The following is a 204,289-nucleotide window of genomic DNA, read 5'->3' as shown; positions in this document are numbered from 1 at the left end:
CTCGGCGGACTCTGCCGACGTCACCACGTCTTGAAGCACCAGACCGCGTGGACCGTGAAACAAAAAGGCGCGGGCGTCCTGGAATGGACCAGCCCCAGCGGCGCGACCTACATCGACAAACCACCCGCACCCGTCACCTTCACCATCGACGAACCGGATCCGAATCCCGATCCGCCACCCGATGAAGCCGCACCGTTCTGAGCCACCGCAGCAAGGGCGAAGGTCAGGATCCGAGCCTCTCCCGTCCCCGCAGCGACGCCCCGTGCGGTGACGCCCCTCAAGTAAGAATGCTCAGAGGGGAGACTGGCCCCATGCCCGACAGGCCTGAGATCGTCTGCATCTGCGGTTCCCTCCGATTCGCCGAGGAGATGCGTGCGGCGAACCGCGAGCTGACGTTCGCGGGCGCCATCGTCCTCGCACCGGGAGAGGCAGGCGAGGTGATCACGATCGAGCAGAAAGCGCTGCTGGATGCGCTGCACCTCCGGAAGATCGATCTGGCCGATCGCGTTCTCGTCGTCAACCCCGGCGGGTACATCGGCGAGTCCACTCGCAGAGAGATCGACTACGCGCGCACCGCCGGTAAGTCGGTCTCGTTCACGGAAGCCGCCGACTGACCCGGGTCGAGTCCGCACGGAACGTCGGGCGCACAACCGGAACGATTCGGCCCCTCTCGTAGCGACCTGACCTGGGGCAATGCCCGAGGTCAGCGCTCGGTCAGCGCAGGCACGACCGGACGGTGCTCATAGAACGTCTGCAGTACGACGGTCGTCCTCGTGCTGACGTTCGCGGCGAGGCGGATGTCACGCACCAGCTGCTCGAGGTGCCTCGGCGAAGCGACCCGCGCGAACAGCATGTAGCTCGCGTCGCCCGCGATCGAGTGGCAGGCCTCGATCGCGTCGAGGTGCTCGAGCAGCTCCGGCGCATTGTCGGGCTGGGCCGGGTCGAGCGGGGTGATCTCGATGAACGCCGCCAGCGGCTTTCCCACCGCCTCGGCGTCGATGACGGGGCGGTAACCCGAGATGACGCCGCGCGACTCGAGCCGGCGCAGCCGCGCCTGCACAGCCGAGACCGACAGCCCCACGGTCTCTGAGAGCTGCGCCAGCGTGGCGCGCCCGTCCTGAGAGATGGCGGCCAGGATAGCGAGGTCGACAGGATCGTCCATGCATGGAATAATATCGGAGTCAGAGAAGTTCCGCAGGAATATTTCCTGCGCTATCCCCGATCGGAGGTCCCGATGTCCCTCATTTCCACCCACAGCAACGCTCTCATCGGCGAACCCGAGGTCGTCGAGGACGCGTCCACCGCTGAGCAGTCCGCCGCGTGGAAGCTCCTCAAGGACGCGGCCATCGCGATCCGCCCTCTGCAGATCAAGGACGGCTCCGTCCCGAACGCCGAGGACCACGACGCCGCGCGCGCACACGTCGCCGCGATCGTCGCCGGGATCCGCGCGCTCGCCCCCGCCTTCCCGCACGACGCCGAGTACCTCGAGGCCTCGGTGAAGGACTTCCAGCGCTGGGTCGATGAGGGCTTCGGCGTGCCGGACTTCCTCGACTCGCTCATGGCGTTCCAGCCGCAGCAGCACCGCGTCGACGGCATCCGTCACCTCGTCGTGTTCCCGATGTACACCCAGAACGGCTCGAGCGACCGCCTCGTCGAGGCGCTCATCGTCGAGACCATCTGGCCCGAGTTCATCGCCGACCTCGAGGACGGCGACTACGGCAACAAGCTGTTCGTCTCGCTGCGCCTGGTCGACTTCACCCCCGGCTACGACACGAACTCCGCGGTGCTCTTCCCGGAGACCGTCGCGATGCGCGAGATCCCGTCGTTCACCTGGGGCGCGATCTTCCAGGACCGCGAGGCCGCCCGTTACCGCCGGGTGGTCCGCGCGGCGAGCGAGATCACCAACCTGGAGCTGCCCGAGCGCGCCGCCGCCATGCTCGACGACCAGGAACTCGCCGAGAAGACGTTCGTGATGTGGGACATCATCCACGACCGCACGCACATGCGCGGCGACCTGCCGTTCGACCCGTTCATGATCAAGCAGCGCATGCCGTTCTTCCTGTACTCGCTCGAGGAGATGCGCTGCGACATGACGGCGTTCCGCGAGTCGGTCAAGATCGAGCGGGCGTTCGACGCGCGCGTCGCGGCGGGCGAGCAGCTCACCGACAGCGAGCAGGAGATGCACCACTACGCGCACCTCGTGCAGTACGCGGTGATCTTCGACCGCATCTTCCGCTTCGCGATCACCGGCACCCGCACGCGCAACTACGACGCTGTCGGCGGACAGCTGCTGTTCGCCTGGCTGCACCAGCGCGGCGTGCTGCACTGGACCGACACCGCGCTCGCCTTCGACTGGGAGAACGTGCCGGACGCCGTGGTCGCGCTCGGCGACGCGATCGACGACCTGTACTGGCACTCGATCGACCGTCCGAAGACCGCCCACTGGCTCGCCGCCTACGAGCTGGTCCGCGGCACCCTGACGCCGCACCCCGCCTCGCAGTGGGCCCGCGGCCTGTCCGACGAGATCCTCGCCGGCGCACCCAAGGGCTACACCGACGCGGTGCTGGACGACGAGTTCCCGCTGTCGATGTTCTTCGAGACACTCGACAAGAAGATGAAGCCGGTCATCGAGTCGACCGTGGGCATCCGCGGCACCGATCAGTAACCGGCACTGATCAGTAACCGGCACTGATCAGCAACAGCATCGACGTCTGACCGTCATTCGGGGCGCGTCTCACCGCAGAACTGTGGCGAGATGCGCCCCGATTCGTCGGGAGGCACCCCGAGACGGGGAATGCACTGCAACAATGGCGCGCGGATCCGCAGAGATTCCGGATCCGCTTCGTCTTCGACTTCTTAGAGGAGCAACGACATGACCGTCATGGGACGCACCGTTCTTCTTGCCGGGGCCACCAGCCCCTCGGGCCTAGCCATCGCCCGAGCCCTGTTGGCTGCCGGGGCGCGCGTGATCGCCGTGGGACGCGACCAGGGCAAGCTCGACGCACTCGCGGCGGCTGCGCATCCGAACGCGGCGACCGGTGCGGGGTCGATCCGTACCGAGCGGTGCTCGCTCACGAACGAGGCCGAGGTGGCCATGCTCGCCACACGCCTCGCGGACGACGGGGAACACGTCGACGGGCTGGTGCCGTTGGTCGGGGGCTGGCGCGGCGGCGGCGGCCTCGCCGGGCAGACCGAGGAGGACTACCGCTTCCTCGAACAGGCCTTCACCGCGGTGCGCGTGACGAGCCGCGCGTTCGACGCCGACCTGCGCGCCTCCGAGGCGGGCCGGTTCGCAATCGTCTCCTCCACTGCTGTCGGCCGGCCGCTCGCCGGCGGCGCGAACTACGCCGCGGTGAAGGCAGCGAGCGAGGCCTGGACCCGCGCCGTCGCGCAGGGCTTCGCCAAGTCCGCCCGAGACGCGGAGCAGCCGCTGCGCGCCGCCGCCGTGGTGCTTCGCGTGCGCGGCCTCGACGACGTCATCGATGCGGTCGCCGCGCGGATCGTCGCGCTGTGGGCCGAGGATGCGGCGGAGCTGAACGACCGCGTCATCGACGTGACCTGACCGGATCCGTCACCGGATCCGGCCGCCAGATCCAGACCGCCAGGATCCAGACCACGGATCCCGCTAGTCGCGTGCGGCACTTTCTTTCGCGATGGGATCCTTCCGAGCGCTGCTCCTCCGCGCGCCGCCCCGGCGGGCGAAGAGCGCCTGAACGGGCCCCGAGAGCATCAGCAGGAACATCGCCCCGTAGCCGATCGCGGGGACCAGCACTGCGATGAGCAGAGCGATCGCGAACATCGCGCTCGTCACGATCTCGGCGATGATGCCGCGACGCAGCGACTCCGGGTCGATCCGATGGAGCTCCGGATGGTTGCGCAGATACAGCCGGGTCGCCAGCATGAGCAGCGATGACGCCAGGAGCGCCCCGATGTAGAGCAGCTTCTGCGTCGTGTCGGGATCCATCGCTCCGAGCAGCGCCGTCGATACCGGCAACCAGACGATCGTGAGCATCCACCCGACCTGAAGCCAGACGAGCGGAGAGGTGACCCTCTCGACACGGTCGAAAACACGATGATGGGTCATCCAGAAGACGGCGATGATGAGGAAGCTCAGACCGAAGCTGAAAAGCTGGCTGTTCTCCTCCTGCACGAACTCGAGCGAGCTCTTGCCTTCGCGCGCGAGCTCGGAAACGCTCTCCAGCAGCGGCAGGATCAACAGCGTCATCGCGATCGCCACCACGGCATCGATGAAGGCCTTGAGTCGCTCCGCGGACAGGATCGGCCTGATCTCATCCTCTGGCGTCGGCGTCTCGGCATCCACGGCAGGCTGGCTCACTCCCGCATGCTCCCGTACTCGCCGGATCCGGTCAAGGCGCCGCGCCCGCCACGAGCCTGCCTCCCTCGTCGCGGAGGGCCCGCGGCCTCTTGAGCGGACCGCCGCAGAATAGACTGGGGCGGTGAGCGTTCTGCACGATACAGCCCTGCGCGGCTTCGCGTCCGACAACTATTCCGGCATCCACCCCGAGGTGCTCGCGGCGATCGTGGAGGCCAACGACGGCCACCAGATCGCCTACGGCGAGGATCAGTACACCGAGCGGCTGCAGGAGGTCTTCCGGCAGCACTTCGGCGAGGGCGTGGAGGCCTTCCCCGTCTTCAACGGCACGGGCGCCAACGTGACCGGCCTGCAGGCGATGCTGCCCCGCTGGGGCGCCGTGATCTCGGCGTCGACCGCGCACATCAACGTCGACGAGGGCGGGGCGCCGGAGCGCATCGGCGGCTTCAAGATCCTCTCCGTGCCCACCGAGGACGGCAAGCTCACGCCCGAGCTCGTCGACCGGGAGGCCTGGGGCTGGGGCGATGAGCACCGCGCCCAGCCGCTGGTCGTCTCGATCACGCAGTCCACCGAGGTCGGCACGCTCTACACCGCGGACGAGATCCGGGCGCTCGCCGACCATGCGCACGAGCGCGGCATGAAGCTGCACCTCGACGGCGCCCGCCTCTCGAACGCCGCCGCCGCCCTCGACCTGCCGTTGCGCGCCTTCACGCGCGACGCCGGCGTCGACGTGCTCAGCTTCGGCGGCACCAAGAACGGCGCGATGCTCGGCGAGGCGATCGTCGTCCTCACCCCAGGGGCTGCCGACGGCCTGGTCTACTCGCGCAAGTTCAACATGCAGCTGGCCTCGAAGATGCGCTTCGTGTCGGCGCAGCTCATCGCGCTCCTCGAAGGCGACCTGTGGCTGCGCAACGCCCGCCGCTCCAACGCGATGGCCCAGCGGCTGCGCTCCTCGCTCGAAGCGGGCATCGCCGACGGATCCATCCAGGGCGTGGGCTTCACGCAGCAGACGCAGTCGAACGGCGTCTTCGCGACGCTGCCCGACGGCGTCGCCGACCGCCTGCGCGACACGTTCCGGTTCTACGACTGGGATGCCGCTCGCAACGAGGTGCGCTGGATGTGCGGCTTCGACACCGCCGAGTCCGACATCGACGCGCTCGTCGCGCTCGTCGCGCAGGAGACCAGCCGGTAGGGATCCGGATCCGCGCGCCTCGGTCGGCTCAGCGCAGCACGCTCAGCGCAGCAGGCCGAGGTGCGCGAGCGCCTGACGGATGAGCGTGCCGCGGCCGCCCTCCATCTCGGCGGCGAGCGCATCGCTGGCCGCCTCCTCGGGGCTGAACCAGGTCACCTCGAGCGCGTCCTGACGCGGCTCGCAGGTGCCGGTCACGGGTACCACGAACGCGAGCGACACCGCATGCTGGCGGTCGTCGTGATACGCGCTCACACCGGGGAGCGGGAAGTACTCGGCGACGGTGAACGGGGCGGGCGACGGCGGCAGCATCGGGAACGCCATCGGACCGAGATCGTTCTCCAGGTGCCGGAACAGCGCATCGCGCACGGTCTCGCCGTAGCGCACACGACCGGACACGATCGTGCGGGTCATCTCGCCGAGCGGTGTCGCGCGCAGCAGGATCCCGATGTCGGTGACCACGCCTGCTCCGTCGGTGCGCACCGGCACCGCCTCGACGTAGAGCATCGGCAGGCGGCGACGCGCCTGGGCGAGTTCGAAGTCGGTCAGCCAGCCGGGATTCGCCCCGCCCGACGCTCCGAGGCCGTCGAGCCCGCCGGACAGCCCGGACAGCGCGTCGGGGAGACCGTCGTCGTCGGCCGGATCGGGATCGGGTGTGCGTACCGCCATGGTCTCTTTCTACCAGCGTCTCCCCGTGAGTGTCGGACTGCCGCGGTTTCTCGTCCGAGGCGGGTGCCGCATCCGCCCTGTCGCTGCCTGCGGCAGGATGGAACCATGGCCGAATCCGTGGAGATCGATCGCAGCGCCGTGCACTGGGCGCGACAGGGCGAGGAGCTGCCACTGCTCCTGCTGCTGCACGGGTACGGATCCGATGAGCGCGACCTGTTCTCGCTCGTGCCGTTCCTGCCCGAGGGTGCGACCGTGGCGTCGCTGCCCGCACCGCTGCCCGCACCGTGGCCGATGTCCGGACGGTCCTGGTACTCGATCGACGAACTGGAGCGACGCGACCCGGCCTCCGTGACCGCCGCTGCGGATGCCGTGCTGCGCTGGATCGACGCCGAGGCCGCCGATGCGTCGTCGATCGCGCTGCTCGGGTTCTCGCAGGGCGCATCGGTGGCGCTACAGGCGGCCCGCCAGGATCCGGAGCGGATCGCCGCGGTGGTGAACCTCAGCGGCTACGCGGCCCCCGGGGATCTGCCGGGCGACGCCGAGCTGCGCGAGCGGCGCACCCCGATGTTCTGGGGGCGCGGCTCGCGGGATGACGTCATCCCGCCCGCCCTCATCGTGCACACCGCGCAGTGGCTGCCGGATCATGCGGAGCTGACCGGGCGCGTGTATCCGGGTCTCACGCACAGCGTGTCCGAGGAGGAGCTGGCCGACGTGCGCCGGTTCCTCGACGGCTGGCTGGAGAGCCTTCAGACTCCGGAGGCGCCGGAATCGCCGGAGTCGCCGGAGGGCTGATCCGGCTGCTCACCGGCTCGACGCCGCTGCTCCTCGCGCTGCATGCGCATGCCCGCCCAGGTGAACAGCACCATGACGGCGGCGCCGATCACGAGTCCGAGTGCGATCCCGGTGCCCATGTTGTGCAGCGCGACGCCGAGGGCCACCCCGACGCCCATGCCGATCGCGAGCCCGGCACCGAGCCCCACACGGCGGAGCGTCTCACCGGACGCCGGACGCTGTTCTTCCATGCCTCCAGGCTAGATCTCCTGCGGCGGGCCGGCATCCGCCGTAGGACGGATCCTGATCCGGATCCGCCACTGTCGGGGCTCGATCGACGCGGTTAGATGCTCGCGACACGCCCGGGTTGCACGAATCCCGGGGGCCCGGTATCGTCGTCCGGGTCCTGTCCGCCGTGTAAGGAAGTCCCTTGATCTGAGTCGTCGCCTCCGCGTTCCATCCACGCGCTGATCCGACACTCCTTCCTGCCCTCGCACTTCTCGGCACAGGCATCTCCGGTCCTCCGGATCCGTCCTTCTGCGACGGTCCCGCCCCTCGACGGGCTCACGAACCGGTCCGGCATCAGCGCACCCGAACATCTTCAGGGAGCCGCCCATGTCATTGCTCACCACCTCCTCCGCGGTCGTGCTCGACCGCGTCACCTTCACCTGGCCCGACGGATCCACGGCGCTCGACGCCGTCTCCGGCGCCTTCGGTGCGGGCCGCACCGGACTCGTCGGACGCAACGGATCAGGAAAGTCGACGCTGCTCCGCCTCATCGCGGGAGAGCTCACGCCGACGTCCGGCCACATCAGCGCGAACGGCGACGTGGCGTACCTGCCGCAGCGCCTTACGCTCGACACGCACGCACGCGTCGCCGAGCTGCTGGGCGTCGCCCGTGCGCTCAACGCCGTGCGCGCCATCGCGGCCGGCGACGTCGACCCCGACCGGTTCGACGAGGTCGGCGACGACTGGGACGTGGAGGCCCGCGCCGCCGCGGCCCTGGCCGAAGCGGGCCTGGATCCGTCCTTCCTCGACCGAACCGTCGGCGAGCTCTCCGGCGGCGAGGCGGTGCTCGTCGCGATCGCCGGGATCCGCGCACGGCGAGCCCCGATCACCCTGCTCGACGAGCCGACCAACAACCTCGATCGCGACGCGCGGGCGCGGCTCGGCGAAATGGTGCGCTCCTGGCGCGGCACGCTCATCGTGGTCAGCCACGATGTCGGGCTGCTCGAGTTCATGGACGATACCGCGGAGCTGTACGGCCGCGAACTCAGCGTGTTCGGCGGTCCGTACTCGCAGTGGCGAGCCTGGCTGGACGCCGAGCAGGACTCCGCCCGGCAGGCCGAGAGGGACGCCAAGCAGGCCTTCAAGAAAGAGAAGCGGCAGCGCATCGAGGCCGAGCTGAAGCTCGCGACCCGATCCCAGATGGCGAAGAAGGCCTTCGAGGAGAAGCGCGAACCGAAGATCGTCATGAACGGCCGGAAGATGGCGGCACAGGTCTCGGCCGGCAAGCTCCGCACCGAGGTCGCCGAGAAGGAGGGCTCGGCCCGCGCCGCGCTCGACGAGGCCGGACGGCGGATCCGCGACGATGCCACGATGAAGATCGAGCTGCCGGATCCGGGCGTCTCCCGGAGCCGCCGCATCGCGACGATCGGCGACGCCGAGCGGTCCTGGACGATCCAGGGCCCGGAGCGGGTGGCTCTGATCGGACGAAACGGGGTCGGCAAGACCACGCTGCTGCGGCGGCTCGTCGACGGCGCCCGCAAGGCTCCGGACGACGGCGCGCCGAGCTCAGGCTGGACCACCGTCCCAGTCGCGGATCCGGTGCCCGTCCCGAATTCAGGTTCGATTGCCGATTCAGCGGATGAAACCGCGGATTTCCGCGGATCCACGGAATCCAGCCTGAATTGCGTCGCGCACACGGACCGCATCGGATACCTGCCGCAGCGGATGGACGGGCTCGACGAGACCGCGACCGTCGTGGAGAACGTCGCCGAGCGCGCCCCAAAGATCCCCGAGAAGGAGCTGCGCAACCGGCTGGCCCGGTTCCTGATCCGCGGCGCGGCCATGGACCGTCAGGTCGGCGCACTGTCCGGCGGGGAGCGCTTCCGAGTCGCCCTGGCGACGCTGCTGCTGGCCGACCCCGCACCGCACCTCGTGGTGCTGGACGAGCCGACGAACAACCTGGACCTCGACACCGTCGACCAGGTCGTGCAGGCGCTGCGCGCGTACCGTGGGGCGGTGCTGATCGTGAGCCACGACGACGCGTTCCTGCGGCGCCTGGACCTGGATCTGACGCTCGAGCTCGACGCCGAAGGCTCGCTCACGGAAGTCGCGCTCGGAACCTGACGGCGCGGCCCGGTGCGAGGCACACACGGCCGGATCCCTCGAGGCCGGTCGGGTGCGCCTCGTGAAACCATCTCCGACACATCGGGAATGCGGCCGCCTGATCCCGCTGTTGCGCTCGTCATGACGACAATCGGAATCATCGGAGCAGGACACATCGGCAGCGCCGTCGCAGAGGCTTTGGCGGGTCTCGGCTACGACATCGTGATCGCGAACTCGCGCGGTCCGGAGACCCTCGACGCGCTCGTGACGCGACTCGGGCCGCGCGTCACGGCATCCACCGCGACCGGAGCCGCCGAGGCCGCAGACATCGCGGTGATCACCGTCCCGTTGAAGGCGGTGAACGATATTCCCGTGGCGCCGCTCGCCGGGAAGATCGTGCTCGACACGAACAACTACTACTTCGAGCGGGACGGGCACATCGAGGCCCTCGACCGCGGCGAGACCACCACGTCGCAGCTCCTGCAGGACCACCTTCCCGACTCGAAGGTCGTGAAGGCGTTCAACCAGATCCGGGCCGCCGAGATCCTGACGACCGGAGCTCCGGCCGGCTCACCAGATCGGCGCGCTCTCGGCACGGCGAGTGACGACGATGACGCGATCGCGTTCGTGACCGACCTCTACGACCGGCTCGGGTTCGACACCGTGAGCGCCGGCCCGCTGAGCGAGTCGTGGCGCCTCGAACGCGACCGTCCCGCCTACGTCACGCGGCAGAACGCCGAGGAGCTGCGCGCCAACCTCGCCATCGCGAACCGCCTGCCCTGACGCGCCGGCGGCTCGGCGTGGCTCCTGATCGGTGACCTCGTTTCGAAGCGCGCAAATGGCTCGATTTCACCTCGAAATGCGGCCATTTGCGCGCTTCGAAACCAGACGTGCATCCAGCGGGCGTCCAGGGCACGGGGGCAGGATGAGGGCATGAGCACCCTCGTCCGCCCTCGCAAGGGCCGCATCATCGCCGGCGTCTGCGCCGCTCTCGCGCACCGGTTCGGCTGGCCCGTCCTCCTCGTGCGTCTGCTCGCGATCCTGCTGATGGTGTTCGGGGGCCTTCCGCTGTGGGTCTACATCGTGCTGTGGATCCTCATCCCGAAGGAGAAGTGAGCTCCCCGGCTCCTGCGATTCAGGCGCGCCTCGACCGCATCGCCCGGGTGTGCCCGAGCGCCGGGTCCGCCGCGAGCAGGGCGTACTCCTCCGACTCCCGCGGCACCAGAGCGACCCGTCCCTCCGCGTCGCTGAGCACGCCCCAGCCGTAGCGCTTGCCCAACGGCGAGGCGCGCAGGCAGGCCTGCCCCTTCGCGAAGAACTCCTCCCGCGCTCCGCTGTCTTCCGGATCGAGGCCCCGGCGCAGCGCCCACGTGGAGAAGATGACGTCATCGGAGGTGCGCTCGAAAGGGTGCTCCGCGATCATCCGGTAGTGCAGCGCGGCGATCGTGGGGACGGTCGCTGAGATCGTCGAAGGGCCCGCCGGCGGCTCCTGTGCGTGCTCCACGGGACAGTCCTCGGCCACCTCGATGAACGTGCTGATGTAGTTCGTCGTGTGCTCGGCCATGCATCCATGCTCGCATCCGCCGGTGGCGCCGGGCTTGGAGATCCGCGTCAGATCCCCCGTCGTTGCGCCGAGGGCGGATCCGCCCCCTAATGTCCGCGGCAGCCGCGAAGATGGACGGATGAGCGATGTGCTCGACCGCTTCACCCCCGCGACCCAGGACTGGTTCCGCGGGGCGTTCAGCGCACCCACCGCGGCGCAGACGGGCGCGTGGGAGGCGATCTCCGGCGGCAAGCACGCGCTCGTCGTCGCCCCGACCGGGTCGGGAAAGACGCTGTCGGCGTTCCTCTGGGCGATCGACCGGGTGTTCCGCGAGCGCGCCGCGGAGGCAGGATCCGCGCCTGCGGCGCCGGCGCCCGCCAGCGCGAAAGGTCGCAAGAAGAACGACGCCGAGCGACCAGGACGCACCCGGATCCTCTACATCTCGCCGCTCAAGGCCCTCGGCGTCGACGTGGAGCGCAACTTGCGCTCGCCCCTCATCGGCATCGGTCAGTCGGCCCGACGGCTCGGGATCCCCGCGCCCGCGGTGACGGTGGGCGTGCGCTCGGGCGACACCACCTCGTCCGACCGGCGCCGGCTCGTCGTGGATCCGCCGGACATCCTGATCACCACTCCCGAGTCGCTGTACCTCATGCTCACGAGCCGCGCCGGCGACACCCTGGGCGACGTGCACACGGTCATCATCGACGAGGTGCACGCCGTGGCGGCGACCAAGCGCGGTGCCCATCTCGCGGTCAGCCTGGAGCGGCTCGACCAGCTGCGACGGGCGGCGGGAGCGGAGACGCCCGTGCAGCGGATCGGCCTGTCTGCGACGGTGCGCCCGATCGACGAGGTGGCGCGCTTCCTCGGCGGCGCGCAGCCGGTCCAGATCGTGGCACCGCCCGCGTCGAAGACGTTCGACCTGCAGGTCGTCGTGCCGATCGAGGACATGCTCAACCCGCCGCCGCCTCCGGGCACGGAGGAGACGCCGCGGCCGTTCGGGGCGGATCGGATCGACCAGGCGGTCGGCGGCGCGGACGCGTTCGGCGAGAACACCGAGATGACCGGATCCGTCTGGCCGCACGTCGAGGAGGCGATCGTCGACCGGATCCTGCAGAACCGCTCGACGATCGTGTTCGCCAACTCACGGCGCCTCGCCGAACGACTCACGGGGCGGCTGAACGAGATCTACAGCGAGCGCATCGGACTCGATCTGCCGGCGGCGATGGTGCCGGCCGCGATGATGGCCCAGGCAGGGTCCACAGCCGGTGCGGATCCGGTGCTCGCCAAGGCGCACCACGGCTCGGTCTCCAAGGAGCAGCGGGCGATCGTCGAGGAGGAGCTGAAGTCGGGCGTGCTGCGCTGCGTCGTTGCGACGAGCAGTCTCGAGCTCGGCATCGACATGGGCGCGGTGGACCTCGTGATCCAGGTGGAGGCGCCGCCCTCGGCAGCCTCCGGACTGCAGCGCGTGGGCCGCGCCGGGCACCAGGTCGGCGAGATCAGCCGCGCGTCGCTGTTCCCCAAGCACCGCGGCGATGTGCTGCACACCGCGATCGTCACCGAGCGCATGCTCGCCGGGCAGATCGAGTCGATCAGCGTGCCCCGGAACCCGCTGGACATCCTGGCGCAGCAGACCGTCGCCGCCTGCGCGCTGGAACCGCTCGACGTCGAGCAGTGGTTCGACACGGTGCGCGGCAGCGCGCCCTTCGCCGCCCTCCCCCGCTCGGCGTACGAGGCGACCCTCGACCTGCTAGCCGGGCGCTTCCCCTCCGACGAGTTCGCCGAGCTGCGCCCGCGCCTCGTCTGGGACCGCGAGGCCGGCACGCTCACCGGACGCCCCGGCGCGCAGCGGATCGCGGTCACGAGCGGCGGAACGATCCCCGATCGCGGCCTGTTCGGCGTCTTCGTGGCCGGCGAGACCACGGGCGCCCGCGTCGGCGAGCTCGACGAGGAGATGGTCTACGAGTCGCGCGTCGGCGACGTGTTCACCCTTGGCACCACGAGCTGGCGGATCGCCGAGATCACGCACGACCGGGTGAACGTGATCCCCGCGTACGGGCAGCCCGGCAAGGTGCCGTTCTGGCACGGCGACGGCCTCGGCCGACCGTTCGAACTCGGTGAGGCGCTCGGCGTCTTCAACCGCGAGGTGCACGGCGCAACACCCGCGAAGGCCCGGGAGCGTCTCGCGGCCGCGGGGCTGGACGAGCTGGCGCAGGCGAACCTCCTCGCGCATCTGAACGAGCAGAAGGAGTCGACGGGCACGCTGCCCACCGACCGCACCCTGACGGTCGAGCGCAGCCGCGACGAGATCGGCGACTGGCGCGTGATCCTGCACTCCCCCTACGGGCAGATGGTGCACGCCCCGTGGGCCCTCGCCGTGAACGCGCGCATCCGGGAGCGCCTCGGCGTGGAGGGCTCGGCGGTCGCGAGCGACGACGGCATCATCGTGCGCGTGCCCGACGCCGACGCGGAGCCGCCCGGCGCCGAGCTGTTCGTGTTCGAGCCCGAGGAGCTCGAGCGGATCGTGACCGACGAGGTGGGCGGATCCGCACTCTTCGCCTCGCGCTTCCGGGAGTGCGCGGCGCGCGCGCTGCTGATGCCGCGGATGAACCCCAACCGGCGCACGCCGCTGTGGCAGCAGCGGCAGCGCTCGGCGCAGCTGCTCGAGGTCGCCCGCAAGCATCCGACGTTCCCGATCATCCTGGAGACGCTGCGCGAGGTGCTGCAGGACGTCTACGATCTGCCCTCGCTGAGACGGCTCGCGACCGGCATCGCGGAGCGGCGCATCCGGCTCGTCGAGGTGCAGACCGCGCAGCCCTCGCCCTTCGCCCGCGACCTGCTATTCGGCTACGTCGGCGCGTTCATGTACGAGGGCGACTCCCCGCTCGCCGAGCGCCGGGCCGCGGCGCTGTCCGTGGATCCGGCCCTCCTGGGCGAGCTGCTCGGCACGGTCGAGCTGCGCGAGCTGCTGGATCCGGACGTCATCGTCCAGTTCGAGCGCGAGGCGCAGCGGCTGGATCCGGCCAGGCGGGCACGGGGCGTCGAGGGCGTCGCGGATCTGCTGCGACTCCTCGGGCCGCTGGACGCGACCGAGATCGCGGAGCGGCTGGAGCCCACGGAAGCGTCGGATCCCTCCGGGTCGTTGAGCGAGGACGGCGAAGCCGACCGAGACGAAACGCTGCCTCTGTCGGATCACCGCGTTTCGTCTCGCTTCGCTCGCTCAACGACCGATCAGGCCGCCGCCCACCTCACCGCTCTCATCGACGCCCGCCGCGCCATCGAGGTCACGATCGGCGGCGTGCGCCGGGTCGCCGCGATCGAGGATGCGGGACGCCTGCGCGACGCCCTCGGGGTTCCCCTGCCCGTCGGGATCCCTGTCGCATTCCTGGAGCCCGTCGCGGACCCGCTCGGTGACCTCGTGGCCCGGCACGCGCGCACGCACGGACCGTTCCTCGGATCCGTCGTCGCCACCCGCTTCGGACTCGGCACCGCGATCGTGCGGCAGACGCTGCAGCGGCTCGAGGCCGACGGGCGGGTCACGAGCGGATACTTCCTGCCGGCCCCTTCGAGCGACTCCGAGGCGGGGGCCCGTGCATCGGCGACGTCTGCGGGCCCGGATGAGACCGAGTGGTGCGACACCGAGGTGCTGCGCCGTCTGCGGATGCGCTCGCTCGCGGCGATCCGCGGCAGCGTCGAGCCCGTGCCGCCCGCAGCGTTCGCGCGGTTCCTCCCGGAGTGGCAGCATCTGTCGCTGCCCCTCGAGGGCATCGACGGCGTCGCGACCGTGATCGAGCAGCTCGCGGGCGTGCCGATCCCAGCGAGCGCATGGGAGTCGCTCGTGCTGTCCCAGCGCGTGCGCGACTACAACCCGGCCATGCTCGACGAGCTGACCAGTTCGGGAGAGGTCGTCTGGGCCGGGCATGGAGCCCTCCCCGGCCGGGACGGCTGGGTCTCGCTGCACCCCGTCGACCTCGCACCGTTCACGGTGCCGATCGCCGAGGAGGCGCCGGAGGAGGGCTCGCTCGAAGCCCAGCTGCTCGCCGCGCTCGCCTCGGGCGGCGCGTACTTCGCCGCACAGCTGCGCGAGGCCACGGGCGCCGAGAACGAGGCCTCCGTGGTGGAGGCCCTCTGGAACTTGGCGTGGTCGGGCCACGTCACGAACGACACCTTCGCCCCGATCCGGTCGTTGCTGAGCGGCGGCAACCAGGCGCACAAGGTGGCGCGCCGCGCCCCGCGCACGCGCACGTTCCGTGGCATGTCGCTCGCCCGCCCCGCCTCCACGCCGCGACCTCTGAACGTCGGAGGGCGCTGGTCGCTGCTTCCGGAGGCGGAGACGGATCCGGCCCGGCGCGCCACGGTCTCGGCGGGCCTGCTGCTGGACCGCTACGGCGTGGTCACACGTGGATCCGTGCAATCGGAGGGGCTGCCGGGCGGGTTCGCGCAGGCGTACCGCGTGCTGGCGGGGTTCGAGGAGGCAGGGCACTGCCGGCGCGGCTACGTGATCGAGAAGCTCGGCGCCGCCCAGTTCGCCGCCTCCGCCGCGATCGACCGGCTCCGCACCTTCGCCGGGCTCGCCGATCCGCCGCCGCGCACGGCGCGTACCCTCGCCGCGACCGATCCGGCCAACCCCTACGGCGCCGCTCTCGGCTGGCCCCGCAGGGACGACGTCTCGCACCGGCCCGGCCGCAAGGCGGGCGCTCTCGTGGTCCTCGTCGACGGAGCACTCGCCCTCTATCTCGAACGCGGCGGAAAGACCGTGCTCGCCTTCACCGACGACGAGGACGAGCTGCGCGCCGCGGCGGCCGACCTCGCTGCGACCGCGAAGGCACGCCGGCTCGAGACGCTGACCATCGAGAAGGTGAACGGCGAGGGCATGTACGGCACCGCCGCGGGAACTCTGCTCGGACGGCTGCTGCAGGAGGCAGGATTCGTCGCGACTCCACGTGGCTACACCCTGCGGAAGACGTTGTGAGCCGACCCGGATCCGCTGCGGGTCGGCGGGACGCCTACTCTGGTGGCATGATCCGTGAGTTCGCCGCTGGATTCGGCACCCTGATACGGGGATTCGGTCTGTGGCGCACGCACCCGCGGCTGCTCGCGCTCGGGCTCGTCCCTGCCCTGATCAGCTTCGCGGTCCTGGTCGCCGTGCTCATCCCGTTCGGCTTCTCGCTGGGCTCCATCACCGCCTGGATGACGCCGTTCGCCGACGGATGGATCGCAGGATGGCGCGAGGCGCTGCGCATCGCGATCGGCATCGTGCTGTTCGTCGCCGCCGCGGTGCTGTCGGGCCTCGTCTTCACTGCTCTGACGCTGACGATCGGCGACCCGTTCTACCAGCGCATCTGGCGAGGGGTGGAACAGTCGCTGGGCGGCGCGGCGCCTGTGGGCGAAACCGGGTTCTGGACCACGGTCGGCGAAGGCCTGCGGCTGATCGTGCTGGGGATTCTCGTCGCCCTGCTCACCCTCGTCCTGGGCTTCATCCCGCTCGTGGGCGGAGCGATCGCAACCGTCGTCGGCGTTCTGCTGTCGGGGCGGCTGCTCGCACGGGAGCTGACCGGGCGCGCGTTCGACGCCCGTGGCCTCAGCCACGACGAACGGCAGCGGCTCCTCGCCTCCGGAAGGGGGCGCGTTCTCGGCTTCGGCGTCGCCACGCAGCTCTGCTACCTGGTGCCGCTCGGAGCGGTCATCACCATGCCGGCCGCTGTCGCGGGATCCACCATGCTCGCCAGGACCCTGACCGACCGCGCCGCGAGCGGTGCGGAGATCTCCGCGCATGCCGACGAGGTCCGGCCCGCGGGTGCCAGCGGAGGGACATCCGCGCATGCCTGAGGGCGACACCGTCTACCGGGTGGCGCAGCGCCTCGACGCCGCGCTGCGGGGCGGCGTCGTCACCCGCTTCGACCTGCGCGTGCCCGAGCTGGCGACCGCCGACCTCACCGGATCCGTCGTGCACGCCGTGGTGCCGCGCGGCAAGCACATCCTCATGCGGATCGGCGACTCCACACTCCGTTCGCACCTGCGCATGGATGGCGCTTGGCATCTGTACCGCCCCGGCGAGCGCTGGCGAGCGCCCGGCTACACCGCCCGCGCGATCGTGAGCACGGCGGAGGCGGAGGCGGTCGGCTTCGACGTCTCGATGCTGGCGCTCGTCCCCACCGCGCAGGAGGACACGCTCGTGGCGCACCTCGGACCGGATCCGCTCTCTGCCGACTGGGACCTGGACGAGGCCGCACGACGCCTCGGCGCGGACCGGCGGCCGATCCACGTCGCCCTCCTCGACCAGCGCAACGTGGCCGGGTTCGGCAACGAGTACGCCGCCGAGCTGCTGTTCCTGCGCGGGGTGCGCCCCACGACGCCCGCGAACGAGGTCGACGTCACCCCGCTGCTGGAGCTGGGGGCGCGCACGATCCGCGCCAACAGGGACCGGCTCGACCGCACCTTCACCGGCGTCGCCCAGCGCGGGCGCACGACCTGGGTGTACGGGCGGGCGCACCGCACCTGCCGACGCTGCGGCGCGCTCATCGAGAGCGGCGAGCTCGGCGCGGATCCCACCGAGGAGCGCCGCACCTTCTGGTGCCCCCGCTGCCAGCGCTGAGCAGGACGCCGTCGCCGTCGCCGGCAGGGCACTCGTGGCCCGCGAGGTCCCCTCCGCTCGCTTGTCGCAGGTTGCGGTCATCGCCACAGCAGAACCGCAATCTGCACCACTGAGCAGGCCGGCGGCGGCCGGAACGCGAAGACGCGCACCCCTCTGGGAGATGCGCGTCTTGTGCCTGCGACGGTGCCGTCGGTTCTCACCACGGCCAGGCCGCGGTGTTCAGGCCGCGAGCCACAGGCCCTTGCGGTCGGTGTCCAGCGTCATGCCGGCGGCGACCGTCTCGTCGTCGCCGATCTTCGCGCCGCGCGCGATGTGCGCGCCGGCCCCGACCTCGGTGCGCACCCCGATGGTGGCGCCGTCGCCGATCACCGACCCCTGCCCGATGTGGGCATGGGCCTCGATCCGGGCGTTCACGCCCACGATCGCCTCGGGCTCGATCCAGGCGCCGCGCGCGACATGCGCTCCGGCACCGACCTTCGCACCCGGTTCGACATAGGCGCCGGCCTCCACGACCGCCTGCGGGTGCACCTTGGCACCGTGCGCGATCAGACCACGGCCGTTGGCGTGCTTGCGATAGCGCAAGGTGCCGCCGCGGCCGTCCTCGATGTCGACGTAGTTCTTACCCACGAAAACCTCCCGTGCCCGGGACTTTCCCCGGATACATCTGCAACCGCGAACGAGGCGGATCTATTCCCGCGCACGCACTTCGCGCGTGTCGCTGCGGGACTGTGGTCGCGATCCCGCCGAGATCGTCGCGCACCCGCCGGTACGCTGAACGCATGAGCAAGCGAGGCGCATCCGGCGGACGCAAGCCCGCGGTGCGCTCCGCCAAGGGCGGCGCCCGCAGTACGGCCGCAGGTCCGGCCGGTAAGGGCAAGAGCGCGGGCAAAGGATCCGGCAAGTCCGCGTCTCGCGGCAAGAAGGCGGAGAAGGTCGTCTTCGACGCTCCGGCCCCGATCGCGGAGGAGCCCCGCACGCTGCGCCTCGGCGCGGTCCCCGGTGCCACCCCGGGACGCTGGATCGACACCTGGCACGAGCGGATGCCGCTCGTGACCCTCGAGCTCGTGCCGGTCGCGTTCGACGCGCAGCGCTCAGCGCTGACCGACGGCGTCGTCGACCTCGCGCTCGTGCGCGCCCCGTTCGACAAGGACGGCATGCACGCGATCCCCCTCTACGAGGAGCTCCCCGTGGTCATCGCCTCGGCCGAGTCGCATCTCCTCGCCGCCGAAGAGCTCTCCCCCGCAGAGCTGGAGGGCGAGACGCTGCTCGCCACACGTGAAGACGTGCTGGGCGACCTCGACTTGCCGACTGTCCCGTCGCGGATCCCCCCGCTGGACACCGTGGCGGACGCCGTCGAGACCGTCGCCTCGGGCGTCGGGATCCTGGTCGCGCCGATGTCGCTCGCGCGCCTGCATCACCGCAAGGACGTCGAATACCGGATCCTGCGGGACGCTCCCGTCTCCCAGGTGCTGCTGGCCTGGCCGTCCGACGCCACCACGCCCGACATCGAGGCGTTCGTGGGGGTTGTGCGCGGCCGCCGCGCCAACTCGTCCCGCTGACTCAGCGGCCAGTCCTAGGGCCGTCGAGCGACACTTCGACTCGCTGCGCTCGCTCAGTGCGGGTCTCCGCGAGACGAAACGCGGCGCCCTCGAAAGAGCACCGCGTTTCGTCTCGGTCGGCTTCGCCGTCCTCGCTCAACGACCGTTGCGGTCAGGCCGCCTGCGCCAGCTCCGCGGTCGCGGTGACCTGCAGCACGTCGCCCGTCGCGTCCACGACCACACGGCCGCCGTCACCCAGCTCGCCCGAGACGAACAGGTCCGCGATGCGGTCGTCCACCTCGCGCTGGATCAGGCGGCGCAGCGGCCGCGCACCGTACTCGGGCTCGTAGCCGTGCTCGCCGAGCCAGGCCACGGCCGCGTCGGTGACGTCCAGCGTCACGTCGCGGCCGGCAAGGCGGCGAGACGTCGCCTGCAGCAGGAGCCGCACGATGCGACCCAGCTCCTCCCGGCTGAGCTTCTGGAACAGCACGATCTCGTCGATGCGGTTCAGGAACTCCGGCCGCATGGCCTCGCGGAGCTTGCCCATCACCCGGGCGCGCAGATCCTCCTGCGAGGCGAATCCGTTCGCGGATCCGTCCTGCGAGGCCACGAACCCGAGCGCACCGGAGCGCGACGCGAGGAACTCGGATCCGATGTTCGAGGTCATCACGATCACCGTGTTGCGGAAGTCGATCGTGCGCCCCTGGCCGTCGGTCAGGCGACCGTCATCGAGCACCTGCAGCAGCAGGTTGAACACGTCGGGGTGCGCCTTCTCGATCTCGTCGAACAGCACGATCGCGTAGGGGTTGCGCCGCACGCGCTCGGTGAGCTGCCCCGCCTCGTCGTAGCCGACGTATCCCGGAGGGGCGCCGACGAGCCGCGACACCGTGTGCCGCTCGCCGAACTCGCTCATATCGAAGCGGATCACGGCGGTCTCGTCGTCGAACAGACGGTCGGCGAGCGCCTTGGCCAGCTCGGTCTTGCCGACACCGGTGGGGCCGAGGAACAGGAAGGATCCGACCGGCCGACGCGCGTCGCCCATGCCGGTACGGCTGCGGCGCACGGCCCGTGCCACGGCGGCGACCGCGTCGTCCTGCCCGATCACGCGGGCGTGCAGGTCGGCCTCGAGGTCCGCCAGACGCTCCCGCTCGCTCTCGGAGACCCGGCTGACCGGGATCCCTGTGGCGCGCGCGATCACTGCGGCGATCTCGGCCTCGCCGACGACAGCGGGCTCGGCGTCGACAAGGCGCGCGGTGCTGCCGGCGTCGTCGATCCGCGCCTGGACCGCGGCGATCTCGTCGCGGATCCGCGAGGCCTCCTCGTAGTGCTCGGCGCCGACCGCGGCGTTCTTGCGCGCTTCGAGGTCGGCCAGCTCGGCGAACAGCGCCGCCACATCGGTCACGACGCCCAGGCGGAGGCGCAAACGGGCGCCCGCCTGGTCGATGAGGTCGATCGCCTTGTCCGGCAGTACCCGGTCGGGCAGGTACCGCGCGCTCAGCTCGACGGCGGCACGGATCGCGTCGTCGGTGTAGGTGACGGCGTGATGCTGCTCGTAGGCGGGCTTGAGGCCTTCCAGGATCCGCACGGCGTCCTCGATCGAGGGCTCGGCGACCTTCACCGGCTGGAACCGGCGTTCGAGGGCCGGATCCTTCTCGATCCGGCGGTACTCGGCGAGCGTGGTCGCGCCGACCAGGTGCAGGTCCCCCCGCGCGAGGCGCGGCTTCAGGATGTTGCCGGCGTCCATGCCGCCGCCTTCTCCGGATCCGCCCGCACCGACGACGGTGTGCACCTCGTCGATGAAGACGATGATCTCGCCCTTGTGCGCGGCGATCTCGTCCATGGTCTGGGTGAGACGCTCCTCGAAGTCGCCGCGGTAGCGGGTGCCGGCGAGCATCGCGGGCAGGTCGAGCGCCACGACGCGACGGTCCTTGAGCTGCGCGGGCACGGCGCCGTCGACGATCGCGCGGGCAAGGCCCTCGACGATCGCGGTCTTGCCGACGCCCGCCTCGCCGATCAGCACCGGGTTGTTCTTGGTGCGCCGGCTGAGGATCTCGATCGTCTGCTCGATCTCCGAGGCCCGGCCGATCACCGGATCGAGCTCGCCGGAGCGGGCACGGGCGGTGAGGTCGAGCCCGAACCGGTCGAGCATCGGGGTCTCGGACGCCGACTGGGTGTTCTCGGCCTCTGGCGCGGCGCCCGCGGTCACGGGCTCGCGCAGGCTCTGGGTGAGCGCTTCGGCGGTGACGCCGGCACGCGCGAGGATCTGGCCCGCGGGGGCGTCCTGTCCGAGCACGAGCGCGAAGAAGACGTGCTCCGGCTCGATGTAGGTCGCACCCGATGAGCGCGCCACCTGGTAGGCGTGGAACAGCGCGCGGCTGGCGCTCGGGGTGATCGTCGCGGCGTCGATGTCAGAGGCGTCGCCAGGGGCGGGCAGGCGGGTGTCGACGTCGTCGACGATGGCCTGCGGGGTCACCCCGATGTTGCGGATCGCCTGGTCGACGGCGTCGTCCTCGACGATGGTGCGCAGGACGTGCAGGGCGTCGAGCTCGGTCTGGCCGCGCTCGAGCGCGAAGCGGCCGGCGCGCTGCAGGATGCGCTGGGTGCGCACGGTCAGGAACCGGCTGAGGTCGATGGACCGGGTCTGCCGGGCCTGCTCACCGGCCAGGTAGCGGGCGAGGAACTCGTCGAACGAGCCCGAACCCGCGTCGGTGAAATCGTTGGGCATTTCGCTTCCTCTCAAACTTGAGCGTTGTGCTGTCAAGTTCAACGCGACTCCTTCCTTCATATTCCCGTCCGTTGCATCCGGACCTCGACGGCCTCCGCCGCTCGCCTAGAATCCAGGGATGGCCTCGCTCCTGTATGTCGGCGTGCGCCCTGAGCTGGATGCGGCGACGGCGGAGCGCGCGTCGTTCCGTGTCGCCCTCGGCGTCGATGCTGACGCACTGGACCGCATCGACCTCACCACCACCGCCCTGCCCGAGGACGTCTTCGACCGCTACGCCGGCTTCGTGATCGGCGGCTCTCCGTTCAACGTCACCGACGTTCGCAAGTCCGAGACCCAGCGGCGGGTCGAATCGGACCTGGAGCGCATCGCGGAGCGCGCGATCGACGGCGCCACCACCGCGTTCTTCACCTGCTTCGGAATCGGCGTGATCACGCGCCTCCTCGGCGGAGAAGTCGGCATGGACAACCCCGAGGAGGCGACCGCGGCCGAGATCCGCACCACGGCCGACGCCGTCGCGGATCCGCTGTTCGGTCCTGCCGGGCCTGTGTTCCACGCCTTCACCGCGCACAAGGAGAGCGCTGTCGCCGTGCCATCGGGCGCGGTGCTGCTCGCCGGCAACGACACCTGCCCCGTGCAGGCGTACCGCGTGGGTGCGGACCTGTACGCCACGCAGTTCCATCCCGAGCCGTCGCCGCGCGACTTCGCCGATCGGATGGTCTTCTACCGCACCACCGGCTACTTCGATCCGGACGCCTTCCACACCGTGCAGGAGGCCGTGCTCGAATCCGTCGTCACCGAGCCGGCGCGGATCCTGCACCGCTTCGGCGAGCGCGCACTGGCCCGCTGACGCCGCCGCCACTTTCTGACCTCTGACCGCGAGACTGCAACTGGGCGACGAGACTGCACCAAATCAGCGCAGTCTCGTCGCGGAGATGGAGTCTCGCGGTCTAAAGGGAGGCGGAACGGAGGAGGGCGATGCGGTCGTCGAGGTAGGCGGAGAGCGGCATGAGGGAACCGGCCGCGGACCACCGCACCGACGGCACGCCGTCCACCAGCGCGAGCGGGCCGGAGGATCCCCCGGCCGCCACGGCGTCCAGGTCGATCGGCGTCCAGCCCACGTGCACGGTCTCGCCGTCGTCGAAGCCACCGCGGGAGGCCTCCGCCCGGCGCTCCGCCCTGGCTCGTGCCGACTCGGCCGCATAGCCCCGACGCACCGGGGCTGCGGCGCGCAGCACCTCGGCCGTGGCGTACACGGCATCACCGGCGATGAGCAGCACGCCGACGTGCCAGGCGGATCCGACCCGCACGATGCGCGGCGCCCGCCACCGCCCGGTCTTCTCGCGCCCGAGCGCCTCCTGCGGCACGCCGGAGAGAGCGGTGCGCGCGTCATCCAGGAGCGCGCCGAGCGGGGCGTCCGGTTCGGAGGAGATCACGCGCTCAAGGCTATGCCCGTGCGGCGACCACCGTCCCGCGTCGCACACCTCCGCGCATGTGATCGATATCATGCACGTGTGCCGGGACGACCGCCCGCGCCCACCCACGATCGGACCCCATGACGACCGCAGCGACGCCGGATCCCCGCCGCATCCCGGGAATGGCCGACGTCGCGCGCCTGGCCGGGGTCTCGGCGCAGACCGTGTCCCGCACGCTGAGCGGCAACCCGAGCGTGCAGCCCGAGACCAGGGCGAAGGTGCTCGCGGCGGTCGAGCAGCTCGGCTACCGCCGCAACAACGCCGCCCGCGCACTGTCGTCCGGGCGGAGCAGGGCGATCGGCGTCGTATCGCTGCGCACGGGCTTCTACTCGCGCACAGCGGTGGCGGTCGGCATCGAGACCACCGCGTCCGAGGCCGGCTACATCGTGAACTCCGTCACGACGCCCTCCCTCGATGCGGGCGAGATCGAGCGCGCCATGTCGCGTCTCGCCGACCAGGGCGTCGAGGGCATCGTGCTCGCGGTGCCGCTGATCTCGACCACGCGCGCGATCGACGAGCTGACGCGCACGCTGCCGACGATCACGATCGACGGTTCGCGCACGGCGTCGACCCAGGTGGTGGCCGTCGACCAGCGCGAGGTGGGACGGATCGCGACCCGCCACCTGCTGGATCTCGGCCACGAGACCGTCTGGCACGTCGCGGGTCCGCAGCAGTGGCTGGATGCCTCGAGCCGCACCCAGGGCTGGCGTGAGGCGCTCGCCGATGCCGGCCGGGAGGCACCGCCCGAGATCGACGGGGACTGGTCCCCGGAGTCGGGCCATCGCGCGGGCCGGATCCTCGCACGCATCCCCGAGGCCACCGCGGTGTTCGTGTCGAGCGACGAAATGGCGTTCGGCCTCGCCCGCGCCTTCGCCGAGCTGGGCCGGTCGATCCCTGACGACGTGTCGATCGTGGGTGTCGACGACATCCCGCTCGCCGAGTTCTGCTCCCCCGCGCTCACCACGGTCGCGCAGCCGTTCGGCGAGGTCGGCCGCATCGCCGTGGAGCACCTGCTGCACGCGATCTCGCACCCGGGCGCGGTACCGCCGGTGGAGTCGATCACGCCTCGCCTCGTCGTGCGCAGCTCGACCCAGGCTCCTCGTCACTGACCGCGCACCGCGGCCGCGTCCGCACCCTGCGCGCAGCCGACACGGCGCACGCGGTGATGTTTGCGCTATCTCGTTACGACCAAGCTGCGGCGCAATTCTCGGAATATCCTTGATGTTAGCGATAACTTGCAGGTACCGTGGCCGATGTTCTCCCCGCCTCGACGACGCAGCAAGGAAGACCGATGCCCCCACAGATCCTGTCCCTCCCCCGCACCTCGCGAGGCCTCCTCGCCGGTGCGGCCGCACTCGCGATCGCCGCGACGACGCTGAGCCTCGGCGCCGTCTCCTCGGCGCACGCCGACACCGCACCTCCTGCCGGCGCCGCGATCCCCGATGTGGGCTACACCCTGCTCGACGTCGATTCCGAATCCGCGCCCTACCCCGCGCCGCCCTCTCTCGACGGCACCGCGAAGGGCGCGTTCGACGGCGACTACTCGACCCAGTGGGCGTCGAACTACAACGGCGGCACACCGGATCCGATGCCGCACTACCTCACGTTCGACATCGGCGCGGAGCACCCCCTCACCGGCCTCGGGTACTCGGTCAAGGTGCAGGGCAACGGTCCGGCGAAGAACGTGCAGGTGCTCACCACGAACGACGCCGCGGTCGCGAAGGACGGGAAGAGCAGCGGATGGACGCTCGCCGGCGCGGCGACGTTCTCGCAGCCGACCAGCAATACGCAGATCCAGTACGTGGCGTTCGCCCAGCCGGTCTCCGCGCGCTACGTCGAGTTCCGGATCCTCGACGCCGTGAACGGCTCGAACAACGCCTCGGCCTCCGAGATCGTCGTCTACACGACCGACCCGATCGTCACGCCGACCCCAACCCCGACGCCGACTCCCACCCCCAAGCCCGCTGCCGCCACGGTCACCACCGACTCCGTCGACGACCGCACGTGGCAGTACCCCGACGACACCCCGGCCAGCCCGTTCATCGATGCCGACGGCACGTTCCACTTCGGCGAGTCGCACGCGAACTACTACAACGAGCCCGACGGCAGCAATGGCGACATCCGCCAGTGGAACTGGTACACCGGCACGAACTTCGACACGGCGAAGCCGGACGACGCGCTCAACGCCGCGGGCACCAACCCGGACACCACGGACTTCTGCAACGCCAGCCCGACCGGCGTGGAGTCGACCAAGGCGCCGGCCGGATCCAGCTACACGCAGCCGAACTACTGCGACATCACCCAGATGTGGGTCGACCCCGACTCGGGCGACTGGTACGGCCTCGTGCACAACGAGTTCACCCCCAAGCCCTTCGGCGACGGACTGCACTACGACGCGATCGACTACGCCGTCTCGACCGACCAGGGCAAGACCTGGACCATCCCCGGTCACGCGATCACCTCGCCGTACAGCACGACCCGTGGCGACACCGCCGCGTTCCCGCAGCAGACCTACTACTACGGCGACGGCGATCCCCGCCTCTACGTCGACCACGCCTCCGGATACTTCTACGCGTTCTACGGTTCCCGCGTCGTGAACAAGACCGGCGGCTGGGTGGCGTTCTACGAGCACGTCGCCCGCGCCCCGATCTCCGGGAAGATGGCCACCGGCACCTGGCAGAAGTGGTACGACGGCGCTTGGACGGAGCCCGGCATCTCCGGCAAGGAGAGCAACATGGTCCCCGTCGCCGACGACACCGAGACCGGCTACACCCCGGTCGACGAGGAGTACGACCCGAACACGCCCGGCACCGCGCAGCAGCAGATCAAGAAGGGGCAGATGCCCCCGACCTCGCCGCTGTTCGTGATGGACATCACCTACGACGCCTACCTCGGGCTGTACATCGGACAGCCACAGAACCCCGACCAGTCGGGCAACGCACCGCAGGAGTTCTACGCCACCAAGAATCTGGCGACGCAGAAGTGGTTCCGCCTCGGCGACACCGGATCCGCGTACACCACGGCCTCCTGGTACCGATGGTTCGTGGATCCTGCCAACAAGACGAGCTCGGCGATCGTGGGCAAGTCCTTCCGGTCGTACTGCTCGTTCGGGTGCATGGGCGATGCCTACGCGCAGCTCGCCAACGTCACGATCGACGCCGGCCCCTCCGTCTCGCCCGTGTCCGCGGTCGACACGACGAAGGCGTACACGATCGCCAACGCGGACGGGCGCAAGCTCTCCGCGTCCGGCAACGGAAAGAAGGTGACGACGGCCGGATCCGTGAACCGCAAGAACGGCGCCTGGACCTTCACGGCGACCGGCGACGGCGCATACACGATCGCGACGCAGGCAGGATCGCTCCTGGGCGTCGATGCCTCCTCGACCGCCGGTCGCGCATGGGGCGCCGAGCTGACGCTCACCGACAAGGCGGCGGCCGGCGTCGGGCAGCAGTGGTTCGTCGTGCCGAGCACCGATCCGACCAGCGGAGAGGCGACCAGATCCGTCCGGCTCGTGAACCGCTACTCGGGGCTCGTGCTGGGCATCGACACCTCCGCCGCGGCGACGACCCCGGGCCGCACCTGGGACAAGCCGGCGTCGCACGGAGCCTCGAGCGCCGGGCAGGCCGGCCTGTTCACCCGCCCCGGAGACCAGACGCTGAGCCTGGCCGAGTTCGGCGGCGGGAACTGATCAGCGAGGTGCTCTGACGAAGGATCCTCGACGGAGGGGGCCCGGGCCATGCGCTCGGGCCCCCTCTGCGTCTGCGGATCCGCCCCGGCACTCGGCACGCGAAGGGCGGGCACGATTCGCCTCGCGCCCCGGGGCGCGGCAGAATCGACGCACACCCGCTTGCAAGGAGACGACGCCATGGCGCAGCCCGATACCGCACGACTGCTCATCGCGTGCGACGACCAGCCCGGAATCGTCGCCGCCGTCGCCGGAGTGCTCGCCGCGCATGAGGCGAACATCATCTCCCTGGATCAGCACTCGACAGACGCGGCCGGCGGACGCTTCTTCCAGCGCACCGTGATCCACCGCGACGGGCTCGCCGCCGCACGCCCGGCGCTCGAGGCGGACCTGGCTGCGGTCGCCGAGCGCTTCGGCATGGAGTGGTCGCTGCACGACGCCTCCAAGCGCAAGCGCGTCGCGATCTTCGTGTCCAAGTACGACCACTGCCTCATGGAGCTGCTCTGGCGCACGCAGCGCGGCCAGCTCGACATCGACGTCACCATGGTCGTCTCCAACCATCCGGATCTGGCCGAATCGGTGCGCTCGTTCGGCGTGCCGTTCGTGCACATCCCTTCCGGTTCGGGCGCCGAGGGCAAGGCCGAGATGGAGCGGCGCCAGCTCGAGCTGCTGCAGGGCAACGTGGATCTGGTCGTGCTCGCGCGCTACATGCAGATCCTCACCGACGACTTCATCGGGAGCCTCGGCGCCCCGGTGATCAACATCCATCACTCGTTCCTGCCGGCGTTCATCGGGGCGAACCCCTACGCGCGCGCCAAGGATCGCGGTGTGAAGCTCATCGGCGCCACCGCGCACTACGCCACGGCCGACCTCGACGAGGGGCCGATCATCGAGCAGGACGTCACCCGCGTGACCCACGCCGATTCGGCCGCCGAGCTGCAGGCCCGCGGCGCCGATGTGGAGCGCCTGGTGCTCGCGCGCGCCGTGCAGTGGCACGCCGACGATCGTGTCATCGTGCACGGCCGCTCGACCGTCATCCTCTGAGGCCGGACGCCCCGTTCAGACGCTCGGCACCCCTGCAGCCAGTTCGGCGAACGCCTCCGCGGCGGTCTCATAACGGGCCAGCGACGCCGACTGCCCCATCCACAGCGACTGCAGCTCTCCGTTGTTCTGCTGCCCGGCAGCGGTGCGGAAGCGGCCGGTGATCCAGTTCTGCGCCGGGAACGGGGCGATCGATCCGGCGGCCTCGATCTCGGCGACCACCCTGTTGCGTGCGCCACGGGCGAGCCGGCCGCTCATCGCGCGGGTGAGCATGGTGCCCTCCGCGGGCGTCGCCCGGATCGCCGCCCGATGCGCCTCGTTCGCGGCCGACTCCGCCGTGCCGAGGAAGGCGGTGCCGACCTGCACGCCCTGTGCGCCGAGCGCGAAGGCGGCGGCGACACCGCGCCGATCCGAGATCCCGCCGGCGGCGATCACGGGCACGTCGACCGCGTCGACGACCTGCGGCAGCAGCGAGAACAGCCCGACCAGCGATTCCTCGGCCGGCCGCAGGAACGACACCCGGTGTCCCCCGGCCTCGGCGCCCGTGGCGACGATCGCGTCCACCCCGACCTCGGCGAGGGCGCGCGCCTCGGCGACCGTGGTCGCGGTGCCGACGACGCGGATCCCGCGGCCGTGCGCGTCGTCGACGAGCGACGCCGAGGGCACGCCGAACACGACGCTGAGCACGGCGGGGGCCGTCTCGAGGATCGCGCCGAGCTGCTCGTCGAGCGAGGGCAGATACGCCTCGGGACGGGCCGGAACCTCGACGCCGACCTCGGCGAAGAACGGAGCGAGCGCCGCCGCATAGTCGTCGTGCTCGGCACCGGGCTCGACCTCGTCGCCCCGGGGCAGCCAGATGTTCACCGCGAACGGCCGGCGGGTGGCCGCCCTGATCCCCGCGATGGTCGTGCGGATCCGCTCGCTGTCGTAGCCGTACAGCCCGTACGCTCCGAGGCCTCCCGCGGCGCTGACCGCCGCGACGAGCGGGATCGAGCTGAGCCCGCCGAACGGCCCGAGCAGGATGGGCGTGCGGATGCCGAGGACGTCGGTCAGGGAGGTCATGCTCCCGAGGCTACGCCTGGCCGTGGGCGCCTCGGCGAGTGTGACGGCACGGCGGCTTCCCCTCCGCTCACTGGTCGCGAAGTGCGGTCATCCGGCCGCCAGAACCGCATTCTGCGACCAGCGAGCGGACGGCGGCGATCGTCGCCGACGGGTCGGTTCAGTCCGGCACCACCGAGATGGATCCGGTCAGCGGCGACGGCGGCTCCTCGTCGGGTCCGGCGCCGCGACGACGCCGCGCACCCGCCGTGACCCCGATGCTCGCGACCACGACCAGCGCGATCGCGGCGAGCCGCAGCGGCGACGCCTGCTGGCCGAGCACGAGCAGCCCGGCGATCGTCGCGAAGACCGGCTCCAGGCTGAGCAGGATCCCGAACACTCGCTGCGGCAGCCGGCGCAGGGCCGCCAGCTCGAGGATGTACGGGATGACCGACGCCAGCAGCGCGGTGAGCGCGGCGAGGCCCAGCACCCGCGGATCGCCGACCGCGGTGACGGCAGCCGGCACGCCGATCGGCAGCAGCAGTACGGCGGCCACGGCGAGCGCGACCGCCAGCCCCTCGGTCCCTGTGGTGAGCGCGCCGACGCGGGTGCTCATCCGGATGTACATGATCCAGAACCCCGCCGCGATCAGGGCGAACAGCACGCCCCAGGGGTCCAGCGCCTCCGCGCCGGTGAGCCCGTCGACCCCGAGCAGCGCCATGCCGACCAGGGCGATCCCCACCCAGATCGCGTCGGCCAGGCGGCGCGTGAGAAGGGCGGCCAGCACGAGCGGGCCGAGGAACTCGATCGCGACCGCGGGCCCGAGCGGGATGCGGTCGATCGCGGCGTAGTAGGTGCCGTTCATGGCGGCGATCGAGACGCCGAACAGGACTGCGGCAGTCCATTGCGCGCGGTTCCACCGGCCCAGGCGCGGGCGCGCGATGATCCACACCACGACCGCGGCGATGAGCACGCGCAGGCCGGTGACACCCCAGGATCCGAGGGCGGGGAAGATGGTCGTGGCGACAGCCGCGCCGAACGGCAGGGAGAGGCAGGATCCGACGACCAGCAGCACGCCGAGCGCAGGCTGCTGCCGCGGTTCCGGGGAGTTCACCTCTCAAGCCTGGCACGGTCCGGGCCCGCACCACGCCGCCGCACCCGCCGCACCCGCCGCACCCGCCGCACCCGCCGAGTCGCCCGTCACGCCGCCCGCGATCGCCCGCCCGCAACCGGGAGCGGCGCAGCGAGCCGGCTCTCAACGCGGAGTGAGCCCGACCCGCAGCGGCGCCCCCGGCGCAGCGGCCTGCACCAGGGCGGTGTCCACCGCGGCAAGCGGATGCACGACCCCCACGGCGTCGGCGAACGGGTGCGCGCGCCCGCGGCCCGCCATGAACGCAGCCGCGGCATGCAGCTCGGCACCGGTGTAGTTGTGCACCCCCGCCACCGTCACGAGCCCACGGACGATGCGCTCGGCGTCGAGCGGCACCGGGTCCGCGGGGAAGACGCTGCCCAGCAGCACCACGGCGCCTCCCACATCGACGGCGTCCAGCGCCGCCCCCACGGCGTGCCCCGAAGCCTCGATCACCAGATCGAACCCTTCCTCCGTGACATCGTCCGGGGCGAGCGCAGTGAGCGCGAACCGCTCGGCGAACGCGCGCCGAGCCGGATCCGGATCCGCGATCTGCACGCGGCCGCCCAGCTCCGCGGCGATCACCGCCGCGGTCAGCCCGACCATGCCCGCACCGAGCACCAGCACCCGCTCGCACGCGAGCACCTCCGCGTCCTCCCCCGCGGTGGGGGACGGATCCGGCAGCCGGCGTCCGCGCAGCGCAGCCCCGCGCGCGACGCCCGCCCAGGCGGTCGCCGTGGCGCACGAGACCGGTGCGAGCGCGGCGGCCGGCAGCGCCTCCGGCACGCGCACGATCCCGGTGCCCGCGCGCAGGTGCACGTGCCCGGCGAAGCCGCCGGTGAGCTCCCAGCGCGGTTCGATGCGCGCGTGCCCGTACTTCGCGAGATGGCGGCACTTCTGCGCGACCCCCGCGAGGCAGCGGTCGCAGTGCCCGCACGAGACGGTCACCGACCAGACCACGCGATCGCCGACGTGCAGTTCCCCGCCGTCGACCGCGCGTGCGCCCTCGTCACCGATCGCGATGATGCGGCCGACGCTCTCGTGCCCGAGCACGAGGGGCGTCGGCGCATGGCGGCGCCCCTGCACGGTGTGGAGGTCAGATCCGCAGATGGTCGACATCTCCACCGCGACCAGCACATCGTGCGGGGCCAGGGCGACGCCGGGCACGGCGAGCGCCTCATGCGGGAGGCCGACGCCGAGCCAGGCCATCGCGACGGCGGCAGGGCGCAGCGGTACGTCGTGCCGATGCACCTCTTCGGCGGGGCGGACCAGCGCCGCACGCATGTCAGCCGGCCGCGATCGGCGCGAGAGCCGGGACGAGCCCGCGCTCGGTGAGCGCCGCGAGCAGCGTGGTCACGTCGGGTAGCACCGCATCCGGTTCGGCGCTCTCCAGCGCCACGGCGTCGTGCGCTCCGCTCAGCACGCCGGCCACGAAGCCGGCGCCGGCACGCCGACCCGACTGCACGTCGCTGACGGTGTCGCCGGCGACCGCGACGGCCTGCACCGAGGAGACGCCCGCGCGCAGCAGCGCGGTGAGCACCAGGTCGGGCGCGGGGCGACCGCGGCCCGCGTCGACCGGGCTCAGCACGCCGTCGACGAGGTCGTGCCAGGCCAGCGCATCCAGGAGCGCATCGCGGGTGACCGGGGCGAACCCGGTCGTCAGCCAGACCTTCAGGCCGGCGGCGCGCAGCGCGCGGATGGCGTCGGCCGCACCGGGAATCGCGGTCGCGCCCTGCTCGGTCACGATCTCGGCGTAGGCGGCCTCGAACTGGGCCGTGGCGCGCTCGGCGGACTCCACGTCACCGTCGGCGAGGTGCGTGAACACGTCGATCTTGGACTGCCCCATGGTGTCGCGCACGTACTGCAGCGCCTCGTCCCAGCCGATCCGCGCGGCCACCCCGGTGCGCTCGGCAGCGCGCTGGAACGCCTGCTCCACGACGCCGTCATCGAGCACGGTGGTCCCTGCCATGTCGAGCACGACCAGTTCGATCGGGGTGTGCGGGTTCATGCGTTCTCCTCCTGTGCGATGCCGCCGACGATGGCGGTCGTTCCTGCGCCGCCGACGATGGCGGGGGTCTGGGTGCCGCCGAGGGCGGACGTGCCGACATTCGCGGATCCGGATCCGCCCCAGCCGAAGACGCGGGCGGTCTCGATCTCGGCGAGGCCGAGCCCCGTGGTCATGCCGATGCCGGTGGTCGCGGCGAGCGCGAGCACGCGCGGTGCGACCTCCTCGATGAGGAACTCCTCGGCCGCGGCGGCGTACACCCCCTGCCAGCGTTCGAGCACGCGCATGCCGCCGACGTCCAAGAGCTCGCGCGCCTCCGCGAGGAACGCGTCGAACGCGGCCTCGGGCTGGAACGGATCCGGCTGCACGGCTTTGTGGTGCGAGTCGCCGAGCAGCAGCGTCCCGTCGGGCAGCTGGGTGTACATCTGGTTCAGATCGAGCGCGGCCAGCTCCGGGCGCTCGGCGTGCAGACGCTCGCGCAGCCCCGCCGCCGAACCCAGACCGGCGAAGCGGCGGTACCGCACGAGCGACCAGCCGGTGAGCAGAGGCGCCTGCAGCGGCGACGGCAGATCGGCCGAGACGCGCATCATGTCCAGCGCGCAGCGGACCACACCCGCGCGCTCGGCGAGAGCAGGCAGCAGCTGGTCGACGTCGTGGTTCACGGCCACGACCACGTCGGCCGCCGCGATGTCGCCGCGGGTCGTGCGCACGAGCCCTGTCTGCACCGCGGTGACCGCGGTACGGAAGCGGAACTCGACGCCGAGAGCGGCCAGGTGCCGCACGATCGCACCGGCGGCCTCACGCGGGTTCACCTGCAGATCGCCGGGCACGAGCGCACCACCGCGCACGACCTCCGGGCGCACGGGGGCGAGCGCGGTCACCTCGGCGGGCGAGAGCACGCGGATCCCCGCGGCCTCGTCATCCTCCGCCCGGGCGGCCTCCTCCAGCAGCGCCAGCTCGTCCTGCGCACGCGCGACGACCAGCGTGCCGCTCTCCCGCGCCCAGAAGCCGGCGTCGGCCGCGAGGCGCAACCAGATGCTGCGCGACGCCTCACCGTAGACGCGGGCGGGTCCGTCCTGCGCGCCGATGCAGAGGTGGCCGAAGTTGCGGATCGTGGCACCCACCGGCCGGTCGGTGCGGTCCACGACCACGACGCGCAACCCGCGACGCACCGCGGCATACGCCGCGCCGAGGCCCACGATGCCGGATCCGACGATCGCGACGTCGAACCGATCGTCCGGCGTGACGGTCATCGCCTTCACATCCCTCATCGGAAGACCCTCCGCATCCACATCGCGAGCCCCTCGACCACGAGGACCGTGGCGAGGATCATCAGCACGATCGCCGTGACGACCTCGTAGCGCGAGCCCTGCCCGGCGTTCAGCAGGTAGTAGCCCACCCCGCCGCCGCCGACGATGCCGAGGATCGTCGCCGCGCGGATGTTCGTGTCGAGCATGTAGAAGCTGTGCCCGATGAGCGCGCGCGTGCCCTGCGGCACGGTCGCGGCGGCGTAGGTCTGCATCCGGGTCGCGCCGACCGCGCGGAGCGCGCGCTCGGGGCCGCGGTCGACCTCCTCGAACGAGTCGGCGACGAGCTTGCCGAGCAGGCCGATGCCACCGATCGCCAGCGCCACGATGCCCGCGGTCGGCCCGAGGCCGGTGACCACGATCAGCACGATCGCCAGGATGAGCTCGGGGATGCCGCGGATGCCGACGAGCAGGAACCGGGCGATGCCGCGCACGGTGCCGTTCGGAGCGACGTTGCGGGCGGCGAAGGAGCCGAGCAGCAGGGAGGGCAGCAGCGTCAGCACGGTGGCGGCGAGCGCGATCGCGATCGTGTCGCGCATGGCGCCGAGCATCACGGCCGTGTCGTAGTTGCCGAAGTCGGGCGGCCAGAACTTCGCTGCGGTCTCCGAGATCTTCGCCCACACCGTGATCAGGTCGCCCCACTGGATCTGGCACACGATCAGGCTGCCGATCACGATCGCGACGGCGACCCAGCCGGCGATGGCGTTGCGGCGGCGCTCGCGGGTCCAGGGGCGGCGCACGGCGGTCGCCGGTGACGCTGCCCAGGCGGGCTTGGCCGCAGTCGCGGTGGCCGCCCCGCTCCCGGCCTCCGCGCGGAGGCGCGGGTGCAGGATCCGGTCGATCCACGAACGCGTCTGCGCCGTCTCGCCGAGCATCGCGCCGCGCACGGCGCTGGAGACGATCTCCATGACGACGCAGAGCACGAAGATCACGAGCGCGATGCCCAGTCCGCGGCCGTAGTTGAGCGCCTTGAACGCGTACGACATCTCCAGGCCCAGGCCCGCGACGCCGACGTAACCGAGCACGACGCTGCCGCGCAGGTTGATGTCATTGCGGTGCAGCACGGTCGCGACCCAGCTGGGCAGCACCTGCGGCAGCACGCCCGCCGTGAACTGCTGCAGTTTCGTGCCTCCGGCGGCGCGGATCGCGAGGCGAGGGCCCTCGTCGATCTGCTCGATCGCGTCGGCGAACATCTTGGAGATCATCCCGATCGAGTGGATCCCGATCGCGAGGATGCCGGGCAGCGTGCCGAGCGAGAACATGAGCACGAAGGCCATCGCCAGCACCACGTCGGGGATCGAGCGCGTGAGCACGCCGATGAACCGGGCGATGCCGCGCCAGACGGGGCCGGGAGTGGTGTTCGAGGCGGCGAGATAGGCGATCGGCACCGAGAGCGCCGCGGCGACGAGCGTGCCGACCAGCACCAGGCCCACCGTGAGAGCGATCAGCCAGAGCAGGTCGAGCGGTGCGGGGAACGTCAGGGCCCCCACACGGGTCATGAAGCGCTGCGCATTCCCCCAGCTCGACAAGACGCCGGCGAGGGAGAAGCCGCTCTGCACCAGCGAGGCGATGCCGAGCCCGACCAGCACGATGAGTGTGAGCGCCGCCGCGATGCGCTCCGGCGACACCGGACGCTTCGGCGCGCGCGCCAGCAGGCCGCCGACATAGCCCTCGCGACGAGGGGCTGCGACTGCGGTCACGAGCGCGCTCCGGAAGGCGCAGCGGGCGTCGCGATCCCCTGCTCGATGAGCTCGGTGGTCACCGCGGTGAGGTCGGCGGTGGTCGTGGCGACCCGGCCGTAGATCTCCATGACCTCGGCCTTGCTGAGACCGTTGGTCGAGGTGTTCAGCACGACTTCGCCATGACGGAGGCCCACGATGCGGTCGGCCCAGCTGATCGCGAGGTCGACCTGGTGCAGGCTGCACACCACGGTGAGGCCCTGGTCGGCGGCGATCTCGCGGATGAGCGCCATGACCTGGTCGCTGGACTCGGGATCGAGCGAGGCGACCGGCTCGTCGGCGAGCAGGATCTCGGGACGCTGCATGAGGGCGCGAGCGATGGCCACACGCTGCTGCTGGCCGCCGGAGAGGGTATCGCTGCGCTGGTAGGCCCGATCGAGCAGTCCCACGCGCTCGAGGTGGCCGAGCGCCCGCAGCTTCGCGTCCTTGGAGTAGCCCCAGAGTCCCAGCCGCGGGCCGCGCACGGACGAGAGCGAGCCGGTCAGCACGTTCTCCAGCACCGTCAGCGACGGCACCAGCTCGAACTGCTGGAAGATGAAGCCCACCCGGCTGCGCAGGCTCCGCAGCGCCTTGCCCTTGAGCGCGGGCACGGAGGATCCGAGCACCTCGACGGTGCCGGACGTCGGAGTCTCCAGGCCGTCGAGGTGCCGCAGCAGCGTCGACTTGCCGGATCCGGAGAGCCCGAGGAGCACGACGATCTCGCCGCGCGCGACCTCGAGGTCCGCACCCTTGAGGGCGGTGGTGGCGCCGAACTGCTTCGTGACGCCGGCGATGCGGATGACCGGCTCGGACGAGGCGGGGGTGCTCATGATGTTGCGCTCCTGGTTCGGGGTAGGCAGGAGGGCCGCCGGACGAAGCCGGCGGCCCGGGAAGGGATCCTCAGATCACTTCTTGCACTGGTCGGCCTTCGTCTTCTCGCAGATGTCACGGATGATGTCGTAGTACTTGTCGTCGACCGGCTTGGTGGCGTAGAAGGTCGCCTTGAACGCGTCGCTGTCCGCGCCCTTGATCCCGACCTTCACGATGTCGTCGATCGTGATCTCCTTGAGGGCGGTCACGACCTTGTCGGCGGTCTCCTTCGGCAGGGCCGAGTTGTAGACCAGCGGGGCGCCGGGGACCATCGTCTTGTCGACGACGGTGACCTTGTCGCTCTTGGCGACCTCGGAGTCCTCGGCGAAGCCCGCCTCGCACTCGGTGCCCTCGCCGACCTTCTGCACGCTGACGTCGTGCTTTCCGGCGAAGACCGGGGAGACGCCCGTCTTCGGGTCGATGCCGTCCTTGAGCAGGTTGTAGCTCGGGAACAGGTAGCCCGAGGTCGAGGACGGATCGACGAAGCAGACCTTCTTGCCCTTGAAGTCCTTGATCGAGGTGATCGAGGATCCCTTCGGCACGATCGCCTCGGAGTAGTAGCCCGGCTCCTGGCCCTGCTTGGTGACGATCGAGGAGATCGGGGTCAGCTTGGCGCCCGCGTTGGTGGCGGTGATGTAGGTGAAGCCAGAGAAGGATGCGACGTCGACCTTGCCGGCGACGGCGGCCTCGATGAGCGCGGCGTAGTCGGTCGACTCGTGGTACTCGACCTTCTTGCCGGTCTCCTTGGCGATGTAGTCCATGAGCGGCTGGTAGTTGGTCTGCGTGTCGACCGAGTCGGGCACGACACCGAAGACGAGGGTGTTCGCGTCGACGGCGTAGCCGCCGTTCGCGGCGGCGGGCGCATCGGTGCCCGTGGCGGCGCCGGCGGTGCCGGAACACGCGGCAAGACCGAGAGCGAGCACGGCGGCGCCGGCCGCGACGGTGAGAGCGCGAAGCTTCATGAGGACCTTTCGGGTTCAGGTGCGGAGGGAATCCTCGAAGACTCTCTCAAGGCCGCGGCCGAGATGTATACCTACCTCGGCACTGTTCGCCGACTGTTCACCCGCGATTCGCTTGAGTGAACTCCACAGGAACAGGGGCGCGCCCGGCCGGCGCGACGAAGTAGTATGCCTACGTGCCTGAAGTTGTCTACACCCAGATCGCCGACGATCTGCGCGCCCGGATCGCGTCCGGTGCGCTGCGCCCCGGCGATGCCGTGCCGACCGAGGCCGAGCTCGCCGAGCGCTGGAGCACGTCGCGCGGCCCGATCCGCAACGCTCTCGCCGCTCTCCGCGCGGAGGGGCTCATCGAAACCGCCCGAGGAAGGCCCGCGCGCGTCGTGGAGCGCAAGGCGACGCAGGCCGTCGACGTGTCCGTGCCGTTCACGCGCTGGGCCCGCGATCTGGGCGCCCGGCCCGGAGCCCGCACCCAGGAGCTGAGTCTGCGGAGGGCGGGAACCGAGAAGGGCCAGGCCCTCGGCGTGGACCCCGGCGACACGATCGTGAGCGTCGTGCGGCTCCGTTTCCTCGACGACCGCCCCACGATGCTCGAGCGACTGTTCTACACCGAGGAGGTCGGCCGCCTGCTTTTCAGCGTCGACACCGATGCGATCTCGATCACGGAGTTCCTGGGTTCGCAGGGCCACCCGATCGTGGGCCTCCAGCACGAGATCGACGCCGTCGCCGCCGACGAACAGGACGCGGCGCTGCTCGAGGTGCCGCAGGGCACTCCGATCCTGCGCCTCAGCCGCACCTCGCGCGATGCGGAAGGCCGCATCTTCGAGGCCAGCGAGGACCGTTACCTCTCCAGCATCGTACGGTTCACGGTCTCCGGATCCGGCATCTCCCCCGACGGCCAGTATCTCCGCGCGGTGGGTGGCTGAGCGCGTCGCCGACGGTCGAGACCGCGCGGCCTCACACGGCGAGCAGCGCGATCCCGGCGACGACGACGGCCGAGGCGCCGACCCGCCAACCCGGGCGTCCTTCGCGCAGCACGAACGCGCCGAACAGGCTCACCAGCACCACGCTCACCTCGCGCAGCGGTGCGACGAGGGCGACAGGGGCGATCCTGATCGCGTGGAGCACGAGGATGTAGGACAGCGGCGAGAGGATCCCGAAGGCCAGGATCCGGCGCCACTCCCTGCGCCCGAAGGCGGCGAGCGCCGCCCAGCGCCCGCGCACCGCCACCGTGTAGAACGGGATCTGCACGAGGGTGGTGCCGACCATGAAGGTCACCGGGTTCAGCGCCAGAGAGCGCACGACGAAGGCGTCCCAGATCGTGTAGACCGCGATCGCGACTCCGGTGAGCAGGCCGAACAGCAGCCCGGGATCGATCCGGCGGCGAGCCAAACGCACGCCCGAGTTCTCGAAGTCGGCCGATCCCGCCCGATCCACGAAGCCGATCGCGACGATCCCTGCGATGACCACGGCGACGCCGACCAGCGCGATCGGCGCGGGCCGCTCGCCGAACAGCACCATCGCGATGATGACCGACAGGAACGGCCCCGTCCCGCGCGCCGTGGCATAGACCGTCGAAAGGTTGCCGACGCGGTAGCCGTGCTGCAGCACGACCATGTAGGCCACATGCAGCACGCTCGACACGAGTACGCCCCGCACGAACCCGCCGAGATCCCCCGTGCCGATGCCGCCGGTGAGCGGCACGGCGCCGAGCCAGACGAGGGTGCTGGAGACCGCGCCCCACCACAGGAACGGGTAGCCGGCGCGGCTCACGCCGTGGGCGAGCACGTTCCAACTCGCGTGCGCGACAGCCGCGGAGAATACGAGGACGAATGCGAGAAGAGACATGGGGGAACCTTCGGTCCGGCGCGGGCGCGACGGACGTGGTTCCTCCAGGCTTTTGTCCGTTCAGATGACGCCAGGCCCACGAAAGCCCGACGTGGCGCCGCTCGGACCAGTCGGGCGGACCCCGGAACCCTAGGCGCTGTCGAGATCAGCCTAGCCGCGCCGGAGGCACCGGTCACAGACGCTTCCGAACCGCCGGTGAAATACTGAACAGGTTCCACGACAAGGAGGTCGCCCTGTGCCGGACACGAGGACCGAGAACGAGCGCGCGCTCGAAGAGGGCATCGTCACCGATCTGAAGGATCGGATGACCTACGGGTCCTACCTCGACCTGGATCGCCTTCTCGGCGCGCAGCACCCGGTCAGCGTGCCCCAGCACCATGACGAGATGCTGTTCATCATCCAGCATCAGACCACCGAGCTGTGGCTGAAGCTCGTGCTGCACGAGCTCGGCACCGCGCGCGACCGGCTCGCCGAGGACGACCTGCGCTCGGCTCTCAAGCACATGGCGCGGGTGAAGCACATCCAAGAGGTGCTCACCCAGCAGTGGTCGGTGCTCGCGACGCTCACGCCCACCGAGTACGCGCAGTTCCGCGGCGACCTCGGCAACTCCTCGGGGTTCCAGTCCGTGCAGTACCGCGCCGTCGAGTTCGCGCTCGGCAACAAGAACGAGCGGATGCTGAGCGTGTTCCGCTCCCACCCCGAGAACCTCGCGATGCTCACCGCGGAGTTCGAGCGACCGACTCTGTACGACGAGTTCCTGCGGTTCGCCGCGCGCCGCGGCCTGCCGATCCCCACGGAGATCCTCGATCGCGACGTGCGCCAGCCGTACCGCATGCACGATTCGCTGGTGCCGGTGCTCACCGAGATCTACGAGAACCCGCACGATCACTGGGATCTGTACGAGGCGTGCGAAGAGCTCGTCGATGTCGAGGACAACTTCCAGTTCTGGCGCTTCCGGCACTTGCGCACGGTGACCCGCACGATCGGACGCAAGGTCGGCACGGGCGGGTCCAGCGGCGTCGACTTCCTGCAGCGCGCCCTCGATCTGACGTTCTTCCCCGAGCTGTACGCGGTGCGCACAGAGATCAGGCAGCCGTGACCGAGGGCTCCTACATCGGCGGTTTCACCGACCACCACGTGCACCTGCAACTGGCCGATCACGAACGCCTCAGGGGCGGTCTGCTCGGCCGGGTGCTGGATCTCGGATCCGCTCCCGCGACGATCGCGTCGATCGCCGCCGATCCGCCGGGCGTCGCGGTCTCCTTCGCCGGAGCGTTCCTGACCCCGGTCGGCGGGTACCCCTCCGACCGGAGCTGGGCGCCGGAGGGATCCTTCCGCGAGATCGCCGACACCGACGCGGCCGAAGCCGCCGTCGTCGAGATGAAGGCGGCCGGAGCCTCCGTCATCAAGGTCGCCAGCAACAGCACGGCCGGCCCCGTCTTCGGCGATGACCTGCTCCAGACGATCGTGCGCATCGCCGATCGTCACGGCCTGCCGGTGGTCGCGCATGCCGAGGGCCCCGGCGAGGCGCAGCGCATGCCGCGGCTCGGCGTCAGAGCCCTCGCGCACACCCCGTTCACCGAGAGACTGAGCAACGCCGAGGTGTCCGCCCAGGCCGGCCGGATCGCGTGGATCTCCACACTCGCGATCCACGAGGGCGAGGCCCGCGCGATCGCCCTGGACAACCTGCGCCGCTTCCACGCGCACGGGGGCACGGTGCGCTACGGGACCGATCTCGGCAACGGCGATCAGCCGGTCGGCCTGAACCCCGCCGAGGTCGAGGCGCTGCGCGAGGCCGGCGTGCGCGGGGCTGCACTGATCCGCGCGCTCGTCCCGGTCGCGGCGACCACGGAACGCCGGTTCCTGCTTCCCGCCCGCGACGCGGATCCGTTCGGTCTCGAGCCCGTGCCGCACCCGCACGGGGCGGCGCGCCCGCACGGGCGCCCCCACGCGTACGGACCTACGCGGTCCGAGCATCTGACATCGCCTGAGGGCGCCCGATAGGCGCCCAGCCCGCGCTTCGGGCGACGCCGCAGGCGTGGGTCAGACCGCCCCCAGGTCGATGCCGGCCGCGGCCGGCTCCGCGTAGGCGACTTCGCGCCACACGTCGCCGACGCGCTCGAAGGACGTGACGCTCGACAGCGCGCACCGGCGTGTGCGCGGGTCGTGCCGCAACGGCAGACCCGCGACTGACAGGTGCGTGATCCAGATCGGCGCCTGATGCGAGACGAACGCCACGTCGCCGTCCGGGGCCTCGTGCCACGCCTCGTCCATGGCGGCGCGCATCCGTGCGGCCACGGCGACGTACGGCTCGCCCCAGCTCGGCACGGAGGGTCGGCGCAGATGCCGCCAGTTCCAGGGGTTCATCAGGGCGCGGCGCATCTGCGTGCCCTCGAACACGTTCCAGGGCTCGATGATGCGCTCATCGAGCCCTGGAACCAGTCCGAAACGGGCGGTGAACGGCTCGGCCGACTCCTGCGTGCGCTCGAGCGGTGAGCACCGCAGCGCGGTCACAGGACGGTCCATCGCCGCGACGTGGTCGGCGGCGGCCTGGGCCATCCGCCGACCCGCCTCGCTGAGGTGATAGCCGGGCAGTCGCCCGTACAGCACGTGCGCAGGGTTGAAGACCTCGCCGTGCCGGACGAGGTGCAGACGTTCCGCGGGCATCAGCTCGGATGACGTCCGCTCAGGCGCGGCGGTACTGAGCCGAACCGAACCCGATGATGAAGTATCCGATGAACGAGAACAGCCAGAGCAGGAAGAACGAGAACACGCCGCTCTTGCCGAAGTTCTTGCCGAGTTTGATCGCCACGATGATCGACATCACGATGTTCACGATCGGGATCAGGTAGAGCAGCACGAACCAGCCGCTCAGGCCCGCGATCTTGATGAGGAAGATCAGGTTGACGATCGGGATGATCGCGAGCCAGCCGGGGTGACCGGCCTTGGTGAAGACCTTCCACAGCGCGATCACGACGATCACGTAGAAGATCAGCGAGACCGTGATGTTCGCGCCGGAGAACAGCGCGGCGTAGATGTTGCCCGCGGCGTCGGTCGGGTCTTCGGTGGGGAGGATGTGCATGTGTAGCGCCTTCCAGGGTCGATTCGATGGGTGGTGCCTGCCGCGAGTCTAGTGATGCGCTCGTCCTCCCCACGAGGGATTCCTCGCGTCCCCGTAGAATGGCGGGGTTCCCTTTTCCCTAGTTGGAGGCGTATTCCGTGCTTCGCACCCACACGGCAGGCTCACTGCGAGCCGAGCACATCGGTCAGACCGTCACCCTTGCGGGGTGGGTCGATCGCCGTCGTGATCACGGAGGAGTGGCCTTCATCGATCTTCGGGATGGATCCGGGATCGCCCAGATCGTGATCCGCGACGAGGAGATCGCGCACCCGCTGCGCAGCGAGTTCGTGCTGCAGGTGACCGGCGAGGTGTCGCGCCGCCCGGCCGGAAACGAGAACCCGAACCTGCCCTCGGGCGAGATCGAGATCGTGGCGCAGGACGTCGTCGTGCTGAACGAATCGGCCCCGCTGCCGTTCCAGGTCTCCACGGGCCTCGCCGAGACCGACCCGGTCGGCGAGGACGTGCGCTTCAAGCACCGCTACCTCGACCTGCGCCGCCCCGCCGCGATCGCGCCGCTGCAGCTGCGCTCGAAGGTCTACAAGGCCCTGCGCGACGTGCTGCACGAGCGTGACTTCGTCGAGGTGGAGACACCGACGCTGACCCGCTCCACCCCGGAGGGCGCCCGCGACTTCGTCGTGCCCGCACGCCTGCACCCGGGCAGCTGGTACGCCCTGCCGCAGAGCCCGCAGCTGTTCAAGCAGCTGCTCATGGTCGGCGGCGTTGAGAAGTACTTCCAGATCGCGCGCTGCTACCGCGACGAGGACTTCCGCGCCGACCGGCAGCCCGAGTTCACCCAGCTCGACATCGAGATGTCCTTCGTCGACCAGGAGGACGTCATCGAGATGATGGAGGCCGTCATCCGCGCGATGTGGGCCACCATCGGTGTCGAGGTGCAGACCCCGCTGCCGCGGATGACCTACGCCGACGCGATGGCGAAGTACGGGTCCGACAAGCCCGACCTGCGCTTCGGACTCGAACTCGTCGAGGCGACCGAATACTTCTCCGAGACGACTTTCCGCGTGTTCCAGGCCGACTACGTCGGCGCGGTCGTGATGCCCGGCGGCGCCTCGCAGCCCCGCAAGGTGCTCGACGCCTGGCAGGACTGGGCCAAGCAGCGCGGCGCCCGCGGCCTCGCCTACGTCCTGTTCAACGAGGACGGCACCCTGGGCGGCCCGGTCGCGAAGAACCTGAGCGAGGCCGAGCAGGCTGGTCTCGCGGAGTTCGTGGGCGCGAAGCCCGGCGACTGCGCGTTCTTCGCCGCCGGTTCGGTCAAGGACTCCCGTGCCCTCCTCGGCGCCGCACGCGTCGAGATCGGCCGCCGCCTGGGTCTGCTGGACCCTGACGTTTTCGCCTTCACCTGGGTCGTCGACGCGCCGATGTTCGAGCCGGCCGCCGACGCGGTCGCCTCAGGCGACGTCGCCGTGGGTGCCGGCGCCTGGACCGCCGTGCACCACGCCTTCACCGGGCCGAAGCCGGAGTTCGAGGCCACCTTCGACACCGACCCCGGATCCGCTCTCGCCTACGCGTACGACATCGTCTGCAACGGCTCCGAGCTCGGTGGAGGATCCATCCGCATCCACCGCGAGGACATCCAGAAGCGCGTCTTCGAGGTCATGGGCCTCGCCGACGACGTCGCGCAGGAGCAGTTCGGCTTCCTGCTCGACGCGTTCAAGTTCGGCGCTCCGCCGCACGGCGGCATCGCCCTCGGAATGGACCGCGTGCTGCAGCACCTCTCGAAGACCGAGTCGATCCGCGAGGTCATCGCGTTCCCGAAGACCGGCAACGGCTTCGACCCGCTGACCGCAGCCCCGGCGCCGATCACCCCGGAGCAGCGCAAGGAGGCCGGCGTCGACGCCGTGGCCGAGCCGGTCGACGCACCGGCGCTCGCGGAGGCCTGAGCCGATCGCTTCACACGGAATTGCGCGCTTCGCTCGGACGGATCCCCGGATTCCGTCCGAGCGAAAGCGCTCTTCTCCGTGCAGAGCGCCCGCGATCGGGCGTGAAAGGATCGGACCATGCTCGCCGATCTGACGCTTCCGGTCCCGCTCGACACCCGGATCGGGCCGGTGACGCTGCGCCGGGCGCACACGGACGACACAAGCGCGATCGTCGCACTGCTCGCCGACGACGCGATCAGCGCGGCGCGCGGCGACACCGCCTCCGACGATGACCTGCCTGCCTACGCGGCGGGCCTGGAGTCGGTGCTCGCCGACGACTCCAACGACCTGCTCGTGGCCGAGCACGACGGCGCGGTCGTCGGCACCTTCCAGCTGACGCGCATCCCCGGGATGTCCCGCCGCGGCTCAACCCGGTTGCTGGTCGAGGCGGTGCGGGTGCATTCCGATCTGCGCTCGAGCGGCGTCGGATCCGCCCTCATGCGCTGGATCATGGAAGTCGCGACCGTCGAGCTGGGCAGCCCGCTGGTGCAGCTCACCTCGGATGCGCAGCGCGTCGAGGCGCACCGCTTCTACGAGCGCCTCGGATTCGCCGGATCCCACAAGGGCTTCAAGTACAACGCGCCCCTCAGGGGGTGACGAAATCGACCGGCGCTCAGGCCTCGTCCGGATCTGACAGGTCCTCGACCGCGACGGGGGTGCGGCCGGCGAACATGACGCCCACGCCGTACTCGTCGCCGATGCTCAGGCCGCACTCCGCGAACCGCATCATCCACGTCCCGTCCTGCCACACGACCGCCTCGGGCGCACCGAACGGCGGCTCCGATTCTGCGAGCCGCGCCCGATCGGCGTCCGACAGCGCGCCGCGCGGCCCCGCCAACTCGTCCACCAGGTAGCGGATCGCGGACTCGGTGAGCGCCGCGAACTCCGTCACGACGCCCTGGGCCGTCTCGCGCGCCTCCGCGCTGGGTTCCTCGGCCGGTTCCGCGATGACGCTCACCGTCCAGCCGCCCTCCCCGCCCTCGACCCCCGCGGTCCAGCAGGCGATGTCCTCCGGCGCGTCGATCCGGATCAGGGTGGCGCCGTCGAGCTCGATGGCGTCGGGAAGAGTGCTCATGCTCCGATCCAACCAGACCGGGCCCCGACATGCAGTGCGCCGTTCCCGATGACGGATCAGGCCCGACAACGGACCCGGCCCGACAACGGACCCGGCCCGACGAAGGATCAGGCACGACGACGGATCCGGGTCCCACCCGCCCTGGACTCGAATCGTTCACCCCGCATTCACCCCGGTCCGCCTCACCGGTAACTCCACCGCCGTACATTCCCTCTCGACCCGACCCCGGCGGCTGCGCCGGACACCGAGAGGAAAACATGCTCATCAGCAACCGTCGTGCGCGCATCGGCGCCGGCATCGCGCTCGCGACCAGCGCCGCGCTCCTGCTCTCCGCCTGCTCCGGATCCGCCTCCGCCGACCCGACCAGCTCGGGCGGTTCGGGCGTCAAGGCCGCCACCGCCACCTCCCTCAAGGACTTCGGCACCCTGGCCGACCTCGAGAAGGCCGCCGAGGCCGAGGGCAAGCTCAACGTGATCGCACTCCCCCACGACTGGGCCAACTACGGCGAGATCCTCGCGGCCTTCACCAAGAAGTACCCGAAGATCACCGTGAACGAGGCCACCCCCGACGCGTCCAGCGCCGAAGAGATCCAGGCCGCGAAGACGAACGAAGGCCTGGACACGGCTCCCGACGTGTTCGACCTCGGTCTCACCGTGACCCTGCAGAACACCGACAAGTTCGCCGCCTACAAGGTCGAGAAGTGGGACGAGGTGCCGGCCGAGCTGAAGGACAAGGACGGCCTGTTCACCGGCGACTACGGCGGCTACATGTCGATCGGCTACGACTCCTCGAAGTTCCCGGAGCCGAAGACTCTGGCCGACCTGAAGAAGTCCGAGTACAAGGGCGCCGTGGCGCTGAACGGCGACCCGACCCAGGCCGGCGCCGCCTTCGCCGCCGTGGGCCTCGCCACGGTGCAGTCGGGCGGGAAGCTCGACGACTACCAGAAGGGCATCGACTTCTTCTCCGAGATGCAGAAGGCCGGCAACCTGCTCAAGGTGGACGTCACCACGGCGACCGTCGCCAGTGGCGAGACCCCTGTCGTCTTCGACTGGGACTACCTGAACGCCGCGCACGTCAAGGACAACAAGAACTGGAAGACGGTCGTCCTGCCCGGCACCGGCTACGCCGGCTACTACAACCAGGCGATCAACAAGGCGGCCCCGCACCCGGCCGCCGCGCGCCTGTGGCAGGAGTTCCTCTACAGCGACGAGGGCCAGAACCTCTGGCTCAAGGGCGGCGCCCGCCCCGTGCGCATGGACGCGATGACCAAGGCCGGCACGGTCGACAAGACGCTCGCCGCTGCCCTGCCCGCCGCTCCCAAGGAGACGGTCGTGCCGACGGAGGCGCAGAGCACCGCTGCCGGCAAGCTCCTCGGCGAGAAGTGGGCTGCGGCCGTCCAGTGATCTCCGACACCGCTGCGGCGCCCGCCGCATCCCGTGCCGGGTCGGAGCTGCGCGCTCCGGCCCGGCACGGGTCGTCCGGAAGGCATTGGACGAGCCTGTTCCGTCGCGGCCTCGCCGCCATCGGGCTCGTACCTTTCGCCGCCTACCTGCTGCTGTTCCTCGTGCTGCCGACCATCCTCGCCGTCGCGACGGGGTTCTTCACCCGGGCCGGAGCGTTCACGTGGAGCAACGTCTCCGCCCTGTGGGATCCGACGGTGATGCTCACCTTCGCGAACTCCGCCGGGCTCTCCCTGCTCACTGCCGCGATCGGCGCGGTGGTCGGCGCCCTCGTCTGCTACGCCCTGCTGGGTCTGCGCGCAGACAGCGGAGTGCGCACGGTGGTGGATGCCGCAAGCGGCGTGCTGGCGCAGACCGGCGGCGTCATGCTCGCGTTCATGTTCATCGCCACCCTCGGACTGCGCGGCGTGGTCACCGGACTGATGAAGGACGCGTTCGGCATCGACCTGTTCGCCCGGGGCCCATGGATCTACGAGCTGCCCGGACTGATCCTGCCCTATCTCTACTTCCAGATCCCGCTCATGGTCATCACGTTCATGCCCGCCCTCTCGGCGCTGAAGCCGCAGTGGGCCGAGGCCAACGTCACCCTCGGCGGCACCCGCGCGAGCTTCTGGCTGCGCATCGGGATCCCCGTGCTCGCCCCGTCGTTCCTCGCGAGCTTCCTGCTGCTGTTCGCCAACGCGTTCTCGTCCTACGCGACGGCGGCCGCCCTCGCGAGCCAGGGATCGCAGATCGTGCCGCTGCAGATCCGCGCCGCGCTCACGAGCGAGACCGTGCTGGGCAGGGAGAACCTCGCCGGCGCCTTGGCGCTCGGCATGATCGTCGTCGTCGGGATCGTCATGTGGCTGTACTCACTGGTCCAGCGCCGGGCAGCGAGGTGGCAGGCATGAACCGGCTCGCCCCATCCGCGCTCACCCGATGGATCATCGGGATCCTGGTCGGGCTGTTCTTCCTGATCCCTCTCGTCGCGACCCTCGCCTACACGTTCCGCGGTGAGGACGGCGCGTTCACCCTCTCGCACTGGGCCGGCCTCGGCGATCCCGCGAAGGCTGCGGTCTACCAGCCGATCTGGACGGGCCTCGGCAACTCGCTGATCCTCGCGATCGTCACCGTCCTCATCGTGCTGCTCGTGCTCGCGCCGACGATGATCCTGGTGAACCTGCGGTTCCCCCGGCTGCGCCCGGTGTTCGAGTTCGTCGTGCTGCTGCCGCTCTCGATCCCGGCGATCGTGCTCGTGGTCGGCCTCACGCCGATCTACCTGCAGATCGGGCGCTCCTTCGGCACCGGCGCCTGGACGCTCGCCTTCGCGTACGGCATCACCGTGCTGCCCTTCGCGTACCGCTCCATCCAGGCGTCGATCGACGCCGTCGACATGACCACCCTCGCCGAAGCGGCCCGCTCCCTGGGCGCCGGGTGGGGCACGGTCGTGCTGCGCGTGCTCGCGCCGAATCTGCGCCAGGGTCTGCTCGCCGCATCCCTCCTGTCCATCGCGGTCGTGCTCGGCGAGTTCACGATCGCGTCGCTGCTGAACCGCGATGTGCTGCAGACCGCGCTCGTCGTCGTGCAGAAGCAGGACGGCTGGGCCCCGGCGATGTTCGCCCTGATGGCGCTGACGTTCAGCTTCCTCCTGCTCCTCATCATCGGACGGGCCGCCCGCGGCCGGTCTGGAAAGGCCGACTCATGAGCGACATCGCGCTCCCCCGCACCGCGGACAACCCCCTGCTCGCGGATCGGGCCGACGGCACCCGCGTCCAGTTCGACGGCATCGTCAAGAGCTACGGCCGCACCCAGGTGCTGCACGGCATCGACCTCGACATCGCGCCCGGCGAGTTCGTCTCCCTGCTCGGACCCTCCGGCTGCGGCAAGACCACCCTGTTGCGCGTGCTCGCAGGCCTCGAGGAGGCGGACGGCGGCGCCGTGCTGCTCGGCGGCAAGGACGTCTCCGGCGTGCCGACGAACAAGCGCGACCTGGGCATGGTGTTCCAGTCGTACTCGCTCTTCCCGCACCTGCGCGTGGTGGACAACACCGCGTTCGGCCTGCGCCGGCGCAAGGTCGCCACCGCCGAGGCCCGGCGGCGCGCTCTGGATGCGCTGGCCCTGGTCGGGCTCGACGCGCATGCCGACAAGTACCCGCACCAGCTCTCGGGCGGTCAGCAGCAGCGCGTGGCCCTCGCCAGGGCGCTCGTGACCGAGCCGCGCGTGCTGCTGCTGGACGAGCCGCTCTCGGCGCTGGACGCCAAGGTGCGCGTGCAGCTGCGCGACGAGATCCGCCGGCTGCAGCTGCGACTCGGGATCACGACGGTGTTCGTCACGCACGACCAGGAGGAGGCGCTGAGCGTCTCCGACCGGATCGCCGTGATGAACGCCGGCCGGATCGATCAGATCGGCACGCCCGAGGAGCTCTACCTGCGCCCCGCCACGGCGCACGTCGCATCCTTCGTCGGGCTGTCCAGCGTGGCGCGCGGTGTCGCCGACGGCGCGAACGTGCGGGTGTGGGGCGCCGAGATCCCGCTGCAGCTCCCGGCGACCGGCGAGGTGGACGTGCTGCTGCGGCCGGAGAACGTGCGCCTGGTCGAGCCCGCCGGGGCCGCCGTGACCGGAACGGTCGAGGAGAGCATGTTCCTCGGGAGCATGCGACGCACGCTGGTGCGCACCGAGGATGGCCTGCTCGTGCGCGTGCAGCACGCGGCGCGGATCCACCCGCAGTACGGCGACATCGTGGGGCTCGCGGTCGATCCCGAACCGGTGGCGGTGCGTCAGGCCGGCTAGCCTGCGGCAGGCGCGAGGCCGAGGTGCGGGTAGAGCGCGCCGAACGTCATCAGCAGCCCCTGGGGGAGGATCCGACGTGGTCCTCCCCCGGGACCGTGAACACCTGCGTCTCGAATCCCGCCCGAGGTTCAGCCCGCGAGCGACCGCGCCAGCGCCATGTACTCGGCCGGCGACGCGTTCGGAAGGTACGCACGGCCGATCGCCAGGCCGATCGCGGGCAGCTGCCCGTTGTCGGCGTAGAACAGACGCATCGGGCGGTACTCGGGGTTGAACTTGCCCTTGTAGCGCAGCAGCGAGGCGAAGCCGTAGGCGGGCTCGAGCACCCGGCTCAACCAGCCCAGCAGCCGGGTGATCGCGGGGTCCGCGTCGGCGTCGCCGTCGACGGTCTGCGCGAGCGGCGCACCGGAGAGGCTCATCACCTCGAGCCCCTGCTCCTTCATGTGCAGCGCCGCCGAGGCGATCGCGAACTCCATCACGCCCGGCATCGCACCATCCGCGCGGCGCATGAAGTCGAGGGTGCGTCCGATCAGCCGCCCCTCGCGCCATACGGGCATCCAGCTCGTCACCGCCTGCAGCTCGCCCTCCGGTCCGATCGCGAGCAGGATCTCGACCTCCGGATCCCTGAGCTCGTCCATGCCGCCGAGGGTGAAGCGCATCTCCGGCAGCGCCTTCTCCGCGATCCACTGCTCGCTGAGCGCGTCCAGCTGGGCGACCAGCCCGGCGGGCAGCTGCTCCCACGTGGTCCACAGCGTGGTCAGCCCGTCGCGCTGTCCGCGGTTGTACGGCTGGCGCACCTTGGTCCACACCTTGCCGGTCAGCTCGAAGCGCTCGAGCGGCACCACGGTCTCCTCGGCCACCGAGATGCTCTTCCAGCCGAGCTCCCGGAAGGCCGGGGCGAACTCCTCATGCGTGCTGTAGAAGACGGGCGTCCAGGCGTTCGCGTCGCAGAAGTCCAGGAACCCGCGGATGGTCTGCGCGGTGTCTCCCGCGGTGCAGACCGGATCCCCCACCGCGATCGCGATGTCGTTGACCACGCGGTAGGCCACGGCACCGCGGCCGTCCGCCGTGAACCAGTGCTCGTTGCCCTCCCACGTGCCCATGAACCCGAGGGTGCCGCCGTCCGTGGTGCGCAGCTGGGTGCGGAAGCGCTCCGCGTGGTCCGCCGTCCTGCGCGAGCGTCCGAGCAGGAGCCCCACCATGGCGATCGCGAAGACGAGCCAGAACAGCGCTCCCACATCGCGGTGCAGTGCGAGCGCGAATCCGGTGAGCGGGGTGCGCCCGCCGGGGTGGCCGATGATGGTGGGCAGGAAGCGACGCAGCGTGGTGCCCAGGGCGGACCAGAACGACGGCGAGTGCGAGACGACCGACACCAGGATCATGTTCGCGGTGGCCAGCACGACGAAGGCGATCCCGATCGTGAGCGAGAACCGCCGTACCGCGCGGCGCGATGCGCGCACCGCGAACCGGCGATGGGTGATCGCGAGTACGATGCACATCCCGACCGGGATGAGGATCGCCAGCACGGAGAAGCCGGGGAACTGGCGGTCGATCTCGACCACGTCGGTCGGCTCCTTGAGCGAGTGCGCGGCCACGCTGAGCCCCGTGAGCAGCGCCATCACGGCGTTCACGCCGATCGCAAGGAACCAGGCCGCGCGGCGTCCCGCGCGCAGGCCCCACGCGGCGATGAGGCTCAGCAGCAGCGGCACCAGGCTCATCAGCACCACACCGGTGCCGGCGGCGACCGCCGTGCTCACTCCGGCGACGCAGTGCGCCGACGCGTTGTTCCGCGCGCAGGCGTCGGTGATCCCGGAGATGTCCACGCCGCGGAGGCCCGCGACCACCGGCGCCAGCGGCCCGATGCCGACCCCCGTCAGCAACACGATCAGCGGGCCGAGGCCGGTGACGGCGACCATCGCCGCGATGAGGGTCCTGGTCTCGCGGTAGGAGCTGCGGTACCAGGCGGGCCGAGGTCGGCCGCTCGTGAGGATCACGCCCAGCACAAGGCCCGTCAGCCCGGCCAGCAGCCGGTACACGCTGTCCGCATCGCCACCGTAAAGCGTGTAGGTGACCAGCAGCGAGAGGCCGAGCAGGCGGATGCGCCGTCGATACAGCGCGGGGGCGAAGGCGCTGCCCGCCATGATCGCCCCGAGTATTCCGATCGACGGATCGAGCACGGCGCCTCGCGCGTCCACGCGCGCCCACACCTGCCCCCAGGACCACGCCAGCGACTGGATCCCCAGACCGAGCAGGCCGCCGAGCATGCCCGTCATGAGGAAGGCGCCGACGACGCGCCACGTTCCCATCAACCGCTCCGCGTAGGCCAGCAGCGTGAGCGCGAGCAGCCCGGCCAGCAGCAGGCCGCCCCACGAGTCCGGCACGAGCAGCGCGGTCAGCGGCGTCCACCACTCGCGCTCCCGGCCGAACGCGAGCGGACTGAGCCCGACTCCCACGGGGCGATGACCCCGCAGCGGACCGAGCACCAGACCGCTGACCAGCAGCAGGACGCTCAGCACCATCGCGAACGGATGGCTGCGCGCATAGCGCCCTGCCCTGCGGCCCACGGCCGCCGCAGTCTCGCGCCAGGCGGTCATCGGGCGAGCCCCAGGTGCGGATACAGCACGTCGAAGGCCTTCTCCAGGCCGCCCCGCAGCCCCGGCCCGGTGTGCGTGGCGTTCGGCACGAGATAGTAGGTCGTGGTGAATCCGGCCGCTTCGGCGAGGCCGGCCGACACCTTGTTCGCGGGTCCGTACTTCTTGTCGAGCGCTCCGGCGGCGAAGATCGCGTAATGCCCGTCGTAGGCGCCGGGGTGCTCGGCGAGGATGGCCTGCGGCTTGCTCGCGTCGAACAGGGCCTTGTCCCCCCGGAACGCCTTCTCCACCGACTTCGGATCCCCGAAGCCCGACCATGGTTCACCGGACGCGGTGGCGATGTTGCCCCAGATGTCGGGATGCCGTGCGCCGTAGATGAACGCGCACGCTCCGCCGTTGGAGTAACCCGAGATGGTCCAGTACTTCGGATCCTGCAGGACGCGCAGATGTCCGCGGATCCAGTTCGGGATGTCGGTGTTGAAGTACGTCTCGACGCCCCCGTAGGCGGCGGAGTCGATGCAGCCCGGATTCTGATCCTGCGCGCCGAGCTGGTCGGCGATGATCACGATCGGCGCGAGGCCGTCGTGCTTCGCGGCGAACTCGTTCATGACGTCCACCATCGGATGCGGGTTCGGATAGCCCGGAAGGCCCATCATGAACACGACGACGGGCAGCGGCGGCGGATCCTTGACCAGGGCGGCCGGTGGCAGGTAGATGGTGGCCGCCCTGGGCCGGAAGCCCGCGGAGGACTTCAGCGCGTTGGCGCCGATGAGCGCGCCGTAACGGCCGTGCGCAGGCATGTCGGCCGGCGGTGTCCACGTGTCCGCGAGCGGCTGGGCGGGATCGGCCTTGCCGGGCAGCGGAGGAGCGAAGTGCGTGAGAGGACCCAGCGTGTTGATGCCGAGGATGTCGCCGAGCGTGCGATCCAGAGCGAACGCCTGGTTGACGCCGATGCCCATGGACAGCACGGAGCCGATCACCGTCACGATCGCGACGACCTTGCGCCACCAGTGCGAATCCCACAGGCTCGCGATCGCGAGACCGATCGCGGCGAACCCCGCGGTCGTCCACCAGTGCACAGCGCCCGGCATCGGAACGCCGAAGACGTCGGCGACGTCCACGAACACGACCAGGAACCAGCCGATCAGTGCGCCTGCCACCACCGCGATCGAGGCGCGCACGATCCAGCGCCGTCGCAGCGGCCGGATGAGAAGGGCGACGAGGCCCGCGGCAGCGAGCCCCCAGATGATCCACGGCACCGGCCCGTCGGCGAGATCCAGCTCCAGCAACCAGCGCGGCATGAAGGGCGTGCTCCGTTTCCCGCCTCCGGACGGGGCGACGACCCATCGTAATCCGTGCCGACCTGGCAGAACCGGTGCCGGCGCTCTGACCGGGCTTGGAGAAGCCTATGAGACGCGCCGGGGGCGCATAAGTCCCCCGGCGCGTCTCACAGCGTCCGGCTCCCGCGCCTCGGGGGTCGCCCCGAGGCACGGGTTCACAGCACGCGCGCGAGGAAGTCCTTCGTGCGCTGGTGCTGCGGGTTCGCGAGCACCTCGCGGGGGTCGCCCTCCTCGAGGATGTGCCCGCCGTCCATGAAGATCAGGCGCGAGCCGACCTCCCGGGCGAAGCCCATCTCGTGGGTGACCACCATCATGGTCATGCCCTCATCGGCGAGCGTGCGCATCACCTGCAGCACCTCTCCGACGAGCTCGGGGTCGAGCGCCGACGTGGGTTCGTCGAACAGCATCATGTCGGGGTTCATGCACAGCGCCCGTGCGATCGCGACGCGCTGCTGCTGGCCGCCGGAGAGCTGACCGGGAAAGGCATCGGCCTTGTGCGCCATGCCCACGCGCTCCAGCATCGCCTTCGCGACCTTGTCCGACTCGGCCTTGCTGCGCTTCTTCACCTGCCGCTGCGCGATGGTGAGATTGCCCAGCACCGACATGTGCGGGAACAGGTTGAAGCTCTGGAACACCATGCCGATGCGGGTGCGCACCCGGTCGATGTCGACGTCGGGGTCGGTGACGTCGATCCCCTCGATCAGGACCTCCCCGCCGGTCGGCTGCTCCAGAAGGTTCACCGAGCGCAGCAGCGTCGACTTCCCGGATCCGGAAGGGCCGATCACGCAGACGACCTCCCCGGCATGCACGGACAGGTCGATGCCCTTGAGCACCTCGTTGTCGCCGTAGCTCTTCACGAGCCCGCGGATGTCGATCGCGGGCGCGCTCAGGTTGATCAGGTCGGTGCTCATCGTTCCCTCGCCATCCGACGCTCGAGCCACGCGGTGAAGCGGGTCAGCGGAATCGTCACGATCAGGTACAGGATCGCGGCCATGATCAGGGGCGTGCCGTTGCTGTTCTGCGTGCTCGCGTCACGGGCGAAGGTCGTGAGCTCCTTCGACCAGATGAACGTGCCCACCACGAAGAGCAGCGACGTGTCCTTGAGCAGCAGCACGAACTCGTTCGTGAGCGGCGGGATGATGATCCGGAAACCCTGCGGCACGACGATCCAGAAGGTCGTCTTCATGGGCGACATGCCGAGCGAACGCGCGGCCTCGGTCTGGCCCTTCGGCACCGCCTGGAGCCCTGCGCGGATCGTCTCCGCCATGTAGGCGGAGGCGACCAGGATCAGGCCGACGAGACCCAGCACGACGGGGCCGCCGAGTTTGGTCCCCGGCACCCCCGCCGCGATCGGCACGATGAACCCGATGGCGAAGATCGTCAGGATCGCGGGAAGACCGCGGAACAGTTCGATCCAGGCCGTGGCGATCCACCGGAAGGGTCCGATGCTGCTCATCTTCAGCAGCGCCAGGAACACGCCGAGCAGCAGACCGCCCGCGAACGCCACCGCCGTGAACCACAGCGTGTTCACCAGCGCCACGGTGACGATGCTCGGGAGCATCTTGGCCGCGACCGCCGGGTTGAAGAACAGCGGGCCGAGCTTGGCCCAGTTCGCGGTGAACGCCACCCACAGGACGATCGCGATCAGCACGACGTAGACCGAGTAGCGGTACAGCTTCTGTTTCTGAGTGCGTCTCAACGCCATCGCCGAGATCCTCCCGTCGCCGACCGTGTGGCGATCACTTGGCGGTGAAGTACGTGTCGTAGATCTTCTTGGCCTCGCCGCTGTCCTTGAGGTCCTTCAGCGCGCCGTTGACGGCCTTCAGCAGAGCCGTCTTCTGGCCCTTCTGGAACGCGAAGCCGTAGGACTCCTTGGTGTTGTACGTCTCGACGATCTTGTACGACTTGTCGGCCTTCTCGTGCTCGAGGTTCACCGGCTGGTCCTGCAGGATGGCGTCGATCTGCCCGGCCTGGATCGCCGGCCACAGCTCGCCGTCGGAGGGGTACTGCACCAGGTTCGCGCCCTTGGCGTGCTCCTTGGCGTAGCTCTCGCCCGTGGTTCCCTGCTGCACGCCGACGTTCTTGCCGGACAGACCGTTGATGTCCTTGATGCCGGAGTCGGTCTTCACCAGCAGCGACTGCAGGGAGTCGTAGTACGGGTCGGAGAAGTCGATGTTCTTCTTGCGGTCCTCGGTGATGGTCATCGCCGATGCGCCGACGTCGCAGGTGCCGGAGGCCAGCGTGGTGCCGGACTGCAGCGCGTCGAAGCCCACGTCCTGGACGGCGAGCTTCAGGTCGAGCTTCTTGGCGATCGCGCCGAGCATGTCGATGTCGAACCCGGTGTAGCCGGTGCCGTTGTCACCGCCCTCGAACTCGAAGGGCGGGTAGGGGATGTCCGAGCACACCGTGAGCGTGCCGGCCGTGACGAGACCGTAGTCCGCGCCGGCGGCTGCGGTGGACCCGCTTTCGGACGGGGTGCCGCTGCCGGAGCAGCCGGCGAGGGCGAGGGTGGTGGCCGCCGCGAGGGCGAGTCCGTAGGCGATCTTCGAGCGACGTTCCATGTGCGACTCCTGTGTCGAGGACGCGGGCGTCCTGGTGCGGGTTGCCGACAATCTTGACATGGTGCGGTTACCGCCGTGTAACACCGAGAGTCTCGAAGGCGTCTCGGTTCGGTATCGGCAGGTCGGAAGCCGCGGATTCCCGCGGTTCTCGGCTCTTCCGGGCCGTCCAGAATGTCTGAGATCCGAGACGATGCCTGGGGAGACTGTCCGGTGACGCCCGATCCCCCCGCTAGTCAGACCTCGAAGTCGACGGCCGAACGTCCGCCCGAGACCGAGCGCACATAGCCCACGACCTCCTGGTGCGCCGGGTGCACCTGGTACGCATCCAGGCCCGCGGCATCGTCGAAGTCGGCGATCAGGGTCACATCCCAGTTGCCGTCGATCGCGAGAGCGTTCACACCGGCGGTGAGCGCGCGGATCGACGGCACGACGCCGACGAGGCCCTCCAGCCGTGAGGCGACCCCCGCGGCATGCTCCGCGCGCTCGGCGGGATCCGTCGTCGCCATCTTCCAGGTCACCACATGCCGCAGCGTCATCGCTTCTCTCCTTCCGCCGCGTCCGCGGCTCGTCCTGCATCTCCCGCTGCGCCGGCCTTCTCGGCGAGGGCCTCGCGCAGCCGCTCCGGGGAGATGCGCCAGTGGCCGTGCAGCTCCCCGTCGATGAGGAGCACGGGGATCTTCTCCCAGTACTTCTCGTAGAGGACGGGGTCGTCGAGGATCGACAGCTCGGTGATCTCCATGTCCTCGGCGAGCGCATCCGGCAGCTCGGCGACGACCGCGTCGACCACGTCCGACGCCACGTCGCACAGGTGGCAGTCGGGCTTGCCGATCAGAGTCAGTGCGATCACAGCGCGGGGGTCTCGATCGCGCGTCCGTCCGCGATCCACTCGGCCGTGCCGCCCTCCACGTTCGTGGCGTCGTAGCCGCGGGCCTCGAGGGCCTCCACGACACGAGCCGAGCGCCCGCCGAGCTGGCAGATCACGTCGAACGCGCCGTCCGGAAGCTCATGCAGCAGGTCTCCGAGCTCCGACATCGGCAGGTTCACGGCGCCGGGCACGTGCCCGGTGGCGAACTCGTTCCTCTCGCGCACATCGATGAGGGGCGTCTCGGTGCGCTCGGCCAGCTGGGCGACGGTGATCGTCTTCATGGATCCGATTCTTCCAGACGCCCGTGTCCGCGGGCGCGCCGGACCATCGGTGCCGGAAATGCACGAAGCGCCCCGGCGATCCGAAGATCGGGGGCGCTCAGTGACTTGCGCGCTACGCGCGGCCGCTTACTTCTTGTTGCGGCGCTGGTGGCGAGTCTTGCGAAGCAGCTTGCGGTGCTTCTTCTTCGCCATGCGCTTGCGGCGCTTCTTGATGACAGAACCCACGGAAACCTCACTAAGTCAGGGGCTGGGCGTCGCACACGGACGATGCCCGGGATCGGGGCATGAAAAAATGCCTCGGAACAGTCTAGCGCACGGCGCCGCCGACGTTGACGCACGAGCGTTCGGGACGCTCCGCGGCGGTCCGGGCGGGACTCGCGCGCGCTCAGCCCGCGTCGGCGATCGGAGTCTGCAGGGCCGCCGTGACGGCGGACTCGGGCACTCTGTAGCTGCGGCCGAAGCGGATCGCGGGCAGTTCGCCGGCGTGCACCAGCCGGTACACGGTCATCTTGGACACGCGCATGATGGCCGCCACTTCGGCGACGGTCAGGAACTTCACGTCCGGAAGCTGTTCGGGCATCCCCATCCACCCCTCTCCCGTCGCGCGAGCTGCACGGCGGGTTGCGACAACTGTAGGGGCTGCTGGCGACACGTGTAAACCCATGTGAACGCTGTGACAGAGGACGCTCAGACCACGGCCGATCTCGCGATGCGCTCCGCGGCGTCCTTGCGCACCTGGCGCTCGTTCTTCTGCGCCGCCCGCAGCGCCTTCTCGGCCTCGCGCACGCTCCTCACCGCCGCACGCACGCGCTTGTCTGCGGCGAGCGCGGGGTCTTCCGGGACGAAGACGGGAGGAGTCCGAGCGCCCTCCGGCCGCGCGGCCGCGAGACGGTCGATATGGGCGGCGATCCCGTCCAGAACGCGTTCGATGCCGAACAGCATCGGGTCCCTGTCGCCGTCGATCGCCCCCTCGTCCAGCGCGGCGCGCGTGTGCGGATAGGCGTCCGCGTCGATCAGCGCCCGGAACAGGGCCGCCTCCTGCGCACCGACCTCCTCGAGCGTCCGCCCGCTCGAGCGCGCGGCCTCCGCATAGCCCGCCGCCACCGTGCCGAACCACCGAGCCTGTCCCATGATGGCGAGCATCGCTCCCATCCGCTCGTCCTGATCGAGCGGCGTCTCTGCGAAGGCCGCAAGGTACGCATCCATCCAGGCGGCGGTCCCCGGCGTGACCGGGGTACCGCTGATCGGCAGGCTGAGCAGCCAGGGATGCCGCAGGTAGACGTCGAGATGCGCGCGGTAGAGCCGCTCCGCCTCCTCCCGCCAGCCCGGATCGGCCGCACCGGGCTCCGGGAGCGGAGGGAGTCCCGACGCCTCCTCCTGCATGAGCAGCAGGAGGTCGTCCTTCGCGGTGACATAGCGGTAGAGCGACATCGGCGTGAATCCGAGCGCCTTGGCGACGGCCGCCATCGACACTGCTCCGAGCCCGTCGCGGTCGGCGAGCGCGACCGCCTCTTCGACGATGCGCTCCACGCTCATCTCGCGCTTCGGCCCGCGCTGCGGACTGGCCGCCATACCCCAGGCCAGTGCGATGCCGCGCGGCAGATCGGGCAGGTCGACGGGATCCGGCTCTTCGGTCATGAATCCAGAATAGGACTGTTTACGGTGTAAACAGTGTGTTATGGTCATAAACAGTTTCATCCGTACACAGAAAGGAACGGCGATGACCACGGCCATCGAAGTCGCAGGACTCACCAAGCAGTACCGCGGCACCCCCGTGCTGCGCGGCGTCGACCTCACCGCAGAGCAGGGCGAGATCGTCGCCCTGCTCGGTTCCAACGGCGCCGGCAAGACCACCACCATCTCGATCCTCACCACGCTCACCCGTGCCGACGCCGGCACCGCCGTCGTCGCCGGGTGCGACGTGCGGCGCGACCCCGAGGGCGTGCGGCAGCGCATCTCCCTCACGGGGCAGTCCGCCGCGGTCGATGACGCGCTCACCGGCGTGGAGAACCTCGTGATGCTGAGTCGGCTCTCCGGGCTGAGCCCGCGTGCCGCCCGCCGCCGTGCGGACGAGCTGCTCGCGCAGTTCGCCCTCGCCGACGCGGCGGGGCGCAAGGTCTCCACGTACTCCGGCGGCATGCGGCGCCGGCTCGATCTCGCGCTCAGCTTCGTCGTCACCCCGCAGGTGCTCTTCCTCGATGAGCCCACGACCGGCGTGGATCCGCGCAGTCGCCTGGACCTCTGGGCGGTCATCCGGGGTCTCGCCGACGCGGGCACCACCGTCTTCCTCACCACCCAGTACCTCGAGGAGGCCGACCAGCTGGCGGATCGCATCGCGGTCCTGCACGAGGGGCGTATCGTCCGCACCGGCACCGCGTCGGCATTGAAGGCGCAGTTCGGCAGCGACGTGCTCGTCGCGGAGGGCGCCGACGGGGCCTCGCTCGCGGAGATCACGACCGACGGATCGATCGACGGTATCCGCCGCGCGCTGGACGAGCTCGAGGCCGCGCATCCGACGGCACGCGTTCAGCTGCGCCGCCCCACGCTCGACGATGTCTTCCTCACCTTGACCGCGACCGGCGACGCCGACCGCACGACCATCCGGGAGTTCGCATGACCGCTCTGTCCGCCCCTGTCGCCCCGCGCCCGCTGGATCCGGTCCCGTCGCCCGCGTCAGGGATCCGCCCGCGCCTGCGCGGCTTCGCCGCCGAGCGCGTGTTCGTCCGCCGCAGCCTCATCCTGTCGCTGCGCGACGGCGAGACCCTGTCGATCTCGATCATGCTGCCGGTCACGCTCATGCTGCTGTTCACGTTCGTCTTCGGCGGGGCGATCGAGGACGACGGCAGCTACGTCGACTATGTCGTGCCCGGCATCATCCTGCTGTGCGCCGGCTTCGGCGCCGCGTCGACGGCGACATACGTGTCGCGCGACATGTCCACCGGGATCATCGACCGGATCCGCACCATGCCGCTGCGACCGGGATCGGTGCTCACCGGCCACGTGATCGCGAGCCTGGCGCGCAACCTGGTGTCGACCGCCGTCGTGTTCGGTGTCGCGCTGCTGCTCGGCTTCCGCCCGAGCGCGGGTGTTCTGCAGTGGATCGCCGCGTTCGGCGTGATCGCGGTCTACATCCTCGTGATCACGTATCTCTACGCCGCCATCGGCCTCGCCGCGGGCAGCCCCGAAGCCGCCGCGGGATACGGGTTCATCCTGATGTTCGTGCCGTACCTGTCCAGCGCGTTCGTGCCGGTGGACACGATGCCGACCTGGCTGCAGTGGGTGGCGGAGAACCAGCCCATCACGCCGATCATCGAGACGATCCGCGGCCTGCTCATGGGCACGCCCCTGCACGCCCAGCCGTACTGGGCACTGGGCTGGTGCGCCGCGATCCTCCTGATCTCCGTGCTGTGGGGTCGCTGGCTGTTCGGCAAGGCGCGGCGCTGAGCAGCTGCTCGCTCACCCTCGCAGGGTCGACGCGACGCCCGGATCCGCCCGGATCCGGGCGTCGCGCGCGTCAGGCTCCGAGCCGCTTGAGTGCGGTCTGCACGACGTGCTTGGCGGATGCCGCGGCGCGACCCACCACCTCGGCCGCGTGCGCGGCGCCGTCGGGCAGGGGCGGGACCCCGATGAGCCCGGAGATGTCGGGCGCGGAGTCCCCGTACGCGTCGGCGAGGAACGGGACGAGCCAGTCGTCGACCTCTTCCAGAGGCGCGGCCTCGATGCTGTAGAAGCGGCGCTGTCCGTCTTCGCGCACGGTGACCAGCTCGGCCTCGCGCAGCACCTTGAGGTGCTTCGAGACGGTGGGCTGACTGATGCCCAGCTCGCTGACGATCTGCGTCACGCTGGTACCGGCGTCCCCGTCCTCTGACCGCTGGCGCAGGAGTTGCAGGATGTCCCGTCTCGTGCCGTCGGCGATCACGTCGAAGATGTCGGTCATGCCTTCACAGTAGCCGCGCCGAGGGCGGAGTACCATGACGAAGGCTTGGCGGACGGAGGATCGGAGGGGCTCGACCATGGCGCGCACCGCTGCCCCGCGATCCTTCTCCGAGATCGCCCGACGGACCGTCCGTCTCGGCAAGACCCTGACGACCTCATCGCCCTCTCGGTTCGCGATCGTCGTGTTCTCGGCGCTCATCCTGATCACCACGGCGCTGCTGTCGCTGCCGATCGCGAGCGCCGACCGCACGGTGACGCCGCTCGCGGACGCGCTGTTCACGGCGGTCTCCACGATCTGCGTCACCGGCCTGTCCACCGTCGACATGTCCACGCACTGGTCGGGCTTCGGGCTCGGCGTGATCTTCGTGGGTGTCAACATCGGCGGCCTCGGCGTGCTGACCCTTGCCAGCGTGATGGGCCTGGCGATCTCGAAGCGGCTGGGGCTGCGCGCCAAGCTCATCGCGGCGGGCGACACCAACCCGATGCGAGCGCACGGCGGCCCCGTGAACGAGAGCCAGACCGTGCGCCTCGGCGAGGTCGGATCCCTGCTGCGCACCGTGGCGATCTCGGCGTTCACGATCGAGGCCGGGCTCATGGTGCTGCTCTACCCCGCGCTGCTGACTGCGGGGGTGCATCCGGTCAACGCCCTGTGGGAGGCGCCGTTCTACGCCGCGATGGCATTCACGAACACCGGATTCACCCCGAACCCCGGGGGGCTCGAGCCGTTCGCGCAGAACTACTACGTGCTCAGCGTGCTCATGCTCGGCGTATTCCTGGGCAGCCTCGGCTTCCCGGTGATCTACACGCTCACCCGGCAGCGCTGGCACGTGCGGCGCTGGTCGCTGCACGCGAAGCTGACCATGCTCACCACGATCGTGCTGTTCGTGGTCGGCGCCGCCGTGTTCCTGCTGCTCGAGTTCGACAATCCGAAGACCTTCGGATCCATGGATGCCGGCGACACCACGTTCCAGGCGTTCTTCCTGTCCGCGATGACGCGTTCGGGCGGCTTCAGCGTGGTGAACATGGGGGATCTGAATGGATCCTCGATGCTCGCCGCCTCGATGCTCATGTTCGTCGGCGGCGGCTCCGCCTCCACGGCCGGCGGCATCAAGGTCACCACGCTCGCCGTGCTCGCCCTTGCCGTGATCAGCGAGGCCAAGGGACGTCCTTCGGTGCAGGCGTTCGGGCGCCGGATCCCTTCGGACGTGCAGCGCGTCGCCCTCAGCGTGGTGGCCTGGGGCGCCACGACGGTCGCGCTGTCCACGATCGCCATCAGCCAGATCACGAAGTACCCCGTGGAGGAGGTGCTCTTCGACGTGGTCTCGGCCTTCGGCACCGTGGGCCTGTCGACGGGCGTCACCGAGAGGCTGCCGGATGCGGCGACGTACATCCTCGCCGCGACGATCTTCATGGGACGCGTCGGCACGGTGACCCTCGCGGCCGCGGTGGCCGCGACGTCGCGCAATCAGTTGTACTCGCTGCCCGTGGAGCGGCCGATCGTCGGCTGACCCGCAGCAGCCGCGGTCGGCGGAGTCGCGAGGGGCGTCACGTCCTCCCCGATTCGGCTGACGCGGAACGCCCCAGCGGCGGACAGTAAAGTGGGCGGCATGGTTGAAGTGCTGCGCAACGACGCTCCGGTGCTCGTGATCGGCCTGGGCCGCTTCGGCGCCGCCTGCGCCGGCGAACTGGACCGCCTCGACCGGGAAGTGCTCGCGATCGACACCAACCTCGAGCTGGTGCAGAAGTGGTCGGAGCGGGTCACGCACGCCGCGCAGGCCGACACCCGCAACATCGACGCGCTGCGCCAGATCGGCGCCCAGGACTTCCAGGTCGCCGTCGTCGCCGTCGGATCCTCGATCGAGGCCTCGGTGCTCATCACCGCGAACCTCGTCGACCTCAAGGTGCCGCAGATCTGGGCGAAAGCGGTGTCGCAGTCGCACGGCAAGATCCTCGCCAGGGTGGGTGCGAACCACGTCGTCTACCCCGAGCGCGAGGCCGGGGAGCGCGTCGCGCACCTCGTGTCGGGCCGCATGCTCGACTTCATCCGGTTCGACGACGACTTCGTGCTGGCCAAGATGTATCCGCCGAAGTTCATCCGCGGCGTGGGCCTGAACCAGTCCGGTGTGCGCAGCAAGTACAACGTGACCGTGGTCGGCGTGAAGAGCCCCGGCAAGCCGTTCCGCTACGCCGAGGCCGACACCGTCGTCACCAACCACGACCTCATCATCGTGTCGGGCACGAACAGCGACATCGAGCGGTTCTCCTCGCTGGATCGCTGAGCCTGCGCGGCACCGGGCCGGCACCTCCGTCGGTACGTGGCGCCCGGCGTGACCGCGAGACCGAACCCTCGTCCCGAGACCGACGTTCTGATCTGCTGTCTCGGCACGCAGAATCGGTTTCGCGGTCACGGCATGTCCGTCGCGAGGGGGATGCCGACCGCGCCGGCGCGTGGTCGGATGGAGACATGACCGACTTCACAGCGCCCTTCGCCGCCGCGCCGCCGGTGCTCTCGCTGCAGGGCCTTCGCAAGCAGTTCGGACAGAAGGTCGCTGTCGACGACCTCTGGCTCGATGTCCCCGCCGGATCCATGCTCGGCCTCCTCGGCCCCAACGGCGCCGGCAAGACAACGACCCTCGCGATGACCACGGGGCTGCTGCGCCCCGATGCCGGCTCCGCCCAGGTGCTCGGTGCGGACGTCTGGCGGGATCCCGCCGCCGCCAAGGGTCGCATGGGGGTGCTGCCAGACGGCGTGCGGATGCTCGATCGCCTCACCGGCGCCGAGCTGCTGCGCTACACCGGTCTGTTGCGCGGCATGACCGAGGCCGAGGTCGTCGCCCGGACCGGCGAGCTGCTGGACGCGCTGGGGCTCGCCGACGCCGGCAGCACGCTGGTCGTGGACTATTCCGCGGGCATGCGCAAGAAGATCGGCCTCGCGTGCGCGCTCATCCACGCGCCGCGCCTGCTCATCCTGGACGAACCGCTCGAGGCGGTCGATCCCGTCTCGGGCGAGACGATCCGGCAGATCCTTCGGGCGTTCGTCGACGGCGGCGGCACGGTCGTGCTGTCCAGCCACGTCATGGAGCTCGTCGAGTCCCTGTGCGATCGGGTCGCGATCGTCGCCGATGGGCGCCTTCTCGCGAACGGCACCCTCGACGAGGTGCGCGCGGGCGAGACGCTGCAGCAACGCTTCCTCTCCCTGGTCGGCGCGCACGAACTCGGATCGGAGACGCTCGCATGGTTGCGCTCCTCGTAGGCCTGCGCTGGCGCCAGCTCGGCCATCAGCTCGGGCGCAACCCGTGGATGATCGTGTCCCTGATCATCTCGGGGATGATCGCCCTCGGCCTTCTCGCCGCCCTCGCGGCGGGTCTTGTGGCGCTGCGGATCGCGGCGCCCGATGCGGCCGTGCGCACGCTGGTCGTCGTCGGCTCCGGCATCGTGCTCGTGTGGTGGATCGGCTCGATCGTGGTGAGCGTCGACGACTCACTCGCCCCCGAACGCTTCGCCCTGCTGCCGGTCACGGCACGATCGCTGCTGCCGGGGCTCGTCGTCGCGGGCGCCACCACGATCGGCGGCATCGGCACGACCGTGGCGCTGCTGCTCATGCTCGTCGGGTGGTCGGTGAGCCCGCTCGCGCTCGTGGCCGCCGTGGTGCTGATCCCGCTCGCGCTCGCGACGTGCGTGCTCGGCGCCAGGGTGGTCAGCGGCGTGCTCGCCGGGTGGCTGGCCGGACGGCGGACGCGCGACCTGGTGATCACGCTCGGCGTGCTGCTCGTCGCCTGCTCCGGCCTGCTGATCAACGTGCTCGTGCGCGCTTTCGCCCGGCTCTCGGACCCCTCGGCGGTCCTGCCCGCGATCGCCGACGCCGCCGGATGGACGCCGCTGGGCGCCGTATTCGGCGTCTCCGCCGCGCTCGCCCAGGGCGATCTGCTCGCGGCGGGCCTTCGGCTGCTCATCGCCCTCGCGACGGCCGCGGCCCTGTGGTTCGCCGCGCGCGGACTGCTCGCCGCACGCCTGGTCGCGCCGATCCAGAGCCGCAGCGGCGGCCGCGTGCGCTCGGGCGGACTGCTTGATCGCGTACTCCCCGCCTCCCCGGTCGGAGCGATCGCGGCCCGCACCCTGCGCTATGCCACGCGCGATCCGCGCCAGGTCATCAACACCGTGATGATGGTGCTGCTGCCCGCGCTCCTGATCGGGATGACTCTGATGAACGGACGCGGGGAGGGCTCATTCGCGCTGGGCCCCGCCGCGATCCTCATCCCGGCGATCAATGCGCTGCTGATCGGCACGATCCTGCAGCTCGGCATCGCCTACGACAACGACGCGATCGCCCTGCATATCCACAGCGGCGTGCCGGGACGGGCGGATCGCGCGGGCCGCCTGCTCGGGTTCGGGATCATCGCGGTGCCCGTGACGATCGTGCTGTGCGTCGCGGCGAGCATGCTCGCGGGGCGGATGGACCTCATCCCGGCCAGCCTGGGCGCGGCCCTGGGCCTTGGCACGGCGGCGGCCGGCCTCGGGGTGTGGGTGGGCGCATTCCTGCCCGGCCGCGCACCCGCCCCTGAGGCGAATCCGTTCGGACGCGGATCCTCCGGCGGGGTGCAGTCGATGGTCGCGATGATGATCATCACGCCGCTGAGCCTGGCGATAGGAGGGCCCGCGTTCGGCCTTGCGATCGCCGCGATCTGGACGCCGTGGCTCGGCTGGCTGAGCCTCGCATTCGGCCTGGTGTGCGGAAGCCTCGCCATGTGGGGCGGCGCGGTGCTGGGCGGACGGATCCTGGAGCGGCGCTGGCCCGAGGTGCTCGCCGAGGTCGCCAGCGAGGCGTGAGGACGGAGGGCCCGGTACATCGGGCCCTCTGCGTCAGGCCCCGGCGGCGAGTTCGCGTGCCCGCGCGAGCGCGGCGTCGGTGGCGCGGGCGAACAGGCCGTGCAGAGCGGCGTCCTGCAGCACGGCGATGGCGCGCTCGGTGGTGCCCTTGGGGCTCGTCACGCGTCGGCGCAGCTCTGCAGGATCCTCGCCCGACGCCTCCAGCAGCGCGGTCGCGCCGATGAAGGTCTGCTCGGCCATCAGTCTCGCCTCGGGCTCGGCGAAGCCCTTGCCGATCGCGGCCTTCGTGAACTCCTCGATGAGCAGGAAGACGTAGGCGGGACCGGATCCGGAGATCGTGGAGAGCGGGTCGATCTGCTCCTCCGCGACCTCGATCACGGATCCGACCGTCTCGAACAGTCGGCGCACGAGGGCGCGCTCCTCGTCGGTGACGCCGGGAGCCGCGGCGAGACCGGTGACCGCGCGGCCCACGGTGGCCGGTGTGTTCGGCATGGACCGGAGCACGCTCGTGCCGGCCGGCAGGTGTGCGGCGAAGGTCGCCAGGGTGACGCCGGCCGCGATGCTCACGACGATCGCGTCCTCCCGCAGATGCGGGGCGATCTCGTCGAGCAGGTCGGGCACCATGGCCGGCTTGACGCCCACCACCACGATCCGCGCGCCCGCTGCCACGTCGTTGCCGGAGGGCTCCTGCTCCAGCGCGATCGAGCGCACACCCGGCAGACCCTCGAGCTCGGCCGCGCGCACCGAGGTCCGATTGGTGGCGGTGATGCCGCCGTCGACAGAAATCCCGCTCGCGACGAGGCCACGCAGGATCGCGCCTCCCATCGAACCGGCACCGAGGAACGCGACAGAGGGAAGGGCATCGACCATGCCGCCATCCTACGAGCCCGCTCCGTGCGGTGGCAGGGCCGGCGTCCGCCCGCTGCCGATGCCGGTCGGGCCGTCATGCGTCCCGCCGCCGCGCATAGACTCGTGGCATGAGTGCATCCGGTGGTGGCAAGGCGATCCTGGCGGCGTTCCTCGCGAACATGGGCATCGCTCTCGCGAAGCTCGTGGCGTGGCTGCTCTCCGGATCCGCCTCGATGCTCGCGGAGGCCATCCACTCCGTCGCCGACTCGGGCAACCAGCTGCTGCTGATGCTCGGCGGCCGCAAGGCGCAGCGCCGCGCGGATCGCGAGCACCCGTTCGGCTACGGCCGCGAACGCTACGTGTCCGCGTTCGTGGTGTCGATCATCCTGTTCTCCGTCGGCGGCGTGTTCGCGATCTACGAGGGCGTGCAGAAGCTCATCGAACCGCACGAACTCGACAAGACCTGGTGGTGGCTGCCGCTCGCCGTGCTGATCGTGTCGATCGTGCTGGAGTCGTTCTCGCTGCGCACCGCGATCAAGGAGAGCAACCACGTGCGTCCGAAGGGGCAGTCGTGGATCTCGTTCATCCGGCGCGCGAAGGCCCCCGAGCTGCCCGTCGTGCTGCTCGAGGACACCGGGGCGCTCGCGGGTCTGCTCTTCGCCCTGCTCGGCGTGGGGCTCACCCTCCTCACGCACAATCCGGTCTTCGATGCTCTCGGCACCCTGATGATCGGCCTCCTGCTCGTGCTCATCGCGATCGTCCTGGGCATCGAGACCAAGAGCCTGCTCGTCGGCGAAGGGGCCAACGAAGCCGACTTCGACCGCATCGTCGATGCGATCCACGCGGGCGACGAGGTCGAGAAGCTCATCCACATCAAGACCCTCTACCTCGGCCCCGACGAGTTGCTCGTCGCCGCGAAGATCGCCCTGACCTCGGACAAGACCGTGCGGGCGGCGGCCGACGACATCGACACGATCGAGGCGCGCATCCGCGAGGCGGTTCCGGCCGCACGGGTGATCTATCTCGAGCCCGACATCTACCGGCCGGCTCAAGACCCCTCCCCCTCCACCGACGCGTTCGTGCTGCGTTCGGCCGACTGACCGGGCGGATCCGTCGTGGTCGACCCGCTCGCGGCCGCACTCGCCGACCCCACGGTCTCCGCGGACGCGCGGCAGAAGCTGCAGCACGTGCAGGATGTGCTGCGCGAGGATCCGCAGGCTCGCCTGATCTCGCTGTTCTTCGAGGGCGAGGAGCCCCGCGCCGCCGTGGCGTTCGGCGACGTCGACGCGGCGGAGCTGATCGTGGTCGTGCTGCACGGGATCGACACGGATCTCGCCGTGTTCGCACGCTGGGCGGACATCGCCCGGCGGCTGTGCGCGGATACGATCCGGGCCAGCACGCTGCGCGGCGGAACCGCCCGGATCGCGACCGTCGCCTGGTTCGGCTACGACTCCGGCACCCACCTGTCGGCGCTCGCGACGAAGCACGCGACCGTGGGGGCGGCGCGGTTGGCCGGCGATCTGGTGCGGATGCGGCACGGCCATCCGCAGGCGCACATCGCACTGCTCGCATACTCGTACTCGTCGACGCTGTTCGGCGAGCTGGTGCTCTTGGACGGCGCGGGCCCCGTATCCATGGCGTTCTCGATCGCCTCGGCCGGAATGACGCACATGGCCGCGGATGCGGTGGCCGAGGCGATCTCGAAGCGCTCCTTCTCGTTCTACGCGACGGAGGCCTCGAGCGACGCAACCGCTCCCCTCGGACGGCTCGGCGCGCATCCGGTCGACCCCCGCGACATCGAGGGCGCGATCGTCTACTCCTCCGACGGCGGCCCCATCCCAGGGTCAGGTGGCGAGCAGGGCGAGCCCACCGACGGGCATGCCTCGCAGACCGAGGTCGACGAGCACGGCGAGCGGCACCGCGGCTACTTCGACCCACGTGCGCAGGCGTATCTGTTCGCCGTGCAGCGCCTGGCCCGGCTGGCGTCGCGACACCCCAAGGCCTGATCCGGCACCTCGCGAGCGTCTCGTGCGCCGGGGTCAGCGCCGCTCTGCGAAGAACGCGCGCAGCTGCTCCACGGCCTCGTTCTCACGGACGCCGCCGATGACCTCGGCCCGGTACGGCAGCCGGCGGTCGCGCAGCACGTCGTAGAGCGACCCGGCGGCTCCTGCCTTGTCGTCCCAGGCGCCGAACACGACCCGGCCGATCCGGGACTGCAGGATCGCGCCGGCGCACATCACGCACGGCTCCATGGTGACGACGAGCGTGCAGCCGGTGAGGTTCCAGGACCCGTGTGCGGCGGCGGCCGCGCGCAGGGCGACGATCTCGGCATGGCCGGTCGGATCCGTCGTCTCCTCACGGTTGTTGCGCCCCTCCCCGATGGGCCGGCCCTCCGGGTCGAGCACGACGGCGCCGACCGGGATCTCGTCCGCGACTGCGGCTGCGGCGGCGAGGGCGAGGGCGCGCTCCATCGCCGTGTCGTCCGTGACGGGTCGTGCTGCGCTCACCGGTCCTCCCGACGGTCGAGCCTAGCCGCATGCCCCTCACCGGATACGCTGTCTCTATGCGCGTTCACGTGGCCGACCACCCCCTCATCACCCACAAGCTGTCGGTGCTGCGCGACGCGCGCACGCCGTCGCCGGTGTTCCGCCAGCTCACCGAGGAGCTCGTGACGCTGCTCGCCTACGAGGCGACGCGCAACGTGCGGGTGAGCCCGATCGAGATCACGACTCCGGTCACCACGACGATGGGCGTGAAGATCTCGGAGCCGCGGCCGATCGTGGTCCCGATCCTGCGCGCCGGTCTCGGCATGCTCGAGGGCCTCGTCAAGCTGCTTCCGACCGCCGAGGTCGGCTTCCTCGGCATGGTCCGCGACGAGGAGACCTTCGAGCCGACGACCTACGCCGAGCGCCTGCCGGATGACCTCAGCGGACGCCAGTGCTTCGCGATCGACCCGATGCTCGCGACCGGCGGATCCCTCGCCGCCGCGATCCAGTTCCTGTTCGATCGCGGTGCGGACGACGTCACCGCGATCTGCCTGCTCGGCACGCCCGAGGGTGTGGCGGCGATCGAAGCACTCGTGGGCGACCGCAACGTCACCCTGGTGCTCGGCGCCCTCGATGAGCGTCTGAACGAGAAGGGGTACATCGTGCCCGGCCTTGGCGACGCGGGCGACCGCCTGTACGGCACGGTCTGAGACCGGCGATCACACGGCCAGCACGTAGCAGCGATCCTCGCCGTAGGCCATGAACCCGCAGCGCGCGAGGATCGGCGCCGAGGTCTCGACGCGCCCCTTGACGAGCGCCGTGGTCGCCCCGAACTCGGCACCGATGCGCAACCGCTCGGCGAGCACCGCCCGGTAGGCGCCGCGCCCGCGGAACTCGGGCAGCGTCGCCGCGCCCCAGAGACGGAGGAAGCCGTCGACGACGGTGCAGCCGCCAGTGCTGATGGGGCGCCCGTCGATGCGGGCCAGTGCGCGGGCCCCCGTGCGAGCTTCGAGCTCGGCCGTCACCTCGGCGACCTCGGTACGCAGGCCGGCCTCGCTCAGCGGCTCCTGGCCCCAGACAGGGACGTTGACGGTGTCGACATCTCGAACGTCGAGCACGGTGCGCACCGCAGCGACCTCGACGCCGACCGGCACTGCGATCGGATCGCCCGGGATCGGGCGCGCGAACACGGTCACGGTGTCGTCGTGCACGGCTCCGCGCCGTCGCAACTCGTCCTCGAGGTCGGGACGGTCGGCGGCGTTCGTCCAGAACGTCAACCGGTCCTCGCCCCACGCCCGGGTGCGTGCGATCGCGTGGTCCAGCACCGACGGTGCGTCGAGGTCGGATGCGACCTGCGAAGCGCGCACACCGCCGCCGAACCGGGCCGGGTAGCGGACCAGCTGCAGAGCGGACTTCTCCTGCTCGCTCCCACGCGGGAACCACACCCAGGCTGCCGAGGCGCGGGCGATCTCGGTCTCAGAATGCATCGGCATCCCGGGAGGATCCCGCCGCGACGAGCGCATCGCCGGCGACATCGTGCTCATCGCCCTGTGACTCTGCGTCCTGATCGGCGCCGACGAGGTGCGCGAACGCGCTGAGCCGGGCCACGCCCTCGGGCGTCCAGGGCAGGTCGTCCAGCAGGGCCGGCGAGTGGACCAGGTAGGCGGCGACCTTGGCCCGCGAGATCGCGACGTTCAACCGGTTCTGCAGCAGCAGGAACTCCGGCCCGCGCGGGGCATCGCGTCCGCTCGATGCGGCCAGCGACGTGATCGAGACCACCGCCTCCCTGCCCTGGAAGTTGTCGACCGTGCCCACCGCGACCTCCTCGAGGCCGGCATCCGCGAGCGCGTCGAGGATCAGCTGCTTCTGGGCGTTGTACGGCGCGACGACGATGATGTCGGCCTGCTCGAACGGGCGCGGCAGTGCGCGCGCCATGCCGTCGGTGTAGTCCCGCCCGATCAGGGCGCGCACGATGCGGACGACCTCCGCGGCCTCCTCGGGCGACTGCGTGGCGTTGCCGCGATGCCGGATCGGCCGCACGTGCAACCCTGGCTCGATACCGTCGATCACGCGGCGCTCCGTGCCGGGCGCCGATGCCAGCGCGCCCGCGTAGGCGAGCTGCGAGACCGGGGCGGCGACCTCCGGATGCATCCGCCAGGTCCGGGCGAGGAACGCTCCGTGCGCGGGGTCGATGACCGCCTTGTCGTGCATGACCCAGCCCAGAGCCGAGGTGTCGACGGGCTCGGGGTGCGTGCCCTGGCTCACCTGCCGCAACTGCTGCGGATCCCCGAGCAACAGCAGCCGCTGCGCGGCCACCGCCACGGCGATCGTGGAGGCGAGCGAGAACTGCCCCGCCTCGTCGATCACGAGCAGATCGAGCTCGCCGCGCTGCACACGCCTGGTGCTGGAGAAGTCCCAGGCCGTGCCGCCCACCACGCAGCCGAGGCCCGCGGCGCGCTGCTCGGCGAGATACGCGGCCATGCCGTCCTTGCGGATCGCGGTGAAGACGGGCTCCGACCCGTGCGGATCCTTCGGCGCCTTCGCCACCTGGGCGGCCGGAACCCCGGCAGCCACCACCCGTTCGAGCAGGTTCTCCACGATCGCGTGCGATTGCGCGACCACGCCGATGCGGTAGCCGTGCTCGTTCACGAGCCGGGCGATGACGTGCGAGGCGGTATACGTCTTGCCGGTGCCGGGAGGGCCCTGGACAGCGAGGTAGCTGCGGTCCAGGTCGAGCACACCTCGCGCGATCGCGTCAGCAGCCTCCGGCAGACGATCATCCGGTGACGTGGCGCTGTCCGCGGTGTCGGCGTTCCCGCCGGGATGCCCGTCCGGCCGCGGCTCCAGGACCGGGAGCGGCTCGCCCGAGACAGTCCGCGGCACCACACGGCGCAGCACGTCGGTCGCCGCATCCTGCGGGAACGCGGGGGCCGCCGACAGCACGGATCCGGCCCATTCCTCGATCGCTCCCTGCAGGGAGTTCACTCGGGGTGGCGAGGCAGGGGTGAGGGCGAGCGGCAGCTCGTCCCAGGTCTGCCCGCCGATCGAGCGCTCGCGGATGCGGTAGCCGTCGTCGAGCACCTCGACGATCTCCACCTCGTGCGGCACGTGGATCACACGCGCGGGGAACTCACCGAAGAACGGCGCGGGAGCCTCGTAGAGCGCGAACGGACTGCCGCCGACATTCAGAGTGCTGCCGGGCGCGACCTCACCGTGCAGGTCGACGAGACGCGTGACGGCGCGGGCGCCTTCCTCCATGCCCCAGTCCTGCGCGACGGCCGAGCGATCCGGGTCCACCCGCAGCACATCGCGCGTCGACTCCCACAGCGTCACCGGTTCGCGCAGGCGCTGGAAGTGCGAGATCCAGAAGCTCTTCGCCTCGCGCGGGAAATAATCGATCGCGGCCGCTGCGACTCGATGGAACTGACCGGCCTGCTCGAGTGCAGCGCCCGTCGCGCCCGCGCCCCGAGCCTCATCCTGCTCACGCTGCCCCGCGGCCTGCAGGGCGAGCGACAGCGGCGCGGGTTCGTAGGCGCGCGTCTCGGGCTCGTCCGGCGGAGCCGGCAGCACGCCCGCCTCGCGCGCGAGGCCGACGAGCCAGTTGCGCAGCCGCCTCGTCGAGACGCAGTCGTAGCGGTTGTAATCGGCGAGGTCGGCGAGGATCCCCTCGGCCTCGGCGGTGCGGCCCGAGGCGGCGAGCCCCCGCGCCTGCACGTACTGGACGATCGAGTCGTCGCCCTTCTGCACGTCGCTCGTGCGCACCTCGGCCCCCATGTAAAGCGGCTCGAGCTTCTTGATCGAGTACGACCGCGATCCGATGCGCACCGTCCGCAGCACCAGCGGATACAGGTCGACGAACACGCCCTCCCGGAGCAGCCGGTCGACGTCGGCCTCGCCCACGCCGTAGCGCTCCGCCATGTTCTGCAGATGCGAGGTCTCGTAGGGGGCGTAGTGGTAGATGTGCATATCGGGGTGCGCCGCCCTGCGCGCCTTCACGAAGTCCAGGAAGTCCTGCAGCGCCTGCCTCTCGGCCGCGAAGTCGTGCGCCCACAGCGCGGTGTACTGCTCGGCGTCGTCGACCCAGCCGAACAGGTAGTCGAGCCCCCAGTGCTTGTTCTCCCGAGCCTGCCCTTCGCCCGGCTCGGTGTAGAGCGGATCCCCCTCGAAATCGAAGAACAGGTCGCCGCGGCTGGGCCGCGGCATCAGTCCGATCGCCGCCGCCGAGACGACCTCGAACGGCGGCGTGGGGTGTGCGCCGTCCCGTCCAGGCTCGCCGGCGTCTTCGGCCGCCATCGCGGCGAGCTGCAGCCGGGCCTGCGCACGGAGCGCCTGGAACGTCTCGACGTTCATGCCCTCCGGCGCATCCTCCGCCGCGGCAAGGTCGTCGATGGTCCTGATGCCGGAGGCGCGGAGTCGCGCCCGCTGCACCGGGCGCATGCGCGCGACGAGCAGCAGATCCCGGTGGGCGACCGCCTCGAGCTCGCAGGTGGCGCAGCGTCCGCAGGCGACGATCTGCAGATCCCCACGGTCGTCGCCCCAGGCGAGCGGCGCACCCGCCGCGCCCTCGTCGATGCGGCGGTCGGCGATGAGGGCGCGCAGGCGCGCACGGCGCACGTGGAACAGCGGCAGCAGGTCGCTCACCGCATGCGTCGAGATGCTGCGGTCGCCGAGGATCAGATCCACCTCGTCGGAACGCGGGATGCCGACGCGGTCGAGTTGATCAACATATGCTGCCAGCTGCATGAGCGCCGTCACGCGCGCGGTGCGGGCGAGCTTGGAGTCCTGCACGCGCCACCGCCCATCGGGGTCGCGCCGCAGGAAGTCCGCGAACCCGACGAACTCGGGCGTGGAGAACGCGGCCTGGTAGATCACCGTCGCGTCGGACCGCAGCGCGCGCAACGTGTCAGCGACGACCTCCGCCAGCGCCTCGGCATCGGTCGAGGACACCTTGGGCAGCTCGATCACGCCCGGCCCGCCGTCGACGGATCGTCCGAGCTCCGCGATGTATTCGTCCAGCACCACGAGCTCGTGCGCGTCGCCCATCGCCGCGGCGCGGGCGAGCGTCGCGTCCTCCGGATCCTCGACCGGCTCGACCCTCCCGAGCTTGGCGTCGACCGCGCGCGCCCAGGCGAACTCGCACTCGGCCGCGAGCTTCAGATCCGTGGCACTCCAGATCACGCGCTTCCGGTCGGATCCGACGTTCTGATCGGATGCGGAAGCGGTGATCACGCGCACGAGGGCTCCTGTCGTTCGGGGGCGACCGATCGGGCCGTCGCTTCGACCCTAGACGGGACCCCCGACATCACGGGCCGGCGTCAGCGCCACCAGGTGTCGTCGGGCGTGACCGGCTGGCGGCGCTTGTGCGAGGTCGCGAGGTAGCGCGCCTCGATGCGCTGCGCCACGTCGGCCGCCACCTCACGCCCCTCCAGATAGTCGTCGATCTGCTCGTAGGTGAGGCCCAGCTCGTCCTCGTCGGCGCGGCCGGGCGTGCCGTCCAGCAGATCGGCCGTCGGCACCTTGTAGGCCAGTCGGTCCGGCGCGCCGAGCGCCAGCAGCAGCGCCCTGCCCTGGCGCTTGGAGAGCCCGGCGAGCGGGGTCAGGTCGCAGGCTCCATCGCCGAACTTGGTGAAGAAGCCGGTCACCGCCTCCGCCGCGTGATCCGTGCCGATCACGAGCATGCCGCGCTGACCGGCGATCGCGTACTGCGTGACCATGCGCAGACGCGCCTTGATGTTGCCGCGGTGGAAGTCCGCCACGTCCTCCAGGCCCGCTGCTTCGAGGTCGTTCTCAAGCCCGTCGACGCCGTGCTCGATGTTGACCTCGACCCCCTCGTCCGCGGCGATGAAAGCCATCGCCGCGGTCGCGTCGTCGGCGTCGTGCTGTACCCGATAGGGCAGGCGCACGGCGATGAACGTCGCCTCGCCGCCCTCGGCGCGCACCCTCTCGACGGCGAGCTGCGCGAGCCGCCCGGCGAGAGTCGAGTCCTGTCCGCCCGAGATGCCGAGCACATAGCCCTTGGCGCCCGTGTGCTGGAGGTAGTCGACGAGGAAGCCGACCCGGCGGTCGATCTCCGCGGCGGGGTCGATGTCGGGGCGCACCCCGAGGCCTGTGGCGATGTCCTGCTGCAGGGTCATGCTTCTCCTTCGGTCGTGGAACCAGTATCCAACGGCGACGTTTCGCGCGCGTGAACGCCGCCGCCGTCCGGGCGGCGCCTGCGAGGATGGAGGCATGAGACTCCTCGTCGCCGCCCTCGCGTCCGAACTGCAGGCCTTCCCCGAGGAGCTTCCCGGCTTCGACCGGCTCGTGACCGGCCCCGGCAAGCTCAAGGCCGCGTACGGCCTGACCCGCGCGCTGGACGCGACTCCCTACGAGGAGATCGTGGTCGTCGGCACGGCGGGAGGCGTGGATCCGGATCTCCCCGGCGGCGTGTACGAGATCACCGCGGCGATCCAGCACGACGTCCAGGACCTCGACGGCGTGATCGGACAGCACGTCTCGCTGCCGCCGCGTGTCGCGACCGGCCGCGACGGACTCGTCATCGCGACCGGGGACAGCTTCGTCGATGACGTCGCAGTGGTCGAGCGGATCCGCGGCCTCGGCGGGGTGCTCGTCGACATGGAGACCTACGCCTACGTCTGGGTCGCCGACCAGTTCGACGTGCCGATCCGCGTGCTGCGCGCGATCTCCGACACCGCTCAGGACGGCGCCACCACCGTCTGGGACGAGACCGTCGCGGCCTGCAGCGTGCAGTTGCGCGAGCAGATCCGGGACGAGTACGGAGTCTGAGAACGCACCGCAGTCGACCGGTCGTGGACATTTCAGTTAACGCTCGCTAATCTGAATCACGAGTCCACGACCGCTGCGAAGTCGCCCAACGGAGGGTGCCGTGTCCGAATCAACCGCGCCGAGCATCGGTGCGCCGACCTACCGCGAGCTCGTCGACGAGCTGCGCGCCCGGCGCGCCGAAGCCGCCCTGGGCGGACCGGAGAAGAGCCGCCTCCGCCACACCGAGCGCGGCAAGCTGCTCGCCCGGGACCGGATCGATCACCTGCTCGACACCGGCAGCCCGTTCCTGGAGGTCGCACCGCTCGCCGGCTACGGTCTGTACGGCGGTGACGCCCCCTCGGGCGGCGTGGTCGCCGGGATCGGGCTCGTGCACGGGCGGCACGTCATGGTCGTCGCGAACGACGCCACGGTCAAGGGCGGCACCTACTACCCGATCACCGTGAAGAAGCACCTGCGCGCGCAGGAGATCGCGGCGGAGAACCGGCTGCCCTGCATCTACCTCGTCGACTCGGGCGGCGCCTTCCTGCCGATGCAGGACGAGGTGTTCCCCGATCGCGATCATTTCGGGCGCATCTTCTACAACCAGGCCAGGATGTCGCGGGACGGGATCCCCCAGATCGCCGCCGTGATGGGGTCGAGCACGGCCGGCGGCGCTTACGTGCCGGCGATGAGCGATGAGACGGTGATCGTGCGCAATCAGGGCACGATCTTCCTCGGCGGCCCCCCGCTCGTGAAGGCGGCGACCGGCGAGGTCGTCACCGCGGAGGACCTCGGCGGCGGCGAGGTGCACACCCGGGTCTCGGGCGTCGCCGACCACCTCGCGGAGAACGACGAGCATGCGCTGCAGATCGTCCGGGACATCGTGGCGACGCTGCCGCCGTCGCCGGAGCCCTTCGACAGGCTCAGGGACCGGGCAGATCCGACCGCCGCGGTCGCGGATCCTCCCGTCGTCGACCTGCTCGACGTGGTCCCGGTCGAGCTGACCGTGCCCTATGACGCGCGCGAGATCATCCGCGGCATCGTCGACGGCGGCGCGTTCACCGAGTTCAAGACCGAGTACGGCACCACCCTGGTGACCGCGTTCGCGCACATCCACGGCCACCGGGTCGGGATCATCGCCAACAACGGCGTGCTGTTCGGGGAGTCGGCGCTCAAGGGTGCGCACTTCATCCAGCTCTGCGAGCAGCGCCGCACCCCGCTGCTGTTCCTGCAGAACATCACCGGCTTCATGGTCGGTCGCGAGTACGAGGCGAACGGCATCGCCAAGCACGGCGCGAAGATGGTGAACGCCGTCGCGACCGCGACGGTGCCCAAGCTCACCGTCGTCGTAGGCGGATCCTTCGGCGCCGGAACCTACTCGATGTGCGGAAGGGCGTACTCGCCGCGGTTCCTCTGGCTCTGGCCGGGCGCCAGGGTCTCGGTCATGGGCGGACCGCAGGCCGCGTCGGTGCTGTCGACCGTGCGACGCGACCAGATCGAGGCGGCGGGCGGATCCTGGTCGGCCGAGGAAGAGGCCGAGTTCCAGGCCCCGATCCGGGCGGCGTACGACGAGCAGGGCAGCCCCTACTACTCCACCGCCCGACTGTGGGACGACGGGATCATCGAGCCCGGCCAGACCCGCGATGTGCTCGGCCTCGCGCTCGACGTCGTGATGCGGGCCCCTTCGACCGACCAGCCGGCCGCCGGCGCAGCGGCAAGCCGGCAATACGGCGTCTTCCGGATGTGAGTGAGATGCACCGCACTGAGCCTTACGTGTTCGACACCGTCCTCATCGCCAACCGCGGCGAGATCGCCTGCCGCGTCATCGCGACGCTGCGCCGTCTGGGGATCCGCTCGGTCGCCGTCTACAGCGACGCCGACGCGGGCTCCCGCCACGTCGCCCTCGCCGACGTCGCCGTGCGGATCGGCCCCGCACCCGCGGCGCAGAGCTACCTGAACATCGACGCCGTGCTGGACGCCGCCAGGGCGACCGGCGCGCAGGCGATCCACCCCGGCTACGGGTTCCTCGCCGAGAACGCCGCCTTCGCGCAGGCGTGCGCCGACGCCGGGATCGTATTCATCGGCCCCACCGCCGCCGCGATCCGCACCATGGGCGACAAGATCACGGCCAAGCTGGCCGTCGCGGAGCGCGACGTGCCCACGGTTCCGGGGGTTGCACGCCCCGGCCTCACCGATGCCGACCTCATCGCCGCCGCCGGAGGGATCGGCTACCCGCTGCTGATCAAGCCCTCGGCGGGCGGCGGCGGCAAGGGCATGCACGTGGTCACGGACGAGGCGCACCTGGCCGACGCGATCGCCGCCGCTCGGCGCGAGGCCGCCGCGAGCTTCGGCGACGACGCGCTGTTCCTGGAGCGCTACCTCGCCACCCCGCGGCACATCGAGGTGCAGATCCTCGCGGACGCGCACGGCAACGTCGTGCACCTCGGCGAGCGCGAGTGCTCGCTGCAGCGCCGGCACCAGAAGGTGATCGAGGAGGCTCCGTCCCCGCTGCTCGACGAGTCCACGCGCGCGGCGATCGGCGTGGCCGCGTGCGAGACCGCCCGGAGCGTGGACTACCGCGGCGCCGGAACCGTGGAGTTCATCGTCGAGGCGGCGAAGCCGGACGAGTTCTTCTTCATGGAGATGAACACGCGTCTGCAGGTCGAGCACCCCGTGACCGAGCAGGTCACCGGGCTCGACCTCGTGGAGCAGCAGCTGCTCATCGCCGCCGGTGCTCCGCTCGGTTTCGGGCAGGAGGATGTCGTGCTGCGGGGGCACAGCATCGAGGCGCGCGTGTACGCCGAGGATCCGGCCTCCGGCTTCCTACCGACGGGCGGCCGTGTGGGGCGCGTGATCCACCCCGAGGGCGAGGGGATCAGGGTCGACACGGCGATCGCCGACGGCCTGGACGTCTCGATCGACTACGACCCGATGCTCGCGAAGATCATCGCGCACGGCGCGGATCGTGACGAGGCCCGCCGCCGACTGGTGCGAGCGCTCGACGGGACAGCGGTGTTCGGCTTCCCGACGAACGTGGAGTTCGTGCGGGCGCTGCTCGAGCTTCCCGAGGTGGTCGCCGGCGACCTCGACACGGACCTCATCGCCCGCCGCTTCGACGATCTCGCCTTCGCCGAGGCCGGCGCACGCGTGTTCGCCGAGGCGGCGCTGCTGTTCGATGCCGCGCCGCGCTCCGAGGCCGCGACGGTGTCCGGCCCGTGGACTCGCCGCGATGGCTGGCGCCTCGGCGTTCCCGCCCCGCGTCGCTACCGACTGGTCTGCGGCGAGCACCGTGCCGAAGTGCGCGTGACGGGATCCGGATCCCGCCTGTCGGTCGAGGTCGACGGATCCGGTCCGGTGGCCGCCGCCTCGCGCGCCGAGGGAGCCTCGCACCGCACGATCACGATCGATGGCATGACGCGGACGGTCGCCGCGCTCGAGATCGAATCCGGCCGGGTTGCCATCGCGCACAGCGGTGCAGTGTTCGAGGTCGCCGTGGAGCGGGTCTCGCATGCGGGTGCGACGGCGGCGGAGAACCGCCCGCATCTGGACTCCCCCATGCCCGGGACGGTCGTGCTCGTGCACGCCGCCGACGGCGCGCACGTCGCGGAGGGCGATCCGGTGCTCGTGGTCGAGGCGATGAAGATGGAGCACGTGCTGCGCGCCGGGGTGGCGGGCACGGTCGCCGTCCACGTCGCGCAAGGCGACACGGTGGCCCGAGGGCAGACCCTGGCCGTGATCACTCCGGACCCTTCGGCAAGCTCAGGGACCGAACCGGGTGCCGGTTCGGGGACCGATGTCGAGGAGGTCGCGGAATGACGGGGAAGCGCATCGAGCAGCGGGGACTCTACTTCGAGGAGTTCGAGGAGGGCGCGGTCTACCTGCACCGCCCGGGGCGCACCGTGACCGAGGCCGACAACGTGCTCTTCACGACCTTGACCATGAACACCCAGGCCCTCCATCTGGACGCGGCGTGGAGCGCCGGAACCGAGTTCGGCGAGCGGCTCGTGAACAGCATGTTCACCCTGTCCACGCTCGTGGGGCTCTCCGTCGCGCAGCTCACGATGGGCACGATCGTCGCGAACCTCGGCTTCTCCGACGTGTCCTTCCCCGCGCCGGTGCGCATCGGCGACACCCTCTACGCCGAGACGCTGATCGTGTCGAAGCGGCTGTCGTCGTCGCGCCCCGGGCAGGGCGTCGTTCAGTTCGCGCACACCGGGCGCAATCAGGACGGCACGGTGGTCGCCCTCGCAACGCGGTCCACCCTCATGCAGTGCCTTCCCGCGGAGGCCGCGCGATGAGCGCGCTGCAGGGCCCCGCACTGCTGTTCTGCCCCGCGGACCGCGACGACCGGTACGCGAAGGCCCTCGCCGCCGCCGACTCCGTGATCCTCGACCTGGAGGACGCGGTCGCCCCCGCGGACAAGCCCGCCGCCCGTGTGCGCCTCGCCGCCGCGGGCCTGGATCCGCGGCGCACGATCGTGCGGGTGAACCCGGCGGACACCCCCGATCACGCGCTCGACCTCGCCGCCCTCGCCGGCACCGTGTACCGCACGGTGATGCTGGCCAAGGCCGAGTCCGCCGCCGACCTCGACGCCCCGCATGCTGCGGGGCACCGCGTGCTGGCGCTGTGCGAGACCGCGCGCGGTGTCGTCCACGCCGAGGAGATCGCCGCGCACCCCGCGACGATCGGGCTCATGTGGGGCGCGGAGGATCTCGTCGCGAGCATGGGAGGACGCTCGAGCCGGTTCACCGCGGGCGCCCACGCGGGCCGCTATCGAGACGTCGCACGCCTCGCGCGCTCTCGCGTGCTGCTGGCCGCGAAGGCGTTCGGGAAGGCCGCGATCGACTCCGTTCACCTCGACATCGCCGACGTCGACGGTCTGCGCGCCGAGGTTCTCGATGCCGCGGCGAGCGGCTTCGACGCCACCGCGTGCATCCACCCGAGCCAGGTCGCCGTGATCCGCGAGGGCTATGCCGCCACCCCGGCCGAGCGCGACTGGGCCGAGCGCGTGCTCGCCGAAGCAGAAGGACAGCCGGGGGTGTTCCGGTTCGAAGGCCGCATGGTCGACGAGCCCGTACTGCGGCAGGCCAGGGCGATCCTCGGGCGCTAATCGCCGCGCCCGAGCATCGCCCACCGTCGACCCCGACCTCGCCCCTATCTCGTCAGCGCCCGTTCCTCGAGCAGCTCGCGCACCCGCTCGATCGGCAGTCCTCGCACGCTCTGCCGGTGCCCGGCCATGTCCTCCCCCGCGACCAGAACGTTGAGCACCGCCTCCTCCGTCGCCTCGACCACCGCCGTGTAGAGCGGATCCATCCGCCCCCAGGGCACGGCGCGCACCTCGTCCAGCACGACCTCCTCGCCCTCCGCCGGGAAGCGGCTGGCGAGCGCACCCGGATTCGCCGTCGAGAAGGCGAGGAAGATGTCGCCCGAGAAATGCGATCCCGCGGTCCCCGTGCGCGCGAGGCCGAGAGAGACTCTCCGCGCCAGCGCCGTGCATTGTCCGGGCAGCAGCGGCGCATCCGTCGCCACGACCACGATCACGCTGCCGGCGCCCTGCGGCGGCGTCGCCGATCCCGCCGCGGACGATGCGACGTCGCCCGATTCCGCGGCCACCTCGTTCTTGAGCACCGAACCCACCGGCTCCCCGCGCACCGTCAGCTCCGACATCTCGCCGAAGTTCGCCTGCAGGAAGACGCCGACCGTGTACTCGGCATCTCCCAGCACGACCCGGCGCGAGGCCGTCCCGGATCCACCCTTGAATCCGTAGCAGATCATGCCGGTGCCTCCGCCGACGGCTCCCTCGTCGACGACCCCTGACCGGGCGGCGTCCAGCGCCGCGACGGCGTGCCGGGGCCGCACATGCAGACCGTTGATGTCGTTCAGGCGTCCGTCCCAGGTCTCCGCCACGACCGGCAGGAGCCATTGATCCGCCGCGCCCGGAACCGTGTCGAGCATCCAGCGGATGGCGCCCTCATGCGCGGCTCCGACGGAGTGCGTATTGGTGATGAGAACCGGGGTGCCGAGGCTTCCCGACTCCGCGATCCACACGGATCCGGTCATCTCCCCGTTGCCGTTCAGTGAATGCACTCCGGCTGCGACAGGAGTTCCGGCGCCGGCGCGGCCGCGCGGCAGGATCGCCGTGACGCCGGTGCGGACGACGACGGCCTCGCCGTCCTCGATGAGAGTGGTGTACCCGACTTCGACGCCCGGCACGTCGGTGATCGCATTGTGCGCACCAGGGATCCCCCCGCGCACCAGCCCGAGATCCCGCGCGCGTGCCCGGCTCATCCGCGCACCTCGTCCTCGAGCTCCTCGTCCGCGGGCAGCGGCAGCGTCCAGCGATCCGGCTTCCCGCGCAGGTAGAGCGCGTAGTAGAGCATGCCGAGGGCGAAGATCCCGACGGCGACCGCGACCGGGATCCAGTCGGCGATCAGGCTCATCACCAGGATCACGAGGGTTGCGAGCGTCATCAGGATCGGCGCGACCGGCCACATCGGCATCCGGTACTCGGCGGCGTCGGTCGTGTGGTTGATCCGGCCGACGAACGCGGCGAGACCGACCAAGGCGTAGAGGATCACAATCCCGGCGCTGGTGGCGACGAGCAGGACGTTGAATGGGACCAGCCACAGGCAGAGCGCGGCGATCACGCCGACGATGATCGTCGCGATGACCGGGGTGCGCAGCGTCGGATGGATCCGGCCCAGCGGGCGGTTGATCGCGTCGGGCCAGGAGCGGTCGCGTGCCGAGGAGAACAGGGTGCGGCCGAACTGCAGGATGATCGCGAGCACCGCGTTGATCACGGCGACGGCGATCCCGACGCTGACCAGGGTGTTGACGACCGGCCCCGCACGCTCGGTGAGGAACTGCGTCATCGGCGAGGGAGAAGCGACGAGGGCCGCGAGGTCCTTCGAGCCCAGCAGCACGGCGATCGTGGGGACGATCTCCGCGACCACGGCGATGAGCAGCGACCACAGGATCGCGCGACCGATCGTGGAGCGGGCGTTCTTGGTCTCCTCCGCGTAGTACACCGCGGCGCCGTAGCCGTTGAAGGCGAACAGGGCGGTCGCCGTGTAGGAGACCACGAGGCCGGCGGAGGTGCTCACGAGCACGCCTCCCGGCCCGCTCGTGGCCACCGTCCACAGCGTGGAGATCGGCTGACTCACGTGCAGGAAGCCCACCACTGTGAGCACCACCAGCGCGCCGATCTCCAGGATCAGGAAGACGCCGGTGACCCACGCATTGGTCCTGATCCCGAGGCAGGCGATCACGGTGGTCACCAGGATCACCACGATCCCGACCCACCCGCCCCCGAGAGCCTCCGAGAGCACCCCGAGGTACTGGCCCGCCCCCGAAGCGATCACGCCGATGATGAGCACGCCGCTGACCAGGTTCAGCAGGAACAGCCCGAAGCCCCAGGGCTTGCCGAGCGTGCGCGCCACGAACGCGTACTCGCCGCCGGTGATCGGGAAGGCGCTGGACAGCTCGGCATAGCAGAGCGCGACGAAGACGCCGACGAGAGCGCCGATCAGGAAGGCGAGGGCCGACGCCCCGCCGATGCCGTTGATGATCGCAGGCACGATGATGAACACGCTCGACGCGGGCGTCACCGCCGAGAGCGTGATCAGGATGTTCTCCTTGAAGGTCAGCCCCCGGGAGAGCTGCTGTTCGTACTTCCCCGCGTCGGGCACGACCCCTGGAGCCTTCGCCCCCAGCGCGCCGGCCGCCTCGCCGAGCTCTTCCTGCAATCCGTCGCTCATCGTCGAGCCCTTCCTCGAATGGGTTATTTGATTGCCCAGTCAAAAGTAGGATTCCTGTTAAGTCAACGGTTGGCCGCGAACTTTTGACTCACGAATCAAACTCGTAACATTCGGAGAGGATCTCGATCGGATCCGCGGGACGACTCCCCACCCTGAGAGGATGGGCGCATGGCTAGCGCGAAGAAGACGCCGGAGCGTCGCGACCAGCTGATCCTGGCGACGCTCGATGCGATCCGCGACCGCGGGATCGCGAACCTGCGCGTCCAGGACGTCGCCGAACGGGCCGGGGTGTCGACCGGCACCGTGCACTACCACTTCAACGACCTCGATCAGCTCATCGACGATGTCTACACGTGGGCGTGCGAGCGGTTCTACACGACGCGCCTGCAGGCCCTCGCCGACATCCCGGATGCGCGGGAGCAGCTCGTCGCGATGATCGACGCGGGCATCCCGAAGAGCGAGGACGACGCGCTCGTCATCGCCATGCACGACATCGACCTGTTCCGCAGAGGCAGCGCCACGATGGGTCCATTGCTGCAGGCGCTTTACGACCGACAGGTCGCGCTGTACTTCGCCGCATTGCAGCTCGGCGTCGCGCAAGGGCACTTCCGACTCGCCGGCCCCATCATCGACCTCGCGCAGAACTTCGTCTCCCTCGAGGACGCCTACGAGCTGCACATCATCAGCGGCAACCGCTCGGCGAGCCCCCGTCGCGCGCGCGAGCTCGTCCTCGGCTACGCCCGCATCGTGACCGGCTGCTCCGAGCTGTCCCTGTGACCCTGAACGGCGGGGCTCACCCTCCGACGAGAACGCACCGGGCGGCCGCCGCGAGGATCGCGCGCTCGTGCACGGATCCGGCGACGGAGTTGTGCGCGGTGGAGTTCAGCAACCCGAACACCGCGTGCATCATCACCTGGCGGTCGGCCTTCTCGAGCTCGGGCCGGATGCGCCCGACGACCTCGGCCCACAGGTCGAGGTACTGGCGCTGCAGCTTGCGCACCTGACGGTTCGCGGCCTTCGGCAGCGTGCCGAGCTCGCGGTCCTGCACCCGGATCACATCCCGGTGCGCCAGGGCGAACGTGAGGTGGAAGTCGATCAGGTCATCCAGCAGTGCCCGATCGGACGAGTGCAGTGCGCCGGCGATCTCGGATCCGCCGCGCAGCAGGAACTCGCTGGTGCCGAGCAGGATCTCCTCGAGCATCGCCTCCTTGCTCGGGAAATGCCGGTACAGAGCGGGCCCGCTGACCCCGACCGCGGTGCCGAGCTCGCCGATCGAGACCGCGTGGAACCCGCGGTCGGCGAAGAGCCGGGCGGCGGCGTCGAGGAACAGCTGCCTCGTCCGTGCCTTCCCCTGCGCCCTCGCGGTGGTCATCCCGTAAGGATAGCGATCCTGGACAGTCGAGTGAACGCGCGCTAACATTTGTTTCAGTTACCGATCGTTCACTGAGGAGCTGATCAGCGTGTCCGAGGCGATCCCGTCCGAACTCCCCGAGGAGTACCGCGAGCTGTCCGCGACCGTCCGCGATTTCGCCGAGCAGGTGGTCGCTCCCGTCTCCGCCCAGCACGACCGGGAGCACAGTTTCCCCTACGAAGTGGTCGCCGGCATGGCCGGGCTGGGCCTGTTCGGCCTGCCGTTCCCCGAGGAGTACGGCGGCATGGGCGGCGACTACTTCGCGCTCTGCCTGGCGCTGGAGGAACTCGCCAAGGTCGATCAGAGCGTCGCCATCACCCTCGAGGCCGGCGTCTCGCTCGGCGCCATGCCGATCTTCCGCTTCGGCACCGAGGAGCAGAGACAGCGCTGGCTGCCCTCGCTCGCCGCCGGCACGACTCTCGGGGGCTTCGGCCTCACCGAGCCGGACGCGGGCAGCGACGCCGGCCGCACCCGCACCACCGCGCGCCTCGACACCGCTGGTTCAGGCGCAGACGAATGGGTGATCAACGGCTCGAAGCAGTTCATCACCAACTCCGGCACCGACATCACCGCGTTCGTGACCGTCACGGCCGTGACCGGCGAGACCGAGCGGGGCAAGGAGATCTCGACGATCATCGTGCCCTCGGGCACGCCGGGCTTCACCGTCGCGCCGCCGTACGACAAGGTCGGCTGGAACGCCTCGGACACCCACGGACTGTCGTTCGACGACGTGCGCGTGCCCGCCGGCAACCTGCTCGGCGAGCGCGGGCGCGGCTACGCGAACTTCCTGCGGATCCTGGATGAGGGACGCATCGCGATCGCGGCCCTCGCGGTCGGCGCCGCGCAGGGCTGCGTCGACGACGCCGTCCGCTATGCGAAGGAGCGTCAGGCCTTCGGCACGCACATCGGCGGGCATCAGGCCATCGCGTTCAAGATCGCCCGCATGGAGGCGCGCGCCCAGGTCGCCCGTCGCGCCTACTACCACGCAGCCGCGCTCATGCTCGCGGGCAAGCCGTTCAAGCAGGAGGCGGCGATCGCCAAGCTCACCGCGAGCGATGCGGCGATGGACAATGCTCGTGACGCCACCCAGGTGTTCGGCGGCAACGGCTTCATGAACGAGTACCGCGTGGCCCGGCACTACCGCGACTCGAAGATCCTCGAGGTCGGCGAAGGCACCACCGAGGTGCAGCTCATGCTGATCGCCCGCAGCCTCGGACTCTGAGAACTTTCGTTTCGAAGCGCGCAAATGGCTGCATCCGGAGGTAGATCCAGCCATTTGCGCGCTTCGAATTGACAGGCGTCGGGCGGATCGGCCCGACAACCGACGAGATCTGCCCGAATTCGGGCAGATTCTTGTCATTCGGCGAGTCGGATCCGCATACTCGTGTCATGACCGACGATGACCTGATCCACCGGATCTCGGCGTCGACCGGTCTGCCGGCGAGCGTCGCCGCGCGGGTCGTCGACGACGTGCTCGCCTGGTACGACGAGCCGGTCGAGGCCTTCGTGCGGCGCCGCCACAGTGAACTGCAGCTCTACGGCACGCGCAACGCCGAGGCGTTCGCCCTCATCGCCGCGGAGCTGCGGGGGCGTCGCGTCGCGGCCCCGGACCTGTCCGAGCGGCAGCTGCGCCGCATCGTGTACGGCTGAGCACCGCCCGCCCAGCCCGCCCCGTTCATCCCCCACGGATCTCCATCCACCATCGACCTCTGAGGAGCCCACCATGTGCGGAATCGTCGGATACATCGGCCACCAGGCCGCCGCCCCCGTCCTCGTCGAAGGCCTCACCCGCCTCGAGTACCGCGGCTACGACTCGGCCGGCGTCGCCGTCCTCGGCAGCAAGGGCACCACGGCGATCCGCCGCGTGGGCCGTGTGCGCGAGCTCGAGGCCGCCCTGCCGAAGCGGCTGACCGGCACGGTCGGGATCGGCCACACGCGCTGGGCGACGCACGGCCCCGCCATCGAGCAGAACGCGCACCCCCAGCGCAGCCAGGACGGCCGGATCAGCGTCGTGCACAACGGGATCATCGACAACGCGGCCGCCCTCCGATCGCAGTTGGCCGAGGCAGGCGTCCCGCTCACGAGCGACACCGACACCGAGGTCATCGCGCACCTCATCGCGCAGTCGGAGGCGGCGACCCTCGAGGAGGCCGTGCTCTCCGCGCTCGGGCGGATCACCGGCACTTACGCCCTCGCGGTGCTCGATGAGCAGCACCCCGAGCGGATCGTCCTGGCGCGCAGCGGATCCCCCCTGATCATCGGCATCGGCGACAAGGAGATGCTCGTCGCCAGCGACGTGGCCGCGCTCGTGCGGCACACCGACCGGGTCGTGCACCTGAACGACGGCGAGCTGGCGACCGTGACCGCGACCGGCTTCCGCACCTTCGACCGCGGCAACACCCCGACCAGCTCGGAGCCCGTCGAGATCAGCGTCGCCGCGGAGGACCTCGAGCTCAGCGGCTACCAGCACTACATGCTCAAGGAGATCCACGAGCAGCCCGACGCCGCCGCGATGGTCCTGCGCGGCCGGCTGGACGAGCGGTTCGCCACTGCCCGCCTGGACGGACTCGGACTGGATCCGCGGGAGCTCCGCGGCTTCCGGCGGATCAAGATCCTCGGCTGCGGATCCGCCTACTACGTGGGCCAGCTCGGCGCGCAGCTCATCGAAGACCTGGCGCGCATCCCCGCGGACGCGGAAGCCGCATCCGAGTTCCGCTACCGCCAGCCCATCATCGAGTCGGACACGCTGTACGTCGCGGTGAGCCAGAGCGGCGAGACCGCCGACACCGCCTTCGCCGTCGAGGAGATCAAGCGCAAGGGCGGCCGCGTCATCGGCGTCGTCAACGTGGTCGGCTCGACGATCGCCCGCACGGTCGACGGCGGGATCTACCTGCACGCGGGGCCGGAGATCTCCGTCGCCTCCACCAAGGCGCTCACCAACATGGCCCTCTCGTTCGCCCTGCTGGCGCTGCACCTGGGCCGTCTGCACGACCTGTCGCACGCCGACGGACAGCGCATCCTGCGCGGTCTGCAGCGCATCCCCGAGCAGATCCGGGACATCCTCGAGAATGCGGATCCGATCGCGGACGTCGCCGAGGACATCGCGAAGGCCAAGAGCGCGTTCTACATCGGTCGCGTGCGCGGGTTCCCCGTGGCGAGGGAGGGCGCGCAGAAGCTCAAGGAGATCAGCTACATCCACGCGGAGGCCTACCAGACGAGCGAGCTCAAGCACGGTCCTCTCGCACTGATCGACCCCGACATGCCGACGGTCGCACTCATCCCCGAGGACGAGCTGACCGACCGCAACCTCGGAGCCGCGGAGCAGATCCTCGCGCGCAAGGGGCCACTCATCGCGATCACCCATGCCGGAGTCGATCTCGCGCACCTCGACGCCCGCACGATCGTCGTGCCCAAGAACGAGCCGGAGCTGGATCCGATCCTGCTGACCATCCCGACGCAGCTGCTCGCATACTTCGCTGCGGTCCGGCTCGGGCACGACGTCGACAAGCCCCGAAACCTGGCGAAGTCGGTGACCGTGGAGTGATCGCGGGACCGCCGCACGCGCCCGGCCTGCCCGGCAGAGAGACAATGGTTTCATGAGCAGCAGAGACGCCGTCATCGTCGCCGCCCGCCGCACGGCGGTCGGCATCGGCAAGCCCGAACGCGGCGTCTTCAGCGGCGTCCACCCGGTCGATCTCTCCACGCATCCCATCCGGGCCGTGCTGGCGGACACCGGTGTGGATCCCGCCCTCGTCGACGATGTGCTGTGGGGGTGCGTGTCGCAGGTGGGCGAGCAGTCGTTCAACGTGGGCCGCAACGCCGCTCTCGCCGCGGGGCTGCCCGAGCATGTGCCGGGGATGACCATCGACCGGCAGTGCGGCTCGTCGCAGCAGGCGATTCAGAGCGCCGCCGCGGCGATCATCGCGGGCTACGCGGACATCGTGGTGGCGGGCGGGGTCGAGGTCATGTCGCGCGTGCCGATGTTCTCCAGCGTCGCCGGCGCGGATCCCTACGGCCCGCTCATGCACGAGCGTTTCCCGGATCTGGGCAACCAGGGCGTCGGCGCCGAGCTCATCGCGCAGAAGTGGGGCCTGACCCGCGCCGAGCTGGACGAGTTCGCGGTGCGCTCGCATCAGCGCGCCGCGTCCGCGACCGCTTCCGGCTTGTTCGCCGATGAGATCGTTCCCGTCCCCACCGCCGCAGGTGTCGTGACCACTGATCAGGGGATCCGGCCCGACTCGACCGTCGAACGCCTGGCGACCCTGCCGACGCCGTTCCTCTCCGGCGGTGTGGTGACGGCCGGCAGCGCCTCCCAGATCTCCGACGGCGCGGCCGCCGTGCTCATGATGACGAGCGCGCGGGCGGCGGAGCTCGGGCTCACCCCGATCGCGCGCGTGCACAGCGTCGCGGTCGTGGGCTCGGATCCGATCCTCATGCTCACAGGTCCCATCCCGGCCACGGCGAAGGTGCTGAAGCGCGCCGGCCTCGACATCGCCGACATCGGCGCCTTCGAGGTCAACGAGGCCTTCGCCCCGGTCGTGCTCGCCTGGCTCGCCGAGACCGGCGCGGATCCCGACCTCGTCAACCCGCGCGGAGGGGCGATCGCCCTGGGGCATCCGCTGGGCGGATCGGGCGCACGCCTGGCCACGACCCTGCTGCACCACATGCAGCAGAAGGGGATCCGCTACGGCCTGCAGACGATGTGCGAGGGCGGCGGCATGGCGAACGCGACGGTGTACGAACTGATCTGACGGCGCTCGGCCTCCACGATTCGGACACACGCCCGCCCGTCAGGGCTCGATCACGCTCGGGCCGTCGGGGGTCGCGCGGACCGTGATCTGGGCGGGGATCTGCTCCTTCATCGCCTCGACGTGACTGATGACGCCGACCGTGCGGCCACCTGCGCGCAGTTCGTCCAGAGTGCGCATCGCCACGTCGAGCGTCTCGCCGTCGAGGGATCCGAAGCCCTCGTCGATGAACAGGGTGTCGAGCTGGATGCCGCCGGCACGAGCGGTGACGACTTCGGCGAGGCCGAGCGCGAGCGCGAGCGAGCCGAGGAACGTCTCCCCGCCGGAGAGCGACTGCGCGGGCCGAGTCTGGCCGGTGAACGCATCGAACACGACGATCCCGAGACCGGAGGCGGCCCCGCGTGCGGCCCTGGCGTCGCTGTGCTGCAGCTGGTAGCGGCCCGATGACATGTCCGCGAGGCGCAGATTCGCCGCGGCGACGATCTCCTCGAGCTCGGCCGCGAGCACGAAGGTCTCGAGGTTCATCCGATAGGTGTTCGCCCCACGGCCGGCCACGGCATCGGCGAGCTGTTGCAGCACCTCGTGGTCCGCGGCGGCCGCCGCACCGCGGGAATGCTCGGCCGCCGCCGTCTCGAGGAGGGCTCGGAGTTGAGCGGCGATCGCGTCGGCCCGGCTGGCGGCGTCGACGGCGGCCGTCCACGCGATGCGCGCGGTGGATTCGGCGGATTCGTGGGGAGCGAGGTCGATCGGCTCGTCAGGGAGGGTGCGCAGTTCGAGATCGAGGAGGATCGCACGTTCCTTGGTGCGCTCCGCGGCATGTGCGGCGATCCGCTCCTCGAGCCCGACCTGATCGGCCGGGCTGCGCAGCGCGGCTCCGGCCGCGGTCGCATCGTCGAACGGCGACGCGGTCAGCGCCTCCTGCTGCTCTGCGAGCGCGGCAGCTGCGGACTCGGCGCGGGCCTCACTCTCGTCCAGCGCCGTGGCGAGCGCATTCGCGGCGGAGATCCGGACCGCCGCATCGTCGATCCGCGCGGCGACGCTGTCGAACGCACCACGCGCCTGGGCAACGGACTCCTGCGCCGTGGCGAGAACCTGCCGCGCGAGCACCACGCGCTCGCTCGCCTCGGCGTGACGGGCGGACAGATCGGCGATCGTCGCGTCGAGACGGACGCCCTTGCCCCGCAGCTCGGCGAGGCGCTGCTCCGCCTCCGCGGCCGCCGTCTGCGCGGCCGAAGCGGCGTCCTGCTCCGCGCGCGCAGCGACGAGTTCCGCCTCGGCGGTCTCGACCGTGCGCCCGTCGGCGCGTACGGCCGCGGCAGCCAGCTCGGCATCCAGCGCAGCCAGTGCCCTCGTGGCCGCGCGCACGAGCTCGGTGGCGCGCTCCCGCGCGTCCGTGGCCTCGGCCACATCGTCCGCCGAGACCGGATCCGCATGCGCGGCCGGCGCCGGGTGCTCGGTGGATCCGCACACACTGCAGGCCTCGCCCGGAATCAGGGCCTCGGCGAGCTCACCGGCCATCCCCGCGTCGCGGCGGCGGCGCAGATCCGCAGCACGCGCGAAGGCGGCTGCAGCCTCCTGCTCGCGGTCGGCGACCGTCCGCTCGACCGCACTCCGCTCCTGGGTGCGTGCCGCAGCGTCCCTGGCGCCCTCGAGCCGCACCGCCGCCGATGCCACGGCGGTCTCGAGGTCCGCGGCACGATCGGCTCGTCGGCGCAGATCGTCGCGCTCCGCGGTCAGGGCATCGATCGCGGCAGGCAGAGCGGCGCGCTCCGATTCGTGGATCGCGCGGTCCGCTGCCGCGGCCGCCTGCTCGCTCAGGGCGGTCTTCACCGCCGCCTCATGGCCGGCGAGCTGCCCCTCGGTCGCGGCAGCCTGCTGCCAGGCGCCGCTGGCCCGGATGAGGTCGGATGCCCACGTCCGCAGTGCTTCCGCGGAGGAGCCGTCCGGCGCCTGATCATCGCCCGCGGCGATCCCTCGCCATGCCGCTTCGGCCTCGGTGGCCACCGCGGTGGCAGCCGTGGCCGCGGCCGCGGTGCGCTCCGCCGTGCGCAGCACGTGCCGGAGGGCTTCGGCGGCCCTGGCATCGTCCAGGGTGCGACGATCGGCGGCGATCCGGAGAGCTTCGGCGTCGAGCGCGGCGAGCGCGGCGCGCGCGCGATCCCGCTCCGTCTGCGCCTGGCGTTCCTCTCGCGCCGCGGCGAGCGCGGTGGTCGCGGCGCGATGCGCCGCCTCGGCCAGGTCGCGTTCCTGGCGGCGCTGCTCGGAGCGGTAGTCCGCCCGCGCTCCTGCCCGGTGCAGCGCGTCGAGACGTGCGTCGACCGAGGCGTCGGCGTCGGCCGGCACCGTCTCGGCACCGGCGCTGGCCCCGTGCAGGTCGTTCTCGGCGACGAGCTGCTCGGCCTGCTCGACGCGGGCCATCACGGTCGCGCGTCCCGCGCCCAGCGCCTGCTCCGACGCGCGGCGGCGCTCGTCGAAGCGGGCCTGGTAGTCCTCGAACCGGCCGGTGCCGAAGAGCCGGCGCAGCAGAGATTGGCGCTCCCTGCTGTCCGCGAGCAGGAATCGTGCGAAGCGCCCCTGCGCGAGCAGGATCACCTGCAGGAACTGCTGCAGGTTCAGCTGCAGGATCTCATCCAGCTCGTGCGCGACGTCGACCTCCCGCGCAGCCCGGCCGATCCAGTTCCCGCCGACGAGCTCGTCCAGCGCCGCGGCGGACGCCTGCTTGGTCAGCCCGCCGCCGCGCTTCGCCGGGCGCTGATACTCGGGCGATCGCGTGACCCTGAATCGGCCGGCGACGGTGCTGAACTCGACGACCACCTCGGTCGGATCCGCGGGCTCGCAGTGGTCACTGCGCAGGCGCTTCTCGCCGCCCTCGTAGCGCGGCACGTTGCCGTAGAGCCCGAAGCACACGGCATCGAGGATGCTCGACTTGCCCGCGCCGGTGCGACCGCCGATGAGGAAGAGGCCGTCGTCGGCGAATGCGTCGAAGTCGATCGTCTGCCGCCGCAGGAACGGGCCGAACCCCTCGATCTCGAGTCGATGCAGCTGCACTAGACGAGGGCTTCCGCCAGCGCGCGGTCGTCGAGCACTTCACGGATCAGCTCCTGCTCGCGTGCGGTCGCCCCCGCGCCGTCCCGCACATGCGCGAGGAAGGCGTCGATGCGCTCCTCGTCGGTCGCGGCGGTGCCCAGCCGCTCGCTGTAGGAACGCTCCTCGACCGCAGACGTGCGCGCGGGCTCGTGCTGCACGAGTGCGCAGAACGGGTACTTCTCGCGCAGGCGCCGCATCGGCTCGGTCTGCGGCAGATCATCGGTGTAGACCGCGCACACCCAGTCGTCGTGGTGCGCTGCGACGTTCTCGGCCGAGAGGATCTCGTCCAGGGGCCCGGTCAGGGTCACGAGCCGGCGCGGCACGGGCAGCTCCAGCCACTGCGCATCAACCCTGCCGTCGGCCGCCAGGTCGATGAGCCAGGATCCGCGGGGCTTGTGCTGCTCGCCGAAGCTGTAGTGCAGGGGCGCACCCGCGTAGCGGACGCGCTCGGTGAGCGCCTGACGCCCATGGATGTGCCCGAGCGCGACGTAGTCGGCGCCGTCGAACACGGACACCGGCACCATGTCGATGCCGCCCTGCCGGATCTCGCGCTCGAGACCGACCGTCGCGTCGACGCCGGCGGCGAAGCAGTGCGCGATCACGACGGCGCGCCCCGGATGCTCGGCCATCCCGGCCCGGACGAGCCCCATGGCGTGCGCAAGCGTCTGCGCCTGGGTGCGCAGCGGGCGCCCCTCGGCGTCGCCGGAGAACACGGCATGCTGCCGCACGATGGCGGGCTCGAGGTAGGGAATCCCGAAGAAATGGACCGGACCGTCGGCGTCTTCGATCGTGATCGGCTCGCCGATGCTGCGCGGATCCGTGACGACGTGGATCCCCTCGCGCAGCAGACGTGCCTGGAAGCCCAGCCGGGCCGCCGAGTCGTGGTTGCCGCTCGTGACGATCACGCGGGCACCCGTCGCGTGCAGCGCGACGAGGGTGTCGGTGAGCAGCGTGTAGGCGGGAGCGGCCGGGGTGGCGGAGTCGAACACGTCGCCGGCGACGACGACCACGTCGACGCCGTTCTCCTGCACCTGCACGACCAGGGCGGCGAGCACCTCGGCGAGCGCTTCCAGGGTGGAGTGCCCGTGGAAGGTCCGGCCGATGTGCCAGTCCGAGGTGTGCAGGATCTTCATGCCCTCAACGCTACGGATGGGGTCCGACATTGCCGCCGAGGCGTGCCGGAGACCCGGCCGGAGAGGACCTGCCGGACGGTCTTGTCCGCGCGTAACAGAACGTCACACTCGGCGCGCCTGACGATAAGGCTCAGCGCACGCGCAGCAGACCGGCCCGCTCGGGGTGCGCGTCGAACCAGTCGGCGACGTACCAGCAGACCGCGTCGATGCGCCGATCCCCGCGCGCCGCGATGTCCTCGACGGCACCCGCCACGACCCTGGCGGCGTAGCCGGATCCGCGGAAAGACGGGATGGTGAAGGCCCTCGTCAGCGCCATCGTGCGTCCGTCGTCGTGATAGTCGAGCACGCTCACCAGGACGCCGCCGCGCGTCAGCGTGTAGCGCGACGCATCCTCTTCGCGAGTGAGTACGAATCGATCCGGGCCTGCAGAATTCCCCACGGTTTCACGCTACGCCCGAATTGTTCGACCGGGTCCGTTTTGACACGGGAGGTCACCTTCGGTAATAATCGGGCCCATGACCACCAACGCACGCCCCTTGTCCGCCCAGGAGGCGAACGGGACGACCGGGATGATGATGCCCGGTTGCGTTGGTATGTGTTGCCGAATGTGTCGCTGAAGCCACAGCACTCCGTCTGACTCGCTCGTCGTGATCTTCGCGAGCTGAGTCTCCGAGCACCCATCCGCGTGCTCTACCCCTCCGGCTCGCCGGTCATTCGCAACACCTTCCGAGTCGTCGACCGACTCCCTCCTTTCAAGGACCCATCATCATGTCGAACACCGCCCTCCTCGAGCGTCCCGTCACCGTCTCCCCCGTCGCCGCACCCCGTCTGCACGCCGTGCCGCGCACTCAGATCGATGCACCGGCTCCTGCCGTCGACGCGCCGCCGGCGCGGTCGCCCCGCGGCTTCGCCCTCTACGTCGGCATCGACGAGCTCAAGGCCGCCACGAACGGCGTGAGCCTGCCGCTGCTCGTCGACGCCCTGCGCCGCACGCTCGCCGAGCTCGCCCCCGACGCCGAGACCCACGCCACCGTCGCCCTCGCCCCGCAGGGCACCGGCGGCCGCGACCTCGACGTCGTGCGCCTCGCTCTGCACGAGCCCGGCGCCATCGCCCGCTCCAAGGCCGAGGCCGAGGAGCGCGAGCCGGAAGACGGCGGCGGCGTCGTGGTCGACATCTCCCGCAAGCGCGTGCTGATCGACGGCGACTCCGCCGCGTTCACGTACAAGGAGTTCGAGCTGCTGCAGTACCTCGTGCTGCGCGAGGGTTCGACCATCGAGCGCAGCGAGCTCGTGGGCGCCCTGTGGCAGACCTCCGACGAGGAGGCCCCCGGCGAGCGCACGATCGATGTGCACGTGCGGCGCCTGCGCGCCAAGCTCGGCCGCTACGAGGACATCGTGCGCACCGTGCGCGGCGTCGGCTACCGCTTCGACCGCCACGCCGACGTCGTCATCCGCTACGGAGTCGGCACGCCCTCCCCCGACCGGTTCTGAGCGCTTCTCCGGTTCGCGCCGTGTGAATCGGATCCGTGTGAATCGGATCCGTGTGAATCGGATCCTGAATCCCGCTGTCGGCGGACGGATCTAGGGTGTTCCCATGACCCTCGCCGCGGATCCCGCGCCACGCGCGTGGCCGATGCGCGAGAGTGCGTATCGGCCGGGGCGACCGCTCGATCTGCACGCCACGGTCGGCATCCTGGGCCGCGGGCCGCGCGACCCCACGGTCGCGCACGACGGCGCGGTGCTCTGGCTCGCGCTGCGCACCGACGCCGGCATCGCGACGCTCGCGCTGCGCACGGGGTCGGGTGAGGTGCGGGCGAGCGCCTGGGGCCCCGGCGCCGATGCCGCCCTCGACCTCGTTCCCGCGCTCTGCGGCGCGCACGACGACCCCGACGGGTTCGACCCGTCCTCCCACCCACTGCTCGCGGCGACCGCACAGCGACACCCCGGCGTTCGCCTGACACGCACGGGTGCGGTCTTCGACGCCCTCGCCGGCGTCGTGCTCGAGCAGAAGGTCACCGGCCTGCAGGCGTACGGCGCCTGGCGCTCGCTCGTCACGCGCTTCGGCGACGCCGCTCCCGGCCCCGCCCCGCGCCCGATGTCCGTCGCCCCCGATGCCACCGTCTGGCGTCGCATCCCGTCGTGGGCGTGGCACCGCGCCGGCGTCGAGCCGCCGCAGTCCCGCACGATCGTCCGTGCGGCCGAGCGCGCCATCGCGATAGAGCGCGCGGTGCATGCGGCCGCAGACGGCGCCACGCGCGACAGGGCACTCACGAGCCTTCCGGGCGTCGGATTGTGGACGGCCGCAGAAACACGGATCCGCGCCCTCGGCGACCCCGACGCGGTGAGCGTCGGCGACTACCACCTCCCGCACGAGGTCGGCTTCGCCCTCACCGGCCACCGCACCGACGATGCGGGCATGCTCGAGCTCCTCGAACCCTGGGCGGGGCATCGCCAGCGCGTGGTGCGACTCATCCGGATGAGCGGCGCCCTGGAGCCCCGACGCGGCCCGCGCCTGGCCCCGGAGGACCACCGGAAGCGGTGAGCGCACGTCGCGCGACGGCTAGTGCCAGACGGCGAGCGGACCGTCCGGACCGTCGATCACGGTGACGGGCGTCTCGAACACCTCGGTGAGCACGTCGCCGCGCATGATCTCGGCGACCGGACCGAAGGCGACCACCGCGCCGTCCTTCATCACGCAGATCCGGTCGGCGTAGCGCGCGGCGAAGTTGATGTCGTGCAGCACCACGACGACGCTCTTGCCGAGCTCGCCCGAGATCCGCTGCAGATGCCGCATCATGCGCACCGCATGCTTCATGTCGAGGTTGTTGAGCGGCTCGTCCAGCAGCACCGTGCCGGTGTCCTGCGCGAGCACCATCGCGACGTACGCGCGCTGCCGCTGCCCGCCGGAGAGCTCGTCGAGGTAGCGCTTCTCCAGCTCCCCCAGCTCGAGGAAGTCGATCGCACGGCTCACCACCTCCTCATCCGCGCGCGTGAGCCGACCGCGCGAATGCGGGAACCGCCCGAACCCGACCAACTGGCGCACGGTGAGCCGCGTGACGAAGTGGTTCTCCTGGCGCAGGATCGAGACCACCGTGGCCAAATCCTTCGACTTCGTGGTCCCGACATCGAAGCCGGAGATCCGGATGGATCCGTGGTCCATTCCGAGCAGTCGCCCGATCATGGTGAGCAGCGTCGACTTGCCGGCGCCGTTCGGGCCGATCAGCGCCGTCACGCCCTCGGCGGGGATCTCCAGGTCGACCGGACCGATCGACACCTCGTCGCCCAGCCCCGCCCTGCCGCCGTACCGCTTGCGCACCCCCACGATGGAAACTCCGCCTCGCCCCACGCCCCCGCTCCGGCTCCCGGCCCCGGCCCCACTCCCGGCCCTCTCCCCCTGACCGCGAGACTTCATCTGGGCGACGAGACTGCGCTCCCGGACCGCAGTCTCGTCGCGGAGTTGGAGTCTCGCGGATCTGTCGTTGGCGTTCATAGACGTCCCTTCCTGAGCAGGACGAGCAGGAAGACGGATCCGCCGACCAGCTCGATGATGATGGAGACGGCGCCCTGCGCCGCGAAGACGTGCTTCATCACGAAGTACGCGCCGCCCAGCACCGCGATCGCGGTGAGCACCGCCACGGGCAGGACGAGCCGGTGCTCGTGCGTGTCGGCCAGCTGATAGGCGAGGGTCGCGACGAGGAAGCCGAGGAACGTCATCGGCCCGACCAGCGCGGTCGACGTCGCCGAGAGCACCGCGACGAGCAGCAGCACGCGCAGCTGCTCCCGACGGTGATCGACGCCGAGCGCGTTCGCGGCGTCGGATCCGAGCGCCAGCACGTTCAGGCGGCGCGCGCGCAGGAACAGGAGCGTTGATGCGGCCAGGCACAGCGGGATCGCGAGCGGCAGATAGGAGGCGTCGGCGTTCGCGACGCTGCCGAACAGGCGTGCAGCGAGCACGTCGAACTCGCTCGGGGTGAGCAGTCGCTGCATGAACGTGGACACGGCGCCGAGCCCTCCGCCGATCACGATCCCGATGAGCAGCATCACGTGCATGCTGCCGCGCCGTCCGGACAGCAGCCAGCCGTAGAGCGCCACGGCGAACCCCGTCATCAGCACGATCTGCAGCGCGAACTGCGGCACTCCTTGCAGCGCGGTGACGCCGGCGGCTCCGAGCAGGAACACCGCCGTGGTCTGGATCGCCGTGTAGAGCGACTCGAACCCCATGATCGACGGGGTCACGATCCGGTTGTTCGCCGCCGTCTGGAACGCCACGGTCGCGGTGGCGTGAGCGATGGCGACCACGAGGATCACCAGGACGCTCGTGACCCGCAGCTGCACGACACGCCAGAAGCCGTCGGTGCCGAACGGCACGGGGTTGCCGTGCACGAGCAGCCCGATCAGCGCTGCCGCCGCGAGCACGGTCAGTACGGCGATCACGAGGACGTATCGTCGCCGGGCACGGCCCGTCGGGAACGCGCCGGATGAGCGCTCGGTCGCCGGCATCGCGGGCACCTGCGCGTAGTTCAGCACCTCAGCCACGGGGACGCTGCCTCAGAATCAGCACGATGAACACCGCCGCCCCGACGAGGCCCAGCACGAGCGACACCGGCACCTCGAACGGCATGATGATGGTGCGTCCGATGAGGTCGCACACCGTGACCAGGCCCACGCCGAGCAGGCACACCCAGGGCAGGTTGCTCCGCAGGTCATCGCCGCGGATCATCGACACCAGGTTCGGCACGATCAGTCCCACGAAGGGCAGGTTGCCGACGACCACCGTCACCACGCCCGTGGTCGCGGCGATGAGCACGGTTCCGAGCAGGACGACCCTGCCGTGATTCAGGCCGGCGTTCGTGGCGATCTCCTCGCCGAGCCCCGCGATGGTGAACCGGTCGGCGACGATGAAGACGATCACCCCGACGACCGCGACGATCCAGAGCAGCTCGTACTGCCCGCGCAGCACCGAGGTGAAGCTCCCGGCGAACCACACCCCGAGGGTCTGCAGCGTGTTGGTCGCGAGGGCGAGGTAGGTCGAGACGGATCCGACCACCGCGCCCAGCATGATGCCGACGATCGGGACGATCAGCGAGGAGCGCAGCGACACCCGCCGCAGGAACGCGAAGAACACCAGGGTTCCGACGAAGGCGCACAGCACGGCACCGAGCATCCGCAACGGGATGCTCGGATGCGGTACGAGGATGGAGACGGCGAGCAGACCGAGTCCTGCCCACTCCGTCGTGCCGGTGGTGGTCGGTTCGACGAAGCGGTTCTGCGTCAGCATCTGCATGACCAGGCCCGCCATCGCCATCGCAGCCCCGGAGAGCACGAGCGCAGTCGTTCGCGGGATGCGCGTGATCGCGAACATCTCCGCCCCATCCGCGGATCCGGTCACGTCGTAGACACCGACGAACAGCGACAGCACGAGGAGGCCCGCGACGATGAGAACGCCGACGAGCAGAGCGGGATCGAAGAGCCGCGCCCTGCCCCGGGCAGCAGCGGAGGCGCTGCCCGGGGCGAGGCGGGTGAGCCGGGTGGTCATGGCCGGATGCGCTGGGGCGTCAGCTCTTCTTCGCGCTCTTCTCGAGGGCGTCCGCGAAGGAGTTGAGGAAGGTCGTGTACGTCTGGATGCCCTCGTTGAGGTAGGTGTCTGAGGGCATGTAGACGACATGCTTCTGCTGGATCGCGCTGACGGAGGCCAGCGCCTGGTTCTTCTCCAGAATGTCCGCGGCCTGCACGTAGGAGGGGTCGTCCTTCGCGAACACCGCATCGCGATCCATCACCAGGATCCAGGACGGGTTCGAGGCCGCGATGGCCTCGACCGAGATGTCATCGCCCTTGTGATTGTCGTCGGCGCCCTCAACGGTCAGCGCGGGCTTCAGTCCGAGGAGGTCGAACACCGGGCCGAGCGTGCGGCCGACGGTCGGCGCGAGGTAGCCGATCTTCCCACCGGAGGTGGTGACGGCCATCACGCCTGATCCGTCATAGGCCTTCTTGGCGCGGTCCACCGCCGCCTCGAAGTCGGAGACGAGCTTCTTCGCGTCCTTCTGCTTGCCGAAGACCTCGCCGAGCACGGTGACCTGGCGCTTCAGCTCGGCGTCGAAGGGCTGCCCGTCGCGCGGGTCGAGCTCGAGGATGGTCGCATCGGGAACGAGCGCGGCCAGCTTGTCGTGGTGCTGGGTGAAGCGCTGACCGTTCACGATGAGGTCGGGGGCCACGGCGACGACCGACTCGAGGTCGGGCTCCATGTGGGTGCCGAGATCGATGATGCTCTTATCCTTGACGTACGACACGGTCCCCGGCATGAGCGACACCGCAGCCGCCTTAACCGGGATTCCCCAGTCGGCGAGCGTCTGGAACGTGCGGTTGTCGGTGGCGACGACCGAGGCCGGGGGCGTCGAGATCGTGTGCTCCCCGTTGTTGTCCTCGATGGTCACGGTGCTCGTGCGGGCGGTCGCGCTTTCCGTGGGGGTCGCGGCGGGGCCGGAGGCGCAGCCGGCGAGGGCGACGGCGGCGACGAGGCCGAGCGTGGTTGCGGTGAGGATCCTAGGCACGGACATGGAGATGCTCCTGTTCTGCGGGATGTGCTGTGTTGACCACCGGTCCACCGGGTTAGGGTTACCTAACTTCGACCGAGGCCGTACACAGGTTAGCCTTACCTTATGAACAACGCGAAATCCGGCTTCGCCCTGGGGCGACGCCGGCTCGAGCTGCGCTTCCGCACGCTGACCCTCTCCTCCCGCGAGTGGATCGCACCCGATTTCGTGCGCGTGCGGCTGACCGGATCCGATCTCGCCGGCTTCGATTCCCTGGGCGCCGACGACCACATGCGGCTGTTCTTCGCTGACGGTCCGACCGAATCGGTCGAAGAGCTGCGGGCGGCCCCGAGTCGTGAGTACACGCCGCTCGCATGGGGCGAGGACTGGCTCGACGTCGAGTTCGCGGTGCACGGCGACGAGGGCGTCGCGGCCCCCTGGGCGGCGAGCGCTCCCCTGGGCTCGACGGTGGGCGTCGGCGGTCCGCGTGGCTCGATGGTGCTGGATGGCGAGCCCGACGGCTGGCTCCTCGCCGGAGATGAGACCGCGATCCCGGCGATCCGCCGCTTCGCCGCGCAGATCCCCGCCGGCACCCCCGCCCGCATCGCGATCGAGGTGCGTGGCGCCGAGCATGAATTGGCTCTCGACGCACCCGTGCCGGTCGAGTGGATCCATCGCGGCGACGCTCCGGCCGGATCCGCCCTCGTCGCCTTCCTGGAGTCGCTCAGTGCGGACGATCGCCCGGGTGAGGCCCCGCTCGTCTTCGTCGCGGCGGAATCGTCGATCGTGAAGCCGGGCCGCGCCCTCCTCGCACGCTGGGGTGTCGACACGGCCCACGCCGTCGTGAAGGGCTACTGGAAGCGCGGCGAGGCCGAGTACCACGCCCCGCACTGAGCCAGGGCGCGGTTCACGCGAACGACCCGCGTCCCCGGGTCCGGCAGACTGAACCCATGCCTCTTTTCGACCACATCGGCCTCACGGTCGAAGACCTCGACCGCGCCTACGCCCAGTGGAATCCGGTGCTCACCGCGCTCGGCTGCCTCTCCGACGGCAGCGAGCTGGAGGGCGGGATGGCATGGTCCCGCGACGACGAGACCGAGCTGATCCTCTACCGCGCCCCCGAGCCCGACGGCGAGCCGCACAGGTACGGACGGATCGGCTGGCAGCATCTCGCCTTCGCCGTGGACTCGCGTGCCGAGGTGGAGCGCCTGCACGCCATCGCCGTCGACGCCGGCTGGACGACGGTGCGGGATCCGAAGGTCTTCACGCGGTTCTCGGATCGCTACTACGCGTCATTCGTCGAGGACGACAACGGCATCCGGATCGAGTTCATGTACAACCCGCCGCGGGAATCCGTCGAGGGCTGAGGCCCGCCGTACTGACCGGTCCTCGCGCATTGTCCCCGGCATCCGCGATGCTGGGGGGCATGGCCACTCTCGATCATCTCGGCATCAGCGTCGACCACGTGCCCGGCGCCTCCGCGCAGTTCGATCCGGTGCTGAGCGCACTCGGCTACGTCCGCAGGCACGATGCTCCCGATCTCGCGTACTGGCGGCAGGACGGCCTGCCCGAGATCCTGCTCTACCCCGCGCGCGACAACGCGGATGGCCCGCACGAGCACGGGCGCGTCGGCTGGCAGCACCTCGCGTTCGCGGTCGATTCGCGCGCCGAAGTCGACCGCGTGCACGACATCGCGATCGACGCGGGCTGGACCGCCGTGCGCCCGCCGAAGGAGTACCCCCGTTTCAGCGATCGCTACTACGCGTCCTTCGTCGAGGACGACAACGGCATCAGGCTCGAGATCGTGCACAACCCGCCACGCGACGCCTCCGTGAGCTGATCCGCGACACACCATTGCCGATGTCGGAGGCCGGCCTCAGACTGAGTGCGGCGCCGATGCGGCGTCGTCGATCCGAGCACGGAGGACACCGATGACCAACCTCAATCCGTACATCTCGTTCCGCGGCGACGCCCGCGCCGCGATGGAGTTCTACCAGCAGGCCCTCGGTGGCGATCTGCAGGTGATGACCTTCGGCGACATGCCGGGCATGCTGCAGGATGAGGCCGAGCAGACGCTCGTCATGCACGCTCAGCTGACCACTCCCGGCGGCCTGGTGCTGATGGCCTCCGACACCCCCGGATACATGGAGTACAAGGCCCCGCAGGGTGTCTCCGTGTCACTGAGCGGCTCGGACGAGGCCGAGATCCACGCCGCGTGGGACAAACTCGCCGACGGCGCCACGGTCAGCCAGGCCTACGGTCCCGCGCCGTGGGGCGGGCAGTTCGGCATGCTCACCGATCGGTTCGGCGTCGACTGGATGTTCTCCGGCGGGGAGGGCAACGCCTGATCTGCACGCCTGGCTCCGCGGGGCGGAGCCAGGCCTGACCGCGCCGACCGCTCCTCGGGGCCGGCGTGATTCAGAGCTCGGGCTCGGCGGTCGCCCATTCGACGCCGTCGAGCGCGAGCTCCTTGGTCATGTCGCGCAGGAAGCGGATGACGACCTCGCGCTCCGCCTCCGTCAGGCGCGCCGCCGAGTGGAAGCGGCGCGCCTGCTGGCGTCCGACCGTCTCCATGGCCGCCTTCTTCGTCTCGGGTGTGATCGAGATCGCCAGCGCACGTCGATCCGAGGGGTGCGCTGACCGCACCACGTGGCCGCCGCTCTCCAGCCTGTCGAGCAGCTTGGTGGTCGACGCGGTCGAGATGCCCAAGTGCTGTGCGATCCCGCCGGGGGTCGCCACCGCGCCACGGTTCGCACACACGATCAGGTAGTGCAGCGCGCGCATGTCGGTCTCGTTCAGCTTCATGTACCGGCGGGACGCCTCGGCGAGGCGCTGCTCGGCGTCGCGCAACTCGCCGAGGGACGCCATCAGCTCTGTGATCTGCCGGATCGCGCTCTCGTCCATGCCGGCGCGATCGAGCAGCACGCCGTCCGGATCGCTCGCCTCGATGTCGTAGACGGCGCTCGCCTCGACGCCGTCACGCGCAGTCGCCTCAGCGCGCGTCCCGAGGCCCCGCTCATCCGCCTCGTCGCGCCGCTCCGCCATGCCGTCATGCTACACCGAGCCTTTTTCATGCCAGGATGATTACTTGCCAAGCTAGCTAACTCGAACTATCCTGCCGAGGACGGAAGGAACCCGATGACCGCCCCGCAGCACGTCGCACCACCGCACCGCCTCCGCCGCGCTCTGCGGATCCTCCTACCCGCCCTCATCATCGTCGCGTGGCTGGTCGCGGCATCGCTCGGCGGCCCCCTGTTCGGGAAGGTCGACGAGGTCTCCTCGAACGACCGCACGGCGTACCTCCCGTCCTCCTCCGACTCCGCGCGGGTGCAGGAGCTGCAGACGCGCTTCGCCGGATCCGATGAGATCCCCGCGATCGTCGTCGCCTCCTCCGACGACGCACTCACGGAGGCGCAGCGCACCGCCCTGTCCGATGCAGTCACGGCCACGACGGACATCGCGGGCGTAGGCGACGACGTCTCCCCCGCGCTGGTCTCGGATGACGGCAAGGCCGTGCAGGCGTTCATCCCGATCCGCTCCGACGCAGAGCTCGGCGATGTGGTCGCGGAGCTGCGGTCATCCCTCGACAAGGCCGCCCCGGAGGGGGTGCACGTCTACATCACCGGGCCTGCCGGGTTCAGCGCCGACCTCGTCGCCGGTTTCGCCGGCATCGACGGGATCCTGCTCGGTGTGGCCCTCGCCGCGGTCTTCGTGATCCTCGTGCTGGTCTACCGCTCGCTGCTGCTGCCCGTCGTCGTGCTCCTGACGAGCCTGTTCGCCCTCTGCACCGCGCTGCTGCTGGTGTGGTGGCTCGCGAAGTGGGGCGTGCTGCTGCTCAGCGGCCAGACCCAGGGGATCCTGTTCATCCTCGTGATCGGCGCCGCGACCGACTACGCGCTGCTGTTCGTGTCGCGTTTCCGCGAAGCCCTGCGCGTCGAGCAGGATCGCGCCACGGCGGTGCTCTCGGCCTGGAAGGGCTCCTTCGAGCCGATCCTGGCCTCGGGCGGCACGGTGATCGCCGGCCTGCTCTGCCTGCTGCTCAGCGATCTGAAGTCGAACAGCGCGCTGGGCCCCGTCGCGGCGATCGGGATCGCGTTCGCGATGCTGTCGGCGCTCACCCTGCTGCCCGCTCTCCTCATGGCGTTCGGGCGCGCGGCGTTCTGGCCGCGCCGGCCGGTGTACGCCCCCGAGGTGGTCGCGGCCGAGGGCGGCATGCCCACGACCGGCGTGTGGGCGCGCTTGGCCGAGCTGATCCGGCGCCGCTCGCGGGTGATCTGGATCGCGACGACCCTGGTGCTCGCGATCGGCACGCTCGGCGTGCTCCAGCTCGACGCCTCCGGCGTGCCGCAGTCCGACCTCGTGCTCGGCTCGTCGCAGGCTCGCGACGGCCAGAAGGTGCTGGGCGAGCACTTCCCAGGCGGATCCGGCAGCCCGGTCCAGGTGGTCGTCGCCAAGGACTCCCTGCAGAGGACGGCCGACGTGCTGCTCGCCGACAAGGGCATCGACGGCGTCACCGTCACCGCGAAGGATTCGCCGAGCGGCTCGGCACCCGTGACCCAGGACGGCGTCCAGCAGGTCGGACGGCCCGGCACTCCCGCCCCGGAGGCGACCGTGGTCGACGGCGACGTGATGCTGCAGGGCACGCTCACCTCCGCGGCGGATTCGACGGCCGCGGAGGAGACGGTGCGGCGGATCCGCACCTCGCTCGAGGGCACCGGTGCGCTCGTCGGCGGCGTCACCGCGACGGCGACCGACACGGACGACGCCTCGCTGCACGACCGCACCCTGATCATCCCCGTGATCCTCGTCGTGATCATGCTCATCCTGATGATCCTGCTGCGCGCGGTCGTCGCGCCCGTGCTGCTGATCGTGACCACCGTGCTGTCGTTCGGCACCGCGATGGGCGTCTCGGCGCTCGTCTTCAACGGGATCCTTCACTTCCCGGGGGCGGATCCGGCCGTGCCGCTGTACGGCTTCGTCTTCCTCGTCGCCCTCGGGATCGACTACAACATCTTCCTCATGACCCGAGTGCGGGAGGAGAGCCGGATCCACGGCACGCGCGAGGGCGTGCGCCGCGGTCTTGCGATCACCGGCGGCGTCATCACCTCGGCAGGCCTCGTGCTCGCGACGACGTTCGCCGCGCTCGCGGTGATCCCGATCCTGTTCCTCGCGCAGCTGGCCTTCATCGTGGCGTTCGGCGTGCTCCTGGACACGTTCGTGGTGCGCTCGCTGCTCGTGCCGGCACTCGTGCACGACGTGGGTCGCGTCGTGTGGTGGCCCTCGAAGCTGTCGCGCGGGGAACGCTGAGCATCATCCGCCCCGGGCGTCAACCGATCGCAGGTTCCGTGGCGGCGGCGTGGCCGGCGCGATCGGTGAATGCCTGCTTCGGGACGAAGAGCAGCAGGACCGCAGCGGCAAGCGCGGTCACGCCGCACACCACCCACACCGTGACGTAACCCGAGAAGGATCCGGCGGTGCCTTCGGCCGCGGCGGATCCGGCGACCGCGTGCATGAGCGCGATCCCGAACACGCACGAGGCGATCGCGCCGCCCACGGTCTTCACCGAGTTCGTGAGCCCGGTCGCGACCCCGGTCTGGGTGTGCGGCGCCGCCGAGGCCGCCGCAGCGGGCAGGGCGGCGACGAGCGCTCCGGATCCGATCCCCACGAGCACCATGTTCGTGATGACTTGCCCGTAGGCCGCGTGGAACGGCAGGAACAGCAGGAACCCGATCCCCACGAGCACAGAGGCGCCGATGAGCGTGATCCGGGGCGTCGCGAACCGGGCGATCTGCGGGTAGCCGAGGGCGCCCGCGATCATCGCGACGAGGTAGACGCCGATGATCAGAGAGGTCGCGAAGCCGGTGGTGCCGAGGCCGTAGCCGTAGACCGCCGGATCCGTGCGGGCGAAGGTCGACAGCGGCGCCTGCGCGCCGAGCACACTCACGCCGAACAGGCCGGCCGTGAGGAACACCGGACCGAGCGCGGGGCTGCGGAACATCCGCACGTCGATGAGCGGATCCTGCTGGCGCAGCTCCCACAGGGCGAACGGCACGATGAGCAGCACGCCGATCACGATCACGATCCAGGACAGCGGGTTCGCGACGCCGCCGGGCAGGCGCAGCAGGCTGAGCCCGCCGGTGAGGCCGATGAGCGACAGCGAGATCAGCACGAGTCCTGTCGTGTCGAAGACGCCGCCGGTCTTCTCCGGCGACTCCTGCACGCCGAAGAGGATCACGAAGAAGCACGCCGCGATGAGCACCGCGGGCACGAGCAGTACGACCGTGAGCGGCAGATGGTCGACGAGCGCCCCACCGACGAGAGCGCCGATGATCGCGCCGCCCTCGAGGGCTGCGACCAGGATCCCGGCCGCCTTCGCCGTGATCGTCGAGCTGCCCTCGATGCGCCGGGCGCGCGACCAGATCAGGGCGATCTCCAGCGGCAGCCACACGACGTAGAAGCCCATCAGCGCCCATGCCACGAGGAAGACGCCGAAGGTCGCGGTGAACGGCAGCACGAAGGCGGCGACCGCGGTGAGGGCCGTCGAGATCAGCAGCATGCGCTTGCGGCCGACCATGTCGCCGAGCTTCGCGAATGCCGGCACGACCAAGGCGGACAGCATGAGCTGCGCGCCCTCGAACCAGTTCACGTCGGCGTCGTGGATGCCCAGGTGCCGCGCGATGTCGCTGAGCATCGGCGTGTAGTAGCCCTGCAGCACACCGCTGGTGAACTCGACGAAGGCCAGGAAACCGACCACGGCGACCAGAGTGCCGAGTGTGGCGGTGCGCGTCATCGCGACTCCTTCGTGCAGTTCCGCGGTGTCGGCGGAACGTGGTGCGGGCGCGTCGACGTGCTCGGCGTCCGCGTGCGGGTCAGCTCACTGTAACCGTTCGATGAGCGCGCGGTGGAACCGCTCCCCGCGCTCGAGCGCTGCGATCTCGACGCTCTCGTCCACGCCGTGGATCGTGGCCCGCTGCGCGTTCGACATCTCCAGCGGCGCGAACCGGAACACCGCGGGCGAGAACCGATGGAAATGCCGGGAGTCGGTGGCCTGCATCGTCACGTACGGCACGGCGGGGATCGCCGGGTGCGACACGGCGAGCGCCTCCGCGAGAAGCGTGAACGGCGCCGTGTCCGTGGGCGACTCGGGCGACGGATCGCTGCCCTCCAGCACTTCGACGGTCACGAGCGGATCCGCGATGCGCCGGCGTACGCGTGCGGTCGCGCTCTGCACCGTCTCGCCGAGGGCGATCCGCAGGTTCACGGTGGCCGAAGCCTGCGACGGCAGCACGTTGGCCGCGGTGCCGCCGGACTGCATCGTGGGGGCGACGGTCGTGCGCACGAGGGCCGCCGCCTCGCCGCCGAGCGCGGCGAACACCCGCGCAGACACGGGCGGGAGCGCTCCGAGCGTGCGCAGCAGCAGGCGCGCGGGCCCGGAGGCGAAGCCTGCGAGCTGCGTCAGCATGTGCGAGATCGCCCGCGGCGTGCGCGGACGGAAGGTGCCGGGGCCCAACCGGTCGACCGCACGCGCGATGCGCCGCACCGCAGTGCGCGGCGGCGGGGCCGAGGCGTGACCGCCCTCGCCGCGCGCGCTGAGCCTCACCGTCATCACGCCCTTCTCGCCGACGCCGATCATCGCCGCGCTCCCCGGCACGAACGGCAGGGGAGCGTCCACCACCGCGCCGCCCTCGTCGAGCACGAGCCAGGGCACGATCCCGCGGTCCTTCAGCACATCTGCGATCGCGATGGCGGCGGATCCGAACGTCTCCTCGTTGCCTCCGAAGGAGAGGTAGACGTCGCGGGCGGGCGTGAAGCCCTCCGCGAGCAGGTTCTCGACGGCTTCGAGGATCACGATGAGCGGCCCCTTGTCGTCCAGGGCGCCGCGGCCGTAGACGGATCCGTTCTCGATCACGCCCGCGAACGGCGGGTGCGTCCATGCGTCGGACTCGTCCACGGGGACGACGTCGTAGTGCGCCATGAGCACGAGCGGCCCGTCGACCGCCGTGCGCTGCCCAGCCCAGCGGAACAGCAGCCCGAAGTCGGTATGGCGCTCTAGAGTCAGCTCGGCGTGCACCCGGGGGTAGAGCTCGGCGATGAGCGCCACGAAGTCCTCGAACGGCGCGGATCCGCGCTCGTCGAGTTCGGCGGACACCGTGGGCAGCTGAATCATCCGCGACAGGCGTTCGGCGATCGGGGGCACGTCAGTCATCGTGGCCATGCTAGCCGCGCATGCGCATCCGTCGCGGCGGCGCAGACGGGCGCGCGAGGTCGGGTCAGAGCGCCTGGTGGTACCCGCGTCGCACGGCGACCGCGGTCAGCACGATGCCCCAGGTCAGCTCGGACACCATCACCGCGATCTGGTACCAGAGCGGGGCCGCACCCGGGGAGAGCACCTGGGTCCAGTCCCCCAGGGCGTGCAGGAACGCGAGTGCCCAGATCGACCCGATCATGAGCCGGGCGCCGGCGAAGCAGACGCCGAAAGTAGCTGCACCGAGCACCTGCCACCACGTCTCATCGACGCTCTTGCCGAAGAACAGCCCGTTGCCGAGGTGCCACAGGCCGAATACGAGCGACGTCGCGGCGACGCCGAGCCAGGGGTGCCGCCTCATCACCGCGCCCAGCGCGAGGCCGCGTGCCGCCGTCTCCTCGGAGATCCCCACGGCGAGCATTCCGGCGGCGACGCTGAGCAGCATTCCCGGCGAGCCCGCGATCCCGGGGATGCCCTGCCGTCCGATCCAGATGTAGGAGAGCTGGATCGCCAGCACCGGCGCGAGCCAGCCGAGGGCGTCGACCCGGCCGGAGCCCCAGCCCGCGATCCGCCGCAGCGGAGTGCTTCCCCACCATCCGGCGCGGTGCACCAGGGCTGCGACGAGCCAGGCGACGGCGAGGCTGAGCCCGTTGGTGACCACGACCCCCAGCTGCGGGAACCAGCCCGGCTGCAGGGCAGGGATCGGGACGGAGCCGAAACCATAGGTGGTGACCCACCAGGCGAGCATGACGAGGAGCGCGCCGGTCCACGTCCGCCACCCGGCGGGATCGATCGGCGTGCGCGCGGTCGTCACGCCAGGAAGGCTACCGGACCGGATCCGACCGCAGGCCCGCGACTTAGGCTGGGCGCATGAGCATCCCGCAGTCGCCCTCCGGATCCGCCCGCCCGCTCGCCGTCATCAGCGGCGGAGGCACGGGCATCGGTCTCGCCTCGGCCCTGCGCCTCGCGCGCGACGGCTTCGACCTCGCGCTCATCGGACGCCGCGCCGGCGTGCTGCAGGAGGCGACCGACCGCGTCCTCGCGCAGACGCCGGACGCCCGGGTGCAGACGATCACGGCCGACCTGCAGGATCCGGACGCCGTCGAGCGCGCCGCCGGCGAGATCGCCGGCGGCGTCGAGGTGCTGCTGAACAACGCCGGCGGCAACGTGCTGGACCGCGGCGAGGGCCTCGCCGGGATCGCCGCCAATTACGAGGCCAACATACGCCTGAACGTGCTCACCGCGGTGCTGCTCACCGAGGCGCTGCTGCCCCGCATCGCGCGGCCGGGCGGCCGGATCATCTCGATCAGCTCGATTGCGGCGCTTCGAGGAGCGAACGGCTACGGCGCGGCGAAGGCTGCGATCCATGGCTGGATGATGGGCCTCGCCGCCGACCTCGCCCCTGAGGGCGTGACGGTCAATGCCATCGCGCCCGGCTACGTGCCCGACACCGGGTTCTGGGACGGCCGGCGCACGCCGGACATCGTGGCGTCGCGGCTCGCGCAGGTGCCGATGAACCGTGCCGGCACGCCGGACGAGGTCGCCGGCGCCGTGTCCTACCTCGCCGGCCCCGAGGGCGGCTGGACCACCGGGCAGATCATCCAGGTGAACGGCGGCGCGCTCTTCGGGCGGGGCTGACGATCGGTCGCTGAGCCCCGGCGGAGCCCGGATCCGCTGAGCTCGAGTCCGCGCGTCGGGAACGCCGGTGCCCCGTCACCCGCGACGCGTGTAGCGGTGTTCCGGTCGTCCGGTGGCGCCGTAGCGGAGCCGCACCTCGACCTCCTCGCGGTCGGCGAGCGCGGCGAGGTGCCGTTGCGCCGTGGCCCGGGAGATCCCCACGCGCTCGCCGATCTCTGCGGCCGAGGCCTCGGCCTCGCCCAGCGCGGCGAGCACGACCTGCTCCGTCGCCGATCGCGAGGGCGTCGCAGCCTCTCCCGATCCGTACAGGATCGCGAGCGCACGGTCGAGGTCCTTCTGCTGCAAGGCTCGATCGCCCGCCATCAGGTTGCGGAAGCGGGCGTATCGATCCAGCGCCCCGGTGAGGGTGCGTCTCTCGAAGGGCTTGATCAGGTAGGACAGGGCGCCGGAGCGCAGTGCGCGCCGCACCGTCGCCGGGTCATCGGCGGCCGACACGAGGATCGCATCGATGCCCGCCTCCCGCACGAGGCCGATCCCGTCGCCGTCGGGCAGGTAGACGTCGGCGAGGAGCAGATCCGGAGACAGGTCCCGGATCGCGGCGCGGGCCTCGGCGAGCGTGCGCACGGGCTCCAGCGCGACGAACCCCGGGCGCTCGTCGACGATCGTCTGATGCAGCCGGCCGACCCGGAAGTCGTCGTCCAGCACGAGGGTGCGGATCGGATCCGTCATTTGCTCTCCTCTTTGTCGGGGCGGGTACTGGTTCGTTCGCCGTCGGTGTCCGCGCGGCCGGCCCCTCCCAGCGGTGCGACCGCCCTGTCGAGACGCGCGGCGAAGACTGCTCCGTGCTCGTCGCCGCCACGGTCGATGATCCACAGATCGCCGCCTCCGCGCCGGGCGATCTCGCGGGACAGAGGCAGGCCCAGCCCATGACCGTGCACGGCCCCGGCGTCATCGGAGTCGGCGCGGTCGTCCGGGCCGGGCTTGTCGGGGTCGGTGTCGCCCGGCGCACCCTCCTCGAGCGCCGCATCGAGGCCTGCCCCCGAATCCGCGACCGTGACGACCAGTGCCGCACCGTCGTCGAGCACGGAGACCTCGACCCAGCGCGGAGCGGCTCCGGCGACCGCCGCGGTCACGGCGTTGTCGACGAGGTTGCCCAGCACCGCGGCGACGTCCTCGGCCTCGACCACGGCGCCGAGCAGGTGCGTGTCCTCGGCGATCCGCAGGGTCACGCCGCGCTCGGACGCCTCGAGCGCCTTCGCGCCCAGGAAGGAGCGCAGGAACGGGTCGGTCAGCCGCTCCCGCCCCTCCACCGGGAAGTCCACGGATCCCCGGACCATCAGCTCGGCGAGGAAGTCCCTGGCGTCCTGCACGCGCTCCGCATCGATGAGCCCGGCGGCGACGTGGATCCGGTTCGCGAACTCATGGCGCTGCACGCGCAGGGCCGCCGTCATCGTGCGCACGGTCTCCAGCCGCTCCGAGAGTGCGACCAGCTCGGTGCGGTCCCGGATGACGGCCACGGTGCCCAGGGCGCGGCCGTCGCGCTCGACCGGCCGGGTGTCGAGGTAGAGCACCCGGTCCTCGTGCACCGTCTCCGAGAGCGCCCGCCCTCCCGACACGGCCTCGCGCACCGCGCCCGGAAGGCCGGTCCGATCCAACGGCGCGCCGACGAGGTCGTGCACCGACAGCAGCCGCTCGGCGGCGGCGTTGCAGACCCGCACCACCCCGTCCGGGTCGACCGCGAGCACGCCGTCGTCCACGCCGTTCAGCACGGCGGTCTGGTTCTGCACGAGCGCGACCAGTTCCTCCGGCTGCACGCCGAGGGTGAGCCGCTCCCAGCGGCGGCGCAGCACGAGCGCGGCGACGCCGGCCAGCAGCAGCGATCCCACGGCGGCGACGCCGATCACGGCGAGCAGCGGCGGCAGGTCGTCGAACACGCCCGCGCGAGCGAAGCCGACGCTGACCTCGCCGATCGGGGTTCCTCCGCCGTCCCGCACGGGCACCTTCGCCCGGGCCGAGTCGCCCAGGGTGCCGGTCTCCCATTCGATGACCTCGTGGCCGGCGAGCACGTCCTGGAACGGGGTGCTCACCTCCTGGCCGAGACGAGCCGGATCCGGATGCGCGAGCCGGATCCCGTGGTCGTCGGTGATCACGATGAACAGGGCGCCCGTGCGGGAGGCGGTCGCCGTCGCGGTGCGCTGCAGCACTCCGTCCCGCAGGTCGTCCGCCTGCGGCGTGCCGGGGTCGGCGGAGGCGCGGGCGACCTCGGCGCGGATCTCCGGATCCTCCGCCAGCGTGCGCGCGATACCGAGTGCCGAGGACTCGGCCTCGGCACGCAGCTGCTGCACGGCGAGCAGCAGATACACGCCGGTGCACAGCGCGACGACGAGCACCACCGTCGCGAACTGCAGCAGGAGGGTCCGCGTCGCGAACCGCATCCGGTTTCTGCGGGGCATCCGTCCTCCTTGAGCAATATGCGCAGAAGTCACGCTACGCGCACAACGCGGCGGAATGCGACTTTCCGGATCCGCAGCGCCTGCGTTCCCTAATCTCGGCGAGGTCCGTCGAAGACGACAGGCGGATGACGAAGGAGTCACCTCATGCCCACGGTTCTCACCGGTCTGCTCGCCGCAGCCGACGAAAAGCCCTCGTACGACATCGCCTTCGCGCCACCCGAATGGGTCCTGGTGATCCTCGGCTTCGTGATGGTGCTGGTGTTCATGACGCTGATCATGACCAAACGCCTCACCCCGATGGTGGCGCTGATCCTGGTCCCCACCGTGTTCGGCCTCTTCGCCGGTGCCGGACTGGGCCTCGGCGACATGATCCTCGACGCGATCGGCAAGATGGCGCCGACGGCGGCGCTGCTGATGTTCGCGATCATGTTCTTCGGCATCATGATCGACGTCGGCCTGTTCGACCCGCTGATCCGCCTGATCACGCGCGTGCTGGGCGACGACCCGGCGAAGGTGGTCATCGGCACGGCTCTGCTCGCCGGCGCCGTGTCGCTGGACGGCGACGGATCCACGACGTTCATCATCACCACCTCGGCGATGCTGCCGATCTACCTGCGCCTGGGCATGAGCCCCGTGGTGCTGACCTGCGTAGCGGGCCTGATGAACGGCACGCTCAACATCGTGCCGTGGGGTGGCCCCACCGTGCGCGCCGCGACCGCGCTCGGTGTGCAGCCGACGGACATCTTTGTGCCGATGCTGCCCTCACTGGGTATCGGGCTGATCGTCTCCCTCGGCTTCGCCTGGATGCTCGGCCTGCAGGAGCGTCGCCGCCTCGGTGCGCTCGACGAGAGCCGCCTGACCGGCACCGCCGAGGGCGGACTGCTCGCCGCGGTGCCCGCGATCTTCCGCGGCTCCGACGCCAAGCCTGGCGCGCGCGCCTCGCTGCGGACCGGCAACATCGTCACCGTCGCCGGCGGTCATGGCGCCGTCGCCGCGGCCGGGGTGGACCCGACCGACACCGCGATGGCCGACACCATGCTCGACCCGAACAGGGCGACGCTGCGCCCGCGGCTGATCTGGTTCAACCTCGCCCTCACGGTCGCCGTCATGGTGCTGCTCATCGCCGACGTGCTGCCGCTGCCCTACGTGTTCATGGTCGGCGCCGCCCTGGCGCTCGTGGTGAACTTCCGAAAGCTCAAGGATCAGGCGTCCGAGATCGTCGCGCACGCGCCCAGCATCGTCGGCGTGGTGTCGATGGTGATCGCGGCGGGTGTGCTCGTCGGCGTGCTCACCGGCACGGGCATGGTCGACGCGATGGCGTCGTGGATCACGAATGTGCTGCCCCCGGCGCTGGGTCCGTTCCTCGCGCCGATCACCGGGATCCTGTCGATCCCGTTCACGTTCTTCATGTCGAACGATGCGTTCTACTACGGGATCCTGCCGGTGCTGTCGCAGAGCGCCGCGCATTTCGGGATCGACCCCGTCGAGATGGCCCGCGCGTCGATCACCGGCCAGCCCGTGCACTTGCAGAGCCCGCTGGTCCCGGCGATCCTGCTGCTGGTCTCGCTCGCGAGCGTGAACCTCGGCGACCACCACCGCAAGGTGCTGTGGCGCGCGCTCGTGGTCTCGCTGGTGATGCTGGCGGTCGGCCTCCTGACCGGCGCGATCCCGTTCTTCGTCGCGCAGTGACCACCCGGGTGATCGTGGTCAGCGCTCGCTGACCACGATCGGCCCGTCGGCTCCCGCGATGAGGCGCAGGCGGGGCGTCTTCTCGCCGGCGGTGATCCTCGTCCGGATCCGGTTCGACCGCGGCGCCAGCGCACACGTCGTCATGTCGCTGTACGCGCACGGGAGGTTGCTGGATCGGGTGAAGTCGATCATCGCCGTCTCGCCGTCCAAGACCGGGTCCACCACGACGTCGCGGCCCCAGACGGTCGTCTCACGACCCGAGGTCGCATCGGTGAACGGCAGGCGCCAGCCGTTGCCGGACACGCTTTCGAAGACGGCGAGTTCGTGCCCACGCCCGCCGATGGTCAACCGCAGCGTGCCCGGAGACTGCAGGAGATGCAGGAAGTCGCCGACTGCGGCGTCGACCTCGTACGCACGCGGATCCGCGTGGAACACGGCGGGGATCACCCACGCCTCGTTCGGGCGGAACGCGGGAGTGCCTCCGAAGCTCTCCAGGAACGGACTCGGCTGCAGCCGGCTCCGCAGCACCGCATGGCCGCCGAGCCGGGCGAACTCGGCCGTGCCGCCGGCGAACTCGAGGGTGCCGTTCTCACCGGGGTCGATGCGGGCTTCGCCCGTGAGGTCGACGCCCGAGTATCGGGCGCGCTCGTCAGGATCGAGGGAGAGGAGCACGGACCCGCGAATCGCGCGGAACGATCCCGGCACCCTCGGCACGCGCTGCGGGCGCGCGCTCAGCCAGTGCAGTCCTGTGTACGCGAGAGGTCCGTGCGGATCCCGCCTGCGCTCATCGAGATCATCGTGCCAGTGCTGCCAATCCTGCGCGAAGACGTACGAGCCCAGGCTCTCGAATCCGAGGTCGTCGATCGGCGGATCGGGCGACAGCGAGGCGGAGGAGAGCCCTGCGAACGTATCGTCCGCGAGCTCTGAATACCATTCACCGGTCACCATGATCCCTCTCCGTCCGCGTCGCTGTGTCTTGTCCCTCTCACCGCGACGCTAGATCGCGGCCATGCGCTGGGCGCCGGATGTCGTCACCCGACGTCATCCCGCGCAACAGTTCTGCACCTGACGACACAGAGGCTTCCGCGTGCCGTCGTGACGGCAGGCTGGGCGCCACGGAGCCGGCATGTGCCGCGCTCCGCCGCATCGTCTCGAGCAGAAGGAGGGATCCGTCATGTCGACCCAGCAGATCGACCGGCCGCGGAGCGTGGAGAGCCACCGACTCGAGGACAGCAGCCCCGACCGGGTGGAGGCGCTCTCCGCGGAGGAGTTCAGACGCGTGTTCCGGGAGCACCCCGCGGGCGTCGCGCTGGTCACGGCCGAAGCCGGCGACGGGCCGGTCGCGCTGACCGCCACGAGCGTGTCCTCGGTCAGCGCGGAACCGCCTTTGCTCGTGTTCTCGATCTCCGATCAGTCGTCGGCGTCGACCACGATCAACAGCGCGGACACCGTGATCGTCCACCTGCTCTCCTCTGCGCAGCTCGGCCTGGCGAAGCTGGGCGCCACCAGCGGCATCGACCGGTTCGCGGATCGCGCGATCTGGAGCCGCCTGGATACGGGTGAGCCCTACTTCCCCGCGGCGCGCACCTGGGTCCGCGGCCGTGTGCTGCATCGCCTGCGGGCGGGCACGTCCACGGTGGTGATCGTGCACGCGCTCGACGCCGCCCTCCCCGAGCCGTCCGAGACCGGGATCGCCGCAACGCCACTGGTCTATGTGAGCCGCACCTGGCATGCCCTGGGAGAGCCGTCCCGGATCGAGTGACGGCGGCCGGTCAGGTGCCGCAGTAGGTGAGGTGTCTCGGCGCGCCGTCCGGTGCGGGGCGGGTATAGCGGCGGTGCTGATCTCCCGCGCGCTCGATGAAGGGTGTGCGCAGCAGGCCCAGCAGTTGCGTGAACGGCGCGATGTCGCCGTCGACCGCCGCCGCGAGCGCCTCGTCCAGGATGTGGTTGCGTGCGATGTACACGGGGTTAGCCCTGCGGATCAGTTCGTCGTCGGGGCCGAGGGCGCGCCACCGGTGCAGCCACGCGTCGAGCTCGGGGACCGGACCGAGGAAGCGGCTGCGGACCGGGCGCTCGTCGCCGGCCGCGGCCGCGGCGAGATCCCGCCAGAATCCGGTGAAGTCGACCGCGTGCTCGGTGAGCATCCCGAGGGCCGCGTCGGCCACGGCCTCGATCTCCGCCTGTTCGACGTTCTGACCGACGCCGAGCTTCCGACCGAACGCCAGGGATCTGTGCGCGCGATAGCGGTCCTCGAAGGAGGCGGTGATGTCGGCCGCGGTCCGCTCGGCGGTTGCCACGTCGTCGTCGAGCAGAGGCGCCATCGCCTCCGCCAGGCGTTCGAGATTCCACCGCATGATGGCAGGCTGCCTGTCGTAGGCGTAGCGGCCGAACTCGTCGATCGAGCTGAAACGAGCCCCGGGCTCGTAGGCGTCCAGGAACGCGCAGGGCCCGTAGTCGATGGTCTCGGCGGAGACGAGGACGTTGTCCGTGCTGAGCACGCCGTGGACGAACCCGATCCGCATCCAGTCCGCGGTGAGCGCGGCCGCTGCCTCCACGATCTCCGCGAGCAGGGCGCGGTAGGGGTGCTCCGCGCGCGCGGCCTGCGGGTAATGCCGGGCGATGACGTGGTCGGCGAGGCGCCGGAGCAGGCCGGGATCCTCGTGCGTGCCGGCGTACTCGAACGAGCCGAAGCGGACGTGGCTTGCGGCCGTGCGGGCGAGCACGGCACCGGGCAGCACCTGGCCGTCGCGTTCGCGCGGAGCGCCCGTCGACACGACCGCGAGCGCTCGGGTCGCGGGAACGCCGAGGGCGTGCATCGCGTCGCCCATGAGGTATTCGCGCAGCATCGGGCCGACCGTGGCGAAGCCGTCGACGCGCGACATCGAGGTCGGGCCGATGCCTTTGAGGTGCAGGTCGCGCAGCCGTCCCCGCCGGTCGCGTCTCTCCCCGAGCAGGGCGGCGCGGCCGTCGCCGAGGATCGGCCGGAACTCACCCCACTGGTGGCCCGCGTACACCTGGGCGACAGGGGCCGTTCCGTCGGCCCGCGACTCGCCGGTGAGGAAGCGCGCCCCGTCGTCGGACCGGAGCCAGCCGGGTTCGAGGCCGAGCTCACCGGCGATCTCCTCGTTCAGCGCGATCAGCCGCGGATCCGGCGTGCGCACGGGGGACGCCGGGCGGGAGAGCTCGGGCAGGAGCTCCGCCCAGGTCTGCTCGAGGACCGGCGGGCGACGCGCGGCGTGGGGGGCGATCGGATGCGTCATCCCACGAGTCTCCGCTCGCGCCGCGGAGCGCGGATCCCGAGCGAAATCCGGCGACATGCGGCGGAACATTCCGTCGTCGAAGACGCCGCGAGTCGCCCGATGACGGTGCGCTTCGGAAGCATCGCGCCCCCGGATTAGCGTGAGGGCGCGCCGTGCCCTCGCGCGGCCTGGACTCCGAGGAGAGCACGTGTCGGACTACTTCGATCGCACCGCAGACAAGACCTTCACCCGCGTCTACAAGCGCGAGACGCCTGACATCCTCGCCGCGTTCGCCGCGTTCGATCAGGCGGTCTTCGCCGAGGAGGGGCGCGCCATCCCGCTGAAGTTCCGCGAGCTGATCGCCCTGGCGGTGGGCATCACGACGCAGTGCGCCTATTGCATCGACGGGCATGCGCAGAACGCGGTGCGCGCTGGCGCCACCGAGGCGGAGCTCGCCGAGGCCGCCTGGGTCGCGACCGCGATCCGCGCGGGAGGCGGGTACGCGCACGGCAGGCTCGCATTCAAGCTCGCCGGCGACGCGCGCGTCGAGCACGCGCACGGGCACGAGCACGCGGGCGCGCAGTGACGACTCCTTCGCCCGTCGAGGCGGAGGCCCTCGAGCTCATCCGCGACCTCATCCGCATCGACAGCGTCAACACCGGCGATGCGGCCACCATCGGCGACGGGGAGACTCGGGCGGCATTGTTCGTGAAGCAGAAGCTCGAGGAGGTCGGCTATCACGTCGACCTGGTCGAGCCGCGACCCGGCCGGGCGAGTGTCGTCGCCCGGCTGGTCGGGACGGATCCGGACGCCGGGGCGCTGGTGGTGCACGCGCATCTCGATGTCGTGCCCGTGGTGGAAGCGGACTGGACTCATCCGCCGTTCGGCGCGGAGATCCACGACGGCATCCTCTACGGACGCGGCGCCGTCGACATGAAGAACTACGCGGGGGCCATCCTCGCTCTCGCCCGGGCCTACCGCAGGGAGGGCGTCGTGCCCCGCCGCGATCTCATCTTCGCGTTCTTCGCAGACGAGGAGGCAGGCGGCGTGTGGGGCGCGCGGTGGATCGTGCACAACCGGCCGGAGCTGTTCGACGGCGCCACGGAGGCGATCAGCGAGGTCGGCGGGTTCTCCATCCCGCTCACCGACGAGCGGAGGGCCTACCTGGTCGCCACGGCTGAGAAGGGCGTCACGTGGGCCACCCTCACCGCGCGCGGGCACGCGGCGCACGGCTCGCGGCCGACGTCGGACAACGCGGTGGTGCGCCTGTCCCGTGCTGTCGCCGCCGTGGGGGCGCACCGCTTCCCCGTCGTGACGACCCCCGCCCTGAAGCGTTTCCTGCAGGTGTTCGGGGAGCATCGCGGGATCCGGTTCACGGACGACGGCCTGGACGACGAGCTCGCCGGGCTCGGATTCGTCTCCTCGATCGTCACGGCCTCCGCGGCAACACGGTCTCGCCGACGGTGCTCAGCGCCGGGGGCAAGACCAACGTGATCCCCGCCGAAGCCACCGCACGTCTCGATATCCGCGCCCTGCCGGGGGCGGATGCCGCACTGCAGCAGGAGCTGGCGGCTCTCGTCGGCGACGACGTCGATCTCTCGTGGGGGCGCCCGGTGCCCGCGATCGAGTCGCCGATCGACTCTCCGCTGCTCGAGGTGCTTCAGGATGCGATCGCGACCGAGGATCCCGACGGCCTCGTCGTGCCCTATCTGCTGCCGGCGAGCACCGACAACAAGCACCTGGCGCAGCTCGGCATCCGCGGGTACGGCTTCGTGCCGCTGCGGGTTCCGGCCGACTTCGACGTGTTCGGGGAGTTCCACGCCGCGGACGAGCGGATCCCGGTGGAGGCCGTGTACTTCTCGACGCGCGTCACGGATCACATCCTCCGCAACGCCTGAACCGACCTGCCGACGGGGCGCGGTCCGACCATGGACCGGCGCCCCGTCCTCTGCGCCTGGGTGACGCCGGACATCGCTCCGTTACGCCGTATATCAGCCGGTTGCATCGGATATCAGCCGGTTGCCGCGTGTGAATCCCCGGCTGTGGAGGCAGCCGCGGGTGCTCATACCGTGGCTTCACGCAGCACCCGCTGCGCTGAGGAACCACGAGGGAGCATCATGACCGACATCGCCGCACCGCCTCTCGGCCGCTCGGTCGACCACGAACCGAGCCGACCGGAGGATCGCACTCGGACCAGGGTCGACATCAGTGCCGTCCCCGTGGTGCACACCCGTCACTGGTGGCGCTGGACGTTCGCCGCGCTCATCCTCTTCGTCGTCGCCCAGTTCGGCTGGAGCCTCGTCACGAACAGCCGCTACGAGTGGGGGACGTTCGCCGAGTACTTCTTCTCGGGCCCCGTGCTCATCGGCATCGGGTACACGCTCGCGATCACCGCCGTCTCGGCGATCGTCGGCTTCGTGCTCGGCACGATCATCGCGCTGGGACGGCTGTCGAAGTCCCCGCTGCTCAGCTCCGCCGCGTGGGCGTACATCTGGTTCTTCCGCTCGGTGCCGTTGGTCGTGCAGATCATCGTCTGGTACAACCTCGGCTACCTGTACCCGAAGCTGGGACTCGGCACGCCGTTCACCACCGACTTCTGGATCGTGGAGTTCCCCACCGTCCAGCTGGTCAGCGCGTTCGCCGCAGCCATCCTGGGCCTCGGGCTGCACCAGGCCGCATACTCGGCGGAGATCATCCGCGGAGGGCTTCTCTCCGTCGACCAGGGGCAGTCCGAGGCGGCGGCCGCCCTCGGCATTCCGGCGGGCCGGCGGCTGTTCCGGATCATCCTCCCGCAGGCGGCGCGCTCGATCGTCCCGAACGCGACGAACGAGGTCATCGGCCTCGTCAAGGGCGCGTCCGTGGTGTTCGTGATCGCGATCCCCGAACTCTTCTACGCGGTGCAGGTCATCTACAACCGCAACAGCCGGGTCATCCCCCTGCTCCTGGTCGCGGTCGTCTGGTACACGATCATCACCACGATCCTCAGCATCGCGCAGTTCTACATCGAGCGGCACTTCGCGCGCGGCTCCGCCCGGGCGCTGCCGCCCACCCCTCTGCAGCAGGCCCGGCGCTGGGTCGGTTCGCAATGGGCCCGGCTCGGCGATGATCAGACACCGGCCGGTGCCGCGATCCGCTCCACCGGAAAGGCGAGCGCATGAGCACCATCAGCGCGGAGACCGCCACCAGCGGACTCGTCGAGATCCACAACGTCCATAAGAGCTTCGGCGGGCTCGAGGTGCTTTCGGGGATCGATCTCACCGTGCAGCCCGGCGAGGTCATCGCGCTGCTCGGCCCGAGCGGCTCCGGCAAGTCGACCCTGCTGCGCACCATCAATCACCTGGAGAGCGTGGATCGCGGATCGGTCACGGTCGACGGCGAGCTGATCGGCTACGAGCTGCGCGGTGAGAAGCTCCATGAGCTGCACGAGCGGGAGATCCTGCGGCGCCGCACGCAGGTGGGGATCGTCTTCCAGCACTTCAACCTGTTCCCGCATCTCACCGCGCTGGAGAACATCGTCGAGGCGCCGATCGCTCTCAAGCGCCTGGCCGCCTCGGACGCCAGAGAGCTCGCCCTCGGCCTGCTCGATCGCGTCGGCCTCGCCGACAAGGCCGACGCCTACCCCCGGCAGCTCTCGGGAGGCCAGCAGCAGCGCGTGGCGATTGCCCGCGCACTCGCACTGAAGCCCAAGGTGCTGCTGTTCGACGAGCCGACCAGTGCGCTGGATCCAGAGCTCGTCGGCGAGGTGCTCGAGGTCATCAGCGACCTCGCCCGGTTCGGCACCACGCTCATCATCGTCACCCACGAGATCGGCTTCGCCCGCCAGGTCGCCGACCGGATCGTCTTCCTGGACCACGGGACCGTGATCGAGGAAGGACGTCCCGCCGACGTCCTGGATCACCCGAAGCATCCGCGAACCCGAGAGTTCCTGGCCAAGGTCCTGAACTGATCCGCACGCCCCGAACGCGGCACGGCCGCATCATCGCAAGGCCCCTCACCGCAAGGAGAAACACAGCATGGCACTCAGCAAGAAGCAGGGCGCGGTGGTCGGCATCGCCGCCGTCGCGGTCGCCGCGATCGTCGCCGTCGGCGCGGTCGTCGCCCTCAACCAGCCGGCGGCTGCGACCGCCGCCGACAGCACACCGCAGCCCACGAAGAGCGCGGCGAAGGTCTCGGCCGACGACGTGAAGTGGGTCGAGGGCGAGGTCGTCCCGAAGGCCGTCGAGGCTCTCAAGAAGAGCGGCTTCCACCCCGTCGAGCCGGGCAAGCTCACCGTCGCCGTGGGCGCCTTCGTGCCGCCGCTCAGCTACGTCCCGGACGGCAAGACCCTGCCCGCCGGCACCGAGCCGAACATCGGCAGCCTGATCGCGCAGGGACTCGGCCTGACCTACAACCCCGTGGTCGTCGCCTGGGCCGATTGGCCGCTCGGAATCCAGTCCGGCAAGTACGACCTGATCACCTCGAACGTGACGGTCACCGAGGCGCGCAAGGAGCTCTTCGACTTCGCCAGCTACCGTCAGGATCTGCTCGGCTTCTACGTGAAGTCCGACAGCACGATCTCCAAGATCCAGAAGGCCGCGGACATCTCCGGCCTGAAGATCGTCGTCGGATCCGGCACCAACCAGGAGCAGGTGCTCCTGAAGTGGAACGAGGAGCTCAAGACCGCGGGCAAGGCACCGGCCGACCTGCAGTACTACGACGACAACGCGGCCGCGACCCTCGCGCTGCAGTCGGGCCGCGTCGATGCCACCTTCGGCCCGAACGCCTCCTCCGCGTGGGCGGCCAGGGAGACAGGCGCCACGAAGCTCGTGGGCATCGTCCCGGGCGGGTGGCCGCAGGCGGCCGCGATCGCGGCAGGCACCGCGAAGGGCAACGGACTCATCGAGCCCGTCAACATCGTGCTCAACGAGCTCATCGCGAACGGGAAGTACGCCCAGGTGCTCAAGGGGTGGGGGCTCGACTCGGAGGGGGTCACGACCTCGGAGATCAACCCGCCGGGGCTGCCCAAGTCCTGAATCCGAGGTGCGGGCCGGCGGCAGATGCCGGCCCGCACCTTTCCGTGTATCCGCACCCGAGAAAGACGAACACATGACCAACCGTGCACCGCTCAGCATCCTCGAGCTCTCCCCGTTCGGCGAAGGGTCGACCGCGGGCCAGGGCCTCCGCGACACGATCGCGCTCGCGCAGACCGCGGAACGACTCGGCTACCACCGCTTCTGGCTCGCCGAGCACCACCTGAACCCCGGCGTCGCCGGCGCCGCCCCGCACGTGCTGCTCGCGGCGATCGCTGCGGCGACCGAGCGCATCAGGATCGGCACCGCCGCGACCATCATCGGCAACTACGCGGCCCTCCAGGTGGTGGAGGCCGCGGGCGTCGTGGCCGCCCTCCACCCCGGGCGCTTCGACCTCGGCATCGGCCGATCCGGATCCACATCGCGCCCCTCAGCTCCGAGCGCATCGGCCCCTGCGGAGGCCCGCGTCGTGGACGGTCTGCTGCTGCCGGCCGCGAAGCCGTTCGCCTTCGACTCCGCCCGGTTCGCCGCACAGGCACGGTTGCTGCGCCGCACCGCAGGCGACGCCGACCGGTTCGAGCAGGACGTGCTCGACATCCTCGCGCTCATCGCGGGCACCTACATCGCCCCCGAGGGCGTGCCGATCCACGCGACGCCGGCCGAGGGGCAGGACATCCAGGTGTGGCTGCACGGCAGCACTGCGGGGATCAGCGCCGAGCTCGCCGGGCGTCTCGGGCTGCCGTTCGGCGCCAACTTCCACGTCGCGGGCAGCTTCGTGCTCGACGCTGTGCAGGCCTATCGGCGTGCCTTCCGGCCTGGCGCACTCGCCGAGCCGCGCGTGATCGTCTCGGCCGACGTGCTCGTCGCGGATACGGCGACCGAGGCGGAGCGCATCGGCCGCGGGTACGCAGAGTGGGTGCACAGCATCCGCGCGGGCCAGGGGGCGATCGCCTACCCGCACCCCGACGATGCCCTCGTCGCACCGTACCCGGCCGACCTGCTCGGCGTGGTCGGCGACCGCCTCGACACCCGTTTCGTGGGCGACGCGGAGACCGTCGTGGAGCGGCTCGACACCCTCCAGCGCGTGACCGGCGCCGACGAGCTGCTGCTCACCACGATCACGCACGACCCCCGGGACCGCGAGCGCTCGTTCGCGCTGCTCGCCGACGCATGGGGTTCCGAGAGCAGCGCACCCCGGGTCCTCGAGACGGCGCGCGGGCGATGAGCCCGACAGCGACGGCGCTCGCCATCCGGCTCGCCGTGCCCGACGAGTACGGAATCGTCGGGCGCCTCACCGAGGACGCCTACGTCTCGAGCTACTCCGAGCTGTCGGCCGCGTACCTCCGGTCGCTGCGCGACGTGGCCGCGCGCGCGGCGCTGGGAGACATATGGGTCGCGCTGGAGACGGATGTGATCGTCGGTAGTGTCTGGGTCCCGCGCGCCGGTGCGCATCTGTCGGAGGTGGCGCGCGACGGCGAACTCGATTTCCGCCAGCTCGCCGTGGCACCGACGGCCCGCGGACGCGGCGTCGGGGAGGCCCTCACCCGGCATGTCATCGCCCTCGCCGCCGAGCGGCGGGCCGAACGAGTGGTCATGAACAGCGGACCTGAGATGACGGGTGCGCACGCCCTCTACGCGAAGCTCGGCTTCCGCAGGCTGCACGAACGCGAGCAGAGCGTCGAGGTCGAGCCAGGGGTGTTCCTCGAGCTTCTGGCGTTCGGCCTCGACATCGCGCCGGCGGAGACCTCCGACGCATGACGTAGCCTGCGGAGAGCACTGTCGACGCGGCACCCAAGACTCAGCGCCGAGGTCGGGTACTCAGAGCGATGGGTCCGAAAGTACTGGGGTCGTTGAGCGAGGACGCGCGCAGCGCGACCGAGACGAAACGCGGTGCCCTCGCGAGAGCACCGCGTTTCGTCTCGCTGCGCTCGCTCAACGACCCCCGGGGTGTTCGGCTGGGATCAGGCCCTCGGCGGAGACCTCGCCGTGCACACGTCGGTCCGGCGTCTGCTCTCCCGCCGTCACCGCGATGCGGAGCCGGTTCTCCGCGGGAGGCAGCGGGCAGGTGGCGAAGTCGGTGTACGCGCACGGCAGGTTGGTCGCCCGGTTGAAGTCGACCACGGCCGCGTCGGAGCCCTCGGCCACCTCGAACGACACGGTCCTGTTCGCGGCGTACGTGGTGACGCCGCTGGTCGCGTCGGTGAACAACGCGAACAGCGAACCGGGTCGGTGCCCGTCGAACGCGAGCAGCCGGAACGGCTCGTCGTCGACGAGGAACTCGACGTAGCCCGGGGAGTCGTACACGTGGCTGATGCCGTCGACGGCTGCACCGACCTCGATCGCCCTCGGCGCGACGAACCGGACGAACCGGCCCGGGATCCGCCAGCGCGGGTCGGGCGGGAATGCGGCTGTCCCCGTGTAGGCGGACAGGAACGGGAAGTCGGGGCGGCGCGGCCGCAGGATGTCCCGTCCGCCACGCTTGGCGACTTCGACGACGCCTCCCTCGAACCCGACCGTCACGCCGTCGCGCTCCGCGAGGGGGCCGAACGCGTGCGTGTCCGTGACCTCGGCGCCGTCGACCGTGAGGGCTTCGCCGTCCGCGAGGACCACGACGGGCCCGGTGACGCCGGTGAACCACTCGCCGGGCAGCCCGGGGAAGCGGCGCGCTTCCGCCGTCAGCCAGAACAGGCCGCTGACGGCGAGGAACCCGTGCGGGTCGGCACGGCGCTCCTCATGCGTTTCGTGCCAGTCCTCCCACTCCCGCGCGAACGCGTCTGCCGTCTGCGCGGGCGTTGTCTCCACCGGGGTAGGGAGCGTCATCGTGCCGTCTCCGTCGCCCCGGCGAGCTCCTCGGCGCGCGCCGGCAACGGCAGGCGCAGGTTCGCGCGCAGCGTCGTGCCGCCGTACTCGCTGCGCAGCGAACCGCGCTCCTGCAGCAGCGGCACGACCTCGTCGACGAACTCGTCGAGCCCCGACGGAACCAGGTGGGAGCCGAGCACGACACCGTCTCCGCCGTCCTCCTGCACGAACGCGTCGAGCTGATCGGCGACCTGCACAGCAGTGCCCACGTATCCCGGTCCGCGGCTGATCTCGTGCGCGAGGCCGCGCAGCGTGAGACCCCGCTCGTCGGCGAGTTCACGCCATCTGCGCACCGTCTCGAACCGGTCCTGGAACACGAAGGCGCGGCCCTGGATGATCGGCGGAGCTTCGGGATCCGGGTCCACGTCCGGCAGTGGTCCGTCGGGGTCGTAGGCCGACAGGTCGCGGTTCCATACCTGCTCGAAGGTGACCTGGATGGTCTTGTCCGTGAGCTGCTGCTCCAGGATGTGGCGGGCCTTCTCCTCGGCGTCCGCGGCCGAGTCCCCGATCACGAATCCCGCCGCGGGCAGGATCTTGATCTCGTCCGGTCCGCGACCGAAACGGGCCGCGCGCTCCCGGATGTCGGCGGAGAACGCCTTGCCCTCGGCGAGCGTCGCGTAGGGCGAGAAGATCGCGTCCGCCGTGGAGGCCGCGAAGTCCCGGCCCTGCGGCGAGACCCCGGCCTGCACGATGACCGGGCGCCCCTGCGGGCTGCGCGGCACGGTGAAACGGCCCGCGATGTCGAACTGCGTGCTGGACTGGGCGAACGCGCCGGCGTCGGCGTCCGCGAGGAAGACGCCCGTCGCCTTGTCTGCGACGATCGCCTCCTCGGCCCACGAGTCCCACAGCCGGCGGATGGTGGCGACGGTCTCCTCCGCGCGCACGTAGCGTTCGCTGTGCGGAAGGAAGCCGCCACGGCGGAAGTTCGCGCCGGTGAACGCGTCGAACGAGGTGACGACGTTCCATCCGGCCCGACCGCCCGACAGATGGTCCAGGCTGGCGATCTGGCGGGCGAGCTCGTAGGGCTCGTTGAACGTCGCGTTCAGCGTGCCCACCAGGCCGATGTGGTCGGTCACCGCGGCCAGCGCCGCGAGCACGGCGAGCGTGTCGGGGCGTCCGGCGATGTCGTGGTCGAAGATGCGGCCTGCCCTGGCGCGCAGGGCGAGCCCCTCCGCCAGGAAGAAGTAGTCGAAGCGCCCACGCTCGGCCGTCTGCGCGACGTGCCGGAACGTGGAGAAGTCGATCTGACTGCCCGCCTCCGGGTGCTCCCACAGGGTGTGCTCGTTCACTCCGCCGACATACGCGGCGAGGATGATCTGCTTGCGTGCTCTCGTGGTCATGGTGTTCTCCTCTGATCGGTCAGACGGCGGCGTAGCGACTGGGGACGTGCTCAGGCAGGCCGAGCAGCCCGCGCAGGGTGCCCGCCTCGTAGGCGTCGTGGAAGAGGCCGCGTGCGCGCAGCTCCGCGGCGAACGCGCCGGCGATGCGGGGCAGGTCGTCGGTCAGCACCCCGGGCCGCAGGCGGACCCCGGCGTATCCGAGGGCTCCGAGCTGGGCGACGAGGTCGGCGAGCTCGGGTGCGGAGCCGGTGAAGACGCGCGCGTCGCTCGCGAGCGGGCGGCCGAGGGCGTCGAGACGCCGGAGTCGATCGGCGGCGGACTCCCCGTCCGGATCGTCGAGGAACACCACGAGATCGGCGAAGACCTGGAGGGGCTCTCCCCCGCGGCCGTCCGCGGCGGCGGCGACCTCCGTCAGGATCCGTTCCGCGTGCGTCGCGTCGGCCGGGGTGACGAAGACGAGGTCCGCCGAGCGCGCGGCCAGCCGGTAGGGCACCTCGGCGTGCGCGAGCGCGGCGACGACCGGCTGCCCCTGGGGCGGGCGCGGAGTGATCGACGGCCCTCGCACGCTGAACCAGCGGCCCTCGAAGTCGATCTCGTGCACCTTGTCGGCGTCGAGGAACCGGTCGGTCGCGACGTCGCGGATCTCGGCGTCGTCCTCCCAGCTGTCCCAGAGCCGCCGAACGACCTCGACGTGGTCGGCGGCCTCGTCGAAGAGCTCGCCGACCAGAGCGTCGAAGGCAGGATCGCCCCAGACGATCTGATCGCCGGGGTGCGCGCGGCGCCCGAAATGGGCGGCCTCGTCGGCCCGCCCGGACACCTTCACCTGCCACCCTGCGCGACCCTCGCTCGCGAAGTCGAGCGTGGCGATGCCCGTGGAGACGTGGAACGGCTCGGTGTGCGTGGTCGTCACGGTCGGGATCAGCCCGATGCGAGAGGTGACGGGCGCCACACGGGACGCGATCAGCAGGGCGTCCAGGCGTCCGCGCACCTCGTCGGTGCGTTCGTCCCCGCGGACGGGATCCGAGGACTGCAGCGCGAGGGAGTCCTCGATCGTGACGAAGTCGAGGAGCCCTTCCTCCGCGGTGCGGACGAGGTCGGTCCAGTACCCGGGGGTGAACAGCTCGGCGGGCCGCGATGACGGCTCCCGCCAGGCGGCAGGGTGCCAGCCGGCGCCCTCGAGGGCGACGCCGACGCGAAGTCGTGAACTCATGATGTGCTCCTTGTCTGGGACGGTCGATGTGTCTGGGACGGTTGATGTGTCTGGGACGGTCGAGGGGACGATCGAGGGGGACCCGCTACGCGGCGGCCGAGGCGAGTGCTCCGGCGGCCGGCACCCAGCCGAGTCGGGGCAGGACCGCGTGGCGGATGTCGGAGAGGATCTGCCGGTAGTCGTCGAGCGACAGCGCATACGGCAGCGCGATGCGCAGTTCGGTGAGGCCGTCGATCGCGGGGTCGGACGCGAGCCGCTCGACGATCTCGTCGGCGGTGCCGAACAGATCCCGCTGGAACAGGTGCCCGTTCGTGGGCTGCTCGGTGCGCGCCTGCCTGCTCTCCGCGAACGCGGTGTAGCGGTCGCGCTGGCCGGCCGTGGCAGTGTCGATCGGCAGGATCACCCGCTCGACGCCGACCGACCCGGTGCCGGCGCCGGCGAAGTGCGCGTGGTAGTCGTCGATGTGGGCGCGCTGCGCGTCCTCGAAGGAGGCGGCTCCCGCAGCCGCCGTGATGTTCCCGAGCAGGAGCTTGAGTCCCTGGTCGGCGGCCCACCGCACCGAGCGGGCGGAGCCGCCGCCGAGCCACACCCGATCCCGCAGCCCCGCGATGTGCGGCTGCACCCGCGGGGTCTGCGGGCCGTACGGCGTGGGGATGTCCGCGCCGAGCGCATGGCCTTCCAGCGCCTCGAGGAAGCGTCCGATCAGGACGTAGGCGTCGACGTCGCCGTCGTCCTCGATGCGGCCGAGGTGTCGCAGCAGCGCCCCGTGCGGCGCCGACGAACTGACTCCGACGTTCAACCGGCCGTTCGACAGGGCATCGACCGTGCCGAAGTCCTCAGCGAGGCGGAACGGCGTCTCGTAGCCGAGCGGCACCACCGCCGTCTCCAGGCGGATCCGCTCGGTGCGCTGCGTGGCTGCGGCGAGGAAGGTCAGCGCCGACGAGACGCCGCGCTCGAGATGGCGCTGGCGGATTCCGGCCACCTGCAGACCGATCTCCTCGGCGAACTCGAACAGCCGCAGCGTGTCCTCGAGTCCTGCCGTGGGATCGGCCTCGGGGTAGTTCCCGGCCAGGGTGAAGCCGGCGGAGGCAATGGTCGCGGTGCTCATCAGTGTGCGTCCTTCCAGGCGGAGACCAGCGAGTCCAGGCGTGAGTCCGCTCCGAGCCTGATGCCGTGCACGGTGGACTGGGTCGACAGGATCGAGGTGAGCTCGTGCACCGGGATCTGGTAGTACTGCGCCGCGATGCGCGCCTGCGCCTCGGCGAGGATCTTGTCGCGCGCGGCGGGGTTGCCCGCCGCCAGCTGCCCCTGCAGCAGCGTCTCGAGCTCGGGGTCGTCGATGTGCAGCTTCGTGGTGGCCTTGGAGTACTGAGTGCGCAGCACATCGCCGTCGGCGCGGGAGAGGTTGCCCCACACGATGTCGAAGTCGCCCGACGCCTGCTTCGCGAGGAACTCGGGCACGGTGCTGCCGGAGAGGACCACGTCGATGCCGACCTTCTTGAGCTGCTGCTGGATCAGTTCGAGCGAGGTCTGGTTCGGCCCGAAGTTCGTGATCCACGCCAACTGCAGCGTCAGCGGGGTGCCGCCCTTGGTGCGGATCCCGTTCGCGCCCTTGGTCCAGCCCGCCTTGTCGAGGAGCGTCCCGGCGTGCTTCGGGTCGTAGGAGAAGTGCTTGCTCTCGTCGGCCCAGGACGGCGTGTTCTTCGCCAGCGTGCTCGTGGCGACGTTGAAGAGCTTGTTCAGGGCGGTGTCCCGCACGACGGTCGGGTCGATCGCCGCGGAGATGGCCTCCCGCACGGCGATGTCCGAGACGATGGGGCGGGCCAGGTTGAACGAGAGCCCGAAGCTGATGCCGGGATTGCCACGCGAGATCAGCGGGTACCCGGCGTCCTGAAGCGTCTGCACATCGGTGGGCTGGACGCCGCCGATGACATCGACCTGGTCGCTGGTCAGGCTGCCGGTGCGCACGCCCGCCTCGGGCGCGACCTGGAACGTGACGGTGTCGAGATGGGCGCGACCGTTGTTGCCGAGCGCTTTGGGCGCCCAGGCGTAGTTCTTGCGGGCGGTGAGCACGGTCGAGACGTTCTTGGTGTAGCTGTCGAGCGTGAACGGGCCGGTGCCGACGATGGCCTTGCCGTCGGCGCGGTTGGCGAAGGGCACGGCGAGGGTGGCGTTGCCGACGATGCCCAGGCCGACGCTGGCCGTCGAGTTCGGGAACGCGGCGTTCGGGGTGCTGAAGTCGACCTCGACCGTGTCGTCGTCGATGACCTTGGTCTCCTTGTAGCCGACGAAGTTGCTGGTCGTCTGCGTCAGGGCACCCCCGGTCTGGATGTCGTCGAAGGTGGCCTTGACGTTCGCCGCGGTGAACGGCGTGCCGTCGGAGAAGGTGACGCCGTGGCGCAGCTCGAAGGTGAACGACGTCGCGTCGGCGTTGCTCTTGTAGGAGGTGGCGAGCCACGGCTCGAGCTCGCCGGTCTGGGGGTTCTGGTAGAGCAGGGAGTCGACCAGCTGCCGGGTGACGTACCAGGTGTCGTTGCCGGAGCCGATCCCGGAGGGGTTCAGGGAGATCGGGTCGTTGGCGATCGCGAACGTGAGCGCCCCGCCGTCGACGGGCTTGGCCCCGGCACTCGTCGGTGCGGCCGCGGGCGCCGCGGGCGCGCAGGCGCTGAGGGCGAGGCCGGCGATGACGGCGATCGAGGCGAGCGCGGTCGTTCGCAGGCGCAGGGCGGTGCGCGGGCGCGACGCCGTTCGGGTCGGGTTCATGGTGGCTCCTTGGTGGGGGTGCGGTCCGGTGCGGGACGGAGGGGGAATCGGGTGGGAGATGGTCAGAGGGCGATCCGCAGGCCGCCGGGGATCGCGTCGAGCAGGGTGCGGGTGTACTCGGTGCGCGGGTGGTCGAAGATCTCCCGCGCGGTGCCGGACTCGACGATGCGACCGCGCTGCATGACGCCGACGGTGTGCGCGATCTGCCGGACCACAGCGAGGTCGTGCGAGATGAAGAGGTAGCTGAGGCCGAATTCGCGCTGGATGGTGCTGAGCAGCGTGAGGATCTGGTGCTGGATCGACACGTCGAGGGCGGAGACGGGCTCGTCCAGCACGATGAGCTCGGGCGAGATCGCGAGCGCGCGGGCGATCGCGACGCGCTGCCGTTGCCCGCCGGACAGCTCCGAGGGCTTGCGCTGCAGCACCGAGGAAGGCAGTGCGACGACGTCGACGAGTTCCGCGGCGCGGGCGCGGCGCTGGGCCCGGTCTCCGAGACGGTACGCGATCAGCGGGTCGCTGATGATGCGCTCGATGGTCAGCCGCGGATTCAGCGCGGCATAGGGATTCTGCTGCACGAGCTGCACCCGGCGGCGCAGCTGTCGCAGCTCCGCGCCGCGGAGTGCGGTGACGTCGGCGCCGTCGAACCGGACGGTGCCGGAGGTCGGGTCGGTGAGGCGCAGCGCCAGCCGGGCGGTGGTCGTCTTGCCCGACCCCGACTCGCCGACCAGGGCGAGCGTCTGGCCGCGTTCGATCCGGAAGCCGACGCCGTCGACGGCGCGCTGCACGGCCCCGCCCGTCCCGGGCACCGCGAACTCCTTCACGAGCGCGTCGACTTCCAGCACGGGCTCGACGATCGCCGGGCTGGTCGGCGGCACTCCCGCATCCCGGGCGGCGAAGGGATCGCCGGGGCGTCCGCGCAGCACGACCGGCGCTGAGGCTGCGGCGATCACCGGCTCGTGACGCGCGTTCAGGCCGGGGGCGGCCGCGATCAGCTGGCGGGTGTACGGATGCTCGGGCGCCAGCAGCACCTGCTCGGGGGTGCCCTCCTCGACGATGCGGCCCTGGGACATCACGATGATGCGATCGGCGCGGTCCGCGGCGACGCCGAGATCGTGCGTGATGAGCAGCAGGCTCGCCCCGCGCTCGCGCTTGAGCCCGTCCAGATGGTCGAGGATCTGCCGCTGCACGGTGACGTCGAGCGCGCTCGTCGGCTCGTCGGCGATGATCAGTTGCGGGTCGGCCGCGATCGCGATCGCGATGAGAACGCGCTGCCGCATCCCTCCGGACAACTCGTGCGGATACTGGCGGGCGCGCAGCGCGGCATCGGGGAGCCCGGCGCGCTCCAGCGCCTGCACCGCGCGCTCCGCGGCGCCCTGCCGATCGGCGAGCCCGTGCACGCGCAGCACCTCGGCGACCTGCGTGCCGATGCGTTGAACCGGGTTGAGGCTCACCGTCGGGTCCTGCGGCACGAACCCGATCCGGCGTCCGCGCACCGAGCGCAATGCCGCGTTCGACGCCGCGGCCAGGTCGACTCCGTCGAATCGGATGGCGCCGGAGGCGATGTCCGCCGCACCGGGGAGCAGCCGGATCACGGCGTGCACGGTCGTGGACTTGCCGGATCCGGATTCGCCGACGATCGCGACGGTCTCGCCGGGCGCGACCGACAGGCTCACGTCGCGCACTGCGTCGACGCGTCCGCGCGACGTCCGGTACGCCACCGACAGCGACTCGATCTCCAGCAGCGGGCTCTGCGCGTTCATGATCCGTCCGTCCGTTCGGTGTCGAGCCCCCGTGCGAGTCGGTTCGCGGCGAGGACGGTGAGGGCGATGACGAGTCCCGGGAAGGTGGTGAGCCACCAGGCGTTGCGGAGGAAGTCGCGGCCGCCGGACACCAGGGCGCCCCATTCGGGCGCAGGCGCGGGCGCGCCGTATCCGAGGAAGCTGAGCGCGGAGACGGCGAGGATCGCGCCCCCGAACTCGAGCACGCCGAGGGCCATCACCGGCCCGGTGGAGTTGGGCAGCACGTGCCGGAGAAGCACCCGGATCCAGCTGTTGCCCGAGGCGCGCGCGGCCTCGACGTAGGCGGAGCCGCGCACCTTGATGACCTCGGCGCGCATGATGCGCGACACCGAGGCGACGCTCGCGATACCGACGGCGATCGCGACGTTGACGGTTCCGAAGCCCAGAGCCGTGATGACGGCGAGTGAGAGCAGCAGGCTCGGGATCGCCAGGAGCACGTCCGCGGCCCGCATCAGGACGGCGTCGGTCCGGCCACCGGCGAAACCGCTCAGCAGGCCGATCGCGGATCCCGCGACCACACCCACGGCCACGGCCAGCGACGCGGCGCTGATCGTCAACGAGGTGCCGTGCACGACCCGGGTGTAGAGGTCGCGCCCGATCTGGTCGGTACCGAACCAGTGCGCCGCGGAGGGCGCCTGGAAGTGGTCGGCGGGGACGCCGGCCAGCGGATCACCAGGAGCGAGCAGAACCGGTGCGACCGCGGCGACGAGCACGACGGCCAACCAGAGCAGGGAGGCCGCGGCCGCCGGGCGCCGGGCGAACCAGCTCCGCCTGCGCGGGCTGGACGCCTCGCGTCCGCGGTGCGAGGCGCGCTCCGCGACCGCGTCGTCGAACCGGTTCGCGGCCGTCCCGCCGAATCCGTCCGCGGGGTGCTGGGTGCCGTCGGGCAGCAGGGCAACGGTGTCGCTCATCGGACTTCTTCCAGGACGGCGTCGATGTCGACCGAGGTCGACTCTGCGGGAGCGGGGGTCGTGGCGGGGGTCGCGGCGCGCGGGCGACGCCGGCGGCGCGGCGCCGATGTCAGCTCGATCCGCGGATCCAGGAGCGGATAGATCAGATCCACGACGAGATTCACGGTGACGAAGACGACAGCGGCGAACAGCACGACACCCTGGACCACGGGGATGTCCTGCTGCTGCACGGCCGTCGCGGTGACCCGGCCGATGCCCGGCCGGGAGAAGACCGTCTCGGTGACGACCGTGCCGCTGAGCAGCTGACCGACGATGAGTCCCGTCACCGTCAGCGCCGGCAGCGCGGCGTTGCGCAGCGCGTGGCCCAGATGGATCCGGGCACCCCCCGCACCTTTGGCGCGAGCGGTGTCGATGTAGGGCTCGCGCAGCGCGGCCGTGAGGCTCTTCGACAGCAGCTGGGCGATCATCGCTCCGGTCGGCAGCGCGAGGGCGATGGACGGGAGCACGAGTGAGGGGAAGCCGCGGTCTCCCATCGCGGGGAACAGCGGCAGCTGGAACGAGAACAGCTGGATGAGGATCAGCCCGAACCAGAACGCCGGGATCGCGACGCCGAGCGGTGGCAGCCCGAGCAGGAAGGTCGACAGCGCGCGGCTGCGCACGAACGTCGCGACCACGGCGAGCGCGGCGCCGGTGAGCACGGCGATGGCGAAGCCGAGGCCCGCCAGCTGCAGCGTCGGCGGGATCGCCTCGCCGATCACCTGCGAGACGGGTCGCCCCGTGTCGATCGACGTGCCGAGGTCGCCCTTGAGCGCGTGGCCCAGGCGCAGCACGTACTGCACGAGGAGGGGCCGATCGAGCCCGTACTTCGCCTTCAGCGCGGCGAGCTGCTCCGGGGTGATGTCGCTGGCGTCGCCGCCGGTCTTGAGCGCCACCGGATCGCTGGGCAGCGCGTAGAGCACGAGGAACGACACCGTGTACGCGGCCCACAGCACGATCACTGCCTGGCCGAGTCTCGATGCGACATAGCGCGCAACGGCCGATCGAGACGAATTCGCTGTCGACATGGGGTGCTCCTTTCGCGCTTCGCAGCATGGATCCGGGGAATCTGCGGAGCACGAGGGCTCCGTTCGAGCGATGCTCCCATCGGCGGCGGCACGGGTCGCGAGCAGGGGTCATGGGCTGATGCAGACGGTCAAGAACCGTCGTGCTCCGTCACGCGGCGTCGCATCGTGTCACCGGGCGACATAGTCGGCTGCACCCCTCGCCGAGATCACCACGCGGTACCTACTGTGGGTGTCCCTGACCCAACGAATGCAGGAGAGGGATCCGCGTCATGGCATCCACAACCTCGGGCGACCACGTGCTCGACAACCCGGCGTGGCATGCACTGACCGGCCCGCACGCGACCTTCGCGCTCGGCGGCGACCTGGTGCGCCGGTATCCGTCCGACGTCGCCCCCTTCGTCGCGGTGCGCACCTGGGAGGACCCGACCGTGTGGCAGGCCCTCGCCGAGCTGGTCGGCCCCGGGCAGGAGATCGGCATCTCGGGCGCCGATCCCGCACTCCCCGTGGGGTGGGAGGAGCTCGGCCGTGGCGAGGGAGTGCAGCTGGTGCAGACCGACGCGCTGCGGCCAGTCCCGGACGACGATGCGATCGAGCTGGGTGCTGACGACGTTCCCGAGATGCTCGCCCTCGTCGAGCGCAACCAGCCGGGCCCCTTCCGTCCTCGCACGGTCGAACTGGGTCGCTACATCGGGATCCGGCGCGGGGGCCGCCTCATCGCGATGGCCGGGGAACGACTGCATCCGCAGGGGTGGACGGAGATCAGCGCGGTCTCGACGGATGCGGAGCACCGCGGTCAGGGCATCGCATCGCGTCTCGTCCTCGATGTCGCCTTCCACATCCAGCGGCGCGGAGACAAGGCGCTGCTGCACGCGGCGGCGACGAACGTCGGAGCCATCCGCGTCTATGAGCGCCTCGGGTTCGTCCTGCGCCGGCACACCACTTTTCTCGCTGTCCGCACGCCCGCCGCCGCGGACGACCGCGTGCTTGCGGAGACGCGATGACCCGCCCCGCCGTCCTCGGCTTCGCGACCAGGCAGCTGCACGCGGGCGCCGACTCCGCTGATCCGCATCGGCCGCGTGCCACGCCGATCCACCTCAGTGCAGGTTTCGTGTTCGACGATTTCGACGAGGCGCACGCACGGTTCGCGGGGTCCGCGGACGGGTTCTCCTACACCCGGGTGTCGAATCCCACGAATGCCGCTGCAGAACGTCGCATCGCCGATCTGGAGTCCGGTGCCGGAGCCCTCCTGGTGGGCAGCGGGCAAGCGGCCGTGGCGGTCACGCTCCTGTCCCTCGTCTCCGCGGGCGATCACATCCTCGCCTCACCGAGCATCTATGAGGGCACCCGAGAGCTTCTGCGCGACGACCTCTCCCGCCTGGGCGTGCACACCTCGTTCGTCTCGGAGCTGAACAACCTCGCCGCCTGGGAGGCCGGGATCCGGGCGGAGACCCGCGCACTGTTCGCCGAATCGATCGCGAACCCGAAGAACGAACTGCTCGACATCGCCGGCGTCGCCGCGATCGCCCACGGGCATGGGATCCCCCTCATCGTCGACAACACACTGGCGACGCCCTACCTGCTGCGTCCGATCGAGCACGGCGCGGACGTCGTGGTGCACTCGGCGAGCAAGTTCCTCGCCGGTCACGGCACCGTGCTCGGCGGTGTCATCGTCGACGGCGGACGCTTTCCCTGGGATGCCCAGGCCACCCGGTACCCACAGCTCGCCGTCGACCGTGGGGCGGACGGGCTGACCCGGGTCGAGCGCTCGGGAGCGGGCGCGTTCCTGGAGCAGGCCAGGCACGTCGCGATGCGCTACGGTCCCACGCCCTCTCCGTTCAACGCCTTCCTGATCCTGCAGGGCATCGAAACGCTGTCCCCGCGCGTGCAGCGGCAGTCGGCGACGGCCCTGCGCCTCGCCCAGTGGCTGGAGAGCCACCCGGCGGTCGCATCGGTGGACTACTGCGGCCTGTCATCGAGCCCGCAGCGACGGCTCGCCGAGCACTACCTCCCGCGGGGCCACGGCGCCGTCCTCTCCGTCACCGTGCACGGCGGGCGCGATGCCGCGCGCGCGTTCACGGATGCGCTGGGCCTGTTCACCCGGATGACTCATCTCGGCGACACCCGTTCGCTCGTGCTGCACCCGGCTTCGACGACGCACGTGCTGCGCGGCGAGACCGAGCTCGCCGCGGCCGGCATCGGGCAGGGGCTGCTGCGCCTGTCGATCGGGCTGGAGGATCCGGAAGACCTCATCGCCGACCTCGATCAGGCGCTCACCGTGGCGTCCGAGGCGGAGATCCTCACGAGAGCAGGAGTGAGATGACCCGTCCCCAGCACTTCGGCTGGTTCTTGTCACGCGGCTTCGGCCCGCACGGCTGGGCCCGCCCGTACCAGGAATGGAACTACGCCTGGCAGCGTCCCGACATCTATCAGCAGTCCGCTCGGGACCTGGAGCAGGCCGGGTTCGATTTCGTCCTCATCGAGGACGCACTGTCGGTCGGGATCACCCCCGCGACGCTGGATCTGCGGGTGCGCAAGGCGTACGGCGGCCCCAAGCACGACCCCTGGACACTTGCCCCGTACCTGTTCGCGGCGACCAGCCACCTCGGTGTGATCCCGACGGCGAATCCCGCGGCGTACCCGCCCTACCTCGCGGCACGGCAGTTCGCATCGCTCGCACATCTGAGCGGCAACCGCCTGGGTCTCAACGTGGTCACGGACGTCGGCAGCGCCCATCACTTCGGCACCGACCGGCTGCCGCACGATCAGGCCTACGACAGGGCGCAGGAGTGGCTGGACGCGTTGCGGCTGCTCTGGCACAGCTGGGACGACGACGCGCTCATCGCCGACCCGATCTCGCAGGTGTACGCCGACGGATCCAAGATCCGAGCCGTGCAGCACCGAGGGCAGTACTTCTCGTTCGACGGGCCGCTCAACGCCGAGCCGCTGTCGGCCGGGGATCCCATCGTCGCCTCACCCGGCGGGTCGCCGCGCGGGATCGATTTCGCCGGACGCAACTCCGAGATCCAGCTCGCGCTGTCGAATCTGGACGTCGAGAGCGTCCGGGCGTACCGTGCACGCGTGCACGAGGCTGCGGCCGCGCAGGGTCGCAGTCCTGAGGACATCTCGATCCTGTTCGTGTTCAAGCCGATCGTCGCAGCGAGCGTCGAAGAAGCCGACCGCATCGTGCAGGCGTCGCTGTCCCCTGGCGAGGCTGTGCTTCGGGAGGTCGCGGAGGCCTGGTCCAGCGACCTGGAGACGGATCTGACGGCGTTCGATCTGGACAGTCCCCTGGATCCGGCCGCCGTGTTCGGCGATCACGTGTCGAAGGGCACGATTCGGGGACTGCTCGGTCACCATGAGTCCTTCGACGGGGTGCCGCTGCGAGAGATCCTGGCCGGCAAGGCGCGGCTGAGCCGCATCACCGACGGGCGCGGTGGAACGGTCGGCACCGCGGAGGAGATCGCCGATGTCATCCAAGCGCTCGGCGACGACGCCGACAACGACGGCCTCATCTTCTCCGGCGATCTCCACCCGGTCACGATCCACCGCACCCTCGATGAGCTGGTGCCGGTGCTTCGTCGCCGTGGCATCCTGCGCGACGGCTATGCCGACGGCGGTCTGCGCGCCAACCTGACGTCGTTCTGACCATGACTTCACTCTCGGAGGCAAACCCATGACCCGGATCGCAGTGCTGGTGGGAAACCCCCAGCCCGCTTCGCGCACCCGTCTCGTCGCCGAGGAGGTGGCGGCCCTGCTCGGTGCGCGCAGCGGCGCGGACATCGACGCCACGATCGACCTCGCGGACGTCGCGGACGCGCTCTTCCGCTTCCCCGAGCCCAGGCTCGACGACCTGCTGAACCGGGTGGCGACCGCGGACGTGGCGGTGATCGCGAGCCCCACGTACAAGGCCGCCTACACGGGCCTGCTGAAGGCGTTCCTGGACCGCTACGGATCCGACGGGCTGCGCAGTCTCACCGCGGTGCCCGTGCTCACGATCGGGGCCCCGACGCATGCGCTCGCGGTGGAGACGACCCTTCGGCCGCTCCTCGTGGAGCTCGGCGCGAGCGTACCCACCCGCGGGCTGGCGTTCCCTGCCGCTGCCGTCGAGGATCGTGCGAGCATCGTCGGCCAGTGGGTCGATTCCGAGTGGCCGCGGATCCGGCACGCGTTCGGCATCGGCGCGGAGACAGGGCGATGAACGGCCGCTTCCGCCCGGCCGAGTCGCTGGCCTCTGTCGCCGTCGCCGCGTCCGAGACCATCCTGGGCCGCGGATCCGGAGTGACGCCTCGCGCGGAGGTGCCTCGTACGGAGACGCCTCGTACGGGAACGCCTCGTACGGGAACGCCTCGTGCGGAAACAAAGAGCGTGCAGCTCGAGCCGGCCTGTCTGGAGGTCGCGCACCGGGCGCAGCTGTTCGCCGCCCGGTTCTGACCCGGTCGGGTCGAGTCGGCTGGTGGCAGGCGGCTTGCGGGGTGATGGCGGTCACCACGGGATGATGACAGGTCGACGCCCGCCTGTGTCAGGCGGCGTCGGCCCTGCTTTCTTCCGCATCCGTGAACATCACGCGCGGCGGTGGTGCGTCGGTGTACTCGACGCCGGACGGACTGATCCAGACGATGACGCCGCCAGGACGCTGTCGCGCGGTCCAGCGCCAGCGCGGGTCGAGGTCGGGATGCTTGAGCGCGTGGTGGGTCTCGCAGAAGCACGCGAGGTTCACGGCATCGGTGGGGCCACCACGGGCGTAGTCGTGGTTGTGGTCGATCTGGCATCGACGGGCGGGCATCCGGCAGTTCAGGAACCGGCAGGTCCGATCCCGGGCGCGAAGGTACCGTTTCATCGCTTCCGGAGGTCGGTACGGGCTGGTCCGGACGATCATTCCGCTGCCGTCGAGTTCGAGCCGTTCCCAGCTGAACGCGGCGGCGGCGAAGCGGCGGGCGAGGTCGGGATCCATCGGCCCGCGCCCGTCGAGTTCCGCCATCCGGTCATCGTGGCCGGAAAGAGTGGTCTCTGCGACCGTGACCTGAACAGTGGCATGGACGCGGTCGAGGAGGTCGGCGTCGTCGGCGATGCGGCCGGTGAGGATCTTCAGCAGGAACCGGTCGAAGCGCACCTGGTCCAGCCGTCGCACGTCTTCGACGGCACCCTCCTGCTTGGCGGCGTCGAGGACGGCACGGCCTTCCTGCGTGAGCAGGTCGAACGCGGCGTGGATGAGCGCCGCCGGCCCGGTCGCGTGCATCGTGGCCTGCCCGGCGCCGTCGTCGGTCACGCTCACAGCGCGATCATCGTGGGCGCGTCGGTGCACCTCGGTCAGGGCGACCGGAGCGACCGCCGCGGCCACGGTCTCGGCGAGAAGGCCTTCGTGCGCGCCCGCGATTCGGCGGCGGCGAACGGCACGACCTGCGCCTCGTATTCGGCCAGCGTGCCGGTGTCGTCATGGGGGATGTCCGCGGCGGCTTCGAGGATCGCCTCCACGTGACCGAGCGAGACCTCCCCCGTCTCGAGTGCCGCGCAGGTCACGGGGAATCGTTCGTGCAGAGCATGCCCGGTGGCGAGGAGTTTCGCGGCGGCGTAGCGGGACAGGTGCATGCCCACCGAGAACTCACTGATCATCGACCGCTCGGCCGCGTCGAACCCGTCGGATCCGGGGCGGATCTCATCGAGCAGCAGCGCCACGCGCTCGTGGGCAAGAGCCACCTGGCGTGCCTGCAGCCGAGCGATCTCGCGGCCCAGTTCTGCGCACTCCCCGACGATCTCCGCACTGCGGCGGAGGTAGTGATCGAGGGGCTTCTCCATACGTCAATTATAGAACATATCTTCGATGATTGGAAGAGTTCTCCACAGCCGGATCCATCGCGGAACGGAACCCGACGAGGATCGGATCCGGCTCAGAACAGCGCCTGCGGCAGCGCCCCCTCATGCTCGAGCAGCCAGCGCTTCGTGTGCAGTCCCTCGCCGGGCGCACCGCCGGAGTAGCCGCCGAGGCCGTCGCTCGCGACCACGCGATGACAGGGCACGATGATCGGGATCGGGTTCGCTCCCATGATGGATCCGATCGCGCGGGCCGGGACCGACGTGCCGCTGCGCTCGGCGAGCTCGCCGTAGGTCACGGTCTCGCCGTGCAGGACCGTGTCGTAGAGCGCGTGCAGCACCGCGTTCGTGACATCGGACTGCGGTCCGAGGTCGAACGGCAGGTCGAACACGGCCCGCTCCCCCGCGAAGTAGGCGCCGAGCTGGGCGAGGGCATCGGCGAGCAGCGGATCCCGCTCGGCGTCGGACGGCATGCCCGGAACCGCCGGCGTGGAATGCCCGCGGCGCGGCCAATGCACCCGGCGGATCGCCGTGCCGTCGCTGTGCACGGAGAGCACGCCCACGGGCGTCGCGATCGAGCCGGAGAAGGTCACGCGCCGATCGTACGCCGGGGATCCGACATCGCGGACAACGCCCGCAGATCGTCACCCGCGACACCGATCCGGCGATCGATGCAGCACCCGTGTCACACTTTCGCACCGCGCTCCGACATCCCTGATGAGAGCCGCACGAACGCCGACGAGATCCGCCGGGGCGTCGGCCGGAAGAGGAACGACGATGACCAGGATCGACATGGGCCGCACCAACAAGCTCGGCTACGCCGCGGTGCTCGGGCTGGAGGCGTACTCCCGCAAGAGCGTGGAGCCGCGGCTGTACGAGCTGATCAAGCTGCGCGCCTCGATCCTGAACGGATGCGGGTTCTGCGTCGACATGCACGCGACCGAGGGCGCCAAGCGCGGCATCCCCCAGCGCACCCTGCACGCGGTCGGCGCGTGGCAGCACGCCAGGGGTTTCTTCGCCGAGAAGGAGTTGGCGGCACTCGCCCTGACCGATGCCGTCACGCAGCTCGGTCCGGAGACCGTGACGGACGAGATCTGGAACGCTGCCGCGCAGCACTTCGACGAGGGCGAGCTCGGCGCCCTCGTGCTGGCGATCTGCACGATCAACGTCTGGAACCGCGTGGCCATCGCCACCGAGATGGCGCCGCCGATCGACGACAAGCACCCGATCGTCTGAGTGGTGTCGGAGGGGGCGCGCTACCGTGGGCCCATGACGCTCGCCTCGCCTGCCACGCGCGCGTGGCAGGCGGAGCGCGGGCGCCTGATCGGCATCGCCTACCGGATGCTCGGCGACTACGGGCACGCCGAGGACGTGGTCTCCGAGGTCGCGATCGAGGCGCTGCAGCAGGAGCGCGCCGAGCGCCGCGACGCGGACGGCCTCGACGGGCCTGGTGCGGACGAGCCCGGTGGGGACAGCTCCTCCTCGGCGGGACGCGTGCGCTCCTGGCCCGCGTGGCTGACGACGGTATGCGTCCGCCGCTCGATCGACCGCGTGCGCGCGCTCGCGGCGATGCGGGAGGACTACGTCGGCCCGTGGTTGCCCGAGCCCGTCGCGACCTCGCGGCTGCCCGAGGATGCGGTGGCCGATCGCGAGCTGCTCTCGCTCGCGCTGCTGCACATGGCCGAGCAGCTCGCGCCCGATGCGCGAGCGGCGGTCGTGCTGCACCGCGCATTCGGGATGTCGGCCGTGGAGATCGGACGCATCCTGGAGCGCTCCCCCGCCGCGGTGCGGCAGCTCATCTCGCGCGGTGAACGCCGACTGCACCTCGCGGACGATCCCGCTTCGACGCGCGCGGCGGATCCGGCGGCGCTCGGTGCTCTGCTCGCCGCGGTCGAGCACGGCGACATCTCCGGTGTGCTCGCGCTGCTCGCCGATGACGCGATCCTGTGGAGCGACGGCGGCGGGCGAGTGCGCGCGGCCCTCAACCCGATCTTCGGCGCCGACCGCGTGCGGCGCTTCCTCTTCGGTGTGCTGGAGAAGGCCACGGCCGACCCGTCGCTGCCTTTCGGAGTCGCGCAGCTCGACGTCAACGGCGAGCCCGCGGTCGCACTCACGCATTCCGGTCGCACCGACGTGCTCACCCTCGAGTTCGGCGCCGACGGCCTCATCCACGGGCTCCGCCAGGTCTGCAACCCCGACAAGCTCGCACACGCGTTCTGAGGGCATCGAACGGCGAGAACCGAGGTCACGGTATCCCGAACGTGCGAGACGGCCGGCCCCGAAGGCGGTTCGGCGGGCGTACGCTGAGGATCAACAGCGGCACCTGGGCCGATCGGCCGGCCGCTGACCGGGTCGCGCATCGCGGTTCCACGGGAGGTGCCCTTCGGCAGACGTCTCGCCATCGGCTCCGCGCTGCAGCGCGAGCCCGAGCGGAAAGGCGTGCTTCTCATGACACGTTTCGGATTCGTCAGCACGTTCCCCCCGACACGATGCGGCCTCGCGACGTTCACCGCCGCGCTGGCGGGGGCCCTGTCGAAGAGCCCGGGCGACGAGTCGGTGATCGTCCGCGTCGACGACGGCGTGCCGGCGGGCCCTTCCGTCCCAGGCCTCCGCCTGCGGATCGCCACGACGTTGAGCCCGGGGGATCCGCCGAGCCGACGCGCAGCCGCACAGGCGCTGAACGGCTGCGACGTCGTGATCGTGCAGCACGAGTTCGGGATCTACGGCGGTCCGGACGGCGCGGAGATCATCGATCTGCTGGATCTGATCCGGCGGCCGGTCATCACGGTCATGCACACGATCCTCGCCGCGCCCCGCCCGCATCAGCGCCGGGTCACCACCGCGGTCGTGGACCACAGCGACACCGTCGTCGCGATGACGGAGTCGGGAGCGCGACTGCTCGTCGACGAATTCGGGGTGTCTGCGTCGCGGCTGCGCGTCATCCCGCACGGCGTCGACGAGTGGGGTCCCGTCGTTGCCTCCGATGCTCCCCATCGACCGACGGTGCTGACCTGGGGGCTGCTCGGTCCCGGCAAGGGGATCGAATGGGGCATCATGGCGATCGCCGTGATGCGCCGCACCGGGATCGCGTCCCCTCCGCTTTACCGGGTGCTCGGGCAGACGCACCCGAAGGTCCTCGCGGAGCATGGTCAGCAGTACCGCCGATCCCTGTGGGCGCTCGCGGACGAACTGGGCGTGGGAGATCTGGTCGAGATCGACGCGCGATATCGCACGCAGGACGAGCTCGCGCTCGAGGTGGTCACCGCCGACGTGGTGCTCCTGCCTTACGACTCCCGCGAGCAGACCACCTCGGGCGTGCTCGTGGAGGCCATCGCGGCGGGACGACCCGTGATCGCGACGAGGTTCCCGCACGCCGTGGAACTGTTGTCCGACGGTGCGGGCATCCTCGTCGCGCATCAGAGCCCCACGCAGATCGCAGCCGCGATCGGCACGATTCTGCGCGCACCCGCCCCGGCTCGCAGCGCGGCGTCACGGACGGCGCACGGCGCGCTCGCCAACGGCTGGACGTCGGTCGCCGATCAGTATCGGGCGCTCGCCGCCGACCTGACGATGGCGCTGCAGGTGGCCGGATGAACGCGGCCGCCACCGCCATCGCGGTTCCGGACGCGCCGGCGACGACCGCGGGACCCCTTCCCCTGGGGCACCTCATCGCGCTGACCGGCCCGTACGGGGTCTACGAGCACGCTCTGTGCGAGACCCCTCGCCTCGAACACGGGCACTGCACGGACGACGTCGCCCGGGTACTCGCGGTGGCCGTCCGGGAACCGTCCCGACGCGCCTCGCCCAACACCGTGGAGCTGCACCACCTGATCGAGCTCTCCCTGTCCTTCTTGGAGAGCGCGGTCGCCCCCGACGGTACTGTGCGCAACCGGAGGGCGGCGGACGGCACCTGGACCGATCCGCCGAGCATCGGCGATTGGTGGGGGCGGGCCGTCCTCGGACTCGGTGCAGCCATCCGGCACTCACGGGACCCGGGGATCCGCGCACGTGCACTTCGTGTCTTCCTGCGAGCAGCGCAGCAGGGCTCCCCCGACGTGCGCGCGTCCGCTTTCGCGGCGATCGGCGCGGCCGACGCCCTCCTCACCTTCCCGGAGCTCACCGCCGCCCGGATGCTGCTGGCCGACGGCCTGCGCCGCGTCCCCCGGCCGGAGGGCGCGGATCGGGGTTGGCCGGAACAGCGGCTGCGCTACGCGAACGGCGCCCTGTGCGAGGCGCTCATCGCGGGAGGGCAGGCATTGCAGCGGTCGGATGCGATCGACACCGGCCTGGAGATGCTGGACACGCTGCTGCGGCTGGAGACGAGACCGTCGGGGATGCTGTCGTTCGCGGGCCCCGGAGGACGGGATCGGTCGGATCCGGAGCGGGCGGGCGACCAGCAGCCGATCGAGCCCGCCACGATCGCCGACGCCTGCCTGCGCGCGGCTTCGGTCACGCGCGACGAGCGCTGGCACCACGAGTCGCTGCGGATCTGGGCCTGGTTCACCGGCGAGAACGACGCCGGCATCGCGATGTTCGACCCGCTCACAGGCGCCGGCTACGACGGGCTCACGCCGACCGGACGCAACGAGAACCGCGGGGCGGAGTCGACCCTCGCAGCGCTCAGCGCCTTCCAGTGCGCGCGCTCCGCGCGGGCCGGCCTGAGATGACGGTCCTCGCCGAAGACGCCGGCATCGAGCTCGGCGCGGAGTCCGACCGGGTTGTCGCTCGGCTCTTCCTCCCCGGGGAGAGCACCCCGGGTGGATCCTCCCGCACGCAGGCGGTGCTCGATCGGGTGCTGGCCCTGCCCGCGGATGTGCTCGCCGCTTGCGCGCACCGCGTTCGCGACCGTCTCTCGGGGCGGGATCCGTCTCTGCTGAGCGGCGTCCTTCAGAACGCCGCCATGGTGCGCCTCGCTGACGCGCCAGAGCTCGACGAGGACGCCGCACTCGTCATCGGGGCGACCTTCACCGCGGAGTACTCGCTCGAAGGCGCCGCGCTGTGCAACCCGAGCACCGTGCCGCATCCGGATCAGACCGGCCTGGCCGACGGGCAACTGCGCGTGCTGCTGTCGCTGCGCTCGATCGGCGAGGGGCACGTCTCCTCGATCCAGTTCTGCGAAGCGGTGATCGGGCCGGGACGGACATGGCGCTTCCTGTCGAGGCAGGGCCCGCCGCGCCTTGCGTCCGTCAGCGAGGGCGAGTGGCAGAAGGAGCATTTCCTGCGTGCTCTCGAGCACGACGGCGGCACCGACGAGCTCACGGACGCGATCGGCCAGATCCTCCCGGACCGGTTCGGGAGCGGTCTGATCGAGCAGACCATTCAGACGCTGCGTGCTCCCTTCCTGCGACGGGCGGGTGCTCGTGCGCATCTCGACGCGATGCGGATCGTCGCCGATTCGGCCTATCACGCGACCTTCCCGGCGGGCACCGCGCTCACCGCGCGCGTGCTGCTCCCGGCCGCCGACGAAGAGCGGCAGGGCATCGAAGACCTCCGGCTCGTCCGGACACCGCGCGCCGATGGGCCCGCGTACGCGGGGACTTTCACGGCCTACGACGGTCACGCGATCTCGTCGCGTCTGCTGACGACAGACGACTTCCGGGACTTCTCGATTCATCGCCTCGTCGGATCCGCGACCCGGACGAAGGGTATGGCCCTGTTCCCCCGGCCCGTCCACGGTACGCATCTCGCGCTCGGTCGCGGCGACGGCGAGTCGATCACCCTGACCAGGTCCGTGGACGGCCTGGTCTGGGAGGACGAGACGATCCTGCACATTCCGAGCGCCCCCTGGGAGATCGTGCAGACCGGCAACTGCGGCTCACCGATCGAGACCCCGCAGGGCTGGATCGTCCTCACGCACGGCGTCGGACCGTTCCGCCTCTACAGCATCGGCGCGCTGCTGCTGGATCTCGACGATCCGTCCCAGGTCATCGGCGTGCTCCCCACGCCGCTGATCGAACCGCCGCGGAACGGGGGCGGCTACGTGCCGAACGTCGTCTACAGCTGCGGCGGCCTCGTCCACGACGGGGTGCTGTGGATCCCGTACGGGGTAGACGATCAGCGCATCCGCGTCGCGCACGTCGAGGTCTCCGCCCTGCTCGCCGCGATGACCCCGCCCTCCACGGCGCACTCGGAGGAGACGCACGACCTCGGCTGATCCGTCGAGAGCCGCCCAGCCGCGTGACGGCTCGGCCTTCCGGCCCACGTCGCCCTGGCAGACCGGGCCCGTCCAGTACGTGCAGCACTCAGTCCAGCAGGTGCCGGGTGTAGCGTCCGGGTTCGTCGAGGAAGGACCGCCAGTGCCGCACGAGCTCCAGGTCCTCCCACACCGCCGGGCGCAGGCCCCACTCCCCGACCTCGAGGATCGTCGCGCCCGGCAGCGCGGCGAGCACCGGCGAGTGCGTCGCGCAGAGCACCTGCCCTCCCTCGTCGGCGATCCGGCGCAGCACGGCGATGAGGCTCAGGGTCGAGGAGAACGAGAGCGCCGCCTCGGGCTCGTCGAGGCAGTAGAAGCCGGGATCGTCGAAGCGCGTCTCGAGCACGGCGAGGAACGACTCGCCGTGGCTCATCTCGTGGAACAACGGCTCCGGTCCGGTTGACGGGTTCTCCTCGAGGTACGTGTAGAACGAGTGCATCGTCTCGGCGCGCAGGAAGAAGCCCCACCGGTTCGCGCCGACACCGCGCTGGATGCGGAGCCACTCCGACAGCGGCGACTCAGTCGGGCGGGTGCTGTGCCGGGCCTGGCGGGATCCGCCCTCCGGCGAAAGCCCGTAGGCGACCGCGATGCCCTCGACCAGCGTCGACTTGCCGCTGCCGTTCTCGCCGACGAGGAACGTCACTCCCGGATCCAGGTCGATGCCCTCCCGCAGCACCTGGGCGACCGCGGGAATGCTCGCCGGCCACGTGCCGCTCGCGGAGGGTGCGTCATCGGCCGGGTGCACTGCCACGACCGGCTGCTGCCGGCGCCGGCGGCTGCGCGGGTCCCAGAACGGATCCATGGCGCTCCCTCCGGCGATCGGCTCGGATCCATTGTGCCCGGCCTGACCGACACGGGGCCCGAGCCTGGGCTGCCGTACCGCTCGCACGACTGACGAGGCCAGCAGCAGCACCCCGGAACCGGACCGTCAGCCGTTCCTCAGACCGGGACCGGAAGGATGGATCCGTGAGTCAGGCGACGCGGGACCCGGTCAGGACGACACGCGCCGCGCCCCGCCGCGGTGCCATCGTCGCACTGCTGATGGCAGCCATGGCGCTGACCGTCGCCGTGCTGCTCGGATCGGTCCCCGGCCCGCTCGGCACGGCGATCGCCGTGGCCCTGCCCTGGCTGGGGCTGCTCCTGACACCGCTCGTGATCGCCGCCCTGCTGATCCGGCCGCGGACGGCATGGATCGCGGCGGTGCCCGTCGTCGCCTGGACCGTGGCGCTGTGGGGGTTCCTCCCCGTGCCGTGGCAGGGCGATCCGTCCCCCGGAGCCTCAGGCCTGCTGGTCGCCACGCAGAACGTGCAGGCAGGATCGGGCACCGGGGCGGCGTCCGCGCGCGCCCTCGCCGGCCAGGGCGCCCAGATCCTGGCATTCACGGAGCTCGACGGCGATTCGGGGGCGGCGATCGCGGACGAGCTCGCCGATGCGTACCCGCACGCCTACCGGGTCGGCACCGTCGGGGTCTGGAGCCGGTACCCGATCCTCGACGAGGAAGCGCTCGACCTCGGGCTGGGTTGGAAGCGCGCGCTGCGCGTCGAGGTGGACGCACCCGGCGGCCCCGTCAGCGTCTACGTTGTGCACGCCGCCTCGCTGCGCCCGGGCGCGCAGAGCGCCAGAGATGGGATGCTCTCCGCGCTGGGCGAGCAGATCGGTGCGGATCGGAGCCATCGCGTGATCGCCCTCGGCGATTTCAATGCCGTGTCGACGGATCCGGCTCTCTCCGCGATCGCCGGGAGGCTCGGCGAGGTGCGGTTCGGCGGGATCGGCCCCTCGTTCACCTGGCCCGCCTCGTTCCCCGCGGTCCGGATCGACCACGTCTTCCAGCGCGGCTTCGCGGCCGCCTCCGGCCGGACGGCCTCGGCCGGCGCCAGCGATCACCTCGCGATCATCGCCGTGCTGGGCGGCTGATCCGGTACGGCTGATCCTGAGCGACTGATCCGACGCGGCTGATCCGGCCGGCTGAGGGCCGCCGGTTCGAGGCGGCCTCAGCCGACGACCATGAGGACCCGGGCGTCATCGGCGACGATCCCGGGTCCGCGAGTGACCGCACTGTCCCCCGTCATTGCGGACGGCAGCACCAGCGCTTCCATCGCCGATGCCGTGCTGCCGCCCATGCTCACCCGCCCCGAGCGCACGACCACCGCGCGCGTATCCTCGGGCAGATCGGATGCACCGTGCAGGTCGGCGAAGACCAGCGCCGGCCTCGCCCGGGATGTCACCGTGGACAGGACGAGGATCCGGCTCAGCTCCGCGGCACGGAGCCGGGGCCGGCGCAGTTCCAGGAGCGGGCCCGTGTGCCGCAGCACCCGCTCCTTGCGGAGCCCGACCGGCGCGCCAGGACCGACGTCGACCTGCGGGCCGCCGATCCCGGCGAGCACGTGCGTCGCCTCGTCCACCAGATGCAGGATGCCCACCGGGCCCCGCAGCTCGACGAGCTGCAGGGCCCAGTGCAGCTCTCCATTCGGACCGCGCAGTCCGCAGATCTCGCGCACATGGCCGCCTCCTGCGGCGAGCCCGCGCCTCGGCAGGTTCCGCAACTGCAGGAGACCGGCCGTGGCGGAGCTCGCCGCGAGGAAGGCGGGGTTCACCGGCTCAGACCCGCGCGCCGATGAGGACATAGCCCTCTTCGCCGTGCACCACGGTGTCGAGCCCTGCGATCTCGTCCTCGTTCTTCACCCGGAATCCGAGGAGCTTCTCGATGACGAATCCGATCCCGAAGGCGAGTGCGAACGAGTAGACGAGCACTGCGCCTGCTGCGAGCGCCTGGGCCGCGAGCTGTGCGAAGCTGCCGCTGAAGATCAGGCCGGTGCCGTTGGCGAACACGCCCAGGTAGAGCGTTCCCAGGATGCCGCCGATGAGGTGGATGCCGACCACGTCGAGCGAGTCATCGAAGCCGAGCTTGAACTTCAGGTCGATCGCGAGCTGGCAGACCGCACCGGCGAGGAGGCCGAGCACGACCGCCCAGATCGGGGTGAGCGCGGCGCAGGCCGGGGTGATCGCGACGAGACCGGCGACAGCACCGGATGCGGCGCCGACCGAGGTGGGCTTGCCGTTGCGGATCTTCTCCATCACCAGCCAGCTGAGCAGAGCGGCCGCGGGAGCCGCGAGGGTGTTCACGAACGCGATCGCGGCGGTGCCGTCGGCGCCGAGCTCGGAACCGGCGTTGAACCCGAACCAGCCGAACCACAGCAGGCCGGCGCCGAGCAGCACGAACGGCGGGTTGTGCGGCACGTCGGCGCCCTTCTGGAAGCCGATGCGGCGGCCGAGCACGAGGGCGAGCGCGAGACCGGCGGCTCCGGCGTTGATGTGCACCGCGGTGCCGCCTGCGAAGTCGATCGCACCGACGCCGAGCCAGTCCTGAAGGCCCTTGGTGACCCAGCCGCCGTAGGCGAAGGTGCCGTCCTTGTTCAGGCCGAAGTTGAAGACCCAGCTCGCGACCGGGAAGTAGACGACCGTCGCCCAGATGCCGGCGAAGATCATCCAGGATCCGAACTTGGCACGGTCGGCGATGGCGCCGGAGACGAGGGCGACGGTGATGATCGCGAAGGTCGCCTGGAACGCGACGAACGCGAGCGGCGGGTACGCTGCGCCCTTCGGAACCTCGAGCAGGCTGTTCAGGCCGATCGCGGACCAGTCGATGGTCCACGGGGCGATCAGGCCCTTACCGCTGGGGAACGCGATCGCATAGCCGAAGACGACCCACAGCACGCCGATCAGACCGATCGCGCCGAAGCTCATCATCATCATGCTGATCACGCTCTTGGCCTTGACGAGGCCACCGTAGAAGAACGCCAGACCTGGCGTCATGAGCAGCACGAGGGCTGCACAGATCAAAACGAAGGCGGTGTTTCCCTGATCCATGGGTCCGCTCCTCTCTCAGTGAGAACGCTCCTGCAGCGTCGGGTGAGGTCAGACTGTCACCCGTGCGTTTCGCCTCGACGCGCGCTGTGTTTCCATTCCGTTTCGTCGAACGCACCCGACGTGAACAAGCTGTAACGCGGGGCCCGCCGCCTGGCAGGATGAGCCCATGCGTGCAGTGGTGTTCGATGCGGTCCGCTCCCAGCCGGAGGTGCGCTCGGTCCCCGAGCCGGACGTGCCCGATGACGGCGTCCTCGTCCGGGTGATGGCCACGGGGATGTGCCGCAGCGATTGGCACGCCTGGGCCGGGCACGACGACATCGCGTTCCCGCATGTGCCGGGGCACGAGCTCGCCGGGATCATTACCGAGGTGGGACCGCGGGTCACCCGCTGGCAGGTGGGCGATCGCGTGACCGTGCCGTTCGTGTGCGGCTGCGGGCGTTGTGAATGGTGCCTCTCCGGCAACGCGCAGGTCTGCCCCGACCAGCAGCAGCCCGGCTTCACGCACTGGGGATCCTTCGCCGAGGCCGTCGCCCTGCACGCAGCCGACGTGAACCTGGTCGCGCTGCCGGACGAGGTGGACTTCGCCACGGCGGCGAGTCTCGGCTGCCGCTTCGCCACCGCGTTCCGCGCGCTCGTCGGACGCACGCAGGTGCGCGACGGCGAATGGGTCACGGTGATCGGAGCCGGCGGCGTCGGGCTCAGCGCCGTGATGATCGCCCGGGCGGCCGGTGCGCGCGTCATCGCCGTGGACCGCAACCAGGAGGCCCTCGCCGTGGCCGCCGAGGTCGGCGCCGAGCACACGCTCCTCGCGGACGGGACCGATATCCCGGCCGCCGTCGCCGCGCTGACCGGAGGCGGGAGTCACGTCTCCGTCGACGCGGTGGGCAGCGAGCAGACCCTCGCCGACGCGGTCCTGGGACTGCGTCGGCGTGGCCGGCACGTGCAGATCGGCCTGCTCCCGCCGATCGACGGGCACCCGCGCGTGCCGATGGACCGCGTGATCGGCTGGGAGCTCGACCTGCTCGGCAGCCACGGCATGGCGGCCGCCGACTACCCCGCGATGATGGCGCTGATCGCCGAGGGGCGCCTCGCCCCGCAGCGCCTCATCGAGCGCACCATCGGTCTCGAGGAGGCCGCGGCGCTGCTGCCCGGCTTCGACCGGGCCACCGTGGCGGGCATGACCATGGTGGATCCGCAGCGGATCGCCTGATCGCCGCGCGCCGCCGAGAGGCGGCTCACATCGCCGTCGTCGTCGCGTCGAGTCCGGGCGACCGGGCCCCCTTCGGGAGGCCGAGCCGGCCGCGGGTCACGAGGATCAGCACGAGTGCCGTGACCGTGAAGCCGATCAGCACCGGCAGAAGCCCGTAGTCGTTGAAGATCGGCGCGGGGAAGAGCGGCGCGCCCACCTTGTTCGCGAAGGTGTTGAAGGAGGCATGCATCAGCATCGTGATCAGCACGCTGCCCGCCGCGTGGTTGAAGACCCAGGTCATCATGATCGTCAGCGCCGTGATCATCACCACGAACATCACCATGTTCGCGGGCGTCGGCGGCGTCCACACCCCGCTCCAGAACAGCGGGAAGTGCCACAGCGCCCACAGCACCCCGAGGATCGTGCTGCCCGCCAGCGGTCCGTAGCGCTCCTGCAGGCGCGGCAGCGCGAACCCTCGCCACCCCGGCTCCTCGCCCAGCGGGCCGCCGAGGAGAAAAGTCATCAGGAAGGCCAGCGGATACGCCGCGAGGAGCGGGCCGACGATCGGCTGGAACGACCCCAGCGCCCCGGGCACGACGATCGTGCCGAGCACGATGATGATCGGGACCCCGATGAGCAGGAACAGGTACCACTGGATCCCGACCCGCCAGTGCACGTATCTGCGGAGCAGGCGGACGACGCCCTCCCGCCCCTCCAGCACACCGGTCATGACGAAGGCGCCGACCGTGGGCCCGAAGGTCGCCACGACGATCGCGATCGCGATCGCGGGTTTCGGAAGCGCCGGCAGAACACCCTGCGCCGACAATGCGACCGGCACCTCGATCAGCCACGAGACGAGGTAGGCGATCACGAAATAGGAGGTGAGCGGATACCGCGCGAGTACGCCGCGCGACTCCGCACGAGAGGACCGACCGACGTCTCCGACCACAGCCATGATGGTGACCTCTCCGTCCACGACGGACCCGCGACTTTGCGGGATGAATCGCTCGCGATGGCTCATCGTCCCACTCGCGGGGTCGGCGCGCCAGAGGCGCCGCGCACCTGCTCATTCCCCGAGCAGCTGACGGATCGCGGACTCCGGAGTGATGGTCGTGTCCAGGCACCGCCCCTGGGCGTAGCGGCGGAACACCCGCGGATCGATGTAGCTCGCCCGCGCCACCGCTGCCGTGTTGCCGAGCGCCGCGGCGGCGGCCTCGACCGCATCCCGTTCCGCACGTCGGCGCTGAGCCGCGTCGCCGGTCGCTCCCGCGGCCGCCAGAGCATTCGCCGCCGCAATCGTGCCGCGGAGCGTCCGGAAGTCCTTCGCCGTGAAGGCCGTGCCGGTGAGGGCGCGCACGTGCTCGTTCACTTCCCGGGCCGTCACCGCGACCCGCCGCCGTCCGCGGCGATACGCGAGCAGCGGCGCGCTCGGGCGTGCGCCTTCCACGAGGTCCGCAAGCACCGCCGAGAGCGCCGGATCCTCGACCTCGAGCCGCATGCGACGCCCGCTCTTGGCGGGGAAGGCGAGCACGGTCGTTGCCCCGTCGATGCGCACATCGCGACAGCGGAGCGTGGTGAGCCCACGACTGCCGTGGCGCGCCAGATACCGCTGCGAGCCGACCCTCGGCGCGACGTCGTCCAGCAGCCGGAAGGCGGCGGCGAGCACCCGCTCCCGGTCCGGGGCGCCGTCCTGCGCGAGCGCGCGCGTCACCCTGGCCCGCGCGCCCGGCAGCGCCGCGGCGAGCGCCATCGCCCGGCGGAACTTCCTCCGATCCCGGCGCTGCCGCCATTGCGGGTGGTACAGGTACTGCCGCCGCCCCGCCGCGTCGACGCCGATCGCCTGGATGTGGGCGCGCGGATCCTTCGCGATCCAGACGTCCTGCCACGCCGGCGGGATCGCGAGCGCGCGGATCCGCTCCAGATCGGCGTCCGACACCGCACGCCCATGCGCGTCCGTGTAGCGGAAGCCGGATCCGGACCGCCTCCGTCGATAGCCGGGGTCGCTGTCCGGACGAGCACGGACGAGGCGCGATCCCGCGGCAGCGCGCGTCATCCGCCGACTCCGTGGAACCGGGAGCCGCCGTCGAGCCGTCGGGCCATCCGCGCCTCCCCTCGCACCGGCGGCACTCCGCCGCGGTCACGATGACTCTGCCGCGTCGTCGATCGCCCCGGAAGGGGCTGGTGGCCGATCTTCCCCATCGGCTACCATCCTTCGGCGCGGGGTCGGGGATCCGCTCGGCATCCGCTGCCGATCCCGGCGGCGTCCGTCGCTCAGTCCCGCAGTCGTGCGGCGCGAGCCCGCAGGTAGTCGCGTTCAGGGACCGAGAGCGTCGCCCGGGCCGCGTCGAGGTACTCGGCGATCGCCTCCGGAGTGCGCCCCGCGCGTTCGAGCAGATGCGCGCGCACCGACGCGATGCGGCGGCGGTCGCCGCGCACCCTCGGATCCGCGATCCCGTCGATCACGGCCAGACCCGATTCCGGGCCGTGCACCATGGCCTGGGCCACGGCGCGGTTGATCGTCGCGACCGGGTTGCCGGTCTCCCGTTCGAGCAGGCGGTACAGGGCCAGGATCTGCGGCCAGTCCGTGGTCGCGGTGCTCGGGGCGTCATCGTGCAGCGCCGCGATCGCGGCCTGGATCGCGTAGGGGCCGTGGCGGCCTGCGGCGAGCGCCGCGTCCAGGATCTCGGTGCCCTCCTCGATCCGGCCCCGGTCCCAGCGCGTGCGATCCTGCTCGTCGAGCGGGATCAGTTCGCCGCGGGTGCCGGTGCGCGCGGACCGGCGGGCGTCGGTGAGCAGCATCAGCGCGAGCAGCCCCGCGACCTCGACGTCGTCCGGGCGTTCGCGATGCAGCATCCTGGCAAGGCGGATCGCCTCATCGCTGAGCCGGACGTCGTTGACCTCCGCACCCTCGGTCGCGGTGTGGCCCTCGGTGAACATGACATAGAGGACGGCGAGCACCGGATCCAGACGGTCCTCGGGGTCGGCAGGCTCGGGGAAGGCCGCCCCGGCCACGCGGATCTTCGCCTTCGCCCGGCTGATCCGCTGAGCGATCGTCGCCTCCGGCAGCAGGTGCGCGCGGGCGATCTGCGCGGTCGACAAGCCCCCGACCGCGCGCAGCGTCAGCGCCACCTGGGCGGGCACGCTCAGCGCGGGATGGCAGCACAGCCGCAGCACCTGCACGCTGTCGTCGGCGTGCGCGGCCGAGGCGTCCTCGAGCGGTCGCCAGGCATCGACGTAGGCGTGCTCGCGCTCGCGGCGCTGGCGCTCGCTGCGGATCCGGTCGATCATGCGGCGGCGCGCGACGGTGAGCAGCCAGCCCTTCGCATCCGCGGGGGCGCCCTCGGACGGCCACTGCTGGTGCGCGGCGAGAAGCGCCTCCTGCACCGCGTCCTCGCAGAGGTCCAGCTGTGCGGCACCGTAGCGGCGCAGCAGCGCGGCGAGGACCTGCGGCGCGCTGCTGCGCCACAGGTCCTCGTATCCGCGATCGGTCACACGTCGGACCCGGCGGAGAACATCACGGGACGGACCTCCAGCGCGAGTCCGTCGATCGCCGCGTCCGGGATCTGCTGGGCGAGCTCGACCGCGCGCTCCTCGGACTCGACCTCGATCAGGTAGTACCCGCCCATGAACTCCTTGGTCTCGGCGAAGGGTCCATCGGCCACTTCGGGAGCGCCCGCCGAGGCGCGCACCACCTTCGACTGGCTGGGGTCGGCGAGCGCGACGGTGCCGAGCATCTCGCCCGAAGCGGTGATGGAATCCATGAACGCCTGGTGGCCCTCCCCGATCGCCTGCATCTGCTCCGCCGTGAGCGCATCCAGCACGTCCTGGCGCACCTGCATGAGGATCATGTACTTCATGGTCGTTCTCCTTCTGTTCGTCGGGCGACCCGATGTCCGCCTCGGTATGTGGTCGGAGTCGATGTGCGTTTCTCGACAACATTCTGCGCGCCGATTCCGACAACCGCGCTCCGGCGCCCTCCGGCGGGCCGCGTCCCCCGGATGCGCGGGGCGTCTCGAGGCCCTGCTCGGGCCGAATCAGCCGCCGGCCGTCGTGCGCAGCGCCTGCTCGAGCGCGGTTCGCGCCACTGCGCCGACGGTCGGCGCGGTGACGAGGAAGATGCGCCGCTCGAACACAGCGTCGGCGATCTCCACGGTGGCCACGGCGTCCAGATGCGCGGGAAGCGCCAGCTCCGGCACGAGGGCGGCACCGAACCCGGCGGCGACATAGGCCGCCACGACGGCGTAGTCGTCGCTGCGCATCGCGATCCGCGGGGTGAAGCCGGCCTGCTCGGCGGCTCGGGCCAGGGCCGCGTCGACCGGATCCGCCTCCGTCGCACCCGCGATCCAGGCTTCGTCGTCGAGATCCGCAAGGGGAACGCCGGTGCGCCCGGCGAGAGGGTGCGCCCGCGGGACGATGACGGCGAGGCGCTCCTGGCGGACCGGGATCATCCGGAAGCCCGGCGGCAGGATCGTGGGCCGGCCTGGGGCGTCGTACACGATCGCGGCATCGAGGCGGAGTCCGACGACGTCCGCCATCAGCGGGTCGAGCTCGGCCTCGCTCACGTCCGGGTCGAAGCCGGCCTCCTGCAGTGCTCGCACGACCTGCGGCAGCAGCCTCGCTCCTGCGGAGGGGAACACGCCGATCGCGATGCGGCGGCGGTCTGACTCGACCAGCGCCCTGAGCTCGTCGACGGCGCGTTCGGAGCGGTCCAGGATCGCGATCGCGTGCGGCATCATCGCCTCTCCCACCGCCGTCAGCCGGGTGCCGCCGGATCCGCTCGTCACGACCGCGGCGCCGAGTACGCGCTCCAGGCCGCGGAGGTGGTGGGTCACGGTGGGCTGGCTCCACTGCAGGGCGTCCGCCGCACGCAGCACGGACCCGTGTTCGGCCACGGCCTCCAGCGCCTTGAGCTGCCTCAGATCGAGCATCCGCGCTCCATAGTGAGTATTGAGGAATGAAGATATGTCGTCATTCCTCATCGTATCCCTCGCCGTCAGAATCGATCCGTGACGACATCCACGCCCTACGCCGACGCCATCCGCCGATTCGCCGCACGCGACCTGCAGCGCCTCAACGTCCCCGGGCACAGCGCCGACCCCACCGCCGCCCCGCTACTGGCGGAGTTCTTCGGCGAGGACGTGCTGCGCTACGACGTGGAGCCGCTGCTGGACGGCATCGACAAGGGACCCGTGAACCCGCTCGCCCAGGCGCGCGAGGCCGCCGCCCGTGCGTGGGGCGCGCGGCGCACCTGGTTCCTCACCAACGGCGCCTCCGAGGCGAACCGGATGGCGGCGCTGGCCCTTTCCGCCTTCCGAACCCCGGACGAGATCGTCGTCGCGCAGCGCAGCGCGCACTCCAGCTTCTTCGACGGCATCATCCTCGGCGGCCTCGACCCCCGCTTCGTGCAGCCGACGATCGATGAGCACCATGGCATCAATCACGGCGTGACGCCCGCAGCGATGCGCGAGGCGCTCACGGGCGTGGACGCGAAGGCCGCCTACATCATCAGTCCGAGTTACTTCGGCGCGGTCGCCGACGTCGAGGGCATCGCCGAGGTCTGCCACGAGGCCGGCGTGCCGCTGGTCGTGGACGCCGCGTGGGCCGCGCACTTCGGCTTCCACCCCGACCTTCCTGCGAACCCGATCGCGCTCGGCGCCGACCTCGTCGTCTCGTCGACGCACAAGATGGGCGGCAGCCTCACCCAGTCGGCCATGCTCCATCTCGCCGACGGCCCCTACGCCGCGGAGCTCGAGCCTCTGATCGACCGCGCCTTCATGTTCACGCAGTCCACGAGCGCCAGCTCGCTGCTGCTCGCCTCCCTCGACCTCGCCCGGGCGACGCTCGAGGACGGCCGCGACCGCATCACCGCGTCGCTCACCGCCGCCGCCGAACTGCGCGACGCCGTGCGTGCGACGGGACGCTTCCCGATCGTGAGCGACGGCTTCGACGCCTTCCCCGACATCGTCGGCCACGACCCGCTGCGGGTGTCGATCGATGTGGGGGCGGCCGGGCTGGACGGCCACGCCGTGCGCGAGGAGCTACTGCGCACCGCGGGGATCATGACGGAGATCTCGACCGGATCCTGCATCGTCGCGTTCGTCGGCCCCGGCACGACGCCCGACGCCGCCCGGTTCGTCGCGGCGCTCGAGGCGCTTCAGCCGGTCGGCGACCTCGCCGCCCGCGGGGAGCTCGGCTCGATCGCATTGCCCAAGACCGGCCCCGCCGTGATGCGCCCGCGGGATGCCGCCTTCGCGCACACCGAGATCGTCCCGGCGGCGGACGCCGTGGGCCGGGTCTCGGCCGACGCGCTGGCCGCCTATCCGCCCGGGATCCCCAACGTCCTGCCCGGTGAGATCCTCACTGCCGAGACGATCGCGTTCCTGCGCGGGATCGCGGCGATGCCCGGCGGCTACGTCCGCGGCGCCGCGGACGCCCTCGTCGACGGCGTGCGCGTCGTCGTCGAGGCAGGCGCGCCGGACGTCTCGGCGCGCCCTCAGGCCGCGCGGGCCGGCAGGATCGATCCGCACCTCAGCTCCGGCATGCGACGCGCAGCGAAGCCCTCGCCCAGGAAGGAACTGGCCGCCGCGACCTGAGCCGGTTCCGGATCAGGAGCCAGGACCCGCAGCGCGGGCTCTCGCCACGACGATGCCGCGCTGCGAAGTCCAGAAGCGCTGCAGCATCGCACGCAGCTCGGCAGCGTCGACGTCGGCGCCGAAGGCCTCGGCGCCGGGCTCCAGCATGATGCCGGCGGCCAGGCCACCGGCGACCACGGGGTCGAACCCGAGGTCGTCGACCAGCCGGGCCACCCGCGCCACATCCGCCGGGTCGTCTCCGGCGATGGCGATCGCCTTGCGACCGGGCGCGCCCGCCGGGCGGACTTCGTCCTCGAGGTCCTGGTAGCCCATGTGGTTGAACGCCTTCACGACCCGGGATCCGGTCAGGAAGCGCTGCACGATCTCGCTCGTGGATGTGCGCGGATCGTCCAGATCGCCACGGAGCCCGTCGCCCCACCAGAAGTTCATGGCGTCGATCACGAGCTTGCCGCGCAGCAGCGCCGCCGGCAGCGTCGTGTACCGGCTGAGCGGCAGGGCGAGGAGCACGGCGTCGGCCTCGCGCGCGAGCTCCGCCACATCGACCGCGGTCGCGCCGAGCGCCCGCACCGCGCGCGCGATCGGGGCCGGATCCGACGATCCCGCCACCAGCACGCGGTATCCGGCGGACGCGGCCAGCCGCGCGAGCACGCCACCGACCCGGCCGGCACCGACGATGCCGAGCGTCTGGATCCGGGGTTCCGTGTCCGTCACGCCTCTCCTATGCCGAGGGAAGCGGCCCGAGGCGTCGGAGAGCGCTCACGCCGTCGTCCACGCCGGCGGGGCGAAGACGCAGTCGCCGGTCTCGTCCCACTGCGAGACCTCCGCCTGCAGGTACGGCTGGATCCGCGGCGCGATCGTCGCGTTCATCGCACGCAGCGCCGGCGCGAAGCCATCGCCCGGCCAATCCTGCGGCAGCAACTCGCCGGGCAGCCGGGGGTCGTCCATACGCAGGACGATGACCCTGGCGTACATGCGATGCCAGATGTCGAGCAGCTCCCAGGGGTCGCGTTCGGCGGTGCCGCTGACGACGAGATCGTGGCTCTGCGTCACCTCGGAGATCGCAGCCCGATAGCGGTCCGCGATCCCGTCGAGATCCCAGGCCTTGGCCGTCATCCGCACAGCCTCCTGCTCGCTGCCGGGCACGAGGCGGATGTACGAGTACCAGCTGTCCTCGGGCGCGCGGCCGACGCCCTCCGCGATCGGCTGCCAGCGGTCCTCCGGATGGATCAGGACGCCAGGGCGAAGCAACCCGAAGCCCGCGTGCTCCGCCAGCCGGCGAAAGCGATCACGGAACTCCGGATGCACCCCGGCGATGTCGAAGACCACCCCGTGGAAAGCCCCGGACCAGTGCGGCACCGGCGTCGTGCCCTCCAGCTCCCGGTACCTGACGAGCGCCGCGGGCGACAGACGGTGCGCGACGACCGGCCCCTCGCCACCGCGGTCATCGATCAGCCAGCCCAGGCGCTGCATCCGTGAGATGGTGGCGCGCGCGTCGGAGTCGGTGAGTCCGAGGCTCGTCAGTACTTCGATGAGCACGGGATCTGGGATCACAGCGGCGGAGAGAGCACCGAAGACGAAGCCGACGGTGGTCGAATGGGGCGCATGACGGGTGCGGGCGTCCGCTTCGCGTAGGTGCATGGCTCATCCCAACGCTCGAGAGGATCGTGTCCCCGAGGATGCCACGAATCACCCGAAAGGGCCACCGGCCCGCCAGGACCTCACCGGCGACGAGGCCCTGCTCCCCCGGATCTGCTGCCTCAGCGGACCGGGCGCTCGATCCGCGCGCGAGCCTCGCGCTCGACGAGGACGGGCACGAAGTCGCGCACCCTCGCCTGCTCGAACGAGCGCTGCGCGTCTCGGACCGCACCGTCGATCTCGATCTCCGCGGTCTGCGGGAACCTCGCCTGGAGACGTTCGATGACGTCGGCGATCGCCTTGTCCTCGTCGGACGATTCTCGGGTCATGGCGCCATCGTCGGCCTCGGTCCGAACCGATGTCAAGCAGGACCGGGGATGCACAGCGAGTCAGCGGCAGCGTCAGCGTCGCAGCGCGGCGGGACGTCTCGATCCGGGATGCCGCAGCCGTCACGGCGCCGTCGTATCCAGGGAGCGCTCCGTCCGTTCCGGCGAAAGCCGGTCGGCACCCGGGCGTTCTCCGGTCTTCACCCGGATTCCGTAGGTCATCAGCGCCCCCGCGGCGGACAGCACCATGGCGACACTGAACAGCAGCCAGAACCCGCCGACGAGGGCCACCAGCCCCGCGCCGAGCAGCGGCCCCAGCAGCTGCCCGAGCTGTGCGGAGACGTTCACAAGCGCGAGATCGCGCGCATGGGTTTCCGGATCCTTGAGCAGATCCGTCGCGAGCGCGAGGCTCACCGTCATGTACGCCCCGTAGCCGGCACCCATCAGCGCCGACGCGATCATGGTCATGATGAGAGAAGGGCTGACCAGGATCACCGCGCCCCAGACCACGCCGAAGAGCGCGGACACCACGGTCAGCGTGCGGCGCCGACGCACCGGATGGGCGGAGGCGCGGTCGGAGACGATCCCCGCGATGACCGAGGAGCCGACCACGAAGACCGTGTAGACGACGGTGAGCAGGAGCAGATCGTCCTGCGCCTCGGCCGCGGGTACCTTCACGCCGTAGAGCAGGAAGAAGAGGAGCAGTGCGGTGCCGAGGGCATTGCCGATGTTCACGATCAGGCGGCTGCTCAGGAGCCAGAGGAAGTCGCGGTCGCGCAGCCATGAGGGGCGGCCCGCGGCCATGGGGCGAGCAGGGACGGCGATCCGGTGCGCCGGCTCGTCGGGAAGCCACAGTGCGGTGCCGACGCCGAGCACAAGGATGAGCGCCGCCAGCACGAGATAGGACTCGAAGATGCCGAGCCCGATCAGCACGATGGTGCCCACACCGACGACGACGCCGAGCGCCTGTGCCGAGCTCGCCGCGGCCGCCGCCGCGCCGCGTTGGGCCTCGGGCAGCTGATCGGCGATCATCGCGGTGAGGGCCGCCGAGGCCACCGAGATCCCGACCGACACGACGATCCAGGCACCGCCGACCGCAACCGGGCCCGTGGCGACTCCGGTGGTCATCAACCCGAGCGCGGAGAGCAGGGATCCACCGATCGCCCACGGGCGTCGGCGCCCCCATCGGGAGCGCGTGCGATCGGACCAGCGGCCCGCCAGCGGTGCCGCGACGACGCCGATGACTCCACCGACGGACAGCACCACGCCGGACCAGACGACACCGCCGATCCAGTCTTCGCCCAGGCCGCCGGTGTCCAGCTGCAGGGGCAGCAGCAGCTGGATCGGCGTGAACTGGATGGTCCAGATCGCCAGCCAGGCGAATGTGAACAGAGTCATCCAGAGCGGTCCGACCCGCTTCACCGCGGTGCCTGCATCGGAAAGTGCTGTCATGGTCGGGCCTCCTCGTCGAGCGCTGCACCAGGCGACGGCGGGTCACGGCGACGGAGGGCTCGACCGACGCACGCCGTGCGAGCGCGAGTTCGTCGACCGTGACGGTGTGCGGATCGGGCGATTCCGTGCCCCGCAGATCTGGTGGAGACAGTCTGATCCGCAGCCCGGGCCGGTCACCACGACAGGGCGCACCTGGTTTCGGCGCAGGAGGTGCAGCGTGCACTCGCCGCGCGGGACGATGCGCACGGCCGTTCGCCGTGAGGGCTCAGCCGGAGGCTGTGGTCACGAGCTCGGGCGCGAGCTCCAGCACCAGCAGGGCCGCTGCGACGTAAGTCGGATTGTCTTCCACTTTGACCACGGAGAGCTCGTTCGCCCTCGACACCCGGCGCTCGACGGTGTTCCGGTGCAGATACAGCCGCGCCGCCGCCCGGGTGGTGTTGAACCCGCACTGCACGTAGGTGAGCAGGGCCTGGCGCAGCGTGGCATCCGCAGTCGCCAACGCGCCGAGCGTCTTGGTCACGAACCTCTGCGCTCCGACGCGATCCTTGGTCAGGCTGTCGATGAGCTCGACATCGCTGTATACGGTGAACCGACGGTCCGACTCCAGTCGCGTGAGCATCACGTGAGCCGCGAGCGCGTCCTCATGACTGGACCGGAACGCCTCGAGCCCATGCCCCGGCCTGCCGACGGCCGCACGCACACGTCGGACATCGGCCACAGCCCTCGCGACCTGGTGGAGATCGGGAACGTCCTGGCCGGAAAGCCAGATCCACCGGGAGGCCGAGGTCGCGCGAGCCACGAGCATGGTGCCGGAACGGCTCGCCGCACGCAACGTCGCCACCGCCTCGTCCAACGCACCGTCCTGGTCCGGAGCATCGGTCCACAGGATGAGCGCGACGTGCCGGCACCCCATCCGGTAACCCAGGCGCTCCTCCGCGATGTCCTGGGTCATCGGAGCTCCGCCGACGATCAGTTGGATCATGGCGAGCGTCTGGGCGTCCGCATTGCCCATCGAGGCCGCCAGGCTGACCTCCCGCACCATCGCCACCGAGTCGAGGGCGTACTGCACCAGCGAGTGCGCCGACACGGCCAGCACCTCGACGAGCAGATCCGGGTCGGGGCATTTCGCCGTGCAGAGCTCGAGCCATCGTCGCCAGCCGATGATCAACGCGGCCCGCCACCCCGCCACGAAGTCGGGCGCGATGCCCCGCGACACGAGATCGGCGACATAGGCCGCCGAACGCGGGCCCACATAGGGATCCACCCGGCGTCCCGGATGCTGGATGTTCGACGTGAGCCACTGCACGATATCCGCACGGTTGAGCTCGCGGTCCTCGGCCATGAGCGACGCATCTGCGAGCAAGGCCGCGTCGCCGTGCGCCGACGCCAGCATCGCCGGTCGCGCGATGGCGTCGGCGAGAGCATCCGCATCGGCCATGAGCCACTCGCAGAGCGATCGGAACATGGCCGCGGCCGCGGGGCTGGGCGAGGGCCACAGATCTTCCATACGAGCAGTCTGGCCCGGCGCGCGCCGATGTCTTCGGAGTTCCCGAGCGCGTCGGCCGCGCGTGTGCACGCTGCACCTACGGCCTCGGAATCAGGTGCGCCCTGTCGTGGTGGCCCGAAGAGGTCGCCGATCAGACTGTGGGCACCATTTGTCGAAGGTGCAAGGAGTCAAGGATGACGGACAACGATTCAGGCGTGGTCGAGGAGTTCGACATCGTCGTGATCGGGGCGGGGATCTCGGGGATCGGGGCTGCGGCCTACTTCAGCCGCGAACTCCCCGGCAAATCCCTGATCGTGCTGGAGGGCCGCGAAGACATCGGAGGCACGTGGGATCTGTTCCGCTACCCGGGCATCCGGTCGGACTCGGATCTGCACACGTTCGGCTACGAGTTCAAGCCATGGCGTCACGAGAATGCGATCGCCGACGCTCCCCTGATCCTGGATTATCTCCGCGAGACGGTCGACGAGAACGCGCTGGCGCGTCTGATCAGAACAGGCCATCGGGTGCGGCGTGCGGACTGGTCATCGATGGAATCGACCTGGACCCTCACCGTCGCGACGACAGATCCTGCCACGGGATCGGACGTGACCAAGACGATCAAGGCGGGGTGGGTGTTCGCCGCGACGGGCTATTACAAGTACGACGAGGGATACTCCCCCGCGTTCCCAGGGATCGAGGACTTCGAGGGCACCGTCGTGCATCCGCAGCACTGGCCGGAGGACCTCGACTACAGCGCCAAGAAGGTCGTCGTCATCGGCAGCGGCGCGACCGCCGTGACCATCGTGCCGGCGATGACGAAAGGCCCGGGGGCGGCCCGTCACGTCACGATGCTGCAGCGCACCCCGACCTATGTCATGCCGATTCCTCGCATCGACCGCGTCGCGCTCGCACTGACGAAGATGCTGGGCGAGAAGCGCGGGTACGCCGCGACGAGGTTCAAGAACATCTGGATGGAACACCTGCTCATCGAAGGCCTGCGCCGGTTCCCCCGGGCCGGGCGTGCCATGGTGCGACGGGAGAACATCCGGAAGCTCGGGAAGGGCTTCGATGTCGACACGCATTTCAATCCGCCCTACGCCCCCTGGGATCAGCGCCTGTGCGCAGCACCCGACGGCGACTTCTTCGACACGCTGAAGTCGGGCGACGCCTCCATCGTCACCGACAGCATCGCCCGATTCAGCAGGGGCGGCATCGTCCTGGGCTCGGGCGACGAGCTGGAGGCCGACATCGTCATCACGGCCACCGGGCTCAACCTGCAGCTTTTCGACGGCATGCCCATCGTGGTCGACGGACGCCAGATCGATGTCGTCGACACCATCGCCTATCGCGGGACGCTGCTCAGCGGCATCCCCAACTGGTCCATGGCCATCGGCTACACCACCTCGTCCTGGACCCTCAAGGTGGGCCTGCTCTGCAGATACCTCATCGATCTGGTCAGGTACATGGATGCGCACGGATACGACACGGTCGTGCCGGTGGCTCCCCCGGGCATGCAGACCAGACCGGTCATGGATCTCCAGTCCGGCTACGCCAAGCGCGGCGAGAGGATGCTGCCTCGGCAGGGCACGACGAAACCATGGCGGACCATGATGTCGTACCCCCAGGATGCGAAGGCGCTGCGCGGCCCGGTCGTCGACGAACATCTCGTCTTCGGGACCGGATCCGGATCCCTCCACGTCGACGAAGGACGGGTCGCCCATGTCTGACGTCGCCGCCGCGAGCCCGGACCAGTTCGTCACGCTCCCCTCCGGCGTGAGGATCTGCTTCCGCGACGCGGGAACGATCTCCGACCCGGCCATCATGCTCATCGGGGGGCTCGGAGAAGACCTCACGTTCTGGACCGACTCGGTGGTCGACGCACTCGTCGCGCGTGGCTTCCGCGTCGTCTCGCTGGACAACCGCGACGTCGGCCAATCGAGTTTCGCGACCACCCCGCCTCCCGCAGTGTGGCGTCAGGTCCTCGCACGCCCGCGTCCCGACGGCTACACGCTGGCGGACATGGCGCAGGACGCGATCGGCGTGCTCGACCATCTCGACCTCGATCAGGTGCACCTCGTCGGTCGCTCGATGGGCGGCATGATCGCCCAGACGATCGCGGCCACCCAGCCGGGTCGGATCCTGTCGCTCACGTCGATCTACTCGACGACGGGGTCGCGCAAGGTCGGCCAGCCCGCCTGGTCGACGATCCGGCTTCTCATGGGCCCCGATTCCTGCGACAGGACCGACGCGGTGCGCGACCATCTGCGGATCACGCGGCATATCGCGGGGGCGGCCTACCCGATCGACGACGCGGCCGAGGCCGCGATCGCCGCGCAGGGCTGGGATCGTGCCGCCGGGAATCTGGCGGCGGGCGGGGCACGCCAGATCCAGGCGATCCAGCTCTCCGGTGACCGCACCGCACAGCTGAGCAGGATCACGGCGCCCACGCTCGTGATCAACGGCGACCGCGACCTGATGGTCGCCGAGACCGGTGGCGCTGCCACGGCCAGGGCGATCCGGGGTGCACAGCACGTGGTCATCCCCGGCATGGGACATCACATGCCGGAATCCCTGGTCGAGACGATCACGGGCTACATCGCGCAGCACGCGGCTCGTGTCAGTGAAGGAGGAGCTCATGTCGAGATCTCCTGAACGGCCCCACCGCATCGGAAAGGAATAAGGACACATGATCGAAACGCTCTTCATCGTCGCAGACGCGTGGTTGATGTTCGTCTGCTTGGTCTACGGGTGGAAGTTCATCCGGAGACATCACAACTACCTCCTCGGCATCGAGTGGATCATCGTCGGCGTCTCGGCCACGAACTTCCTGGTCTGGTCGCTGCTCGGCGGCGACCCCGCGAGTCCCATGTACACCGTCGCGTACTTCCTCGATGCGTTCTCACGCTCATTCGGGTTCACTCTGGTCCTCATCCTCGGGCTGAGGATGGCGACCCACCATTACAAGCCGACGCTCTGGGTCGAGATCGGCGCCTTCGTCCTGGCCGTAGCCGGGGGCGCCTTCCTGGTGTCCCTTCACCACGGCGAGGTGTACGACGTCGGCCCGGCCACGTTCTTCGTCCTCACGAACCTCATCACGTCAATCTTCCTCTTCTCGTTCGCGGGCCGACTGTGGCGTGCGGGCTCGAAGGGCTGGTCCGTGGCGACCACGCTGATCACGCTGGTGGCGATGGTGATCGCGCTCACGTACGACCTCTTCCCCTGGCCGTTCGACGACGCCCAGCGCACGTACTTCTACACCGCTGCATTGGCCACGTGGGGTACGCAGGGATTCATCTACTACTTCGGCTACACGGCGCTGTCCACCCACAACGCCCGCATCCACGCGAGCGCCGCGCAAAGGGTGGCCGTGTCGTCGTAAGGGACGGCGTACGGACGAATTCCCCGGGTTCTCCTTCGGCATAGCCGGAAGGAGACCCGGGGATTCGTCTTGTGCGGCCCTGGACCCGACGTCGGAGCGCGTCGGATCCCCCCGGATGAGGTTCGGGCGCGATCAGGGGATGAGCAGCGTGCGCAGCACGCCGCCCGCTTCGAGATCTTCCAGCGCCTCGGCGGCTTCCCTGAGCGGGCGCCGGCCGGAGATGAGCGGGTCGAGCTTGAGCTGACCGTCCATGTAGCGGTCGACCAGTGCGGGAATGTCGATGGACGGTCGCACGGAGCCGTAGTTCGACCCCAGGATCCGCTGGTCAGCCTCGGCGAGCGCGAGCGGTTCGAACGACGCGGTCGCGCCGGTGGGGGGCAGGCCCACGATCACGGCGGCGCCGCCGAGGCCGAGCATACGGATGGCCTGCTCGGTCGTGAAGGTGCGTCCGATCGCGTCGAAGGCGTAGTCGACACCGTCGGGGATGAGCTGGAGCAATTGCTCCACGGTGTCGCCCTTGGAGGCGTCGATGCGATCCGTGGCACCGAACTGCAGAGCCATCGCGGTCTTGTCCGGTACGACGTCGATCGCGACGATGCGCTCGGCGCCGGCGAGCTTCGCCCCCTGCACCACGTTCAGGCCGACCCCGCCGCAGCCGATCACGGCGACGGTGGATCCCGGCTCCACGGCGGCGGTGTTCGTGACGGCGCCGACACCGGTGGCGACCGCACATCCCACGACGGCGATCATGTCGAGCGGTGCATCGTCCCGCACCTTGATCGCGCCGGAGGCGGGCACGACGACCTCCTCCGCGAAGGACGAGACGCCGAGATAGTGGTGCAGCGTCTCGTCATCGCCGTTCTCGTCGGTCCTGCTCATCCGCGAAGTGCCGTCGAACAACACCCCCTGCGGCGCGACCAGGGTCGCGACCTTCTGGCACCGGGCCTCGTGCCCCTGCAGGCAGTACCGGCACTCGCCGCACGGCGGAACCCAGCTGAGCACGACATGGTCGCCCACGGCGAGCGAGGTGACGCCCTCTCCCAGCTCCACGACCGTGCCGGACCCCTCGTGGCCCATCACCAGCGGAGCGGTGGCACCCCAGTCGCCCTGCTGCACGTGCAGATCGGAGTGGCAGACGCCGGCGGCGGCGATCTTGACACGGACCTCGCCGGCCTTCGGAGCGGCGAGATCGACGTCGATGACCTCGACTCGGGTCTTGGTGTCGCGGAAAACTGCTGCCTTCATGGCTTCTCTCCTTTGAACGCCGCACGCGAATGAAGATCGCGCACGTGAGGACTACGGCGATGCTAGGGAGCGGAGCGGTTCGCTGTCACTGTGCCAAGTGTTGAAGAGTTCATCCACCCACCGGCATTTGGTACAGTTCAGCCATGGCGCTCGACCTTCAGGCCATCGCTCGCGCGGTGCGCGGCACCCTTGTCGTCGAACGGGCTCCGGCGAACACGCCGATCGACGGTCTGGCCCGACTGCGCGAGTACGTGGTGGTCGCCAATCGCAACTTCGCCACGCTGCTGACCGGTGACGAGGAGGAGCTGCGCGCTCGGCTGGCCCCCGACTCCGAGGTTTCCGAGACCACCGCGAGCGGGGTGTTCGTCAGCACTGGCGACAGCGCGGAGCTGCGCGCTCTGCTGGCGAAAAGCCGCATGACGGCGATCCTCGGCGCCCGTCTTCCGAACGATTCCGAGACCACCCCTGCGGACGCTCCGTCCGAGACTGCGCAGGCTGCCAGCGCGCCGTCCGCGCTGCACGCCCATCTCGCGGCGATCATCGCCGAAGATCAGGCCGCGTCCGACCGGCTGGTGACCGCCGGCACCAAGGTCCTGACTCAGGTCGCCCGACGCGGCGGCGCGCCCGCAGTGATCGCCGAGCTCGCGCATCGCATCGACGGTTGGGCGGTCCTGCTCGATGCCCACGGTCAGATGATCACGAGCGCGGGAGCGGGCCGCCTTCACATCGACGATGCGACGGCGGCCGCACTCGGGCGGCCGGTGCGCGTGCGGCACCCGGGACTGCAGGTGCATCAGGTCGGATCCGATCGCGATCTCACCGGCTACCTCGTGATCGCCTCCCGTTCCAGCGTGACCAGTCGCAACCGTGACCTCGCATCGCAATCCGCCGCGCTGTTCGATCTCGTCCTGCGCACACGAGACCCTTCGCTGACCGAACGGCTGGGGCGCGAAGCGCTGATGGGTGTCCTGCTCGCGGGCGGACAGGACGCCGGACGGCTGCTCCGCCGGTGGGGTGTGCGCGAGACGGGTCTCACCGCATTCCACCTGGGCAGCCGGACTCGCACGATCGATCTCGAGCGACTGACCGTGCGCTGGCTCGACGAGCTGGGTGCCGAGCACGTCTTCGTCGCCGGCGGCGGACGAGTACGCGGATTCGTGCCCGATGGCCTCGCGGAGGAGCTGGCGGCGCGCGTCATGGCCCTCACTCCCCTGGGTACCGGCACGGCGCACCTCGGGCTCGGCTTGCCGGCGCCGGCTGAGCTTCTGAGACGCAGCGCTCTTCAGGCGAAGCAGGCCCTCGACACTGCGGTCGAGGACCGGCAGACGGTCCTGCGCTATTCGGAACTGCCCACGGTCGAGCTCGTGCTCGACGCGATGGGAGACGAATCCTCGGCGCAGCTGGCGGCCGTACTCGACGGGCTGCGCGATGCCGACGGCAACCACGGTGCGCTGACCGACACTCTGCGCACCTTCCTCGCGGAGCACGGCGCGCAGCGCACGACCGCGTCTCGCCTCGGCATACACCGCCAGACCCTCGCCTCACGCATGCGGAGGATCGAGGAGCTGACCGGGCTGGCCATGGACCGGGCGGATGACCGCGCCGCCGCGTGGCTCGCGTTGCGCGCCCTTGGCCTGTCCGAGTCGTAGGTCTTCCCGCACGAGCCCTGCGTGCCCAACACAGCCAGGTCAGCGTCGCAGCGCGGCGGGGCGCGGCAGCCCGAGGTCCTCGACGAGATCGCCGAGGGCGCGGTCGAGCTCGGCACCGGCCTGCGTGATCTTGTTGACGCCGAAGCCGGCGAGCCGGGCGCTGGGCACCTCGAAGCTCAAGGTCGTCCCCGGCGCCGTCGAGGTGTGCGCTTCGATGCGCAGCGGGGCGTAGAGCATCGTGCCGGGGTCGTGCCGGAACAGCCGCGCGGTGATCCCGTGGTGCGCGATCAGCCACACCACGCTGCGGGCACCGCTGCCGGCGTGCTCCATGAGCGCGTCGGGACGCGAGGTCCAGACCCGGACGAACCCGCTGGGCGCCTCCCACTGCAGCCCCCGCACGAACCCCGCCCAGTCGCCGCCGCGCACCTCGGCCAGCGCCTGCTCCTCCGGCAACGCGGGGACCGCGGCCTCGAACGCCCCGACCAGGGCATCGAACTGCGCGTTGGTCTCGAGCCGGATCCGCCGTCCCGCATGTTCGAAGACGGTCTCGTCCGCGTCATAGCTCACGAGACCCATCCTCGTGCCTGTTGAGGCTCCCTGCCTCCGACATGCGGCCACTCGGCGCGGCCTCACGCCATCCGCAGCTCCTCCGGCTCCAGGACGAGGTCGATCAGGGCGCCGTGGCGCAGGACCGTCATCTCCATGCGCCGCCCGATCGCCGCCTCGACCATGACGCGCTGCAGCCCGGTCGGATCGAACACCGGCGTGCCGTCGATCGAGAGCACGATGTCTCCCGGGCGGGCTCCGGCGAGCGCCGCGGGGCTGCCCGGCACCGTCGACATGACCTGCATCCCGGTCGCGGAGCCGACTTTCGCGGCGGCCTCCGGAGTGAGCGGAGTCTTCGCCCCGGCCACGCCGAGCCAGGCACGGCGCACCCGGCCGACGGTGGCGAGGGTGTCGATGATCTCGAGCGTGGTGGCGTTGATCGGCACGGCGAGACCGAGCCCGACGCCCGCGACGGCCGTGTTCACGCCGATGAGCCTGCCGGCACTGTCGGCCAGCGCTCCCCCGCTGTTGCCCGGGTTCAGCGCCGCGTCCGTCTGGATCACCTCGTCGATCACGCGGCCCGACGCGGTCGGCAGCGAGCGGCCGAGCGCCGACACGATGCCCGCGGTGACGCTGCCCGCGAGCCCTCGGGGGTTGCCGAGGGCGACGACGAGCTGCCCCACGCGCAGCCGTGCGGCGTCGCCGAGCGGAACCGGATCCGGCGTCCGTCCGCGGGCGCGCAGCACCGCCAGATCGCTCAGCACGTCGGATCCGACCACCGCGGCCTCGATCGAGGTGCCGTCGCCGAACGCGAGACCCACCTCGCGTGCCCTCGCGACCACGTGCGCGCTCGTGAGCAGAAGCCCCTCGCGGATCACCGTGGCGCTGCCCGCGCCCGCGCCGCCGGCCGTGCGCACGCTGACCGCCGCGACTGCGGGGAGCACGGTCTCGGCGACGCGCACCACGATGGTCGAGTATGCGTCGAGCGCTTCACCGTCGTCCATGACCAGCAGTCTCCGCCCGCGCCGGAGCCCGTCGGCCGTCGTTCGCCGAGGGCTGACGGCGAGCGAGGCGGTTCCGTCCCCAGGGCGGGCCCGCCGGTCAGGGCGCCGGGATCTCGATCGCGCCCGTGCCGGTGAAGTTCACGAAGGTGCGGTCGCCGGTCTGCACGATCGTGAGCAGCACCTGACCGCAGGCGGGGCAGCGGGCGACGGTTCCCGCGGCGCTGCGGAACACGATCGTCGTCGCGATCTCACCGACGTTGCCGCACCCGTTGCATCGCGCCCGCGCCGTGGTCGCGTCGAAGGCCAGCAGGTCCGCCAGCGCTCCTGCCAGCAGATTCCCGTCGAAGTGCTGCATCAGGTTCCTCCGTAGCGCTCGGTGCGGATCGCGCGCGCATCGTGCCCCAGGTCGACGAGCCAGGATGCGACCCGCTCGACGAAGGCCGTGGCCCCGCAGACATAGATGAGGGGCTCGCTCTCGGGGCCGAAGGTCGCCACCGCCACGCGCTCGCGGGTGATGCGTCCGACCGGTTCGTCGGAGCCCGCGGGCGCACGTCGTGTGTAGACGTAATCCGCGACGAACGGGACGGGCCCCTTCGCCGCTGCTTCGAGCTCCTCGGCGAAGAAGACGTCATCGGGCGTGCGCACCGAGTACAGCAGGCGGAACGGCGTGGCATCGGCGGCATCGATGTGCGCCTGCGCGATCGCGTAGAGAGGCACGACGCCGGATCCGCCGGCGATGAGCTGCACCGGCCGGCCGGATCCGCCGTCGACGCGGGCGTGCCAGACGAAGTAGGCGCCGAGCGGTCCGTGCACCTCCAGCCGATCCCCCGCCCTCAGCTCGTCGATGAGGAACGGCGACACTTCGCCGTCGGGAACACGGGCGACGGCGAGCGCGACCTGCGATCCGTCGCCGGAGGAGGCGATCGAGTACGACCGCGTCGCCGTGTACCCGTCGGGCGCCGTGAGGCGCACGTCGAGGTGCTGGCCCGGCAGGTTCCCCGGCCAGCCCGCCACGTCGAGGACGATGCGCGCGGCCGTCGGAGTCTCGCGCCGGACCTCGACCACCTCAGCCGCGTGCCAGGCCGTGCGCGGAAGCACGCGCGCGGTCACCTCGCTCACCAGTACCGCTCCTCCTTCCACGGATCGCCGTGGAGGTGGTACCCGTTCTGCTCCCAGAAGCCCGGCTCGTCATCGGGCAGGAGCTCGAGTCCGCGGATCCATTTCGCGCTCTTCCAGAAGTACAGGTGCGGCACGAGCAGCCGGGCGGGACCGCCGTGCTCCGGGTCGAGGGGCTCACCCTCGAACTCGAAGGCGACCCAGGCCTTGCCGTCCCGGAGATCTTCGAGGGGAACGTTGGTGGTGTAGCCGCCGTAGCTGTGCGCCATCGCGTACTCGTCCTCGGTGTCGACGTCGGCGAGCAGCGTGTCGATCGAGACGCCGCTCCAGCGGGTGCCCAGCTTGGACCAGTGCGTCACGCAGTGGATGTCGACGTCGATGTCCTCGATCTCGAGCTGCCGGAACTCATCCCAGCTCCACCGTCGCTCGCCCGCCGCACTGCGGATCGTGAACTCCCACTCGTCCGTGGAGACCTGCGGCGTGGGGCCTGCGGAGAGCACCGGGAAGTCGTGCACCAGGGTCTGCCCCGGCGGGAGCCGGTCGTCCTGGTCCCGGCGCCGGCCGGTGAAGCCTCGGGTGATGAACGACATCGCGAACCCCTCTCCAGGGAAGGCGCCTACGTGAACAGGCTCAGCCTGTCACCCGCACGCGGCCTGCGCCAGTGCGGTCCCGGTCCAGAATGGTGCCATGAATGCGCAGAGCGTCGACACGACGGCGGCAGGTGCCACGGCGGGCGGGTCGGCGTGGGCGCCGTTGCGACACCCGATGTTCCGCGCGCTCTGGCTGGCGCAGACCGGATCCAACCTCGGCGGATGGATGCAGACGGTCGCCGCGCAGTGGTTCCTCATCCAGGCCGGTTCCGGATCCGCGATCGTCGCCTGGGTGCAGGCGGCGAGCCTGCTGCCCGTGCTGTTCCTCTCGCTGTTCGCGGGCGTGCTCGCCGACCGGTTCGACCGGCGGGGCTGGCTGCTCGCGATGAACATCGTGTCGGCCGCCCTCGCCGTCGTGCTCACGGTGCTCTCCGGGATCGGCGTGCTCGGGGCCCCCTCGCTGCTGCTCATGACCTTCCTGCTCGGCTCCTCCGCCGCGCTCAGCGCTCCGGCATGGCAGGCGATCCAGCCCGATCTCGTGCCCCGGCAGGAGATCCCCGCGGCCGCCGCACTCGGCGGGATCACGGTCAACGCCGCGCGCGCAGTCGGGCCTGCGATCGCCGGAATCCTCGTCGCGTGGACCGGTCCGACCTTCGTGTTCGCGCTCAACGCCGTGTCGTTCCTCGGCGTCGTGATCGCCCTGGTGCGCTGGCCGCGCCCGGAGCGGACCGCGCCGACCTGGACGGAGCCGTTCGGCGACTCGCTCGTGGCCGGGCTCCGCTACCTCGCCTCCGGTCCGATCGTGCGCCGGCTGCTGTTGCGCAGCCTGTTGTTCGCGCTCCCCGCGAGCGCCCTGTGGTCGCTGCTCCCCTCCGCGGCAGGCGGCCTTCTCGGCCTCGGAGCGACCGGCTACGGACTGCTGCTGGGGATGCTCGGCGTCGGGTCCATCCTCGGTGCCGTGCTCATGCCGTTCCTCACCCGGCATCTGTCCTCCTCGGCCGCGCTCGGCATCTCGGCCGCCGTGTTCGCCGTGTTCGCCGTGGGCACGGTGAGCGTCGCCTGGTGGCCGCTGCCCGTGGTCGTTCCCGTGCTGCTGATCACCGGCATCGCATGGACCGCGACCCTCACCACGCTGAACGCGGCCATGCAGCTCAGTGCCGCCCCGTGGGTGCGCGCCCGCGCGATCTCGGCCTACCTGCTCGTGCTGCTCGGCGGACAGGGCTTGGGCGCCTTCCTGTGGGGTGCGGTGAGCGCGATGGCCGGCGTGGCGGTCACGCTGGCTGTGGCGGCGGGGCTGCTGCTGCTCGTCGCGGCGAGCGTGCTGGTGCTGCCGCTGCGCCCCGAGACCGGGCGTCTGGACCGGTCGATCGAGCCGTACTGCGCGCCCGAGCCTCGGCTCGTGTTCGACCCCGAGCCCGACGACGGCCCGGTCACCGTGACGATCGCCTACCGCGTCGCGCCCGAGCGCGAGCAGGCATTCCTCGCCGCGATGAGGCCCTTGCGCGACAGCCGCCGCAGAACGGGGGCGGCGGGCTGGATGCTGGAGCGCGCCGGGGAGGAGGCGGGATCCTTCCAGGAGGTGTTCCGCGTGCGCTCGTGGGGCGAGTACACGGCCTCGCGCAACGCACGCTGGACGGGGAGCGACGCCGCTGTCCTCGACCGCGTGCTCGAGACGGCGGAGGTCGGGGCGGAGTCGCACGCCTTCGCGGTGCGGCTGCCGCGGCGCTGAGGGCTGGGCCGCCGAGGCCGCCTAGCGCGATGCCCGATCGGCGGGAATCGCGGGCGCCTGCGGCGCCGGCGGCCAGTCCGCGAGGCGTGACGCAGCAGCCGACGTGGCCTGCAGGAACGCGCCGACCAGCGCGTCCGGATCCGGCGCCTGGCGCACCGTCTCATAGGGCAGCAGGAACTCGCCCAGAGCCGCGTCGAAGGACGCACCCTCCGGCATTTCCGCGGCCGCGTACCCGTCCGGCGCCGGGTACGCATAAGCGTAGAACGCGCCCTCCGCGCCGCCGCCCGGCCAGAACCCCGCGCTGCCGAGCTCGTCGGAGTAGCCCTCCACCATCACGCTGTCCGGACAGTTGGGCGCGCCGCCGGGATGCACCGGCGCCGGCCGTCCCGAGAAGCGCGTGACCGCGAGATCCATCGCGCCCCAGAAGTAGTGCACGGGACTGACCTTGCCGCGGAACTCGGACCGGGATCGCCTCAGCACGCGATCCGCCTGCACCAGCTGCTGCCAGAACAGCCGCGCGTGCTCGGCGATGTATGTCGCGTGCACGGTGTCATCCGGGAACGGGATGGCGTCGGCCACCTCGTTCGGCACCGGATGGATGCGCACGTCCACGTCGAGCCGGGACAGCAGGGCCATCACGTCAGCGTAGAAGCGCGCGACCGAACCGCCGAGGACGAGCGTCTCGCCCCGCCCGTCGCTGGTGCGCGCGACGAGGACGTGGTCGACGAAATCGAAGGAGAGCTCCAGGATCCGATCGCCGACCGGGATCGCACCGGTCGTCAGCCCGCGCGAATCGACGAACAGCGTCACGTGCCACCAGTGGTTCACCGGAGCGGCGAGCACCATCTTGACCTTGCCGACGATCTGCGTGTACATGTGCAGCGTCTCCCGCGTCGGCGTCCAGTCGTCGACGGCGAGAGCGGGCCAGACGGGGTTCGTGAGCACGGCGTCCTCCTCGATCGGGGACACTCTACCGAGCCCGCCGTCGTGGCTCGGGCGACCGGATCCGGACCGATCCGTGTGAATCCCCTCGCCCGTACCGAACGCGCGATGCTGCTCGGCCGCGCCGCAGGATGAGGCTCAGTCCTCGAGTTCGATCTCGATGAAGCCTCCGACGATGCGCGTGCGGAAAGTCCGCAGCAGCAGAGCCGGATCCGAATAGCACTCCCCGGTGCCGAGGTCGTAGATCTCCTTGTGCAGGGGCGACGCGACGGTGGGACGATCGCCCCGGGATCCGACGATCCCGCGCGCCATCACCGGCGCGCCGTCTGCGGCGGGATCGTTGTGCTCGACCGCATAGACCTCGCGCGGCGAGAGCAGGAACACGGCGATCTGCCTCATCCGGATGAGGACGGCCTCGCCCCAGGACGGCTCGAGGTCGTCGACGCGGCATGCGCGCTCCCACACGGTGCGCGCCGGGGCGGTGCGCGAGGAGACGACACGGGACCTGGTCTGCGTGATGGTGGTCATGCCACGACGGTAGGTCGCGCGTGTTTCAGCTGCGGTCGCGGCATGTGTCGGCCGTGTGAAAGTCCCCTCACAACCCTCCGCTCGTCGTGTGCGGGCGCTGTCATGTTACGGATACATTGCCGAAACGGTCGGGAAATCGCGCGCTCGTACGCTCGGGAACCACCGAACCGGAGGGGGCACGCATGACGTCCCGCAACACGCTCATCGTCGGAGGCGGCCCCGCCGCCCACCGGCTCGTGGAGGCCCTGCTGTCGCGCTTCGCCGATGAGCCGGCCGCCGCGCACCGCATCACCGTCGTCGCGGAAGAGCCGTATCTTCCGTACGACCGGGTGCAGCTGAGCAAGCGGCTCGCGGACGGATCCGTCGATCTCACGCTGGATCCGGCGTCGTGCTGGGAGCACGCCGCGGTCTCCCTGCGGGTCGGCGAACGGGCGCAGGCGATCGACCGCGCCGCGAAGACCGTGACAACGTCGACCGGCGACGTGCTCGGCTACGACGATCTCGTGCTGGCGACTGGATCCTCCGCCCCTGTGCCCGAGATCCCCGGTGCTCCGGCCGCCCGCGTGTACCGCACGATCGACGACGTGGACGCCCTCGTCGCCGAGGTCGCGGCACTCCGCGACGAGCTGGGCCGTTCTCCGCGCGTCGCCGTGGCCGGAGGCGGTCTTCTCGGACTGGAAGCTGCAGGAGGCGTCGCCGCACTCGGTGCCGACGCCGTGATCATCCACTCCGGCGGGTGGCTGATGTCGGCCCAGCTCGACGAGGGCGCGGGCCAGGCCCTGGGGCGGCTGATCGCGGCCCGCGGGGTCGACCTGCACCTCGGCACCCGGCCGCAGAAGATCGTGCTCGGCGCTGGCGGCCGCCCCGTCGAGGTGCTCTGCACCGACGGCCGCAGCGTTCCGGCCGACATCGTCGTGTTCGCCATCGGCATCCGAGCGCGCGACGAACTCGCCACGGCGGCGGGGATCGAGACCGCGCCGCGCGGCGGCGTGATCGTGGACGAGGCCTGCCGCAGCGCTGATCCGTCGATCTGGGCCATCGGCGAGGTCGCCGCGATCGACGGCCGCACGATCGGCCTGGTCGCGCCGGCCAACGCCATGGCCGAGACTGTCGCCGACCAGCTGCTCGGCGGCGATGCGGCTTTCACCACGATCGACGACGCCACCAAGCTCAAGCTGTCGGGCGTCGACGTGGCGAGCTTCGGCGACGCGTTCGCCCGCGATCCCGGCGCCCTCGAGATCGTGTACGCGGATCCCGCGCGCGGGCTGTACCAGAAGCTCGTCGTGAGCGACGACGCCCGCACGCTGCTCGGCGGCGTCTTCGTCGGCGACGCCACGCCCTACCTCGGTCTGCGACCGCTGCTCGGTCGCACCCTCGACGCCGAGCCGGCCGCGTACCTCTCCGCCGCCGGTGCCGAGCCGCCCACGAGCGGCGCGCTGCCAGACGACGCGCTGGTGTGCTCCTGCAACAACGTCGCCGCGGGGACGGTGCGCGCCGCGGTCGGCGACGGTTGCCACGACCTCGGAGAGCTGAAGACCTGCACCCGCGCGGGCACGCAGTGCGGATCCTGCGTGCCGCTGGTGAAGAAGCTGCTCGAAGCGGAGCTCACCGCCGCCGGCGCCACGGTCTCGCACGCGCTGTGCGAGCACTTCGACCTGTCCCGGCAGGAGCTGTTCGAGTCCGTCCGTGTTCTGGGGCTGACGAGCTGGGACGAGACGATCACCCGCCTCGGTCGCGGGCGCGGCTGCGACATCTGCAAGCCCGCGGTCGGATCGATCCTCGCCACCCAGCACGGCCAGTATCTGCTTGACGGCGGTCGCGGCCCGCTGCAGGACACGAACGACCGCGCCCTCGCCAACATGCAGAAGGACGGCACGTACTCGGTCGTGCCGCGCATCCCCGGCGGCGAGATCACCCCCGAGAAACTCGGCGTGATCGCCCGCGTCGCGCAGGACTTCGGCCTGTACACGAAGATCACCGGCGGACAGCGGATCGACCTCTTCGGCGCACGGCTGGACCAGCTGCCGGACATCTGGCGCCGGCTGGTGGACGCCGGCTTCGAGTCGGGGCAGGCGTACGGCAAGGCGCTGCGGAATGTGAAGAGCTGTGTCGGATCCACCTGGTGCCGGTACGGCGTGCAGGACTCGGTGGGGATGGCGATCGCCCTGGAGCTGCGCTACCGCGGCCTGCGCAGCCCGCACAAGCTCAAGTTCGGCGTCTCCGGCTGTGCCCGCGAATGCGCCGAGGCGCGCGGCAAGGACGTGGGCGTGATCGCGACCGATCTGGGCTGGAACCTGTACGTCGGCGGCAACGGCGGATTCCAGCCCGCCCATGCGCAGCTGCTCGCGTCGGACCTGGACGATGAGACGCTGGTGCGCTACATCGACCGATACCTCATGTACTACATCCGCACCGCCGACCGGCTGCAGCGCACGGCGCGCTGGATGGAGGATCTGGACGGAGGCCTCGACCACGTCCGCGACGTGGTGGTGAACGACTCGCTGGGCCTCGCCGCCGAGCTGGAGGCCGCGGTCGCCCTGCACGTCGACACCTACGCGGACGAATGGGCGGCTACCCTCGACGACCCCGAGCGGCTGCGCCGGTTCCGCTCCTTCGTGAACGAGCCGGGCGTCGCGGATCCGTCCATCGCACGCGTCGCCGAGCGCGGGCAGCTCCGCCCCGCGACCGCCGAGGAGCGCGCGGCCGGCATCGTGCCGATCGCCGGCACGAGCATCCCCCTGCGCGCCGACACAGTGCCCGCCGAGGAGCTGTCGTGACGGCCGCTGTCGGATCGGTCACTCTCGTCGGCGGCGGCCCGGGCGACCCGGACCTGCTCACGGTCGGCGCAGTCCGTGCGCTGCGGGACGCCGACGTGGTGCTGTACGACCGGCTCGCGCCTTACGCGCTGCTTGCGGAGTTGGCGCCGCAGGCGGAACTGGTCGATGTCGGGAAGCGCCCCGGCCATCATGCGATCCCGCAGGAGGAGATCGAACGCCTCCTGCTCGACCACGCGCTCGCGGGTGCCAAGGTCGTGCGTTTCAAGGGCGGGGATCCGTTCGTGTTCGGCCGCGGCGGCGAGGAGGCGGCCGCCTGCCGCGCGGCCGGCGTGCCGGTGCGCGTCATCCCCGGGGTGACGAGCGCGATCGCGGTGCCCGCGTCCGCCGGCATTCCGGTCACGCATCGCGGGGTCGCCCGGCTGTTCACCGTGATCTCCGGGCACGCACCGCTCACAGAGTCGGAGGCCGAGCATCTTGCCGGCCTCGGCGGTACCATCGTCGTGCTCATGGGTGTCTCGAATCTGCCGTCGATCAGTGCCGGGCTGGTGCGCCACGGCATGGATCCCGGCACCCCCGTCGCGATCATCGAGCGCGGTTTCACCGCCGGCCAGCGCACGACCGTCTCGGACCTCGCGGGCATCCGCGACGCTGCGGAGGATGCGGGGGTCCGCTCCCCCGCCGTGATCGTCGTGGGCGACGTCGTCCGACTCGCCGGACACGATGATCGGGAGGCCGTCGCGCTGCTCAGTGACGCCGTCGCACTCGCGGGGGACGCCCCATGACGCCCTTCGAGCGCATCGATCCGGTGACCGGGTTCGGTCCGGATCAGCTCGCCGGCTTCCGGATCGGCGTGACCAGCGATCGCCGCTCCGCCGATCTCATCGACGCGTTCGAGCGCCGCGGCGCGTTCGTGCTGCACGCCCCGACGGTGCGGATGCGGCACGCGGACGACGACGGGCCGGTCATCGCCGACACCCGCGACATCCTCGCCGCACGCCCCGATCTCCTGCTCGCCACGACCAGCTACGGCATGCGGCGCTGGTTCGAGGTCGCCGATGCGGCGGGGCTCGGCGCCGCGCTGCAGGACGCGCTGTCCGCGGCGACGATCCTGGTGCGCGGTCCGAAGGCGCGGGGCGCGGTGCGCGCCGCGGGGCTCGACGACGAGGGCATGAGCGACGAGGAGACGACGGCGTCTCTCGTGGACAGAGTCGTCGCCGAGTTCGGAGCAGGAACCACGGTCGCCGTGCAGCTGCACGGTCAGACCGATCATGCGCAGCTCGCACGGCTCGCGCAGGCGGGGATGCGCGTACTCACGGTCGCGCCGTACACCTGGTCGAACGTCGAAGACGAGGACGAGCGGACCACCCGCCTCGTCGACGCCGTCGCGGCCCGGCAGCTGGACTGCGTCACTTTCACGAGCGCCCCCGCGGTGGACGGCCTGTTCATCGCGGCCCTGGCCCGCGGTCGCCACGACGAGGTCGTCGACGCGCTGCGGCAGGACGTGGTGGCCGCGAGCGTGGGCCCGGTGACCTCCGCGCCTCTGATCGCCGCGGGCATCCGGGTGCTGCAGCCGGATCGCTTCCGGATGGGCGCACTCATCCGGCTGGTCTGCGAGCACCTCGAGGACCGGGCGACCCTGCGCGTGCGCACCCGGCACGGCGAGGTGCAGCTGCGAGGCAGCGTCGCCGTCGTCGACGGCACACCTGTGCGGCTCACCCCCACCTCCGTGACGCTGTTCCGCGCCCTGGTCGCCGCCGAGGGCGCCGTGGTGTCGCGCCGGGCGCTCTCCGGATCCATGGACGGCGACGAGCACACCATGGAGGTCTCGCTCAGCCGATTGCGGCAGAGTCTCGCGACTCCCGGGCTCGTCGCCACGGTCGTGAAGCGCGGATACCGCCTCGACGTCTGAGCAGTTCCGCAGTCGCTGAGCACCCCCTCCGGGGTCGTTGAGCGAGGACGGCGGAGCCGACCGAGACGAAACGGGGCACGCTCGCGGATCACCGCGTTTCGTCTCGCTGCGCTCGCTCAACGACCCCGGATCGCGCGCCGACCCTATGCCGCCGGCACCGCCGCCAGTAGCGCGGTGATCCGCCCCTTGCAGCCGCCGCATCCCGTACCCGCGCGCGTGCACCGGCCGACCTCCTCGACGGTGCCGCACCCGTCCGCCACCGCCTCCGCGATGCGGCCCGCTGTCACGCCGTTGCACCAGCAGACGGTGGCCTCCGGCCCGAGCGGGTCGTCGGTCGCCCTGGCCGCGCCGGCATCGGCCGCGTCCAGCCGCAGCAGCGCGGCCGGATCCGCGACGAGACCCGCTCCCCGCTCGTAGCGCAGGGTGAGCTCGGCCCCGGCCTGCGGCAGGCCGACCGAGACGAAACCGACGAGCACGCCGTCGCGGACGACGGTCTTCAGATATGCGCCCCGCGCGGCGTCGATCCAGATGCTGACCTCGGTGTCGGCGTCCCACGGCTCCGCCGCGTACGCCCCGCCCGATACGACGTCGATCCCGATCGCCTTGAGCATGAGCACGGTCGGGCGCGCGTGCCGCACGACGCTCGCCTCCTCGCCCGCTCCGACCCCGGCCGCCTCGGCACGCAGCCGGCTCGCGACGGCTGCGGCCTGCCGCCATCCGGGCCCGATCAGGCCGCTCGGCGCTCCCGGCACGTGGCCCGTGGCGTCGGCCTCGCCGGGATCCGCGATCTGCGCGCAGTCGCCGATCGCGAACACCTCTGGATCCGTCCAGCTGCGCAGATCCGCGTCGACCAGCACGCCCGTCGAACAGGCAAGGCCGGCGGCGAGCGCGAGCTCGACCCGTGGAGCGACACCGCAGGACAGCACGAGAAGATGCCCGCGCAGATAGGTGCCGTCGGCGCACACGATGCCGTCGAACACCGGCCCCGCCGGGGTGTCCCTGAGCTCGACGGTCTCGGCGCGCGCATGCGCCGCCATCCGCAGGCCTGCCGTGCGGGCGGCACGCGCGAGCATCCGCCCGCCGGTCTCGTCGAGGTTGCGCGCCATGGGGGCCGTGCCGTGGTGCACCACAGTGACCCGCGCCCCGTGCTCGGCGGCGAGCAGTGCGAACTCCATGCCGAGCACGCCGGCGCCGAGCACGACGACCGCTCCACCCCCGGCGACCACCGGCGCGACCGCCTCGGCGTCGGCCACGTCGCGCAGCGCGAGCACGCCCGCGGGCAGCGCCCGGCGTCCGCCGTCCCGGCCGGGCACCGGCGCAGCGCCGCGCTCGTGCCCGGTGTGCTCCAGGCCGGCCAGGGTCGGCACGTTGGCACGCGCGCCCGTGGCGAGCACGAGCCGGTCCCAGGCGAGCTCGTCGCCCGCCGAAGTCCGCACCCGGCGTGCAGCACGGTCGATGGCGATCGCGGTCTCGTCGAGCCTGATCCGCACCCCGGCCGTGCGCGCCGCCGCGGTGTCCGCGATTTCGAGGCGCTCCCGTGAGGTGGCGCCCACCGCGTACTCGGCCAGCAGCACGCGGTTGTACGCGTCCTCGGCCTCCGCACCCAGCACGGTGAGCGACACCCGCCCCGCCGTCACCGCGGGCAGCAGCTCCTCGACGAAGCGGGCGCCGACCGGTCCGTAGCCGATCAGCACGATCCGCATCGGGCCGCTCATGCCGGCACCTGTTCGGCGTTCACGGATGCGACTCCGTTCTCCCCGACCGCGGGGGTGACGACGACCATCGTGCGCTTGAACTCCGGCATGCCCGAGATCGGATCCGTGACCGCGGCGGTCAGCCGGTTCGCGCATTCCGCATCCGCGAAGTGGAACGGCAGGAACACCGTGTCGAGCCGGATCCGCTCGGTCAGCAGAGCGTCCGCCATGACGCGTCCTCGGCGATTTCGGACCACGATCGGATCCCCGCCCGTGATTCCGAGCCGGGCGGCCGTCGCGGGGTGCAGCTCGGCGCGGGCGCGCGGGTGGGCATCGCTCAGCTCGGCGATCCGCCGGGTCTGTGCCCCGGACTGATAGTGCTCGAGCAGGCGCCCGGTGATGAGGGTGAGCAGCGCGGAGCGGGGCCGCTCGCCTGCCGCCCCGCCGTCGAGCGGCTCCTCGTCGGGCGCCTCCGGATCGCGCTCCTGCGGCTGCACCGGCACGAGCCGCGCCCGGCCGTCCGGGTGGGCGAACCGCTCGGCGAACAGCCGCGGCGTGCCGTCCGAGCCGGCGGGATACGGCCAGTGCGCGGCGACGCCTGCGGCGAGCTGTGCGTCGAGGAGCGCGTGGCTGAGCCCCGAGTAGTCCGCGATCCCGCCGGCGGAGGCGCGGGCGAGCTCCGCGAACACGATCGCCGGATCCGTCGGCCACTCCGACGGAGCCTCCAGCCGGGCGGCGAGATCGGCGAGGATCTCCAGCTCGCTGCGCACCCCGGGCGGAGGGGTCAGGGCGCGACGACGGCGGATGACCCGTCCCTCGAGCGTCGTGAGGGTGCCTTCCTCCTCGGCCCACTGCGTCACCGGGAGGACGACATCGGCGAGCGCGGCGGTCTCCGAGAGCACGAAGTCGCACACGACGAGCAGGTCGAGCGCACGGAGACCCGCGGCGATCGCTCCCGCGTCGGGGGCGGAGATCATCGGGTTCGCGCCGTGCACGAGCAGGGCGCGCACGCCGCCGGGTTCGCCGAGCATCCCCAGCAGCTGCACGGCCGGAACGCCCGGCCCGGGCAGACTGTCCGGATCCACGCCCCAGACCGCGGCCACAGCCGCCCGGTCCGCAGGATCGGCAATCTTGCGGTACCCCGGCAGCTGGTCGCTCTTCTGCCCGTGCTCGCGGCCGCCCTGGCCGTTGCCCTGGCCGGTGAGTGTGCCGTATCCCGAGTCCGATCGGCCGGGCAGCCCGAGCACGAGCGCGAGGTTGATCGCCGCGGTCGCCGTGTCGGTGCCGTCGACGTGCTGCTCGACGCCCCGCCCGGTGAGGATGTACGTGCCGCGGCCGCGTGCGAGCCGGTGTGCGGTCGCGCGCAGCACCGCGACCGGGATCCCCGTCATCGCCTGCACCCGCTCGGGCCACCATCGTGCGACGCTGCGGCGCAGCGCGTCGAGACCGGTCGTGCGCTGCTCCAGATAGGCGCGGTCGGCGAGCCCGTCCGCCAGCACGAGGTGGATGAGGCCGAGCAACAGCACGAGGTCGGTGCCGGGCGCGGGCTGCAGGTGCGAGCCCGCACCGTCCGCGGTGAGCTCGGCGGTCTGCGAGCGGCGCGGATCCACGACGATCAGGCCACCGGCGGCGCGGGCGCCCGCGAGGTGCGAGAGCAGGGGTGGCATGGTCGCGGCGACGTTCGAGCCGAGCAGCAGGATCGTGTCGGCGTCGTCGAGGTCGGAGACGGGAAAGGGAAGGCCGCGGTCGATCCCGAAGGCCCGGTTGCCCGCCGCCGCGGCGGACGACATGCAGAACCGGCCGTTGTAGTCGATGCGCGAGGTGCCCAGCGCCACCCGGGCGAACTTGCCGAGCAGGTACGCCTTCTCGTTCGTGAGCCCGCCGCCCCCGAACACTGCCACTGCGTCGGGTCCGTCAGCCGCGCGGATCGCGCGCAACGACGACGCGATCCGCGCCAGCGCCTCGTCCCAACTCGCCGGGCGCAGAACACCGGCATCGCGGATCAGCGGTGTGGTGAGCCGCTCTGGGGACGCGAGCAGGGCGGCTGAGGTCCACCCCTTCTTGCACAGCCCGCCTCGATTGGTCGGGAACGTGCGCCCCTCCACCCGCACCGGGGCCGGACCGGCCGGATCCTGCGTGAGGGTCATGGCGCACTGCAGCGCGCAGTACGGGCAGTGCGTGTCCGCCGCGGCAGAAGAGGCGGGAGCCGTCGGGGGCGGGGATCCGGTTGCCATCGCGGCCGACTCAGATCCGCGCCCCGCGGCGGCGTCCGCGCAGCAGCACGGCGGTCGTGATCCCGCACAGCACGACGTAGGCGACTACGAACCAGCCGAGGCCGGCCGCGTATCCTCCGGTCGCCGCCTTGGACAGCCCGAGCGCCTGCGGGACGAGGAAGCCGCCGTAGGCGCCGATCGCGGAGACGATCCCCAGCGCAGCGGCCGCGGCGCGCTGAGTGGCGACGTCGCCCGATGAGGAGTGCCCGTCAGCCCCGGACCGCAGCGCGAACAGCGTCGGGATCATCCGGTACGTCGCGCCGTTGCCCGCGCCGCTCGCGACGAACAGCAGCAGGAAGAAGCCGAGGAACAGCCAGAAGGAGTGCAGCGGCAGCGTGAGCACCACGGCGAGGGCGCCGAGCGCCATGACTGCGAAGGCGGCGATCGTCACGGCGCTGCCGCCGAACCGGTCGGCCAGCCGTCCGCCGAAGGGGCGTGCGAGCGACCCGACCAGCGCCCCGACGAACGCGAGCGACAGCATCGCGCCTCCGACGGGGAAGGCGGTGAACGCCGGGAACTGGTCGGCGATGAGCTTGGGGAAGACGGCGGAGAATCCGATGAACGATCCGAACGTGCCGATGTACAGCAGCGCCATGAGCCACAGTTCGGGATAGCGCAGCGCGGCCAGAGACGCCGAGATGTCGGCACGGGCGCTCGTGAGGTTGTCCATCCGGCGCCAGGCGCCGAAGGCCGCGATCAGGATGAGCGGCACCCAGATGAGACCCGCGAGCGGCAGATGCAAGGTCGCGCCGGCTCCCAGTGTGATCACGATCGGCACGACGAACTGGGCGACGGCGGCACCGAGGTTCCCGCCGGCGGCGTTGAGCCCGAGGGCCCAGCCCTTCTGCCGCTGCGGGTAGAAGGAGGTGATGTTCGCCATCGAGCTCGCGAAGTTGCCTCCGCCGAGGCCGGCGAGCGCCGCGACGGTGAGCATCACCGGGAACGGGGTACCGGGGTTCGACACGCACAGCGCGAGCCCGAGCGCGGGGACCAGCAGCAGCAGCGCCGATACCACCGTCCAGTTGCGTCCACCGAAGCGCGGCACCATGAACGTGTACGGGAAGCGCAGGGTCGCTCCGACCAGGCTCGGGATCGAGATCAGCCAGAACGTCTCGGAGACGGTGAAGTGGAATCCTGCCGCCGGCAGCGCCACGACCACGATCGACCAGAGCTGCCAGACGACGAAGCCGAGGAACTCGGCGCAGATCGACCAGCGCAGGTTGCGCCGCGCGATCGCAGAGCCCGCGGTGCGCCACTGATCGTGGTCCTCGGCGTTCCATCCGGAGATCCAGCGTCCCGGCAGGAAGCCGAGCGCGGAGCCGGTCGCGGGCCTCTCCGCGGTGGGCGTGGTGGTGCTGTTCGTGGCGATGCCGGTCATGCGGACCTCCCAGGAGTGCGTGTGCGATCACGCTAGGAAGTCCGTGTTTCCGGCTGTCGTGTGCGCCGTAACGTCTGCGTGTCGAACTCCTCTCCGCAACAACCAGGCTCTGTGAGATGTCGCGATGCGCTCCCGGTGCCGCCCCGGGGATGAACGTCGCGAGCGGGGTGGAGTAGGACGAGACGGCAGACCAGTCAGGCGGGTGATCCGGAAGGCGGCTGGCTCACGTCTCGAGCGCCCGGGACATCACCGCCTGCTGCACCGTCGTGAGATGGCGTTTGAACCTGTATCCGACGAAGGATGGATGATCAACGGCGTCCTCGGAGACTTCGCGTCCTCGGATGAAAGGCGGACAAGGAGCGAACCGGACATTGTCCGGCGCAGTATCCAGAAGCTCCCCCGTCACGCGATAGGGTGCGAGCGCATCCGCATCGCGACCGGGCCCGTCCGTGATTACGACGTCTGCTCCGCGCATGGCGTCGCGAAGATCCTCGTTCCAAGGCATCCCCGGCACCCGAAGCTCTGCGGGACAGCTCTGCTCGATATCGATGCCGAAAGCGACTCCTGCCTCCCACCACGCACGGGCAATATTCCCGTCAGCGCCTACGAACAGGAACTTGAGCCCGAACGGATCAGCGTCCTGAGCCAGCGCATAAAGGTCTGAGAGCACCTCGCACGGATGGTTCACGTTCGTCATCGCATTGATCACCGGGAGCGTCTCCGCCCCTGCCAGACCGCGCAGCACTTCGATATCAGGGTGACGCACGACGAGGAGATCCACCCACGAGGCGAGGTAGCCGACGACATCGATCGGGTCCTCGTCCTTATCGAGTGTCTCCGGCGGAAACACAATCGGCTGCAGTCCCATCTCGGCGGCACCACGCTCGAAGGAAACGCGCGTTCGCACGCTTGATGCGGGAAAGAAGAGGGCGGCAGCTCCATCCATGATGGGGCCTCTCCCGCCTTCGAAGGACTTGGCGCGTGCGAATATGTCGCTCAGGTCGTGCCGGCTGAGGCCTGACAAGGAAAGTAAATGTCGCACTCATCTAGTATCCAGAAGATCCACGGACGGGCGGGCCCCACGGAGGAACACACCCAAATGCCGGCCGGAGCCCGACGTAGCGCCACTCGCCAATGCTGCCGGCCGACAGAGTGAGCTCGCGAGCTCCTCCCGTCACAGGGAGTGTGTGCCCCTCAGGATTCGGATTTCCCGAAGGGCTCACACCTCCGTTGCGGTCGTCTCGCGCGGGCGACGACGTCAGTTGCGTTTCGCTGTCATCACACCGACGATGAATCCGATGACGGCCGCGCCTGCGGCCACGAGCAGAACAGTGCGCGTCGGATGGTGCTTCACGTGGGCGACCGCATCACCGCCCATCCCCGCCACGAAGTCCGCGGCCTGTCTGGCTCCCGCGATGACCTCCTCACGTCGGGCGTCAATCGCATCCGTGACCGCACCTGCCACCGCGCCCACCGCATGCGACGCCGTGTCGGATGCCTTGGAGATCACATCCGACGCCGCGCCCGCAGCCTTGTCCACGCGTTCCTCTACGGCACCGGCAGCCGCGTCGCTGATCCTGCGCACGCGATCCTCCGGCTCGCTCCCTGTCTCGGCCATGCTCATCTCCCGACCTTCTTGGCTTGCTTCACGGCAGCCTGTGCGACCGCTTCTGCGCGTTTGAGGGCCTTCTTGCGCGCCTTCTTCACCTTCGGGTCGTTCCATACGGCATCGATGCTCGCTCGGATGTCTCGGTACCGGCCCCGACCCGCCTTCGCACCATAGAAGTAGGCCACCATCGCGAAAACCCCGATGCCGAGCCAGAAGAAGTACTTTCGCATTTTGCTCTCTCTTCCCTCACCACGTCCGCAGTCCCGTCGATCTCCGCACAGAGTGCGTGGTCGCCGGGCATGCCTGCACGATCACGCTGCATCGGCCAGAAAGCCAGATCATTGACAGATGCCGCTCGCGCTCGCTATAGGCCACGAATACTCCGTGGCGATCATGCGACGTCGCCTCGCCCGCGGTTCACGGGTTTGCTCCGAGAATTGCACTCACCCGCCGGCGACGGTGTACCAGATGCCATAAGCGCCGGCGACGCACATGAGCACGGTGGTGGCCCATCCCAGCGTTGCTGCCAGTTTCCCGTTTCGGTGTCTGCCCATGATGGTGCGGTCGCGGGAGATCAGCATCATGATGATCAGGAACGGACCGGCGGCGATGCCGTTGACGATCGCACTGAGCACGAGCAGCCCGATCGGGTCGGTGGAGACGACGGCGAGGATGGTGCCGCCGATCATGCCGATGCCGAGCAGAACATAGAAGAGCGGCGCCCGGCGTGGGTTCTTGTCCAGACCCCAGTTCTTGTTCAGCAGAGCCGAGAGGCCCGCAGCTCCCGCGGCTGCGAGGACAGGTACGGCGAGCATGCCGGATCCGATGAACCCGAGGGCGAAGAGGATGCTCGCGAAATCGCCTGCAATGGGCTCAAGGGCCTTGGCCGCTTCCGCAGCACTGGAGACCGTCTTGTGGTGCGCACCCAGGGTCGCTGCGGATGACGCGATGATCGCGAACATGATGAGGACGCTGAAGGCCATACCGGTGAAGACGTCGATTCGTCCGTTGCGCAACCGGCGGTGCGCCTCGCGTGCGGGACGTTCGTCGAGAGCGGGCGCATCGTCTCCACCTCGTTTCTCTTCGCGCATCTCCTCGACTCGCTGCGCCGACTGCCAGAAGAACATGTACGGGGACACGGTCGTCCCGAGCACGCCGACGGCGAGACCCAGGTAAGCCGGCGAAAGCTGGAATTGGAAGCCTGCGAGGCCGGCCGCGACGCTGCCCCAGTTCACATGTGTCGCGAAGAGGACGCCGAGGTAGACGAGCAGCACAAGGCACAACCACTTGAAGATCCTGCCGATCAGCTCGAACGAGCCGAGCATGACCGTCACGAGGATCGCGATGCCGGCGACGATGCTCCAGATCCATGCAGATCCAGCGTGCAGAAGCTGCATGCCCTGCCCGATCGCGTTGAGGTCCGCGGCGAGGTTCAGACAGTTCGCCGCGATCAGCGCAACGATCAGAACACCGATCGATGCACCGACGCCCCGGCGGAACTTGCGGCGAATCAACGCGCCGAGGCTGTCGCCAGTCGCGAGGGCCATGCGATCGCAGATCTCCTGCACCGCCATCATGAGCGGCAGCGAGAGCGGAACGGTCCATAGGAGCCCGTTCCCGAACGTGGCCCCCGCCTGCGAATACGTGGCGACGCCTGAGGGGTCATCGTCCGCGGCGCCTGTGACGAGACCGGGACCCAGCACGCGCAGGAAGCGCACAACCGGATTGCTCTTCGGCTTCCCCTCTTCGCCGCTGCCCGCGGTGGCGGAACCAGAGGGCTCTTCCCCTGCGTCGGCGGCAGGATCGATGACGGTCATCGTCTACTCCTCCGACCAGCGGGGTTGCTGGCGGACGCAGCCGGCGCGAGCGGTGTCATTTCGTCTCGGCGGGGTGTTGCGCGCCGCGCGCGGGCGTGCGACGGTTCTTCGTGGTGGTCGATGCCTGGGGGCTCATGGGACTCCTCACTGTCTCGGCGCCGCGGCCGCGCAGCGGCGCGGCCCTGTGTGTCTGTCGAGTTCGCAGGCTATGTGCTCCGCCACAGGCGCGAAACGGGGTTGCAAGGCGCCCGAGAGATGGACTACGCGTCCCGTCACGGTGCGGATCCGATCCCCTCACCGGAAGACCTCGGAGGACGACGCGAAACCGCTCCCACCCCTGCCCGCAACGGGCTGGAAACACGGGGGTGCGACCCTGGGCATGGCGAAGCTCCTCGAGTCGGCGTCGCGATGGCGGGATCCTGTTTCGCCGCATCGTCCCGTCTCCCGAGAGGACTGCTCATGGATCCGCTCATCACCTTCGTCCTGGTCGGCTCCCTCGTGGTGGCGGCGTCCTGGGCCGCGCCGCGGCTTCGTGTTCCCGCGCCGCTGCTCCAGCTGCTCCTCGGGCTGCTCGTCGGGTTCATCCCGGCGGTGCGCGACATCCACCTCCCGTCCGATGCGGTGCTGGTGCTGTTCCTGCCGGCGCTGCTGTTCTGGGAGGCGCTGATGACGCCGCTGCGCGAAGTCCGCCGCGATCTGCGGGTCATCCTGCTGCTGAGCACGCTGCTGGTGGTCGCGACGACGTTCGGAGCGGCGGGCATCGGCGTCGCCTTCGGCTGGGGATGGCTGCCCGCGCTCGTCCTCGGCGCCGCGCTCGCGCCCACCGACGCCACCGCCGTGGGAGCACTCGCCCGCGCGCTCCCGCACCGCAACATCGTCCAGCTGCGGGCCGAGAGCCTGGTCAACGACGGCACCGCGCTGGTCATCTACACGATCATGATCGGGATGGCCGCGAGCGGCGCAGACTACTCCGCAGGGGAGATCGCGACCCTCGTCGGTGTGGCGTACGGCGGCGGGGCCGTCATCGGCCTTCTCGGCGGTCTTCTGGGGACCGTCGTGCTCCGGCGCCTGCACGATCCGCTCCTGCACAACGCCGCGCTGGTGCTGGTGCCCTTCGCCGCATTCCTCGCCGCCGAGCAGATCCACGCCTCCGGCGTCATCGCCGTGGTCGTCGCGGGGCTGTATCTGAGTCGCACCGGTCCGCGCTCCGGCACCCCGCAGTCCCGGCAGCAGCGGGACGGCTTCTGGACGCTGGCGACCACGACGCTGAACGGCGCGCTGTTCGTCCTGATCGGGATCGAAGCGCAGTCGGCGATGCGCGCGGTCCCCCTGCAGAGCCTCCCGATGCTGGTGCTGCTGTGCGTGCTGATCTGGATCGCGATCCTGCTGATCCGCTTCGCGTTCCAGATGATCACGACCTGGGGGATCCGGCTCGTGGACCGCAGCCCCGCCCAGCGCAGGAAGCGGATGACGCATCGCGCCAGGGTTGTGTCGACCGTCGCAGGGTTCCGCGGTGCGATCTCCCTGGCCGTCGCACTCGCCGTGCCCGCGGCGATGCCGGGTCGCGCCGAGATCATCTTCGTCGCGACCGGGGTGGTGGTCCTCACGATCCTCGCGCAGGGGATGCTCTTGCCTGCCGTGATCCGCTGGGCGCGCCTCGAGCCCGACTCGATGGTGTCCGCCGAGTTCACCCGAGCGCACCGCACCGCGCTGCGCTCGGCGATCGAGGCGACGCCTTCCCTCGCCGAGGGGATCGAAGCGCCCGATCACGTGCGCGAACGAGTCGTCAACGAGTACCGGGAACGGCTCGAGCGGATCGACGCCTCACCGGAACCCGGACGCAGCACCCGGCGCGACCTGGACCACGACTACGCCGCGCTGAGCCTCGCCCTCGTCGACCACACCCGGGACGTCGTGATCCGCCTCCGCAACGACGGCGCAATCAGCGACGCCACACTCCACCGGCTGCAGACCCGGCTCGACCGCGACGCGCTGCACTTCACGCCGGCGTCGGCGGAGCGACACGAGTGACCGCTGCGTCGCGAGCGATTTCGTTGGTCCCGCCCCGGACGACAGCATCCTCACGTTCTTCGCGGAGTGACGCGGAAGCGGCAGGGTTTTCGGGCCCCCGCCGCTTCCGTGCGATCCGGTGCGCTCAGGCGAGCTGCGCCGCGGCTTCCGCGGGGGCGACGCGCACGAGCATCTTGCCCGTGTTGGCGCCGCGCATCATGTCGAGGAACGCGTCGACGGTGTTCTCGATGCCGTCGACGATCGTCTCGTCGTAGGCGATCTTCCCCTCGGCGAACCAGGCCGCCATCTTCTCCTGGAACTCCGGCGCCAGGCCGAGGTATGCCGCGAGCGTGAAGCCCTTCAGCGTCAGAGCGCGGGTGATGATGTTGGCCAGGTTGTCCGGCCCCGGCGTGCGGTCGGTCGTGTTGTAGCCGGCGATCGCGCCGCACAGCGCCGCGCGGCCGCCGTCGTTGAACGCGTCGAGTGCCGCCTCCAGGTGATCCCCGCCTACATTGTCGAAGAACACGTCGATGCCCTCCGGCGCTGCGGCCGCGAGCTGGGCGCGCACGTCGCCGTCCTTGTAGTTGAAGGCGACATCGTAGCCGTACTTCTCCGTCAGCAGTGCCACCTTCTCGGGCGTACCCGCAGAGCCGATGACCCGCCCGGCGCCGAGCAGCTTGGCGATCTGGCCGACCGCGGTGCCGACTGCGCCGGCCGCACCGGAGACGAACACGGTGTCGCCCGGCTTCAGCCCGGCGATCGCGGTGAGCCCGACGTACGCGGTGAGGCCGGTCATGCCGAGGATGTGCAGGCGCAGCGAGGATGAGAGGCCGGGAACCTCGGGCACGGCGCGGAACGTCGATGCGTCGGCCTGCACCACGTCGGCCCAGCCGTGCTGGTGCAGCACGAGGGTGCCGACCGGGAGCTCGGGGGCCTCCGACGCGATCACACGGCCGATCGCGCCTCCGGTGATGGTCTCTCCGAGCGCGAAGGGCGGGACGTAGCTGCGGACGTCGTTCATGCGCCCGCGCATGTACGGGTCGACGGAGACGAACTCGTTGCGCACGCGCACCTCGCCGGTGGCGGGAGCCTCGTAGACCACCTCCGCGGTCTGGAAGTCGTCCGGCGTCGGCCAGCCGACCGGACGCTTCGCGAGCTGGATCTGGGTGCTCAGGGCAGTGGACATGGAACTCCTTCGTGAGGGGATGGGTGTGCGGGACAGGGGGCGATCAGAGCGTGACGCCGACGGCCAGAATGACGACCGCGATCGCGGGGATCACGCCCTGCTTCAGCGCCGCAGCCCGCTTGTCGGGGCTGGACAGCAGCAGCACCAGCGCCGCAGCGGCCATCGATCCTGCTCCGACGAACACGAGGGTCGCGCCGACGGCGGGAGCCCCGATCGTGAAGAAGACGATGCCCACGACGACGGCGATCGCGAGGAAGAGGTTGTAGAAGCCCTGGTTGAACGCCATCGACTTCGTCGCGAGCGCTTCCTCCTCGCTCGTGCCGAATGTCGCGCGCACACGGGGCGTAGTCCACGCCAGCGACTCCATGACGAAGATGTAGACGTGCACGAGCGCCGCGACTCCGGCGAAGATCAGACCTGCGACAACCACGATGGGACTCCTCTGGGTGAAACCTTTTCTGTAACGACCTGTCCAATATATACTAGACCGACCGTTACACAAAAGGAGCGCCCATGGCACGCACGCAGAGCTTCGACCGCGACACGGTGGTGCGCGCGGCCCGCACGCTGTTCTGGTCGGTCGGCTACGAGAGCGCCTCGATCCCCGAGCTCGAGTCCGCGACCGGCCTCAGCCGCTCCAGCATCTACAACGCGTTCGGCTCGAAGCGCGGACTGTTCGACGCCGCCGTGCAGAGCTACCTCGACGAGGTCGTCCGCCCGCGACTGCGGCCCCTGTCCGGCGAGAGCGTCGAACCCGACGCGATCATCGTCTACCTGCAGGGCCTGCACGACGCGTTCGGCACCCTGACCTCGATGCCCGCGTCGCACGGCTGCCTCCTCGTGAACGCCGCCGGCGCCCCGATCGCGCAGGATCCGAAGGTCGCCCGCGTGATCGCCGACTATCGTGCGGAGCTCCATGATGCCTTCTCCCGCGGCGTGGAGGCGCACGACCCTCGCCTCGATGCGGAAGGTCGCGAACGGCTGGTCACCGCGATCACGAGCAGCGTCGTCGCGGCGTTCGCCCTGGCGCGGATCGACGCCGCCGAAGCGGCACGCGGCGTGGCGTCGGCGATCGAGCTCCTCACACTCCGCACGCGAGCCGGATCCTGATCGTCTCGGCCGCACCTGGAGTCTTGTGATCGGGTGGGCCGTCCTCCCGAGGCCGGCATCATCGCGACGTGATTGGATGTCAGCAGCCGGCCGGCCAACGCAGCGGAGGGAACGCATGAGCTTTTTCAGTGGCTTCGATCTACCAGGGGGCCCCGGCTACCGACGGCGCGAAGAGTTCCGCACGCATGAGGAATTCGTTCGCGCGAACTGGCGGCGACCAGGTGTCGTGGCGGACGGCGTCACACTGGTGGATCTCTACGACCGCATTGCCGCCCTGGAGGCCCGGATCCGCGAGCTGGAGCAGCGCGCGAAATAGCCGCGAGTTCTGCGGGTTCCCGGATCCCGTGAACCTGCCGCGTCCTCGCCTCGTGGTTCACACGGGGGCCTCCGTCCCCTGTGCGCGCCGAGCGATGGAGATGAAGACGATGAACGCGACTGCCGACCGATCGACCGACACCCCTGCTGCGGAGACGGCGAGCCCGCTCCGCGCGCCCTCCGACGAAACCGCATCGCCTCTCCGCGTGGTGTGGCCCGTCCTGCGGATCACGATGGCGCTGGTGTTCTTGTGGGCCTTCCTCGACAAGACGTTCGCCCTCGGATTCAGCACGGGCCGAGACCCCAAGACCGGAGCCGTCGACCTGTTCGGCGCCGCCGCATGGATCCACGGCGCATCACCCACGACCGGATTCCTGCAGTTCGGGACCCAAGGCCCGCTGTCCCCCCTGTTCCACGGGCTGGCGGGCAACGTCGTGATCGACTGGCTGTTCATGCTCGGCATGGGCGGCGTCGGCATCGCGCTCCTCCTCGGGATCGCCACCCGGATCGCGACGCTCTCTGGCGTGGCCCTCATGGTGCTGCTGCGGCTCGCGGTGTGGCAGAGCGCGACCAACCCGATCATCGACGAGCACCTGGTCTATGCCCTGGTCCTCATCGGGCTCGCCATCACGCCCGCCGCACGCACGGCGAGCCTCGACGCGTCCTGGCAGCGCCTGCCGATCGTGCGGCGGGTTCCGATCCTGCGCTGACCTGTTCGATCTCACGGAAGTTGTCAGAACGTGAGACAGGAGATCGACATGGTCCCGCGGTTCGGCGGTGGATCCTTGTTCGCAACTTGTCTCATGACAGGTGTCAGGATTCGACTCGGCCCGTGCTCGGACACTCCAGAGCGACAACTCAAGCTGCCGAGGTTCCCAGACACTCGCGTGGTCTCTCGCACTCAGCGCGGACCAGGGCAACGACGCCGCTCTCTCACACGCATTCAAGGACGTCCACCGCACCACCATGCGTCGTTGCACGCCCGCACGATGAACGCCCCGCCGAACAGGAGCTCAACCCTGCGTCCCCGGCCCAAGATGGTCGAGCTCCTGTCCGGAGTCTACGCGCACTTCACGCGAGAGGGGGGCCGCGCCCGATTCTCCCCTGCGGTTCGCCCCGTGACTCCGTGCGCGCCAGGGGCTTTCCAGCCCTCGCGGCGCTGCTGCGGCCGACCGGGTTGCTCGCGGCGTCTGCCGCTCCGATGTGATCACGAGGGTGCGATATCGGGCACGACGACTCCGTCGGGTTCGTCGATCGTCGATCGTCGATCGTCGATCGTCGACTCGAGGATCCCGAGAAAGCGAGGATCGAGGCTCACGGGGACGCCCGTGTCGAAATCGAACCGGAACGGCATCGTGGTCAGCAGCTCGATCCGATCCGGGGTCTCGACCCTCCGCGTTTCTCGGAACCGGTCACGACGTATGCCCGACGCGCAGGGCGATCCGCGCCTGTGAGTCCGCACATGTTGGGGGCGTAACGTCCGGTTATGAACGCACAAGTGAAGAACGCGGAGCTGAGCTCCGAACTGCTGGGTCTGAGATCGGTTCTGATCGGGTCGCTCCCCGCGACGCTGATGACGAAGGACGCTCCGGACCGCTACACCGTGGAAGCGGTGTTCACGCGCAAGACGGATCGCGACGAGGTCGCCGCGATCCAGGGCAACGAGATGCGTGCCCGCCTGTCCGCAAAGGGATACTCGACCGTCGAGCTGCACGTCGCCGACCGTCGCCTGGAGATCACGAACACCAACCTGGAGGAGCTCCGCGATGGACTCGGGAGCGTCATCGCCGAGCTCCTGGCCGAGATCAGTGCCTCCCTGCAGGCCGAGCGCGAAGTCGCCGCCGGTCGTTTCCAGGACGCCTCCGATCGGGAACAGGCGCGCGCGGCCGACGTCGCGGCGCTGGCCGAGTCGGTGACCTTCACCCGTCGTCCGGCTGTCGACGTCTTGGACGACGAGTCGCGCATCGAGGACTGGGTCGAAGAAGGCGGTGCCGTCCGCGCGTAGGGACGACACCTACGAAGAGGGCGTATGGATGACATCCGCGCGCGTCCGCGCGGCGACACAGCAATGCGGGGTGCAGCTCTCCGGCCCACGCAGGACGATGCGTCCTTCGACAGCCGTTCCTCGACTCTCGGATCGGGGCGAAAGCGCGCGGCGGTGGTCTTCAACCCGGTGAGAGTCGCACTCGCGAACGATCCCGACGTGGTCATCGCCGCGGGTGGCGACGGCACGGTCCACGCTGTCGCAGAGGTGATGCAGGGAACCGGAATCGCGATGGCGCTCGATGCGGAGATGGCCGAGAACACGAGCGCGGCCACGAAGGCGCGACTCGGCTGGTTCGACTCGCGTTCCAGGGCATCGCGCACAGCGTGCTGACTCCCTCGAGAGCGATGGCGAGCGGTTCATGACGGACGCGTTCCATGCGGGGAGCGGCGCTCCCCCGGCGGGTATCCCCGAGTGGGAGTGGGGTGATGACCTCTGTGCGCCCTTCGTTGAGCTGCTGCCGGTCTCCGGTGCATCGATCTCCGTACTTCGCCGTGACGGCGACGCGACGACGGTGTGCACGAGCGATGCCCTTGCGCAACGTCTCGACGCCATGCAATTCGCTCTCGGTGAGGGCCCGCGCTGGGTCGTGGCGCGCACGGCGAAGCCATCCTTCAGCACGGATGTCGCCCGGGAGAGCCACCCGGACTGGCCTGTCTTCGGCGCCGGCCTCCCGACGCTCGGCGTCGGCGCGTTGTTCGCCTTCCCGATTCTGACCGGCCCGGTGCTGCTGGGCGTCGTCGACCTGTATCGACGGACACCAGGGGTGCTCGATCGCGATGCGACAGCTCGGGCGCTCTCCCTCGCGAGACGGGTCGCGGCCCCGGCGGTGCGGGAGGCGATGCGCGCCGCCGCCGATGAAGGGAGCCCGGAGGCAAAGCGGCATAGCCTGCGCCGCGAAGTGCATCAGGCGGTCGGCATGGTCTTCGTCCAACTGGACGTGACCACGGCCGAGGCTCTCGAGATCCTGCGGGCGTACGCGTTCTCGACGGGGCGTCCACTCGAGGACGTCGCCCTCGACGTCGTCGACCGGGCGCTCGACTTCCGCGATCTGCCCGGCTGATCCCCGGCATACCATGTCAGACAAGGAAGGGCGGCACATGACCAGCGCATCCAGAGAGCACCGTCTCAACGCCGCCTTCGTGATGGTCGCCGACTCGCTCACCGATGACTACGACGTCGTCGACCTGCTCCACACGCTCGTCAGCGAGTGCACGGAGATCGTGAACGTGCAGGCGGGCGGGCTCCTGCTCCTCGATGCCGACGGGGAGCTCCAGGTGGTCGCCTCGACCACGGAGAGCGCCGAACTCGTCGAGGTCCTGCAGCTCGCCGCCGGAGCCGGCCCGTGTCTGGACTGTTTCGCGACGGGCGAGCAGGTCTCGGTGCCCGATGTCGCCGCGGCCGCCCGTTGGCCTGCGTTCCAGGAGGAGGCGCTACGGCGCGGCTTCCGTTCCGTGCACGCGATCCCCCTGCGGCTGCGCGGAGACACGATCGGGACGATGAACCTCTTCGGCACGTCGGTCGGCGCGTTGAGCGCCCGTGACGCGAGCGCGGCCCAAGCGCTCGCGGATGTCGCCACCATCAGCATCCTGCAGCAACGCATCTCCGCGCACGCGCAGCTCATCGCTGAACAGCTGCAGAGGGCTCTCGACAGCCGGGTCCTCATCGAGCAGGCCAAGGGGGCGGTCGCCCAGGTCAACGGCACGTCCATGGACGAGTCCTTCACACTGCTGCGACGCTACGCCCGCGATCGGAACCTTTCGCTCCACGCCCTCGCGGAGGCGATCACGAACCGTTCCCTCCCGATCTCGGCCCTGACGGCATCGCACGAGGACGAGCGTGTGAGCTCTCGCCGACCCGCCGCGCGCAAACAGGAGTAGCCTAGGAAGCAGATCCGCTCGAGACCCCGGCGCGACGCCGAGAGGAGCGGGATCATGACAGTCCGGAACGCCGGTCGCCCTGCATCGAGCTTGGGCCCGGTGCACCAGGCCGGCAACAGCGACTACACCGATCTGGCGCGAATGGTGAAGTCCGCGGGGCTGATGCGCCGCAGATACGGCTACTACTGGACGAAGCTGGTCTGCGTGCCCGTGGTGGTCGCCGCGGCAGTCGTGCTGTTCATCGTGATCGGCGACACCTGGTGGCAGATGTTCACCGGAGTGCTCTTCGCCGTCCTCTTCACGCAGATCGCCTTCCTCGGGCACGATGCCGCGCATCGCCAGATCTTCCGCTCCGGTCGCTGGAACGACTGGGTCAGCCTCATCCTCGGAGACCTGTTCGTCGGAATGAGCTACGGATGGTGGCAGCACAAGCACACCCGGCACCACGCCAACCCGAACATGATCGGATCCGACCCCGACATCGATCTTCCCGTGATCGCCTTCACCCCGGAACAGGCCGCGAGGGAGCGGCCGCCGTTCGCGCGCTGGGTCATCTCCCACCAGGGCGTCTTCTTCTACCCCGTCCTGCTGCTCGAAGGGGTGTCCTTGCACGCCTCGAGCGTGTACCGCGTCTTCCATCGGGAACCGCTCGCGCGGCGCCCGGTCGAGATCGCCCTTCTGTTGATCCGGATCCTGGGATACCTCACGCTCGTCTTCCTCGTGCTCTCTCCGGACAAGGGCGCCGTGTTCCTCGCCGTGCAGCTCGGAGTGTTCGGGTTCTACATGGGCGTCTCCTTCGCCCCGAACCACAAGGGCATGCCGCTCGTGCCGCATGGCATGCGTCTCGACTTCCTCCGTCGTCAGGTGATGATGAGTCGGGATATCCGCGGGAACTGGTTCGTCGATGTCGCGATGGGCGGGCTGAACTATCAGATCGAGCACCACCTGTTTCCCTCGATGGCTCGGCCCTATCTGAAGCATGCCGCGCCGATCATCGCCGCGTACTGCCGCGGCCACGACGTCCCGTACGTGCAGACGGGACTCTGGGCCTCCTACGGGATCGTCCTGCGTTACATCAACCGGGTGGGCCTCGGAGAGCACGATCCGTTCGCCTGTCCTCTCCTGGAAATGAGGCAGAGCATATGACCGTCATCATCCTCCTCGCCGTGATCTGGGCGATCGTCGCGATCGTCGGGTTCGCGTTCAAGGGGCTCCTGTGGCTTGCCATCGTCGGCATCGTCCTCTTCGTCGGCACCGTGACCATCGGCATCACCCGTCGAGTGATCAACCGCAGCCAGAGACGGTGACGGGACGCGGGATCTGGTCGAACCGGTCATTCTGCGGACCAGAAGTCGTTCGCGGAGGCCTTGGCATAGGTGCGGGCGTGTCGTCAGAGCCATCTCCATGGCGGAACCCGACGCGGACTTCTCCTGCATCCGCGATCCGTCTACGTGGCCTGCCCTGACAACGAGATGCCCTGGCACGCAAGACAGTCAGCCATGCAGTCAGATGGCGACTGAGGGTCGACGTCCCAGACGACGGTCCAGTCGGGTTCGCCGAATTGCATCGGCGAATGGACCACGTCGCCGAGCAGCACCGCCCGCTCGGAACCGGACGAGAGCACGAAGACCGTGGTACCTGGCGTGTGCCCGGCGGCCCAGCGGGCATCGATGCCGGGAGCAACGACATGGTCGCCGTCGAAGAGCTCGAGCTGCTTCCCGAGCGGCGTCAGTTTCTGTGCGGCTGCGCCGACCGCGTGCGCACCTGTGACGAGATGCTCCCAGTCGGTAGTCGTCCACACTCATCCCGGCGAGCATCGCGACCTCCCCGCGACGCAGGCCTGTCACGCGGCGGCGGCCTCCGCCGATGATCCCCGCCTGCTCCGGGGTCAGTCTGGCGCGCCGGGTCGTGTGGAACTCGCGCACCTCGCTCTGATTGTTCATACTCCGTCTCGCCGACCGGGGAGGGCGACCTGGACGCCCTCCCCTGGTCAACCACCTCGGTCTCCGTGAGGAGGGCGTTCAGGTGGTTCGGCATGAAGTTGCTTATCCCGATCGCGCGCACTTTCCCGTCGTTGTACAGCTGCTCCAGCGCACGGTAGGCGCCGAGGGTCTTGTCGAACTCGCCCGGCAGGGCCTGGTGCAGGAGCAGCAGGTCGATCTGGTCGACGCCGAGCTTGCGAGCGCTCTTGTCGAACGCGTGCAGCGTCTGGTCGAATCCGTAGTCGCTGATCCAGATCTTCGTCTCGATGAAGACCTCGTCCCGGGCGAGACCGGACTCGCGGATCGCGTCGCCGACGCCGCGCTCGTTCGCATACGCAGCCGCGGTGTCGATCAGCCGGTACCCGGTCGCAAGGGCCGCGGCGACGGCTTCTTTCGTCTCGGGCGGCGGGGTCTGGAAGACGCCGAAGCCGAGGACCGGCATCACGACGCCGTTGTTCAAAGTGAGATTCACGGTGCTGATGGCATCGACGCTAGGCCCGCCGGAAACCGATAAACAGTGACCGTCAGTACACCGCTGAGCTTTGACTCGTTGAGATATCGGTTCAGTCGACTCGATAGACCACGTGGCGAACAACTGAGCGCTCGCGTATGCCGTCTGCGATGAAGAGCGAGTCCTGCAGGTAGGCCAGGGTGGGCGACGCGGTCTCGAACCGTGCAGCGACGCGGAAATAGGTCCCGTCGCTGGAGAGTCGGCGGATCCCGACCGCGTGGATGCCCACGATGAAGCCATCTTCGGTCTGTGCCGCGTATCGTGCGTCGATCTCGATCGCGCCGTCGGGTCGGATCAACTGGTGATCCGAGCCGCCTGGCAGTATCACCGCTCGGAGTTCGGCGGTTCTCACACCATCAGACAGCTGTCCGCCGAACGGGGCTCCCGCCACGGTGCGTAGCTTGCCGCCAAGGATGGGTGTGATTCTCCTGTTCCCGTCGCGGGTGGCGCCGAGCTCGAGTGGTTCCCCGAGCTCGACGATCACCTCGCAGACGGGCGTCAGAGTGAGCGGGTCAACCACGTGCGGAGGGGACGGAGAGCGTGCTGCGGGCGTTCAGGCGTGACGGGTCGAATCCGGCGGCGCGCTTGTATTCAAGCGCTACTTGTTGGAGTTCGTCCTCACTGATCACATCGTGCACGTCAGCGAATCCCTCGGGTGCGCGTTCCCGGGCGATCTGCATGACGCGCTCTGGCCCAGTCTGCCTGGTGAGCTCCAGCAATGCGGCCGTCGCGGGCCGACGGTCGGCGTCGTAGGCGGAGAGGGCGGCATCGATGTCTGTCGTGGTCGCGAGCTGGTACGCGAGGGTGCGTGCGTCCAGGATCGCTTGAGATCCGCCGTTGGAACCGTTGGGGTACATGGCGTGGGCGGCATCGCCGAGAAGGACGGCGCGCCCGTGGACCCAGCCGGGCAGCGGGTCCCGGTCAACCATCGGGTACTCGAGCAGTTCTTCGGCGTTTTCGATGATCGCGGGGATGTCCAGCCAGTCGTATGTCCAGCCGTCGAAGAGTCGAGCGATCGGTTCGCGCTCGACCGAGCGGTTCCAATCGGCGTCTGCGACGCCGGTGCCGCGCTGCTCGGCGATGAAGTTGACTCGAACGCGCCCGTCTTCGAAGGGCCCGGCGAGGGGGTAGGCGACGAACTTCTGTTCTCCGTCGCCCACCATGACCATGCTTCGTCCGTCCAGGAACGGATCCATCAGCGCGGTTCCGCGCCAGAGGGTGAGTCCGCTCCAGACGGGGTCGCCCTCGCCAGGGGCGAACTGGGCGCGCAGCGCGGAACGGATCCCGTCGGCTCCGATGATGATGTCGCCCGCCAGCTCGGTCTCTGCACCGTCGGGGAGCGCGAAGCGCGCGGTTGCGCCGGTCGAGCCGTCTTCCGTTCCGTCGACGTTGACGAGCCGATGGCCGAGGCGGATCACGTCACCGAGTCGCTCGGTCACGAGGTCGCGCAGCAGTAACTGCAGGCGTCCCCGGTGCACGGACAGCTGTGGCCACGCGTAGCCTGCGTCGCGTCCGCGCGGTTCGCTCCAGATGAGCTGCCCCTGTCGGTTGTAGTAGGACAGGGTGCCGGGCTGGACGCCGAGTTCGGCGACGCGGTCCGCGACCCCAAGCTCGGTGAGTTCGCGTACGGCGTGCGGTAGCAGGTTCAGGCCCACGCCGAGCGGGAGCAGTTCAGGGCTGCGTTCGGCGACGACGATATCGCGGAAGCCGGCGGCCTCCAGGCTGAGCGCGGCGGCGAGTCCGCCGATGCCGGCACCGGCGATGATGATCCTCATAGCTGTCCCTCTTCGAGGTTTGCGGTTTCGACGTTGGGGGATGGTGCGGGCGCCGTGTGTACGATCTCGCCCGCCACGATCGTGACGGCGGTGCCGACTCCGATCAGCGCTGCGGCAGGCAGCTCGAAGGGGTCGGCTGTGGCGACGACGACGTCTGCTCGCGCGCCGACCCGGATGCGACCGCCTCCGCCGAGGACGAGGTCGGCGGATCCGCTGGTGTAGGCGGCAAGCGCTTCCGTCAGTGTCAGGGCTTGCCCAGCATCCAGGGGCGCGGAAGGGCCGGCGGGGCCGGGCAAGGAGCGGTTCACCGCGACGTGGATCGCGAGCCAGGGTTCGGCGGGCGAAACCGGCCAATCCGATCCCATCGCCAGGTCCGCACCGCTGTCGAGCAGCGCGCGGAACGGGTAGCCGGCGCGCATGCGCTCCTCTCCGATCATCGGCACGACCGCGGTGTCCTCGGACGCCCACAGCGCTTGTACGTTGGCCGTGACGCCGAGTGGTCCGAACCGGCGGGCGTCGTCGGGGTGCACCATCGACAGGTGCGCGAAGTGGTGCCGTGGGCCGGGGCCGTTGGTGCGCCGTGCTTGTTCGACGGCGTCGAGGGCAACCCGGACACCGCGGTCTCCCATGATGTGCAGATGCATGGCAAATCCTTCGGCGTCCAGGGCGATGACGAGCGCCTCGAGCGCTTCCGCGGAGATGTGCAGCTCACCTGTGCCGATCGGGCCGGCGTGCGGGCAGTATGGTTCCAGAAGCGCTGCTGTTCCGCCGTGCGGCACCCCGTCGACCATCGCCTTGGCGGTGGAGGTGACGAATCCGGCCTGCGCGTTCTCGGCGCGCTGCGCGACGAAGCGCGCCACCAGAGCGGGCACGTCTTCGACGGTGAGTCCTGGCGGGACCCAGAGCGCTCCGGAGACGCGGCTGCGCAGGGATCCGTCTGCGATGGTGGCGCGGTAGGCGTTCGTGCAGTCGGCTTTGCCGTTGTACTCGCCGAGGATCGCTTCATGCCAGCCCGTCACCCCGAGACTCCACAGGTGCTCTTGCGCGTTGCGCAGCCCGGCGATGATTTCGGCATCGGTGGCGGGCGGGACCACCCGGCCGACCAGTTCGGCGGCGGTCTCGTTCAGGTATCCGGTCGGATTGCCGTCCGTGTCACGGTAGATGTGTCCGTTCGCGGGCTCCGGAGTGTCCCGGTCCACGCCTGCGCGTTCCAGGGCGAGGGAGTTCACCCAGAGCGTGTGGTGCCCGGCGTCGCTGAGCGCGACCGGACGGCCCGGGATGATCGCGTCCAGCATCTCCCGTGTGGGCTCGGGGAACAGCTCGTGGCTCCAGCCCCCGCCGGTCACCCACTCCGCATCCGTCGCCGCCGCGGCCTCGGCGATCAGGGCGAGTGTCTCCTCAGCGGTGCGTGCAGCGGTGAGGTCGCAGCTGAGCCGCTCCACACCGGCGAACGCCGCGTGAGCATGGGCGTCGATGAAGCCGGGCAGGATCAGCGCGCCGCTGGCGTCGATGATGCGTGTGTCAGCGGTGGCGAGGGCGCGAATTGCATCGTCGTCGCCGACGGCGAGGATCCTGGCGCCTGCGATGGCGACAGCCGTGTCGGCCGTGCGGATCCGCCCGTCGAAGACGCGACCGGACACGATGCAGACATCGGCGGTGATGGGTACAGTCATGGGGTCTCCTTCAAATTCAAGCGGTCAGCGGGCAGTTCGGTGGTCGGCGGGACAGGCGCTCAGACGACACGGAACACCCGGATGTGCACCTGGTCGGGTGTCCCGGTCGCGTATCCGATGAATTGCGATTCGGCCAGCCATCGCAAGCCTGGTGCATCGGTTTGGAACGTGAATGCCGTGCGGTAGTAGAGCTCTTCCTCGGCTGGTCGCTCGCCCGCTTCGAGGCTGGCGATCGCGGCAGGACTCGCTCGCCAATAGCCGCGATTGACGACATCGACGACGTCGTCGTCGATCTGCAGCAGGTAGCGGGCGTCGAGCCGAACAGTCTCACCTCCATCGACCCACCAGTCGCCACCGCCGGGGAGAACGCGGCCCAGCAATCGGGGCCCCACTGCCGTGCCGCCCGTGATCGGGGTGAAATGCAACTCTCCCGCGGTCTGGCTGCCGATGCGCCGCGGCGAGTCGACCGCCACACGCAGATCGAAACAGTACTCGAGAGCAGGTTCCATCAATGTCTCCGATCGGATCACCGCCGCCATGGGCGGGTACGGGAAGGACTGTGAA

At 70.5% G+C, this 204,289-nt stretch carries 195 protein-coding genes and 1 pseudogene (1 of these 196 only partly in view); 93 read left to right on the top strand and 103 right to left on the bottom strand.

The window, feature by feature from the left end:
* Positions 1–201 (top strand): annotated as a pseudogene (locus AB4078_RS01525) (HNH endonuclease signature motif containing protein); the annotation flags it as partial.
* A 110-nt stretch (positions 202–311) separates the two neighbouring features.
* Positions 312–614 (top strand): hypothetical protein, encoded by a 303-nt coding sequence (locus AB4078_RS01520; RefSeq protein WP_441975696.1) that lies wholly within the window; start codon positions 312–314, stop codon positions 612–614.
* Between the two features lie 89 nt (positions 615–703).
* Here AB4078_RS01520 and AB4078_RS01515 read toward each other — a convergent pair whose 3' ends face one another.
* Entirely contained in the window at positions 704–1,162 is a 459-nt protein-coding gene (locus AB4078_RS01515) for an Lrp/AsnC family transcriptional regulator (RefSeq protein WP_440734941.1), read from the bottom strand.
* A gap of 72 nt (positions 1,163–1,234) precedes the next feature.
* On the opposite strand from AB4078_RS01515, the gene AB4078_RS01510 reads away from it, so the two are divergent.
* Together AB4078_RS01510 and AB4078_RS01505 are read left to right on the top strand one after the other, a co-directional pair.
* Positions 1,235–2,665, top strand: a complete 1,431-nt coding sequence (locus AB4078_RS01510) for a DUF6421 family protein (protein ID WP_441975695.1) — start codon at positions 1,235–1,237, stop codon at positions 2,663–2,665.
* A gap of 207 nt (positions 2,666–2,872) precedes the next feature.
* Complete coding sequence (locus AB4078_RS01505; protein WP_441975694.1) at positions 2,873–3,562, top strand: SDR family NAD(P)-dependent oxidoreductase; 690 nt, start codon at positions 2,873–2,875, stop codon at positions 3,560–3,562.
* A 63-nt stretch (positions 3,563–3,625) separates the two neighbouring features.
* Here the strand turns inward: AB4078_RS01505 and AB4078_RS01500 are convergent, their stop codons facing one another.
* Positions 3,626–4,336 (bottom strand): TMEM175 family protein, encoded by a 711-nt coding sequence (locus AB4078_RS01500; RefSeq protein WP_441975693.1) that lies wholly within the window; start codon positions 4,334–4,336, stop codon positions 3,626–3,628.
* 121 nt (positions 4,337–4,457) lie between these two features.
* Here AB4078_RS01500 and AB4078_RS01495 point away from each other — a divergent pair, with 121 nt between their 5' ends.
* Positions 4,458–5,525 carry a threonine aldolase family protein gene (locus tag AB4078_RS01495; protein WP_441975692.1) on the top strand — a complete coding sequence of 356 codons (1,068 nt, stop codon included), beginning with the start codon at positions 4,458–4,460 and terminating at the stop codon, positions 5,523–5,525.
* 42 nt (positions 5,526–5,567) lie between these two features.
* Here the strand turns inward: AB4078_RS01495 and AB4078_RS01490 are convergent, their stop codons facing one another.
* Positions 5,568–6,191 carry an NUDIX hydrolase family protein gene (locus AB4078_RS01490; protein WP_440734935.1) on the bottom strand — a complete coding sequence of 208 codons (624 nt, stop codon included), beginning with the start codon at positions 6,189–6,191 and terminating at the stop codon, positions 5,568–5,570.
* 105 nt (positions 6,192–6,296) lie between these two features.
* On the opposite strand from AB4078_RS01490, the gene AB4078_RS01485 reads away from it, so the two are divergent.
* Positions 6,297–6,983 (top strand): alpha/beta hydrolase, encoded by a 687-nt coding sequence (locus tag AB4078_RS01485; RefSeq protein WP_441975691.1) that lies wholly within the window; start codon positions 6,297–6,299, stop codon positions 6,981–6,983.
* Here the strand turns inward: AB4078_RS01485 and AB4078_RS01480 are convergent.
* On the bottom strand, positions 6,938–7,213 hold the full coding sequence (locus AB4078_RS01480) for a hypothetical protein (protein ID WP_440734933.1): 276 nt from the start codon (positions 7,211–7,213) through the stop codon (positions 6,938–6,940). The two genes, AB4078_RS01485 and AB4078_RS01480, sit on opposite strands and share 46 nt — an antisense overlap.
* Positions 7,214–7,577: 364 nt before the next feature.
* On the opposite strand from AB4078_RS01480, the gene AB4078_RS01475 reads away from it, so the two are divergent.
* From AB4078_RS01475 to AB4078_RS01465, 3 genes are all read left to right on the top strand, one after another.
* A complete protein-coding gene (locus AB4078_RS01475) occupies positions 7,578–9,314 on the top strand; it encodes an ABC-F family ATP-binding cassette domain-containing protein (RefSeq protein WP_441975690.1) in 1,737 nt (578 codons plus the stop codon).
* Between the two features lie 120 nt (positions 9,315–9,434).
* Entirely contained in the window at positions 9,435–10,076 is a 642-nt protein-coding gene (locus AB4078_RS01470; RefSeq protein ID WP_440734931.1) for an NADPH-dependent F420 reductase, read from the top strand.
* Between the two features lie 150 nt (positions 10,077–10,226).
* Positions 10,227–10,409: a PspC domain-containing protein gene (locus AB4078_RS01465; RefSeq protein WP_441975689.1), complete on the top strand. Its 183-nt coding sequence runs from the start codon at positions 10,227–10,229 to the stop codon at positions 10,407–10,409.
* Between the two features lie 19 nt (positions 10,410–10,428).
* Here the strand turns inward: AB4078_RS01465 and AB4078_RS01460 are convergent, their stop codons facing one another.
* Positions 10,429–10,857 carry a DUF6157 family protein gene (locus AB4078_RS01460; RefSeq protein ID WP_441975688.1) on the bottom strand — a complete coding sequence of 143 codons (429 nt, stop codon included), beginning with the start codon at positions 10,855–10,857 and terminating at the stop codon, positions 10,429–10,431.
* A gap of 118 nt (positions 10,858–10,975) precedes the next feature.
* Between AB4078_RS01460 and AB4078_RS01455 the strand changes: the two genes are divergently transcribed.
* The 3 genes from AB4078_RS01455 to AB4078_RS01445 are packed head-to-tail and all read left to right on the top strand — an operon-like array spanning position 10,976 to position 17,428.
* Positions 10,976–15,805 (top strand): Lhr family ATP-dependent helicase, encoded by a 4,830-nt coding sequence (locus AB4078_RS01455; RefSeq protein ID WP_441975687.1) that lies wholly within the window; start codon positions 10,976–10,978, stop codon positions 15,803–15,805.
* A gap of 47 nt (positions 15,806–15,852) precedes the next feature.
* The gene (locus AB4078_RS01450) at positions 15,853–16,662 is read left to right on the top strand and encodes an EI24 domain-containing protein (RefSeq protein ID WP_441975686.1); all 810 of its coding nucleotides are present in this window, start codon (positions 15,853–15,855) and stop codon (positions 16,660–16,662) included.
* Positions 16,655–17,428 (top strand): DNA-formamidopyrimidine glycosylase family protein, encoded by a 774-nt coding sequence (locus AB4078_RS01445; protein ID WP_440734926.1) that lies wholly within the window; start codon positions 16,655–16,657, stop codon positions 17,426–17,428. The genes AB4078_RS01450 and AB4078_RS01445 overlap by 8 nt, the downstream gene beginning before the upstream one ends.
* Positions 17,429–17,647: 219 nt before the next feature.
* Here the strand turns inward: AB4078_RS01445 and AB4078_RS01440 are convergent, their stop codons facing one another.
* Positions 17,648–18,055 (bottom strand): transferase, encoded by a 408-nt coding sequence (locus tag AB4078_RS01440; RefSeq protein WP_440734925.1) that lies wholly within the window; start codon positions 18,053–18,055, stop codon positions 17,648–17,650.
* A 152-nt stretch (positions 18,056–18,207) separates the two neighbouring features.
* Here AB4078_RS01440 and AB4078_RS01435 point away from each other — a divergent pair, with 152 nt between their 5' ends.
* Positions 18,208–18,987 carry a LysR family substrate-binding domain-containing protein gene (locus tag AB4078_RS01435; RefSeq protein WP_441975685.1) on the top strand — a complete coding sequence of 260 codons (780 nt, stop codon included), beginning with the start codon at positions 18,208–18,210 and terminating at the stop codon, positions 18,985–18,987.
* 151 nt (positions 18,988–19,138) lie between these two features.
* Here AB4078_RS01435 and AB4078_RS01430 read toward each other — a convergent pair whose 3' ends face one another.
* Positions 19,139–21,691: an ATP-dependent Clp protease ATP-binding subunit gene (locus AB4078_RS01430; RefSeq protein ID WP_441975684.1), complete on the bottom strand. Its 2,553-nt coding sequence runs from the start codon at positions 21,689–21,691 to the stop codon at positions 19,139–19,141.
* A 118-nt stretch (positions 21,692–21,809) separates the two neighbouring features.
* Here AB4078_RS01430 and AB4078_RS01425 point away from each other — a divergent pair, with 118 nt between their 5' ends.
* The gene (locus AB4078_RS01425) at positions 21,810–22,538 is read left to right on the top strand and encodes a glutamine amidotransferase-related protein (protein WP_441975683.1); all 729 of its coding nucleotides are present in this window, start codon (positions 21,810–21,812) and stop codon (positions 22,536–22,538) included.
* A gap of 100 nt (positions 22,539–22,638) precedes the next feature.
* On the opposite strand, the gene AB4078_RS01420 is transcribed toward AB4078_RS01425, so the two are convergent.
* Positions 22,639–23,124, bottom strand: coding sequence for a glutaminase (locus AB4078_RS01420; protein ID WP_441975682.1), 486 nt, complete (start codon positions 23,122–23,124; stop codon positions 22,639–22,641).
* 119 nt (positions 23,125–23,243) lie between these two features.
* Between AB4078_RS01420 and AB4078_RS01415 the strand changes: the two genes are divergently transcribed.
* From AB4078_RS01415 to purU, 3 genes are all read left to right on the top strand, one after another.
* Positions 23,244–24,272, top strand: coding sequence for a LacI family DNA-binding transcriptional regulator (locus AB4078_RS01415; RefSeq protein ID WP_440734920.1), 1,029 nt, complete (start codon positions 23,244–23,246; stop codon positions 24,270–24,272).
* Between the two features lie 182 nt (positions 24,273–24,454).
* Positions 24,455–26,851, top strand: a complete 2,397-nt coding sequence (locus AB4078_RS01410) for a discoidin domain-containing protein (protein ID WP_441975681.1) — start codon at positions 24,455–24,457, stop codon at positions 26,849–26,851.
* A gap of 177 nt (positions 26,852–27,028) precedes the next feature.
* Positions 27,029–27,892 carry a formyltetrahydrofolate deformylase gene (gene purU / locus AB4078_RS01405; RefSeq protein ID WP_440734918.1) on the top strand — a complete coding sequence of 288 codons (864 nt, stop codon included), beginning with the start codon at positions 27,029–27,031 and terminating at the stop codon, positions 27,890–27,892.
* Between the two features lie 15 nt (positions 27,893–27,907).
* Here the strand turns inward: purU and AB4078_RS01400 are convergent, their stop codons facing one another.
* The 8 genes from AB4078_RS01400 to AB4078_RS01365 form a co-directional block, all read right to left on the bottom strand.
* The gene (locus tag AB4078_RS01400) at positions 27,908–28,951 is read right to left on the bottom strand and encodes an NAD(P)H-dependent flavin oxidoreductase (protein ID WP_441975680.1); all 1,044 of its coding nucleotides are present in this window, start codon (positions 28,949–28,951) and stop codon (positions 27,908–27,910) included.
* A 157-nt stretch (positions 28,952–29,108) separates the two neighbouring features.
* Complete coding sequence (locus AB4078_RS01395; protein WP_441975679.1) at positions 29,109–30,041, bottom strand: EamA family transporter; 933 nt, start codon at positions 30,039–30,041, stop codon at positions 29,109–29,111.
* Positions 30,042–30,182: 141 nt separating this feature from the next.
* Positions 30,183–31,340 carry an alcohol dehydrogenase catalytic domain-containing protein gene (locus AB4078_RS01390; RefSeq protein ID WP_441975678.1) on the bottom strand — a complete coding sequence of 386 codons (1,158 nt, stop codon included), beginning with the start codon at positions 31,338–31,340 and terminating at the stop codon, positions 30,183–30,185.
* A 1-nt stretch (position 31,341) separates the two neighbouring features.
* The gene (locus AB4078_RS01385) at positions 31,342–32,064 is read right to left on the bottom strand and encodes an HAD-IA family hydrolase (RefSeq protein ID WP_441975677.1); all 723 of its coding nucleotides are present in this window, start codon (positions 32,062–32,064) and stop codon (positions 31,342–31,344) included.
* Positions 32,061–33,332: a TIGR03364 family FAD-dependent oxidoreductase gene (locus tag AB4078_RS01380; RefSeq protein WP_441975676.1), complete on the bottom strand. Its 1,272-nt coding sequence runs from the start codon at positions 33,330–33,332 to the stop codon at positions 32,061–32,063. The genes AB4078_RS01385 and AB4078_RS01380 overlap by 4 nt, the downstream gene beginning before the upstream one ends.
* Positions 33,329–35,068: a phosphonate ABC transporter, permease protein PhnE gene (phnE, locus tag AB4078_RS01375; protein WP_441975675.1), complete on the bottom strand. Its 1,740-nt coding sequence runs from the start codon at positions 35,066–35,068 to the stop codon at positions 33,329–33,331. Before phnE ends, AB4078_RS01380 begins: the two co-directional genes overlap by 4 nt.
* Positions 35,065–35,916 carry a phosphonate ABC transporter ATP-binding protein gene (phnC, locus tag AB4078_RS01370; RefSeq protein ID WP_441975674.1) on the bottom strand — a complete coding sequence of 284 codons (852 nt, stop codon included), beginning with the start codon at positions 35,914–35,916 and terminating at the stop codon, positions 35,065–35,067. The genes phnE and phnC overlap by 4 nt, the downstream gene beginning before the upstream one ends.
* A 75-nt stretch (positions 35,917–35,991) precedes the next feature.
* On the bottom strand, positions 35,992–36,918 hold the full coding sequence (locus tag AB4078_RS01365; RefSeq protein WP_441975673.1) for a phosphate/phosphite/phosphonate ABC transporter substrate-binding protein: 927 nt from the start codon (positions 36,916–36,918) through the stop codon (positions 35,992–35,994).
* 173 nt (positions 36,919–37,091) lie between these two features.
* Between AB4078_RS01365 and AB4078_RS01360 the strand changes: the two genes are divergently transcribed.
* Complete coding sequence (locus AB4078_RS01360) at positions 37,092–37,838, top strand: GntR family transcriptional regulator (protein WP_441975672.1); 747 nt, start codon at positions 37,092–37,094, stop codon at positions 37,836–37,838.
* Between the two features lie 31 nt (positions 37,839–37,869).
* On the opposite strand, the gene AB4078_RS01355 is transcribed toward AB4078_RS01360, so the two are convergent.
* Positions 37,870–38,760, bottom strand: a complete 891-nt coding sequence (locus AB4078_RS01355) for an EamA family transporter (protein ID WP_441975671.1) — start codon at positions 38,758–38,760, stop codon at positions 37,870–37,872.
* A gap of 235 nt (positions 38,761–38,995) precedes the next feature.
* Between AB4078_RS01355 and kynA the strand changes: the two genes are divergently transcribed.
* Together kynA and AB4078_RS01345 are read left to right on the top strand one after the other, a co-directional pair.
* On the top strand, positions 38,996–39,859 hold the full coding sequence (kynA, locus tag AB4078_RS01350) for a tryptophan 2,3-dioxygenase (RefSeq protein ID WP_441975670.1): 864 nt from the start codon (positions 38,996–38,998) through the stop codon (positions 39,857–39,859).
* Entirely contained in the window at positions 39,856–40,764 is a 909-nt protein-coding gene (locus tag AB4078_RS01345; protein ID WP_441975669.1) for a hydrolase, read from the top strand. The genes kynA and AB4078_RS01345 overlap by 4 nt, the downstream gene beginning before the upstream one ends.
* 39 nt (positions 40,765–40,803) lie before the next feature.
* On the opposite strand, the gene AB4078_RS01340 is transcribed toward AB4078_RS01345, so the two are convergent.
* Both AB4078_RS01340 and AB4078_RS01335 read right to left on the bottom strand, forming a co-directional pair.
* Positions 40,804–41,427 carry a histidine phosphatase family protein gene (locus tag AB4078_RS01340; protein ID WP_441975668.1) on the bottom strand — a complete coding sequence of 208 codons (624 nt, stop codon included), beginning with the start codon at positions 41,425–41,427 and terminating at the stop codon, positions 40,804–40,806.
* A 19-nt stretch (positions 41,428–41,446) separates the two neighbouring features.
* Positions 41,447–41,842: a DUF5684 domain-containing protein gene (locus tag AB4078_RS01335; protein ID WP_440734904.1), complete on the bottom strand. Its 396-nt coding sequence runs from the start codon at positions 41,840–41,842 to the stop codon at positions 41,447–41,449.
* 137 nt (positions 41,843–41,979) lie between these two features.
* Here AB4078_RS01335 and aspS point away from each other — a divergent pair, with 137 nt between their 5' ends.
* Positions 41,980–43,779, top strand: a complete 1,800-nt coding sequence (gene aspS, locus AB4078_RS01330; RefSeq protein WP_441975667.1) for an aspartate--tRNA ligase — start codon at positions 41,980–41,982, stop codon at positions 43,777–43,779.
* A gap of 117 nt (positions 43,780–43,896) precedes the next feature.
* Positions 43,897–44,415, top strand: a complete 519-nt coding sequence (locus AB4078_RS01325) for a GNAT family N-acetyltransferase (protein ID WP_440734902.1) — start codon at positions 43,897–43,899, stop codon at positions 44,413–44,415.
* A gap of 16 nt (positions 44,416–44,431) precedes the next feature.
* On the opposite strand, the gene AB4078_RS01320 is transcribed toward AB4078_RS01325, so the two are convergent.
* On the bottom strand, positions 44,432–44,893 hold the full coding sequence (locus AB4078_RS01320) for a hypothetical protein (protein ID WP_441975666.1): 462 nt from the start codon (positions 44,891–44,893) through the stop codon (positions 44,432–44,434).
* Positions 44,894–45,150: 257 nt separating this feature from the next.
* Here AB4078_RS01320 and AB4078_RS01315 point away from each other — a divergent pair, with 257 nt between their 5' ends.
* From AB4078_RS01315 to AB4078_RS01300, 4 genes are read left to right on the top strand one after another with little or no spacing between them, the layout of a single operon-like run.
* A complete protein-coding gene (locus AB4078_RS01315) occupies positions 45,151–46,296 on the top strand; it encodes an ABC transporter substrate-binding protein (RefSeq protein ID WP_441975665.1) in 1,146 nt (381 codons plus the stop codon).
* Complete coding sequence (locus AB4078_RS01310) at positions 46,293–47,243, top strand: ABC transporter permease (protein WP_441975664.1); 951 nt, start codon at positions 46,293–46,295, stop codon at positions 47,241–47,243. Before AB4078_RS01315 ends, AB4078_RS01310 begins: the two co-directional genes overlap by 4 nt.
* Positions 47,240–48,037 carry an ABC transporter permease gene (locus AB4078_RS01305; RefSeq protein WP_441975663.1) on the top strand — a complete coding sequence of 266 codons (798 nt, stop codon included), beginning with the start codon at positions 47,240–47,242 and terminating at the stop codon, positions 48,035–48,037. The genes AB4078_RS01310 and AB4078_RS01305 overlap by 4 nt, the downstream gene beginning before the upstream one ends.
* A complete protein-coding gene (locus tag AB4078_RS01300) occupies positions 48,034–49,122 on the top strand; it encodes an ABC transporter ATP-binding protein (protein WP_440734897.1) in 1,089 nt (362 codons plus the stop codon). Before AB4078_RS01305 ends, AB4078_RS01300 begins: the two co-directional genes overlap by 4 nt.
* Positions 49,123–49,250: 128 nt before the next feature.
* Here the strand turns inward: AB4078_RS01300 and AB4078_RS01295 are convergent, their stop codons facing one another.
* From AB4078_RS01295 to AB4078_RS01245, 11 genes are all read right to left on the bottom strand, one after another.
* Positions 49,251–51,713, bottom strand: coding sequence for a bifunctional lysylphosphatidylglycerol flippase/synthetase MprF (locus AB4078_RS01295; RefSeq protein WP_441975662.1), 2,463 nt, complete (start codon positions 51,711–51,713; stop codon positions 49,251–49,253).
* The gene (locus AB4078_RS01290; RefSeq protein ID WP_441975661.1) at positions 51,710–53,011 is read right to left on the bottom strand and encodes an alpha/beta hydrolase; all 1,302 of its coding nucleotides are present in this window, start codon (positions 53,009–53,011) and stop codon (positions 51,710–51,712) included. Before AB4078_RS01290 ends, AB4078_RS01295 begins: the two co-directional genes overlap by 4 nt.
* Before the next feature lie 194 nt (positions 53,012–53,205).
* Complete coding sequence (locus tag AB4078_RS01285; RefSeq protein WP_440734894.1) at positions 53,206–53,961, bottom strand: amino acid ABC transporter ATP-binding protein; 756 nt, start codon at positions 53,959–53,961, stop codon at positions 53,206–53,208.
* Positions 53,958–54,755, bottom strand: coding sequence for an amino acid ABC transporter permease (locus AB4078_RS01280; RefSeq protein WP_441975660.1), 798 nt, complete (start codon positions 54,753–54,755; stop codon positions 53,958–53,960). The genes AB4078_RS01285 and AB4078_RS01280 overlap by 4 nt, the downstream gene beginning before the upstream one ends.
* 34 nt (positions 54,756–54,789) lie before the next feature.
* Positions 54,790–55,611 carry a basic amino acid ABC transporter substrate-binding protein gene (locus AB4078_RS01275; RefSeq protein ID WP_440734892.1) on the bottom strand — a complete coding sequence of 274 codons (822 nt, stop codon included), beginning with the start codon at positions 55,609–55,611 and terminating at the stop codon, positions 54,790–54,792.
* A 233-nt stretch (positions 55,612–55,844) separates the two neighbouring features.
* A complete protein-coding gene (locus AB4078_RS01270; RefSeq protein WP_441975659.1) occupies positions 55,845–56,147 on the bottom strand; it encodes a Dabb family protein in 303 nt (100 codons plus the stop codon).
* Positions 56,144–56,458 carry a glutaredoxin family protein gene (locus AB4078_RS01265; protein WP_440734890.1) on the bottom strand — a complete coding sequence of 105 codons (315 nt, stop codon included), beginning with the start codon at positions 56,456–56,458 and terminating at the stop codon, positions 56,144–56,146. The genes AB4078_RS01270 and AB4078_RS01265 overlap by 4 nt, the downstream gene beginning before the upstream one ends.
* Positions 56,455–56,757 (bottom strand): rhodanese-like domain-containing protein, encoded by a 303-nt coding sequence (locus AB4078_RS01260; protein ID WP_441975658.1) that lies wholly within the window; start codon positions 56,755–56,757, stop codon positions 56,455–56,457. Before AB4078_RS01260 ends, AB4078_RS01265 begins: the two co-directional genes overlap by 4 nt.
* A 126-nt stretch (positions 56,758–56,883) precedes the next feature.
* Positions 56,884–56,982 carry a 30S ribosomal protein bS22 gene (locus AB4078_RS01255; RefSeq protein WP_003792170.1) on the bottom strand — a complete coding sequence of 33 codons (99 nt, stop codon included), beginning with the start codon at positions 56,980–56,982 and terminating at the stop codon, positions 56,884–56,886.
* A 160-nt stretch (positions 56,983–57,142) separates the two neighbouring features.
* Positions 57,143–57,337 carry a helix-turn-helix domain-containing protein gene (locus AB4078_RS01250; RefSeq protein WP_440734888.1) on the bottom strand — a complete coding sequence of 65 codons (195 nt, stop codon included), beginning with the start codon at positions 57,335–57,337 and terminating at the stop codon, positions 57,143–57,145.
* A gap of 107 nt (positions 57,338–57,444) precedes the next feature.
* Positions 57,445–58,395, bottom strand: coding sequence for a TetR/AcrR family transcriptional regulator (locus AB4078_RS01245; protein ID WP_441975657.1), 951 nt, complete (start codon positions 58,393–58,395; stop codon positions 57,445–57,447).
* A gap of 82 nt (positions 58,396–58,477) precedes the next feature.
* Between AB4078_RS01245 and AB4078_RS01240 the strand changes: the two genes are divergently transcribed.
* On the top strand, positions 58,478–59,374 hold the full coding sequence (locus AB4078_RS01240) for an ATP-binding cassette domain-containing protein (RefSeq protein WP_441975656.1): 897 nt from the start codon (positions 58,478–58,480) through the stop codon (positions 59,372–59,374).
* Positions 59,371–60,201: an ABC transporter permease gene (locus AB4078_RS01235; RefSeq protein WP_441975655.1), complete on the top strand. Its 831-nt coding sequence runs from the start codon at positions 59,371–59,373 to the stop codon at positions 60,199–60,201. Before AB4078_RS01240 ends, AB4078_RS01235 begins: the two co-directional genes overlap by 4 nt.
* A gap of 70 nt (positions 60,202–60,271) precedes the next feature.
* Here the strand turns inward: AB4078_RS01235 and AB4078_RS01230 are convergent, their stop codons facing one another.
* The gene (locus tag AB4078_RS01230) at positions 60,272–60,694 is read right to left on the bottom strand and encodes an ArsR/SmtB family transcription factor (RefSeq protein WP_440734884.1); all 423 of its coding nucleotides are present in this window, start codon (positions 60,692–60,694) and stop codon (positions 60,272–60,274) included.
* A 76-nt stretch (positions 60,695–60,770) separates the two neighbouring features.
* Between AB4078_RS01230 and AB4078_RS01225 the strand changes: the two genes are divergently transcribed.
* The 4 genes from AB4078_RS01225 (at position 60,771) to AB4078_RS01210 (ending at position 65,520) form a co-directional block, all read left to right on the top strand.
* Complete coding sequence (locus AB4078_RS01225) at positions 60,771–62,201, top strand: TrkH family potassium uptake protein (protein WP_441975654.1); 1,431 nt, start codon at positions 60,771–60,773, stop codon at positions 62,199–62,201.
* Positions 62,202–62,300: 99 nt separating this feature from the next.
* Entirely contained in the window at positions 62,301–62,972 is a 672-nt protein-coding gene (locus tag AB4078_RS01220) for a potassium channel family protein (protein WP_045272962.1), read from the top strand.
* A gap of 185 nt (positions 62,973–63,157) precedes the next feature.
* Complete coding sequence (locus AB4078_RS01215; protein ID WP_440734882.1) at positions 63,158–63,946, top strand: ABC transporter ATP-binding protein; 789 nt, start codon at positions 63,158–63,160, stop codon at positions 63,944–63,946.
* Complete coding sequence (locus tag AB4078_RS01210; protein WP_441975653.1) at positions 63,928–65,520, top strand: hypothetical protein; 1,593 nt, start codon at positions 63,928–63,930, stop codon at positions 65,518–65,520. The genes AB4078_RS01215 and AB4078_RS01210 overlap by 19 nt, the downstream gene beginning before the upstream one ends.
* Positions 65,521–65,553: 33 nt before the next feature.
* Here the strand turns inward: AB4078_RS01210 and proC are convergent, their stop codons facing one another.
* The gene (proC, locus tag AB4078_RS01205; RefSeq protein WP_441975652.1) at positions 65,554–66,390 is read right to left on the bottom strand and encodes a pyrroline-5-carboxylate reductase; all 837 of its coding nucleotides are present in this window, start codon (positions 66,388–66,390) and stop codon (positions 65,554–65,556) included.
* A 107-nt stretch (positions 66,391–66,497) separates the two neighbouring features.
* On the opposite strand from proC, the gene AB4078_RS01200 reads away from it, so the two are divergent.
* Positions 66,498–67,469: a cation diffusion facilitator family transporter gene (locus tag AB4078_RS01200; protein ID WP_440734879.1), complete on the top strand. Its 972-nt coding sequence runs from the start codon at positions 66,498–66,500 to the stop codon at positions 67,467–67,469.
* 15 nt (positions 67,470–67,484) lie between these two features.
* Positions 67,485–68,375, top strand: a complete 891-nt coding sequence (locus AB4078_RS01195) for an alpha/beta hydrolase (RefSeq protein WP_441975651.1) — start codon at positions 67,485–67,487, stop codon at positions 68,373–68,375.
* Between the two features lie 33 nt (positions 68,376–68,408).
* On the opposite strand, the gene AB4078_RS01190 is transcribed toward AB4078_RS01195, so the two are convergent.
* Complete coding sequence (locus AB4078_RS01190; protein ID WP_441975650.1) at positions 68,409–68,876, bottom strand: nucleoside deaminase; 468 nt, start codon at positions 68,874–68,876, stop codon at positions 68,409–68,411.
* A gap of 56 nt (positions 68,877–68,932) precedes the next feature.
* On the opposite strand from AB4078_RS01190, the gene upp reads away from it, so the two are divergent.
* Positions 68,933–69,565: a uracil phosphoribosyltransferase gene (gene upp, locus AB4078_RS01185; protein ID WP_440734876.1), complete on the top strand. Its 633-nt coding sequence runs from the start codon at positions 68,933–68,935 to the stop codon at positions 69,563–69,565.
* Positions 69,566–69,574: 9 nt separating this feature from the next.
* On the opposite strand, the gene AB4078_RS01180 is transcribed toward upp, so the two are convergent.
* From AB4078_RS01180 to nadE, 3 genes are all read right to left on the bottom strand, one after another.
* Positions 69,575–70,348 (bottom strand): GNAT family N-acetyltransferase, encoded by a 774-nt coding sequence (locus AB4078_RS01180; protein ID WP_441975649.1) that lies wholly within the window; start codon positions 70,346–70,348, stop codon positions 69,575–69,577.
* Positions 70,332–74,090, bottom strand: a complete 3,759-nt coding sequence (locus tag AB4078_RS01175; protein ID WP_441975648.1) for a TM0106 family RecB-like putative nuclease — start codon at positions 74,088–74,090, stop codon at positions 70,332–70,334. The genes AB4078_RS01180 and AB4078_RS01175 overlap by 17 nt, the downstream gene beginning before the upstream one ends.
* Positions 74,091–74,170: 80 nt before the next feature.
* A complete protein-coding gene (nadE, locus tag AB4078_RS01170) occupies positions 74,171–74,989 on the bottom strand; it encodes an ammonia-dependent NAD(+) synthetase (RefSeq protein WP_441975647.1) in 819 nt (272 codons plus the stop codon).
* Between the two features lie 94 nt (positions 74,990–75,083).
* On the opposite strand from nadE, the gene AB4078_RS01165 reads away from it, so the two are divergent.
* The 5 genes from AB4078_RS01165 (at position 75,084) to AB4078_RS01145 (ending at position 80,730) form a co-directional block, all read left to right on the top strand.
* On the top strand, positions 75,084–75,641 hold the full coding sequence (locus tag AB4078_RS01165) for a phosphorylase family protein (RefSeq protein ID WP_441975646.1): 558 nt from the start codon (positions 75,084–75,086) through the stop codon (positions 75,639–75,641).
* A gap of 100 nt (positions 75,642–75,741) precedes the next feature.
* Positions 75,742–77,367: a carboxyl transferase domain-containing protein gene (locus tag AB4078_RS01160; RefSeq protein WP_441975645.1), complete on the top strand. Its 1,626-nt coding sequence runs from the start codon at positions 75,742–75,744 to the stop codon at positions 77,365–77,367.
* Positions 77,368–77,372: 5 nt separating this feature from the next.
* On the top strand, positions 77,373–79,436 hold the full coding sequence (locus AB4078_RS01155; protein ID WP_441975644.1) for an ATP-binding protein: 2,064 nt from the start codon (positions 77,373–77,375) through the stop codon (positions 79,434–79,436).
* Positions 79,433–79,918 (top strand): MaoC family dehydratase, encoded by a 486-nt coding sequence (locus AB4078_RS01150; protein WP_441975643.1) that lies wholly within the window; start codon positions 79,433–79,435, stop codon positions 79,916–79,918. Before AB4078_RS01155 ends, AB4078_RS01150 begins: the two co-directional genes overlap by 4 nt.
* On the top strand, positions 79,915–80,730 hold the full coding sequence (locus AB4078_RS01145) for an HpcH/HpaI aldolase/citrate lyase family protein (protein WP_441975642.1): 816 nt from the start codon (positions 79,915–79,917) through the stop codon (positions 80,728–80,730). Before AB4078_RS01150 ends, AB4078_RS01145 begins: the two co-directional genes overlap by 4 nt.
* Positions 80,731–80,774: 44 nt before the next feature.
* On the opposite strand, the gene AB4078_RS01140 is transcribed toward AB4078_RS01145, so the two are convergent.
* Complete coding sequence (locus tag AB4078_RS01140; RefSeq protein WP_441975641.1) at positions 80,775–81,908, bottom strand: DmpA family aminopeptidase; 1,134 nt, start codon at positions 81,906–81,908, stop codon at positions 80,775–80,777.
* Positions 81,905–83,377, bottom strand: a complete 1,473-nt coding sequence (locus AB4078_RS01135; protein ID WP_441975640.1) for an APC family permease — start codon at positions 83,375–83,377, stop codon at positions 81,905–81,907. The genes AB4078_RS01140 and AB4078_RS01135 overlap by 4 nt, the downstream gene beginning before the upstream one ends.
* A gap of 168 nt (positions 83,378–83,545) precedes the next feature.
* Here AB4078_RS01135 and AB4078_RS01130 point away from each other — a divergent pair, with 168 nt between their 5' ends.
* Positions 83,546–84,154, top strand: a complete 609-nt coding sequence (locus AB4078_RS01130; RefSeq protein ID WP_440734864.1) for a TetR/AcrR family transcriptional regulator — start codon at positions 83,546–83,548, stop codon at positions 84,152–84,154.
* Positions 84,155–84,170: 16 nt separating this feature from the next.
* Here AB4078_RS01130 and AB4078_RS01125 read toward each other — a convergent pair whose 3' ends face one another.
* Entirely contained in the window at positions 84,171–84,749 is a 579-nt protein-coding gene (locus tag AB4078_RS01125; protein WP_440734863.1) for a TetR/AcrR family transcriptional regulator, read from the bottom strand.
* A gap of 88 nt (positions 84,750–84,837) precedes the next feature.
* Here AB4078_RS01125 and AB4078_RS01120 point away from each other — a divergent pair, with 88 nt between their 5' ends.
* The 4 genes from AB4078_RS01120 (at position 84,838) to AB4078_RS01105 (ending at position 89,539) form a co-directional block, all read left to right on the top strand.
* Positions 84,838–86,010: an acyl-CoA dehydrogenase family protein gene (locus tag AB4078_RS01120; RefSeq protein ID WP_441975639.1), complete on the top strand. Its 1,173-nt coding sequence runs from the start codon at positions 84,838–84,840 to the stop codon at positions 86,008–86,010.
* A gap of 167 nt (positions 86,011–86,177) precedes the next feature.
* Positions 86,178–86,438 (top strand): hypothetical protein, encoded by a 261-nt coding sequence (locus tag AB4078_RS01115; protein ID WP_441975638.1) that lies wholly within the window; start codon positions 86,178–86,180, stop codon positions 86,436–86,438.
* A gap of 73 nt (positions 86,439–86,511) precedes the next feature.
* Entirely contained in the window at positions 86,512–88,332 is a 1,821-nt protein-coding gene (glmS, locus tag AB4078_RS01110; protein ID WP_440734860.1) for a glutamine--fructose-6-phosphate transaminase (isomerizing), read from the top strand.
* 52 nt (positions 88,333–88,384) lie between these two features.
* Positions 88,385–89,539, top strand: a complete 1,155-nt coding sequence (locus AB4078_RS01105) for a thiolase family protein (protein WP_441975637.1) — start codon at positions 88,385–88,387, stop codon at positions 89,537–89,539.
* 39 nt (positions 89,540–89,578) lie between these two features.
* Here AB4078_RS01105 and AB4078_RS01100 read toward each other — a convergent pair whose 3' ends face one another.
* The 3 genes from AB4078_RS01100 to AB4078_RS01090 all read right to left on the bottom strand — a co-directional run bounded on the left by AB4078_RS01100 (position 89,579) and on the right by AB4078_RS01090 (position 94,195).
* Positions 89,579–92,584, bottom strand: a complete 3,006-nt coding sequence (locus AB4078_RS01100) for an AAA family ATPase (protein ID WP_441975636.1) — start codon at positions 92,582–92,584, stop codon at positions 89,579–89,581.
* On the bottom strand, positions 92,584–93,756 hold the full coding sequence (locus AB4078_RS01095) for an exonuclease SbcCD subunit D (RefSeq protein ID WP_441975635.1): 1,173 nt from the start codon (positions 93,754–93,756) through the stop codon (positions 92,584–92,586). The genes AB4078_RS01100 and AB4078_RS01095 overlap by 1 nt, the downstream gene beginning before the upstream one ends.
* Positions 93,757–93,886: 130 nt before the next feature.
* On the bottom strand, positions 93,887–94,195 hold the full coding sequence (locus tag AB4078_RS01090; RefSeq protein ID WP_441975634.1) for a GNAT family N-acetyltransferase: 309 nt from the start codon (positions 94,193–94,195) through the stop codon (positions 93,887–93,889).
* A 329-nt stretch (positions 94,196–94,524) separates the two neighbouring features.
* On the opposite strand from AB4078_RS01090, the gene AB4078_RS01085 reads away from it, so the two are divergent.
* Positions 94,525–95,247: a winged helix-turn-helix domain-containing protein gene (locus AB4078_RS01085; RefSeq protein WP_440734855.1), complete on the top strand. Its 723-nt coding sequence runs from the start codon at positions 94,525–94,527 to the stop codon at positions 95,245–95,247.
* A 103-nt stretch (positions 95,248–95,350) separates the two neighbouring features.
* Positions 95,351–96,298, top strand: a complete 948-nt coding sequence (locus AB4078_RS01080; RefSeq protein ID WP_441975633.1) for a DNA-3-methyladenine glycosylase family protein — start codon at positions 95,351–95,353, stop codon at positions 96,296–96,298.
* Positions 96,299–96,316: 18 nt separating this feature from the next.
* Here AB4078_RS01080 and AB4078_RS01075 read toward each other — a convergent pair whose 3' ends face one another.
* The 4 genes from AB4078_RS01075 to AB4078_RS01060 all read right to left on the bottom strand — a co-directional run bounded on the left by AB4078_RS01075 (position 96,317) and on the right by AB4078_RS01060 (position 100,310).
* Positions 96,317–97,072 (bottom strand): iron ABC transporter ATP-binding protein, encoded by a 756-nt coding sequence (locus AB4078_RS01075; RefSeq protein WP_441975632.1) that lies wholly within the window; start codon positions 97,070–97,072, stop codon positions 96,317–96,319.
* Between the two features lie 170 nt (positions 97,073–97,242).
* Positions 97,243–98,256, bottom strand: a complete 1,014-nt coding sequence (locus AB4078_RS01070) for an iron chelate uptake ABC transporter family permease subunit (RefSeq protein WP_441975702.1) — start codon at positions 98,254–98,256, stop codon at positions 97,243–97,245.
* A 28-nt stretch (positions 98,257–98,284) separates the two neighbouring features.
* Positions 98,285–99,292, bottom strand: coding sequence for an ABC transporter permease (locus AB4078_RS01065; protein ID WP_441975631.1), 1,008 nt, complete (start codon positions 99,290–99,292; stop codon positions 98,285–98,287).
* Between the two features lie 19 nt (positions 99,293–99,311).
* Positions 99,312–100,310, bottom strand: a complete 999-nt coding sequence (locus AB4078_RS01060; protein ID WP_441975630.1) for a siderophore ABC transporter substrate-binding protein — start codon at positions 100,308–100,310, stop codon at positions 99,312–99,314.
* A 102-nt stretch (positions 100,311–100,412) separates the two neighbouring features.
* Between AB4078_RS01060 and AB4078_RS01055 the strand changes: the two genes are divergently transcribed.
* The 4 genes from AB4078_RS01055 to AB4078_RS01040 all read left to right on the top strand — a co-directional run bounded on the left by AB4078_RS01055 (position 100,413) and on the right by AB4078_RS01040 (position 102,634).
* A complete protein-coding gene (locus AB4078_RS01055) occupies positions 100,413–101,180 on the top strand; it encodes a siderophore-interacting protein (protein WP_441975629.1) in 768 nt (255 codons plus the stop codon).
* Between the two features lie 56 nt (positions 101,181–101,236).
* Positions 101,237–101,653, top strand: coding sequence for a VOC family protein (locus AB4078_RS01050; protein ID WP_441975628.1), 417 nt, complete (start codon positions 101,237–101,239; stop codon positions 101,651–101,653).
* A 59-nt stretch (positions 101,654–101,712) separates the two neighbouring features.
* The gene (locus tag AB4078_RS01045) at positions 101,713–102,126 is read left to right on the top strand and encodes a VOC family protein (protein WP_440734847.1); all 414 of its coding nucleotides are present in this window, start codon (positions 101,713–101,715) and stop codon (positions 102,124–102,126) included.
* A 91-nt stretch (positions 102,127–102,217) separates the two neighbouring features.
* Positions 102,218–102,634 (top strand): VOC family protein, encoded by a 417-nt coding sequence (locus AB4078_RS01040; protein ID WP_440734846.1) that lies wholly within the window; start codon positions 102,218–102,220, stop codon positions 102,632–102,634.
* A gap of 70 nt (positions 102,635–102,704) precedes the next feature.
* Here the strand turns inward: AB4078_RS01040 and AB4078_RS01035 are convergent, their stop codons facing one another.
* On the bottom strand, positions 102,705–103,331 hold the full coding sequence (locus tag AB4078_RS01035) for a MarR family winged helix-turn-helix transcriptional regulator (RefSeq protein ID WP_441975627.1): 627 nt from the start codon (positions 103,329–103,331) through the stop codon (positions 102,705–102,707).
* A 93-nt stretch (positions 103,332–103,424) separates the two neighbouring features.
* On the opposite strand from AB4078_RS01035, the gene AB4078_RS01030 reads away from it, so the two are divergent.
* Positions 103,425–105,593 carry an MMPL family transporter gene (locus tag AB4078_RS01030; protein ID WP_441975626.1) on the top strand — a complete coding sequence of 723 codons (2,169 nt, stop codon included), beginning with the start codon at positions 103,425–103,427 and terminating at the stop codon, positions 105,591–105,593.
* Between the two features lie 19 nt (positions 105,594–105,612).
* On the opposite strand, the gene AB4078_RS01025 is transcribed toward AB4078_RS01030, so the two are convergent.
* The 3 genes from AB4078_RS01025 to AB4078_RS01015 all read right to left on the bottom strand — a co-directional run bounded on the left by AB4078_RS01025 (position 105,613) and on the right by AB4078_RS01015 (position 109,345).
* Complete coding sequence (locus tag AB4078_RS01025) at positions 105,613–107,076, bottom strand: MFS transporter (protein ID WP_441975625.1); 1,464 nt, start codon at positions 107,074–107,076, stop codon at positions 105,613–105,615.
* Positions 107,077–107,160: 84 nt separating this feature from the next.
* Positions 107,161–108,492 (bottom strand): M20/M25/M40 family metallo-hydrolase, encoded by a 1,332-nt coding sequence (locus AB4078_RS01020; protein WP_441975624.1) that lies wholly within the window; start codon positions 108,490–108,492, stop codon positions 107,161–107,163.
* A 64-nt stretch (positions 108,493–108,556) separates the two neighbouring features.
* Positions 108,557–109,345 (bottom strand): CPBP family intramembrane glutamic endopeptidase, encoded by a 789-nt coding sequence (locus AB4078_RS01015; RefSeq protein WP_441975623.1) that lies wholly within the window; start codon positions 109,343–109,345, stop codon positions 108,557–108,559.
* 56 nt (positions 109,346–109,401) lie between these two features.
* Between AB4078_RS01015 and AB4078_RS01010 the strand changes: the two genes are divergently transcribed.
* A complete protein-coding gene (locus tag AB4078_RS01010; protein WP_441975622.1) occupies positions 109,402–110,169 on the top strand; it encodes an SDR family NAD(P)-dependent oxidoreductase in 768 nt (255 codons plus the stop codon).
* Between the two features lie 75 nt (positions 110,170–110,244).
* Here the strand turns inward: AB4078_RS01010 and AB4078_RS01005 are convergent, their stop codons facing one another.
* Complete coding sequence (locus tag AB4078_RS01005) at positions 110,245–110,898, bottom strand: response regulator (protein WP_440734839.1); 654 nt, start codon at positions 110,896–110,898, stop codon at positions 110,245–110,247.
* On the bottom strand, positions 110,895–112,622 hold the full coding sequence (locus AB4078_RS01000; protein WP_441975621.1) for an ATP-binding protein: 1,728 nt from the start codon (positions 112,620–112,622) through the stop codon (positions 110,895–110,897). Before AB4078_RS01000 ends, AB4078_RS01005 begins: the two co-directional genes overlap by 4 nt.
* 144 nt (positions 112,623–112,766) lie before the next feature.
* On the opposite strand from AB4078_RS01000, the gene AB4078_RS00995 reads away from it, so the two are divergent.
* Entirely contained in the window at positions 112,767–114,311 is a 1,545-nt protein-coding gene (locus tag AB4078_RS00995) for a CitMHS family transporter (RefSeq protein WP_440734837.1), read from the top strand.
* Positions 114,312–114,329: 18 nt separating this feature from the next.
* Here the strand turns inward: AB4078_RS00995 and AB4078_RS00990 are convergent, their stop codons facing one another.
* Complete coding sequence (locus AB4078_RS00990) at positions 114,330–115,259, bottom strand: DUF1684 domain-containing protein (protein ID WP_441975620.1); 930 nt, start codon at positions 115,257–115,259, stop codon at positions 114,330–114,332.
* Between the two features lie 226 nt (positions 115,260–115,485).
* Here AB4078_RS00990 and AB4078_RS00985 point away from each other — a divergent pair, with 226 nt between their 5' ends.
* Entirely contained in the window at positions 115,486–116,073 is a 588-nt protein-coding gene (locus tag AB4078_RS00985) for a flavin reductase family protein (protein ID WP_441975619.1), read from the top strand.
* A 10-nt stretch (positions 116,074–116,083) separates the two neighbouring features.
* Here AB4078_RS00985 and AB4078_RS00980 read toward each other — a convergent pair whose 3' ends face one another.
* On the bottom strand, positions 116,084–117,571 hold the full coding sequence (locus AB4078_RS00980; protein WP_441975618.1) for a protein adenylyltransferase SelO: 1,488 nt from the start codon (positions 117,569–117,571) through the stop codon (positions 116,084–116,086).
* Positions 117,572–117,758: 187 nt separating this feature from the next.
* On the opposite strand from AB4078_RS00980, the gene AB4078_RS00975 reads away from it, so the two are divergent.
* From AB4078_RS00975 to AB4078_RS00940, 8 genes are all read left to right on the top strand, one after another.
* The gene (locus AB4078_RS00975) at positions 117,759–118,136 is read left to right on the top strand and encodes a carboxymuconolactone decarboxylase family protein (RefSeq protein ID WP_440734833.1); all 378 of its coding nucleotides are present in this window, start codon (positions 117,759–117,761) and stop codon (positions 118,134–118,136) included.
* Positions 118,133–119,044, top strand: coding sequence for a M20/M25/M40 family metallo-hydrolase (locus AB4078_RS00970; RefSeq protein ID WP_441975617.1), 912 nt, complete (start codon positions 118,133–118,135; stop codon positions 119,042–119,044). The genes AB4078_RS00975 and AB4078_RS00970 overlap by 4 nt, the downstream gene beginning before the upstream one ends.
* A complete protein-coding gene (locus AB4078_RS00965) occupies positions 119,014–119,448 on the top strand; it encodes a peptidase dimerization domain-containing protein (RefSeq protein WP_441975616.1) in 435 nt (144 codons plus the stop codon). Before AB4078_RS00970 ends, AB4078_RS00965 begins: the two co-directional genes overlap by 31 nt.
* Positions 119,449–119,667: 219 nt before the next feature.
* On the top strand, positions 119,668–120,708 hold the full coding sequence (locus tag AB4078_RS00960; protein WP_441975615.1) for an amino acid ABC transporter permease: 1,041 nt from the start codon (positions 119,668–119,670) through the stop codon (positions 120,706–120,708).
* A complete protein-coding gene (locus tag AB4078_RS00955) occupies positions 120,705–121,496 on the top strand; it encodes an amino acid ABC transporter ATP-binding protein (protein ID WP_441975614.1) in 792 nt (263 codons plus the stop codon). The genes AB4078_RS00960 and AB4078_RS00955 overlap by 4 nt, the downstream gene beginning before the upstream one ends.
* A gap of 67 nt (positions 121,497–121,563) precedes the next feature.
* On the top strand, positions 121,564–122,562 hold the full coding sequence (locus AB4078_RS00950) for an ABC transporter substrate-binding protein (RefSeq protein ID WP_441975613.1): 999 nt from the start codon (positions 121,564–121,566) through the stop codon (positions 122,560–122,562).
* 73 nt (positions 122,563–122,635) lie between these two features.
* Complete coding sequence (locus tag AB4078_RS00945; RefSeq protein WP_441975612.1) at positions 122,636–123,784, top strand: LLM class flavin-dependent oxidoreductase; 1,149 nt, start codon at positions 122,636–122,638, stop codon at positions 123,782–123,784.
* Positions 123,781–124,317, top strand: a complete 537-nt coding sequence (locus AB4078_RS00940) for a GNAT family N-acetyltransferase (RefSeq protein WP_441975611.1) — start codon at positions 123,781–123,783, stop codon at positions 124,315–124,317. The genes AB4078_RS00945 and AB4078_RS00940 overlap by 4 nt, the downstream gene beginning before the upstream one ends.
* Positions 124,318–124,491: 174 nt before the next feature.
* On the opposite strand, the gene AB4078_RS00935 is transcribed toward AB4078_RS00940, so the two are convergent.
* From AB4078_RS00935 to AB4078_RS00900, 8 genes are all read right to left on the bottom strand, one after another.
* Positions 124,492–125,379: a DUF1684 domain-containing protein gene (locus AB4078_RS00935; protein ID WP_441975610.1), complete on the bottom strand. Its 888-nt coding sequence runs from the start codon at positions 125,377–125,379 to the stop codon at positions 124,492–124,494.
* Entirely contained in the window at positions 125,376–126,758 is a 1,383-nt protein-coding gene (locus AB4078_RS00930) for an NtaA/DmoA family FMN-dependent monooxygenase (protein WP_441975609.1), read from the bottom strand. The genes AB4078_RS00935 and AB4078_RS00930 overlap by 4 nt, the downstream gene beginning before the upstream one ends.
* Positions 126,759–126,777: 19 nt before the next feature.
* Positions 126,778–127,968 (bottom strand): LLM class flavin-dependent oxidoreductase, encoded by a 1,191-nt coding sequence (locus tag AB4078_RS00925; RefSeq protein ID WP_441975608.1) that lies wholly within the window; start codon positions 127,966–127,968, stop codon positions 126,778–126,780.
* A gap of 85 nt (positions 127,969–128,053) precedes the next feature.
* Positions 128,054–129,076, bottom strand: a complete 1,023-nt coding sequence (locus tag AB4078_RS00920) for an LLM class flavin-dependent oxidoreductase (RefSeq protein WP_441975607.1) — start codon at positions 129,074–129,076, stop codon at positions 128,054–128,056.
* Positions 129,076–130,731: an ABC transporter substrate-binding protein gene (locus AB4078_RS00915; protein WP_441975606.1), complete on the bottom strand. Its 1,656-nt coding sequence runs from the start codon at positions 130,729–130,731 to the stop codon at positions 129,076–129,078. Before AB4078_RS00915 ends, AB4078_RS00920 begins: the two co-directional genes overlap by 1 nt.
* Positions 130,732–130,793: 62 nt before the next feature.
* Complete coding sequence (locus AB4078_RS00910; protein ID WP_441975605.1) at positions 130,794–132,491, bottom strand: dipeptide ABC transporter ATP-binding protein; 1,698 nt, start codon at positions 132,489–132,491, stop codon at positions 130,794–130,796.
* Positions 132,488–133,441, bottom strand: a complete 954-nt coding sequence (locus AB4078_RS00905; RefSeq protein WP_441975604.1) for an ABC transporter permease — start codon at positions 133,439–133,441, stop codon at positions 132,488–132,490. The genes AB4078_RS00910 and AB4078_RS00905 overlap by 4 nt, the downstream gene beginning before the upstream one ends.
* Positions 133,438–134,505: an ABC transporter permease gene (locus AB4078_RS00900; RefSeq protein ID WP_441975603.1), complete on the bottom strand. Its 1,068-nt coding sequence runs from the start codon at positions 134,503–134,505 to the stop codon at positions 133,438–133,440. Before AB4078_RS00900 ends, AB4078_RS00905 begins: the two co-directional genes overlap by 4 nt.
* Positions 134,506–134,774: 269 nt before the next feature.
* Between AB4078_RS00900 and AB4078_RS00895 the strand changes: the two genes are divergently transcribed.
* The 4 genes from AB4078_RS00895 to AB4078_RS00880 are packed head-to-tail and all read left to right on the top strand — an operon-like array spanning position 134,775 to position 138,703.
* On the top strand, positions 134,775–135,506 hold the full coding sequence (locus AB4078_RS00895; protein WP_441975602.1) for a GNAT family N-acetyltransferase: 732 nt from the start codon (positions 134,775–134,777) through the stop codon (positions 135,504–135,506).
* The gene (locus AB4078_RS00890; protein ID WP_441975601.1) at positions 135,503–136,825 is read left to right on the top strand and encodes an O-acetylhomoserine aminocarboxypropyltransferase/cysteine synthase family protein; all 1,323 of its coding nucleotides are present in this window, start codon (positions 135,503–135,505) and stop codon (positions 136,823–136,825) included. The genes AB4078_RS00895 and AB4078_RS00890 overlap by 4 nt, the downstream gene beginning before the upstream one ends.
* A complete protein-coding gene (locus tag AB4078_RS00885; RefSeq protein WP_441975600.1) occupies positions 136,822–138,150 on the top strand; it encodes an NtaA/DmoA family FMN-dependent monooxygenase in 1,329 nt (442 codons plus the stop codon). The genes AB4078_RS00890 and AB4078_RS00885 overlap by 4 nt, the downstream gene beginning before the upstream one ends.
* A 28-nt stretch (positions 138,151–138,178) precedes the next feature.
* Positions 138,179–138,703, top strand: a complete 525-nt coding sequence (locus tag AB4078_RS00880) for an NADPH-dependent FMN reductase (RefSeq protein ID WP_441975599.1) — start codon at positions 138,179–138,181, stop codon at positions 138,701–138,703.
* 321 nt (positions 138,704–139,024) lie between these two features.
* On the opposite strand, the gene AB4078_RS00875 is transcribed toward AB4078_RS00880, so the two are convergent.
* From AB4078_RS00875 to AB4078_RS00865, 3 genes are all read right to left on the bottom strand, one after another.
* Positions 139,025–139,777, bottom strand: a complete 753-nt coding sequence (locus AB4078_RS00875; protein WP_441975598.1) for an HNH endonuclease signature motif containing protein — start codon at positions 139,775–139,777, stop codon at positions 139,025–139,027.
* A gap of 35 nt (positions 139,778–139,812) precedes the next feature.
* Positions 139,813–140,298, bottom strand: coding sequence for a DUF222 domain-containing protein (locus AB4078_RS00870; RefSeq protein ID WP_441975597.1), 486 nt, complete (start codon positions 140,296–140,298; stop codon positions 139,813–139,815).
* Positions 140,299–140,390: 92 nt separating this feature from the next.
* Positions 140,391–140,906, bottom strand: a complete 516-nt coding sequence (locus AB4078_RS00865; protein WP_441975596.1) for a methylated-DNA--[protein]-cysteine S-methyltransferase — start codon at positions 140,904–140,906, stop codon at positions 140,391–140,393.
* Positions 140,907–141,090: 184 nt separating this feature from the next.
* Here AB4078_RS00865 and AB4078_RS00860 point away from each other — a divergent pair, with 184 nt between their 5' ends.
* The 5 genes from AB4078_RS00860 (at position 141,091) to AB4078_RS00840 (ending at position 146,467) form a co-directional block, all read left to right on the top strand.
* On the top strand, positions 141,091–141,549 hold the full coding sequence (locus tag AB4078_RS00860) for a carboxymuconolactone decarboxylase family protein (RefSeq protein WP_441975595.1): 459 nt from the start codon (positions 141,091–141,093) through the stop codon (positions 141,547–141,549).
* Positions 141,550–141,582: 33 nt separating this feature from the next.
* Complete coding sequence (locus AB4078_RS00855) at positions 141,583–142,533, top strand: sigma factor-like helix-turn-helix DNA-binding protein (RefSeq protein WP_441975594.1); 951 nt, start codon at positions 141,583–141,585, stop codon at positions 142,531–142,533.
* A gap of 228 nt (positions 142,534–142,761) precedes the next feature.
* The gene (locus AB4078_RS00850) at positions 142,762–143,907 is read left to right on the top strand and encodes a glycosyltransferase (RefSeq protein WP_441975593.1); all 1,146 of its coding nucleotides are present in this window, start codon (positions 142,762–142,764) and stop codon (positions 143,905–143,907) included.
* The gene (locus tag AB4078_RS00845) at positions 143,904–144,980 is read left to right on the top strand and encodes a glycosyltransferase (protein WP_441975592.1); all 1,077 of its coding nucleotides are present in this window, start codon (positions 143,904–143,906) and stop codon (positions 144,978–144,980) included. The genes AB4078_RS00850 and AB4078_RS00845 overlap by 4 nt, the downstream gene beginning before the upstream one ends.
* Entirely contained in the window at positions 144,977–146,467 is a 1,491-nt protein-coding gene (locus AB4078_RS00840; RefSeq protein ID WP_441975591.1) for a glycosylase, read from the top strand. Before AB4078_RS00845 ends, AB4078_RS00840 begins: the two co-directional genes overlap by 4 nt.
* A gap of 88 nt (positions 146,468–146,555) precedes the next feature.
* On the opposite strand, the gene AB4078_RS00835 is transcribed toward AB4078_RS00840, so the two are convergent.
* Positions 146,556–147,308 carry an AAA family ATPase gene (locus tag AB4078_RS00835; RefSeq protein WP_441975590.1) on the bottom strand — a complete coding sequence of 251 codons (753 nt, stop codon included), beginning with the start codon at positions 147,306–147,308 and terminating at the stop codon, positions 146,556–146,558.
* Between the two features lie 164 nt (positions 147,309–147,472).
* Between AB4078_RS00835 and AB4078_RS00830 the strand changes: the two genes are divergently transcribed.
* The gene (locus AB4078_RS00830; protein ID WP_441975589.1) at positions 147,473–148,420 is read left to right on the top strand and encodes an endonuclease/exonuclease/phosphatase family protein; all 948 of its coding nucleotides are present in this window, start codon (positions 147,473–147,475) and stop codon (positions 148,418–148,420) included.
* 77 nt (positions 148,421–148,497) lie between these two features.
* Here AB4078_RS00830 and AB4078_RS00825 read toward each other — a convergent pair whose 3' ends face one another.
* Positions 148,498–149,130: a hypothetical protein gene (locus AB4078_RS00825; RefSeq protein WP_440734804.1), complete on the bottom strand. Its 633-nt coding sequence runs from the start codon at positions 149,128–149,130 to the stop codon at positions 148,498–148,500.
* Complete coding sequence (locus tag AB4078_RS00820) at positions 149,105–150,373, bottom strand: ammonium transporter (protein WP_440734803.1); 1,269 nt, start codon at positions 150,371–150,373, stop codon at positions 149,105–149,107. The genes AB4078_RS00825 and AB4078_RS00820 overlap by 26 nt, the downstream gene beginning before the upstream one ends.
* A gap of 166 nt (positions 150,374–150,539) precedes the next feature.
* On the opposite strand from AB4078_RS00820, the gene AB4078_RS00815 reads away from it, so the two are divergent.
* Complete coding sequence (locus tag AB4078_RS00815; RefSeq protein ID WP_441975588.1) at positions 150,540–151,583, top strand: zinc-dependent alcohol dehydrogenase family protein; 1,044 nt, start codon at positions 150,540–150,542, stop codon at positions 151,581–151,583.
* Between the two features lie 25 nt (positions 151,584–151,608).
* Here AB4078_RS00815 and AB4078_RS00810 read toward each other — a convergent pair whose 3' ends face one another.
* The 5 genes from AB4078_RS00810 to AB4078_RS00790 form a co-directional block, all read right to left on the bottom strand.
* On the bottom strand, positions 151,609–152,517 hold the full coding sequence (locus tag AB4078_RS00810) for a CPBP family intramembrane glutamic endopeptidase (protein ID WP_441975587.1): 909 nt from the start codon (positions 152,515–152,517) through the stop codon (positions 151,609–151,611).
* Between the two features lie 111 nt (positions 152,518–152,628).
* Positions 152,629–153,615 (bottom strand): DNA topoisomerase IB, encoded by a 987-nt coding sequence (locus AB4078_RS00805; protein ID WP_441975586.1) that lies wholly within the window; start codon positions 153,613–153,615, stop codon positions 152,629–152,631.
* Positions 153,616–153,833: 218 nt separating this feature from the next.
* Positions 153,834–155,054 (bottom strand): RNA polymerase sigma factor, encoded by a 1,221-nt coding sequence (locus AB4078_RS00800; RefSeq protein WP_441975585.1) that lies wholly within the window; start codon positions 155,052–155,054, stop codon positions 153,834–153,836.
* On the bottom strand, positions 155,051–155,419 hold the full coding sequence (locus AB4078_RS00795; protein WP_441975584.1) for a YciI family protein: 369 nt from the start codon (positions 155,417–155,419) through the stop codon (positions 155,051–155,053). Before AB4078_RS00795 ends, AB4078_RS00800 begins: the two co-directional genes overlap by 4 nt.
* A 177-nt stretch (positions 155,420–155,596) precedes the next feature.
* On the bottom strand, positions 155,597–156,490 hold the full coding sequence (locus AB4078_RS00790; protein WP_441975583.1) for a LysR family transcriptional regulator: 894 nt from the start codon (positions 156,488–156,490) through the stop codon (positions 155,597–155,599).
* Between the two features lie 78 nt (positions 156,491–156,568).
* On the opposite strand from AB4078_RS00790, the gene AB4078_RS00785 reads away from it, so the two are divergent.
* Positions 156,569–158,155 carry an aminotransferase class I/II-fold pyridoxal phosphate-dependent enzyme gene (locus AB4078_RS00785; protein WP_441975582.1) on the top strand — a complete coding sequence of 529 codons (1,587 nt, stop codon included), beginning with the start codon at positions 156,569–156,571 and terminating at the stop codon, positions 158,153–158,155.
* A gap of 12 nt (positions 158,156–158,167) precedes the next feature.
* Here the strand turns inward: AB4078_RS00785 and AB4078_RS00780 are convergent, their stop codons facing one another.
* The 5 genes from AB4078_RS00780 to AB4078_RS00760 form a co-directional block, all read right to left on the bottom strand.
* Entirely contained in the window at positions 158,168–158,866 is a 699-nt protein-coding gene (locus AB4078_RS00780; RefSeq protein WP_441975581.1) for an NADPH-dependent F420 reductase, read from the bottom strand.
* A 45-nt stretch (positions 158,867–158,911) separates the two neighbouring features.
* Entirely contained in the window at positions 158,912–159,793 is an 882-nt protein-coding gene (locus AB4078_RS00775; RefSeq protein WP_441975580.1) for a PaaX family transcriptional regulator C-terminal domain-containing protein, read from the bottom strand.
* A 119-nt stretch (positions 159,794–159,912) separates the two neighbouring features.
* Positions 159,913–160,119, bottom strand: coding sequence for a three-helix bundle dimerization domain-containing protein (locus tag AB4078_RS00770; protein ID WP_441975579.1), 207 nt, complete (start codon positions 160,117–160,119; stop codon positions 159,913–159,915).
* A 120-nt stretch (positions 160,120–160,239) separates the two neighbouring features.
* Positions 160,240–161,568 carry an MFS transporter gene (locus AB4078_RS00765; protein WP_441975578.1) on the bottom strand — a complete coding sequence of 443 codons (1,329 nt, stop codon included), beginning with the start codon at positions 161,566–161,568 and terminating at the stop codon, positions 160,240–160,242.
* A gap of 265 nt (positions 161,569–161,833) precedes the next feature.
* Positions 161,834–163,075 (bottom strand): PucR family transcriptional regulator, encoded by a 1,242-nt coding sequence (locus tag AB4078_RS00760; protein WP_441975577.1) that lies wholly within the window; start codon positions 163,073–163,075, stop codon positions 161,834–161,836.
* A gap of 173 nt (positions 163,076–163,248) precedes the next feature.
* On the opposite strand from AB4078_RS00760, the gene AB4078_RS00755 reads away from it, so the two are divergent.
* Genes AB4078_RS00755 through AB4078_RS00745 form a run of 3 tightly spaced genes read left to right on the top strand, consistent with a single transcriptional unit; the run spans position 163,249 to position 166,433 of the window.
* On the top strand, positions 163,249–164,781 hold the full coding sequence (locus tag AB4078_RS00755; RefSeq protein WP_441975576.1) for a flavin-containing monooxygenase: 1,533 nt from the start codon (positions 163,249–163,251) through the stop codon (positions 164,779–164,781).
* The gene (locus AB4078_RS00750; RefSeq protein WP_441975575.1) at positions 164,774–165,706 is read left to right on the top strand and encodes an alpha/beta fold hydrolase; all 933 of its coding nucleotides are present in this window, start codon (positions 164,774–164,776) and stop codon (positions 165,704–165,706) included. Before AB4078_RS00755 ends, AB4078_RS00750 begins: the two co-directional genes overlap by 8 nt.
* 34 nt (positions 165,707–165,740) lie before the next feature.
* Complete coding sequence (locus AB4078_RS00745; RefSeq protein ID WP_441975574.1) at positions 165,741–166,433, top strand: hypothetical protein; 693 nt, start codon at positions 165,741–165,743, stop codon at positions 166,431–166,433.
* A gap of 132 nt (positions 166,434–166,565) precedes the next feature.
* Here AB4078_RS00745 and AB4078_RS00740 read toward each other — a convergent pair whose 3' ends face one another.
* Positions 166,566–167,678 (bottom strand): alcohol dehydrogenase catalytic domain-containing protein, encoded by a 1,113-nt coding sequence (locus tag AB4078_RS00740; protein ID WP_441975573.1) that lies wholly within the window; start codon positions 167,676–167,678, stop codon positions 166,566–166,568.
* Positions 167,679–167,821: 143 nt separating this feature from the next.
* Here AB4078_RS00740 and AB4078_RS00735 point away from each other — a divergent pair, with 143 nt between their 5' ends.
* The gene (locus tag AB4078_RS00735) at positions 167,822–169,327 is read left to right on the top strand and encodes a PucR family transcriptional regulator (RefSeq protein WP_441975572.1); all 1,506 of its coding nucleotides are present in this window, start codon (positions 167,822–167,824) and stop codon (positions 169,325–169,327) included.
* Between the two features lie 39 nt (positions 169,328–169,366).
* Here AB4078_RS00735 and AB4078_RS00730 read toward each other — a convergent pair whose 3' ends face one another.
* The 5 genes from AB4078_RS00730 to AB4078_RS00710 all read right to left on the bottom strand — a co-directional run bounded on the left by AB4078_RS00730 (position 169,367) and on the right by AB4078_RS00710 (position 172,583).
* Positions 169,367–169,894 carry a hypothetical protein gene (locus AB4078_RS00730; RefSeq protein ID WP_441975571.1) on the bottom strand — a complete coding sequence of 176 codons (528 nt, stop codon included), beginning with the start codon at positions 169,892–169,894 and terminating at the stop codon, positions 169,367–169,369.
* Positions 169,895–169,956: 62 nt separating this feature from the next.
* Entirely contained in the window at positions 169,957–170,877 is a 921-nt protein-coding gene (locus tag AB4078_RS00725; protein ID WP_441975570.1) for a S1C family serine protease, read from the bottom strand.
* A gap of 97 nt (positions 170,878–170,974) precedes the next feature.
* Positions 170,975–171,232: a DUF6510 family protein gene (locus AB4078_RS00720; protein ID WP_441975569.1), complete on the bottom strand. Its 258-nt coding sequence runs from the start codon at positions 171,230–171,232 to the stop codon at positions 170,975–170,977.
* A complete protein-coding gene (locus AB4078_RS00715) occupies positions 171,232–171,996 on the bottom strand; it encodes an FAD-binding oxidoreductase (protein WP_441975568.1) in 765 nt (254 codons plus the stop codon). Before AB4078_RS00715 ends, AB4078_RS00720 begins: the two co-directional genes overlap by 1 nt.
* Positions 171,993–172,583, bottom strand: a complete 591-nt coding sequence (locus tag AB4078_RS00710) for a sulfite oxidase-like oxidoreductase (RefSeq protein ID WP_441975567.1) — start codon at positions 172,581–172,583, stop codon at positions 171,993–171,995. Before AB4078_RS00710 ends, AB4078_RS00715 begins: the two co-directional genes overlap by 4 nt.
* A 97-nt stretch (positions 172,584–172,680) precedes the next feature.
* Here AB4078_RS00710 and AB4078_RS00705 point away from each other — a divergent pair, with 97 nt between their 5' ends.
* Entirely contained in the window at positions 172,681–174,312 is a 1,632-nt protein-coding gene (locus AB4078_RS00705; protein WP_441975566.1) for an MFS transporter, read from the top strand.
* A 21-nt stretch (positions 174,313–174,333) separates the two neighbouring features.
* On the opposite strand, the gene AB4078_RS00700 is transcribed toward AB4078_RS00705, so the two are convergent.
* Both AB4078_RS00700 and nirD read right to left on the bottom strand, forming a co-directional pair.
* The gene (locus AB4078_RS00700) at positions 174,334–175,257 is read right to left on the bottom strand and encodes a DUF5996 family protein (RefSeq protein WP_441975565.1); all 924 of its coding nucleotides are present in this window, start codon (positions 175,255–175,257) and stop codon (positions 174,334–174,336) included.
* A gap of 135 nt (positions 175,258–175,392) precedes the next feature.
* Complete coding sequence (gene nirD / locus AB4078_RS00695) at positions 175,393–175,782, bottom strand: nitrite reductase small subunit NirD (protein ID WP_441975564.1); 390 nt, start codon at positions 175,780–175,782, stop codon at positions 175,393–175,395.
* 182 nt (positions 175,783–175,964) lie between these two features.
* On the opposite strand from nirD, the gene nirB reads away from it, so the two are divergent.
* Genes nirB through AB4078_RS00680 form a run of 3 tightly spaced genes read left to right on the top strand, consistent with a single transcriptional unit; the run spans position 175,965 to position 180,468 of the window.
* Positions 175,965–178,559, top strand: coding sequence for a nitrite reductase large subunit NirB (gene nirB, locus AB4078_RS00690; protein WP_441975563.1), 2,595 nt, complete (start codon positions 175,965–175,967; stop codon positions 178,557–178,559).
* Positions 178,556–179,341, top strand: a complete 786-nt coding sequence (gene cobA / locus AB4078_RS00685) for a uroporphyrinogen-III C-methyltransferase (RefSeq protein WP_441975562.1) — start codon at positions 178,556–178,558, stop codon at positions 179,339–179,341. The genes nirB and cobA overlap by 4 nt, the downstream gene beginning before the upstream one ends.
* Positions 179,338–180,468, top strand: a complete 1,131-nt coding sequence (locus AB4078_RS00680) for a uroporphyrinogen-III synthase (RefSeq protein ID WP_441975561.1) — start codon at positions 179,338–179,340, stop codon at positions 180,466–180,468. The genes cobA and AB4078_RS00680 overlap by 4 nt, the downstream gene beginning before the upstream one ends.
* 143 nt (positions 180,469–180,611) lie before the next feature.
* On the opposite strand, the gene AB4078_RS00675 is transcribed toward AB4078_RS00680, so the two are convergent.
* The 7 genes from AB4078_RS00675 to AB4078_RS00645 form a co-directional block, all read right to left on the bottom strand.
* Entirely contained in the window at positions 180,612–182,183 is a 1,572-nt protein-coding gene (locus tag AB4078_RS00675; RefSeq protein ID WP_441975560.1) for an FAD-dependent oxidoreductase, read from the bottom strand.
* Positions 182,180–184,396: a molybdopterin oxidoreductase family protein gene (locus tag AB4078_RS00670; protein ID WP_441975559.1), complete on the bottom strand. Its 2,217-nt coding sequence runs from the start codon at positions 184,394–184,396 to the stop codon at positions 182,180–182,182. Before AB4078_RS00670 ends, AB4078_RS00675 begins: the two co-directional genes overlap by 4 nt.
* A gap of 10 nt (positions 184,397–184,406) precedes the next feature.
* Positions 184,407–185,813, bottom strand: a complete 1,407-nt coding sequence (locus AB4078_RS00665) for an MFS transporter (RefSeq protein WP_441975558.1) — start codon at positions 185,811–185,813, stop codon at positions 184,407–184,409.
* 223 nt (positions 185,814–186,036) lie between these two features.
* A complete protein-coding gene (locus tag AB4078_RS00660) occupies positions 186,037–186,855 on the bottom strand; it encodes an ornithine carbamoyltransferase (RefSeq protein WP_441975557.1) in 819 nt (272 codons plus the stop codon).
* Between the two features lie 216 nt (positions 186,856–187,071).
* The gene (locus AB4078_RS00655; RefSeq protein ID WP_441975556.1) at positions 187,072–187,437 is read right to left on the bottom strand and encodes a hypothetical protein; all 366 of its coding nucleotides are present in this window, start codon (positions 187,435–187,437) and stop codon (positions 187,072–187,074) included.
* Positions 187,434–187,652 carry a hypothetical protein gene (locus AB4078_RS00650; protein WP_441975555.1) on the bottom strand — a complete coding sequence of 73 codons (219 nt, stop codon included), beginning with the start codon at positions 187,650–187,652 and terminating at the stop codon, positions 187,434–187,436. Before AB4078_RS00650 ends, AB4078_RS00655 begins: the two co-directional genes overlap by 4 nt.
* 213 nt (positions 187,653–187,865) lie before the next feature.
* Entirely contained in the window at positions 187,866–189,239 is a 1,374-nt protein-coding gene (locus AB4078_RS00645; RefSeq protein ID WP_441975554.1) for an Nramp family divalent metal transporter, read from the bottom strand.
* A 459-nt stretch (positions 189,240–189,698) separates the two neighbouring features.
* Here AB4078_RS00645 and AB4078_RS00640 point away from each other — a divergent pair, with 459 nt between their 5' ends.
* Positions 189,699–191,270 carry a Na+/H+ antiporter gene (locus AB4078_RS00640; protein ID WP_441975553.1) on the top strand — a complete coding sequence of 524 codons (1,572 nt, stop codon included), beginning with the start codon at positions 189,699–189,701 and terminating at the stop codon, positions 191,268–191,270.
* Positions 191,271–191,394: 124 nt separating this feature from the next.
* Here the strand turns inward: AB4078_RS00640 and AB4078_RS00635 are convergent, their stop codons facing one another.
* Entirely contained in the window at positions 191,395–192,435 is a 1,041-nt protein-coding gene (locus AB4078_RS00635; RefSeq protein ID WP_441975552.1) for an NADP-dependent oxidoreductase, read from the bottom strand.
* 43 nt (positions 192,436–192,478) lie between these two features.
* Positions 192,479–192,865: a DUF1304 domain-containing protein gene (locus tag AB4078_RS00630; RefSeq protein WP_441975551.1), complete on the bottom strand. Its 387-nt coding sequence runs from the start codon at positions 192,863–192,865 to the stop codon at positions 192,479–192,481.
* Positions 192,866–192,948: 83 nt separating this feature from the next.
* Here AB4078_RS00630 and AB4078_RS00625 point away from each other — a divergent pair, with 83 nt between their 5' ends.
* From AB4078_RS00625 to AB4078_RS00585, 9 genes are all read left to right on the top strand, one after another.
* Positions 192,949–193,545 carry a TetR/AcrR family transcriptional regulator gene (locus tag AB4078_RS00625; RefSeq protein WP_441975550.1) on the top strand — a complete coding sequence of 199 codons (597 nt, stop codon included), beginning with the start codon at positions 192,949–192,951 and terminating at the stop codon, positions 193,543–193,545.
* A gap of 115 nt (positions 193,546–193,660) precedes the next feature.
* Complete coding sequence (locus AB4078_RS00620) at positions 193,661–193,861, top strand: hypothetical protein (protein WP_441975549.1); 201 nt, start codon at positions 193,661–193,663, stop codon at positions 193,859–193,861.
* 109 nt (positions 193,862–193,970) lie between these two features.
* Positions 193,971–194,570: a hypothetical protein gene (locus tag AB4078_RS00615; RefSeq protein WP_441975548.1), complete on the top strand. Its 600-nt coding sequence runs from the start codon at positions 193,971–193,973 to the stop codon at positions 194,568–194,570.
* Positions 194,571–195,346: 776 nt separating this feature from the next.
* A complete protein-coding gene (locus tag AB4078_RS00610) occupies positions 195,347–195,865 on the top strand; it encodes a hypothetical protein (protein ID WP_441975547.1) in 519 nt (172 codons plus the stop codon).
* 24 nt (positions 195,866–195,889) lie between these two features.
* On the top strand, positions 195,890–196,237 hold the full coding sequence (locus tag AB4078_RS00605; RefSeq protein ID WP_441975546.1) for a diacylglycerol kinase family protein: 348 nt from the start codon (positions 195,890–195,892) through the stop codon (positions 196,235–196,237).
* 28 nt (positions 196,238–196,265) lie between these two features.
* Positions 196,266–196,967, top strand: a complete 702-nt coding sequence (locus tag AB4078_RS00600) for a GAF and ANTAR domain-containing protein (RefSeq protein ID WP_441975545.1) — start codon at positions 196,266–196,268, stop codon at positions 196,965–196,967.
* A gap of 37 nt (positions 196,968–197,004) precedes the next feature.
* The gene (locus tag AB4078_RS00595) at positions 197,005–197,784 is read left to right on the top strand and encodes a GAF and ANTAR domain-containing protein (RefSeq protein WP_441975544.1); all 780 of its coding nucleotides are present in this window, start codon (positions 197,005–197,007) and stop codon (positions 197,782–197,784) included.
* 54 nt (positions 197,785–197,838) lie between these two features.
* A complete protein-coding gene (locus AB4078_RS00590) occupies positions 197,839–198,930 on the top strand; it encodes a fatty acid desaturase family protein (protein WP_441975543.1) in 1,092 nt (363 codons plus the stop codon).
* Positions 198,927–199,091, top strand: coding sequence for a hypothetical protein (locus AB4078_RS00585; RefSeq protein WP_441975542.1), 165 nt, complete (start codon positions 198,927–198,929; stop codon positions 199,089–199,091). Before AB4078_RS00590 ends, AB4078_RS00585 begins: the two co-directional genes overlap by 4 nt.
* Before the next feature lie 140 nt (positions 199,092–199,231).
* Here the strand turns inward: AB4078_RS00585 and AB4078_RS00580 are convergent, their stop codons facing one another.
* The 7 genes from AB4078_RS00580 to nikE form a co-directional block, all read right to left on the bottom strand.
* The gene (locus AB4078_RS00580; protein WP_441975541.1) at positions 199,232–199,585 is read right to left on the bottom strand and encodes an MBL fold metallo-hydrolase; all 354 of its coding nucleotides are present in this window, start codon (positions 199,583–199,585) and stop codon (positions 199,232–199,234) included.
* Positions 199,513–200,208 carry an aldo/keto reductase gene (locus AB4078_RS00575; protein ID WP_441975701.1) on the bottom strand — a complete coding sequence of 232 codons (696 nt, stop codon included), beginning with the start codon at positions 200,206–200,208 and terminating at the stop codon, positions 199,513–199,515. The genes AB4078_RS00580 and AB4078_RS00575 overlap by 73 nt, the downstream gene beginning before the upstream one ends.
* A 121-nt stretch (positions 200,209–200,329) precedes the next feature.
* Positions 200,330–200,797, bottom strand: coding sequence for a DUF3237 domain-containing protein (locus AB4078_RS00570; RefSeq protein ID WP_441975540.1), 468 nt, complete (start codon positions 200,795–200,797; stop codon positions 200,330–200,332).
* Positions 200,790–202,052 carry a flavin-dependent oxidoreductase gene (locus tag AB4078_RS00565; protein WP_441975539.1) on the bottom strand — a complete coding sequence of 421 codons (1,263 nt, stop codon included), beginning with the start codon at positions 202,050–202,052 and terminating at the stop codon, positions 200,790–200,792. The genes AB4078_RS00570 and AB4078_RS00565 overlap by 8 nt, the downstream gene beginning before the upstream one ends.
* Entirely contained in the window at positions 202,049–203,725 is a 1,677-nt protein-coding gene (locus AB4078_RS00560) for an amidohydrolase (RefSeq protein WP_441975538.1), read from the bottom strand. Before AB4078_RS00560 ends, AB4078_RS00565 begins: the two co-directional genes overlap by 4 nt.
* Before the next feature lie 59 nt (positions 203,726–203,784).
* Positions 203,785–204,264, bottom strand: a complete 480-nt coding sequence (locus AB4078_RS00555; protein ID WP_441975537.1) for a DUF3237 domain-containing protein — start codon at positions 204,262–204,264, stop codon at positions 203,785–203,787.
* Positions 204,252–204,289, bottom strand: the 3' portion of a protein-coding gene (gene nikE / locus AB4078_RS00550) for a nickel ABC transporter ATP-binding protein NikE (RefSeq protein WP_441975536.1). The gene runs 1,648 nt beyond the window's last position; the window shows 38 of its 1,686 coding nt (coding positions 1,649–1,686); its start codon lies beyond the right edge, outside the window; it ends in the stop codon at positions 204,252–204,254. The genes AB4078_RS00555 and nikE overlap by 13 nt, the downstream gene beginning before the upstream one ends.

Origin of the sequence: Microbacterium sp. 2MCAF23, assembly GCF_052115565.1 — a bacterium.
Taxonomy (GTDB): Bacteria; Actinomycetota; Actinomycetes; order Actinomycetales; family Microbacteriaceae; genus Microbacterium.
Note: the sequence above shows the minus strand (reverse complement) of the source record. Positions and strands in the feature narration are given on the sequence as shown.

What these genes read in the sequence shown, in the direction of transcription:
- AB4078_RS00705 (WP_441975566.1), top strand. Translation starts at nt 172,681, where the DNA reads ATGAATGCGCAGAGCGTCGACACGACGGCGGCAGGTGCCACGGCGGGC.
- AB4078_RS01070 (WP_441975702.1), bottom strand. Translation starts at nt 98,256, where the DNA reads ATGCCGGCGACCGAGCGCTCATCCGGCGCGTTCCCGACGGGCCGTGCC.
- AB4078_RS01280 (WP_441975660.1), bottom strand. Translation starts at nt 54,755, where the DNA reads ATGGCGTTGAGACGCACTCAGAAACAGAAGCTGTACCGCTACTCGGTC.
- AB4078_RS01155 (WP_441975644.1), top strand. Translation starts at nt 77,373, where the DNA reads ATGCACCGCACTGAGCCTTACGTGTTCGACACCGTCCTCATCGCCAAC.
- AB4078_RS01220 (WP_045272962.1), top strand. Translation starts at nt 62,301, where the DNA reads ATGGTTGAAGTGCTGCGCAACGACGCTCCGGTGCTCGTGATCGGCCTG.
- AB4078_RS00920 (WP_441975607.1), bottom strand. Translation starts at nt 129,076, where the DNA reads ATGAGCACCGCGACCATTGCCTCCGCCGGCTTCACCCTGGCCGGGAAC.
- AB4078_RS01340 (WP_441975668.1), bottom strand. Translation starts at nt 41,427, where the DNA reads ATGCCCGCGGAACGTCTGCACCTCGTCCGGCACGGCGAGGTCTTCAAC.
- AB4078_RS00670 (WP_441975559.1), bottom strand. Translation starts at nt 184,396, where the DNA reads ATGGCAACCGGATCCCCGCCCCCGACGGCTCCCGCCTCTTCTGCCGCG.
- AB4078_RS00775 (WP_441975580.1), bottom strand. Translation starts at nt 159,793, where the DNA reads ATGCACCTACGCGAAGCGGACGCCCGCACCCGTCATGCGCCCCATTCG.
- nirB (WP_441975563.1), top strand. Translation starts at nt 175,965, where the DNA reads ATGACGTCCCGCAACACGCTCATCGTCGGAGGCGGCCCCGCCGCCCAC.
- AB4078_RS01240 (WP_441975656.1), top strand. Translation starts at nt 58,478, where the DNA reads ATGACCACGGCCATCGAAGTCGCAGGACTCACCAAGCAGTACCGCGGC.
- AB4078_RS01145 (WP_441975642.1), top strand. Translation starts at nt 79,915, where the DNA reads ATGAGCGCGCTGCAGGGCCCCGCACTGCTGTTCTGCCCCGCGGACCGC.
- AB4078_RS00885 (WP_441975600.1), top strand. Translation starts at nt 136,822, where the DNA reads ATGACCCGTCCCCAGCACTTCGGCTGGTTCTTGTCACGCGGCTTCGGC.
- AB4078_RS00805 (WP_441975586.1), bottom strand. Translation starts at nt 153,615, where the DNA reads ATGACGCGCGCTGCCGCGGGATCGCGCCTCGTCCGTGCTCGTCCGGAC.
- AB4078_RS00855 (WP_441975594.1), top strand. Translation starts at nt 141,583, where the DNA reads ATGACGCTCGCCTCGCCTGCCACGCGCGCGTGGCAGGCGGAGCGCGGG.
- AB4078_RS00720 (WP_441975569.1), bottom strand. Translation starts at nt 171,232, where the DNA reads ATGCAGCACTTCGACGGGAATCTGCTGGCAGGAGCGCTGGCGGACCTG.
- AB4078_RS00795 (WP_441975584.1), bottom strand. Translation starts at nt 155,419, where the DNA reads ATGAAGTACATGATCCTCATGCAGGTGCGCCAGGACGTGCTGGATGCG.
- AB4078_RS01305 (WP_441975663.1), top strand. Translation starts at nt 47,240, where the DNA reads ATGAACCGGCTCGCCCCATCCGCGCTCACCCGATGGATCATCGGGATC.
- AB4078_RS00980 (WP_441975618.1), bottom strand. Translation starts at nt 117,571, where the DNA reads ATGACGCATCCGATCGCCCCCCACGCCGCGCGTCGCCCGCCGGTCCTC.
- AB4078_RS00565 (WP_441975539.1), bottom strand. Translation starts at nt 202,052, where the DNA reads ATGAGGATCATCATCGCCGGTGCCGGCATCGGCGGACTCGCCGCCGCG.
- AB4078_RS01055 (WP_441975629.1), top strand. Translation starts at nt 100,413, where the DNA reads ATGAACAACGCGAAATCCGGCTTCGCCCTGGGGCGACGCCGGCTCGAG.
- AB4078_RS01200 (WP_440734879.1), top strand. Translation starts at nt 66,498, where the DNA reads ATGAGTGCATCCGGTGGTGGCAAGGCGATCCTGGCGGCGTTCCTCGCG.
- AB4078_RS00905 (WP_441975604.1), bottom strand. Translation starts at nt 133,441, where the DNA reads ATGAGCGACACCGTTGCCCTGCTGCCCGACGGCACCCAGCACCCCGCG.
- AB4078_RS00860 (WP_441975595.1), top strand. Translation starts at nt 141,091, where the DNA reads ATGACCAGGATCGACATGGGCCGCACCAACAAGCTCGGCTACGCCGCG.
- AB4078_RS01270 (WP_441975659.1), bottom strand. Translation starts at nt 56,147, where the DNA reads ATGACGCTGCGGCATGTGGTGACCTGGAAGATGGCGACGACGGATCCC.
- AB4078_RS00950 (WP_441975613.1), top strand. Translation starts at nt 121,564, where the DNA reads ATGGCACTCAGCAAGAAGCAGGGCGCGGTGGTCGGCATCGCCGCCGTC.
- AB4078_RS01455 (WP_441975687.1), top strand. Translation starts at nt 10,976, where the DNA reads ATGAGCGATGTGCTCGACCGCTTCACCCCCGCGACCCAGGACTGGTTC.
- AB4078_RS00755 (WP_441975576.1), top strand. Translation starts at nt 163,249, where the DNA reads ATGACGGACAACGATTCAGGCGTGGTCGAGGAGTTCGACATCGTCGTG.
- nadE (WP_441975647.1), bottom strand. Translation starts at nt 74,989, where the DNA reads ATGACCCTGCAGCAGGACATCGCCACAGGCCTCGGGGTGCGCCCCGAC.
- AB4078_RS00600 (WP_441975545.1), top strand. Translation starts at nt 196,266, where the DNA reads ATGACGGACGCGTTCCATGCGGGGAGCGGCGCTCCCCCGGCGGGTATC.
- AB4078_RS00900 (WP_441975603.1), bottom strand. Translation starts at nt 134,505, where the DNA reads ATGTCGACAGCGAATTCGTCTCGATCGGCCGTTGCGCGCTATGTCGCA.
- AB4078_RS01415 (WP_440734920.1), top strand. Translation starts at nt 23,244, where the DNA reads ATGACGACCGCAGCGACGCCGGATCCCCGCCGCATCCCGGGAATGGCC.
- AB4078_RS00640 (WP_441975553.1), top strand. Translation starts at nt 189,699, where the DNA reads ATGGATCCGCTCATCACCTTCGTCCTGGTCGGCTCCCTCGTGGTGGCG.
- AB4078_RS00930 (WP_441975609.1), bottom strand. Translation starts at nt 126,758, where the DNA reads ATGACCACGAGAGCACGCAAGCAGATCATCCTCGCCGCGTATGTCGGC.
- AB4078_RS01010 (WP_441975622.1), top strand. Translation starts at nt 109,402, where the DNA reads ATGAGCATCCCGCAGTCGCCCTCCGGATCCGCCCGCCCGCTCGCCGTC.
- AB4078_RS00880 (WP_441975599.1), top strand. Translation starts at nt 138,179, where the DNA reads ATGACCCGGATCGCAGTGCTGGTGGGAAACCCCCAGCCCGCTTCGCGC.
- AB4078_RS00895 (WP_441975602.1), top strand. Translation starts at nt 134,775, where the DNA reads ATGGCATCCACAACCTCGGGCGACCACGTGCTCGACAACCCGGCGTGG.
- AB4078_RS00955 (WP_441975614.1), top strand. Translation starts at nt 120,705, where the DNA reads ATGAGCACCATCAGCGCGGAGACCGCCACCAGCGGACTCGTCGAGATC.
- AB4078_RS00560 (WP_441975538.1), bottom strand. Translation starts at nt 203,725, where the DNA reads ATGACTGTACCCATCACCGCCGATGTCTGCATCGTGTCCGGTCGCGTC.
- AB4078_RS01365 (WP_441975673.1), bottom strand. Translation starts at nt 36,918, where the DNA reads ATGAAGCTTCGCGCTCTCACCGTCGCGGCCGGCGCCGCCGTGCTCGCT.
- AB4078_RS01060 (WP_441975630.1), bottom strand. Translation starts at nt 100,310, where the DNA reads ATGTCCGTGCCTAGGATCCTCACCGCAACCACGCTCGGCCTCGTCGCC.
- AB4078_RS01025 (WP_441975625.1), bottom strand. Translation starts at nt 107,076, where the DNA reads ATGACGCGCACCGCCACACTCGGCACTCTGGTCGCCGTGGTCGGTTTC.
- AB4078_RS00735 (WP_441975572.1), top strand. Translation starts at nt 167,822, where the DNA reads ATGGCGCTCGACCTTCAGGCCATCGCTCGCGCGGTGCGCGGCACCCTT.
- AB4078_RS00750 (WP_441975575.1), top strand. Translation starts at nt 164,774, where the DNA reads ATGTCTGACGTCGCCGCCGCGAGCCCGGACCAGTTCGTCACGCTCCCC.
- AB4078_RS01460 (WP_441975688.1), bottom strand. Translation starts at nt 10,857, where the DNA reads ATGGCCGAGCACACGACGAACTACATCAGCACGTTCATCGAGGTGGCC.
- AB4078_RS00925 (WP_441975608.1), bottom strand. Translation starts at nt 127,968, where the DNA reads ATGAGTTCACGACTTCGCGTCGGCGTCGCCCTCGAGGGCGCCGGCTGG.
- AB4078_RS01515 (WP_440734941.1), bottom strand. Translation starts at nt 1,162, where the DNA reads ATGGACGATCCTGTCGACCTCGCTATCCTGGCCGCCATCTCTCAGGAC.
- AB4078_RS01475 (WP_441975690.1), top strand. Translation starts at nt 7,578, where the DNA reads ATGTCATTGCTCACCACCTCCTCCGCGGTCGTGCTCGACCGCGTCACC.
- AB4078_RS01225 (WP_441975654.1), top strand. Translation starts at nt 60,771, where the DNA reads ATGGCGCGCACCGCTGCCCCGCGATCCTTCTCCGAGATCGCCCGACGG.
- AB4078_RS00745 (WP_441975574.1), top strand. Translation starts at nt 165,741, where the DNA reads ATGATCGAAACGCTCTTCATCGTCGCAGACGCGTGGTTGATGTTCGTC.
- AB4078_RS01150 (WP_441975643.1), top strand. Translation starts at nt 79,433, where the DNA reads ATGACGGGGAAGCGCATCGAGCAGCGGGGACTCTACTTCGAGGAGTTC.
- AB4078_RS01400 (WP_441975680.1), bottom strand. Translation starts at nt 28,951, where the DNA reads ATGACCTCCCTGACCGACGTCCTCGGCATCCGCACGCCCATCCTGCTC.
- AB4078_RS01300 (WP_440734897.1), top strand. Translation starts at nt 48,034, where the DNA reads ATGAGCGACATCGCGCTCCCCCGCACCGCGGACAACCCCCTGCTCGCG.
- AB4078_RS01235 (WP_441975655.1), top strand. Translation starts at nt 59,371, where the DNA reads ATGACCGCTCTGTCCGCCCCTGTCGCCCCGCGCCCGCTGGATCCGGTC.
- AB4078_RS01125 (WP_440734863.1), bottom strand. Translation starts at nt 84,749, where the DNA reads ATGACCACCGCGAGGGCGCAGGGGAAGGCACGGACGAGGCAGCTGTTC.
- AB4078_RS01210 (WP_441975653.1), top strand. Translation starts at nt 63,928, where the DNA reads ATGGTTGCGCTCCTCGTAGGCCTGCGCTGGCGCCAGCTCGGCCATCAG.
- AB4078_RS01385 (WP_441975677.1), bottom strand. Translation starts at nt 32,064, where the DNA reads ATGAACCCGCACACCCCGATCGAACTGGTCGTGCTCGACATGGCAGGG.
- AB4078_RS00935 (WP_441975610.1), bottom strand. Translation starts at nt 125,379, where the DNA reads ATGACGCTCCCTACCCCGGTGGAGACAACGCCCGCGCAGACGGCAGAC.
- AB4078_RS01105 (WP_441975637.1), top strand. Translation starts at nt 88,385, where the DNA reads ATGAGCAGCAGAGACGCCGTCATCGTCGCCGCCCGCCGCACGGCGGTC.
- AB4078_RS01140 (WP_441975641.1), bottom strand. Translation starts at nt 81,908, where the DNA reads ATGAGCCGGGCACGCGCGCGGGATCTCGGGCTGGTGCGCGGGGGGATC.
- AB4078_RS00590 (WP_441975543.1), top strand. Translation starts at nt 197,839, where the DNA reads ATGACAGTCCGGAACGCCGGTCGCCCTGCATCGAGCTTGGGCCCGGTG.
- AB4078_RS01035 (WP_441975627.1), bottom strand. Translation starts at nt 103,331, where the DNA reads ATGGCGGAGCGGCGCGACGAGGCGGATGAGCGGGGCCTCGGGACGCGC.
- AB4078_RS01490 (WP_440734935.1), bottom strand. Translation starts at nt 6,191, where the DNA reads ATGGCGGTACGCACACCCGATCCCGATCCGGCCGACGACGACGGTCTC.
- AB4078_RS00620 (WP_441975549.1), top strand. Translation starts at nt 193,661, where the DNA reads ATGAGCTTTTTCAGTGGCTTCGATCTACCAGGGGGCCCCGGCTACCGA.
- AB4078_RS01215 (WP_440734882.1), top strand. Translation starts at nt 63,158, where the DNA reads ATGACCGACTTCACAGCGCCCTTCGCCGCCGCGCCGCCGGTGCTCTCG.
- AB4078_RS01505 (WP_441975694.1), top strand. Translation starts at nt 2,873, where the DNA reads ATGACCGTCATGGGACGCACCGTTCTTCTTGCCGGGGCCACCAGCCCC.
- AB4078_RS00650 (WP_441975555.1), bottom strand. Translation starts at nt 187,652, where the DNA reads ATGCGAAAGTACTTCTTCTGGCTCGGCATCGGGGTTTTCGCGATGGTG.
- AB4078_RS00625 (WP_441975550.1), top strand. Translation starts at nt 192,949, where the DNA reads ATGGCACGCACGCAGAGCTTCGACCGCGACACGGTGGTGCGCGCGGCC.
- AB4078_RS00645 (WP_441975554.1), bottom strand. Translation starts at nt 189,239, where the DNA reads ATGACCGTCATCGATCCTGCCGCCGACGCAGGGGAAGAGCCCTCTGGT.
- AB4078_RS01315 (WP_441975665.1), top strand. Translation starts at nt 45,151, where the DNA reads ATGCTCATCAGCAACCGTCGTGCGCGCATCGGCGCCGGCATCGCGCTC.
- AB4078_RS01130 (WP_440734864.1), top strand. Translation starts at nt 83,546, where the DNA reads ATGGCTAGCGCGAAGAAGACGCCGGAGCGTCGCGACCAGCTGATCCTG.
- AB4078_RS01045 (WP_440734847.1), top strand. Translation starts at nt 101,713, where the DNA reads ATGGCCACTCTCGATCATCTCGGCATCAGCGTCGACCACGTGCCCGGC.
- AB4078_RS01135 (WP_441975640.1), bottom strand. Translation starts at nt 83,377, where the DNA reads ATGAGCGACGGATTGCAGGAAGAGCTCGGCGAGGCGGCCGGCGCGCTG.
- AB4078_RS00665 (WP_441975558.1), bottom strand. Translation starts at nt 185,813, where the DNA reads ATGACCGGCATCGCCACGAACAGCACCACCACGCCCACCGCGGAGAGG.
- AB4078_RS01290 (WP_441975661.1), bottom strand. Translation starts at nt 53,011, where the DNA reads ATGCCGCGCTGGTTGCTGGAGCTGGATCTCGCCGACGGGCCGGTGCCG.
- AB4078_RS01115 (WP_441975638.1), top strand. Translation starts at nt 86,178, where the DNA reads ATGACCGACGATGACCTGATCCACCGGATCTCGGCGTCGACCGGTCTG.
- AB4078_RS01510 (WP_441975695.1), top strand. Translation starts at nt 1,235, where the DNA reads ATGTCCCTCATTTCCACCCACAGCAACGCTCTCATCGGCGAACCCGAG.
- AB4078_RS01465 (WP_441975689.1), top strand. Translation starts at nt 10,227, where the DNA reads ATGAGCACCCTCGTCCGCCCTCGCAAGGGCCGCATCATCGCCGGCGTC.
- AB4078_RS01390 (WP_441975678.1), bottom strand. Translation starts at nt 31,340, where the DNA reads ATGCGTGCGGCGCTGGTCCGCCCCGCCGAAGAGGTGCATCGGCACGAC.
- AB4078_RS00945 (WP_441975612.1), top strand. Translation starts at nt 122,636, where the DNA reads ATGACCAACCGTGCACCGCTCAGCATCCTCGAGCTCTCCCCGTTCGGC.
- AB4078_RS01480 (WP_440734933.1), bottom strand. Translation starts at nt 7,213, where the DNA reads ATGGAAGAACAGCGTCCGGCGTCCGGTGAGACGCTCCGCCGTGTGGGG.
- AB4078_RS00840 (WP_441975591.1), top strand. Translation starts at nt 144,977, where the DNA reads ATGACGGTCCTCGCCGAAGACGCCGGCATCGAGCTCGGCGCGGAGTCC.
- AB4078_RS01080 (WP_441975633.1), top strand. Translation starts at nt 95,351, where the DNA reads ATGACCCTCGCCGCGGATCCCGCGCCACGCGCGTGGCCGATGCGCGAG.
- AB4078_RS01250 (WP_440734888.1), bottom strand. Translation starts at nt 57,337, where the DNA reads ATGCCCGAACAGCTTCCGGACGTGAAGTTCCTGACCGTCGCCGAAGTG.
- AB4078_RS01065 (WP_441975631.1), bottom strand. Translation starts at nt 99,292, where the DNA reads ATGACCACCCGGCTCACCCGCCTCGCCCCGGGCAGCGCCTCCGCTGCT.
- AB4078_RS00985 (WP_441975619.1), top strand. Translation starts at nt 115,486, where the DNA reads ATGTCGACCCAGCAGATCGACCGGCCGCGGAGCGTGGAGAGCCACCGA.
- AB4078_RS01485 (WP_441975691.1), top strand. Translation starts at nt 6,297, where the DNA reads ATGGCCGAATCCGTGGAGATCGATCGCAGCGCCGTGCACTGGGCGCGA.
- upp (WP_440734876.1), top strand. Translation starts at nt 68,933, where the DNA reads ATGCGCGTTCACGTGGCCGACCACCCCCTCATCACCCACAAGCTGTCG.
- AB4078_RS00740 (WP_441975573.1), bottom strand. Translation starts at nt 167,678, where the DNA reads ATGAAGGCAGCAGTTTTCCGCGACACCAAGACCCGAGTCGAGGTCATC.
- AB4078_RS00605 (WP_441975546.1), top strand. Translation starts at nt 195,890, where the DNA reads ATGGATGACATCCGCGCGCGTCCGCGCGGCGACACAGCAATGCGGGGT.
- phnC (WP_441975674.1), bottom strand. Translation starts at nt 35,916, where the DNA reads ATGAGCACCCCCGCCTCGTCCGAGCCGGTCATCCGCATCGCCGGCGTC.
- AB4078_RS00820 (WP_440734803.1), bottom strand. Translation starts at nt 150,373, where the DNA reads ATGGATCAGGGAAACACCGCCTTCGTTTTGATCTGTGCAGCCCTCGTG.
- AB4078_RS01470 (WP_440734931.1), top strand. Translation starts at nt 9,435, where the DNA reads ATGACGACAATCGGAATCATCGGAGCAGGACACATCGGCAGCGCCGTC.
- AB4078_RS00815 (WP_441975588.1), top strand. Translation starts at nt 150,540, where the DNA reads ATGCGTGCAGTGGTGTTCGATGCGGTCCGCTCCCAGCCGGAGGTGCGC.
- AB4078_RS01000 (WP_441975621.1), bottom strand. Translation starts at nt 112,622, where the DNA reads ATGCCCCGCAGAAACCGGATGCGGTTCGCGACGCGGACCCTCCTGCTG.
- AB4078_RS00910 (WP_441975605.1), bottom strand. Translation starts at nt 132,491, where the DNA reads ATGAACGCGCAGAGCCCGCTGCTGGAGATCGAGTCGCTGTCGGTGGCG.
- AB4078_RS00610 (WP_441975547.1), top strand. Translation starts at nt 195,347, where the DNA reads ATGAACGCACAAGTGAAGAACGCGGAGCTGAGCTCCGAACTGCTGGGT.
- AB4078_RS01005 (WP_440734839.1), bottom strand. Translation starts at nt 110,898, where the DNA reads ATGACGGATCCGATCCGCACCCTCGTGCTGGACGACGACTTCCGGGTC.
- AB4078_RS00810 (WP_441975587.1), bottom strand. Translation starts at nt 152,517, where the DNA reads ATGGCTGTGGTCGGAGACGTCGGTCGGTCCTCTCGTGCGGAGTCGCGC.
- AB4078_RS01425 (WP_441975683.1), top strand. Translation starts at nt 21,810, where the DNA reads ATGGCCTCGCTCCTGTATGTCGGCGTGCGCCCTGAGCTGGATGCGGCG.
- AB4078_RS00575 (WP_441975701.1), bottom strand. Translation starts at nt 200,208, where the DNA reads ATGCCGGTCCTCGGCTTCGGCGTCTTCCAGACCCCGCCGCCCGAGACG.
- AB4078_RS01245 (WP_441975657.1), bottom strand. Translation starts at nt 58,395, where the DNA reads ATGACCGAAGAGCCGGATCCCGTCGACCTGCCCGATCTGCCGCGCGGC.
- AB4078_RS01445 (WP_440734926.1), top strand. Translation starts at nt 16,655, where the DNA reads ATGCCTGAGGGCGACACCGTCTACCGGGTGGCGCAGCGCCTCGACGCC.
- AB4078_RS00615 (WP_441975548.1), top strand. Translation starts at nt 193,971, where the DNA reads ATGAACGCGACTGCCGACCGATCGACCGACACCCCTGCTGCGGAGACG.
- AB4078_RS00585 (WP_441975542.1), top strand. Translation starts at nt 198,927, where the DNA reads ATGACCGTCATCATCCTCCTCGCCGTGATCTGGGCGATCGTCGCGATC.
- AB4078_RS01085 (WP_440734855.1), top strand. Translation starts at nt 94,525, where the DNA reads ATGTCGAACACCGCCCTCCTCGAGCGTCCCGTCACCGTCTCCCCCGTC.
- AB4078_RS00680 (WP_441975561.1), top strand. Translation starts at nt 179,338, where the DNA reads ATGACGCCCTTCGAGCGCATCGATCCGGTGACCGGGTTCGGTCCGGAT.
- proC (WP_441975652.1), bottom strand. Translation starts at nt 66,390, where the DNA reads ATGGTCGATGCCCTTCCCTCTGTCGCGTTCCTCGGTGCCGGTTCGATG.
- AB4078_RS00760 (WP_441975577.1), bottom strand. Translation starts at nt 163,075, where the DNA reads ATGGAAGATCTGTGGCCCTCGCCCAGCCCCGCGGCCGCGGCCATGTTC.
- AB4078_RS01430 (WP_441975684.1), bottom strand. Translation starts at nt 21,691, where the DNA reads ATGCCCAACGATTTCACCGACGCGGGTTCGGGCTCGTTCGACGAGTTC.
- AB4078_RS00850 (WP_441975593.1), top strand. Translation starts at nt 142,762, where the DNA reads ATGACACGTTTCGGATTCGTCAGCACGTTCCCCCCGACACGATGCGGC.
- AB4078_RS01275 (WP_440734892.1), bottom strand. Translation starts at nt 55,611, where the DNA reads ATGGAACGTCGCTCGAAGATCGCCTACGGACTCGCCCTCGCGGCGGCC.
- AB4078_RS01295 (WP_441975662.1), bottom strand. Translation starts at nt 51,713, where the DNA reads ATGACCGCCTGGCGCGAGACTGCGGCGGCCGTGGGCCGCAGGGCAGGG.
- AB4078_RS01095 (WP_441975635.1), bottom strand. Translation starts at nt 93,756, where the DNA reads ATGAAGATCCTGCACACCTCGGACTGGCACATCGGCCGGACCTTCCAC.
- AB4078_RS00960 (WP_441975615.1), top strand. Translation starts at nt 119,668, where the DNA reads ATGACCGACATCGCCGCACCGCCTCTCGGCCGCTCGGTCGACCACGAA.
- AB4078_RS01450 (WP_441975686.1), top strand. Translation starts at nt 15,853, where the DNA reads ATGATCCGTGAGTTCGCCGCTGGATTCGGCACCCTGATACGGGGATTC.
- AB4078_RS00995 (WP_440734837.1), top strand. Translation starts at nt 112,767, where the DNA reads ATGCCCACGGTTCTCACCGGTCTGCTCGCCGCAGCCGACGAAAAGCCC.
- AB4078_RS00595 (WP_441975544.1), top strand. Translation starts at nt 197,005, where the DNA reads ATGACCAGCGCATCCAGAGAGCACCGTCTCAACGCCGCCTTCGTGATG.
- AB4078_RS00870 (WP_441975597.1), bottom strand. Translation starts at nt 140,298, where the DNA reads ATGGAGAAGCCCCTCGATCACTACCTCCGCCGCAGTGCGGAGATCGTC.
- AB4078_RS00675 (WP_441975560.1), bottom strand. Translation starts at nt 182,183, where the DNA reads ATGAGCGGCCCGATGCGGATCGTGCTGATCGGCTACGGACCGGTCGGC.
- AB4078_RS01520 (WP_441975696.1), top strand. Translation starts at nt 312, where the DNA reads ATGCCCGACAGGCCTGAGATCGTCTGCATCTGCGGTTCCCTCCGATTC.
- purU (WP_440734918.1), top strand. Translation starts at nt 27,029, where the DNA reads ATGGCGCAGCCCGATACCGCACGACTGCTCATCGCGTGCGACGACCAG.
- AB4078_RS00770 (WP_441975579.1), bottom strand. Translation starts at nt 160,119, where the DNA reads ATGACCCGAGAATCGTCCGACGAGGACAAGGCGATCGCCGACGTCATC.
- AB4078_RS01040 (WP_440734846.1), top strand. Translation starts at nt 102,218, where the DNA reads ATGACCAACCTCAATCCGTACATCTCGTTCCGCGGCGACGCCCGCGCC.
- AB4078_RS01320 (WP_441975666.1), bottom strand. Translation starts at nt 44,893, where the DNA reads ATGAGCACTCTTCCCGACGCCATCGAGCTCGACGGCGCCACCCTGATC.
- AB4078_RS01230 (WP_440734884.1), bottom strand. Translation starts at nt 60,694, where the DNA reads ATGACCGACATCTTCGACGTGATCGCCGACGGCACGAGACGGGACATC.
- AB4078_RS01335 (WP_440734904.1), bottom strand. Translation starts at nt 41,842, where the DNA reads ATGCACATCCTCCCCACCGAAGACCCGACCGACGCCGCGGGCAACATC.
- AB4078_RS01380 (WP_441975676.1), bottom strand. Translation starts at nt 33,332, where the DNA reads ATGAGGGATGTGAAGGCGATGACCGTCACGCCGGACGATCGGTTCGAC.
- AB4078_RS00790 (WP_441975583.1), bottom strand. Translation starts at nt 156,490, where the DNA reads ATGCTCGATCTGAGGCAGCTCAAGGCGCTGGAGGCCGTGGCCGAACAC.
- AB4078_RS01030 (WP_441975626.1), top strand. Translation starts at nt 103,425, where the DNA reads ATGACCGCCCCGCAGCACGTCGCACCACCGCACCGCCTCCGCCGCGCT.
- AB4078_RS01050 (WP_441975628.1), top strand. Translation starts at nt 101,237, where the DNA reads ATGCCTCTTTTCGACCACATCGGCCTCACGGTCGAAGACCTCGACCGC.
- glmS (WP_440734860.1), top strand. Translation starts at nt 86,512, where the DNA reads ATGTGCGGAATCGTCGGATACATCGGCCACCAGGCCGCCGCCCCCGTC.
- AB4078_RS00990 (WP_441975620.1), bottom strand. Translation starts at nt 115,259, where the DNA reads ATGGTGACCGGTGAATGGTATTCAGAGCTCGCGGACGATACGTTCGCA.
- AB4078_RS00845 (WP_441975592.1), top strand. Translation starts at nt 143,904, where the DNA reads ATGAACGCGGCCGCCACCGCCATCGCGGTTCCGGACGCGCCGGCGACG.
- AB4078_RS01355 (WP_441975671.1), bottom strand. Translation starts at nt 38,760, where the DNA reads ATGTCTCTTCTCGCATTCGTCCTCGTATTCTCCGCGGCTGTCGCGCAC.
- AB4078_RS00765 (WP_441975578.1), bottom strand. Translation starts at nt 161,568, where the DNA reads ATGACAGCACTTTCCGATGCAGGCACCGCGGTGAAGCGGGTCGGACCG.
- AB4078_RS01285 (WP_440734894.1), bottom strand. Translation starts at nt 53,961, where the DNA reads ATGAGCACCGACCTGATCAACCTGAGCGCGCCCGCGATCGACATCCGC.
- AB4078_RS01165 (WP_441975646.1), top strand. Translation starts at nt 75,084, where the DNA reads ATGAGACTCCTCGTCGCCGCCCTCGCGTCCGAACTGCAGGCCTTCCCC.
- AB4078_RS01435 (WP_441975685.1), top strand. Translation starts at nt 18,208, where the DNA reads ATGAGCAAGCGAGGCGCATCCGGCGGACGCAAGCCCGCGGTGCGCTCC.
- AB4078_RS01020 (WP_441975624.1), bottom strand. Translation starts at nt 108,492, where the DNA reads ATGACTGACGTGCCCCCGATCGCCGAACGCCTGTCGCGGATGATTCAG.
- AB4078_RS00890 (WP_441975601.1), top strand. Translation starts at nt 135,503, where the DNA reads ATGACCCGCCCCGCCGTCCTCGGCTTCGCGACCAGGCAGCTGCACGCG.
- AB4078_RS00940 (WP_441975611.1), top strand. Translation starts at nt 123,781, where the DNA reads ATGAGCCCGACAGCGACGGCGCTCGCCATCCGGCTCGCCGTGCCCGAC.
- AB4078_RS01325 (WP_440734902.1), top strand. Translation starts at nt 43,897, where the DNA reads ATGCTCGCCGATCTGACGCTTCCGGTCCCGCTCGACACCCGGATCGGG.
- AB4078_RS01180 (WP_441975649.1), bottom strand. Translation starts at nt 70,348, where the DNA reads ATGCCGATGCATTCTGAGACCGAGATCGCCCGCGCCTCGGCAGCCTGG.
- AB4078_RS00825 (WP_440734804.1), bottom strand. Translation starts at nt 149,130, where the DNA reads ATGTCCTCATCGGCGCGCGGGTCTGAGCCGGTGAACCCCGCCTTCCTC.
- AB4078_RS01410 (WP_441975681.1), top strand. Translation starts at nt 24,455, where the DNA reads ATGCCCCCACAGATCCTGTCCCTCCCCCGCACCTCGCGAGGCCTCCTC.
- AB4078_RS00555 (WP_441975537.1), bottom strand. Translation starts at nt 204,264, where the DNA reads ATGGCGGCGGTGATCCGATCGGAGACATTGATGGAACCTGCTCTCGAG.
- AB4078_RS01260 (WP_441975658.1), bottom strand. Translation starts at nt 56,757, where the DNA reads ATGAAGACGATCACCGTCGCCCAGCTGGCCGAGCGCACCGAGACGCCC.
- AB4078_RS00635 (WP_441975552.1), bottom strand. Translation starts at nt 192,435, where the DNA reads ATGTCCACTGCCCTGAGCACCCAGATCCAGCTCGCGAAGCGTCCGGTC.
- nirD (WP_441975564.1), bottom strand. Translation starts at nt 175,782, where the DNA reads ATGACCACCATCACGCAGACCAGGTCCCGTGTCGTCTCCTCGCGCACC.
- AB4078_RS00710 (WP_441975567.1), bottom strand. Translation starts at nt 172,583, where the DNA reads ATGTCGTTCATCACCCGAGGCTTCACCGGCCGGCGCCGGGACCAGGAC.
- AB4078_RS00725 (WP_441975570.1), bottom strand. Translation starts at nt 170,877, where the DNA reads ATGGACGACGGTGAAGCGCTCGACGCATACTCGACCATCGTGGTGCGC.
- AB4078_RS00835 (WP_441975590.1), bottom strand. Translation starts at nt 147,308, where the DNA reads ATGGATCCGTTCTGGGACCCGCGCAGCCGCCGGCGCCGGCAGCAGCCG.
- AB4078_RS00915 (WP_441975606.1), bottom strand. Translation starts at nt 130,731, where the DNA reads ATGAACCCGACCCGAACGGCGTCGCGCCCGCGCACCGCCCTGCGCCTG.
- AB4078_RS00655 (WP_441975556.1), bottom strand. Translation starts at nt 187,437, where the DNA reads ATGAGCATGGCCGAGACAGGGAGCGAGCCGGAGGATCGCGTGCGCAGG.